Origin of the sequence: Archaeoglobus sulfaticallidus PM70-1 (assembly GCF_000385565.1) — an archaeon.
GTDB lineage: Archaea > Halobacteriota > Archaeoglobi > Archaeoglobales > Archaeoglobaceae > Archaeoglobus_A > Archaeoglobus_A sulfaticallidus.
This window is the reverse complement of record NC_021169.1, coordinates 1243197-1466505: the sequence shown is the minus strand read 5'-3', so window position 1 is coordinate 1466505 and position 223309 is coordinate 1243197. Positions and strand designations below refer to the sequence as shown.

Here is a 223309-nt window from a genome sequence, read left to right as displayed (position 1 = left end):
TACCACATAACCCAGATCCTCAGAGATGTCATGGATAACAATGTTATTGGTGAACTCGATAGCATTCATGAGGTGGTCACCTATCATGACCCATGCCACCTCGGCAGGCACAGTGGTGTATATGATGAGCCAAGGGAGATAATAAAAGCTATTGGCTTTGAACTGGTAGAAATGGAACATAGCAGAGAGAATTCTATGTGCTGCGGTGCAGGAGGGGGTCTGAGGGCACAGTTTAAGGATTTGTCAATAAACATAGCCAGAATGAGGCTGAAGGAAGCTATTGATACCGGAGCAAAATATCTGATAACCTCGTGCCCGTTCTGCAAGAGGCATTTACGCAGTTCAAACTCGTTCGAGATTGAGGTATTCGACATCGTGGAGATTCTGTCACAAATTATGTTCCAAAATCCAGATTGATCAAGATAGTTTTTTATATTACTCGTATCTGGCATAATTATGGAATTCAGATCGCTGATAGTCACCGATCAGGAAAGCTATGTCTACCGGGAGCTCGAGGAGGTTTTGATGTCTCTGGATTTTGAGGTTGAGTTTACATCCATGCTAAGCTCAGACCTCTCATGGATCAGCAAATCTGAGTTCAAATATGATGTTTTCTTTCTGCTTAAGGAACCTGAAAACGAGGAGATCCCGGCTGTTTCAAGCCTGTCAAAAATAAAGGTCATGCTCGTTAAACCCTCTCCTGATTCCCTTCTGAAAAAGTCAAAGAAATCCGTTCACTGGTTGAACAGCAAGGGTATCGTTATGGAGGACTACTTTGAGGTAAAGGGCGAGGGTGAGAGACTGATCATATCGGCAAGCTCCATGCTTTCCAAGACATATTTCAAAGATGTTGAAAAGATATGTTGTCTGAATGCCTATCACCTCGATGGGGATGGATGGGATGTCGTAATTCATGGAGATAGAAACACGAAAGCATACCTTGAAGGCCTGATAACAAAAGCTGGAAGGGATGTCAGGCTGGCGATCCGGAAGGACAACCTGATGGTCTTCTCCTGCGATATATTCTCAAATGAAGCGATGAAATATGGTGATAACGCCAGGTTTATTGAGAATGTCCTCGAAATCATGCTTAAAGGTGCGGTTGTTCTCGAGTGATAGAAAAACTTCAGGTCTGGAAAAGTTTTGAGCATTTCTTTGAACAATTTTTAAATATTGCCCCATTGATCTTTGCATATGACAGATCTTGAAACCCTGAAAAAAGAAGTTTTTGACTATCTGAGAAAAGGATTACCTCTGATGGCTCTTGAGAGAATTCAAAAGTCTGCACCAGAAGGAATCAGAGATGTTGCTGAAAAGTTACTGCAGGAGCCCGTAGCAGTCAAAGAACTGGATGGAGAATGGAGAGATATACTCACGCTCATCTATTTCACACACTTTTCCCTTATAACCAGCGATCTGATGAGCAGAGAGGGTTTGGCCTCATGGTCTGTAGCATCACTGAACTCTGCTAAACTCGCAAGAAAATTTGGGCTGAAAGAGCTTGAGGCCATAACGCTGTCGAATTCGGCAAAGGCGCTATCGATGATGAACATGGCTGATAGAGCGGAGAGGGCTTATGCCGAGGCAGACAGAATATTCAGAGAGCTTGAAATGACAGATGAGATACTCAGAGGTTTTGTTTCCAACCTGAACGACTTCGGATCATTCTGCATAGAGCATGAGAGGTTTGATGAAGCTGAAAAGTACCTCATGGAGGCACACGACCTCGTAAACAAAAATAGGGAGCTGTTTTCAGATGATATGCTCGCCCACATACTCAGCAATCTTGGATCCCTGAAAACTGAGCAGAAAAAGTTTGATGAGGCTATGGAGTTCTACTCAAAGGCTGAAGAGATTTTCAGGAAGGTTGTTGAGAAAGACAAGAGCAAGGAAATAGACCTTGCCATAGTCCTCAGCAACTTTGGTGCAATGTACAGAGAGATGAAAGATTTTTCCAAAGCTGAAGAGAAGTTTAATGAAGCAAAAGAAATCTTCGAAGAGCTTGCCAAGAGAAATCTGTTCTACAGAAGCTATCTTGGTGATGCGCTAACGAACCTCGGTATCATATACAAAAAAACAGGGAGGCTGAAAGAGGCTGAAGAGGCATTTTTAAAGGATCTGGAGATAAAGAAAGACCTCATGGAGAGAAACCCAGCTTACTTGAAGAGCTACGCCCACAGCCTGGACAACATAGCAGACTTCTACAAAGAAGTAGGCAATGAGAAGAAAGCCAGAAAGTACAAGGAGGAAGCTAACAGAATCTACGAAGGGCTTATGAGAAAAGAGAAAGGTTCTGCGAGCTAATTTTTATCATTTTTTCGGAATATATTTAAATATCTTGCAGTAATATATACTGCAATGAGCAGTATCACATTCCTCGAATTTTCGGAATTTTGCGATGAGCTTGAAAAGATCTCATCAACCATAGAGCTATCTTCAAAAATTGCAAACTTTCTCAGGAACATAGAAAGTGATGACGACATATACAACATCGCTTTGTTCCTTACCGGGAGGATATATCCTCCTTGGGATGAAAGAGAGGTTGGAATTGGAGTTGGGCTGGTATATGAGGCTCTAAGGCTGACAACAGGTCTGAAAAAGAGAGAAATAGAAGAAATAGTTAAAGAAACAGGTGACCTGGGTTTGGCCTCTGAAAAAGTTCTTTCTAGAAAGCTCCAGACGATTCTGTTCAGAGAGGAGCTTACGATAGCATATCTCAGAGAGGTTTTCGATGCGATGAGTTCACTGAAAGGTGAAAAGAGTCAGAAGAAGAAGGTAAGAATGCTCATGGATCTGTTCTCCTCAGCCTCACCTATCGAGGCGAAGTATATAACGAGATTGCTTCTCGGTGAGATGAGGCTCGGTGTTGGCGAAGGAATACTGAGAGATGCCATAGCCAAAGCGTTCAATCTGAGTGCGGATATTGTCGAGAGAGCCTACATGATTACGAACGATTTCGGGAAGGTTGCTGTTACAGCGAAAAAGGAGGGAGAAGAGGGACTCAAAAGGCTGAAGATCAAACCACACATTCCGATAAGGATGATGCTCGCACAGGTGGCGGAGAGTGTTGAGTCTGCAGTTATGGAAATGGGTAGGGTTGCTGTAGAATGGAAGTTCGATGGAACCAGGGTTCAGATACACTATGCCGATGGAAGGATAACAATATACTCCAGAAGGCTTGAGAATGTAACCAAAGCCTTACCCGATGTCGTCGAAATGGTCAAAAAGAGTGTTAAGAGTGGAGTTATTCTGGATGGAGAGGCCATAGCGATCAAAGATGGAAAACCGCTCCCATTCCAGAATATACTCAGAAGGTTCAGGAGAAAGCACAGGATCAGCCAGGCAGTAGAAAAGATACCCATAACAGTTCAGGTTTTCGATATCCTTTACTGTGATAACGAAATCTACAGCGGAGAGACGATAGATCTGCCCTTGCATGAAAGGAGGAAGATTCTGGAGAATGTTGTTAAAGATGATGGCAACGGCCTAAAACTGGCAAGGCAGGAAATAACCTCTGATGTCAGAAGGGTTCATGAGATCTTCGACGAAGCAATAGCTGCAGGGCATGAAGGGGTTATGCTAAAAAGACCTGATTCTTTATACATACCCGGAAAGAGAGGTAAGAACTGGCTCAAGATAAAGGAGGTCATGGAAACCCTCGATCTGGTTGTTGTCGCTGGGGAGTGGGGAGAAGGAAAGAGGAGTCACTTCATAAGCTCCTTCGAGCTTGCGTGTGTTGCTGAAAATGGGGATTTGCTTCCGGTAGGAAAGGTTGCTACTGGATTCACAGAAGACGATCTGGAAGAGCTGACAGAGCTGTTCAAAAACGAAATAGAGTATGAAGAGGGTAAGAAGGTTGTTTTCAAACCAAAGTATGTTTTTGAGGTTGCATATCAGGAGATACAGAAGAGTCCAAAGTACGAGAGCGGATATGCTTTGAGATTTCCGAGGTTCGTTCGTCTGAGAGAGGACAAGGACATAAGCGAGGCAGATACCATTGAGAGGGTTGGTAGGCTATATGAATCACAGTTCGGGATGAAGGGTGCAAGATGATGTGACAAGATGGTATGAAGCACAGAATAGAGGCAAACAACTTCATCGAACTTTTAGAACTCAATCTCAAGCCAAAAAAATGCGTTGAAATCGAATCCAGCGAGGCTATTGTTGTGGGAGACATTCACGCTGATGTCGAAACCCTGAGAGAGATAATCTCAAAGGATGCTAAATGCTACATATTCTTGGGGGATTACGCAGACAGAGGGGAGTATCCTGTAGAAACTTACTTCGAGATACTCAGGCTGATGAACGAGAGCTATGTTGTGATGCTGAGGGGTAATCACGAGAGCGGAAATGTTTACCCTCATGATCTTCCATACCATATCAAGAGCTACTTCGGCGAGTTCGCGGAGGAGATCTTGGAGAAAATTTCAGAGCTATGGAGCAAGCTTCCGGTTTGTGCTTGCAGAGAGGACTACTTTTTCGTACATGGTGGAATACCAACTATGGGCAGAAAGTATTTCGAAGAATTCTCCGAGGAGATGATAAAAAACCCTGACGATGATGCTGTTATGGAGATGCTCTGGAACGATCCATGGGAGAAAGACGAAAATGGTCTGAACTATCAGCGAGGTCGGTACTACTTCTTTGGTATGAGAACAACCAGAGCCTTTCTCGATCAGCTGGAGTTCAAAGTAATAGTTCGGGGCCACGAGCCGTTCAAGATTCTGAGGGCAGAGCAAAAGGGTATGGTCGTTACTGTCGGCTCATCGAAGCTGTACCCCAATGCTGCGTACCTCGAGATTGACTTTATGGAAAGCATAGATGATGGATTCGATGTTGTCAGGAAATTTGGGAGACATGTCTATTTATTTCCATAATTAAACATTTACTTAATCGAAAATTTTTTTAGCATTCGAGAAAAACAGTAATTGGTGGGTTAAAAATGTGCGAATCGAAAGTTGCTATTTTAAAGGATGGCAAAGAAGAGATAATTATGGAAGATGTCGTGAGAATCGAGGTTGAAGGAGACACGGTAAAGTTATTCGGTCTCCTTGGCGAGATGACGGAAGTTAAAGGAAAGATAAAATTAATGGACATGAAGAACCACAAAATCCTGCTGGAGGGGTAAAATGGCTGTTAAGGTTGCAGTAAATGGTTACGGAACGATAGGCAAGAGGGTTGCAGATGCGATTAGCCTTCAGAAGGACATGGAAGTTGTAGGCGTAACGAAAACGAAACCCGATTTCGATGCGAAAATGGCGATAAAGAAGGGATACAGGCTGTACGCTGCAATCCCGGACAGGGTTAAGGTCTTTGAGTCTGCGGGTTTGGAGGTTGAAGGCACGATTGAGGATTTGCTGAAAGAGGTTGACATAGTCGTTGACTGCTCACCAAACAAAATTGGGGCTGAGAACAAGAAGCTTTACGAGAAGCTTGGAGTCAAGGCAATATTTCAGGGTGGAGAGAAGAAGGATGTTGCTGAAGTGTCATTCAACGCGATAGCGAACTATGAGGAGGCCGTGGGCAAGCAGTTTGTGAGGGTTGTCAGCTGCAACACAACTGGCCTTACAAGGCTGATTTACACGATAAAGAAGAACTTTCCAATAAAGAAAGTCAGAGCAACGATGATAAGGAGAGTAGTTGATCCAAAGGAGGATAAGAAGGGTCTTGTGAATGGAATACAACCAAATCCGATCAAGCTTCCATCCCACCACGGCCCGGATGTGCAGTCGATTCTGCCGGATGTAAACATAATCACCGCAGCATTTAAGGTCCCAACAACTATCATGCATGTCCACTCTGTAGCAATAGAGATGGAGAAAGATATTAGCGAAGAAGATATCAAAAGCGCATTTGCAGAGGAGCCGAGAATCATGTTATTCAACTCTGAAGATGGTTTTACATCCACAGCCAAAATAATCGAGTTTGCAAGGGATCTCAGACTCAGATACGATCTGTACGAGAATGCAGTCTGGGAGGATTCTATAGGAGTTGTGGATGGAGAAGTCTATGTCACACAGGCTATAAACCAGGAATCGATTGTCATTCCGGAGAACATAGATGCGATAAGGGCTATGCTTGAACTGATGGATAAAGAGGAGAGCATTAAAGAGACTAACAGGACGCTAAAAATTGGAGTTTTGGATTAACTAACCTCTATTTTTTTATTTAACAAATTTTAAGCGAACAGGTGGTACTTTTGGATACTCCGAAAGCTCCAAGAGATCCAACCATAATGGATCTTGAATTGCTGAAAGAGTTTATCGACTTTTTACCATTTTATGTCATTCTCGTTGATGAAGAACACAGAATCTTGCTCGTAAATACTGCATTCGAGCAGGAATTCAACTTAAGGCTGGAGGAGGCCAGAGGAAAATTCTGTCCTCAACTTATACATGGTGTTGAGAGGTTTCCCGGATGTCCCCTTGATGAGGCTTTGAAGTGTAACTGCCCGAGTGTAGCGGAGCTTTTCGATGATAGATCCGAAAAATGGGTTAAATCTGCTGTTTACCCCACAAACTACATTTACAACGGCAAAAGGATTTTCATACACTTTACATGGGACATAACTGACAAAAAGAAAGCAGAACTGGATCTGGAGAGGTCAAGAAAGCTGTACATGTTAATATTCGAGAACACCGGGAATGCTACGATTTTAGTAGAGGGAGACAGAATTGTTCTCGCCAACAAAAAATTTGTAGAGCTTTCAGGATATTCCAAAGAGGAAATTGAGGGTAAGCTCGAGTGGAGACTTTTCGTCCACAAAGATGATCTGGACAAAATGGAGAAGTTCAACAGGCTCAGATACGAAAACCCTAAGGAGGCACCAAGAGAGTTCGAAATAAAATTCGTCGATAGAAAGGGCAGAATCAGGCATGTTCTAGTTAGTGCTGGATCGATTTCCAAAAAGGATCCTTCAACAATCGTGCTTTCCCTAACTGACCTGACGGAAAGAAAGATTCTCGAGGAGCAGAAAGATGAGGCATATAAAATAATAGATCAAAACATCGAGGAATTCGCCATTCTGGTTGATCACATCAGAAATCCGCTTGCAATAATTCAGGGAATTGCAGAGATGAGGCTAGAGGGAATGGAAAGAGACATAATCCTGAAACAGATCGACAGAATAGAGTCCATCGTCAGGAGACTTGATGAGGGTTGGATACAGTCGGAAAAAATCCGAAAGTATCTGAGAGAAAGTTAAGTTCTTGTCTGTTAGGTTTGTTAGGTTTAAGATTTAAAAATCGGTAAAAAAGAAGATATGCTGCATAGGTTACAAACATTCCTCTAAAGCATCAACGGCAAAATCGATTTCATCTTTTGTTATAACGAGCGGTGGAGCGAACCTGATTGTGGTATCCGATGTGTTGTTGGCTACTACTCCTTTTTCCAAGAGTTTGCTCACAAGAGCTTTTGCATCACCCACATCGAATCCAATCAGCAATCCCTTCCCTCTAGCTTCAAAACCAAGTTCAGCAAGCCTCTTCCTGAAATACCCTCCCATATCCCTAGAATTCTCTGCAAGATTCTCTTTCTGCATGATCTCGATTGTTGCGAGCGATGCCGTGCATGCGAGGGGATTTCCGCCGAAAGTTGAACCATGTTCTGAGATCTCGATCTTATTTGCGACCTCATTGGTTACTGCAACCCCACCTATCGGAAAGCCTGATGCCATGGCCTTTGCCATCGTCATTATGTCCGGACTGCAGCCAAAATGATCCTTGGCAAACCACTCTCCAGTTCTGCAGAACCCTGTCTGAACCTCATCGAAGATAACAAGGTAGCCATACCTCTCTTTCTCTTCAAAAACCGCATCCATGAACTCCTTAGATACCTCATAGACTCCAGCCTCTCCCTGTATGGGTTCAAGTATGACTGCGCATATGTCGGCATTAACCCTGCCCAGAAAGTCATCCACATCGTTGAACTTGCAGAACTCCACCTCCTGAATCAACGGTTCAAATGGCTTTCTGAACTTCTCCTTCCATGTTATGGATAAAGCACCCATCGTTCTGCCGTGGAATGAGTTTTCCAGTGCTAGAAACTTTTTCTTCCCTGTAACCTTCCTCGCTATTTTCAGTGCAGCTTCAACAGCCTCGGTTCCGGAGTTGCAGAAGAAGAACTTATCAAATCCACTAATTTCTTTGAGTTTCTCGGCAAGCCGGATCTGGGGTTCGGTGTAGAAAAGGTTGGATACATGCATAAGCTCTCTCATCTGCTCATAAACCCTTGAGATAAACTCGGGATGGCTATGTCCTATCGACACACATGCTATCCCAGCTATTAAATCCAGATACTTTTTTCCGTTAAAGTCGTAGAGCCAGCACCCCTTACCCCTTTTGAATGTAACGGGCAACCTTTTAAAAAAAGGGATCATCAGTTCGCTCTCTTTTTCAAACAGCTCATTTTCGGACATATGTCCCAGAAACAGTAATGGAAAATAAAAATTTGATGGTGCAAAAAGATTTAAGCAGAACTGACTGCTTGCGTGCATGGAGGGTTGCTGTGCAAGTGGAGATAAGAGCTTTGCAAAGGTGAGATGGGTAAAGGGAAGGCAGTTTGTTGGTATTTCGAGAGAGCATGCAGTTGTTTTGGATCAGAGAGTCCATGAAAAAGGCGAAAATACGGGATTCAAGCCGACGGAACTGCTTCTGATCTCTGTTGCGGGGTGTCTTGGAACAACGATTGTATCGATGTGCGAGAGTAAAGGGGTTGATGTTAAGGGACTTGAGATAGATATCGAGTTCGATAGGGGAGATGATGGCATATGGGAGGCAAAGATTAAGGTTGGCTTAGATGGAGTTAACGAGGATGTGAAGGAAGAAATAGTCAAGAGTGCAGATCATCTGTGCAAGATCTCCAACATTCTGAGAGATGGTTGCAGGATATTCGTTGAGCATTGAATAACTGAAAACCCCCCAAACCCACTTCAAAAACCATACTCTCCAAAAAGTGGGACGAACCTAACAGCCCCCCACACCTTCGTTTTTATCTCATCATTCTTTTCAACAACTATAAGCTCCTGCATGTAATTTCCAACCGGGATTACAAGCTTTCCACCCTTCTTAAGCTGATCTATGAGTGGTTCTGGGATTTTTGGAGCTGAAGCTGTCGCATATATTCTGTCATACGGTGCTTCAGCTTCATATCCCTTGCTACCGTCGCCAACTATCACCACAACATTATCATATCCCAGTGAGGACAGGGTCTGCTTCGCATGCTCTGCCAGCTCAGGAACTCTTTCGATCGTTATTACCTTCCCGCTCTTGCCGACTATCTCGGCAACAATTGCAGAGTGATATCCCCTGCCAGTGCCTATTTCTAGAACTTTATGCCCTTCACGCAAATCTAAGAGTTCGCACATGATCGCAACCATGTGGGGTGCACTTATCGTCTGCCCCTTCCCTATTGGCAGAGGGGTATCCAAGTACGCTGAATCCCTGTAGTTGTACGGAACGAAGAGGTGTCTGGGGACTTTTAGCATTGCATTATATACTCTATCGCTCAGGTTGAGTTCCTCCTTCAGCCTGTCAGCCATCTTTTTTCTTTTCTCAAATTCGGTGTCTTCCATTATGTTGAGTTTGTATTTTATGGTTTATAAATCATTTGAAATATTCTGGTATGTTAAATTATGCAATCATCAAATTATAATTAAATTATTATGTTTTTATATGTTACAGAATAGTCACAGAATCAGCAGCAATAACCTTCCATCACTTGGATCGTTTCAGAAGCTTGTAATGTTGTGCCTCCCTAAGCGTTTCTTCCTTTCTCTGCTTGTTTGCAAAATGAATGTCAACTGAATGCTGCAGAGTGAGTTTAGCTTTCTGTTTGAGTTTCCTCACAATATCTTTCTCTCTATCTTTTGATGGAAGATTATTGGTAAAGATAAGCAAATCAACATCGTTGGCTTTCTTGATGTCACCCCTCGCAATGCTACCGACCAGATACACCTCTGCATCTTCAAAGGTCTCAACTATACTGCAAATAACTCCATCAATCCATCTATACCAGTTTTCCAGGTTTTCCTCCCTTTTCCTTAGCCTTACATCCAAATACTCTTCTATCTTCCTGCTCGTGATAGCTCTGTAGGATGCCTCGATCAGAAAAGATGCTGCAATAAGGCAAACAAAGACCGTCAGATTTCTCACATCAGTTTCTGCCATCCTATAAATGAGTACAACAAGGGCTGCAAGAGTTAACACTGTTCCTACTGCTGGAATTACCGGATTTAGCTTAACACAATCACGGAGCTTCAACGCTGCGATGTTCACGAAGAGAAAGATAAGCAAAAATCCACCGCTCCCGGCTGTGGATATGAACTCAAGGCTTGCAGTATTTGCAAAGATTAAGGATAGAAGACTTATTATAAGCAGCCCTTCATAAGCCTGCTTCCAGAGGGGTTTTTCAACAGCTTCGGGAAGCTGTCCATACTTTGCTACCATGTAGCTTGCTCTTACGGTGCCGTAGAGAGTGGCATTTATTGCCGAACTTGTTGATGCCAGAGCAGCTAAGGTTATGAGCCAGAAGCCCGCCTCGCCCAGCGATGGCTTCGCTGCGGCTGCTAAAGCGTAGTCCCTCGCCTTGATTATCATATCGTACGGCAGGTTCCCGACAGTAACCACCGCCACCATCACATAAACGACTACCACCAGCAGAACCGCAGCATAGAATGCTTTCGGGAGTATCGACGGGTCTTCGACATCGCTTCCTGTATTTGCTATTAGCTCAAACCCCTCATAAGCAAGAAATATTATCATCCCGCCTGCAACAATGCTCACGGGATCTGCCCAGTTTGATGGTGAAAGTCTAGCTGTGTCCACGAAAGCCATGCCAGCTCCGGCCACGATTAGCAGAATTGCCAGCTTTAATACTACAAGTAAATCCTCGGTTTTTCCGCTGATGACTGCACCGAGGGCATTTACGACGGTGAACAGAACAATTACGAGAGTTATCAGCAGATGTTTTGCAAGGATTGGGTTGATGAAGCCCAGCATGTTTGCACCGTAGCTGCCGAAGGCGTAGGCGTAGAGGGAGAGCATGACGATGTAACTTGCAAGCAACAATACATTGAGAGTGCCGGAGAACAGACCCGTTCCGTAAGCTCTCACAATGAACTCTATAGTCCCTCCCTCACTTGGAAACCTGACCGACAGTCGGGCATAGGAGTAGGCAGTCGCCAAAGCTATCAAACCAGCTAAAAGAAAGGCTACAGGAGCGGCACTTTTTGACAATTGAATGCTTAAACCTAAAACCGCAAAGATGCCGCCACCGATCATCCCTCCAACGCCTATGCTGAAAGCCTCCCAGAACCCAATCTTTTTCCTCATTTTACCGCCTGATGTTTTTGATTTTGCTTTAGACTTTGAAAAATATGTAAAAAACTTTTTTGTCAAGGGAGACTTTATTCACCGGATAGAAATAATTGAGTTTGAGAACCCAAAAGAAAACCCAAAAAGTAAAAAATTACAAAACAAAAACTGCTGCGGAGACAACTGTTGTGAACTCCCTCACTTCCGCAACCTCAAATACCGTTTTCTTAAAGGTTGCCTTTGAGCCCATGCTCTCGACCATCAGTTCCGCCATCTTTTCCGCATGCTTTTCATCAACGCTTTTATCCCATTCTCCAGAATACTCTGTTAGGTATCCATGACCCTTCTCTGGCCTAGCAAGCCCGATACTTGCGAAGATCTTCTTTCCGGCTTGATTGCTCGTGTATCTCGCCATTACTGTGAAGACTATCTCCCCAGGAGATAGGTGCTTCAACCCCTCCTCCTTATCAACTATCTCGCAGTTCGGTGGCAAAATGCTGCTGACTGTGACGAGATTGAACTTCTCTATACCCGCATCCCTCAAAGCAAGCTCAAAGCTCACCAGCGCATCGCTGTGAGATCCCTTACCCGAGACCAGAAAAACCTTCTTCGGAACGAGCTTCATTTTAACTCTCCTGTCTTTTTTTATTTTTTAAGTAAACAGATGCCTTATATCCCACAACAGTTTCGGATTCTTCTTGATCAGTTCGAGAACTAGCCTTTTAACGCTTATCTCTTCAAGGTTGTATCCCGCTATACTCCTGATGAGCCTATCGAGCGTTTCATCACTGAGCTTTAAGAATTTCTTCTGAAGCAGTTTGTTTCTGTGAAGAGTCTTTCCAAAATCGTTCTTCCACATCTCATCATACCTCCTCAGAAACTCTTTAGAGTAATTTTCTGCATCTACAGCTTCTTTCGCAACTTTTCCTGCAAAATATCCGCCCTTGATTGCATTGGCTATCCCGCCCCCAGTTATGGGATCCGCATGCCTCGCAGCATCTCCAACGAGCATAACATTGTCAGAGACAGCGGTATCTATAGGACCTGTTACCGGAACTCCTCCAACCACGAACTCAACAATCTTTCCATCAGGATAGTACTCCTGTACAAACCTATCAAGCCACCACTTTGCTGTTTTCTTGGTCATTGTGGGTAGAATGCCAATTCCAACATTCGCAGAACTCTCACCCTTTGGGAAAAGCCACACATAACCTCCCGGAGCGTACTTCTGCCCGATCCAGAAGTGGCAGAAGTCTGGATCGAACTCTATGTTCGTCATCAGGTACTGCACACAGCTTTCTATCTCTCCAAGCTTAACTGTTGTATCTATGCCCGCCCATTTTCCGACTCTGCTCTCAACTCCATCCGCACCCACGACTATCTTTGCTGTGACCTCATAATCCTCACCCATTCTCTTCAGCCTGATTCTGAGTCCATCCTTCTCTCTTTCCATCCCCGTGGCTGTTGTTTTCACTATCACCTCAGCTCCGGCTTTTGATGCCATTCTCGCAAGATCTCTGTCGAATATTTTTCTCTCAAGAACGAATCCAACCTCATTCCCGGCCATTTCCGATGAGAGCTTGAGTTCAGTTCCATCGGGAGAGTATATTATCGCTCCCGACACCTCTCTTGCAATCCACTTTCTATCTATCTCAAAGAACCTCTCCAAACCTTCTTTGCTTATTCCCTCAGCACACCTTACCGGAGCCCCTATTTCCTGCCTTTTCTCCACAAGGAGAACATTTAAACCCTCTTCAGCACAGGTTTTTGCGGCCATCGAACCTCCAGGCCCTGCACCGATAACCACAACATCGTAATCGTAATCCATGAGCATTCCTCCTACTCTTCAACGCTTATTGCTCCCATCGGGCATACCCTCACGCACATCTTGCAGAGCGTGCACTTCTCCTCATCAACCCTTACAAAAGTCTCAACGAGTTCGTTTGCATTGAACTTGCACACAGAAATACAAGCTCCGCAGTACGCACACTTATACCTATCGATCACGAGCATGAGATCACCCCATGACTAATAAGACCTGGAGATTGCTGAGAGATAGCCCTCCCTACCACATACAATGCACTTTCCGGTAATATCTTTATCACACCATTCGCCAGCCTCCTCGAACTTCCCGAGAATCCCTGCAGAAACATCTTTCTCTATCACCTCAGCACACTCTTCAGACATACAGAAGTGTACGATTGCAACACCCGTTCTAATCCATCCCCTGAGTTCGTCAAGATTATCGAAATACCTCACCTTTTCCTTCATCCCGGCAAATGCTCTCGCTCTAATCCTGCTCTTGATCTCCTTTGCCCAAGCCTTTATCTTTTCATCTGTTAGCTCATCCATACTCATGCTGAACTTCTTCCTCTCATCCCTGAAGGACACAACTATCTCGCCCTTCTCAACCTCTTTCGGTCCGATCTCGATTCTGATTGTTGCACCCTTAAGCTCCCACTTGTAGTACTTAGCTCCCGGCCTCTCATCGCCGCTGTCGAGGACAGTCCTGTAACCCAATCCCTTTAATTTATTGAACACCTTCTCAGCAACTTCCATCACTTCCTCTTCCTTGCCCTTATACAGCACGGGTATTATGACGAACTGAACAGGAGAGACCTCAAATGGAAGAATAAGTCCGTTATCATCTCCATGAACGCTGATGAGCGCAGCCACACACCTCTCAGAGATGCCATAGCATGTTTGGTGGACATACTCGTGATCTCCATCCGGGGTTTCATATTTTATATCAAAGGTCTTTGCGAAGTTGTTTCCGAGGTGGTGGACTGTTCCTATCTGCAGCGTCCTTCCATCCGGCATGATCGTGTCGAAGGCTATCGTATAAACAGCCCCCGGAAACTTATCCCATTCAGGACGCCTTATAACCATGTAAGGGATTGCGAGAAAATCATAAAATTCCTTATACAACTTTACAGCATCTTTAACCTGTTCTTCAGCCTCTTCAAAGTTTCTGTGGGCTGTGTGGGCCTCTTTAAAGGAGGTTATCTCTCTGAGCCTTATCAGTGGTCTTGTATGCTTCGTCTCATACCTGAATGTGTTCACTATCTGGTATACCCTTAACGGCATATCTGTGTGACTTCTGATCCATAGCTTGAACATCGGGTACATTGCAGTCTCGCTGGTTGGCCTGAGGGCAAGCTTGACATCGAGTTCATCAAGCCCGCCATGGGTTACCCAGTAGACTTCATCCTCAAAACCCTTTATGTGCTTACCCTCTTTCCCAAGCTCAGTTTCTGGAATTAAAGCTGGAAAATAAACCTCATCATGCTCTTTATCGAGCAACTCCCTCAACTTTCCATAAACGAGCTGTCTTATCTTGAAGCCAAAAGGGAACCACACATAAAGACCCTTTATCGGATACCTGACATCCATAATTTCCGCCCTGTGAATCACCTCATGGTACCACTCGGAGAAGTTCTCTTTCGGTGGCAGAGTTTCTATGTTTTTCTTTTTTCCTGAATTCTGGCTCATTTTTTCACCCTCATAAGTTGTAAGCACTAATTGGAGAAGTATAATTCGCTAAGGATTGTTGGAATATTAAAATTTTGGTGTTTGCAGAAGTTGATTCGAGATTGGGCTCATGCTGGACAGCTCAAGATTCAGAACCTTCACTGAATCTGAAACCTCAACAATGCTGCGATTCCCCCAAGGGACACCAGCTGTTTACCCGGCTCGAACTCCGAGCTGAGGATAACAACCTTACCTCCTGAATCCTCTACAGCCCTCATCAGCCCATCTACATCCCAGTTCTCCCTTTCCTTCAGCATGTAGTCGTCAACTATGAGCAGAACCTCAACCGCCCCATAATTCATGGCCTTCTCAACCTCATCCTTCCCGTACACGGCCTTTCCGTCCCTGGATATCTCGGCCAGAAGCCTTTCCATGTACTCTGCCTCGAGACTCAACCTTAGCTCACCGACTATCCTGTCTATAACCCCCCTCCTCAGAACCTCGATGAATCCCCTAACACCGATGGATGAAGCATCTGCTTTCACCATAACCTTCGCAATCTCTGGCTCTCTATCTTTCAAAAATTTCAGGAAATCATCCTTTGTGAATCCGGGGCCAGCAACAACCCCATACCTGAACTCGATGTTCCTTATCAGATTCAAAATTTCAGCGAAGAACTCGCTTCTGTAGTTTCCTTCCCCTTTTCCATAGCTCCTGTTTATCGTTGCAATCTCCTCAATTCCCCACTCTCTGAGAACCCCTATGACCGCTGATCCCTCTTCGATGGTTATCACTATAACCTCGGGCCTCTGTGAGGCTTCGATTGCTTTCTTTATTCTTTCAATCTGCTCCTTTTTCCATCGCTCTTTGATTATGCTTATCTCCTTGTTCACGGAGATGTTAATCGTGTGATGACCGGAATCCTCAACACCAGCAACTATTTTCCCGCTAACCCTGAGCCTGTTTGAGAACTTCTGAAACTCAACCTTCTCTACCTCTATTCCTATCCTTACGGTTATCTTCTCCTTGTCACTCCTCAGCTTATCGCTGCTCTCACTAACTCTCTTTGTCAGGGCGAAAACGATATCTCCAGGCTCAATTATGAACTTGAGGTGCCAGAGATCATCGAGATTTTCGGGGATTAGCTTTATCTCTCCTTTCTCTCCCTTTATGTTCTCTTCTACCACTTTCATCTTTCAATCTCCTCTCGATGTACTGTATCGGATGATAAATATTCCTACAAGTCTCGTCTTTGTAACAGTTGTGGTAAGTCTTCATGGTATCGCATGAGGGAGCATCGTATTCAGTCCCCTTAGCTCCGGCTATATGCTCAACCTGATACCTCGTCTTTTCCTCATCAAAGTCTGGAGAGGTCTTATAGAGAGAAATTATTTCATCAACATCCATTCCTATGTTCAGCAGAAATGCTGTCAAAGCGAATCTTGCAGTATGTGGGAGGTTGGCTCCAGCCTGCAAATCAGAAAGGATTCTCCTCATACAGGGTGGGAATTTGCCCACATCCACGCTCTTCAGGCTCAATTTCGGAAGCTTTGTTCTCAACCTCTCAGACACAGATTTTAACTCCGATACATCCTCAATCAAAAAATCATATTTGGTGATATCTATACTCAGCCTTTCCGCAAGCTTCTCCCTCAGACACTCCTCAACAACCCTCTCCAAATCCTTTCTCGTTACGGCAACAAACCCTTTAACGAGCTTTCTGTTGATTAACCTCCAATCTTTAGCCCTTATTTTTACCGAGGCTCTGAGATAATCCGAAACATGAATGTAATAATTCCCGTTTTTGACCTTCTTTTTTATTCCAAGGTCTGAGGTTATGAAGTCAAGCACATCGCTCCCCTCTTCTACCAGAAATCTGTGATAGATTTCAGCACTTTTTACAGCAAACTTCCTGATAGCCCAGGTTTCAAGATGGGAAACAAGTATTCTCGAATAAAGGTAGCTCAGAACAGACTCCTTTGCCTTGCTCAGACTCTCTCTATAATATTCCTCCCCAATTGAAATTCTGCAATTCCTGAAGCATTCAGCACACTCGTGGCAGTAAGGTGTTAAAAACTTCTCACAGTAGCATCTTATGTCACATGATGTGCAGAGGAGGTTAGCTTCTGAGGACTCAAATTCAACTCTGGAATCCTTCAGGATGGCTTTAACGATCTCTTTCCCCTTACTGAAAGCTTCCTGAATCAGTATGCTGTCCCTGGCTTTGTCCATTATCTCCTCGATGCTGCCAAACTGCGAGTTAAGAAATATTCCAGAAATCCTCAGAAAGGGATACTTGGAGATTAAGGATAAAATGGGTAAAAAATCTCTTTTTTCCATGGCTTAATACTATTCAGCCTCGATTCTTGGCGCCAGAATGTACTCCACTCTGACTTTTCCGCCAGCAACCTCGAAGACCATCCTGACAGGATAGTCATTTCCGAGTCTTATCGTGAGAACATCTCCAGAAGAGGCTATTTTAACAAACTCCTTTAAATATTCAAGAGAGAACATGCTCTTGGCTTCCTGCCTGTTGAACTCAGCCAGTTCGGCATCCGACAGGCTGAAGGTTATCCTGTCAACATCTCCCTCCGCCTCGATGAAAAAGCCCTCCTCGTTCGTCCTGAAGACAACATGATCGCTTATCTTATCGGCAGCCACTATCGCTTTCTTGAACTCTCCTGCATCCATTACGATTTTGGCTGGTAGATCGATCTGAGGTATTCTGGGCTCCTTCCTTATCGCTGATGGGTCGATGAGAGATACCGAGTACTTAACACTACCGAATTTGACTATAAAAGATTCCTCATTTATTGTCATTTCAACTACATCATCATTCTTTATTGACTTGGATATGTCGAATATCCTGTTAACATCTACTCCTGCAACGAAATCCCCCTCAGATTCGTACTTGATGAACGATGATGACGGTACATCAACTATAACCATAGCCACATTCGCCGGATCCACTGCCCTCGAATGAAGTCCCTCTTCCTTGAAGTGGAATCTCGCCTCGCTCACAAGAGAGACCATCGCTTTTGAAACTGTCTTTAAAATCTCACCGTTTAGCACGACATCAACCATGAGCATCACCGTTTGAGAGAGATTATGGAGAAAATATTTATAATTTTCTTCTTCCAGACATCGGTGCAATTTGATCTAAGCCCTATCGCCTAAAGCATGACCTCCTCGCCAATAACCAAGTAAACCAAAACCTTAAAATTCCCTGATCCATACATAGGGTAGGAATGCGGGGGTTGCCGAGCCAGGCCAAAGGCGGTGGACTCAAGGCCTTTGGTGGGACATCCACTCCCGAAGGGGTCCGAGGGTTCAAATCCCTCCCCCCGCATGAATTCTCTTGTTAAATGCACGGGAACAAAGTTTAATGGCTTAAATAGCAACGAGGGAACGAATTCTCTGATGAACGTAGATTTGGACAAGTGGAGAGCTATCGACTATAACGAAAGGTTGAAGAAAGAGTTGAAAATTCTTGTTGATTATTTGAAAAGAGAAAATGAGTTAAAATCAAAGAGATCGGAAGTGAAGGACCTCTTTAAATTAGGGAAATGTGGGCTGTTTATGGACAAAATACACAGATTACTGAGAGATCTGTAGCTAAATTTGTATATGCTAATGTACTTATGCTCGCAATCCTGATACGATTGGGATTCAAGGATATTAGTTTTTGGTTTAGAGTCGTTAGAATTTAGACTGAGGTGGTGGTTTGCTAACACCTTAAATAGAATATCTTACAAAGGTTTCGAGAAAAGCTGGGAGAAGGTTATGAAGGTGTGCCCCTTGCGAGGTGAATTTTTGGAGCGTAAACTTCTGCCATTTTTGTAGGTTTGCAGGAGTAGAAAGATTAATTTGGGGGGTGGTTTGAATTGTTAGTGGGGGTTGGTGTGATAAGAGAATACATTGAAGCGGCCATGAAAAAGGCGAGGTATGAGTTCCTACCTGAAAGTCAGGTGTTCTATGGGGAAATTCCTGGATTGAATGGCGTTTATGCCTACGCAGACTCTCTTGAAGAATGCAAAAAAGAGCTGGAAGAAGTACTTGAAGAGTGGATTTTGATAAGAGTCTCAAGGAGCTTTCAAATTCCAGAAGTTGACGGTGTGAAGATTGTAATCAGCAAAGTCGCGTAACACTCTTTTTGAATTAAAAAGCATTGAAGTGGCGCTTCTTTTACCCTCTCCATATCTCCTTTCGGTTGGTGTCTCGATTGAATAAAAGAAATCAGAGTTGTTTAGAACACTGCAATAAACGAATCTTGCCTCTTGCTCGCTTATTCTCTGATCCCTATCTCTTCTGTGAGGGATGATGAGCTTTGGATAATCCATTGCCGGTCTTGAAACCACATCTGGAAGATTCCAGATCAGATCACAGGTTTTTTTGTTTATGTTTATTAATTTGTTCATTAGTTCAGATAACATGGTTTGATCTGAGTTTTCTTCATTATAATTTTTGTCATTTTTGATTATTCGCAATCCGCCCACCCCAGTAGGCGGCTTTGCAAAAGCCGCTAAGCATTTGAACTGGTTGATTGTGCATGTACAGCAGGGAAAGCCATTGAAGTTATGTAGTGTTTCCAGATGCGGAATTGTAAGAGTTGTTCGGGAGACTTGAAGATGACAGCGAGACATGAAGAAAAGAAGTTCACAATGGTTGTGTACAGGATTAACGAGACTGAATTCAGCGTTTTGTCGTTGAATTCAACCTTTGGATAGCCAAAGCAGTATGTTGTCAAGTGGGTTGGTTACAAGTGGATCTGCTCCTGTCCTGACTATGCAAAACATTCGGAAGAGATCGGTTATGCATGCAAGCATATTGAAGCGATGTTTAAGGCTGTAAAGAAAATAGTGTGGAGCAGGGATGGTATTGAAGTTAAGGTCGTGAGGAGACAGAAATTTAACGGAAATGGCAGGAATGCTGAAGCTGAGGTTAATGAGGAAGCAACTCCTTCAGAAACGGGATGAGAAAGATTCTCATTTCGAAGTTATCCCGCTTATCCTTACCTCTCTTATCTTGTCCTCCCTGACAACAACGAGCTTCCCTTCAAACTCTATTTTTGATTCGATTAAAAGCCATTTGAGAAATTCAGTGATGTAATCAACTGATTTTGGAGGTACCCTAAGAAGAATGACTCCAAAGGGCTTCAAAGACTTCCTGAAAATTAAATCTCCAAAATCTTTATCGAAGGTTATTATAACTGCTTTTTCCCCTCTCTGAGATTCTAACAATTTCCTCATCTTTAAGCCCTGGCTGCACGCTTATGATTGAGTCTATGTTTATTTCCTCTTTTTTAAGTCTTTCAACGACCTCGGAATGTTTTCGTCAGCTATGAACTTCATACTTCTTTGGCATAAAATAAATTCTCTCCTCTTTTAGAACATTCACAGCGTAGCTTATAGCCTCGAGAATATCTTCTTTCTTAAGCTGAGGATAATTTTCAAGAATTTCCTCGTAGCTCCAGCCGTTAGCGAGAAGTTCGAGGATGAATTCAACTGTTATGCGGGTTCCCTTTATCACGGGCTTCCCCCCGGAAATTTCCGGGTTGATTTCCACTGGCATAGTTTAATGTATGCTCAAATAGTATATTACTTTATTCTTGCTGCATTCAGCTTTGCCTTTATTGAGAAATCCCTTGCACTATCCAGTAAAGTTTCATTTCAAAAAAATTGCCGAAATCATCCGTGATGGGGAATCATATCGATAAAAAGGAGGTAACGGTCAAGTCTTCGAAGATACTTGAGAAAGAGCTTACTGATGAAGAGTTTCCCATATAATTACAGGATATTACCAAAAGAGCTGGAGAATTCTGTTGAAGAGTTAAGGGAGAAGACGAAGAATTTGAGTTTCAAATAAGGTCGTGAGATGCAAAGAAGTTTGAGGAATGATTTCAATTAGAAGAAGTGGAGAGGAGAGAAATAAAGGAGAGGATTGCCAAGTGGATGGGCATCCAATAAAAAATAAATTAAACAATGTTTTCAGCCAAAAAAACATCAAACCTGAACCCTTTGAGGTTTGCGTATCCTCTAAAACTTCTAGCCTGAGCTCTTGCATGCTCAGTGTTGATCGTATCTTCTGTCTCGATTTCAATAATTCTCCCTCTACCATTTCGGAAGACAACAATTATGTCTGGCCTATGACTTCCAATCATCCTGGGTTTAAGAAATCCCGACGCATCTGCATAAACTGTGGCGCTTGGATGCTGCCTTCTGTATCTAGAAGCTAACTTCTTTACGGCCTCATCATGCTCCGTTTGTTTGAGGAGGCTGCGTCTAGATTTAGGCATGTCATTAATTGTCAGAATAAGTAATTATTAATTTCGACCCGCTGGTAATTCACACCCCCCATTTTTTCAAACTTTATATACCATCTCTATCACAAATTTCTTGAAATAGACAAAAAAGCTGGGGAAGGATGCAAAAGGGGCTGAATATTTATTCCGTTATGCTTGTAGAGGCCTTGAGAAAATACGTGCCTCACGAGTCTGAAGTCAACTCTGTGCAGGGCTTTGATCGTATCTTCTCCCGACACTACAGGCAACTTCAATGCCAAGCACCAGTAATAAAACCAGTAAAAAGAGGGTTAATTAAATGTAATTGAGTAATTCGACGACCTCAGCTTTCTTGCCCCTGATTTCGGCTTCTATTTCAGCATTGTCAATATCGAGGTAAACTTCAATAGCTTCCTTGATATTCTCTAAGCATCTTCTCTTGTCTCTCCCTGAGATACGCATCCGGGCAGGGAAGGAATAAGGACGACATACAACCTAAATCCCTTTCACTCACATGATATCCTTCAAATCCTTTTCCATCTCCTTCAACTCCCTATATTCCCCCAATCCCACCTTCCTATGAACTCTTTCGATTTCCTCAAGCAGTTCTAAAATGCGTTTACCAGTGTCTGTTAAGGAATAAAAGGGACGCCTCTTCTCCTGATCATATTCCACTTTTACCAAGCGTAAATTGATTAACTGGTTAATTCTCGTACTAAAGGCTCCAGAAGAGACTAGGGAGTTCTTCATTAATTCAGTATAAATTAGTTTTTTGTTTTTTAAATTCTTCAAAATCCAAACATTTGCTTCATCCAGATAATCAAACAAACCCTCTTTTTTCCTCGGCATTTGCTTAGAATTATGAGCTAGACTTAGATAAAATATCCATTAGTTATCTAATTATGTATCATATTACTAATCTAAAGTTACTTAATCGAAAATCTTTAAGCCTGTTTTGGTAAGAGTCCCACCGAAAATGTTCGATGAGATTAAAGAACTAACTGAAAAAGACTCTACAGAAACCCGACAGACTTTTTTTCTACATTGCCGGGCACCTGAAAGAGAAGGAGCTTGCGAAAACTCAGGCAGCGGAGTAGCATGACTGGCGACCCACAGCCTCAACCTCTAGCGCCATACCTCTTGAACCTTGGTCAATGTAGAATGATATGTTCCAGGTACTTATTTCTTGATCCTGAGATTTGGAATTATCTTATCCTCTTTCATGGTATCCCCAAACTTCAAAAACTCCCCCATGATCCGGAAATAAAATGCATATGCCCTGCAACACCCCTTTGTATCCGATGATAACTCCTCAAGGAATAAATCCCTCTCCTCCTACAGCAACAATCTCAGTTTCTGTTTTGAACCTGTAGCCTGAATATAGATCCAAGTGCCTGAATATCCTCCATCTTACAACTCCAACGAGGGTGAAGAACTCCACCTTTACAGTTTCACCAAAAATCACTTTCGGTTTCAGATCCTCAACATCCACAAGCCATTCGTAGTCATCGACATCAATGCTGTTCTCATCGACTATCTCATGCAATCCCCATGAAAGCCCATGCCATAATGCTCCAAACTCGCGCATCTCTCTGACAAACAGAGATGAAGAAATATAGGATTCAGGAGAGCAATCGCCTTCTAGAACCTCCATAACTGGAAGGGTGTTTTTAGGCTTTGGAGTTTTGAGAGTGTCGAGCCATTCACACTCATCAACATCCGGAAACTCCGATTCCGGTAACGCCCACACAACACCATTCCCGTTCAAACCTTGTCTGAAAATGTAAGCTCTCAGAGTGTATCCTTCTTTAATCCATATGCCCTTAAAGAGCTTTAAAATATCCATCGGACTTACAGGAGACTTTTGCCAGCCATCCTTAGCCGGAACTCTCCACAAGTCTTCAGCTTCAATGTGAAGCTGGTTCAGTTTCTTTGCAGAAAATGTCCACATCATATCACTTGGTTAAACATGGATAACATACTATAAATCCTTACTCTATAAAGGGTGAAGACCATGGAGTTTACTCTGGCCCATCGATGTCGGATATCCTCTCGAAATAATTCCTGAGATCCTGATAGGAGTTGTTGAGCTTTTGCATCGATCTGTAAGCGTTGTTTATGTGCTTCGTTGTGGTATCAAGATTTCTCTCAAGGTCTCTGAGTTTCAGGCTCAATCCATCTATCTTTTCCTGAATTTTTTCTGCCCTCTCGCTTATCTCCTCCGCCCTTATTTTTGCAGATATGAGGCTCAAATAGGCAGGCATCGTTGATGGAGAGGTGAGAATAACTCCATTTTTGGAGGCTTCAACTAGAACACCCTGTGCATCGGTTGCGAGATGGTAGTAGATCGCATCAGACGGAACAAACATGAATGCGAAGCTCTCGGTTGCATCTTTCCCTACATACTTTTCCCTAATGCTGACTATATGCCTGCTCACATCTTTTATAAACTCCTTCCAGTATCTATCCTTCTCAGCATTCTCAGCTTCAAGATATCTCCTGAAATTTTCGAGAGGAAACTTTGAGTCTATGCAGAGCCACTTCCCCTTTTCCACCATTATGCAGGCATCAGGAGTTCCCGCATCAGGGATGCTATACTGAAATCTCAACCGATGAGATGGAAACAGCTCTTTCAGAATCATTTCAAGCTGAAACTCTCCGAATTTAGCCCTTCTCAGCTTAACATCGAATATATTTTTTAGGTCGGTCGTTACTGATTTGAGGTCTGATGAAGCTTCTCTGATTCTCGCTATGTCCTCCTGAATTCCGAGTTCTTTCAGCGAGGTCGCAAATGCACCCTTTATTACCTCTGCATTTCTGATCATGGCTGATGAGAACACGTTTTCGAGAATGCTCGACGACTGTGTCAGAGTCTTTGTGAGATTGCTCTCCACTATTTGCGGGATGCTGTTGATGAGTTCTTCAAATCGGTTGTTCATCGATCTCTCGAGTTTAAGGTTTCTGTAGATTGTGTAAAGTAGAATTACGATAATAAACAGGACTGCTATCACAACCAGTTCTTCCATAATTTTTCCTCCAGTCATTCTCTTGCAATCCGTTGTAACTATTCAACCGCTTCTTTAATTTATTTTTTATTAATTTTTGGTGAAAAACAGGTTTTTATCTCTCTGGCATCGAAAAACCCACCACATATCGAAACAGTTATCTCCACAGCTTAGAACCAGAATCCAGCATGATCGAAGAAAAATACATCCAGAAAATCCTCAAACTCCACAGAATAGCAAACGAAAGGGATTGGAAGCCCTGGATCCTACAAAGTGAGCTTAAAAAGGTCTGTGAAGAGGTTATCTCAGTTGGAGATGACTTGTCCTTCACGCTCAGATTTGATAAAAAATTGGTGGTCGATGAGAAGTTGTTAACAAAAATGGGAGCAAAGAAAACAAGGCTGTATCCCTTCAGAAACGCCTACAGATTCGAAAGAGGTTTTATAGCAGTGGAGGGTAAGTTCGTCAGGATAAGCAGGAACCTTGATGCCGAGAAGCTGAAATGGATTCTCGAGCGTGCAATTGACTGCAAACAAGAATAAAATAAAAAAGTCAGTACTCGTAGAATCCTCTTCCAGTCTTCCTTCCGAGCAATCCGGCACTGACCATCTGCTTCAGCAGTGGACATGGCCTGTACTTATCACCAAGCTCCCTGTGAAGGGTTTCTATTGCTGCAAGGCAGATATCAAGCCCTATCAGGTCTGCAAGCTCCAGCGGGCCCATCGGGACATTAGTGAATAGCCTCATCCCCTTGTCTATCTCCTCCTTGGTCGCTATTCCCTCGTACAGCACATAGATTCCTTCATTTATCCATGGCATGAGGATTCTGTTGCTTATAAATCCAGCAGAGTCCTTGCACACCACAGGCTCTTTACCAATTTTCTTAACGAACTCAACAGCGAAGTTCAGAGTCTCATCGCTTGTCAGCAACCCTCTCACAATTTCAACACCCTTCATCAGCGGCACAGGATTCATGAAGTGAATTCCGACAAAGTTCTCAGGCTTCCTCGTGACAGCAGACATCTCAGTTATGCTGAGTGTTGATGTGTTGGATGCAAATATCGCATCCTGATTTTTAACAATCTCATTCAGCTCTTTGAAAACAGCCTTCTTAACATCCATCTTCTCCACAACAGCTTCGATGACAAGATCTGCAGACTCCAAATCCTTCATGTCGAGAGTCGGCTTTATCCTGTCAAGCACAGCGTTCATTTCATCCTCAGTCATTTTGCCCTTGGATACGAACTTTGAGAGGCTTTTCTTTATAGCATTCATTCCTCTATCGAGAAAACTCTGCTCGATATCCCTCATTATTACTTCATAACCAGCCATCGCACAGACCTGAACAATACCATTACCCATCGTTCCTGCTCCAAGAACTCCAACGACCTTTACATCATCCACCTTCACAATATCACCTCAAAATTAAGATTTAATCCTTCCAGCAAGCGTTCTACCAATAACTATCCTCTGAGCTTCGCTTGTCCCCTCATAAATCGTACCCACTCTCGCATCCCTGTAGTACCTCTCAACATCGTACTCCTTGCTGAACCCATACCCACCAAACACCTGAACAGCCTCATAGGTAACCTTTATCGCAGTCTCACTCGCGTACAGCTTTGCAGCACTGCTTAATGCAGGATTTGGCTCACCCTTGTCAACCAGATATGCAGCCTTGAAAATTAACAGCTTAGCTGACTCTATTGCCGTGAACATATCTGCTAACTTGAACTGGATCGCCTGATGCTCTATGAGGGGCTTGCCAAAGGCTTTTCTTTCCTTGGCGTACTGCAAGGCTCTCTCGTAGGCACCTATGGCAATTCCAAGATGCAATGCTCCGATCTTAATCCTGCTCTCGTTGAAGAATCGCATTAGCTGGTAGAATCCTCTGTTCTCCACTCCGATCAGGTTCTCTTTCGGAATTCTGACATTGTTGAGAACCACCTCACTTGTATCGTGGCAGTTCATTCCCATCTTGTGTATCGGGTTTGCCTTGTAGCCCTCTCTGTCCGTCTCAACAAGAAACGCTGAAATGCCCTTGTGCGGTGGGCTGGCGTTGACATCGGTCTTTGCCAGCACAACTGTGTATATACCAACCTTACCGTTGGTTATGAACTGCTTTGTACCGTTAAGAACCCACTCATCCCCGTCAAGCTGCGCCCTTGTCCTCATCGCAGCAACATCCGTACCGCAATCTGGCTCGGTGATTGCTATGGCAGATGGCCCCTCACCCTTAGGAACTTTCGCCATGAAGTTCTCCTTCTGCTCCTCGCTTCCGAAGTATCTCAGCATTGGAACTCCAAGCGTTGCGAGGTCTATTGCCGAGCCTATCGATGAATCCGCCCTGCAGAACTCCATGCTTATAATCGCCTCATCAACACACCCCATTCCGGCACCGTTGTATTCTTCAGGTATGCTTGCTCCAATAAACCCGAGCTTTGCCGCTTTTTTGTATATATCCATCGGATACTCTGCTTTCTCATCGTATTCCCTACCATAAGGCATTATCTCCTTCTCGGCGAACTCCCTAACTGCATCCTGCAGCATCTTCTGATCTTCATTAAAGTCAAAATTCATCGTATCACCTCAAAAGCCTGAAGTAAGGCACAACTCTCCTCTTCTTATCAGGATAGAACATCTCCGTTGGCATCTCCTTTCCAAATACCTCAACTTCCTCGCCGATAAGACCCTGTCCAACCTCATCAGCCTTATCGAAATCCAGCCTGCCCACAATCCATGGACCCTCCTCAAGCTCGACCATCGCAACAGTGTACGGGACCTCCTTATCATATCCTGCTGGAGCGATGTAGGTGGTTGTGAATGTTCTGATTACTCCTTTACCAGAAAGCTGAACCTTCTCAAGATTTCTGCTACCACAGCTATCGCAAACAGCCTTTGGCGGGCAGGTGTATGCACCACAGTCCTTGCATTTCAGGCCTAGAAGCTTGCCTTCAAGCAGGGCATCGAAGTATTCTTTAAAGGTTATCACGATCATCCCCTCCTCCTGTGGATTCCAAGAATTATATTAACAAGCGTTCCGAAATCCCCGCCAAGCGTATCCGTCATACCGATCTCGGCATCCTTGACGGGGTTGTACTTGAATTCGCCCCTCAACTGCTTGACTACGGAGTAAATCTGGGATGTACCTGTAGCACCCACCGGATGTCCCTTCCCTATCAGCCCTCCATCCGGATTCACCGGCAGATCTCCATCTATGGATGTTACTCCCTCCGCAACAGCGTCAGCACCCTTGCCGTATTCGAAGAATCCCATGGCTTCGGTAGCTATGATCTCTGCGATGGTGAAGCAATCATGAATCTCAACGAAGTCCACATCCTTTGGAGTTATTCCCGCCTCCTTGTACGCCATCTCTGAGGCGATCTTTCTGGGTATAGCTCTGACCATGTCCTCTTTCTGCCTAAAAAGTCCTCCTGCACCCGACTGCCCGGTTCCAAGAATATAAACTGGATTATCGATGACATCTTCAGCAAAATCTGCAGATGCTATGATCACAGCACTACCACCATCGGTCATCGGACAGCAGTCGAACAGCGTTAGCGGAGAGCAGATAACCTTCGAGTTGATCACATCCTCAACCTTAAGATCCCCAAACTTGTTGTAGAACTGTGCTTTCGGATTTATCGCTCCATACTTGTGGTTCTTGATCGATACAAGAGCCATCTTCTCATGAAGTTCCTCCATCGGTATCTCGTACTTCTTTGAATAAAGTCTAGCTGCTAAGGCAAAAACCCCCGGAAATGTCAGTCCAGCAGTCATCTCGTGGAGTCCATCTACTGCAGTGGCTAAAGCTCTGGTTCCTATAGCCGTTCCGGCGTTGTATAGCCTTTCAGATCCTCCAACAACAACACAATCATACACACCATGAGCAACTGCAAGATACGCTTCTCTGAAAGCCACAGATGAGCTCGCACATGCAGCCTCATATCTCCTCGCCGGAATTCCTCTAAGGCCTATCTCATCTGCTATGAATCCGGAAAGGTTTGCCGAGCCATCAGTCATCTCACCGACGAAGTTTCCATAATATAGTGCCTCTATATCTTTCAGCTCGATATTAGACTCATCAAAAGCCTCATAAAAAGCTTCAGCAAATAAATCTACAAGCGTTTTGTCTGGATGGTATCCAAACTTTGTCATGCCAACTCCGAGGACAGCAACATCTCTTTTCTCCATAAATCGACCTCCCCTACCCTCTATTCCATTTAATAATTTTAAAAGGAGACAATTGATAATCTTTTCGATTTTTTCCTGTATTTTGTGGAGGAATGCTGATCAGCAGACTACAGCTTCACTCCAATTTTAGGGCAAATATCGTTGATAGGACACTCTTCACATAATGGTTTTACTGGCTTGCAAACGGTCTGCCCAAATGCAACGAAGGCTTTGTTAACCCTTCTCCAGTATCTTTCTGGCACGATCTTTTTGAGTTCGATCTCTGTATCTTCTGGCTTGCTCGTGTTAACCAGTCCGAGCCTGTTTGATATTCTGTGTACATGAGTATCAACACCTATCGTGTTCCTGTTGAATGCGGAGGCTAAAACAACATTGGCTGTTTTCCTTCCCACTCCGGGCAGTTTGAGCAGTTCGTCGAAGTCGTCCGGGACTTTTGAGTTGTATTCTCTAACCAGAACCTCCGCCATTGCCTTCAGATTTTTTGCTTTGTTCCTGTAAAATCCCGTGCTTTTTATCAGCCTCTCGATTTCTGAAATTTCGAGTTTTGCCAGGTCTTTCGGTGTGCTGACGACCTTGAATAGATTTTCCACCGCTTTTGCGGTCTGCTCATCCCTCGTTCTCGCACTCAGAATCGTGAAGACTAGGTGCTGAAAAGGTGTGTTCAAAAATCTCTTCAGGGTTAGAACGGGAGCTTTTCTTTTGAATCCCTCAGATTCCATTGCCTCCAGCAAGCGATCCCAGTCAATCCTTTTGCTGATTTCTTGAGCACTCATGCTTAAATTAAGTAAAAAAGAAAATAGGTTAAGCCTACAGGCTATTCAACATCTATGCCCTTGATCCAGGGCATCATCTTCCTCAGCTCTTTGCCAACCTTTTCAATCGGGTGGTTCTTCTCCATCTCAAGCAGCTTGTTGAAAACCGGCCTGTTGGCCTGGTTCTCGAGTATCCACTCTCTCGCGAACTCTCCGGTTTGAATCTCCTTGAGGATCTTCCTCATCTCTTCTCTTGTCTGCTCGGTTATGATCCTCTTACCCCTCGTCATTCCACCATACTTTGCAGTATCACTGACAGAATACCACATCGCGTAGATTCCGCCTTCATAAATCAAATCGACTATCAGCTTCAATTCGTGCAGAACCTCAAAGTATGCTATCTCTGGCTGATAACCTGCCTCCACAAGCACATCGAAGGAGGCTTTTATCATCTCAGCCACTCCACCACATAGATCAACCTGCTCTCCGAACAGATCGGTTTCAGTCTCCTCTTTGAATGTTGTTTCAATAACTCCAGCCTTCGTTGCCCCTATACCCTTCGCATAAGCCAAGGCTTTATCAAGAGCCTTTCCGCTGTAGTCTTGATACACCGCAACGAGTGCGGGAACTCCTATGCCCTCGGTAAACATCCTCCTGACGATATGACCCGGGCCCTTTGGGGCAACCATCGTAACATCGACGAACTTAGGAGGTATAATCTGGTTGTAATGGATATTGAAACCGTGAGCGAACATCAGCATGTCTCCTTCCTTCAGATTGTCGTTTATGCTCTCATAGAAGACCGCTGGCTGAATGTTGTCCGGAACCAGAACCATTATCACTTCCGATTCCTTAACAGCCTCAGCAACTTCCTTAACCTCAAATCCATCCTCCACAGCCTTATCCCAGTTTCTTGTCCCCTTCTTATCCGCAACAACAACATCAAGCCCGGAATCTCTCAGATTCTGTGCATGTGCATGTCCCTGGCTGCCGTAGCCAATAATTGCAATCCTCTTCCCCTTTAAAACATCAAGGTTCGCATCTCCATCATAGTATATCTTCGCCATGCAATCACCGAGCTAAGTTATAACAAACCACTTATATAGATTTCTTTTAATTCAGAATATGACTCTGGTTGAGAAGCTGATAGATCTCCTTATCGACAGAAGGAGCCTTACAGCAAGCGATGTGATCAGGGAGCTTAAACTGGATCCAAAAATGAGGAAAGATGTCCTTAATGCATTCGAAAAGGCTGGCAGGGTTCTGAAGAAGAAGGGATTCAGATTGCTAGTGGCATACCCAGAGTGCAGGAAGTGCGGTTTCGTGCTGAAGAATATTGGAGCAAGTAAATGTCCGAAGTGTAAGAGTGAATGGATAAGTGAGGCTGTTTTTATGGTGGAATGAGTTCTAATCTCCTGCCGGTAGTTCAATTTCTGCTGATAAAGTCACTTTCAAGCAAAGCATCAGCCCCACCTACAGTTCAACAGCTCTTCCCTTTACAAGGCATCTTCAGATATCGTCAGGGTTTTGTGTGCCATAATAATAAAGTGTACTTAGGTATTCAATTCTTCTCGAAACTCATCTTTTCTGTTTATGTATCTCCTCAGTTAGCAAACTGTAAAACCAAAACCCAAAAACAAAAGCAATAAAATAAAAAAATTAGGCAATTTTAACTACCTTGCCCTTACCTCCAGCGTTGACATCTCCTTCAAATCCGTCTTCTACTTCCTTGAATCCTGGAACGAGCTCGAAGTTGCCCTTGATCTTTATTGTCCCTCCCTTCATGTCTCCTCCAACGAATCCGCAGTCTCCATGGATCACTATAACTCCATCCTTCATCTCAGTTCCAATGAAATCTCCTGCACTTCCCTTGATCTCTATCTCTCCTCCACCCATCTTCTCTCCTATGTAGTTTCCTACATTCCCATCAACCGTTATTTTGCCACCGCTCATTCCGGTCATGTCTCCATAGTACGCACATCCGACATAGTTCCTCGCGTTGCCCTTAACGATGATCTCTCCGCCCTTCATCTCCGCTCCGAGCCAGTCGAGAGCATTGCCCTCCACAACTATCTTCCCACCGGTCATGTAGGCTCCACAGTGGTCACCTATATTGCCTTTCACAACAATTTCTCCCTCATCCATCCTTGTTCCAACCCACTTGACCTTGCTGAAGTCTCCTTCGAGGACGAGCTTTGCCTCATCCCCTTCCTTCTTTATCTCAAAGAGTTCTGAGAGCTTAACCTTCTTTTTCCCGTAATAAACCTCAAAATCCTTGATCTCCTGTTCATCAGCCTTTGCTACTGATGGTGTTATCTCCATCTCCACACTAACCTCGAAATCGAATTTTGGCTTTAATATAAGCATGATATCACCCCATAACGAGTCTTTCAGGTTTCTTGATCCATGCCTCCTCAACACCGTAGTTGACTCTCTGCAGGCTGTAGTACTTCTCGAACATGTCGTCCAGATCCGATTCTATCGCATCCATAGCTGCCTTGTTTCTTGCATCTACCCAGAATGTTCTGCCCCACACTTCCTTCACGAGCTCTCCTTCCTTCGCTATGATCTCTCCGCCCTTTATCGTATATACGGCAGTCTTGAAGGCCTTGTAAACTGTCTCGAAATCGTTGGATGGATCTACCTCAAGCGGGTTGAGGTCGTAGATCGCTATATCCGCATCCGCTCCAACTCCAAGATGTCCTTTGCTGTCCATACCCATTACTCTGGCAGGCAGGCTCCTCGTCATGTGTATCACTTCATACAATGTCTTCTCGACATCTATGGATGGCAGGTTGGTTGCCTTCTGCACATATGGGCTAACTCTCTCAAGCTCTTTCTCCCTCATCTTCTTGCTCATCAGCATCGCCATCACATATGGATACTCTGTGAAAGGTCCACCGTTCGGATAGTCTGTTGAGAGCACGACCTTATCGGAATCAACAAGCAGACCGAGTTCAAGCCCTATCGCCCACTGCAACGCATGAACCGGGTTCTTTGGCAGATAGGCTATTGGCACTATGCCAGCTCCTCCTTCAATCTCGCTGTCTTTGTTGCTCCACCTCGCTCCAGTAAGCTTGTGCAGCGTGAACTGGAAGGGTGCATCACCGGTCATGGCTGTGGCATGACCAAAAATCGGCTGACCCATGTCTATCGTGATGTTATCAACGCTGTTAACATACTTGGCCACCTCAGCTGCACCGCTTGCAACATCCCTCCATGAACTCCCGGCATAGGAGTTAAACTGCACATGGGTCACATGCAGAACTTGCCTCTTTTCATTGCTGAACTTTGATGCAAGCTTCATGCTCTCTATTGTAGTTTCATAGTTGCCCGGTGTACCAAGGTTGTTGCAGTGGAGGTGAACTGAGTGGCACAGATTGAGGTTCTCCGTTTCCTGAATCAAAGCCGTGATTATCTCTCTCGGAGTTACGCCAAAGCCCGGAACCTCATCATCCAGACTCTTGCAGTTCCCACCATACATCCAGGCCTCAACACCACCAGGATTGACAACCTTGACGCCAAATCCCTTTGTTCTCTCGAGAGCCCATGCGATGAAAGCTCTTAGCTTCTCGAAATCCTTCTCGGCAACATACTTCAGCACGAAATGCCAGTTCCCGAACACAGGCAAAGCAGCCTTATCTATCATCGGGATGGCATCAAGCTCCTCGTGGGTATGAAGGGCTCCAACTGGTGGCTGTGCAGCCTCAAAGGCAGTCGTGTATCCCATCTTTGCATACTCATAACCTATGGCAGGAGAGGTCAGCAGAACCCTGCCTATAGAAGCCCTGAATTTGCCTGCAATGAGCCTTACAGTTCTCATCTCCTCCGGTCTCATCTCTCTGCCGACATTGATCTTGCTGCCAGCGATGTGAGCGTGCATGTCGAAACCGCCAGCAACCACGAGCTTGTTGGATGCATCTATTGTCTTAACCTCTCCGCTAACCTCTGACTCCTCGACGATCTTTCCGTTTTTAACGAAAATGTCCATCTTCTCAGCGTTAACACCATTCTTTGGATCGATAACAATACCATTCTTGATGTGGAGCATGATATCGCTCATTCACATCACCCCATAAGCTGATCAACTTTCTCAAGCATCTTCTCAAGGATCTGCTCGTCGCTCCAGTACTCCGTCTCAACGACCTTCTTCACCCTGAACGGGATTCCGTCCATCCTGTACGCTGTTCCTTCAGCCTCGATACCCGCCACTGCAGATGGAATCACGACATTGCTCACGAGGGTAGTCATGTTCGGGAAGGGATCTATCTGGATTACCGGTATTTTCTTCAAATGTGCAACCGATGCTCTCGGGAAGTGGGCTACAGGATCTGAGGCTATTATGAGTGCTGCATCACAATCCTTTCTCTGCAGAACTTCATTTGCCGAGAACTCTCCGGGAGAGAATCTCGGATATCCTCTGCTGAAATCTATAGCATAGGTGTATCCAGCCTCCCACGCCGGAACCTCTCCAGCACCAACAACATTGTAGTGTCCTCTCATCGGCCAGATTATCCATCTCGTCTTCCTGTTGAGCAGCTGGATGAGTTTTATAGCATTCTCAATGTTTCTGTCTCTTCCTCTTGACTGGGTCACACCAAGTCCATACAGAACAGCACCGTACTTCGCGTTTACCATCATATCCGCGAGTTCTTTGAGCAGTTCCTTCTTCACACCACCAACCTCGCTCGGAACTGCTGACTCTTCACCCTTGATTATGGCTCTGAGGGCTGAGATGATTGGGTAATCGTATCCGGGCTTTATCTTTATGAAGAGATCGGCCATGTTGGCAGACTTCGTTTTCCTGACATCCACAACAACAACCTTCCTGTCCTTCCTGTCCTTGATCAGCAAGCCCTTGGCCCTTACAGAATACCTCATGGGATGTCTCGGGTGAGCCTCTAAGGGGTTGCTCCCCCAGAAAACAACCATATCAGCCCTGTTCTTGATCTCTCCAAGGCTTCCTCCCGGAACTCCTTCTTCTATCAATGCCAGAGTTCCCGGAGCGTGGCATACACTTGCACACTGGTCGTATATTCCGCCAACCTTTTCAGTGAGAATGACTCCAAGGCGAATGGCCTCATTGACCGTTGAAGCCCACCCATAGAGCAACGGCCTTTTTGCATTCACGAGTATCTCCGCTGCTTTCTCAATGGCTTCTTCATAGCTGACTTCCTTGCCATCGATCATCGGAGATTTTATTCTCTCCTTGGGAGAGAACTTACCGCTCCCGAGTTTGCAGAACTTCTTGCCCTTGTAATTCTCAACATCGAACAGCACATCATCACACACGCTACCGCAGAATGTGCATATAACATTAACAAGTTCTTCAGCCATTAAATCACCTCAACTAACTCTTTAACATTCAAAACCTTCTCATCGGTTTTCTCGACTGTTGCTTTAACGCCTTTGAACTGCGGCATTCCCGTGCCATCCGTGTTGGGATCTATCACCATGTTCGCATATGGCCCCATCGGAATGAATGCCATCCCCCTGTCGAGGTCTTTGTTTAATACGGCGAATACCACTACCTCTCCAAACTCTGTTTTGACCTTAACTCTGTCTCCTTCAGACAATCCAAGAGCTTTGAAATCTTCTTCGCTTAACTCACAGTAGCTTACAGCCTTGAAGTATTCATCAGTTAACTTCTCCTCAACTGTAGCCCCCTGATCGAGAGTTCTTCCAGAAATTAACTCAACTTCTACGGTCATAGTTACCACCTAACCGAGAAAAAAATTCTAAAAGGGACTATATAACGATTTGTTTTTTAGTCGATTTAAAAAATCGGCTAATGCTCCCTGTACAATTCCTTCCTTCTCGCCTCGAGTAAATCATTTTCAAAGCCTGTGAACTCTCTCGCAGTCTCTGCCTTCGCACCAGCAGATTCGGCAAAGGCGTACACCTCAGACATCCTGCTTCTGTAATTTATGTCTCTTGTGAGGTGGTGGTCAATTACCAGATGCTTAACACCAGTTTTTTCAACAATCTCCTTAAGATTGGAGATTGAACTCTCAAAGCTTCTGTTCGAGAACCTGTACCCGAGCATGTAGGTCATCGGGCCATCTATTATGCAAACATCCGGATCGTTTTCGATCAAGAATTTTGCCTGATCTCTGTGAATGGGGCCCTCAACATCCGAGGAGAAAACGAAGTTCTCACTCTCAGAAATGAGAACCTGAATGACATACCCCAGCTTTTCATCCACTCCATGAAAAACAGGGTTAGATATCTTTATTTCGACATCTCCGAACTCAAAGCTTTTTCCATCTGCAAATTCGTAATCGACATTGAATTTCCTGAGCTCGGATAGGAAGTATCTTGCCCTGTTTCTCTGACTCCTGTTTATCATCTCCTCAGGATGCTTCAGCAGTACCCTCTTTCCATCGAAAATCTCCGGTTCATTGGGATTGTGGTGATCGTAGTGGTAGTGGGTTATTATTATCAGATCGCTCATCCGGACTGCCTCCTTTATCTTATCCCACAGTTCTGCCATTCTTTGGATTTCTATGGGGTGAGGGGGCAGGCCATATCTCTTCGGCCCGAGAGCAACGCTGGGATCTATCGTGATAGTGAGATCCTTTGTTTCAATCATCGTGCACATGCTCCTCGCACCAAACGAGTCGAAAGCAATTGGCTTGATTTTCATTTGTTTGAAGTATGGTTTTGGGGGATAAAAAGTTTGGGTTATATTTTCCGCTCCAGTAAGTCAGCAGTATTGTGGATGCGATTATCGATTACAGTTCCCCATATGAGATTCTGAGTTGGATCTATTTTTGAAAGAATTTGAACCGATCACTGTCTCTTTGTGGATATCTTGAAGTTGTGTTTTTCCCGAAATTATTTCTTCACTTCAACAAACCCCTGTGTGAAACTCGATGAAAAAGCGATAAAATGGATAATCCGAGAAAAAAAGAAAGGTACACCGACCAAACTGATAGCAAAAATAGAGAATATCACACCACAGAGAATAAATCAGATCTACAAACAATACAAGGAAACAGGAGGGATACTAAAGCTAAAGAAACCAGGAAGATCAAAGAAAGAACTATCCAACAATGAAATAAAAGCTATAAAGAAGCATACGAAGAATATAGGTGCAATGCAGCAGTTCTCCAAACAATTTAGAAAAAAGGCTATAACATAAGCAAGAACAAAATACATGAAGTGTTAAGGATGAACGGCTATGCTAAGGAAGAAAAAGCCAAAAAGAAGAGAAACAAGGATACGCTACGAAAGAGAACATTCCATGAGTTTGAGGTATACAGACTGGTTCTATTATAATGCAAGGATAATAGCCTATTTAGATGATGCTTCCCGTTTAATTGTTGGCTATGGTGTATTCGACAATGCAACCTCTGAAAATGCTATAAAAGTTTCTGAAGGAAGCCATAGAAAATTATGGCAAGCCTGAGTCAATATTAACTGACAGAGGATCTCAATTCTACGCTTCTCCAGGAGAGAATAAAGCTAAAGGAATCTCTAAGTTTGGAAAATTCTTGCAGAGAACGGAATTAAACATATAGTTGGTAGAGTAAACATTCCCAGACAAACGGAAAGATTGAGAAGTTCTACGGGACTCTTAAGGCAAAGATAAGGTATTTCGATATCATAGATGAGTTTGTGGAGTGATATAACCAAAAAACCTCATATGGGCCCTAATTTGGAGGATTTAGAGACACCTTATCAGGCGTTTCTGAGAAAGCTTCCTGCTGAAAGGATATTGGGTTACTGCTGGAGGTAGCGGAAAATAATTTCAGGAAACTACAGTGGATATCTGGAGGTTTGGTAATAGGGGACCAGCAGGTGTGGTTCTTAAGCATTAACAACGGATTTCTCCTTCAACTATTTTTCTAAGAAATTCGATCACTTTTCCCTCGAAGATTTCATCCAGAAGGACAATTGCTATTGCTTTTGATGCTTGGGATCCACACATCGCAACGTCGAGGAGGTCTTCAATAGTTAAGTCATTACCTCCCACGTATTTTTCAATATTCAAGTTATTGCCACCCATATATTTTTTCATATATTTTCCACTTAAAAGCTTTTTGTACAACAACATCAGGTTCCATGAGAGCCTAGATACAAAGTGGTTCTTCAAACGCCAGGGGATGCCTTGGAGCAGGTTGCCAGCAGAGGCAAGAGTATGTGTTGCCTCAAAGCTTTTTGATGAGGTGGAAAAGGAGTAAGTTAGGTAGGGTTTATAAAGTCAAAATTTCAGGACTATACACTACCTAAAAGCCTTTTAAAAATAAAAAGGGTCTCACCAAGCACTGGATGATATAATGGTAGAATGAGTCTTCAGACTCATATTGGTGAGGAAGGGATTTGTACCTAAGTTATTAAAGCCAGGGCCCGGATTCGAACCGGGGTAAAGTGGATCTGCAGTCCACCGCATAGCCCCTCTGCCACCCTGGCATGTGTAGCCTCAATCAGTCTCTGAGTCTCTGTTCACTTTTTGACATTTTTGCTAATAAATATTGCGGTAGCGATGGTTGGAAGAAGTTTTAAAACCTTACATTCTATCACCTTTATGACTCATGTTCCTGAAAATCACCCCAGATACCTCTCACTGAAATACAGGGAGATCATAGCGGAGGGAGTCAGAAGAGGGATAACTGCAATTGAGGGCATGACCGCCCATGGAAGGGGGGAGACTTTCGATTACATCCTCGGAGAGAAAACGCATGATTTTGCGTTTGAGGCTGAGAGGGCTGCAGTGGCTCTGATGCTGCTATCCAGACATCCAGTAATCTCAGTAAACGGAAACACTGCAGCTTTGGTTCCAAAAGAAATTATCGAGCTGTCCGAAGTCCTTTCTGCAGTTCTTGAAGTGAACATTTTCCACTTCAGTGAGGAAAGAGTAAGGAACATTAAAGAATACATAGAGAGCTTTGGAGGAAAAATACTCGCCGATCTGGATGCTGAGCTTAAAGGCTTGACAAGTGCGAGGAGGATGGTCAGCAGCAAAGGAATTCTCATTGCCGATACGGTGATGGTTCCTCTCGAGGATGGAGACAGATGCGAAATACTGAAAACCAACGGCAAGAAAACAATAACCATAGATCTCAATCCCCTATCAAGAACTTCAAGAATGGCCGACATAACAATAGTGGATAACATTATTAGAGCTATACCAAACATGATAAAAATTGCCGAGGAGCTTAAAGATTACCCGAAGAAAGAGCTTGAAGAGATTCTTGCGAGATACGACAACAAAAAGATCCTGAACCGATCAATTATTGCAATAAGGGACTACCTTACAGAAAAAGCAACAGAAGTGATGTCCTAGGAGGTGTTTTTTTGATAGTCAGCAAGGATTTTATTTTAAACCTTGAAAGAAAGAAATCACTCGAAGATGTTTTTCAGGTTGTTAGAGAAATCATCGATCGGGTTAAAAGAGATGGAGATAAGGCTTTACTCGAAATAACAAATGAGATTGATGGAGTTGATCTCAAGTACATCAGAGTTCCGGAGGAAGAGTTCGACAAGGCATATGATGTCGTTGAAGATCCCGTTATCGACGCTTTGGAGCTTGCCAAGGAAAACATATCCAACTTCCACAGCATAACCTCTGTTGATAGAGATATAAGGCTGGATTTCGATCACATGATCCTCGGTAAGAAATACACTCCCATAAATTCCGCTGGCATCTACATCCCGGGAGGGAGAGCGAGCTATCCCTCCACAGCCCTGATGGCAGGAATTCCGGCAAAGATTGCCGGTGTTAAAAGGCTTGTCGCATGCACACCACCCAATAAAGAGGGCAGAGTTAATGCCCTGACACTTGTGGCATGCGATATTGTCGAGTTCGACGAGGTTTACGCTGTTGGCGGGGCTCAGGCAATCTCAGCCCTTGCCTATGGTACAGAAACCATAGAGAGAGTTGATAAAATTGCCGGGCCCGGGAACAAGTATGTGACTGCAGCAAAGTTGCTCGTTCAGAACGATGTGGCAATTGATATGCCGGCTGGACCCTCAGAGATTCTGGTTATAGCCGATGAAACGGCAAACACGGAATTCATAGCATACGATGTGTGTGCACAGCTCGAGCACGACCCTTCCTCGATTGCTGTAGTGCTATGCACAACAGAAAAATTAGCCAAGGAAATCGAGACAAGGGTTGGTGATCTGGCTAACGAGCAGATGTCCTCAAACTTCTACACCTGCGTTGCTGACATAGATACTGCTATAGCGATCTCGAACAGCTTCGCCCCAGAACACCTGACGATGGTGTTCGAAGGTGCTGAAGACAGGATTGATGAGATAGAGAACGCGGGCTCGGTATTCATAGGAAACCATTCCCCCGTTGCTTCAGGAGATTATGCATCCGGTACGAACCACATTCTGCCAACATCCGGTTATGCAAAAATCTATTCTGGCTTGAGCGTTGAAACCTTTTTAAAGCATATTACCTACCAGATGATTAAACCCGAAGGCTTGAAGATGATCGGTCATGCGATAATGAAGCTTGCGGAGGCTGAGGGTTTACCATTCCATAAGAAATCCGTTAAAGTAAGGCTGAAAGAAGATCCAAAAGGAGGAGATTCAGGTGTATGAGAGAAAGTACACGTCAGATATTGGCGCTGATGATGTTGGAAAGAAGGTACTGTTGTATGGATGGGTCCATGAAGTGAGGGATCTCGGAGGTGTTGTTTTCGTTTTGCTCAGAGACAGGGAGGGCATCATACAGCTAACCTGTCCGAAGAAGAGGAATCCGGAGATTACAAAAAGAGCCAGAAAGGTCAGGAGAGAGAGCGTTGTCAGAGTGGTAGGAGAGGTCAAGGAAGAGCCAAAGGCTCCGGGAGGATACGAGGTTCTCCCTGATGAGTTTGAGGTTCTTAATGAGGCAGATGCTCCACTCCCATTAGATGTTGCCGAGAAAGTTCCAGCAGAACTCGATACAAGGCTCGACGCAAGATTTCTCGACCTGAGAAAGCCGAGAATTCAGGCGATATTCAGAATCAGACATCAAATGCTCCAGAGTGTGAGAGACTTCCTCACGTCTGAGGGGTTCATCGAGGTGAACACTCCAAAGATAGTTTCCACAGCAACAGAGGGAGGTACTGAGCTTTTTCCGATAAGCTACTTTGAAAGAGAGGCTTTTCTGAACCAGAGTCCACAGCTTTACAAGCAGGTTCTGATGGGGGCAGGATTCGAGAAGGTCTTTGAGATAGGGCCGATCTTCAGGGCTGAGGAGCACAACACTGTAAGGCACCTTAACGAAGCAATATCGATAGACATTGAGCAGAGCTTTACCGATCACGAAGGAGTTATGAAGGTTCTTGAAAGGCTGATAAACAGGGTTTACACAGATGTTGTTGAAAAATGCGAGAAATATCTCAACTGGGCAGGAGTCAAGCTCGAGATTCCGGAGATTCCATTCCAGAGAGTCACTTACGATGAGGCTGTTGAGATCATCAAAAAGAGGGGTGAGGAGATCAGCTGGGGAGAGGACTTCTCTACTCCTGCATTAAAACTGCTTGCTGAGGAGTTCGATTCACACTACTACATAGTTGACTGGCCAACCGAGATCAAACCGTTCTATGCGATGCCATACGAGAACGAGCCGGAAATAAGCAAGACCTTCGACCTCATGGCTGGTAGCCTGGAACTTGCGAGTGGTGCACAGAGAATACACCTGCCAGATCTGCTTGAAAAGATGATAAGCCAGAAAGGGCTGAATCCTGAGAGCTTTGAGTTCTACCTGTCAGCTTTCAGATATGGCATGCCACCCCATGCCGGATGGGGACTTGGAGCAGACAGGCTGTTGATGTCGATACTGAAACTGAAAAACATCAGAGAAGCTGTTATCTTCCCGAGAGATAGAACAAGATTAACCCCTTAATTTCTTTTTTGGTAATTTTTGAAGTAAATTTATGACTGAGATAACATATGGCCTGACAACATGCCCGCATTGTAAACGAGTTAAAGATTTTCTCGAAGAGCATAATGTTAATTTCAGGACAATATGGCTCGATGAGCTTGAAGTGGATATAGGAAGAAATATATAGATGAGGTTTATAAAATTTCTGGAAGCTATTCAGTCCCTCTTGTAGTGAAGGAAGACAGATGGGTTTTGGGATATGATGAGAAAAGCCTGAAACTTTTGCTTTTTAACGAAAATAGAAGGTATAAGAGAAACTGAAAAACCAACCTCAGAATGCTATATCTAACGGATAGTGACACGCGAATTTATGCCCGTTGCCCTGCATCTCAGGTTCCTCTTCCCTGCACTTCTGTTTCGCGAATGGACACCTTGTGTGGTACCTGCAACCCGAAGGAACATCAATTGGATTGGCTATATCTCCAATAATCTCCACCCTCTGCTCTCTTCTGACGAAGCTGGGGACAGACGACAGCAACGCAGCAGTATATGGATGCTTTGGATAGTGTATGACCTCCCTCGTATCTCCAATCTCAACTATCTTACCAAGGTACATGACAGCAATTCTATCTCCAACGAGCCTTGCCACTGAGAGATCGTGGGTTATAAAGAGCATGCTCAGGCTGTATTCATCCTTAAAGGACATCAGAAGGTTCAGGATTGAAGCTCTGAGGCTGACATCAATCATCGAAACGGGCTCATCAGCAACAACGAAATCTGGCTTGAGAATCATCGCTCTCGCTATCGCAACCCTCTGCCTCTGTCCCCCACTTAACTGATACGGCATCCGGTTGTAGAACTGTTCTGCTGGAAGACCAACCCTGTCGAGCATTTTCATCGCCATCTCTTTTGCTTCATCCCCCTCAGCAACCCCATGAACGATAAGCGGATCCTCTAAATGCTCACCAATCTTCATTCTTGGATTGAGTGAGGCATAGGGATCCTGAAATACCATCTGGATGTTCTTTCTGAGAGCTCTGTACTCTTCCTTGCTGAGAGTTGTTACATCCTTTCCCTTAAACAGTATTTTCCCGTCAGATGGTGTTTCAAGCCCGACGAGGATTCTCCCTGTTGTTGTTTTTCCACACCCGCTCTCACCCACAAGCGAGAGAACTTCACCCTTCCGGATCTCAAATGATACATCATCAACTGCCTTGATGAACTCCTTCTTCTTTGAGAAAAATACCTCTATTGCGGATTTCTGAACTGGAAAGTACTTTTTGAGATTTCTAACCTCCAACATTCCTCACACCTCGTAAAGCCAGCACTTCACAACCCTGCCATCAACATTGAGTGCAGGGGGTTCTTTCACGCACTCTTGCTTTGCAAAGGGACATCTTGGCCTGAACCTACATCCTTCTGGTGGGTTTATCAGATCCGGTGGGAATCCGGGCAGTGGCTTAACCTCCTTGTCGATCCAAACATCCGGGACTGAGTCTATCAATCCCTTTGAATAGGGGTGTAGTGGCTCGTGTGCTATCTCCTTAGCTGATCCAAGTTCCACAAGCCATCCAGCATACATCACAGCGATTTTATCGCTTCTCTCTGAAGCTAAAGCGAAGTCATGAGTTATAAGCATGATCGCCCTTCCCTCCTTCCTCATATCGTCAAGCAGATCCATTATCTTCTCCTGAACTATAACATCCAAAGCGGTTGTTGGTTCGTCAGCTATCAGAAGCTTTGGATTCAGTGATACGGCCATTGCGATCATAACCCTCTGTCTCTGCCCCCCACTAAGCTGATGAGGGTAATAATTAACCCTGTCAGCAGGCAGACCAACCTTTTCAAGCATCTCTCCAGCAATCTGAAGCGCTTCTTTCTTGGAAACATCCATGTGTTCGAGTATTGTCTCGGTGATCTGATCTCCAATTTTCTCTAGCGGATCGAGGCTTGTCATAGGATCCTGAAAGACCATTCCAATTTCCTTACCCCTCAAAGCCCTGAGTTCCTCCTCATTCAGCTTTAGCACATCCCTGCCATCGAAAATTATCTCTCCGCCTACAATCTCCCCGGGATAGCTTATCATCCTTATAACTGAGTATGCCAGAGTGGATTTGCCACATCCACTCTCACCAACTATCGAAACGAACTCTCCCTTGTCAACACTGAGGTCAACATTTTCAACCGCTTTTACAACCCCTCTCCTTGTGTAGAAGTACGTCCTCAGGTTTTTTATGTCCAGCAGCACTATCTCTCCCTCCTTGGTGCATAAACCTCACTCAATCCCTCTCCTATCAGCGCAAATCCAAGAGACAGAAGCATGACCATCAGTCCGGGGAAGGTTATCATCCACCAGTATCCCGCAGGCAGATAAGGCCTTCCTGATGCAAGCTCAAATCCCCAGTCAGGGGTTGGAGCGCTGACGATAAATCCGAGGAAGCTCAATCCAGCTTCAGTCAGAATCGCGTCTGCAACGCTCAGCGAGAAAACCACCACCAGAGTTGGGATGATGTTCGGGAAGATATACTTCGCCATTATCCTGGCATCTTTCGCACCCATCGCCTTTGCCGCCTCAACGAAAAGGCGGGTCTTTAGGCTGAGAACCTGTCCTCTGATCATTCTGAAGTAGGTGGGAACATAAACAACAGAGATCGCTATCACGGCATTCATAACGCTTGGCCCGAGAACCGCAGCAATGGCTATAGCCAGAATTAGGCTCGGAAACGCATACATGGAATCCATGAGCATCGAAAGGCTTCTGTCGAGCTTTCCACCGAAGTAACCTGATATCAGTCCAAGAGGAACTCCAATAACCATAGAAAACAGAGAGGCCACAAATACAACAACCAGAACGACTCTAGCACCAAAAATGATTCTCGAAAATATGTCCCTTCCGAGGTTGTCCGTTCCCATTATGTGTTTTGCACTCGGTGGCTGGAGTATGTCCTTGCTCGCCTTAATCGGGTCGTATGGTGCAATAACTGGTGCAAAAACTGCCATGAACAATACAAGCAGGACTATCAGCATTCCTGAAATTACCATGTATCTTCCTTCTGCCTCAGGAATGAATGAAAAGATCGTTGTAGCGAGATTTTTCACTTCCACTCTATCACCTCAATACCTTATCCTCGGATCCAACAGAGCGTAGATTATGTCCACCACCAGACTTATTATCGCAACGAACATCGCATAGAAAACTATCGCTCCCTGAACCGACGTGTAGTCCCTGTACTCAATTCTCTCTAACAGGAATGTGCCCATTCCAGGCCATGAGAATGTGGATTCTGTAAGCACCGCTCCGGCAAGAAGGATTGCAAACTGCAACCCCATCAGAGTTACAACCGGAATGAAAGCATTTTTCATTGCATGCTTGATCACCTTTCTCTCCCTGACTCCTCTCGCTCTGTATGCAGTGATGAAGTCCTGACTCAGAACATCGATCAGGTTGTTCCTCAGCAGCCTTGTATATGCTCCTGACAGAACTATACCGAGAGTTATCGCAGGCAGGGCGAGATGGCTTAAAGCATCATATAAGGCTGAAAAGTTAAGCGTTACAAGACTGTCAAAAACATACAAACCGGTGATACGATCAGGACTCATTCCGGGAGTTATCCTCCCACCAATCGGAAATATCTGGAAGTAAACCCCAAAGATCATCTGGAGCAGCATTCCAAACCATGGTATGAACAGCGTGTACGCAACGATGCTGTAAACCCTCATCGATGTATCAATCTTGCTCCCTCGCCTGAACGCAGAGATGGAACCTGTGATAACACCCAAGATCACGCTTATAACAAACCCAAAAATCGTTAGCTCAAGTGTTGCAGGAAAACGGTCCATGATCTCCAGTATTACTGGCCTTCTACCCCAGATCATCGATTTCCCGAGATTTCCAGTCAGCACTCCAGCCAGGTAATCAAAGTACTGCACGATGACCGGCTTATCCAGTCCAGCTTCGTGCCTGAGCTTTTCAAGAACCTCGGGAGGTACTTTCTGCCCGACCATCGCACTTATCGGATCTCCGGGAAGTATTCGGAGGATGAAGAACACTAGCGTTAGCAGGATGAAGATAGTCGGGATTACAAGCAAAGCCCTTGTTACGATGTATGCCTTGAGCGACGCCATAATATCCACCAAAATATTCGCAATAAAAAATTTGTTATATCACAAAAAATAAAAAAGAATTAGGTTGAGTACACAAGGTAGTACCTGAAGATCATTGTCGGATCGAGGACGATGCCCTCGATGTTCTTCTTTGCAACGATCGTCAGCTTACCCTGAACCAGTGGGACAATCGGACAGTCCTCAGCTAGCTTCTGCTGGATCTGCTTGTAGTAAGTTGTTCTCTCCTCAGTGGACTGTGCTATCGATGCTTTCTCAAGCAGCTCATCCATCTGTGGATCGCTGTATGGATATCCAAGCCATCTATTGGCTCCACTCTTGAGGAACGGTGTTGTGTAGTCATCTGGGTCGATGTAGTCTGGATACCATCCAAAGAGCGAGAGCATCATCGCGGACTTTCTCGCATAGTCGGTGTAGGTTGACCACTCGGCACTCTTGAGCTCTACCTCGATCATGTTCGTTGCCTCAAGCTGTGATTTGAGGATCTGTGCGAGATCCTTCTCGGTGTCACCATAGTGGGTTGGTGTCCACCAGAGTTCAAGCTTGAGCTTGTTGTCCTCGCTGTATCCAGCTTCCTGGAGGAGCTTCTTGGCAAGCTCGAGGTTCTTGTCTCCATACTTCTGCTTGAAAACATCCTCATAGCTCCACATTCCGATCGGGATCAGTGAGTAGAGCTGTGTGTATGTGTTCCTGTAAACAACCTGCACGATCTCATCTCTGTCGATGGCAGCAGCAATAGCCTGTCTTACGAGCTTGTTCTTGGTCGGATACTCTGTGGACTCGTTTCCGTTGAGGACAAGGTATCTTATGGCAGCACCTGGAGCCTCAAGCACCTGCAGGTTGGCATTCTTCTTTAGGGACTCTATGTCAACGGGTGTGAGAGTTCTCCATGCGATGTCAACCTCTCCTTTCTCCACGGCAAGCCTGAGCGTTGTTGCATCCTTGTAGAACATGACAACCACTCTGTCTGTCTTGGGCTTGTCGCCAAAGAAGTTCTCGTTCGTTTCGAGGATGAGCTCCTGATCTCTTACCCACTTGACTATCTTGTATGGCCCAACACCACCGGCAGTCTGGTCTGGGTCGATCTCATCAGCCTTGTAGTTTGGATGTACCGGGAAGTACGGTGGTGTTGCAACCAGAGCCAGGAAGTATGAGATTGGCTTCTTCAGAACGAACTTGACTGTGTAATCGTCAACAGCCACAACATCCTCAACGAAGTCTGTAACAAGCCAGGATGGATCTCCGGCTATATTCATAACCCTCTTAACACTTCTGACAACATCTTCAGCCTTGCATGGTGTTCCATCAGCGAACTTCAGATCCTTCCTGAGGTGGAAAATGTAAACCTTACCGTTGTCCTGCACTTCATAGCTCTCAGCAAGGTATGGCTCGAGGTCAGTTGTTCCGGGCTTATACCTCATCAAACCGCCCATGATGTTGTTGAGCACTTCCCAGGTGTAGAAGTCATAGGCATTTGCCGGATCAAGCTCTGTGATCTTGTCTGTAACTCCAATTGTTATCGCCTTTACCTCTTCGGCTGTTGGCGTCTCAGCTGGAGCGGTCGTTTTCTCCTGAGCGCATCCAAGAAGCAGTGCACTGATCAATAACACTCCAACCAATACAAGAGTTTTGGAGTTCATGCCTCTCTGTTACACACTATGATATTAAAAATTTGTTTGCCAAGGGTTAGCAAAAAGATTTGAGCCAGTCAATGACCCGTACATTCTTAATTATAGAATTTTTATACATTTCCTCAAATTCAATAGAATCTTTAACCTCCCTTAACCGGGTTATGTCCAGAAAGATTGCCTTTCCGTCTTTCAGCATTACCTCGTAGTCTGTAAGAGGATGAAAAGCATATCCAACCTTATATAATTCGAGTATGGAGTTACATATTGATGTGATAATCTCTTCTTTTTTCTTTATCCACTCCTCCCCAACTATCTCAGAAACAGGAATTCCATCAACCCATTCCTGTATGAACAGTCTGCCATCTTTTGAAAGAAGCAAAGGCTCAGCAACAACTCCTGCTTCCCAAGCCTTCTTTGCAGACTTCCAGTAGTGTTTGAACAGTGGCTCCTTCTGAGAGGATGGGAGAAGGTTCAGTGCAACCCTGATGGTTTTTTCATCCCTGACTTCTAGGCGAAAGACATGATACTGCATCCAGCACGAAACATGCTCGATTACGATATCAGCATCGTTTAATGCATCCATTCCGATTAATTCGAATAATAATCCCTCATCAAAGAGCTTCGATGACAGTTCTTCTTTTATTTCCTTGGGACTCATCCACACTGCAGTTGGGATCATCTCCACCCTGCCGGAGTATGTTATCCTGTCTCTCCCGATGTTGACCCATCTAATGGCTTCCTTCAAGTCAAACACCCGTTATCTTAATGAAGTCCCTATAAGGTGTCAAGACCTCACAGCCATCCTTCTTAACGACAACAGTATCCTCAACCCTGACTCCACCTATTTTCCTGTAGTACAGCCCCGGTTCAACCGTGAAGACCATGCCCTTTCTGATTACCTCATCGTTCATGTATATCCTCGGCTCTTCATGCACTTCAAGCCCAATCCCATGCCCCGTTGAGTGTAAGAAACCCTCCACACTCTTCTTCCTCAGCGTTCCGTATCCTTTCCCCTCCAGAACATCGCATACGAGGTTGTGAATCTCACTCGCAAGAACCCCGTCGTGTATAATCGAGATCGCTTTATTCTTTGCCTCTATAACGGCTTCAAGCATCTCTGCTATTTCCGCATTATCGTTCAGCAATACTGTCCTCGTGAAGTCTGAGAAGTAGAGGTTTTCCCTGCTTCTCGGAAATATGTCCACGATCAGGTGATCCTCAATCTCCCCCATACCGATGTAGTGAGGATCCGCACTCAGTGTTCCGCTGGAGACTATCGTATTCTCAGCGAGAAAACCCTTCTTAAACAGGAATACCTCTATCTTGTTCCTCAACTCCTCACATGAACTTACTTTCCGGATTATTTTTAGCGTAAAATCCATTGCCTCGAGGATAGCTTTGCTTGTTTGCCGTATCTTCTCAATCTCGTTCCCTCTCTTAATCATTCTCAGCCTTGAGAACGGGTTTGGTATCACCTCAACATCCATTCTCTCCTTGAAATAGAATGACAGGAATGAAGGAAACTCTCTCGGCACGAGAATTTTTTTACCGCCATGGGTTCTTATTAGCTCATACAGTGTCTGAGCCAAGGCGATGTGGGGGTCTTTAAGCTCCTTGTATATCTCATAAAATCCTATATCGTTCAGAGATGCAATTTCCTTAACCTTGCTCTCCCTCTCTGCCCTCCTCTTCTCCATCTCACTTACAACCAGCAAATCCGTTCCGTCATCCCCTATCATATAAAAGGCGGGATCAGGAATCTGAAATCCTGTTGAGTAGTAAAAGTTCGCGTTCCTGCTGCTGTCGTACATAACAAAGAACTGTGCATTGTGCTCTCTGAGGATTTCAGGGATCATAATCCTCAGTCGATAGATGTATTAAGAAACTTTCTATTGATGATCGTGCTACAGCAAAAGTAAAACAACAGTAAAAAATTAAAAAACCTATTCGAAGAACTCTTCGAGTGCCTTCCTCTGCATTCTCTGGTTCAGCAGGATTTCTTTCTCCTTGAGAACTTCTCTTTCAAGCTTCTTGAGTGCTGTGTGGACTGCGAACTCCACACCCCAGCTCTCTCCTGAGACGAAGAATGTTTTCTTGTCCGTTATCAGCTTAATTCTAACGAAGATCAAAGGCAAACCTCTGAAGGTCTCTTTGTGCTTCTTTATGTATACTGAGAACAGAGCGTTCGTGAAGAACTCCTTGAACTTCCTCATGAATTTGTCAATGTCTTCCATCAGAGCATCCTTGTCGAAGTCGTCCAGCTCCAGCTCGCTTGTTGTTATCTGCACATTGTATGTGACTGGGGTTTTGGTTTTCAGGAGGTATTCAAGAATATCTTTCTTGATTATTATTCCCTCCGGCATGTCATCTTTGGTTATCACGATGCTCGAAATCCTGTTCTCTATCATCAGGTCTATTATGCTCGAGACGCTATCGTTCGCATCCGCAGAAATAACTGGCTCACTCATAACACTCTCCACCATGATTGAGAGTGTTTTCTCTTTCTCTCCGCTTCCATCTCCCATCTTTGCCCTCTTCCTCGGGGAGATTATCCTGTCCACGATATCCTTAACCGTGATTATACCTCTAACCCTATTTTTCTCATCAACAACCACAACCCTGTCTATTCCGTTGTTCCTCATCGTTGCAAGGGCTTTCGCTGCAGTATCGAATGTTCTGACGGTTATAACTTCAGGATTCATCACATCTCTGGCCTTGATCTTATTGAGCTCGGATTTGATGAGCTTCAGAAAATCGTTTATGTATATCAAACCATATTTCCCATTTAGCTGAACTATCACAAAAGGAGTCGAATCCTCAACAAATCTTCTCGCAACTTTCTCATAGCTGAGATCGGATACTTTCAAAATACCGGTTTTAACAGCAAAACTTCTGATTTTAGTCTCATGTGGGTTTACCATCACGCTTCCTCTGAGCAAATCCCTCTCTCTGATTACTCCAAGCACTTTCTTCCCGTCCATCACCATGATCGCATGAGCCCCATCCGGCTCGTATCTGCTAAGGTGGGGTATTACCTTGGAGATCGTCTCATCGGCCTCTATAACCTCGTAGTCCTCTCTTATTATCTCCCTTAACTCCTCGGCATTCATTCAATCACCTCTGTTTTTTTTGTCAGTACTGTATTATTGTATCTTTAAATTTATAAGACCTCCGCAAGAAGACCACCGGTTTTAACCGGTGGATGAATTGCGGAATTCTTAAATATTTTGTTGAATAAGCATAGTATGCGTAGATAACAGGCTCCTCGGCTATATGCTGAGGAGCAGGGCTGGGTTGCGGTCTGTGACCGCTTAAGCCGGTGAACTAGCCCCAAACTCCCCCAGTATACAGTGTACTTGTTAGCAAAACAGAGTACGAGGGGAGAAGCCACCGTCTTTAGACGGTGAGTAGTTCACAAATTTAGAGGGTGAAGTTGATTTTGGGACAAAACTACCTCACCAACCTAATCGCAAATATGTTGTGCCACAGCCCAACAGCGAACAGAGTCATCTCCCTTCTATCCTCCTTTTTCTACCTTACCACTCATCCAAACCCCCTTTTATTAGAAGAGAAGCCAGATTCACAAAGATTCCTCTTGAAGTATCTCTTTAGAAATTTTCCTATTGACGGGGTTGACTGCTAGAATGCTGCGAAAGTTGTATAGCTGAATTCTGAAAGCTCATTTTTCCGTTTAGTTCCACCTTTAACGATCACGGTCGGGAAGTCCCCTTGCGTGTGTGAGTGAGGGGATGAGAGCCCGCTAAAACTTTCACACCACTCTCAAGATATATATTCGTGAAATGCAGATCATAAATTGGATAGATAAAACACAAAACTCCTCACAGGTGAAAATCATGCTGATCAGCTACAGGTTTCGCATTTATCCTTCCAAGACCGTTCAGGCTAAGCTCAATGAACAGCTTGAGCTATGTAGATGGTTATACAACCGCTTACTTTCAGAGGTAAACAAGGCAAGGAAGGAAGGTAGAAGGATAAGACGAGAAGATACTCAATCACTTATCGTCAGAATCAAGCGAGAAGAAAAACCCGAACTGAGTAAGGTGTACTCCAAGGTTTTGCAGATGGTGAATTACCAGCTCCGGAGCAATATATCTTCCCTGAACGAACTGAGAAAGAAGGGGGTGAAAGTCGGTTGGCTTCGCTACAAGACCTCACCGAACTCCTTCAAGACCCTCAACTTCAACCAGTCGGGGTTCAAGATCGACTTTGATAGGAAGAAACTATCTCTGTCTAAGGTTGGCGACATCCCCATCAGATTGCATCGATCCATTGGCGGTAAGATCAAGGGCGTAATCATCAAAAGAACTAAGTCAGGAAAGTGGTATGCCATCGTTCAGGCTGAAGTCGATAAGCAACCACTACCTCCTACGGGTAGAGCTATAGGAATTGATGTAGGTATCACTCATTTCTGCGTCGACTCCGATGGCAACTACTTCGAGCACCCAAAATATCTTGATAGAACCCTTGAGAAAATCAAGAAGGTGCAGAAACAGCTATCAAGAAAGCAAAAAGGCTCCAAGAACAGAGAGAAAGTAAGGATCGGGCTGGCCAAACTCTACGAGAAGCTGGAAAATCAACGTAACGACTTCCTGCACAAACTCTCCCGTTACTACGTCAACAACTACGACATAATGGTCGTAGAAGACTTAAACGTTAAAGAGATGGCAGAAAACGGTAGCTCTACAACCCTCAACAGACACATAACGGATTCTGCCTGGTCAAAGTTCGTAAGGCTATTGTGCGAGAAGGCTGAAAGAGCTGCTCGCACAGTAGTCAAAGTAAATCCGAAGAATACCTCGAAGAGATGTGCCATGTGTGGTTACATCGTAAATAACCTGAAACTACACGATCGAACCTTCACCTGTCCTATATGCGGTTGGGAGGCGGACAGAGACTACAACGCCTCCCTCAACATTCTGGATGTGGGGATGGGACGCTCCCGAACGCCTGTGGAGGGAGAACCTCTACCCTGCGTGATCTCCTACCGAGAGGTGATCGCAGGGCAAGTTCTCTCGATGAAACAGGAAGTTCCGTCCGTGAGGGCGGAGTAGTTCACCTTCACCCAGCTCGTGATGCTTTCCGACAGCTTAAAATATTTCAATATATATGCGAAGTAAGAAGTGAGGGTGAACTATGAACAAGTACTGGATAATAATAATCTTCACTTTTACGATTTTATATCTCGGTTGTGCTGAGAAACAACAAGAATCCGTTGAAACTCCTACATCCATGCCGACTTTGGAAACTATAGAGACTTTGACGCCTCTACCAACTCCAAAAAAATTCAGCTTTTACTTTTACATTAATGAAACTGGTGAATCACTTAATGGCGAAGTATACCTCAATGGAAAATTTTTGGGAAAAACAACTAATGGGGGATTATCTTTACCTGTTGATATCTTATATCCTGGGATCGTAGTATTGAAAGGCACTTATAGCGGAGAACCGTTTGAATTCAGGTTCGAACTAAATGAGTCTAACTTGCAAGAGTATTCTGGGGTGAAATATTATGTCTTCAAAGAAGACATTGATCGCATCACTTTCGATGCATCGAAATTAAATACAACACTTATTGAGCGAGAAGTTCTTAGATTTGTCAATCATGAAAGAGAGAAAGCGGGTTTGAAACCTTATAAGTGGAATGATTGGGTAAGAGCAGTCGCTTACAATCACAGCAAAGATATGGGTGAAAGAAACTATTTTGCGCATACGAGTCCTGAGGGAAAAGACCATTACGACAGATTGAAGGAGAGTGGGATGTTTTTCATAGTATCTGGAGAGGTTCTCTCATATCAGACTGGTTTAGGTCCGAAAGACAATGAAACTTCGATTGCCAGAGCCGCCGTAGAGGGGTGGCTTGAAAGTCCGGGCCATAGATCTATTATTCTGGATATAGATAATCTATTTTCCGACGCTGGTGTTGGAGCATACTGCGAAGAGAACACTTGCTTCATTACGATGAATGTGGTTGGATTGGAAGAGGAACACAATATCACACTCAATGTAAAGTATGCTTCATTTTTCTATCTCAACGATCCGGGGTTGGGGTTTGACATAACAGTACCAGTTTCGGTCAAGGTTGAATCTTCCAAACCAATAGATGTTTACATCGTTCCAGATAAAGAACAGTTCGATCGTTTTTTGAAAAGTCAGAGCTTCAAAAAGATATACTACAAAGAAAGTACTAAAACATTCGAAAAAACTCTCAACGCCAGTGTCGGAACTGGATTATTCGTTTACTCTAGGACTTATGATGGTGTTGAGATTAATATTAAAATTAAATATTATCCCTGAGGGATTGGTTTTTGGGCCATCATATGATATCGATATTGAATGGAGAGTGAGATGTGAGTAGTGAAGATGAGTCTTGATGGATCCAAGACCCTTTTTTGTGACCCAGCTTCCAAGAGTCTTGGACACAACTTACACGATGTGAGATTTTTCTTAAGTTACTGTAACAACATCCACGATGTGCAACAACCGGGTTAAGTTACTAAAAACTGAAAGATTAATTGTTTTTGAAAAGGATTAAATTCCCGCGGTTGTAGCTAGTATATGAGTTGGTTCATAGAGTATTACGATGATTCGGCGTTGATGATAAAGGTAAAGGAAACCCTCTTTGAAAGTAAGGGGATTCAGCACATTCAGATATTCGAAACTGCTGGTTTCGGAAAGATGCTCGTTTTAGATGGGAAAATACAGCTTACTGAGAGAGATGAATCATTCTATCATGAAATGCTGGTTCATGTTCCTCTATTCATGGTTGATGAGCCGAAAAAGATTCTGGTTATTGGTGGAGGAGATGGAGGGACTGTAAGGGAGGTACTGAAGCACAACCCTGACGAGGTTGTTATGGTTGAGATAGATGATACCGTCATAAACGCCTGCAGGAAATACATCGGGATTGATGGGGGTGCTCTGGAGGACGAGAGAGTAACCGTTCTCATAGAGGATGGAATGGAGTATGTTGAGAACTGTAAGGAGAGATTCGATGTTGTGATAGTTGATGGAACCGATCCGAATCCAGTAAGTGAGAGTCTCGTGAAAGAAGACTTCTTCAACAACTGTAAAAGAATCTCGAACATCTTCGCAACCCAGGCCCAGTCGCCGTTCATTCAGAAAGAATATTTCATCGAGATATACAAGAGCATTAAAAAGGCGTTCGAGAACTACAGGATATACATAAACTTCGTCCCCACATATCCCCTCGGACTGTGGAGTTATATGATCGCCTCAAAGAACGAGATAGAGCCTGACTATGATAAAATAAAGCAAAGATGGTTGGAAAGAAAGATCTCCACAAAACATTACAATCCCGACTTGCATGTAGCATCTTTCGCTCTGCCTGAGTGGTTGAAGAAAGAGGTTAAAGGAGATTAATTATAAAAATGATTAAAATTAAAAAGAATAAAACTTTAATACTGCCAACCGTTAATTGTACTGATGGCACTGGGGTTTGTGCTCGTTAAAATCTCTCCAAAGAAGGAGAAAGAAGTATATGAAAAGCTCGCAGAACTTGAGGAAATAGAGGAGCTTTATCCGCTCTTCGGCGAATACGATTTGATCGCGAAGATAGTTGTCAGAGACTTTGAGGAACTCAGCGATGTTGTTGTTAACAAAATCAGATCCCTCGATGGAGTTATAGAGACCAAAACATTAACCGGGGCAAAGTTCTGAGCATGGACAGCGTAAGAGCTATTCAGATGATCGTAAGGAACAAGATTGGTGTGCTCAGAGACATAACCAGAATAGTCGCAGATAATCAGGGAAATATCAGCTACGCTCAGACATTTCTCATAAAGTATGGAGAGTATGCAGGAAATGCACTGATATATCTCGAGATAGAGGGGGGAGACTTCGAAAAGATAAAGGACGAGATCTCAAAAATGGATACTGTTATCGAGATAACAGAGGAAAAGCCCTTCGAGCAGGTATTCGGTAAAAGGGTGCTGATTTTTGGTGGAGGAGCTTTAGTGTCTCAGGTTGCACTCGGTGCGATAAGCGAAGCGGACAGGCACAACCTGAGAGGAGAGAGGATAAGCGTGGATACCATGCCGATAATTGGCGAAGAGGAGCTTGCTGAAGCTGTCAGAGCTGTTTCAAGACTCCATAGGGCAGAAATTCTTGTTCTTGCAGGGGGTTTAATGGGCGGACAGATAACGGAAGAGGTTAAAAAGCTCAGGAAGGCTGGAATTCCTGTTATTTCGCTGAACATGTTTGGTACAGTTCCAAGGGTTGCAGATGTCGTTGTGAGCGACCCGGTTATGGCCGGAACTCTCGCAGTTATGCACATATCCGATAAAGCCAAGTTCGACATCGAGAGGGTCAAGGGTAAGAGGATTTAGGTTTAATTTTTTATTGTTAAGTACAATTAAGCGCAAAGCATTCTAAACCTATCCTTTTTTATTCAATTGGGATTTTGTCAAATTCTGCTGGCAAATGTTTTCATAATTCGTAAATTCGATTTCTGTCCATATATTGGGTCTGTTAGTTTTAGCATAAAGTTTTAGATGGTTATGAACACGAGAAAATGACAACAACGGTTACCAACAGGTTATATGCCATATATCTTATAGCAACCCTTACAGTACTCTGGCATGTTCACACTCTCCAGACCGAGGATTCGTTTTAGACTGAAAATTTTCGTACCTCTCCTTCTAAAAACATCCCTGAAGTCTTTATACTCTCTTTGGTTCCAGATTTCTTCAAGATCCATCTCAGTTATATTGCCAAAACTGGGTTTCTCAATCAAAAACTTCCTGCCTCTGAATATTCTCTGTATTTTCTCAAATGGCAGGTTCAGATAGACACAGGGATAAACCTCTCCTTCTGCTGAGAAGACTACTGCCGAATCAGGAAAAGCATCGCAAATTGTTCTCTCCACTGAGACAACTGAAGGTGATTTAAATGCTATCCCGTGTTCTGCTGCAAGAGCTTCACATTTCTTTAAAGTTTTCTCAACCTCATTTCGAATATCCTTTCTATCAAAGACTCTCATCCCATATACTTTCTCGCTGAAAACACAGTCGAGATTCGTTACGATGAATCCATCAACAAAATTCAGCTTTCTGATAACTTCGGGTAATTCTTTAAAGTTATCTATTGTCATCAAGTAGGTTATGTTTATTTTTGGATTTGCGGAGCCTCTAAGTTCTGAAAGAAGCCTTATATTCTCAACCAATTTCTGAAAGTCGTTTCCTCTCAGCAACTTATGTCTCTCGATTCCTCCAACTGAAATCGCAATGTAATCAAGGTTCAGCAGCTCCTCAACGAACTTTTTGATCAAAACGCCATTTGTCGTCAAACCCACGCTCGCTTTGGAGTCCTTTGCTATTGCAATCATCTCGCCAATTCTGCTGTGAAGGAGGGGCTCACCCCATCCCTGAAGGTGTATCAGTTCAGTTTTGTCGAAATATGTAGATATTCGCTCAAATATCTCAAAGTCCATATGGATCAGGCTTTCTTTGGGGAACACTGCATGAGGGCACATCAAACAGGACATGTTACACTTTCTCGTGACCTCTATTTGGAAAAACCTGAACATCATAGTCAGTTACTGAGTATGAAGATTTTAAGTTTTGGTCAGTTGAAAAGTTCTAAATAATTTATAATTTCATAAATAAAAATACTCTAAAAAATTACATGAGAATAAAGAGAATCGAAACAAGCCCATGAATCCGCCAGCTGACCAATTACAGATTAAATTAAAATAGAAAAAAATTTAAATTCGTCTCCTTACAAAAATACCTAAAAATAATTAAAGTTAGGTGGTTTGATGAGTGAACACGAAAAGGATTTGGATAGCCTGCCATATACGGAATACATAAAGGAGATAATGGATCCAGAAAAAATCTTCGAAAAGCCAGAACCCCTTAAGGGAATAAGAGTCCTGGATATCGGAACCCTGATTTTCGGGCCCATGGTTGCTACATACCTCGCTGAATTTGGTGCAGAAGTCATACATGTCGAGATGCCAGGTAGAGGAGACACGATGCGACCCCTTGCCCCCTTTGCTGATTTCCACAAGAACCTCGCTGCCGGTTTTGAAGCGACAAACAACAGCAAGTACCACATAGCAATCGATATGAGGACTCCTGAAGGTAAAGAACTCATATACAGGCTGGTTAAAAGATCAGATGTCCTCGTTGAGAATTACAGGCCTGGAACCACAGACAGATGGGGTCTTGGATACAGGCAGATCAGAAAAATAAATCCCAGGATAATCTACATCAGCATGTCCGGATTCGGACAGTGGGGGCCGTGGACGTTTAGGCCGAGCTATGATGCGGTTGCACAGGCAACCTCCGGCCTTATAGAGTCCACCGGATTCCCTGATGGTTTGCCTTTGAAAGCCGGAGCGTGGATTGGGGACTTTTATGGTGCTTTGATGGGTGCTTTTGCAGTTCTTGTTGCGTTATACTACAGAGAAAAAACAGGAGAGGGCCAGTATATAGACCATCCACAGGCTGAGAACCTGCTGAGGAACATGGACTGGACCTGGATATACATCGGGCTAACAGGAAAGAACAGAGAGAGATATGGTAACAGGGATGTTGCCATAGTCCCCTCGGATATTGTCAGATGCAAGGATGGTTTCGTTGCGATAGCAGCCTTCAAGGATAAGGAGTTCAAAGGTTTGTGCGAGGCAATGGGTAGAATAGATCTGTATGAGAAGTATTCCGACCCAGATGAGCGACTTAAGGAGGAGAATCAGACAGTCATATATCAGGCACTCCATGAGTGGGCCAAAGAGAAGACCGTTAAGGAGTTGGAAGATCTCGGCGAAGAGTTCGGTTTTGCATCCAACAAAGTCTTTAGCTCAGAAGATCAGTACAACAACGAGCACTGGAGGGCGAGAAAGGCCATATGGATCTACGATGATCCTATATACGGCTCACTGGCAGAGGTTGCTCCAGTTCCAAAGATGAGCGAGTCACCCGGCAGGATAAAATGGACTGCAAGACCCAACGGCATAGACAATGAACATGTATTCATCAGGTTGCTTGGAATGAGCAAGGACGAGCTAGATGAGCTTTACAAGAAGGGAGTTATCGGAAAGTGGGACGAGAACATCTTCTTCTCATGCCCGCCGAAGGACTGGGATGGAAAAAGCGGGTTGTTCTATCCGTGAGGTGGTTTGAATGAATGATAATCTCGAAAAGGAAAGCCCAATCACATATGAAGATATACCATGGAGTGACTGGGCGAAAGAACACTGCGATCCATTTAAGGCTCCTGAAAAACCAGAGGCTTTAGAAGATGTGGTTGTTTTTGATATGAGCTACGGCAGCTTTGCCGGGCTGTATGCGTCATCCCTCCTTGCAGAGTATGGCGCAAAGGTTATCAGAATCGAGCCTCCTGGAGGAGATATAGCCAGAAAAATGACGCCTTTTGGCCTGAAAATAAAGGATACCGGACTGGCATATATAGTTGAGGGTAGAAACAAGTACCACATAACGCTGAACATTGAGACCGAAGAGGGCAGGGATTTGCTGAAGAAGTTCATAAAGAAGGCGGATGTTCTGATCGAAACCTATGCTCCGGGATATCTTGACTCACTGGGTATAGGATATAGACAGCTCAGCAAAATAAACCCCGGCCTGATATACTGTGCCATCTCCCCGTACGGCCATTTCGGACCAAAGGCAAATTCGAAGAAGCCAGACTACGATGTTGTGGATCAGGCGATGAGCGGGATGTGCTGGACAACAGGAATCCCAGAGGAATATAAGGAGTTTCCAGAACATACAAGGGTTCCAACGAAGCTTGGGCCTTGGATGGGGTGGTATGTCGGCGGAGGATTTGCAGCTTTCGGTATATTGGCTGCCTTGCTGTTCAGGAAATCTACAGGCAAGGGGCAGTTCATAGATGTTGTTCCTGCCGAGGCTCAGGCTAAAGTGAATAACTACTACATCCAGTACTATCACACAAAGAAGAGGGTTGTCGGGAGGATTGCCAACTTCGATCCGGCAGTTTTCGTTTATACTCTCGTCAGAGCAAAAGATGGAATGGCATTCATGGCAGGATTCAGCGATGTGAACTTCTACGCCCTGACAACCATAATCAACAGGCCAGATTTGAGGGAGAAATATCCCACAATCAAGGAGAGGTTAAGTCCAGAGACCTGGCCTGAATGCCTTGCTGAGATTGAGAAGTGGAGCAAGAATAAAACGGTCAAGGAGATCATTCAGGCAACCCTTGACTACACAGGAGATGGAACCTGTGTCGCTGGAGAGGTTCTCAAACCAATAGACAGCTTTAAGCAGGAAAACTGGTGGCTCAGAGGTGGCTTGAGGAAAATAAACGATCCGAATTACGGAGAGGTTAGCGTACAGGGAGTTGTCGCAAAATTCGAGAAGACTCCAGGCAGGATAAAGTGGATTTGCAGAGAGGTCGGAGCAGATAACGAGATGATTTACTCCGGATTCCTCGGCATGAAGAAAGAGGAGTTGGATCAGCTTAAGAGTAAAAATGTGATATAAATTTTGATATAAATTTTATTCAATTTTTATTTCTCCAAGTAATTTTTCTATATATGTCAATAATATAGACAACCAAGAACCAACTATTATTCCATAAATAAAAAGGAAAAACTACTCCACCTTCCTGAACTTATCAGCCTTAGCACCACAAACCGGACACTTCTCCGGGACCTCTCCTTCAACAGTGAATCCGCAGACCTCACAGATATACAGATCTCCCACTTCAACATCCTTGCCCTGTTCCACCGCAGCGATCGCCCTCTTGTACAGTTCTGCATGAACCTTCTCAGCCTCTATAGCCCACGTGAATGTCCTCTCAGCCTGCTTGTTTCCTTCTTTCTTAGCCTCCTCAATGAACTTCGGGTACATCTCCTCCTTCTCGTATGTCTCGCCCTCAAAAGCAACCTTCAGGTTTTCAAGGGTTTCTTTGATCCCACCCATGACCTTGAGGTGGTTTATCGCGTGAATGGTTTCAGATTCCGCAGCTGTTCTGAATATTCTTGCAACATTTTTAAAGCCCTCTTTCTCAGCTTTTTCTGCAAAGGCCAGATATCTCCTGTTTGCCATACTCTCTCCGGCAAAAGCAGCCTCCAAATTCTTTTCAGAAGACATTTCTTTCACCTCCCGAAATTATGTTGGCTTTATAGTATAAAAAACTAACTCAGTTTTCCAGTCTTGATAAATATTGGTTAAATATTCGAACCTATAGAAGATATTAACTCAACGATGAGTTTTGCTGCAAGAGTTTGCGTGACCTTATTGCCGTCGGGAACAACTTCCACAAGATCAAAACCAATAATTCTATCGGAAATTTCAGAAATTATTTTCATGAAATGAATTGGATGTATTCCAAAAGGTTCCGGTGTGGAGACTCCCGGAGCAAAAGCGGGATCGAAAGAGTCCATATCCAGAGAGACATATATCCTGTCAAACTGATCCAGAACTCTGATTAATTCAGATATCTTCTTTTTTGGATCATCCAGTATATCCCACGAGTAGAAGACCTCAATACCATTCCCCTCAGCAAACCTCCTTTCTTCAGCAATTCCCGATCTGATGCCAAATTGGACAACCTTCCCAACTTTTTCAAAGATTCTTCTTACCGTGCATGCGTGGTTGAACGGGTTGTCATCAAACTCGTCCCTCAAATCGAAGTGGGCATCAAAAACCAGATAGCATGCATTCTTTTTCCTAACAAACTCCATACATGAACAGCTTATCGTATGCTCCCCACCGATTGCTATCGGAAAGCCCTTAAGCTTTGACAGAAATTCTGACGCCCTTTCGAGAATTTGGGTGAAGCTACCATCGGTGTTTACATTCCCCGCATCAAAAACCTTCACCAAAGATAAATCCAGATTCCTGAACAGGGAATAACTCTCCAGATTCCAGCTTGCCTCCCTTATTGCGTTGGGAGCAAACCTCGAACCGGGCTTGAAGGACTGAGTTCCATCATAGGGTATCCCAAAAATGATGAACTCTGCAGAGTCCAGATCGGAATTGGATAGAGAAAAATAGGAGTCAATATGCATGCTTTGTTCTCAGCTACTTCTCAGCAATCTTCCTCTTGCCCATTGACTCAATATAGACAATCTCTTCTCCAGGAGTGACCTTGTCAGCCAGTTCATCTGGAACCGTGAGCTCGAATGTCTCATAGGTTTCGAGATCCATCAGCTGTGCAACATTCCCAACAACGCTGATAACCTGAGCCCTCTTTCTCTCCACTATTGGAATGTAGATCTTGGCTGTTACTGGCTGCACAATACTTCTTTTCTGCTTATCGAAGATGCCCATCGCATCTATCCTTGCCTTGGCTGCACCATGTTTTCCGGGTTTGCTTACCGATATGCTCAGGATCTCACATGGTTCATCATCAATTACAACATATCCTCCTTCTTTTAGCTGTCTAACCTCAGCCTGATTCTTCATGGCAATTCCTCCTCGAATGGCTATGAATTGAACCCAATTTAAATTTTTTCATCCGACAATCAAAGCTTGCACACCAAAAATATATAGATGTTGCTAAATTAACCCTATGGGCATCAGGAAGCTTGAGGCAAAAGGTTGCAATGTGTACCTGCTGAACAACTACCTCATAGACACCGGCACTTCCAATTCAGGAGAGATGATCCTAAAGCAGATCTCGGATGAAAAGATTGATGGGATAATAATAACCCATGCTCACCTCGACCACATCGGTTCGGCTGGATTTCTCCAGAGAGAGCTTGGGTGCAAGGTGTATGCCCACGAACTGGATATACCCTACATTCTGGGTGATAAAAAGCTCAGATACTCCGGATTTCTTGGAATCTTAGTAAGATTTGGTGAGAGGTTGTTTAAATGGGAGCCTCCTGAGGAAGTGGAGAAAATAGACAAAATACTTGATGTCTTCGAAGTCGGAGAATCCACCCACACAGATATCGCGGCTTTACACACTCCCGGACACACTCCCGGAAGCATATGCTTGATCTATGACAAAAACCTGATCTGCGGAGATCTTTTGAGAGATGGGAAGCTATCCAACAAATCCTTCTGCTCAGACTATGAGCAGTACCTTCATTCAGTGAGGGCAATTATGGATCTTGACTTTGAACTCGTGTATTCCGGGCATGGCAGAGTTTTCAGGAAAGAAGAGATAAAGGGGATATATTGAGGCTTTAATTGACAATTTAACCCTCAACCATCCCTAAGCTGATCTATTCTACAATCCTTCGGATCCTTATCCAGCCTTAACCTTTTGAAAACCGGAGCCCTTAACTTGAGTTCATTCGTAACTTCCAGAAATTCAACTTCGGCGACATAGTATGGTTTGATGAGTCCCACATCCCTCCTTACCATTTCGATCTCCTCGAAGTTTTTGATGCTAAGCCTATCAACAACCAGCTTTTTTATTCTCTTAGCAAAATATTCCAAGAACTCGGAATCGAATCCCGTTCCAACCCTGCCTATGTAGATCAGGTCACTCCCATCATATAGACCGAGAAGCAGGGAGCCAAAATGCTGCTCTCTCACGCCCTCACCACTCATATAACCTATGATCACCGCATCTATGGTATTCTTCCTTTTAATCTTGATCCAGTAATCACTTCTCCCCAAGATATACGGACTCTCAAGCTTTTTCGCCATTATGCCCTCAAAGCCGAGTTCGATTGCTTTTTTGTAAAATTCAGTCCCTTCTCCAAGAATGTAGTCCGAAATCATTAGATTTTCCGCTGTATCTGTAAGTTCAGACAGGATCTTCTTTCGCTCTATCAGCGGAAGATCCATAATCCATTCCCCATCCCACAGAATGTCGAAGACCACATATACTGCAGGATACATGCTGGAAAGAATCCTGATCTTCGCTCTGTTCTCAATTTGCTCCCTCTTTTGGAGGAGTCTGAAGTCCGACCTGCCGTTATGCAGTACAACTATTTCACCATCCAGAACAACACTCTTTGAAAACTGTTCGTGAAATCTGAACTCAGGATATCTGTATTTTATATCCAGAAATCTCCTGTTCTGCAGCCTGAGGCGGTTTTCATCAACATCCACAAACGCTATGCATCTCGTTCCATCCCACTTGATCTCATACAGATAGTCAGAACTGCTGAATGGTTTTCCCTTAACTGCCAGCATTGGATCTATATTTTTATAGAACCAGTCCTTTGTGATCTGGTCTTTGGCAGCCATGCTCTCTAGCTCTCAATAACTTCAAGGCTCTCTTTCAAAGCCTCTATCAGGGACTTGACCTCCTCAAGCTCTTCTGAAACCTTAACCTCTCTACCCTCAATTTTAGCGTTTATCAGCTCAAGCAGAGCGTTCTTATACTCATCAACGAACTCCTCTATTCTCAGAGGTTTTTTCATCGCAAGTATGAGCTTTTTGGCCAGCTCAATCTCCTCCTCAGTTATGTCCTCCTCTTTACCCCAGAAAGGAACTTCCATGGGATTCCTGATCTCCTCCAGAAAGTGTAGCTGGACAAGTATCAGTCCACCATCGTATGGTCGAACTGCAACAAGGTTTTCCTTATTTCTCATCGTTACCTTTCCGATACCTATGCTGTTCGTTTCCTCCATTGCCCTACGCAAGAGATAGTACGCCCTCTCAGATCCTTTTTCAGGAGAAATATAGTAGAAGCCGTTGTAAAATACAACCCCAAGCTCCTCTGGAGAAAAGAACTGCCTTATCTGTATTGTCTTCGTCGTTTTCAGCGGAATTTTCTCGAAATCCTCATCCGTCAGCAGGACATACTCATCCTTGGAAATCTCATAACCCTTTACAATATCATTTTTCCCGAGCTCCTTTCCGCACTTCTCGCAAACCCGCTTGTATCTAACCCTCCCGCCATCCTCTCTGTGCAAAAGCTTGAACTCGACATCTTTCGGAAGCGTTGATGTGTACAGCTTGATAGGGACATTAACCAAGCCAAAAGATATCGAGCCTTTCCATACGGCTTTCATATTCAAAATTTGGTTTTTAAATTATTTAAGTTTGGTCTGGTTGCTCTAGACATAGCTCTGGAGTCATGTCTCTGGAGTCATGTCGCGAAACACATCCTCAAAGCATCCCTCATTCCCGGTGCTAGGCCAAGAACAACAAGCACGAACTTTATGAAGTTAACAAAGTGTATGTCATCTTCCGATGTATCAAGAATGTACAGCACAGCTAGAAAGACGATTATTTTTGACGGAACCATAACCCATGCTCCAAAGGTATCAATCAGAAACCTTGGAAGAACATGCAACTCCCAGTATCCCAGAAACTGTATGCCCAGAAATGTTGCGAATCCATCTACCATGTGTGAGAAGAAAACCAGATCGCTCAGCCCGTTGTGCATCTTCGGATAGAATTTCCTGGTCAGAAAATGATAAGCTGCTGCGAACAAAAAAGCTGCGGTCAGCGTTACAGGAATCAACCATCCATGGATTACTTCAAGACTGGAGAATAACATCGCCAGTACGGCAGCAGAGAGGAAAACTCCAACTGCGGCATAGTACTTCCAGTAATCTTCTTTTTTCCTTAAAGAAATCACCAGGGTTGGAAAGGCTATCAGGAATATCACGATGTATATAAAGGGAGTCATGAAGAAATAGGATATCGGAGGTTTCAGGAATTCCGCATCCTCCACAACTCTGACAGATGATCCAAGCAGGATGTATGGAATGTTGGCGATAACGAACTTCTCATCGAACTTTATGCGCTTGCTCAGGTATTTGTAGATTGCAACTACAGCCAATATCAGAATTATCGCAAATGTCAGGGTGTTCACTATGTTGTACCCCTGCTTGTAAACGAGAGAATCAATATAGTACTTTTTTATAAATTCGTAAATGCCCATGGTTCAGCAACTTTAGCCAAGATTAAAATCATTTTTGTTCGAAATACACCGTTGCCGTTTTCGGAGTTTTGCCCTTCTTTATCGAGTGGTAGTAGTCGTATGTCATAACCTCTCCGTCATCAAAAATTTCTGCATCTATGACCTCTCCAACGAAGAGGGTGTGACTTCCAACATCCAGAGAATTCACAACTTCAGCTTCGATGTATGCGACAGAGTTGTCAACAACTATAGGTGTTCCTTTCTTTCCTGTGATATAATTCACACCTTCGAATTTATCGATGTCCCTCCCACTCCTAAACCCGAAGGTTCCGATGAACTTCATCGGTGTCTCTTTCTTCAAAATCGAAACCGAAAACAGTCCAGAATGTTCGATGAACTCGTGGGTTAAATTCTGCTTGTTTATACACACTGCAACCTTTACAGGCTGAGATGTCACCTGAAAAACCGTGTTTGCTATCTGGGCATTGAACCTCCCGTCTTTCATACTAGCTACAACATAAAGCCCGTAGCTTATCTTATAGAGAGCCTGTGGGTTCATAAAGGTATTTACCCTTCAACAGTTAAAACCTTTCCCCTAAACCTTTCTCCTATATCTGAATTTCCTCAAATTCCGCAGCCTCAGAAACATCTACACCCAAATCTATTCTGTCAATGCTTACAGAAGTTGCCGGTTTTTCTGGTACAGCGGGACATGGTACGGTTTTTCTGATCGATATTTCGTACAACCCAGCTTTTCTGGAAATGTCTATTATCTCAACCTTATCAAGCCCGATGAGCGGTCTGAGAACTGGAATTTTTACAGCCCTGTCTTCCACAAACAAATTCTGTATCGTCTGGCTGGCTACCTGACCCAGACTGTCTCCCATGAGCAGTCCCTGAGCGTTTATTTTTTCGGCAAGCTTTTCAGCGCATTTGAGCATCGATATCTTGCAGTAAACACATGTAAACCTCCTTTCATATTTTCTCGTTATCTCGACTATTCTACTGTGTGGAGCCACAAAAAGCCTCGGACTGTAGTTAAAAAGATCCTTAAGCCTTGAAATTATATCCACTATCTTCTCAAAATCTCTGGAATAATAAAAATGAAGAAAGTCCACCTCAAACCCCCTCTTGAGCATGAGGTATGCTGAGACCGGTGAGTCGATTCCTCCTGAAAGCAGTGAGAGCAATCTCATAGCTATAAGTATTCCACGCAACACAAATAATTTTCGGAAGTATTTTTATAAAAATTATTAATCTTCTGGAGAACTTAATAATCTAAAAGGGTTTCATTATTTAATTCAGTTAAATTTAAATATTGGTTACCTGCAATAGCTAATTTATAAAAATTCAAGCGGTGATCAAATGAACAACGAAAAAATCTTCAAGCTGAACAAGAACAACTGGAGAGAGATAGTTGGCTCAGGTGTGGTCGTGGTTGATTTCTATGCGGACTGGTGTCCGCCATGTTTCAAGATCGAGCCAATACTTGAAGAGTTAGCTGAGGCTTTCAAAAACAAGGTAAAGGTTTGCAAGTTCAATGTTGAAGAGGATGATGAAATTCCAACAAAATACGGAATTCAAGTTCTGCCGACAATCTATGTGTTCAAGAACGGTGACACATACAGCGGAGTAGAGGGGCTTGCCAAAAAGGAGTCTATTTTCAAGCTTGTAGAATCCGCACTCTACGCAGAATGATTCAGCTTTAAAAATAGATTTCTTCTATCTACAGCTTTTTCCATGACATCTGATTCACTATTTCCAGAACACAATATGGATACTACGGGATCATCCTTTTGATATACCGTGCCTTTGAAGGGTATGTCAGCAAAAAATGGATTGCCAAACAGATTTCTCCTTATCTCAATCGTTCTATCCGCAAAGAGAACGAACCTCCCGGCAAACCTCCTTGCCTTTGGTACCTCCACTTTTTTACCCTCTACTGCGAGATAGTGCAGCCTGAAAAGTGAAACATCCATGCTCCACTCAATCGCATCGAGAGATCCCTGAAATCTCGGGTTCATCTCTATAATATATGGATTCATATTCCTGTCAACTACAAAATCCACGCCAACCGAGCCTTTCAGCTCGAATAGTTCGCAGAGCTCAACAGCAAGTCTGGAAAGTTTTTTTCTCAATTCCTGTTTAACATCCAGTGGTGTTGTGTTACCTGAATATCTGAAGCCATCGGCATTCATCTCACTCCACCCAGCCAGTATTCTGTTTAGTGAGATGACTTCTGCATCTTTTCCAACAATTAGCGACGCAGAACATGGAAAACCCTCGATGTATTCCTGGATCAGAAAATCTTTGCCGCATATTTCATTTTCCAAGAGCTTTATGTCCTCTCCACCCCCGCCCCTGATGGGCTTCACAATCACTCTACCATCAACCTCACTTTTAAGCTCTGGAAATGGTAAACCGGCACTCTCAAGCTTTCTGTAGAATTTGAGTTTATCCACAACATCATGAATCTTCGATGGTTCACAGCCAAGCACATCCGCCTTAACTTCGATGTCTTCGTAGCCAGAAGCCAGAACTACTCGAGCATTATATCTCTCTGCAAGTTCATTCGCTCTCTCCAAAACCCACTCTCTGGATTCTTCCTCAATGAGGTAGACTTTTTTGGAAAACAGTGCCAGATCTGAGTCAACGAACTTTGTAAGTGCGTAAACCTCAAAACCAGACTTGAAAGCGGATTGAACAACATTCCTGACATTGTTTCCCACAACTAGGATTCTTTCCATGCTCTGTGATCCTTTATTATCTTCCTTATAACATCATCGCTCTCTTTTCTGTACAGATCTTCAGCTCTTCCCTCTTCGATTACATCCAGCCCTCTGACAACCACCACAGGAATTCCATCTCCCCCTTCACCCATAATCAGGTTTGCCATCCCTGCAATCTCATCAGCCACAGCCTCGACGGTAACCTCAAGCTCATTTCCGAATAGGTCCTTTTTACCCACCCAGTCTTTCAGTGCGATAACATTGCTCAGGCCTATGGAGACGCCAACAACACCATATCTGAAACACCTGCCGTTGGTGTCGGTTATTATAACCCCAACTCTCTTTCCCGTTATTTCTCTAAGCCTTTTCATTATTTTCTCGGCACTTTTATCTGGATTTAAGGGTGGAAGTATTATGTATCCCTTCTCCACATTGCTCGCGTCAATGCCAGCATTGACACATATGTTCCCGAATTTTGCCTTAACTAAAAGAAAAGGAGAGTCGATTAGGATTTCTTCCGACTCCTCCATAACAGCCTGAACGAACTCAGGAGTTTTGCCGATCTTTTTGGCAATTTTTACTGCTTTACTGCTTGGTTTGTAGTCCTCAAGCTTTCTCACCCTGCCCTCGCTTTTGGATACCACTGTTGAGCAGATTACAACCACATCTCCGTCCTCAAGCTCGAACCTGTCTGCGATAATATCGGCTATGTCATCTCCCACTCGTATCAGCGGAATTCCCTTGACCGGTATGAACTCAACCCTATCCATTATCTGCTCAGCCTTCCAAGAAATGTGAATATGTACTTCACGAGGTCGTCTCTTGAAGGAGCTATCTGTCCAGCACCCTGGGCAAGATTTCTCTTGCCTCCTCCGCCTCCCTTTATGTACTTTCCGATCTCTCTGATCAGATCAACGGCATTAATGTCATCTTTCCCGCTGAAGGTTATAACCTTAACCTTGTCCTTCTTGGAGATCAGGCAACCAACAGCACCTTTCTCTGCCAGAGCGAAGCCAAGCTTCACCATCTCCTGATGGTCCATATCCTCAAATATCTCTGCAATCACAGGTATCGAATCATACTCCTCCGCTTTTTCAAGCAGTAGCTGAGCTTTCAATTTCGCAATCTCGGATGTTAGCCGCTCTATCTCCTTCTTCTGCTCCTTCCACTCATCGAAGAATCTCTTAACGGTTTTTGGAAGCATTGATGGTTCAACTCTCAGGATACTTCCAGCTTCCCTGAGATATTCCTCCTCCTTCGCTATGAAGTCCAAAGCAGCTTCTCCAGCAGAGTACTCAATCCTTATGACTCCATCCTGAATTGACTCGATCTTCATTATCTTGATTAAACCGATCTCGCCAGTTGTGTCGCAGTGGGTTCCACCGCAAGCCTGAACATCATCTCCAACCCTGACAACCCTTATCTCTCTGCCCGGTGGAACTCCTCCCTGATACAGTTCGAAGCCATACTCCTTCTCCGCTTCAATCCTGTCCATGAAAGTCCAGGTAACGGGTTTGTTCGCCATAACCTCCTGATTTGCGATTCTCTCTATCTCCGCAATTTCCTCATCGGTTGGCCTCTTGTAGTGCGTTATATCCAGCCTTGCCTTATCCCATTCCTTTCTCGCTCCTGCTTGCCACACATGCTTTCCAAGAACTTTCTTGGCAGAATAGAGAATCAGGTGGGTCGCTGAATGGTGTCTCATGTGCCTGAACCTTCTGTCCCTGTCTATTATACCCTTAACCTTCATTCCCGGTTCGGGCCTGAAATTGCCCTCGACTTTGTGAAGGATTATTCCATTCTGATCTATTACATCAACAACCTTCAGTTCACCCTTTTCTGTTAAGATAACACCAGTATCGTTATCCTGACCACCACTTTCTGGATAGAAGGCTGTCCTGTCGAGGATAACATAATCACCCTCAACACCTATTACCTCACTTTCAAACTCAAGAAGCTTTGAGTTGTAGTACAGCTTCTCGGTTTGCGGATAATCCAGCTTTAGCTCACTCTCCTTCTTCTTTTCAGCCCTGGAATGTCTCTCAGCAAGTTCGGCATAGAAGTCCTCAGGCATCTCAACCTCAACGCCCTTCTCCTTAGCTATTCTAACGGCAAGCTCAGGTGGAACACCATTTGAGTCATAGAATTCTATCAGATCTTCCTTCTCAATCTTCTTCTTCCTCGCTATCGTTCTCTCCACCAGGCCGATACCCTTGCTTATCGTAACACTATACCTGTCCATTTCAAGCTCCAGAATCTCCTGAATCGTTTCAAGCGGTGTCGGGAAGCTGAATTCCCTCAGTATCTTTCTGTGCATTTCAACCAGATCGAACAGGCTCAATTCAAACTCCAGCTCTTCGGCAATCCTCAAACTCCTCCTGATCATCAATCTGCCGAGATACCCGGCTCCGGCATTGGATGGCACTAACCCATCTCCCAGCATGAATAGGATTGCTCTGGTATGGTCTGCAAGGGCATAGACATTCTCAAGAGGCTTCACAATCTTCTCAAGTTTCTCAACATCAATACCAATCTTCTCTGCAACGCTCTTCCTCAGCTGGATAAGAGCCTCACCCCTCAGTGTACCGAGGACTCCAGCAACCTTTGAGCTCTCTCCAACTATCCTCGCTACCTCTTCATCATCGGTGAAATGTCTTACATTGCTGTTGCTGACAATCATCTCAAGAACTTCTGGAAATATCGCATCGTAAACTGTAGGAGTTCCCTGGCTCGCCCATGTAAATCTCTCAAGTCCATATCCAGTATCAACAATGTAATTTGGCATTTTTCTGTATTTTTCACCTTTTATCTCGATGTCTCCATCTGGATGTGTCTCGAGGTTCATGAAAACAAGTGTTGCAACCTCCAGTCCACCAACAATACCCTCCAGGCATGGGCCCGCATTACCTCCACCAGCCCACGGCTCTTCTTTGTAAATTATATCCTCTCTGTTTACCCCGAGCTCCTCCAAAAGCTCTGTGCAATATTCAACAGTCTCACTCTTCCAGTAGATCTCCTGCTCAGGGTTGTTAAAGGCATGATGCGCCATCATCTCAAAGAGTGTTAGATGTCTTCCAGTTCTCCCCACAGAATCCAGATCATCCATCCTTATGCACGGTTGAGAGATCGTCAGCGGATTTGCTGGAGGCGGAACGACTCCAGAGGTTACGAAGGGCTGGAAGTCAGCTATGGATGCGATTGTTAGATATATGTCATCTCTCCACCTCGCAATCACAGGATACCTTTCAATCCTCTCATGGTCTCTTTTCTCAAAAAAGGACAGGTAGTATTCTCGCATATCAGAAAGGTTGAACTTCTTTTTGAACACTGGCCGATTAATGAATGTGTATGTTCCACATGGTGGATCTCCACAAACCTCCCTTTTCTCGTCGATCGTCCAGAAGTACTTTCCGCATTTGGGGCACTTTTTCCTTATAAATCCATTATCGTTTAGGAAAGCAATATCAAGATACTCCTTCTCCAAACTCATCGATTCTGAGATAAATTAAAAGAATATAACACTTTTGATTATCCTGAAGCCTTTCAGAAATATTAAACCAAACTAATCAGCAACTAAATGAAGATAACATTCTCCATTGAAAGGGCATCAAATAGACTGCTGACCTCATCGACCCAATCCGGCAGGTCTTTCTCCTCGTAGCCTAAAAGCGACAGGCTAACCGGGCAAACCCCTATTCTAACATTTCCAGTTGATTTAGCCAGCTTTATCATATCCTCCAGTCGTTTTATTACCCCTCTGCTTATTCCATTTCTCAGAATTTCCTCCTTTTCACCGTCTTTAACCCCTACTTCTTTAGCAGATTCTATGGCCGTCCTTAACGCCCAGTATGTCAGGAGAACCACAACTTCCTGATCTGATGACCCATAGACAGATGCGATGTTAAAAGCATGGTATATTCTATCCCAGTCACCGCTATGAATGATTATCCCGTGCATGGGCTAAGCTGTAGGCCATATGGTTAAAAAAATTCCCTCTTTCACTTCCTTCTAAAGACCCTTCCATATATTACACTCCATATTACACTCACAATTTCCATATTATACCAGTCCCAATCTAATAAATAAGAAATGTAATATTATTTTACTAAAATATTAAGGTTTAAATATGAAGATAAAAATTAAAACATTTAATTATAATGATCAAAGATATATATTCTACGACATAAAATTTTTAGTTTAAATATATATCATCAAAATGCATTTGAATTAATAATTAACAAAATATTAATACTAAGTTCTAAAAAAATTGAGAGAGATGTCCAGCAACCCCATTCACATATATTATGTAACAAATCTACCGCAACATAGCCATAATCAACAACCTCAGCAACATTATGCATTTAACCCCCCTTAAACACACCACCAACACCATATTCCTAGATATTTTGGAATGGCTGAGTTACCAAAAAACCAATTTTTAGGCTTGCCTAACAATTTTTGTTACATAATTTGTGTAATGATTTCTTAGAAGATAAAAATAATATTAATAAAATTTAAAACTTTCAAAATATATTCTTATTAATAATCAAACAATATAAATAATAATTTAGAAAAATATTGTAAAAAAATTTAATTAAATAGATTAATAAACTTAAATATATCCAAATTAAGCTAAATAATGCTATGATATAATAAAACTACTCAAATTAAAAACAGAAAAAGTGAGAGAAAGAATTAACTGGTTTTTAGAAAATCAGTAAAAACCAAGTAAAAGATTTATAGCTGATATGTCCGAGTGACATAAGAGGTGAAAAGATGGAGGAGTATGACCTGATAATCGTTGGTGCCGGGCCGGCAGGAAGTACGGCAGCTATATACGGGGCAAGGTATGGGCTGAAAGTGGCGTTTTTTGAGAGTGTAGATCCTGTTTCTCAGCTTACATTAACTCCTGTGATAGAGAACTTTCCGGGATTTGAGGGAAATGGGTTTGAGCTTGTGCAGAAGATAAAAGAACAAGCAATAAGATTCGGAGCAGAGCATAAGTACGAGAATGTAGATAGCATTGAAAAGAGAGAGAACAGATTCATAGTGAGATCTGGAGAGAACGAGTATTCCGCTAAAGCTGTAATAATCGCAACCGGTGGGAGGCACAAAGAGCTTGGAATACCGGGAGAGAAAGAGTTCGTTGGCAGAGGTGTGAGCTACTGTGCAACATGTGATGGCAACTTCTTCAGAGGGAAAAAGGTTGTTGTAATTGGTGGAGGAAACACCGCTGCCACTGAAGCGATCTACCTAAAAGAGATAGGCTGTGATGTGAGCATAGTCCATAGACGGGATGAGTTGAGGGCAGACAAAGCACATCAGAATGAGATTTTCAAAAGAGGGATACCGGTGATCTGGAACTCCATTCCTGTAAGAATCGAGGGTAAGGATGTTGTTGAGAGGATTATATTATACAACAAAGTAGAGGATAGGGAGTTTGCTGTGGATGTGAGTGCTGTATTTATCGCAATAGGAATAAATCCGGCAACCCAAATTGTCGCGAATCTTGGAGTTGAGATGGATTCTAGAGGGTACATAATCGTGAACAAAAATCAGGAAACGAGTGTTCAGGGAGTGTTCGCTGCAGGTGATTGCTGTAACAATCCCCTGAAGCAGGCGATAACCGCAGCAGGAGATGGGGCAGTTGCAGCCAATTCAGCATTCGAATACATCAGAAGCCTAAAGTGAGTGTTAACCAATTAATCCGCTCTCTACCTATAGCCTGCCACAACCACAATCAATCTGAAACTTTAAATACAACGCAAGACATCCTGATTTGTCATGAGCAAGAAAAATGATGTTCCTCTTCCAGAGGTAAATATAGGAATGGTTGGTCATGTTGATCATGGAAAAACCACACTTGTTGCAGCATTAAGCGGTGTCTGGACCGACAGGCATAGCGAGGAGTTGAAGAGAGGTATCTCGATAAGGCTCGGATATGCAGATACAACATTCAGAAGATGCCCTGAAGATGGAGAGTACACTGTGGAGAGAGTATGCCCCAAACACAATGTTGAGACCGAGATTCTAAGAACTGTCAGCTTTGTAGATAGCCCAGGACACGAAACTTTGATGGCAACGATGCTTTCAGGTGCAGCGTTGATGGATGGTGCTGTTCTTGTGATCGCAGCCAATGAGAAGTGTCCCAGACCGCAAACGAAAGAACACCTTATGGCTCTAAATATCATAGGTGTTGACAAGATCGTTATCGCCCAGAACAAGATAGAGATAGTCTCCAAAGAGAGAGTGCTGGAGAACTATCGGGAAATCCAGGAGTTCATAAAGGGTACTGTCGCAGAAGATGCACCGATAATCCCGATTTCAGCTCAGCAGAGGGTTAACATAGATGTGCTCATAGAGGCAATCGAGGAAAGAATTCCAACTCCGGAGAGAGACCTTAAATCTCCACCACTGCTACTTGTCGCGAGGAGCTTTGATGTGAACAAGCCCGGAACCAGCCCAGAGAAGCTCGTTGGCGGAGTACTTGGTGGTAGTCTTGCAAGAGGAAAGATCAGGGTTGGAGATGAAATCGAAGTCAGGCCAGGGATAAAGGATGACAGGGGTAACTGGAATCCAGTAACTTCAGAAGTTACGAGCATAATGGCCTCAGGAAAGAATGTTGAGGAGGCTACTCCCGGAGGGCTTGTTGGGATTTCCACAAGATTAGATCCAAGGCTGACGAAGAGCGATGCACTGTCAGGAAATGTTCTAGGGCATCCGGATAAGCTCCCGGACACGCTGATGGATTTCACGATGGAGGTTAAGCTGCTTGAAAAGGTTGTCGGAACTGAAGAGGAAATAGTGGTTGAGAAGATAAAGATGAACGAACCGCTGATGCTGAGCGTTGGAACCGCCACAACCCTCGGTGTTGTGACATCAGCGAGAGACGATGTGATAGAAGTTAAGCTCAAGAGACCTGTTTGTGCCGAGGAGGGCTGGAATGTTGCTGTCAGCAGAAGGATAGGCAGCAGGTGGAGACTGATCGGCGCAGGAACGATAAAGTAAAATGGAAGCCTGTCTGGATACCAATTTTCTAATTTATTGTGTGAAGCAGAAAATAGACTTTGTGGAGCTTTTAAGAGATAATGGGTTTAATTCGATAATTATTCCCGAGAGTGTTCTTCATGAGCTTGAAAAACTAGTTTCAGAGCTTAGAGGTAAAGAGAAAGTGTTTGCCAAAATAGCCCTTGAGATGGCAAAGAGATTTGAGGTTGTTGATACCAAAAGCTCTGGAGATGAGGCATTGATAGAGGTTTGCCTGAAAAGAGACTGCCATTTGTTCACAAACGACAGGCGATTGATCAGAAAAGCCAGAGATCTTGGGATTAAGACTGGATATGTGAGAGGCCTGAAAAAGATATATTTTGACTGGTTTTGAGCAGATTGCTTTAATTACCAATTTCATAATCATACTTCTACCAACATTTTTCCAGATTTCAGGATTAGATTCTGGTGGATTGCCCAGGAGCGACTCAGAGCCAGGGTCAAACAAAATATTGTGGTGTAAACAAATCAAGCATACCAAAATCTAGTCCATACAAGTCCATACAAACTCAGAGATGTCAACGAACGAAATAGTTATATTGGTTTAATCAAATCCACGATAGGTGATAACATGCTCGAATACCTCTATCCTCTGAGAACTTATCTCATAGTCGCGGGAGTTGAGAAACCGAATGTGATGACCGCTGATTGGGTTGTTCCGCTTTCCTTCAATCCAAAGCTTTTAGGTGTGGCGATAGGTAACCAGAGATACACAAAGAAACTTATTGACGAAAATAAAGAATTTGTTGTTGCGGTGCCGACAATCGAGCTTTTGAAGGATGTCTGGACTGCTGGAACTGTAAGCGGGGCTAACAAGGATAAGAGCGAGTTGCTAAGCTTAACTTTTGTGAAATCTGAAAAAGTCAGCACACCATCGATAAAGGAGTGCCAGGCAAATCTGGAATGCAGGGTTGTCGATGCAGTTCAGACGGGAGACCACACATTCTATGTTGGAGAGATACTTCATGCCAGCGAGGGAGATGGCTTCGCTGATGGTAAGCCGGATATAGAGAACTACAGGTTCATAATGCACGCGAGCTTTGGGGCGAGATTCACAACAACAGATAGCAAGATCATAAAGCCATAGCCGTGAGAAGTTGGTAATACCGGCACGACCAGCGATAAAAATGGAAGATATGACCTATACAATAAAATCCTCTGAGATGTCTGCAATAGACACCAACTGTGAGTACCACGGTCTTAGCAGGCTCCAGTTGATGGAGAATGCTGGCAGGGGGCTCGCTGAGGAGATAAGAAAGTTTGGAAAGGATAAAAAAATCCTGATCTTTTCAGGGCTTGGGAACAATGGTGGAGACGCATTTGTTGCGGTCAGACATCTGAGAGGTTTTGACATAACCGTTTTCCTTCTTGGGAAGGAAAGCGAGATCAAGACAGATATAGCGAAAAGAAATTTTCAGCTGATCAAAAAAGTGTGCAGGATTAAGGAGATCAGAAACCCGGATATCGAACTGGATGATGAATTTGACATAATCGTTGATGCCATGCTCGGAACTGGAGTTAAGGGCAGGCTAAGGGAGCCTTACAGCACGGCTGTCGAGCTTATCAACTCCTCCGACTCTTTTGTTGTCGCTGTTGATGTCCCCACCGGATTGAATCCAGATACTGGAGAGTATGACATCTGTGTCATAGCAGATGTAACCATAACCTTCCACAAATACAAGCCGGGATTGCTGAAGGCAAGCAATGTTGCAGGGAAAGTTATCCTGAAAGACATAGGGATTCCTGAATATCTTGAGAAACTTGCCGGTCCAGGAGATGTGCATTTAGCATACAAAAGACGAGATGATGCCCATAAAGGGGAGCATGGAAGGGTTCTTATCGTTGGTGGTGGAGAATACACCGGTGCTCCGGCATTAGCAGCGTTAGCAGCCCTGCACAGTGGAGCTGACATTGTAACGCTTGCGGTTCCTGAAAGCATAAAAGACATAGTTGCAGGTTTCTCACCAAACCTGATAGTAAGAGGCTTGAAGGGGAGCAGGATATCAGAAAGCAATATTCAGGAGATCGATGAGCTGATCAAAAAACACGATGTGCTTGTTATGGGTATGGGGATTGGAGACAAAGACTTCGTAGAGATTTCTGAGGAGATCTTAAAAGGTAGTGTAAGGCGGGCTGTGCTTGATGCTGAGGCGATAACGAAAGATGTGCCTGAGAATGTCAAGTGCATAATAACCCCCCATTTCGGAGAGTTCAAAAGAGTTTTTGGTAGAACTCCTGAAAACGAGGATGAGGTTAAGAGCTTTGCCAAGAAACATGGAATCACAATACTGCTCAAATCAAAGAAGGACATCATAAGCGATGGTGAGAAAATCAGGGTGAATGAGTCTGGAAATTCAGGAATGACAGTAGGTGGAACTGGGGATGTGCTCGCAGGAATTGTTGGAGCTTTATTCTGCCACGCAGATCCGTTATGGAGTGCTTCAGCTTCAGCTTTCATAAACGGCCTTGCTGGGGATATATGTTTTGAGGAGTTTGGATACAACTATACAGCATTAGATATGCTTAGGAAAATACCTTTGGCTATAAAGAGATCCATTGAGTTCTTATAGCAGTGATGCAGATGATGGAGTGGATTAAAGAGAGAATGCTTCTAACCCCAAAAGCCTGTGAAGCTGTGGGCAACTCGATAAGAGATGCCAAGGTTTCTATATGCTTTCCTTTAGAATACAAGACTGCCGTTCTCGCTTACGAGCTATCAAAATTTTGTGAGTTGAGAGTTACGAAGTTCGATGAGTACACAACCAAGCCATCGGCTGTCGAATGGTTGAAAGACAAGGGAGTGGAAATTCTTAGCAAAGATGAATGTCTGACGGCAGACTATTACATGGACTGTGTTGCGATGCTAACAGGAAAGGCAAGAAAACAGGGTTTGAAAGTCGGGGGTGTGATAGAGCTAACGCGAAGTGGTGTTGAAAGGCTGAAATCCATGAACAACTTTACAAAGGGAATATCCTTGGACGACTCAAACATAAAAGGTCTGGGAGAGAACAGGCATGGTACGGCTTTTGGTCTGCTCGATGCTCTCGTGAGGCTCAACCTCTATTTTCCAGAAAAGGATGCTTTTGTCATCGGATTCGGAAGGGTTGGAGAAGGATGTGCAGAGATTTTGAGAAAGCTGGGCTGCAATGTCTCAGTGTATGATATTGACGAAATCAAATGTGCGATCGCTGAGTACAGCGGCTACAGAGTTAAAGATTTGCAGGAAGGGCTCTCATCATCGGATATAATAGTTACTGCAACCGGTAGAGACTCTGTCATAAGTGATTTCAGCACAATCAAAAATGGAGCGATACTGTGCAACATGGGGGCTGGAAGATACGAGATCGATGTCAGAAGGCTGAAGGACTACAGGAAAATCACGATCAACGAACACATAACGAAATATGAGAGAGACAACTACTTTTATGTGCTTTGTGACAGCATGTCCGTGAACCTCACAATGGCGAATGGTACGCCAGTTGAGATCATGGACAAGACTTTTGCCCTGTCTGTTTTTGCTTTAGAATATATAGTAAAAAACGAGTTTGAAGGATTGATAAAAACCCCGAAAGAAGTTGAGCTGAAGTTTCTGAGATTCATGAAAGATGTGCAAAGAAAACAAAAACAAGGAAAGAATTAAAAATTTAATTCGCTTAGACTTTACCATGCCTAAGGTGATCATACCAGCAACTCAGGGCATCCTTGCCTATGAAATCTCAAAAAGAACTGGAATCACTCTCAGCTATGCTGAACTGGAAAAGTTTCCAGATGGAGAAAAGTATGTCAGGGTTTCAGAAGCTGTGAAGGGGAGCGATGTTTTCATCGTGAACTCCTTCCACCACATGCCAGACGAGATGATTATCGAGACCATATTCCTGATAGACATATTCAAGAGTGTTGGAGCGAATGAGGTTGTCGGGATTTTTCCCTACTTCCCATACTCGAGGTTCAGGAGGTTTATAGGAGGAGAAGCTAACAGGCTGAAAACAATCTCCAAGCTGTTCAGAACTGCCGGGCTGAATAAGATGTATGTTGTTGATTTCCATCTGCAGAATGTTGAGGAGTTCTTCGATTTTGAGGTTATAAACATCTCTGCCATGCCACTTCTCGCAGATTATGTAAAGAGAAACTTTGAGCTGGAAGATGCCGTGGTTGTTGGGGCAGACGAGGTTGCAGAGTTCTGGGCAAGGATTGTGAGTGAGAAGCTCGGCACAGACTACAAGCTGATGAGAAAGATCAGGATCGATGCCGAGAATGTCATAATCGATTCCGTCCCTGATGTTTCCAACAGAGATGTTGTTCTCGTTGACGATATAATAAGCACTGGAGGGACTGTTGTTCAGGCTATCAAGGCTTTAAGGCATTCCGGAGCCAAAAGGATCTATGCTGTATGCACACATCCCCTGCTATCCAACGAGGCTCTCAAGCTGATATATAGAGCCGGAATAGATGGGATTGTTGGCACAGATACCGTGCTCAGCCCCATAAGCCATGTGAGCGTTGCCGAGATAATCTCTGAGGAGATCAGGAAAAGGGAACTTGACGAGAACAAATCCTAAAGTGTTAAATAAAATCAGTTAGATTATAAGATATGGTCAATGCAGAAATAATCGTCAGTGAATTGAGTGTGGAAAATCCTGTTTTGATAGCAAGCTTTCCAGGAATAGGGCTTGTTGGAACAATAGCCACTGCCCACATCATAACCGAGAGCAAGCTCGAGCACAAGGGAGTGATCAGTTCTGATCTATTCCCGCCAGTAGCAATGCTGATGGAGGGTATAATCTCACCACCGATAAGGATTTACGAGTCTCTGGAGCATAATGCCGTTCTAATTCATTCTGATATACCAATCGGAGTTGAGATCTCTTCCATCCTCAGTAGAGAAATTATCAAGTTCGCCAAATCGATTAACGCTAAAAGGATATATTCTTTAGCAGGAGTCGCTACATTTGAGGGAAAGCACAGGGTTTTCGGAGCGGCAACAACAAAAGAGTTGCTCGATGAAATAAAGGAGCATGTTGAGGTGTTCAATTCAGGAACGATTTCCGGGCTGGCTGGATCGATTTTAAATGAATGTGTTTACAGGAACTTTCCGGGACTGGCTTTGCTGGGTGAGACATCCAGCTTCAATCCAGATCCAAGAGCATCTGCCCAGATAATACAGGTGCTGAACAGAATTTTTGGGTGGGAAATAAACATAGACAGGTTAATTCAGGAAGCAGAATACATTGAAGCGCACATGCAAAAACTGGCTGAGCAAACGAGAGCTCACGAAGAGAGAATTCCGAAGAAAGAAGAGTTTCCGATGTATGGGTGAGATCATGAGGTGTTTCGTATTCACCGGCATATCGAGGGTTATTATTGAAGATGTCATCAAAGGAATGGTAAAAACCATAGAATTGAGGAGCGCCCACAATGTAGCCACGGCCCTTAAAGCCAATGTAGGAAACTGTGTATTCCTAACCCCAACAAGGCTGTATGATCTAAGCAGAGGAGTGTCAGGACTTGTTGCTGAGGTTACCGGCAAGGAGGTAATCTCTCACTCGATATTCCTCTCCACAGACAGGTTCATGGATGAGAGTGAGATGACGGTAGTTAAGCTGAGGCTCAAGCCCAAATGCATCGGCAGAATTTTGAATGTCCTGAACGCAGGGATTCTCGATTCAACTGAGGCAGAAGTGATAGAGATGAGCTACTATGATGCCAAGTAATCCGCCCTATATATTTTTTCTTTTAAGCCTGTACTCCTGAATTAGCTCTTCCAAAAGATCCAGCTTCCTTTTCTCCATTTTTCTTTTCTCCTCAAGATACCTCTCCTCAAACTTTTTCGAGTTCAGCAGCACTATCTCATCAGCAATTTCCACCTCGACATTTTCCACATCGATGACTGGGATGCCTGCTTCCTCGAACAGAGATGATGCGAGATGAGACATCGGGCTACTGGAAATTATGGCTTTTACTCCCTTCTTTATAAGGTACTCAGCAGTTGTCTTCCCACCGCCGCTGCAGTCGTGGATGAAGATTATGTCGTTCTCGTTTATGCCAAACTCTTTCTCAACCCTCTCTATCTCTTCCTTCGTGAACTTCTTCAGGACTTTAACCCACTTCCACCCTTCGAAGAGTTCCAGATACCTCATCCTCTTTATAACGGCGAGCTTGCTTTCAAGCTCATCTATCTTTGAGTTTTTCTCAGATAGTTCCATCCTCAACCTCTTATTCTCAGCTTCGAGTGTTTTTATGTAGTTGTCCCTCCTTATCCTTTCATGCTCCTCTCTGGATATTGACACAATCCTCTGCTTGAGTGATTCTATTTCCCTTCTCAGCTCTTTTATCTCCTCTTTCAGAATTCTGTTCTCTTCATAGAGTTCCTCAATCAATCTATCTTTTCTTTTGATTTCCTCCCTGTCTACCTTAGACGGAACGGTTTTCTTCTCCTTCTTTTCCTCGCGTCTCTCCTCCCCAAGGATTGTTTTCAGAGGGATACCCTTGATCACCCCAGCCTTAACGGCATCGAGATCGTATCCCGCTGGCATTCTTTTCTCGATGTTCATCAGCTTGTTCTTATAGGAATTGAACGCCTCGATAGCTGATGAGAGGGCATCTCTCTCGTGGTCGTTAAAAACCTTATAGCCCCTTGTGAGCTGAATCTTTCTTTCCACGCTCATATCATCTCTTGGTGTATAGATTATCGCATTAAAAGCAGATCTGACCTTGCTAACATACTCTGGAGCGTTTGATTTGTCTGTAGCGACAATAACTGGCTTTCCAAAAGAGAGTATGTACTCGATAACCTCTGAAAAACTCCAGCCCTTCTTGCTCCTAACACCGAGGACCTTGCCATCCAGATCCAGAACGGCCACACCAACAGTACTGCCAGGATCTATGCCAACAATAAGATGCCTGACCCTCTTCTTCAGGGGGATGTATTCTATCTTGTCCCTCTCGATCGCCTCAACCCTTACCTGAACATTTTTTGTTTTGAAAGAGTTTATCGGTACTTCAGACCTTTCAGCGTTGACCAACAGCGTGCCCCGGGATATGCCACCATAGCCGAACCTGACATCCTCGCTGAACTCGAAACCCTTGTTCTTCAGGATCTCCTTTATCTCGTTGAAGATCATCCTGACTTCATCGTGAACTCTCCTGCGGTATCTGTTCTGGTGCCATCCACCTTTTCCAAGGCTTCTGTTTCTCGAAACCGTGATGATAGTTTTGTCGAAGAACACCGAGATCTCACTTCCAACTCCAAAACTCGCGAGATATGCACAGGCTCTTGCCTCATCTGCCGGGCTTCTGATGTTCATCCTTATTCCATATCTCCTCGCGATGGCATGCAATGACTCTTTCCCGGCAATCTGGACGAACTTGATGCTGCTTGGCAGAACCTTCAAAAAATCTACAAGCTCTCTCTTCGAGCTAAAAAGCTCCTGAATACTGTCAAAAGCAACGATATCTGGCTTTAGCTCCCTTACCATCCTGAAGAGCTTACTTCTCGTAACTCTGTACTCTTCTTCCTTATCGTTGTCCAGCACAACAAGGGCATATTCGGGTCTTATTCTTCCACGCAAAGACCCTTTTACTATGTCTATACCAAATATCATTCCGATATGATATACTTGGTTACCGAGTTAATATCTTTTTCTATCCCGTAAGCTTTTTTAAAGTAAGATAACACATTCTCGATATCTTTTTTGAGAATATCAGGCCAGTTTTCATGATCTAAATCCACATGCTGCGGAAAATCGATGATGTAGAGATCATCGCTGACGAGAATATTGTACTGGCTGAGGTCTCCGTGTATTATACCAGCCCTAAACATCTTCTTCGTGTCTTCCAGTATTATGTCCAGAGCATCCTCAGGATTTTCCAGCCTGACCCTGAATAACTCTTTCCCATCGATTAACTCCATCATAACGGCATTCCCTTCCCAGGCAAAGGCTTCAGGGACATTAATTATCCCAAACAACCTTTTTAAAGCGCTGTATTCTTTTTTAGCTGACCTCACAGTCAAAACGCTCAGATGCAGATCTCCGTAATCCCTCTTCTCCCTGATCTTCCTGAAGTGTGCTCCAAGTTTGTGGAACTTGATAACACATTCTCCATATTTCTCGGAATAGCAGTTGTAAACAACACTCTCCTTGCCCTCGCCCATTTTCTTCCCGAGCATGTCAAGCTTGTTCCTCGTCACGAGCTTTCTCAGAGAGTAAAGACTCATGCCGAGGAAGGTGAGGCTCGACCCGAAGTACGGCTGGGATCTGTTGTCCAGAAGACCGTCATCGCTCAGCCTTCTCAGAATTTTGTTGAGTTCCGATTCCTTTATCCCGGATAGCTTGAGAATGAGGTCTGATGGGACATACTTGTAATCCCACATCTTTTTGAAGATTATTTCGATAACCCTCCAGTCGATTTTCCGGAGACTTTTGTATAGTATGTGAAAATCCTTCACGAGAAAAGTTAAATCACTTCGATTAATAAGCTTCGCTGTGAAGTCATGCAGCGTTTGTGGAAAGAGGGCAGTGTACTTCCAGAGGCACAGCAACAGACATCTCTGCAGAAAACACTTCATCTACGATTTCGAGAAGAGGGTGAAGTACGCTGTCAAGAAGTACGGCATGATACAGAAAAATGACAGGATAGCAATAGCTCTCAGCGGTGGTAAGGACAGCACAGCCTTAACATTCGTCCTCAAAAAGCTCTATGGCAAGAGAAGGGATCTCGAGTTCTTTGCAATAACAGTGGATGAAGGAATCGCTGGCTACAGGCCTCCAACTGTTGAGATCGCGAAAAAAGTTACTGAGATGCTCGAGATCCCTCACTACATAATCTCATTTAAAGAGGAATTTGGGATGGATCTGGATGAGATGGTAAAAATTGGAAATAAGAAGCCCTGCTCCTACTGCGGAGTTTTCAGGAAATACCTTCTGAACAGAACTGCGAGAGAGTTAAATGCTACAAAGCTGGCAACAGGGCATAACCTCGATGATGAGACTCAAACGATACTCCTGAACTTCATGCAGGGAGACATAGAGAGGCTTGCAAGGCTGATACCGCAGAGGGTGCAGGAGAATCTGGTCGTGAGGATCAAGCCGTTCAGGGAGATTTACGAGAAGGAAGTCATGCTGTACTGCATTCTAAACGGTATAGAGGTTGATATGAACGAATGTCCCTACAGCCGCTTCCCTGTAAGGGCTGTTATAAGGGATTTCCTTTACGAGTTTGAGAACAGGTATCCCGGCAGAAAGTTTTCCGTTATGAGGAGTTTTGAGGCTTTGCAGGATTGTTTTAAAGCCAACTTCCCTCAGAAGGATCTCAACAGATGCGAGATTTGTGGAGAGCCCACACCAAAACAGATCTGTCAGGCCTGTGTCTTAAGAAAGGAGCTTGGGATTCTCTAAATTGAAAGGGTTGAAATGAGGTTATCACAAGAATAACCACAAACTTCATAAATCGTGATTAAAGCATATATCTAACCCATATTCAAGCGCCGGTGGTGTAGTCTGGAAACACCAGGGCTTGCCGAGCCCTTGCCCCGGGTTCAAATCCCGGCCGGCGCATGTTGTTTGGTGTAAAACAAAGCCACAAAAACGATTTTTACAGGATGTTAAGACTTTCTAACATTTCTGAAGAAGAAATAAACAAAAATATGTCGAGATTGACACGGTTTCTTGAGGCTTGTTCATACCAAATTGATGATGACCGCATAATTATTTATATAAACGAATTAAAAAAGCAATTTGAACCTGAAACCGTCCGTAAACACATCACGACTATCAAACGTTTTCTGAAGTTCATCAACTACCCATCTGTAGAGTTGATCAAACCTCCCAAAGTACCCAAAAAACGCAAGCTCGTGATCAAGCCAATACATGTGAGAAATCTGATCCATGAAATTGATCAGAAGGTCAGATATGAGCCGTTGAGGTTGAGAGCTAAAGCTGCGGTTTTGCTCGCAACTACATCCGGATTGAGAGCTATGGAAGTTTACAAGCTCATGATCGATGACATAGACGTCAGGAACAGAACAGTATTTGTTAGAGCTGAAATTGCCAAAGACTATGAAGAGCGGATCACATTTTTCAACGAGGAAGCGAAACAAGCTTTGGAGGATTACCTTGCAACCAATCCCTCATCAAATCTTTTCTACAACCTCAGAGATGCTTTTGAAAAGATCGATTCCAAGCTGAGGATGAAGCACATGCGTAAGTTCTTCTCGCAACAATCAGATAGACTAGGAATGCCTACAGCCATCAAGAAAATTCTAATGGGCCATGTCGTCGGCAATGAAGAGTATGTTGCTCTGAGAGGCGTGGATGTCGATTTAGAACACTACGACTTCCAAGATGAGGAAGAGTTGAAGAAGATTTACGATAAGTATTGGAGGGATTTTAAGATTTTAGACTAAACTACATGGAAATATATCCTTGATACTGCCTCATTTCAAGTGCAGTTAGACCGTACTCATTCCTCCATTCTTTAAATAAGTTATTAATCTCTTCTTCGAGTTTATTTATTGTGTTAATGAGTTCTTCTTTTATCTTGTTAAACCGATCAATTTTCTCTCTTAGAGAAGGATCTTGAAGGATCCAAGAAAGCATCTTAGTCCTATATTTTTCCCAAAACTCTTTCCACTCATGTCCATCTGGAAGAGACTTTGTTCCCCCAATAACATAACTTAACAGCCGATAGTAATCATCATCTTTTTCGATTTTTATACTCTGTTCACTTTTCCGATACTCTTCAATTATTTCTTCACAGAAATCCCTAAATTCAGAAAAAACAACTGGAACTATTTCTTTTAACAAAACTTCCAATCTATTACGATATTCATCAAATTCCTGGCTTAACTCTCGTATTTTTGAGATATGCTTATCTAAAATTTCATCGGAGAAGCTTAGGAGATATTCTGCAGAACAATATACACCCGAGTATCTATTTTGAGTATGGATATTTACTTTCTCCTTCAGATAGTAATTTGGTGATGAAAGCAAATCTAGTCTAACTTTATCTTGCCTTAGAATTATGAAATACCCTTTCTCCAGATACTCTTTAGAGATAGATAACGAAGTTAATATTGGAGAAAAGATACTTCTCGCGATTTCCCCAATAACCCTTCTTTTTCTTTCTTTTTCAAATAATTTGACATACTTATGATTTGAGCGAGCATACCATGCCGTAATGATAACCAGAGCTAAAGTCAGTAAGGCTAGAGCCCAGTTCGAGTCCATTAGAGCTGTTATTAAAAAATTCCAGATCGAATCCATTAGAGGTATTATTAAAAGATTAAAAATTTAAGATTTTCTGGATAAACTTACACTACGCTAACATCTCTCAACTTAATCCTCTCGCCACTCTCAGCTACAACGATCTCTGTTTCTGGATCGGTCGTAAACACCTCATTGCCCATCTCATCCCGTATATAAACGCCGAGCTGTCCGTTCCTGATCGCCAGAGGTGTTTCCGGAGCAGACACGAATTCCGGTCTCTCGATCTCATCTGGGACAATGATATTCTCTTCTTCGATAATTCTCTGCACCGCAATTTTCTTCATCTTTTTCAGGCAGAGTCGCCCCATATTGTCCAAGTAGACCGGGGTCGTGTCCCTGATCCTGCCACCAACAGAATACGCCCTGTCCCCCACCACTATCTTCTTGAAGATCGGATTTTTGACTTCGTCCCAGGTTGCCGGCTCACCGACCTCGTTTGGCGTGTCGACTATCGCATAGTCCTCGCCGTACTCCACCACGCTGAACGGCGGCTCGCAGTCCGGCCTTATGCCCTCCTCATCCCTCACGACCTTAACCTTCCTCAACAAAATTATCACCCCCTCTAATTTTTGATTTCTAAAACTCTCTTAAGGTTTGGATCAACCATGCTGAGAAATGCGATATCTTGCGGGAATAACTGGGAGCTTTCGAGTCCACTGATTGGAATTAAGAGGAAGTAGTCAACTATTACTGTACCCATGTTTTCATCAACTACTGCAAAATCTATTCTTGATGAGGGAGAATCCCCAGTTTTTTCAAATGGTCTTATAAAATATCCATATGTAGAAGTTATGTCACTCGAAATATGTTTAAATTTTCCAGCTCCATCGAATGCTGGTGTATTATCAAGATCTGTGTCATATAAGTATGTAGATACATAAGCTGTAAACCCAGAAATTGTTTTCTTGATTCTTGCTACTGCCAAATATCTCCCGGATGGTATTTTGTCTTTAAATATTCTATATTGGACATACTCATATGGACTGAAACTTTTACCGCCGTGATTAATTCCTCCGAGAATCACACAACTGTTCCCGCTGCTCGTCACTTCCTCTGCGTTGATTTCGAGGTCATCGAATTCAGCTGCTCCGGCTACATTGACCCATAGGCCTACGTAACCATTCGAAAAAGTTGTATCTGTTTTAGTGATACAAGGTGTTGTTTCATCATTGAAATATACATCTATTTGTCCAGTAGAAGAATCAAAATTCACTTTCAGTTTGTAGAATTCTCCAAGATTTATTGTTCTAGCTGCAGCAGCTAATTGAGACCATGTGCCTCCTACCCTCTTCCAAAGAACTACTTTTCCTATGCTACTATCTAAGTAAATATTCGCCAAATACATATTATTAGTATCACTTATACAAAAGAGTATTCCCGCCTCTCTACCAACTGGATCACTATTAGTAATCTTTGCTCTCACCTCATAAGACCCTGTTCCAAACTTTAACGAATTGAGTTGTAAGATTCCCCTAACAGTTGTATCTTCCATCTTTACAGTCCCATTAACACCATCCCAAGACCACACCCCTTCTGATTGAGTATATTCTGCTGACGAATCCCAATCGAAATCATCGAGAAATCTATTAACCTGTGCTCCCCTTCCTATGACCTCAGTGGCTGATATGGAGAGGTTGTCAAAACTAACATCGAGGTTCCCTACTCCTGCTGTTGCTGTTGCTCTTAATCCGACATATCCTGATGTGAAGGTAGTATCTTGTGCAGAAACCGTGACTATCTCCGCTCCATCAAAGTATACTTCTATTATGCCTGTAGAGGTATCCCACTCCACTCTAATGTTATACCACGTACCTGTTGTTGCTGTTACTGGAGCTGATGCTAAACTTGTCCAAGTTCCATCAACTTTCTTGAGAATGTTACAGGTTGCTGATCCTCCTGAGTCTATATTTAGTCTCACAAGGTAATGGTTTGCTACATCCTGAAGACCAAAAACTATCCCCGCATCCCTTGCGACTGCATTAGTTGAATTAATTCTTACATCTACCTGATATGTTCCCCCCGCAAACTTGAGACTTTTTAGCCTAAGAAGTTCAGTGCTTTCGGTATCACTATAAGCGTCTAACTCCCCGTTAGCCGTATCCCATGTCCACCCTGTTCCAACAAGTTGTAGATACCTCGAACTTGTATCAATACTAAAATCATCCGTGTAAGTTAGTGGATCTGGAGCTGAGCTGAGCGTTGCGTCTTCTGCTTCTTTGAAGAGGTTTGATAACCAAGATTCGTACCTATCGAAGAAGAACATCTTAAAGTCGGTTGCATCTTCATGCCAATCATACATAACGGCACCAGAAGAATAAAATCCTGCTCTCTTGTTAGCATCATGAATCGCTATTGTTTTCATTTCGCCAGTAGTTATACTTATGAAATATGTATTCAATGGAATAGAAAACTCCGTCGTCTCGCGAACTATTTTATCTTTTGTATAGAGGAACAATGTGGAGTAATCTGGTATTGCTCTGATATAGTTTGTATATCTTAACGAACCAATCTTATCATTGAAAACTTCTACACCTGCTTTCGTAATGTTCCAAATCTGTACTAATCTGTCCCCTAATGAAGCAGCATAATCTAATCCACCACTTATAGACAATACTAACTCAACTCTATCAGAATTTATGCTATTAATCTTTATGTCTTCTATGGGATCATTGTTAAACGCATATAATTGCCACTCTCCTAAGTTAGACCAATTTGTTCCATTCCATATACTGTATCTTATGCCATAATATCCTGTTGTACTTGGATCAAACATGAATCTCAGAAAACCATTCTCTACTACTATCTTCCCTGTGAACTTATGTTCTTTGTTAAACACTCGTATCCATTGCGATTCATCAGTCGTGCCCATTGTGTCGTAAACCTTAACCTCTCCCACATCATACTCCTGGTCCACGTCGAAGGCTAGTCTCGCAATGTAGGTCGGCTCTATGTAGCAATAATCTAATTCAATAACATTAGCTGTGCTGGTAGCCTTCTCTACCTTGATTGTCAAGGTTTCCTCGGTTAAAGCGTTGAACTCAGAGGTCTCAAGTGTTACAAAACTTGTTCCACCCGTGCTTAGGGTTTCTGTTAAAATCGTCCCACTAACACTCCCTGAGACCGTTATTTTAATATCGTCTGCTACATTATCATCTCTCACCCTCAGAACAATCTTATAAGTTCCCTTCGGAATATCTGATCCGATACCAACAGTCCATTGGGCGTACTCTCCTTGAGCATCAAGATTTATCGTCTGAAGTCTGTAAGCTTCCTCCAGATAGGTTACCGTTCCTGTTGTTGTGGCATTGTCCTGGTCGAAAAGTGGGAACGGCTTGTAGAACGGAATGTCTCCATCTTTTCCTGTTACTTTTACCCAGTAAGAATCAAGATTAATCGTTTGCCACGGAGACTTCAGCTTCACATTGTAAGCTCCAACCGGCAACGGAATCACAGCAGGAAAGCCGATCCCGAAGTCATTCACGATAATCTCGTTCCTGAACTTGTAGGCCCTCTCATAGACGGTTCTCGGCAGGAACTTTCCGTTTATGGAGTACTCTCTCAAATTAGCTATCTCAGCCGACTTCGGGATCTCGATGTCATCGACAGCAACAAAGCCGTCCACACCAGCGTAATCAAGATGGTTGTATGCCGGATCTCTTTCCGCAACGGCCATCAGATCCTCCGCGAAAGCATCCTCACTCTTCGCCCCTTCGGGGATCAGCACCCCCCTCATTCTGAGTTCTCTTATGTCCTTCCTCAGTGGGACCACAATCGGCTCATCGAGGTTGAGTGGTTTGATGACCTTGTTTTCCTTCCTCCTCTTGTCGGCTGACAGCTCGGTTATGACAGGAACATAAACATCCCCTATGTGTGGCATATTGCTGAAGATAAGAACAGACTTTAAAAATCAGATCAGGGGTACTTGACAACATCACTGACTCTGTTATTCAGCGATTTGATGAAGTCGCTGAGCATTACGAGATTATTCGTCAAAACGAGTTCGCAGTCAACGGTGTTGAAGTTCCGTATCTCGACAACCCTGTACTCGCCATCGATGTCCTCGTCAAGACCATCTATCCTGACGAACTGACCGAGTTCAACCGTCTTCTCCTTGACCAGCCTGCTGTCTATCTTGACCGTCAGGTTCTTTACAGGTTCTTTTCTCTGTAAGATTATTTTCTCAGCGAGAACCTGTGCTTCGGAATCGTATCTGATTTTTCTGTCTGTGTGAACGCCTTCACTGACGAAGTAACTCGATTGGGAGGCTATGTCCTCTGTTGTGTAGTAAACCTGCGTTATTTCGTCCCCGTAGCCCAGAACATGCACTTTGTTAATCAGTTTTGAGTAATCGATTGAGAAGTCAACGATGTCCACTATGTAATCGGTAATGTCGAATGTCCTGAACCTGAAAGATCCCCACAGATACTCTTCAAAGACGACCTCCACCCTTGTGTAGTGCTCGTTTAATGTTGAGTCATAGTACCCGTAGAAGTCTATTCTCCCGAATACTCCCACCACAGCCTCAGGAGTCGTCAAAGAGCAACCCTGTTCGAATGGAACATTTAGGATTCTAAAATTGCTTACACAAGCTAAGACTTCAGTATAAGATGTTTTGGCATATAATTGAGCCAAATCTCCCGGATTCCAGCCATCTATGGTTTCTGTGTAAGTTACATAAGTAGTGGAAGCAGTGCTTTGTGTTGTCCCAACCCCAACATCGTTCCTGTAAATTTTACCATAAACTGTGTCTGTAGTTCCTTGAATGCTCTCAACACATTTTAGATCAAATGAGATAGTTAAAGTGGAGTTCGCTGGCAAATCCGAAGGAAGAGTAATTGTTTTCAGTTTATACCACACAGTTGACGGAGTGCAAGCCTCAGCATCATTAGATAGCACACCGTTTGAGGTGCTGACAATCTTAGCCCAGTATGAGTTTTCTGCCTCTGTTGGGGCAAAGAAGAACTTAATGCTTTTATACAACTCCTCGGTAGCCGAAGTGCCTTGGTAACCGTTATCTGTAAATGTTATCGTCTTAGAGTAAGTTCCCTCACCTATTGTAATTTTTATTGAATCTGAATTAACTGCCCAGTAGTATCCATTTAACAATTTGATTCCACCCGAGTCAGTGGTGTTATTTGGCAGGTTACAAACGATTTCTGGAATAAACTGTCTCTTTGTGGCATCAAGCCCTCTAACCGCTATGTTTATTTTATTCTCATCATCCACCCAGAAATCTGTACTACCCATAGCAATCGTATATCCATCTCCTATCCTGATGTTGCCTTCACTGTCGTAACCCCACAGGATGTTTTCTGAAATCTTCCTTATCCATTCGAGTTTAGACTCGAAGTTTCCCTTGATGTTCAGTCTCTTTACTGCACAGTAACCCTGCTCAAACTCCGTTTCACCGTTTAGTACATCGTTTAAAATCGTGAACGAATATACCGGATCGCTGTCGCTGTCCACATATTCTACCCTGTAATTGCCGTCTTTTGAGAATAATTTTCTGTCCAGCTTCTTGATCCAGTGATCCAGCTCGATCTCCAGTTCGCCGTTGAATTTCCTTGATATACGCTTCAAGACTCCCTTAAAGATCGTGATCCCGTCTTCGATTATCTCGTATGTCCCGTTTACGGCTTTTTTGATCAGAAAAAGATACTCATCTGATGTTTTGACCCTCGCCGTTCCTATCTCGTTCAGCCTCAGATCCACTTTCCAGTCAGATAATGGAATTGACATGTCAAAAGCGTTGAGTCTTAGCTCCATTTGATCACCTCATATCAGTTCAACAAGCTTTCTGTTGACCTTCTCAACTATTGCGTCAATGTCTGCCTCCTGCCTGACCACGACATCCCTTATCTCTATCCGTGGCTGGATGTTCTTTATCGTCACGCTCTTCTGCACCGTTTCATGCACAGGAATCACGGGTGTGACCGTGACGCTTGGTGCTGCCGTTACCGACTGAATCCTGCCGATCTGATTTGAAAGAGCTTTCACAGAACTCGTCACAGATTGAATTGCTGATTTTACCGCGTATATTGATCTGTCAACATCATAGAATGGTTTTCTTGGTTGAGAGGGTTCTTCTGGCTTGGCTTTAGCTGGCGGTGGAGTTGTTTGGGTAGGTCTTGCGTTCTCGATATATTTCCTTGATGGGCTACTACCAAAAGATGTCTTAGAATAAATGCCAAGTTCTTCTTCCAACTCCTCAAGTTTAGATATGACGGTGTCAATTGAATCCACCATTCTCTTTGATGATTTCTCCGTTGTTTCAGCCATATCATCGAATTTATCTTTTATCTTACCCGATGAATCAGCAGTCTGATCTTCCAGTTCCTTGACTTTATTCTTAACCTTGTTCAGCAACTCTTCGGCTCTATCGTATTTCTCTTGTTCAACTTCAACCTCCAGTTTGAGCTTTTCCATATTCTCTTCGAGTTCGGACAGTTCTCTGAGTATTCTCTTCTGTTCTTCGAGTGCCTTGGAATATTTCTTCTGTGCTTTTTCCACTGCCCTTGTTCTTTCCTCCTTGCTGTTCCGAACTTTTATCACTTCTTTCTCTTTTTCAGTTATTGCCTCCTCGAGATCCTTGACTCTCAGTCTCGCCCTCTCAAGTCGTATCTCCGCCTTCTCGACGTTCCTCTCAGCTTTTTCAACTTCCTTGAGGGCCTTGGCATATTCTCTGCTGTTCCTGCCGTATCTTTCCAGAGCTACACGGGCCTTCTCCTGAGCCTTCCTCAGCCTCTCCTTAGCATCCTCCAGATCGTCTTCTGCATCTTTGACGCTGAGCTGGGCACTCTTGAAGTCAAGCCTCGTTTTCAACAGATCTTCCTCGGCTTCCTGCAGGTCTTTCGTGTAGTTCAGCAGCCTCTCTTTAGCTTCTGCGAGCTCCTCCTCAGCCTCCTTAACTTTGTTGGTTGCCTGCTCCAGTTCAAGCTGTTTCTTATGATACTCATCCATGACCTCGTCAAGCTCTCTTTGCTTCTCGATAAGTCTCTGTTTTGCATCCGCCAGCTCTCGTTCAGATTCAGCAATTCTCTGGTTGTACTCTTCAATTTCACTTGCCTTGGATGCAGTGTCTATATTAAGTACCTCTTTGAGACGCTCCCCGACACTGCCAAGCGTGTCGTTTAGTGCATCAAAAAAGTCTGTTAGAGTCCTCACTCCAGGGATCGTGTTTGCCATCCAGTCTACTAGGTCTGAGAGCCTATCCACTACCCACCCCACAGCCGAATTGACTACATCTCTTATTCCCAAGAAATTAGTCTGATATGCCACAAAGAGCATTGATGCCGCTGTTATCAGAATTCCAATCGGTCCGGTGAGAAATGTCAGTGCAGTTCTCAGTGCAGTGAGGGCCGTTGCCGTTGAGAAGCTTATGCCCGTCAGGCCCGCCAGGGAACCGGCAAAGCTTACGATGCTCCCAGTCGCATTTATCAATCCACCTATGAGTATCAGCAACGGTGCACCAATTGCCATAAGGGCTGTCGTAAATCCCATCAAAACGGCAATTGCGTTCTTAACATGCGGATTGAGGGAGTTGAACCACTGCATGAAGTCCTTGCCTGCTTTTAGCACACCTTCGATTGCCGGGAGGATCCCCCTCGTGAAAGATATCGCAAATTCTTTTATCGTCGGCAAGGCGTCTTTGAAGGCTCTTACAAGCCTTGTCAGGTCATTTTTCAGCTCATCGAAAACAGCTATCTCTATCCCTTCGAGTTCCGATTTGACGAGCCGGATTAATCCCTGAAAGCTGTCAAGCTGTATTGCAGCCATCTCTGTAGCCTTGCTCGTCCCTGTGATGCTTTGCTCCATCTCCCGGATCTTCTCTCCACCCATCGGGATCAGTTTCAGCCATACTCTTGCTCCCTCGTCACCAAAGATCTTTATTACATCAGCGGCTGAAATGTTCTTTTCTTTCAGGATATCGACTAACTCAGCCAAGCTGTGCATCTTCGGATTGACATCATCCAAAGTTAAGCCATACTTTTCAAGAACTTCTTGTGCCTTATCCGTCGGATTCATCAAGCTACCCAACGATGAAGCAAGCAAACGGCCAGCTGATTCAGCCCTTATTCCAGATGAAACGAGCAATCCAATAGTGGCCGTAGTTTCCTCAAGGCTTATGCCGAGGGATTTTGCAAGTCCTGAGATATACGGCATGGCAACCGCGAGCCTCTCCATAGTCAGCTGGGAGTTTGAGATCGCCGCGGCGAAGACATTGGCTACCCTGCTCGCCTCGCTTGCGTCCATCTCGAAGGCGTTGAGCGTCGAAACGACCAGCTCGGTTGCGGACGCCAGATCGGACTGCGTCGCTGCTGCAAACTGTAGGATCGGCTCCATTGCAGAGATTGCTTCATCAACCTTATAACCGGCTGATGCAAGGAAATACAATCCTTCAGCAGCCTGAGATGCAGAGAAAACAGTTGTTTCACCGAGTCTTTTTGCGAATTCAGTCAGTCTCTTGAAATCTTCTTCGCTCGCCCCCATTACAGATTGTACATTTTTCATTGCCTGCTCGAACTCTGCCCCAGTCCTCACTGCATGCCCAAGAGCGAGAGCAACGGGTGCGATAGCAGCACCCATTTTCGCTCCAGCGACTGCCAAGTCTTTCCCAACATCTTGCAGTCTTTTACCAAAATCTTTAACTTGAGATTTTGCTTTTTCGAGAGATTCTTCTAACTGAGCGAGATCTGCTTTGATCTTGATGACAATATCTCCTATCGTGCCTGCACCGAACATCAAAAATGAAAGATAGAATTGACTTAATAAACCAAAGTCACTCAGTTAACTTATAGAATCTAAAAGTAGGTAAAATATATATCATATGATTTCAACATATCAATTATGATAGATTTGCCAGAGCAAGTGTCTGAAAACCTGTATCCTGGCGAGAAAATCGTTTACTCGGTTAAAAAATTAAAAAGCTTGGAAAAACCGATGTATCTCATCGTTACGGACCGAAGAGTGATATACTTCGATCAAAAACTGCTGGGAAGATACGATCTGGTAGATTTTCCCTATGAAAAACTTGAGTTAGTTTCGTACACCAAGGGCAAAATCGGTGCTGAATTCTCATTAGTCAGAGAGGATGGAAAGAAAGTTATTATTCCTTGGATGGAGAAAGATGAATCCCAGCAGGCTATTATTGCCATCAGAGACGCTCTAAACGCAGTATCGGTAGAACAGATTTCCATTGATAAAAAGAAGGGTCTGATGAAGGAATCTTGGACATTGAAGAAACCTAAAGAAGTAATTACGAGAACTCTACCCATGACACAAGTAATTGAGACTAAAAAAGAGGTGAAAGAAGATCCGATTGAGAAGCTGAAAAAGCTAAAAGAGCTGTATGATATGGGTCTCCTCACAGAAGAAGAGTACGAAACAAAAAGAAAAGAGTTGTTGGAGAAGCTTTAGCCTCTTATTCTATTTTTTCTTTCCATTTCTTTTTTGATCCTCGCTTCTTCCTTGGATTGAAGGTTTATAATTCTTAAGACATCGAGATAAACTCGTTCTGGTGTGTTATTCAATTCTTCCCATGATCAGGATACCTCTACCAGTGGTCGTAGTAGAATTCGAGGATAGTTTTTCTAATCTCCTCGTTTAGCATATAAAAAGAGATGTCAGTCGAATTTTAGAATTTCCAACCTTCCTGCCTGAACATATCAAATATCTTTACACATTTTATTCTATAATGTTTAGCGACATAGGGAATCTTAACTCGGTTTCCCTTCAAGACCTCTTCAGTCAATATAATTGGCTTGATAGGTCCAAAAATAGTGGGTTGACTTCTCATTTCGAGAGCTAATGCTACCAACCATGGATCAGCATCTTTAGTTGTGCCATCGTTTATTTTGACAAATGACTCAAACTTACTGAGGATATCTGCAACGTATTTTTGCTGATCAGGCGTATATTTTTTAAAGAAGTCCGGATATTCATTTTTTTGCTCTTTGGCCCACTCTTTTAACTCGTCATCTCTACCCTCAAGCTCTAAATAAACTTCGATGTGGGAATACAATCTGTTTTCCAAATGTAACTCCATTAGCTTATTCCATACTGACAGGTATATGTCCAAGGGGTTTCGATCTTTCAAATCAATGAGTGAACTTGAGTCAATGATGTACACGACCTCCAAGCTTACCCCACCTGCTCCAGCAGCTTGTTGAAAGTTCTTGTCTTTACAGAAGGAATCGTCTCTAAAGCTGCAGAGTACGAGATCAGATTGTTTTTATAGTTTTGAACAACTAATTTCAGGTATTTGTCTCCGAGTTCTGACATTATTCTAACCTCAGGAGGTGGCCCTCCCGATCCTCTATAAGAACTTGGTTTAAATCTTTTTTTGAATTCTTCATATTCTTTTAGAGATATGTAATTCAGCTTAAACATAGTATATAGCAACATATGTTTACTGACTTTATATCTCCCAGACAATCTGCCCAATGTTCTTTTACTGGTCAGCGACGAACGATTCTCCCCAAAAACTTTAATAGCTACATCTTTTGGCAGTAAGAAAGATGCAGCAAACTCGTTACACCACCTCTCAACAATGTTTGTGGTTGGTATAGCGATATTAGGTATGTCTACAACTGATTCTCCCAAAAGCACATGTCCGAATTCATGCATTAGTGTGAAAATTCTCGGCTTGTAAAGATCCTTGGAGTTTACTGTTATGATTATGGGGAAGTCGTCCGTTAAAGTGAATCCTCTTGCATCTTTTACTGGCATCCCGTATTGGAAAACAAAGATGTTCAACTCTTCGATTTTTTGTCTAAGATACTTGAACATAGCTGAAGCATCTTTAAATTCGGCTTGCAACTCTTCTGTTAATCCAAACTCCTCTCTATACTTCTCGGCAATTTTTTCTGGTTTGTCTTTGAGGCTCACTCTTTCGATATGTGGTTCAATAGTATAACCCAAATTTTCGATAAGCTCCTTAGCCACTTTTTGTAGACCTCTTACTTTCCTGAATACTAAGAGAGTCTCTTTGTCGAACTTACTCTCTCTTCCAGGAATAAACCGATAGTCTTTGGGCATAGGTATTTCCCTGGGCTTCGGGAGGAAAAAAGCTGCAACAGGAACCTTGTAAATTTTAGAGAGGTCCCTAATTAAAGTGAAAGTAGGTCCTAATTTCCCTTCTTCAATTAGCTCAAGTTTTTCTACCTCTATCTTTAACTTTTCAGCAACTTCTTCGATGCTATACCCTGAAATCTCTCTGAGCCATTTCAAGACATCTGGGTTTAATCTTACAGCTATTTCATCAACCACATTTAAGTTTTCATTTTGCATAGTATTAAATTTTGCTATTTATCGCAATAATAGAGCAAATGAGATCAGTTTTTAAGGGTTTAGCTATAAGAGAGAGAAAAAGAAAATGGGAACATGAAAAATTCAAAGTGATTGAAAATGTGCTCGAACATGCTGCAAGCTTCTGTTTTAATGCGTCAAAAGAATATTTGATCGTCAATGAGAGTCAACAACTCCGTAAATTTAAGCTCTACCTCAATCTTCAACGCAAGACCCTCGATTGTCAGAAAAAGTCACCTCTTACCAGATGTCTGCTCGTTTCTCACCCTTATTTCCTCTTTGTTCTTCAAACCAATTATCCTCAACACATCAAGATAGACGCTTTCAGGAGTTTCGCACAGCTCATGCCAGCTCCAGCCCATCTCTTTCATCACGACAAATTCAGAATACTCTTCACACCCTCCCTTGCCACGAATGGCTCTTTTGAAATCGAGAATCCTGTCTTTAGCCTTACGATTTGCGAGTTTTAAAAAATACTTAACTTTTAAGTCCTCTATTTCTTCCTCAAGGAAATGTTGTTCTCGTAACGCTTGAAAAAATCTTCAGCCGATCCTCCTATTACCTCCTTGCACTTCTCGTAAAGTTCCCAAAACTCAGACTCGCTCAGCTCGTCGAGTTCTTCTGTTGTCCAGACCCTGTTCGTCGCAAGCGAAATCGTCGCCATGTACTCAAACTCCTCCTGCATCTGGGTGAACTCGCTGAGTAAGTCTGGCTTCATCTTACTGACGACTTCAATTGCCTCCTCAAGCTTCATGTTCTCCTTGAGCACACCCTTCTCAAGCAGGTCTTTAGCCTCTGTCAGGAGATACATGATTATCCTGTTTCTCTGCCGTCTCAGCTCCCTGACAACGCCGTGTTTGGGTTCACTGTCTAATTCAATTTCTTTTCCGCCAACCGTTACCTTCATTCGATCACCACTATGCGATCGTCAGCCCGGTTACCGGCAGGCTGGTTATCTTATCCCCAACGAGATCATCCGGGCTGAACTCCGTCGGGAGTTCTGGGAATTTAACCCCAGAGAGCGTGAATGTTTTACCACCGATCGTGAACTTAAAGCCGAGTTCTGTCAGGCTCCTAACTTTCAGCAACATGTCTAAATCATCGTAATTCATCTCCAGTCCGAGGGTGACTTCTCTCGAAACTGGCTTGATTGCGACGATCCTGCTGGCTTTGGTGTCGCCTATATCTTTAATCACTTTCAGCTCGTTTCTCACCCTGATCTCAATGGAGCTCACATAATCTTCAACGCTCACGAATCCAGCTCCATAGTTCATCTGGACATTTGAGACATCTTCCCAAGTTAGTGGTTCTGTCGAATCTTCTGCGGCATGTGACCCCAATCCGATATAGTCTGATGTGGACGGGTCCGTTGCATCCGCACCCACGAGCCTTGCAGATACCTTAACGACTCCATCCTCCGGGATTTCAAGCGTTACCTCCTCACCCACAAGCCCACTGAGGGTCATATACTCCCCGCTCCCCTTGTGTATTATCCCGACTGAGACTGAAGCAAGATCGTCAGCCAGACCGGTTGCGGAGCCGATGAAATACTGAAGGAAACCCGGCAGGCTCTGAGGATAATACTCAAGCTCAAGCCCTATTTCTTCACCCACTTTGACATTCATCAGCTTCTCAAGCCTGTTAGTTGAAGCGTTAGCAGCCAAATATCTCTTTGTTTCGGTTTTCGGTTTTATTACTGGCTTAACTATATCAACCAAGCCAATCCACTGCATTGCAGGATCTGTTGGGAAAGTGCCGAATTCTGATTCTTCCACATATTCTACGACGGTCTTAAATCCTTGAACTGCCATGAGAAATTGGGCAAAATTAGACTTTAAAAAATGGGACGGGCAACTTTTAGGCTTTCTACTAAGTGATAGTGAATTACTTATATATGAACTTCTAAACTATTGATCATGATATCTAGATTTCTAATATTAATTCTAATCGGATTGCTATTTGTTGGTTGTATGGAGGAATCCGGAGAAAGACAAGCTTCATACTCTACTCCCACTAAAAGTGTTCAAGTAACACAAGATACCTCCGACTCTACCTCCACTCAAAGTGTTCAAGTACAACCAGATATCTCCGATTGCCAAGTTGCAATAAATGGCGAGCAAGTTTATATTTCCTGTCCCGACGGTAGACGATATGCAAAAAATGATGGACAGATATCGATTCAATATCCAGATGGTAGACACATTATGAAAAACAATGAGCAGTTGGCAATACAGGGTTTCTCTTATGAAGAAGCTATGGAACTTATAAAGTGGCTTGAAAATCTTGGAAAATCGTAATCAGAGTATTAGCCGAAAAATAAGCTATCTCTTCAGTACTGCAACAACTCTGACATCAATATCTCTTCTCCACCTGTCCTCTCTGTCTTCGAATGCGAATGCGGTTGGCGAAATCGAAGTAATCCCATTGTAGTGGCACGAGGCAAGCTCATCCGCGTGGCCGACAAAAGCGTTCATGACCTTGTCCACAAGCTGATCAAGCTCCAGTCTGTCATCCGCAAAGACCGATATTCTGACGAGATAGCTGTGAATCTCGGCCCCCAGGGTGTTGTCCCCGGCCATGCTGACCATATCTAGGCAGGCACATGGGAACTCGGCACTCTTTTTTGGATATGCCGAATAGACCTTACCGCTCAGTTCCGGGACATAATTCCCAATCAGCTGGGCAATATCCCTCTTAATATTCTCTATCATCTTATCAACCTGCTCAACAATCTTCTAAAATCGTGCTCCCATTCGTGCAGTATGGCCCTGACATCGTGCAATATTCCGCGTTCTAAGTCTGCTTTTTTGTATTTATGAGGTTCTTTAACTCTCCTGAACTTTTTGGTGCCATAGATAAGGTATTTAGCGTACTTGACATTGTTTGCGATTTGAGCCTCCAGATCACTTATTTCGCTATGCCATGCCGACCTGTACCTGCCGGTATCTACGGGGGCCGTCTCCTTGATCTCCGCTTCGAGCCTCAACACTTCATCCCTGAATATGTTTTTCAATGGGTCGGCAATGTTTTTTACATCCAGCTTCTCCAAGGCCCCATCGATATTAACCTCAATTTTTATGCTCATGCCGGCACAGCCTCCAGCTTGATGTATGCGTCGGTTCTGCTTATCCGTTCGATCTTGAATTCAGACCCATCAATAACCAGCGAATCACCCTGAGAAACATCAACCCCGGTAGAAACATAAACAACGACCTTGCCATCAACCTCATAGCCATCAACGAGCAGATCCTTACCGAGGGTAATCTTTCCGACTATCGCTTTGATCTGGATGTCCGTGGATGTTTCGGACATTGTCTGATAGAAATCATCTATTACCGTTGTAGCGATCCTCTTTAGTGTTATGTCCTTCCCCCTCTTTTCGAGAATCCTGTCGAAGCTCATTCAGGTCACTTCCTCATCAGGCGAACATCAGTCAGGTAGGTGTAGTATGCTATCTGCCAGAACCAGCTGTGCTCGCTGACACTCTCTTTGAAAAAGCCATGTATCCGCTCAGGTAGCCATCTCGTAAAGCTCTTGTTCGTGAGCAGACCGTCCGCATCGAGCCCTTCGGTGTGCAAAAGCTCATGCCAGATTCTCAATCCGAGCATGAGCTCATTCTCCCATCCGAAAACCGCAACCCCAACTCTTCTTCCCGCGGTCCCGCCAGCATACTTAACCTTCCTGATGGCACCGTCAAAGATTGCGATTTCATTATCGCCGAGAGGAAGAATGAAACCCTTCCACTCGCCACCCAGCTCCTCAAATTTCAGTTCATCCCACTCCCTGACCGCAAACTTCCAGAACCCTGGAACGATTCTGAGGGCCCTCAGGACCTTATCTCTGTCCACCGTTGGTTCGATGTATATCCTCATAAGCTTACCCAAATCGTTACCTAAATCGTTACCTACCACATTGCCCATCCCGCGTGCTGCACATGTTTGATCTGATGTAGCCCTGTCAGCATCCTTGTAAATCCCGAGCAACCTCAGCAGCATCTTCAGGATCATGCTCTCACTTCAGCTTTCGCATTCCGAAGTAAAAACCGAATGCAGTTCCGGCCATACTTATAAGCCAGTCGGGGACAGTTATGTTCATAGCATGCATGACCACCGCACCGCCGACAGTAACTATTGCGAGAATCGCCCTGACACTCCCTCTTGGAAGACCGAGTGGTTCATTACTTTCCTGCATGGTTCAGTCTGTCAAAATAGACTTTAAAAACGGGAGGTCATAGAATTATTCTTCACTTTTCTACAACTGGTAAAAAAGTTACAGGTATAGCTTGAGGGGTCTGCGGATTGGAGTGTGAGTATGAAGTGGTTGGTATGGTTGTCCCCAGAATAAGTAATGTAAAAGAGACTAATATCTTTCAGGAAATTAATAAGCAGAAGTATGTTCTCTTTGTAGATCCATGAGTCCTGTCCATTTGCCTTCAATTATTGACATAAGATTGGAAAATGCAGATGAGAGTCACATATTTTTATTTTTGGATTGTTGACAACTATTTTCCTTGTTAACGCCTTCTTTTGGAGAGCATACGTTTAAGTTTGCTTTTATGTATATTATGTTTATTCTTATATTTGTTAATTATTTCTTCTAAATCACAATTTAATTCCTCGGTCTCTAAAATGAATTTATATTTTTTATAAATACGATCTTTGAGGTCATTGTTTGACGAAATACCTCTTCCATGAACAACTAATAATAATTTTATACATCCATAATTATTGCATTTTCTGCAATTATGGATATTTAATATATATTTAAATTTTTCATTAGTAATAGTTTCTTCGAATTGCTCTATTGCTTTAGCTAAGTTTATTCCCTTTAGCTCAATTAAAAATATAAATTTGTAATTTGAATCAGAATAGAGAGCAAAATAATCACACTTTTTTGATTCATCTTTAATATAACAATTATCTATTCGGAAAAACAAGATTTGTTCATTTCTATCACCACTAATGGAAACGCTTTTCCCATTTTCTGAAACACGCGTTCCATTAACTAAGCAATCAAACAGAGGAGTCATCACTTTCACCAATTAACTTTTTATATAGATCCTCGATTAATAATAACTCAGTAAATTTCGCACCAAGTTCATCTGAAACTTTTCTAAATGATTCGGCGTCAATTATATAATCTCTTTTGATATCTTCGATTATTCCTTCTTTTGTAAATAAATAAACTCCCACTTTTTCTGGATTAAGTAAAGCGTTCTCGTTTCTAATAACATCTAAAACCAATTCTCTTGTTTCCTCACTCATACTGGCGACAACGTAAGCTTTCATTAAATTGTTTATATGTTCTAAAATGAACGGACTATGTGTGGTTATGATAACCCATAAACCTCCATTTACCATTTCAGCAATAACTTCTGTAATTCTTGTCTGTGCCTCAGGATGCAAATTGGATTCAGGTTCATCAATTACCATTAAATCACCAGATTTTGCTTGATGTTTAAGATACAACGCCAAAGAACTCAATTGCTGTACCATTGATGATGTTGTTATCAATTTTAAACTTTTTTCACCATTTATTATAAATCTAATCTCTTCTTCACCTTTACTCTCAGAAATTATTAAATGTCCGCCTAAAACTTCTTCAAGCCTTTGACCTATGTCATAGTATTCACTTTCGATATCTTCACTTATCAAATCAACCATTCTGAGAAATTTCAAGATGGGTTTTGATTTAATCAGACGTTCAGGATTTGAAACAATTAAATCTTCATCTGGTATTTCTTCTCTTGTCGCTATATTTATAGCTGATTTTATAAAATCTAAGGTAAGTGCATTTCTTTGAGCTGGAAAAATGAATACATTAGACAGGATTGGTTGTAATATTATTTTCATTAGCAAAAATAATATAATTCTACTTAAAAATTGGTCTATCTGTTTAGAAATAGCATCATTTATTTCTTGTTTATCCTCACTAAATATCTTACGTTCGATTAACCTTAACCTTACATCCATCTGGTAAGATTTAGGTTTTTTAAATGATATCGCTCTTAACATTATATTTTCCTCATAAAACATATGCGTAATAATATGTCCCGATCTGTTGTACACTATTTCCTCAAATTCATTGCGAGAATCAATATTCGGTATTTTAACGGTAGCTTTGAGATTACTGAACATTTCTTTTTTATCACCCCCCAAAAATTTCCAAAAGCTTTCTACAAACTTTTGAACTAGTATGGGACGCTCGCTTAATTTTCTAAAAATAGATGCAGTGTATTCGAAATTTTCTGCCAAAATGTCTTTCAGATTGATCTTAATCTCCGCATATCCTTTCTCTAAGATATCGCTAACGACTCTCTCAGAGAGAGTATATACAGGCTTTCTTTTTCCCCGTACAGGTGAGAAAATGTATTTCCTAAACAGAAAATCTTCGCATAATCCTGAAATCAAATAAGCCAAATAGGTCTTCCCAGTATTATTTGGACCTATAAACACAGTTAAGGGCTTTAGTTCGACTTTTCCCTTTTTTATTGATCCCAGATTTTCAACTTCGACGATCACAATCAAACACCCTTTTAAACTTTTTTACCAATCCTTGCTAGACATATGGGACATCTTAAATTAATTTTACTTTTCACTCTCAACTAAATATGTTGCGATATTTGTATCTTCTCGAGTAAATTGATTTCGTCCACATACTTCTTCTTGATTGCCCATCCCTTAGTCCTGTCGGCCCAGTCTTTTATTGGCTTTAAATTGTCTTTGTCCTTGAGAGTTATACTGAGATCTTTAAGTCCATTGAGTTCAACGCCATCCACAAAAACCTTGATGTCGTCAGTGCTGTATTGCTCAGCTGGCATTCACATCATCTCATTAGTGTTATAACAAGATCGAGCTCGATCTTCTCAACGTAGTTCATCAGGTAGGCAGTCACTGAGACATTTCTCAGGATTCCGTTGCTTTTGTCGGAATCTGGGATGTGCTCGTAAGCTGGAACCGTAACCTAAAAGCCTTCGTGCAGGCTCCCATCTGCATCGGTCCAATCTGGTTTTAGAAATCCTAAAGCCTGTTGAGGCCTCAAGATCCTTTATATTGTGGGCTTGATCACCTGCAGGCCAGAAGGAACGAAGGGGATGGCTATGCTCATGTTGTTCAGCTTAAGCTTCAGGTTGATCAGCTCGGTTCTTATTATGTCAACGAGGGCATATCTTTGATCTGACTATGTAAGCTCTGCTTCCGTCGAGTGTTCTCACATTCGATAGGACCGATTTTACGATTTCGCAAATCGTTGCTATGTTGCTGTTTTCAAGGTCGTCTACTTATGAATCTATGTAGTTTGCGGGATTTACTCCCTGGACCATATCCCATTCTGGTGTTTACTATGGTTTGAGAGTTGTGAAAATACCGCCAACAGCTCCAGTAATTTCCCCCTCTGTTAAGGTAGAATCGTTGTAGCCAATTGCATAAACTAACTCGTTAACTGTTAGAGCTGTGAAGGGTGTTTTTGTATCTGCAGCTGCGCCGATGAATAGTAGAACCAGAAGTTTTCTGTATGCTCTAGCGTGATTGATTAGTTTCTGGGCATTTGTATCTCCAGCACCAATCGTTGGGGTTATTATGTCCTATTCTGCCCTTTCAGCCAGATCAGCCAAAACAGTATTGTAATCAGTTATGGCCACTCCAGCACCATCATCCTTCATCACGTTAATTACTTATATCTCAGATATTCCTTGCATGAAGGCTTTTGCTGTTGCTTTTGCTATATGTGAGTCCGCTCCCAAAGACTCTTTTAAAATCAGAAAATTTACTTAGAATTTCTCACCGACAGGTGTCGGTTAAAAATTTAAATTAGATATTTATCCATAATTTGAAGTATGCAATCGAGTGATCCAAATGTGTTAAACGAATTAAAACAGTGAGCTGATTGAAAAAGAATCAAAAGTTCAATATTACACTGCATGGTCTTTTACTGTTTTCTCCTTAGGATTTGCCTTAATGATGACTGGACTCGGCTCTTTAAGTACGTATTATTCTTATTTATACTACGAGAAAATTATAATTTGGAGATACTCAGTAATTTCATTAGTTATTGGATCCATATTGGTCATATTGGGTCGATGGGGACAAAGATATGTTTTATATCAAAGAGATCGTAAAAAGCCTTAATCTGCCATTTCTAATCTCAAATACAATGCCATCTCTAACAAGCTTGTTTATGTATTTCGTTGTAGTTCTCCAGTCCCAACCCATGTTGCGTTGAATCCATCTGATCGTGACGATCTTATTCTCTCGAATGAAATTCAGCAATTTCGTAATACTCTCTTCTCGGTATTGTATGCTTCCCTTCGGCCTACCCCTTTTTCTCTTGCGAATCAATCCCAACTCTAAAAGAATTCGTTTGGCCTCATCCCAACAACAATCGAAGTCGTTTGCCAGATAGACTGAGATGTTCCCGGACCGCATTGAGACTATCAGGCCCTTCCTCTCTAGAGCCCTCAACCTCTGAGGAAGCCAGCTCGAACCCTGATACTCCAGACCAAAGTGCCGTTTCAGATCCTTCAGATCCGCATATCCCTTCTGTTTTATCGCTTCAAGCACTTCCTCCTGTGTTGCCATAAATATCACCAATAGCCCCGCCCGGACTCGAACCGGGGTCGAGGGGTCCAAAGCCCCCCATGATTGCCTCTACACCACGGGGCTGTAGATTTCTCGGCTTTGATGGGGCCGGGAGGATTCGAACCTCCAACCTCGGAGCCCCATACGGGACAACGCGCTCTGCCTCTGAGCTACGACCCCTCAAGCCGGCGGTGGGACTCGAACCCACGACCTGGAGATTACGAATCCCCCGCACTACCTGCTGTGCTACGCCGGCAGCCGGCGGGGAGATTTGAACTCCCGACGGGCGAAGCCCAGCGGATTCGCATTCCGCCGCAGTGTCCATGCTCTGCCACGCCGGCATGAGAGCCGCTGGCCGGATTTGAACCGGCGACCTGAGCCTCACAAGGGCCCCGCAATCCCGGACTATGCTACAGCGGCATAAGTTATAGGGGGTCATCAGGATGCTCGCGGAGCATCCCTCACCCAATCCACACACACCATCCGGTGAGGATCGTGATTCTGAGAGGACTCTCATCTCGGCATCGGAGCTGACTTACGGGCCCTCATACTCCAGTTCTCTCTCAAGTTCCATTCGCTCTGGCTCTCTCTCCCTTCGTTCCCACTCAATTACGAACCTCTCTTTCTTGGCAAGCTCCCTGACGACATCTTTGATCTCGGACACATTTCGGGGGGAGATGACTATGCTGAAACCGTACTGCTCGACAACAACATCCTCATGGAATTTTTCTTCACAGATGTCTTTTAGCAGCTTTATGACTTTGAGCTGTCTGAACACAGACATATTTATAAAAAGCAAGTCTTAACGGTATCGGTTATTGGAAAAACGACTTTATCGCTGCAAAAAGTGTTGCTATCGTGGCGATAAAACCGGATATCGCACCCATTATTTTAAAGTATGTTGAATGTCTCACCTGCACCTTCTCAACTTTTTTCAATCGTTTCTCGTGGTCTTCAAGAGTATCACAATGAGAATTAAGCTTTTTGTGGATCGATTTAATATCTGAGGAGAGAGATAACAGCATCTTGGTTTGTTCCTCGTTTTGCTGCCTCAGCTCCTTAAGCATATCCTCAATAAGCCTTGCCCAATCTTCCGAGATCATGGTGAAGAGCGCCTAAAGATTAACGAGCGTTGGTATTCTTCATCAACCTCAGATACATAGTCGTAGTAGTTCCTCTGCTGCATGAAATACTGTTTCAGTGATAAGTCTGCCGCTTCTTTAAGCGTTTCAATCACTGTTAACTTTAATTTGACATTTTCGTCCTTGCTCTCTCTCAGCTCACCAATCTCATAATCAAGTGCATCTGCTGAATCGTTTCCTGTCAGATCATTTACAAGAACGTCAATGCAAGTGTAATTCAATACCCACAGGAAAATCGTTTCTGGAACAGAACCTGTGAAATCTCTGCCAGTAAGTTCCTTAATCTGAGCTATTCTCCTGTCTAAAAAAGATTGAATTATTGGGTCTGCTGGATCAGTCGAATACGCGTCTCCAAGCTTTTCCCTAACATCGTTAACCGTCGGGAAAGACATACTTCATTGGATCTCGTTATTTCTTGGACTTTTCTTTGACTTCCTCAAAGAGCCCGGTCTCAAGCATCCTCTCTGCAACCTTCTTGTCCTCGACCTCTACGACTTCCCCCTTCTTTAGTCTGAATTCCTTCGAAATGTATGTCGGAGCATTAACAAGCTTGAGCTTCAACTACATCACCCCTTCTGAGTTTTCAAATCCGTGGTTGATGCTGTTGTTGATGTTCCCAAATCTGCGATTATCTGGTCTACTGCAGCTTTGAGCATCGCTAAATCATCAGCTATGTCTCTCAAAGCTTGAGCCAGTGTAGGCTCTCCCTGTCCTGCTGGTGTTAGGTTCGCCCCTCCTTCACCGAAGTTCTCCTTAATAGCTACCATTTACATCACCTAAAAAATTGGGTTAAGGGGCTGCAATGTTGATCGCTCTCGCAATCGCGTCCTTCTCCTCTATTATGAAGTCCACCCTCGCCGTCATAGCGTACTTTGCGTAGAGGTCTTTGTCAATTACCTCATCAGACGAGGTCGTCTTTCTGACAGTTATGTTCCTCTGGATGACCACAATGAGATTTTGCGGGATCGTGAGCCAGACCTGGTCGTCAGGCCACTTTGGCGGTGTTATTACAGGGAAGCCTCTCGGCATCACTTCTTTGTCGCTGATGAGCAATGCATCCCCTGCAGCTGTAGCCCTGTTTGTAAGGTAATCCTTGAAGGCCTCGAGCTGGTCAGGACTCATAATCCACACGAGCCCCGGCCTTCTGTACTTGTTTGGTAGAGTCCTGATCAGCTGGCTGAAAAGATCCTTGTTTATTGTGGCTCCACCGTGATCGTATGTGTGAGTTCCAGTTGCTCCCTGCTTTATCCAGCCATCATCGATCTTCAGGAAGTCGTAGTCGGGATTTGCCGCATCGGTTGCTGTGTCGGCATTTATGGCGAGGTCCTCAAGATCGACGCTGAATTGCTGGGCCATGATCTTTGCAATCGTGTTTGCGAGGTTCTCTCTTTCGATGTTGTCTTCAATTGCTTCGTTCGTTATGCCGTACTTGAGCATTACTTTGACAGTGTCGTAGTTCACGCTGCCGATCGTAACGCTTGCCTCGCTTGTAACAGTCTCTCCCTCGGCTGGAGACCTGAGGATCCTCGAGGCAACACCGATCTTGTCAATTTGGCCCTTAGGATGGTTAACTGGAAGAACTCTGCACTTCTTGAGTAAAACTGCTTGCTCTTGGACCATTTGTATGAATCTGTTGGCTTGCTGTCTATTCATTACTCCAGTTCCCAAATCAGTAGTTGTTACAGGCATTTAGAACACCCCCTTAAAGCTAACTTCATCAGAATCTTCTCCACCAACCTTAACCTTCAGAGGCAGCGACTTGGCCTTGATCACCCTCGTTTCGAGGAGAGTTAGATAGTATTCCTTGAGATCGACAACATCCTTAACTTTAAGCTCCTCCTCGTTGACTTCATCTGTTAGAACCTTGATCTTCTCGATGAGTTCAGCTTTCTCTCTTTCGACGTACTGCTTCACTTCGTTGCCGAGTCTCTCGTTCTCTTCCTTGAGTCTGGCGTTCTCTGACTCGAGCTCGCTGATTTTGGCTTCGAGTTCCTTGACCTTCTCTGACAGCTCCCTGTTCGTCGCTTCAAGTTCCTTAATTCTCTTCTCAAACTCATCCATGTTTTCCTTGCTGTAATTTAGACTTTTTAAAGCAGAATGTTCGGTAGCCGCATCTGACTTCACATCTGGTCCGATTGCCTTAAGAAAAACCTCCTCATCAATGTGAAGTGCTTTCAGCACCGCACCTGCATCAATGACCGACTTGTAGTCCGGCGGCTCTCTTCCGAAGTCGTTCCTGTAATGTGCGGCTAAGTGACCGTAGATCTTGCGCTTATCGTTATCCGGCAGCCTTGCAACAGATAGCCTGACGAATCCGGCTACCACACCCCCCAAGTTGACAGCGTGCGGTTTTGGATGCTTTGTGGGGTTATGGTGGGGAAACTTCAGATCAGTGTAGCGATCTGGTGGATTCTTGGGGGCATAAGCAAAGTGCCCTGCGATGTTTTTCTTTTCCTCGTCATCAAGTTCCTCCCATGAGCTGGATGTGAAATCGCTAAGATTCGGTTTCGTCCATCCGCTTTGTTCGTCCTTCCCATACTTCCAAGGATGTGTCGGTACGACACCCCTGATCTCCAGCTCACCAAACATTTTCTCGTACACTTCTTCGACAACAGCTTCCGGATTGGCAGGGATTCCAACCAGAGAGACCTCAAGGACCTTCAGATCTGTAATAACCCTCCCCTTGCGTTGTAAAACCTGAAAACCGATCGAGAAGGCGTTCAGAAATCCCTCTTTGATCGACTTGTAAACGACCTCAAAGTATGGATGGGCCTTGTTCAGGACAAGCTTCATCCAAAGCTTTAGCTTTCCCTCGACCTCTTTAGCCTCGGCTTCAATAATCCTGCCGATTGGTAGTTTCTCCTCAAAGTTCGCATTGAACTTCATCGGAGCATGGTCGAGGAAAACCTTGTTGTATGGCTCTTCCGTCAGCTCTTTGGCAACCTTCTGCAGTGCTTCCTCACTGATTATCTCCCCATCGAGATCCTCAACTGCAGCCGATGCGTAGCCCTCGACAAAAACATTTTTCTCATCTTCTCTCGTTTCGAGAGATTTGACTATCAGCAGTTCCATGGGAGAATTGAAAAAATAGACTTTAAGAAGGCAACATTTTTTTATTGATTATTTAAGATTGAATATGGTTAGGACCATTCCAAGATTTAACGGGGTGACACTCGTTTTTCTGTTACTTTTCATCATAACTTTATTAGGTAGTATATTTATGTATCCCTCGAAAGTTGATCAAATACCTGCATTTATCTCAAGTGTGCTTCTCGTAGGTATAGTGTTAGTCCAAGCGTTGTTGCAAAGAAAACAAACCAAAATTATGTCAGAACCGATTATTGATGCAAATGCGCTATTTATTGGTGAGGAAATTAAGTTATGGGTCGTAAATGTGGGTAATTTTGTAGCCAAAGACCCCAAACTAATAGTTGAAGTCAACTCTCCGACAACTACCTATAAATATATTTGCCATCTTTTTCCATCATTACCACCGCTTAGTATCTACAAACCTCTTGGTGCCAATGAGATTGAACTTAAAATTAAACCATTGTTTTGGGCTAATGAATCTGAAGGTAAGTGGTATAGTATCTTTGAATTAATGGATTATTTAAGTTCAGCAGGTTTCGGCAATGAAAAAATTCAGACACGAGTCCAATTAGAGTATTCAAAAGATAAAGAAAGAGATAAGATAGAGATTCTATCTCCCATCGAGACCGAACCAGCAAATTTTAAAGAGTATATAGGTATAGATATTCTCGGTCCTAAAGTAAACCAACCTAAAAAATTATCGCAGAGTCTTTTTGACTTTTTTAGTTCCTTTATGAACAGAATAAGGATAAAAAGCAAACTTAAACAGAAAAACCGAAAGAAAGAATTGATTTTCGAGTATTATAGACAAGTGGGGGTTGAAAGAATTAGATAATTTAAATAATCAGCAGTTCTCCGTCCTCCTCTTCAGCTTCCGGATCATAGAGTCTTGTGGTAATTAAAGTTCTGATGGCCACTTATTACTCGTAACACTTGACAGGATAATTATAATCTGGCTGGGTTTCTCAGCTATCTTTCTATCAAGTCTTTAGGATGTTGGGAATTATCGTACATCTACAGTTTACGTGCGAACCGTGTGGAGGTAGTTGCGAAGCACCACTGAATGTCTTGCCGTGCTTGGACATGCAGACGGGGCAGGTCCTTTCGTCCATCGCAGCGAGCCATCGCCATTTCTTTATGTTCACGGCGGAGTATCTCTCGAATGCCGCCCTGTTGAAGACTCTTGTGCTCTCTGTCCTTGCGATCATCTCAGCCCTCCTCTTGCCCATCTCCGCAACATTAATGATCCTGTTCTTCAGCTTTGGTATGCTCTCGCCGAGCATCCACCCTTCCCTCAGCTCATACGCTATCTTCTTCTTGATCTCTTCCGACAGTCCCTTGACCAGATCGAGCTGCAGCCCCTTGATCTGTTCGAGAATCTCCCTGTCGACGATCGCAAGCGTTATCTCATGTGGGATCTCGAGAGTTATGCCAAGTTTCTTCAGCTGTCTTGATGCATAGTCGCCCCCATCCTTCCAGAACCTCTCAGTGAACTCCTCTACTATCGGCTTTGCCTTCTCGGGACCCATCTCAAGCTCGATTATGTTCTTTATCTGTTCTATCTCCGCGTCGTCGATCCTGTCAATGGTTTCAAGAAAATCAAGCACTTTCCTCTTCATCGAAACTGGCAGTTTCCCGAGCTTTCTCATGTACTCGATGACCCTTATCTTCGAGATCGGGCTCGTTGCCGGCATCGGCAGCTTATCCTTCTCTGCCATCTTCCATTATTCCCCCTCATCAGGTGGCTTTGGCGGCAGATCCACCCACTCTCTTGCCTCGACTGTCGACACTATCCCTGCCTGATACAGCTTCACAGCCTGTTCCACCCAATCGCTGTAATCCTCTCTCATCGGAGAATTGAACTTGATTTTTACATCGGCATCGGTTATTTGTGGGATCAACTTGCGGTTGATCTCGGTCTCGAATTTTCTCTGTATGGATTCAATGAAGAGCATGAAGGTTCTACGTTGATTGTAGGATGTAGCTCTGTTACTACCTTCGGCTTCACCAAGGAATACCTTGGGAACCTTCAATGCCCTATCAACCTGCCTCTGCAAATGTTCCAAGATCTTGGCAATACCAGCGAAATCATGAGATGCTGACAGATCTTTCAATTCAACAGATTGATCAAAAACGAGATTGTTGCTGACTGTGAAGGTTCCATCCTGATTGTCTTTGACTCTGTTAGCAAGTAAAGCATTTACAGCATCGATCTTCTCCTGTGCATAGGCTTTTCCAGTTTTCGGGTTGATTGCTTCTTCTTCAGGGCTTACTTCAACCTTGGCCCATAGCAGACGGTGAGCGTCTCTGTGGGCCATTGCAGCTGCTGTTGCTTCGATCTTGTTCTTTAATGAGAGTTTGTTGTATACATTGTGAAGTAAGCTTAAGCCGTAGACGTTGTCTGCAAACTGTCTGAATCTGAAGTGGAGGACATTTTCAGGCTCAAATTTCTCGTTTTCCTTGGGTTCTCCGGTAAATGTAGCATCATAATTGTACCAGTAATATTCGATCTTACCATACTTGTCTGTAACAATCTTAACTCTCTTTGGGTGGACCACTTGTAGCGTGAAGCCGAAATCGTTGTCATCTGCAACTATGAAGTTGTATGCATTGCCAAAGATCAGATGAGTCAGAACATCGTTCTCGAGGATGTCGTGGAGCCCAACAAGCTTAGCAAACTCCTCGCATTTCTCAACACCCCTGGGATCTCCAATGAACTGGAAGCCAGCTCCAATAACGAGGTACGTGATTGTTTCCAAGTGGGCCTGTGCGTCTTCACTGATGTTGTAGAGATATTCGTATTCATCATAGTTAACACGTGGATCAAATCCAGGAGAACTTTCGATGGGTTTGTCGACTAAAACTGCTTTGTCGGAGGCATACTTCAGCGTGATTGGCTTGCGCTGTGGGGTGTCTTTTCTGAGAACTTTCTTTAACATGAAGGGATAGGACAGAATAGACTTTAAAAGATGCAAAGCTTCTACCTATGCAGATTATGTGAATTCGAAGTAAATTAATATATATTTTCCGTAGCCTATATACATGCCAAATTCTAAGAGTGAGACAGAAAATAAAGTCTCGAGCGTATTGGATTTGATTGGAGAAAAAGAATTTAGAATGTTAACTTTAGTCGGTGTCTTTGCTGCTCTTTCGATGTATCTATTTAAATTGTCTAGGGACATGAATGGGGATGAGAGAATATACATTGGATTTGGGGCCGTATCGAGCTTATATTTGTTTCTTTATCTGGCAATTACAGTAATCAGCAGAATTTTTTCTTCGGGTATTAAACTGTGGTGGAAACGCGAAGTAGAAGATTTCCTCACTTTTAGCGCTGAACTAATATTAATTGTTTCTCTATTTGCATACATGTTGTCTTCGTTCATTTTTCTTGCTATTTTCGAATTTCCCTTGGAAAGCACAGTATATGCAATCTTCTTCAACCACATCATTGGAATATTGCTATTTTTTAAGTTTGTAATGCCTATACGTCGAAAATCAATAAGTATCTCAGCTTTAATATCTTTGGCTACAATTTTTTTAACTTCGTACTTGGTAGTTTACAACATACCTTCAAAGTTTCTGCAGATCTTCACAGCTACCACTATAGTTGAACCAGTAATCCGTGGAATCGGTGGAGCTGCAATCATTGCTCTCTTAGCAACACCATTCGCTTATATATACGACAAATTCAAAAAGAGTTGAAAATTAGATCCAGATGATCTCATGAATCGAATAGAGCGGCGATGCAATTTAATCGTTCAAATAATCGGATTTTGTCAAAATTAGCCAGTAGCCCCGTAAACTCGCCTGAGGACCTTGTGAGAGTGCTGTTCAGCAATCCAAACTGCAAGAGCGAGGGCAATAACGCAATCATCGTTAAAGCCCTGGCGAGCCCCCATCTTTATTCCGGTTCTCGTCAGCTGGTACTCGAAGAATTGCAGCTCTTTGATGAGGTCCTCGATGTAAGGATACTTCACTTCCCCATTCTCCATCGCTGCCACGAGTCTATTAATCAGCTGGACCTTGGATTTCGATGTGAACACGTAGCCTTCGGCTCCTATCCCCTGCAAATCCTCAAGAACAGGATCACCAACTCCTGAACTATCGATGAGCACTCTTGCGAGGTTGAAACGCTTGTGCAGGTCTTTAATCCTGAAAATAGTCTCAGCATAAGGGCGGCGATTATACCTCTCGAAGTAGATCAGCCTGTACGGCTTCTCTGTTACATCGAGCACAACGATGACCGTGTAGTCCATGTACTTTGCTAAATCAACCCCGATTACGTACCTTCTGCCGCTGATCCCTTTGTCAATAAGCTGAATTCCTGCGATGTTCTTTTGAATGTCTGCCCACTTGAAGACTGCATTCTGGTCCTCTATGAATTCAGCCAAGTACTCCGTTCGAAAGATTATTGAGTTCTCTCCGTACTCGCGCTTCTTTTTCTCGATGAACTCATGGCTGATGTGTGGGTTTGCTGTTGAAGGGAAACGATAGCTTGAGTAGTCCGGGAACCCCTCACTCTGCCCCTTCAAATAAGTGTCATAAAAGTGGTTCTTCCCGAATGGTGTGCCGATCTTGATCCAGGATCCATTGTAATCAGCAAGCATTGGCTCGACAACCTGGCTGATAACATCATCCGGGATGTAAGCAGCTTCGTCGAGGATCACTCTGTGGGCTTTGTGCCCTCTGAGGTATTCTGGCTTCGTGGTTGAGCGGGCATGGATCTCGCTACCGTTCTTGAATATGATCTTGCTGAAGGGAGTCTTGTACACCCTCTCAACCAAGTGGACCAGGATCGATTTTGATAGCAGGGTTGTGATTTCCCAGAACATGATGTTGGCCTGATTGTATGATGGAGCAAGAATGAACTGAATGGATCCAGGGTGAGTTATTGCGTAGTGAATGGTTGAGAAGGCCATTGCTTTTGTTTTGCCAAATCTTCTGCCAGCCACGATAGTTTTGAACTGATGTCTGTCGCGGAGAATCTGCTTCTGAGCCTCGTGTGGCTCGTGGTTGAGGAAAATCTGGGTGAACAGCACGGGATCCCTGATAGCCTGCTTGAGCTTCTTCCTGTCTTTCCCGAGCTCGGAAATGAGCTCATTCATCCTCCTTCATCGCCTCCTCGAAGAAGGTCAGAAGCTTGGATGCTGGATCCTCTATGTTGCCAGCTATCTCGTGCTTAAGCTTGATGGCCCTGAGCATGAGGTTTCCCCACACTTCTGCTATTCTCGGCTTTTTCTCTGCCTCATTGCTGTGCAGGATTTCATAGGCTCTCGCAACTGTGGTATCGAGGGCCTCAAGCTCATCTATGACTTTCTTCTTTGCTTCCTCGAACACTTTTTGGGATCGATAGTATTCCTCAATTGCCTCCCCAACAAAGTTGAAGTGTTTTCGCTTGTGGATGCTAAGATTGGTCTTGTTGAGATTCGGGATCTTGTCTTTGAACTCGGCGATGATTTCAGAGTAAGGTCTGCCTTCGGCAAGCATGCGGTTGATGTCGTCGCAGTGTTCGCTTTGACAGATTTTACACTGAGGGTTCTTGTTAAAGCTCATAAAAGAGCGTTAAAGCAAGACTTTAAAAGAGTGGGTCACAAGGACGATTGAGCTTGTTTGCATGCTCTTCGAGGTTGAACTTGATGATCTTGTTAATTGCCATAGTTCGGATTGGTTCGAATTGACTTTAAAAAAAGAGAATCGAAAACTTATATCAATGCTAACATTCCAAATATTACTGTTAGAATCAGTCCAATTACCGATAATGGTACAGTCCACTTGTTTATGGAGCGAATTCTATTTAAATCATCATGTCTTGCTTGGATCATTCCAGCCAATTCTAAAATCTTTCTCTTTACTGCATCTGCGTCACCCATATCAAGAAACGTCGTTATATCGCTTAAAATATTTCTTTCAGCAGCAGGCAAGTCAGCATAAGGTGATATATCTTCATTCTCTTTGATAAACTTAGTTATCTTTTCCTTCCACTCTCTTATTGTTTCATCATCAAGAGATCTATCTACTTTTTTGGAAATTACTTCAACGAGAAATTCACGGAGTAGTTTACTTAACCCATATCGGTAACTCAGATCTTCTGATTCCAATCCAGATACGCCCTTATAGACATTTACCACGTCGTCTAATGTTGTTATCGAGCCTGATTTTAATCCTTCTGAAAGTACATTAAAAAATTTTTCTTTTCTTTTTTTCTTTTTTCTCTTTTCCGCTCTACGATTAAATAATAAAAGCTGAGATAGGTTATAAAATAACCTACTAATGTACTTATTATTATGGAATCGACTGTCATGCTATTATCTCATTACTTACTTAATAATAAATTTTCTCAAAAAATTTACGAACTTACAGAAATCTACCAGAATAACCAGCTTCTTCCAACCTTCTGACCTTATCCTCAATGGACTCTTTTGGATCGTCTTTCAGGGTATGTAGAATCTATCTGCCCAGCAGTGCTTATAGCGTTCCACGTGTCCACTGCTTTTCTTCCTGCATGTTTTGCAATATCTTGGCTTCTTGGTGATTTTGAAGGAGTTCAAGGCGTCGTGAATTATGATTTTGCTCCAGTAATTGTCACATATCAAGTAGCCGTAATTCTTCTCATGGGGCTGACACTTTCCTATGTGCATCCTGAGTGGGCCTATGACTCCTTCTCTCAAGAACTTCACTCTTCTCCTATTTGTGATGGCACTGAAGTTCCAGTCCAGGGTGGCTTGTACTATCAAGGAGAACCACCTCTCACTACCAAAAACGGCCTGAGAACTTCAATAGCCCTCTTTCTCCTCAGCTTAACAAGAATCAGGGTCTGCAGAAAATGATCGATAAGAACCTCAGCATCCTCTCCGTTTATGCCTGTCTTTTTGATCAGATCAAAGACATTCTGATGAATCACTTCGGCCTGCGATTTCGGCAGATGGTTTTCTATGAACTCTGTTGCAGATTTTATATCACCCAAATTGTATCTGATAGCTATTCCCTCAAGAAAATCATAGCAATTGAGAAGAAACTCGAGAGTGTCATTAAAAGACCGTCTCTGGTACCTCTTCTTGATCTCGTCTATTCTTCTGAATGTGTTTAAGTCCACTCTCTGCAGTTTTGATTTTGATGATCCTGATTTTGTTAACATTTTGTTAACAAATTTTGTTTTGTTAACAGAATCCGAGAGAATATTGTTAACTTCGTTCTGATCTTTTTCGTTTTTACTTCCCTTCCCATGACTACTTATATTTTTATCTCCTCTCTCCATTTTTATTTCCTCCGAAGTAAATATACTATTGTTTTTACAACTTAGTCGTTTTTAATAAATAAAGTAAAGAAAAATCAAGCTTTTTTATCTCACATCCATATGATTTAACCTGTCCATTGCAAGGGGTATTTTCGCGGATTTTGTTAACAACCTTGCTAATCTGTGTCATAGTTTTTGTTAACATTTTGTTAACACCCGTGGTTACTCTCCTACCACAGATTCCGCATTTTGCATTCGTTATGTCTACACCTTCAGACATCAGGCATCAGCCCTCAATAGAATTAAGAATGTCAAGAATCTCGTTCCTTAACCCCTTCAGCCTCGAAGCGAGGAGTGGCTGATTATGGATCAGGGCTTTGCAGGCCCTCTTTATGCTCGCCTCAGCAATCGTGAGATCTTCGATTATGTCGTTTTCCATTTACCCACCCTCCCCAAAAATTTGAAAATCGTCAAGCGTTCTATCATGCAACGAGCCGATTGGCTTAAGCTGCAGCTCGAAAACGGCCCCCTTCTTCAATGTTTTCAGGATTTCTTTGATGTCTTCCTTCTTCTCCGCCTTGATTGTGATTGTTATTTTCGCTGTGCCGTTGCCTTCAAGTTTAGCCTTGATCTTTCGCCCCTTGAGCGAATCCTCCGCTGAGAGGGATTTGAGAGTTAAGTATGTCATGCTATCACTCCGCCTCGATTCTCGGAGCAAGTATGTACTCGACCTTGCACTTCCCCTCGCAGAGCTCAAATGCCAGCCAGACGGGATAATCGGTGCCGAGCCTGATCGTCAGAAGATCCCCCTTCGAGGCGATCTTGACAAACTCCTTCAGGTATTCAAGGGAGAACATGCTCTTTGCTTTTTGCTGGTTGAATTCTACGAGATCCGCATCACCCATTTCAAGCTTTAAGCCGTCAACATCCCCCTCGGCTTCAATGTAAAAGCCATCCTCATCAGCCCTGAACACAACATGGTCGGCGAATTTGTCCGCGAGATTGACGAATTTCTTGAGCTCCTCGGCATCCATCACGATCCTGGCTGGCAGGTCTATCTGAGGTACTCTGGGCTCCTTCCTGATTGCGTCTGGTGCGATCAATGAGAGCTCGTATGAAACGCTCCTGTTCGTGAGCACGAGCCTCTCATCGTCAACAGCAATGTCAATCATCTCACCGTTTTTGATGCCCTTCACGAAGTCATATACCCTGTTTACATCCACACCGACGACCACTTCATCCTCATCAATGCTGTACGCCTCGAATGAGTCATCAGGAATATCGACGAGAACCATTGCAACATTCGCCGGATCAACGGCCCTGATTTTCAGCCCATCCTCCCTAAATCTAAATCTGGCTTCGGTGATGAGTGCATTGAGCCCCTTGAACACGACCTTAACCACATCTACCTGAACCGTACATTCAACCTCCAACCTAACCCCTCCTGAAGCTTTTCATGAACAGCTCAATTCCCAAAAACCACATACACGCGATAAATCCGCAAAAAAATCCAAATCCGAAGACTAACGCAAGCCCTATGGCCGTCATATCATCATCTCCCTGTCCGTGAGCATAATCATGCTCCTCAGGTCCCTGTAGGGTATGGCGTACGCGGGGCTCTTGAGATCACGCCTCACGGGGTATTTCCTGATCTCGTATGCTGGGATCCAGCCGAGGAGGGATATTTTTGTCAGTTCGCTGTTTGTGGCGGCGAAAACAACTATGTGGTTGTACTCCGCCTTCTCGTCGTACTGCTTTTTGTTGTAAAACAGCTGCAGGTCCTCTGGTGGATCAAGAGGGTCTTTTCTTTTCAGCACAGAGGTCTTAACCTCTACAATTCTCTGAACACCGTGAGTTATTATCACGAAATCGTCTTTATCGTTCAGGGTTGAGTAATCGTCCCTGAACGGGATGTGCTTGACAGCTATGCCGTTCTGCATGCAAAAGCGGAAGAAGGCCATCTCTCCCATCTTGCCAATGTAGTGCTTGACGAAGCCCCCATCACCGAAGCGGGGTTTCATTTTGTTCTTAAACGAGTCCTGGACAACGATATGAGCGTAATAGGCGACATCCTCCCTGAACTTATTGTTAATTTCAATGCTTATGGGCCTCATACCACATCCTCCAGCTCATCAAAATCTATTTTCTCAATCTCTTCTATAACCGCATCCGCGAGCCTGAAAAGCTCATCAAGTTCGTCAAACTCGTTCATCTCTCCTGCACCTTACCCTCCCGAATTCAACAAACCCATCGTCGACCTCCAGAACAGACATCGCAACATCTCTCGCCCAGGAAAGCACTTTTGACTGTGAACCGCCCTTGGATTTGCTGTAAAGCCCGTAATATACAGCGTGATCCTCGTCAGCGTTGTCTCTTACCTCATGTGCGATGTGACACATTACCTCTTTAAACTCCCTTCCGCACGCTGGACACTTCCCATTCAGCGGGTGTCTTACTCGAACGTGCCTGATCAGCCTCATCAGGGTCTTGGATTTGAACTTGCATCCGTGATACGGACATTTGAGCATAATATCACCTGTAAAGATGATTGTAGCACTCCTCGCAGAGGACCACATAACCGTCAGAAACAGCACCATCCTGCGAGATTGGATGGCCACAGTAGGCACAGTTCATCGTGCATCACTCCCCTCACCCTCTTCCCGGTATCGAGCTGGCAACGGGGTATGAGCATGGACAGGGTGGGGGGTTTGATTAGATGGATAAGAGAGTCCCGCCGGGAGAGGGTGGTTGCATTCTGCCTGACTGTCCCCCGTAAACACCTTATAAATCAGGTTGATCTGTTCCTGTGTCAGATTGTGCCTCTCGATTGCCTCCTTCGCTTTCTGTCTGATTGAGTCCTTGATCTTCAGGTTGTATCTTCTGGACCTCTCAAGAAATGCTATTGCAACTAGTTCATTAAAGTCAATCTTCATGCTTCAACACCACGCCCGATAACTTCCAGCTCCTGCTTGAGTTTTCGGCGGTTCTCTTCTCTCAGGTATCCTTCTTCGATTTTGACGGCAACGAGTTTGTTTCCGTCTCTTCGAACATCTGCGTTAAATTCGACATGAGAAAAGACCCTTATGAGGTGTCCAGCTGCCTGCTTGCTAAGTGCCAGTCCAGCCTCGCCTGCCTTCTCAAAAAGCTCTTTTACACCGAATTTTTCAGGCATCAGGTCGTAGAGCTTCCTCACCTTCGAGAGCGGAAGGGTGATTTTCTGGTTGTTCGGTTTGTATCTTATGAAAACAGTGTCATTGGGCTTGTCGATTTTGATTTCGTAGTTGTCTATTGGAACATAGCTTATTTCGTCATCTGTGTCTCTGGCGTCTTCGGTTCTATGCTGCTCCACTTCAAAAATAGATGGTGGGAGGGACAGTGCAATCGTGTATTCACTGGATTTGAGAGATACGATTTTAATCTGATCCTCTCCAACAGGGAACTCTTCCCTGAGTATCGCTGAAAGATCGTTAATCTGCCTGAGATTAGGTTGTTTAAGGAAAATTCTGATTTCGTCCTCGTAATAGCCAATAGCAGCCCTTATCTCATAGAGGTATTTGTTGAGCAGGTCAACCACCTCCGTTGCTGATCCTGCAGATCTCCCTCATGATGGAATCCTTGACAGCCTCGATGACTTTCCTCTCGTGGTCCATCTCCAGGGCTGCGAGTTTTGTCTGTGCATCGACGAGGAGCTTTAACGCCTCGGCAGCAATGATCAGCTTGCGGGAATTGAGCATGGTCAGACCTCCAGCGTAGCTTGCTTATTTGCTACAGCCAGAGCATCAACGAGAGAACCCATCTTCTGCTCTCTTGGGCATGGAGAAATCGTTGCGTATGGGCAGCAGGGAGAACAGCAAAACGGTCCAGGGCAACCATCGTCGGGATGGTAGTAAACGGGCCTGCCACAGTTCTTGCATCTAACTTCGCCTTCCTGGAGGATTGGATACTTCTTCAGGTTCTTGTTGTATTCTCTGTGAGCTTTGAGTCGTAGTTTCTGGATTCTCTCCTCCATCTGGCTTCTGAAGTCTGCACTTCTGAGCTTCTGTGCACATTTGGGACCGATTCCCTTGCGGACGCTGTCGGGGTTTGAGAGTGGTTTTCCGCAGATGCCGCATCTGACTGTCATCGCTTCTCCCCTCCTGGATGCTCATCGCAGACCATCACATCTGTTGTCGGGAAGTTGTGTTTGATGCAGTAGGAGCCCTTGTAGAAGTCGCACGTGCCGCAGCATTTGGCCGGGCGGAAGGATGGCGGGATCATGGCTCATCCTCCAAAAACAGTTTTCTCAGCTTCTCGTCGATGTATTTGATCTTAGAGATGATGAATTCGCTGTCCGTGCCGTTGTATGTGATTTCCCATCCATAGCTTCCCTTCTGTCCTCTCGTTAAGGTTACCTTGATCTCCGGTGGCTTTGGCATTGTGTGGTGCTCGTGTCTGATGGTCTGGCTTGGCTGGGTAGGGAGGTTAACTGTGACATTAGTCTTAGGAGAGTCTGCCGAAGTGTCATCGATCTTGAGTTTTGGTTTGGTTGGAGTAGTTTCCCAGTCTTCAGTTAGATCTGTGTGTGGCATGTCACTCAACCTCCACTTTCTTTTCTCCCCCGTAGGGGTGTTCGACCACCTGGCGGGGCGTAACGCCCTGATCATCTATGAATTTCCTGATAAGGTATCGGATTGCGTCGCTGCGGCTAACAAAACGACCAGATTTCTTAACAGCCTTGTCAAAGTCTTTTAGTTCATCCGTTGTCAGATATACGCTCACTCTTGTTTCCATTTTCCCCTTATTCTCAGCATCTTTTTGTCTTAACATGTTATTAACATCTTCGCACAAAGATATTTATATTTTTTGGTCGTAACTTGTTATTAATATGGTAATAAAATAGTAGGAGGATGAAAGATAATGGTTGCCAAACAAGTGAGTAAATCAGAACATGACTTTGGAACTAAAAAAGAAAGACTATCCATCAGCATCTCCCCTTACTTAAAAAAGAAACTGAAAGAAATGGAGAAATCTGGCGAGTTTGCAAACATTTCTGAAATCGTAAATTTAGCGATTGCAGAATTCATTGGAAAATACGAAGCCCAAGGCAAACTCAAACCTCGCAAATCTGCGGAAGAAATCGCTGAAGAGATTGAACAAGAGAAGCACAAACCGATCGAAGAGATTGACGCAGGAGAGGAGGTTATAAGGTAAGAGGTGAGGAAATTGAAAAAAAGATGGATTGTTTTGGGTTTAGTCGTGTTGTTTTTTATCTTGGCATCTCTCGGTGGAGAAGAATCTGAAAATCAGCAAGCAGCACCTACCGTTACATCTGCTTCAACAGCAACTCCAACATCCACTTCCATGCCAACATCGCAACTTTCTGATTCAGACCGTGAATTTATAAATTGGGTCATACAAACGGATCATCGAGTAATGGATGCTCTGAAATTTGCTGTTGATGCTGCCAACAGTAATAATTTTTCTGCTTTAGAACTGGGTGGGGCTATGTTGAGATACGAGGCAGAGATGGCATTATCAGAAATAGACGATTTTAAGATCTCAGATGAATTGGAAGATCTCAGAGATGAGTTCAAGCTGGCCTTGATAGACTTCAAACTTGCAGGGATAAACTTAGAATATGGTGTAAGAGACAACGATGCAGAAAAAATCAATAGAGCAACTGAATATATCAATTCGGCTTCAGAACACTTAACCAAATCAACTGAACTGGCAGATAAATTATTGAGTTAAAATTTTAGACCAGTTATGTCGCCCTCTACAGGAATCGTGATCTCTCTAACACCATATCCGACGAATTCAAGTTCTACAACTATCTCTTTAACTTCAGCAACAATACGCTTGATCTTCCCCCTCACTGGGATTACAATTTCTTCCATGGATCCAACTTAATTTTTTGACTTTAAAAATGAAAATCGAGTATAGGGGGTCTCTGTATGATCACCTCCCTTGAGCTGGAAAATAAAAGAATCTGGATCGAGGTTAGTGTTGTTGTTGACAAGAAGATTAGGGAGTATGAGGTTGATAACGCAAGAGTCATTGAGATCGATAGGATCCCAAAGCGGATCGAAATCGAATCGACGATTGAGGAGAGGGAGCTTGCAGAAATGATAACCCGCAATGTTGCCTGGATGGTCGAGAAGGGATATAATGCAAAGCAGATAGTCAAGAGGATCGCAGAGATATATGGTATGGACGAACACGATGCCATGGAGTTCTACCGCTATGCCGAGTGGTATTTGTTCAGCTGAAATATGGTTATGGGGGGATGAAAGATGTTTGGGAAAAAATATGGATTAGTTTTGGAGGCAGAACTGATTTCGGAAGAAAATGAAGAGAAATTAAAGACCTTCATAGAGGGTAAATTTGATGTACAAAAACAAACAGGTGTATACTACATAAAAAGAGATGACTCGATTGTGGTGCTGAACTGTGTAATTAAACACGATGGGACCGTTATAGTGATCGTATCTTTTACCCAACACAATTTAGCATGGGTTGTTGAGTTCATAGAGGAACTAACCGCCTATTTACACATAAAAAAAGTGGAATTAGCAAAAGAACTACTAGGGTAATCAAGTGTTAGGAAAGCTGTATTGGCATTATGATTGATCTGTCAAGTTTTCCGGATAGTGGACAAAATGTCGGTTCATAACTTTATATAAATACAATTGAAGTGATAAAATGAAAAAACGGACTTCTGTTTATATTGATGCCGAACTGTTGGAGTATGCACGGCAGAACAAGATTAATCTGTCTCAGTTACTCGAAAAAAGCCTTAAAAGCCTTCAAAATCCAAAAATAACTGGAAACACCAGGGCTTGCCGAGCCCTTGCCCCGGGTTCAAATCCCGGCCGGCGCATGTTGTTTGGTTTTGTGTTGAGACGATTATTGATTTGATGTGATACTGCATCCAATTTTCAGCTCTCCAGAGAAATTCAAAACCTCAATACGGTTTCCAGTTACTTAACATTCTCACGATTGACAAAATTTTTCAGCTCAACCAAAGCTATCTCCCTGAAATCTCCGTCGATATATATCCTAACCCTCTCATCGGCATCAATTTCAGGTATATAACCCAGTGCGATGAGGGCTAAAATGGCATACGCCTTTATCTCTCCACTATATCTCAGATATGGCTTTATCTCTTCAACAGGATCGGGATAGGCTGACCTCATCTCTCTCGCACTTCTGTAAATCGCATACAGAACATACTTCTTCTCAACCTCCTCATTTCTGAGTAAAGCTAGCAGCATGTTCCTGAAATTATCGAAAGCTACTGGGCAGTTTCTTCCAATCTCTCCAATAGCAAGCGGGGCTCCTTTACAGTAAGCCCCAGATTCATCGCTCAGATGCCAGAACAGCCTTCTGAGAATGTTTCTTACAAATTCGTCATCCCTCTTTTCAATCTCTCTGCAAACGACACCAATCGCTTCAGCAGAATGGAAAACCATCAGCTCATCCAGATAAAGAAAGGATATCAGGGAGGTTGCAACCTTCTTGAGACCCCTTTTATGGCTGAGCTCCAGAAGCTCCTCGTATCTTCTACCCCTAACGATCTCTGCGATCCTCTGCTTCAAAGTAAACACCCGGCAATTATTGCTGTACTTCCGTGAACTGCCTCTTTGCCAGTTCCTGATCTATGGCGAAAAGACCGCTCTTTTCATCCCCGACGAGCTTCAGCTTCTGAACGATTTCATCAGCAGATGCTTCCTCCTCAACCTGCTCCATCACATACCACTGCAGAAATGCATAGGATGCATGATCCTTCTCCTCCAGTGCCAGATCCACGAGCTCGTTTATCATGGATGTAACCTTGACCTCATGCCTGTAAACAGCCTCAAACGCATCGAGCGGGGATTTCCACTCGCTTGGAGGTTTTTCGATCCCGTCAAGCTTAACCCTGCCACCTCGCTCAACCACAAAGTCGAATAACTTCATAGCATGCATTAATTCCTCCTTAGCCTGAACCCTCATCCAGTTGGCAAAGCCTTTCAGGCTGATGCTCTCAAAGTATGTTGCCATTGACAGATAAAGGTATGCAGAATAGAACTCAGCATTTATCTGCCTGTTCAAAGCTTTTAACATCCTTTCAGGAATCATGGCTCTACCTCCACCTTTTAACACAACTCTAAATAACTCTATCCCGAATTCTAAATAAAGCTAACGCCAACATGCAGTTCAAGAGCTAATCATCATGCACCCTTACTATCCTGAAATCTGACAGTCCGTCCCAAACAACCTTGTAGCCAAGATACTCCAGCGCTATACTCCCGCCCTCTTTTTCAACAACCTCCTCTACTCTACCTTCTTCTATGCATTTCTTGCAGTACTCAATAAAGTCGATGCTTACAAACCAGTCCTTATATCTCAGGTATTTCTCAGGCACCTCTCCCTCAGCTTTCATAATGTTTTTGCCACCACTGTCAGCGAAGTACTCGTTTATGAACTTCAGGATTTTCAAATATGGCAGTTTATTTTTGAAACGGATCACATGCCTGCTTTTCAGCTTCTCTGCTATTTCTTCCCTTGCAACAACCAGCAGCGGTATATTGGCCCTCTCAATTTTCTCCACCTTCTTTTTCACATAATCTTCTGTCCAGAAACCAGCGATCTCTATATATATCTCCCTGTCCCCTCTTCTAATTCTGAAGTCAGGGATGAAGGCAAACCCACCAACAGAAACCAGTGATGGCTCTCTTACAATTTCAAGATCCCTTCTTGAGCATATCAGTCTGCTGTAGAGCTCCTCTTCCAGCGATGAGTCGAAATCCATGCTGAGCTTTTCTCTGTAAAACATCACCCCATCCTCACTGCTGATTGACATTCTGTATATCCTGTCATAATCAAGAATTTCGGCATGTATAACCCATAATCTCGAGTTTACTATTGCGGGTATTAGCTTTGCAAAAGCCGTTCCGTACTTCTTCGTTTGCTTCAGGATGGATGCCGGGCCTGTCAGCCTGACGAACTCATCTTCTATCTCGTACATCAGCCCAAGCCTCTTTATTCCGGAGAAGACTTTCTTGTGATTATCTTCCACCCTGAACCTAACTGCTATTGCGTTCATCAGCGTTGTTTGCAGGAGCGAAAGGTTGTACTTCATAAGCAGGGTTTCAGGATCCACCTTTACCCCGTCAATTATGCTGTCCTCTTCCATATCTCCAAACATCGATAGCTCTATCTCCCTCTTATCAACTCCAAACCTTCTCGCAACCTCTTCTATAACTTTCTCCCTCTCGCTGGCAGTAGTAACAGGGCCCTTAGAGAACAGGAGCTTTCTTACCTCTAAAGGATTGAGGGTGGTCGGACTTTTAAAATCGATCTCCCTCTCAACTATCCTCGCAAAAGCCCTTATCTTCTTGTAATTCTCGGAATCTTCGATCTTCTTAACCTCATTCCTGGCTTTTTTCAGCTTGTTTCCTGTATTTTTGGCATAGATGGAAATTACCTTCTTCGCGATGTCGAACCACTCGAAATCCACAAATCTCGGGTAAATTTTTCCTTTGATCTTTCTCACATCAAGGTACTCTTTCGGAAGCACGGTAAATATCTAATATCGATTAAATATTAATCTATTGGAGAGAAATAGATATACAAATTTTACATGTCAATCTCTACTTGTTCTTTAGTTTCCTCCTCCTTCTGCGCGATACCCTCTCCTCAGAGGTTTCGGATGAGACTATCTCATAAAGAATCGCTTTCTTTCCTGAAGGTCTCAATATTCTGCCTAGCCTTTGAATGTACTCCCTAGCACTCCCGCTACCGCTCATAATTATGCCGATGTTGGCATCCGGGACATCCACGCCCTCATCAAGAACCTGACTGCTTACAATAACCCTGTAAATACCTCTCCTGAAGTTTCTCAGTATCTCCTTCCTCTCACTCTGATCAGTTTTGTATGTTATCGCCGGAATCAGAAACAGCCTCGAAATCCTGTAAACGAGATCGTTGTACCTCGTGAATATGATTATCTTATCCTTTCTGTGCCTCTGCAACAAATTTTTCAACACTTTGAGCTTGTTTTTCGAGTTGTAGGCAATTTTCCTTGCTTCCTCCCAAGACTTCAGAGCTTCATAAGCCTGTTTGTCAAATCCTGTTCGCATCACTATTTTTCGAAAGTCATCCATGGATGTTAGCTTCATACCCTTTTTCTTCAAATAATCCCTGAACTTCTTGGATAGTTGATCATACGCCCCCTTTTCTTTCTCACTCAGCGGAACCTTTATTCTCTTTATTGTAAAGGGTGCCAAATGCTCCGATATCTGGTCATGAGTTACCTCGTAAACCTTCCCACCCACAAGCTTTGGCAGCAAACTATGCAGTCCATCCTCTCTTTCCATCGTAGCCGTTAAACCAAGCCTGTATGGCGCACAGCTCATCTCGGCAATCACCCTGTAGCTCTCAGAGGGTAAATGATGAACCTCATCGAAAACAATAAGCAGGAATTTGTTGCCGAGAGTTTCAGCGTTAATGTATGCAGAATCATAGGTTGATATAGTTATAGCTTTAATCTCCTTTTTTCTTCCAGAGAACTCTCCAATCTCTCCGAAAATGGATAGTTTGGCCATCCACTGGTCGATGAGGTCGAGGGTTGGAACCACAATGAGAGTTGGAACATTCAGTTCTCTTATAATCTCCATCGCAACATATGTCTTGCCTGCCCCGGTTGGCAGAACCACAACCCCTCTCCTGTCCACCATCCACTTCTGAACAGCCTCCTCCTGATAATCCCTGAGCTCAAACTCTGCATCGAAGAAGGGTGTTGGCGGGGGATCGAAAACCTCTTCCTCGTACTCGATTCCCGACAGGTTGAGGTACTCTACCAGATCACGGTACTTGTATGCTAAAACTCTATAACAACCAACTCTCTCATCGAAACTTCCGAAGGGTATGTGCACATCACCCTTCGCGATTATCGTTCCCCTATCGTAGGAGAGCTTAACGAACATGGTCAACAACCTTTCCGGGGTTAAGGATGCCTTTTGGATCGAATATCCTCTTCATCTCCTGCATTATCCGATATTCTCTCTCTGAGATAAAGTGTTTCAGATGATCTTTTTTCAGGGCACCAATACCATGCTCTCCAGTTATGGTTCCACCGAGATCTGATGCTATCTCAAAGAACCTCATTCTCAGCCCCTCATAATCCTTCTCCCAGCCCACCCGCTTCATCGGGTGCTGGTGTATGTTTCCATCTCCCGCATGCCCGTAGTTGATAACCTTGAATCCCATTTTTTCAGCCACATCGTTACATTTCCTTATGTATTCCGGTATTTTGGCTACTGGAACTGAAACATCGAGTATCTCGATCAGATCGTTCTTGATTCCTTCATATATCAGGCTTCTCACAGCAAGCAAATCCTTCTCTTCTCTGCCAGTTGCTACGAAGACATCAACGGCATTACTTCTCTCGCAAATCTCAGCAACCCTTTCAGCTTTTCTCATCAAATCATCCTTACTGTCTCCATCGAGGATAACCATAAGATTCGCTTTATCCCTCGGAGGCCATCTTTTACCGCTCGCTTTCTCACCATATGTGATAGCCTCACCCTCGATATACTCCAGAGCCAATGGCATGCTCTCAATCATTATCTTTGGCACAATTCTGATGGCATCCTCGACGCATCTAAACGGTACTGCGAGCGTTAGGGTTTCCCTGAAAGGGGGTAAAAGCTTCAGCACGACTTCGGTTATAATCGCGAGAGTTCCTTCACTTCCAATGAGCAGGTGCATCAGGTTGTAGCCAGCATTGTTCTTGATCATTTTCCCGCCAAGGCTCAGAACCTCTCCATCCGCGAGAACAGCCTTCAGCCCGATCACATAGTTTCTCATCACCCCATACTTCATCGCCCTGACTCCACCAGCATTTGTGGCAACCATCCCGGCAACAGTTGCTGACTCGCTTCCCGGATGAGGTGGGAAGCTCAAACCCTTTGATTCAGCAGCGTTGATCAGCTCGCCGAGGGTAACTCCAGCAGAGCAAACAGCACACAGATTTTCAGCATCCACCTCTATCCTCTTCATCCTTTCGGTTGAGAGGACTATTCCTGTTTTTGTTGGTACCGCTCCGCAGCTCAAGCCCGTTCCGCCACCCCTTACGAAAACAGGAATGTTATGTTCATAGGCAATCCGCATTACTCTTGCAACCTCTTCTGTATTTCTTGGCTTAACAACAATTACATCTCTGCATGGTTCGATCCTGACTGTTTCAGGAGTTTCATCGAAGACGTATCCACTGGCATCTGTGTATGGCTCAACTCCGCTATCCCTCAGTATTTTTGCGATTTGAGCTCTCACAACCCTCACCTTTCACTCTTCAAGCTTTTCCTTGCTCACAACCCTGATGTCATGGATTGCAGTTTCCGGATAGTTTCCACTCTCATCCTTCTCCATCGACTTTACCATATCCCATATCGTAAGCAAAGCGGTGGTAACACCCGTTAGAGCTTCCATCTCAACTCCCGTTTTACCTCTCGATTTTACTCTGCAAATAGCCTTAATATGATCATCGATCTCAAAATCGATCTCAACCTGAGTTAATGGGATAGGATGACACATCGGAATCAACTCAGGTGTTTTTTTGACAGCCAAGGTTCCGGCAACTATTGCCGTTGCCAGAACATTCCCTTTGGCAACTCTGTTTTCAACAATGGCATGAATGGTTTCCTCTTTCAGCTTAATTTTTCCCTCAGCAACTGCAATCCTGAGAACATCCTTTTTCTCAGAGATGTCAACCATTCTAACCTTTCCCGATTCATCGAGGTGCGTGAAATCCATAAACATGGTAGGATCCAAAAAATTAATATGTTTCTAAAACTCTATAGGAGTTCCTCCGCCTTCTTTCGGTATTCCTCAACCTGCTCAGCACTTATATCTGCAAGAACGATCCTTTCAAGGCTCGTTCCCTCGTCAATCACCTTTTTGATCTCCTCTATCATTATCTTCGCCGCTTCAGCCTTCGAGAAACCACCAACTCCAGTACCCAGTGCCGGAAAAGCGATGGATCTAATGTCAAGCTCTTTAGCCTTATTCAAAGCAGCTTTCATCGCGAGCCTTATCTTGTTCTCATCCGTTTTGAAGTCAAGCTCCATCGTTGGTGTATGGATCACATACTTCGCTTTCAACCTCCCGGCTGTTGTTTCTACAGCCTCCCCAATTTTTATTGGGCCCTTCGCTACAGCCTCTTTCTCTATTTCAACTCCACCGGCTCGCTTTATGGCTCCAGCAACCCCACCACCCATCACGAGCTTCGTATTCGCTGCATTGACGATTGCATCAACCTCAAGCTTCGTAATATCCCCATGATAGAATTCCAGAACAACTCCCTTATAGGTCTTGGACATGAACGAAAATAGATTTTACCAGAGAAAAAGTTTTTTGCTGGGGTGGATTGATCACCTCAGCTTTGCACTCTTCTAGATTGTAGAGCTACGCTCTGTTTTGATCCAAAGTCGATTTCAACGACAACGGTAGAATAGACATCGGATATTTATCTAAAATCGCTTACTATCCAGTGGGAAGAACAAACACGCTTTAGATATCTTTTTTATCCCATATCACAGCTTTAGAAGTGACTGTACCCTCTGAACTCAACTGTACGCTTTATATCATCCAGGATGTGAACTCCCTTACCTTCCCTGACCCTGCCGATTTCAATACCAACTTCAGGCTCAGAGTCGCTCGTGAAAACAAGCTCGAAATCACCTCCACCATACAGAAACAGTTCCAGAGCTTTATCGTAGTCCACGAACTCCAGCAACTCCGAGAGGTCCATAGCCTCTATTTCTATGCAAACATTGCTCCTGCTCGCTATGTTGTGCAGGGAGACTGCCAGGCTATCGCTTATGTCTGTCATGGAGTTGGCTGTGTGGGTGAGCATTAGACCTTCTTTTACCTTTGGTTCTGGCATCACGAGCGAGCTAACGAAGGGAATCTCTTCTCTATCATATCCTTTCAAATAGTACTCCAGTGCCAACTGGGATTTTCCGGTTAAGCCGGTGATGTAAACCCTGTCTCCCGCTTTAGCACCACTCTGAACCACAACCCTGTCAGAAAATCCCAAAGCGAATCCAACGATAAACAGTTCATCTCCAAAATCCACATCTCCTCCAACAACCTCGGCATCATACCTATCACATAAGGCTTTGACACCTTTCAGGATTTCTTCGAAACTATCCTCGATCCCCTCTCTCAGGCAAATATCGAAGATGAAGTATTCTGGCTTGACGCCACTCCCAGCGAGATCGCTAAAATTAACCGCAACACTCATCCAGCCTATCTCAAAAGGAGTCATTATTTTCGGGAAATCGGACTGCTCATGGAGCATATCTGAAGATAACACAAGGTATCTGTCGTTCAGCTTTATCACAGCACAATCGTCATCTCCTGCTCCGTAAACAACTTCTTTTTTCCTGCTTTTGAACAGATCTCTGGCTATGGCAATGAACTCAAACTCTTTCATCTACCCCACCCAGCCCATTTCGAGAAAACAGATCGCCTTATTTGTTACATAATTGCTCGAATAGCTTTCATCGCCTAAAGAAACCATCTCTATGCTAGATTCCATCAAAACTTCCATAATACCTGCATCGAAATCTCCATGTGGAAATGCTCCGATGAATATCGTGGATCCTCTCATATCTGGCATTATCTTTCTGCCTTTTTCTGTAAAAAGAATGAACTTTCTGCCGGATAGTTTATCGATTAAGCCCTCAAAATCGATGTCGAGTATTTGAATCAGCACTCTTCCATTGCTCTCAATTACCCCATCCCTGAAGAGCTTCTCCATCAATCCAACAAATCTGTTATAGTTCCTCGGAAGCCTGACAAAGTTCTCAAATTTTATGACTTCATCGTTGATCGTGTGGACATAAATCTCTGCCTTTTTCGAGATGGGAGAGTCCAAAACCGAAAGCAGACAGAAATGGACTATATCGGGCCTTCCCCGCTTTTCTCTGTTCGGCAGGGATTTCATAGCGATGTGATGCTTGGAATCGTCAAGGATTATCTCACTCGCTTTTTTCCCTCTTTTCCTTTCCTCTTTTTTGATTACTGGATGAGATGAAATCTCCTCAGGAATTACCTCCAGTGATGATTCGAGGAAAACGAAACATACATCCATTGTGTTTTTTAATACCTGATGAGATAAATTTTTTTGGGAAGCGATACTAAGCGGACCAAAACACCTCACGATTTCAGGATATATATGCACGCTTGGAGGCATTGTTGTAGGCTCTGCGACATGCATGGGTAAGCTATGATAGGCAAACTCGTTGAATGGTCTAGAAAAAAGTACACCCAGTCGTTCTTGTTACTTTAATACCTTGAGTTCCACAGCCACACCACACAAGCGAAAAAATTAATAGCAATAAAGTACAACTATGTGATTATAATGATAATGCAACAGCAACAGATGGTTAAAAGCATACCGACTGGAATCCACTTACTTGACAGAAGACTAGATGGTGGACTGCCCGAGGGGAGTTTAGTTTGTGTATATGCAAACCCAATGAGTATGCCCGAAGCTTTTCTGTACCAATTCGCCTCAGTTAGAAAAACGTATTACTTTAACACATCTCGACCATCCGAATATATCAAGCAAAACATGTTAGCAATGGGTTTTGATCCTGATGTTGAATTTATAGATGTATTCAGCCAGTACTATCTTAACGAATATGGACACTTCATTATTGAAGACAGATACAGAGATAAAGAGATCTTCGACTTTATTGAACATCAGCTTAACAATATATTGCAGGACGGTAAAGAATACAATGTAATTTTTGATTCGATGTCCTTCTTTTTAAAACTCGATGTGAGCAGAGGTTTAAAAGAGTGGTTGTTAAACAAACTATACATTGCCTCTAAGCAAACAGGAAATTTGTTTTACATTTATGTGCTGAAAAACGTACATCCCATAGATTTAGTTTACACAGTCATGGATATATGTGATGTCATTCTCGATATAGATAGCGAGAGGATTGGAGACAAAATATTAAGCAGACTTTCAATTCCAAAGATTAGAAACAAGCAACCAATGTTAGAGACCTTCAGATTCTACATAAGCGAGGGCATAGAGATAGACACATCCAGGGATATCGCTTGACAGCAAGAAATTAATCCTCAAATCTTAGTTTTTTGCAGGTTATAGTTATCAAGGTCAAGGCTTATGAGACGAAAAAATGTTTCGGTGAACCACTCCACCCTCCTACAGATGGAGCTTCACGTGGAGTTTATTGCTCAGTGGCAACCTTATCCCCACAGGCCAGCTCACACGGCCACTACCCGTTATCCTCATGGGACTCACGGGCTACTTTCATTTACACCAGCCCTTACGGGCTGTCCAGCCTTACAACTGTAGAGAGGTCGTTATTACTTTCTCTGAATAAGCTTAATGACCTACCCGCCTCCCCTTACGTATCCCCACGCTCACACGCATGGGATCTTGCAAGCGACGGGGAGATGAATTCTTTTTCTTCTTTATTATTCCTATCTCAGTTGCAAGACCGAAGTCATAGATTGTATAAGTCAAAGGTGATCCTGTTCTTGTTTAAAGCCACTCATCCCTCTTTCTCAATTCCATTCTGTTGCCGACTACAGCTCTCCTCATCAACAAGCCCAAATTTCTCGCATACAGTATTACCTCTCTTGTAATCTTTCATAAGGCAACCCTCGCACTCAGGGCAGATTGCTCATCCTCACACCCTTTACTTCAAGTACGTAAATCACCGAAGGTTGATGCGATTCAAGTTAACATTAATTTTTTAACCATATTTCATAAAATCTGTGAATGACAAGCAAAAAATTCACAATTATTAAGCAATAGTATTAAAAAAGTTTTTAAAACTCTCAAAAATTCAATTTTAATAAAAACTTGCGAGAGGTGGATGATGACCTCGAACGAATACATTTTGCCTCTTATTAAAAAGCTTGAACATCTGAAAACTCGAATCGTCTTCGATTCTAGATATCCAATGCTGAAACTCCTCTTTCATTATGTAATCCCATGTTTCTCCTCAAAAAGACAAATATTCGTCGTTTTCTCGGACACCATGTGTAGGTGGCTTGAAAATGCTTACTTATCCTTCAAAGAAGAATCTCCAAAAATAGTGGAAATTCTTAGAAATGCGAGCATTATAAAGATTGGTTTTAGTGAAGACGTACCTTTTGGTAGACTTTATGAGCAGGTACCTTACGGAAATCCGAAGGAAACCCTCTCAGAACTTGAGGATCTGTTGAGTAAGTTAAAAAACGACGATCTGCTCGTATGTTATGGAACACACCTCATACCCGCTCTCTACGGTGCAAACACTCTAAGCAGCATTTTAAGAATATTCGATATCCTACCCAAGTGGATTACCCTCTTTGCTCCTGAACCCGACAACGTATACGAAAGGCACGTGGACAATCTAATTCAGAGGTTCTACGATGTCATTCTGAGGATTAAAAAAGAGGAAGAGTATGTTAGCTTCGGCGAGGAAACGTATCTTATCGGAGTTGATCAGAGCTATATCAGAGATATCCAACCTGGTTTTGCAAAGTTCTGTATAGAAAAAGATGGAAAGCTTGTAAGAATTTCACAAACTTTTTTATTATAATTTTATTAAATCAATCCCATGGAACGTATCTGTTCGTTATTGGCAACCTCCTATCCTTCCCAAAAGCCCTTGGAGTTATTTTTAACTCCTGGTGGAGCCTGTCTCCATGGTTGCATGAAGTTGTAATTTCTAATTTCTGAATGGCTGAAGAGTTCTGATTTATGATTATGAGCTGTTACTCCAAACCTTATGGTCAAAAAAGCTTAAATGAAATGCAGATCAAATTTATGTGAGTATGCTGGGTCTCCTAAAGAGAAAAAGAAAGGAAGATGATGCAGAAGAATCTATTGAAGAGTATGAGAGGCAGGCAATGGAATCTATAGAAGAGGCGAAAAAACTCGAAAAAGTTTTCAAAAGTAGAAGACGGAAGAAGGGCATTATTAAGAGAGAGATCGTTGAGGCTTACGATCCATCCATACATGGAGATCTTGTAGAATTTTCTCTGCCAGAAGATTGGAGGATAGTTGAAGAATACTGGATTCAGGAACCGTTCAGTAAAGCCTACATCATATACAACGACGAGTTGCATGATTACAGGTATATTGTGGTAGAGCCTGAGCTAAATCCGGTTGAAATTGAAGTTTTAAACAAGCTAAAGCTGGATCTTGGGTACATCTTGGAAGTGACAGAGCTTGAGAGAGGTACTGGGAAACTGATGAAAGAGGAAATTTTGAAGAATGCCATTGACAGTCTTATAGAAGATATGAGAATAAATTTGGACGTAAAATCTTATTACAAGATTTTATATTATATAATTAGAGATTTTATTTACTACAATAAGCTAACTCCACTTATGATGGATAGAAGCTTAGAGGATATTTCATGCAATGGATATGATAAACCAGTCTTTGTATTTCACAGAAATTATGCCAACATAGAAACTAACTTGAGGTTCAATGAGAGAGAGCTTGATACTCTGGTCGTTAAACTAGCTCAACAAAGTGGTAAGCACATAAGTATTGCAGAGCCCATGATTGATGCTACATTACCAGACGGAAGCAGAATACAGATGACATTAGGTAGAGAGGTCTCTGATCACGGTTCTACATTCACAATAAGGAAGTTCAGAGATGAGCCAGTAACACCAATTGACTTAATAGTCTGGAAAACATTTTCATCAGAGCAGATGGCTTACTTATGGCTTTGTATCGAAAATAAGAAGAGCTTAATTTTTGCTGGTGGAACTGCAAGCGGTAAAACGACTTCGATGAATGCAATCTCCCTCTTCATTCCAAGAAAGGCGAAAATCGTTACAATCGAGGATACAAGGGAACTTATGCTACCCCATGAAAACTGGATCCCCCTCGTAACTAGAGAAGCATTTGGAGAGAAAGGCGTAATAGATATGTACGATTTACTTAGGGCTGCTTTAAGGCAGAGACCAGAGTACATAATAGTTGGTGAGGTCAGAGGAAAAGAGGCGTTAACTTTATTCCAAGCTATGGCTACTGGACATACCACCTATTCAACTTTGCATGCTGATAGCGTTAATGGGGCGATACATCGTTTAGAAAGCCCCCCTATTGAGGTCCCTCGCCCAATGCTTGAAGCTTTAGACATTATAAGCATTCAAGCTCAAACGTATGTTGGAGGTAAACGAGTAAGAAAAAACATCGAGATAGCAGAAATAGTTGATCTGGACCCACATACGAAGATGCTTAGAACATCAACGGTTTTTCAGTGGGATAGTGTTAAAGATAAGCAGTTACTGGTTGGGCACTCCAAGGCTTTGGAAGAAATAAGGAAGAGCAGGGGATGGAGCAATGCAGAATTACAAGATGAGCTCAAACGGAGAAGGCAAGTTTTGGAATTTATGGTCGAACACAACATAAGGGATTTCAAAAGTGTAAGTGACATTATACACGCTTACCAAAGCAGGCCCGACAAAGTGCTTGAAAAGATGGAGATAGTCTAATATGTTCAAGAAAGCTAATTACCTCACATACCTGGGATACAAGCTGTTTGGTAGAAGTATTCAAAGAAACAGGCAGAAATATTACGAATTAGAAGTGTCTCTCCACAAAGCTATGATTTCAATGCCTCCTGAGATGTACATAGCTACGGCAAAAATGGTATCACTCATATTTGCGATTTTTGGAGCTATTGTGGGTTCGATCCTAGCATACTTTTTAATTGCCTCAGACATTCTAAAATTTCCCATCGTTGTTCCAGAGCCTTTCTACAGTTATTGGATCGCGTATAAATCACTTGTTTTTTCGGGAGTAGTTGTTATTTTAATGACGATAATATTCTATTATTTAGGTTCTCTGTTATTCCTTATTTACCCTTCAACAATCATAAGCGACAGGAAAAACAAGATTGACAAGGTTTTACCACATGCTATAACCTTTATGTACTCACTAAGCTTGGGAGGAATGGACGTAATTCGGATCTTTAACTCGCTAGCAAGTTATAAGGAAATATACGGAGAAGTTTCAAAGGAAATTTCGAGGATAATAAGAGATATCGAATTATTGGGTAAAGATTTAAGAACGGCTTTATCGGATGCAGTAGAGTTTTCACCTTCTGAGAACTTCAAGGAGTTCTTACACGGCTTGATAACAATAATAGACAGCGGTGGAGACATTACAAGGTATCTGGAAGAGAGGGCAGATTTTTATCTTGAGAAGGCGAGACAAAATCAGAAAAACTTCTTGGATTTCCTGGGCTTAATGGCAGAAAGCTACATAACCGCATTTGTTGCTGGCCCTCTTTTCTTGATCATAATTCAAACGGTTATGGCTATGATGGGGCAAGGAAGCGAACTGATACTTTACGCTGTAATATACATCATAATCCCATTTGCTTCTTTCATGTTTGCAATAGTTATAAAGTTACTTAGTCCGGCTGAAGAGGGAGAACCACCAGAGCTAAAAGAGAGTCATATTTACCTTATGGAAAGTAGAAAGGATGGTTATGAAGATGATATAAAAAAATTGGAGAGGAAAATAAAGTTATGGAAGATAAAAAAGGTTTTAAGAAATCCATTTGGAATCATAAGGAGAAAACCATATTACTCCCTCGTTTTTTCATTACCACCTGGCATTCTATTTGTTGTGTATGGTGTTACGCAAAACCCTCCAACTACTGTATCCATGGACTGGTTCTTTACAATAGATGACTACATTTTTTTGGCTATCGTGATTATATTCACACCTTTTACCGCATTTTATGAAGCTAAGAAGAGGAGAATTAGAAGACACTTAAAAATGATTCCCATATTCCTCAACAGAGTTGCCGCAGCAAATGAGAGTGGGGTGCCGATATACAAAGCCATAGCGATGATAGCAAAGACAGATACAAGTCCTTTGAAAGAGGAAATTCAAAAGATAAAAGCAGATCTGGACTGGGGGATGAGCTTGAGTGATGCCCTCATTAGGTTCGCGAACAGGTTGAGGATATTTGAGCTTTCAAGAACCGTAACTTTGCTAAATGAGTCTCTAAAATCAACCGGCAAAGTTACCGAAGTGTTGATGATCTCAGCCAAGGATGCAAGCAATGCTGAGCTTTTAAGAAGGGAGAGGCTTTCAAGTATGCTCATGTATGTTATAATAATATACATCTCCTTCTTCGTGTTTATTGGAATAGTTTATATAGTCTCCTCAACATTTCTATCGACATTAGCAGAGAGCGCTCAGGTGTCATCCGGAACGTCTTTTATGACAGTAGGGCTAAACGTTGATTTTTACAAAAACATCTTTATGCACGCTGCCATATTTCAGGGACTTTTTGCAGGAATTGTTGCCGGGGTTATGGGAGAGGGTAGCATGTCTTCAGGCATAAAACACTCACTCATCATGCTAACTGTGGCGTATGTGCTTTTTAATATACTAATCTGAAAATCCAATTTTAATTTTGTGTTCGTTCACGTGTAAAAAGCCTATACCTCCCCCAGTATCCGCATCAAAATATAGCCAGGAACTTTCTTCATTGTATCCTTTCTCATATACCTGCCCGGCAGGTCTCTTAAGCCTAATTGAAGTATCAGATTTTGTTGCAATAACCCAGAAGTAATGCTGAACGATGTCTCCTAGGCCTTTTATATCGCCCTTCTCAAACTCTCCAGTTACCGGATTGACCTCTTCTTGCAAGTCCACATCATTCCCCCAAGTAACTGTCGGATTGACAAATTTTTTTCCCTGAATACCGTAAACGTTAACTCCATGAAGCTGATTCGTGTACTCCATGGAAATACTATTGTTTAACAGATCTATGTTCTGACTATTATTACTCCATGGAATCGGGTTGGTAGATACCCAGCTCTCATAAGTATCATTAACGTTATCAATGAAAGCCACAACTAAATAGTTTACATCGTTACCCCCACTCGTCTTTTTGAAAGATATGCAGAGTTCATACAAGCCGGTGTCGGTATAGAGCGGGAGGTTAAGATCCTGTCTTAAATCTTCGAGATGCACGATTAGAGTACTAAAAGGGGTTGAATTGCTGGTATTGATCTTTCCTATTGGTATTCCCTCTTCAAGGTAGGTAAACTGGATTTGCTGATTCCTCCAATCGGCGACAAGTTCGAGCACGATGGTTTTGTTCTCATCATATACCAATACATCCGCATTTTCCTCAAAATACTTTGCCCAAGCCTTGTAAAAGTCACTCGTTAACTTGATCTCTATGTGATCACACATTATTGGATTAACCAGATTTTCACTCACACTTTTATTTGGATAGTATGTCACAGTTCCTTGATATATGATCGGAATTTCAATAACTTGTCCACTAATGGAGAAGTTGTTAACTACCTTAATTATGGGGAAAGTTAAGGTATTCACCACATAATGAAACTCTGGAGGAGATATTACCAGATCCTCCATCCAAACTCCGCCGCACTCGTAGCCTATAATTGTATCATCCCTGACATAAATCACCCTTCCCAGTGTGTCATTGTAAATGTTAATTTTTGTACCATCTGCTAAAACAGCGTTAATCTCAAGCCAATTTCCACCATTTTCAGCAATTAAGCTACCCCCGTTTAAACTCAGCTTTACTTTTTGAGATGGGGATCCTCCAAGAGAGGATTTGCTTGCAGCATAGTCAAGCAGTGACATCTGGGTTTTTGCAACTTCAATCGCATTCGCCTCATACAATGAAGTCAGGGTTGGCGAGGAAATCATATATATGTATAGTGCGGCACTGGTGAGCAGGGCAAAGCCCAATATCCATCCAAGTACTTCCGATGAAATATCATCCCCCCCGCAACTTTACTTTTACATTTACTATCTTTAGCAATATTAAGTTTGACTGCGTAGAAGCTACAACAGTTTTGTTGTATACATCTACGATCTCAAACCCCTCCTCCTCAAGGTATTCTTTCCATTCCAAATAGTGATCGGAGTGTACGACTATTGTATTGTTGGTAATGGTTCTGTAATCGCAACCAAGGTTTGTAAATACTATCCTTACAATGCCTTTCCCAGATACTGAACCCTCTCCATGCAACGCGATTACACTTATTACACTTGTGTTATTGCTATGTATAATCAGCGGCTTCTCAACCATAAAAGAATTCCCACCAGCTTTTCTGAAAATAGCTCCATTCTCGAGCGATATCTCCTCATCACCTTTATAGATTACCGAATATATGGGTACTGTTGTATTGTTCACACAAACAAATCCAGTGTAGTTTATAAAGTACATCCCATCAAACATCTTTGCTTCAATCACCCTTGAGGGTACACCTCTAGCAATCTTGATTATTGATTCCCTCATCAGCTCAAACACATAAATAACTTCCCGCTGATGGCTTGATTCAACGTACGTATCAATTATTGGCCCAATTCCCATATAAACAACTCCGATGGCCACTATAGATATCGAAAGAAGTAAGACCATCCCCACTTGTACCGAAACCCCGGTGCAATCCATCAGTTCACTCATTTTTTACCTCCACGACACCATTATTCACGACCAGATAGGCCATGTAGCTGTTAGCCTGCGAACCCCCAATGCTGAGATATGGGCTTAAAGGGACCTCCACTCTAACATACTTATTCTCTACAATAAGCTTATGCGTTTCATTAACAAGGGTTATTGTGTACTGCTCACCACCTATGGTATGTGGTATCCTTAGCTCTTTTTTGGCATAAGTGGCATTAGACACAGCAAGAGAGTACACATCCCTTGCTATTCTTGATGCAATACTATACGCTTCCTCACTAGCAGATACGTTCTTTACCCTACTGCTCACATCATAAAAACTTACTAGAACAATAGCTATGAGTATCGATGAGATCGAGAGCAAAAATATAGCCTCAAGAGTTGTAGAGACACCTTTATTCATCACTTACACCCTCACGGTTCAACTTCTGATTTTACTTTTACATTTAACATCCTATAAAGCTTTAGGTCCTCGTCCTTGTAATACAGGCCAACGTCTGTGTCTAATATCAAAATTATTTTTGAGGAATCGTTATAAGCCGTACAATTCAATTTCAAAATGCTAATGTTAATGGCTTTTCCATCCATTCCGTAATATTCCTCGATTATATTAAAAAATCTCTTAAAAGTCTTTGTTTCGTTTTCCAGTATTTCTTCAGCCTTAGCACTGTTATTCACACCTTGTGTGAGCACAGTATATGATGCGTTTGCTACTGCGTCTTCAACCGCTTTATGTATCAAATACTCGAGACTTTCAATGGAATTTCTCTCAGAAACATCCACCATTGCAGGGGAATTTAGAACATAAATCATATTATTAACTAAAATTATAAACGCAACCATTCCCACTAAAATCAGAAACCCACTCAAAATCATCAACTGCCCCTTTTCCATATTACATCCTCCACACTGTCAATCTCACATAGAGAACATTGTAGAGATTTGAGCTGTCGATATCAGGAATGTACTTTTTGATTCCATTTTCGTAGTCTGTGTCATATATTGGAATGACCTGGGTAGCAATTATGGCGTTGTTAGATGGTTGACCATTATATATAAATCTGAGTTTTCTCATGATAGCATCCTTGTAGTATATGTCTATGTTGTACGCTAAGCCTTTCTTCTCAAAAGCGTTTATCAATACGTATTTGAGGGGCAGGGCATTGGATATATTCTCAAAAGAGGTGTCGTATTCACTACTACTCGCTCCACCGTCAATTACAGCTCCATTCCAGCTTAGTAAAGCTTTTTTCAGTATGCTCAAGTTTTCTGCCGAGATATCTGAGCAGATGGGCTCATAAGTAAGAGTATTGAGAACATCTCCCGCATACATCTCAAGGGTATTTTCAACCATGACGTTTGCAGCAGAAGATGTCAGAGGTGTGAGCGGGATTGCTTGAGATATATATAACATAACTAAGACTATTAAGAGGGTTGTTATTGCCGCTTCTAGTGTAAAGGTCTGTGCCCTGCAATCTACCATACTCTCACCTCAATAATATATATTTCAGATGAATTCGCGTAATTGAATGCTATCCTTTCAACGTATCCATAGTCTTCAATTTCTGCAAGTTCCCCCACGCTTCCAATTACTTGAGAAGAAAGATTTTTTACGGTAATATTAACATGAAATTGAGTCTGATTAAGGAGGCTGTAAAGCTCATGTGAACTTGCAAGAAAGCTATGCAGCTTTGTTGTATTTATGGCGTTTATTCTGTACGCATCCTTTTGGTGCAGGTAATCTAAAACGAGCTCAGATATGGACTCAGCGATGTACTGATTTTTGTTTGACTCCTGAAAAGCTGCAATATTGAGCACATATGTAAAGGCGAGTGTGACTCCAAATAAAAAAAGAGCGATTCCCACGAGATAATCCGCACTTATTTGTGCCGAATCTCCACCAGCCGACAAAGGTCTTTGCCGAAACTTGCTTGCCATTTCTTCAAATCTCCCGTAAAAGCTGAGAATTGCTCTACTTATTCCTGGCTTCTTTAACACCTGCTCAATCTTTTCAAAGCTCATGTCCTCTCCTAGCACTAGCTCTGTAAATTGCTTCTATGTCTACGCCAACATAACCTTCCATTAAATCTGCCAGTTCTATTACATCACCTGCTGGCATCCCTCTATTGTGGATCTTGAGTACCACAAGTCTTTTTATGACATCTCCAACCTGAAGCTTTAACATTGCTGGATAGAGCCTAACAGGATCTCTCCCCCGAATAAGATTGATTAACTTTAAGCGAAACATCCATATCATCCACCCGTATCAGTTTTAACAATAAAACGTATAAAAAAGGTGTGGGTGTTTCAGTGAAAATGGTTTTCGAATCAATATAGGTGGAGACATTATTATGGCATCCTGTCCCACCACCTGCGAAGTTTTCGCCGGATATGTGAAGCACTCGTGTTTCCTGCCAGTCAGTATCGGATTCGGTGAAAGTTATCCTTTCTCCTGGCTCGAAAAGGTTACCGCATCCTTCTGAATTTTTCAGTCATGTTTTTTTTTCTGTAAGATTTACTACCTCTCTATCAGCTCAGAATAGCAGAAAGTCAAACAGAATAAATTTGTATTGGAGCTGGGAAGGAATTATTCAAGGTCAGAGAAAAGTAATAGTGGGTTTATTCTACCTATGGCTGTCAAGTAACTGCATAGAATATTTGATCTGGAAGCTTGGTGTTGCTTTCTATGATTTGGCTAACCTATGCTCTGTTGAGATAGACATCTACTGCAACAGCTGTTTTATCCTATTTCTGTGAAAAAACTATTAAGCCTCCGATCAGCGTGAAAGATATTAGCTATGGAGTTGGAAACAGACGAAAGACTGGCCGTCTCTACTGAGGAAAAAACCTCATAGCAATAGATAAAACGATAGTATACAGCCTTGAGAGGAAGAACTAATTATTATGAACACAGAAATTATCTTACTACAAAATCTTTTTATCAAGTTCTTACCTACTGCGGGAATATACCCAAATACTGATGAAGCTCTACAGCTTGTCGAAGCTTTTGAAGAGCCTCGGATTCGAACACAACACCTTTCGGGTGAGGGAAACTTGGTTGAATTTGTTTTCAACTCGCTAAAGCAGAGGATCAATATTCTCTTTTGCTCTATTATCGCTAAGAACCCAGTTTCATGCGTAATCCTGTCCTTTCTTATTTATTTTACAGGCATATTGCTCTGGAAACGTTAGATATCGTTATGGGGTTACGCTGGCAATCCGATATTTTTTCCAGTTTCTTTGAACTTGTTTTTATGATCTGGTAGATTCTCCAGTTACTTAGGAGAATTTAGCTTCTTGCTGGCTTTTTGATAGACTAAGTCCTCCACTTCCACACCCCAATTCCAACTCCAATTAAAATTAATACGATGACATACCAATATCCGACAATCCAGTGTTCAACAACTTCGTTAGGTTGTGATCCTTTTTCTTCCATTACCGGTGTAATAATAGGTTGTGTATAAGTCGATTCGGGTTGGGTTGTTAATATATCCACACTTAAATTTCCGAACATTGCATCAATTTTATTACCATTGGAATCACTAAGGATACCATCTAAACTCAGAACTCCAGTGTTTTCCTTTGCTCTTAAGACTAAATTTAATATTTCACCTTCACCAATAGATTCTTCTCCAAATTTAGCAGCAATCACTCTAATTTTATTGGAAGAGATGGTATCAAAATCGAATATGGACCAGTTTTTTATTGCATTTCCTCTGCTTACTTTAACAATTTCCAAATTACTATAACTCAAATCAATTTGAAAAGCTGCTAAATCATTGGCATCTGTTACAGTAATTGATGCATTAAATTCCTCACCTACATTTATCTGGCCTTGGGATGTAATTAATACCATTGCAACTAAAATGGGAATCATCATTTTATCAACACCCGGATTAGTCTAACCAGATCAAGTATGTTAACTTCTCCATCGTTATTGATATCTGATGTGACAGTTCGTTTTTCCTTCATAAGAATTATCTTTTCGAGCCTTATTAAATCTTTAACGTCAATTTCGTCATCCATGTTTATGTCCCCATATCTGTAAACCCTAATAGTGTGATTTTGGAATTCATCTATTTTTATCTCTTTCTCATTAGGATCTACTAATTTACTATTTCGCTCATCTATCAAAAATGTAAAATTTTTGGCTCTTTTTGGCACAAAAGTTAGGACTCCTACCTCTCGCTCTCCATTAATTGCATCGCCAAGACCAATTATTTTTACTCTCCCTGAGTATCCGACATCTCCATAGTACTCGTAGCCCTCAATCCAGGTATACGAAAAACCCCAGTCTTTGATATCCCTCCCCTTACTGGCATCTACAAAAGTTATACCTTCTGGAACCAGAACACATATCTGAAAAGCTCCAATGTTGTTACCTGTAACTTTAACAGTTACGTTAAACCTGCTGTTCCGTGCCGCATCAGCATCTCCTGTAAGTGAAATTGCTGTAGCAGATACCGGGTATACTAAAATTAAAAGAGTTAAACAGATGAACAAAAGCTTGACCTTCTTCATAGCTACAAAAAATTAAAAAGTTAAAGATTTGGTTATCTAACCGTCACATCACCTGTGAATATGAAGTTTCCGCTGGGTATGTGGAGCACCTTGACTGTGTACGTTCCTGCACCCCAGTTAGTGTCGCCGTCTTCAGTAAATGTTATTCTTTCTCCTGGCTCAAAGAGGTCGTTGCTACCCATACCTGATCCAGTTATTCCATCTGAAGAGTAGAAGTAATCGTTCGACTCATCGTAGTCAAATTGCTTGTATAGTGATCCTGTCTGCTTGTAGTAAACCAGAATCCTTAGATCCTTGCACGGCAACGCATCTCCACCATTGTGGTCCATGTAGAATATGTTTTCATTGCCAGTCGATGTTAGTTCGTCTACAGCATCAGACAAAACAAGTTGTGCATTTGGTGCTGCAGTCCCCATTTTCTGCCCGAAACCGAAGACAAAACTCGCAATCACGCCTGCCAGTATCACTGTTATTGCCACCATCAGTATCACGCCGATCACTGGGCTCACAGCCTTCTCATCCTTTTTAATTTTTCTAATCCAACTTTTCATTTTCTCACCCCCTCCTCATTATTATCTTCACAATTACTACTATGACTATAATGATTAATAAAACTTTCGGTTGAATTGGGAAAAAGAGAAAAAGTTTACGAAAATATAAATTATTGAAAATAAATTTAGAGAATAATAATTAGACATTTACCCCTATTCTCGCAGATACCTTCACTAAGTTTGATTTTTGGACTAATACCCTCAAGAAAGGACTCACATACGGATTTCATTGGTATGCATCCATAGGCTGGAAGAAAACAGTCATATATTTCGATATATTCTCCCACCTTGTACTTGACGCCTGAGAGCATTAAAATGGTTTCAACAAGATCAACAGGATCTTCTGTTCCCAACGCTCTTCTGATTTTCTCTCTTTCTTTCTCACCACATTCAAAAGCGACCTCGTTAAGAATTTTTGATGCCTCTTTTAAATTTAAAGCTCTCCTTAAGAATTCGTATGCTATACCTTCTTCTATCTGTCTCGCAAGCGATATCAATCGCCACTTTTTTGCTATCTTTTTGTGTCTCATTTTACAACGGAGTAAAATATCAAAATTATTCCTATCATCTGCATTAACAATGACATTATTAACACAGCATCACCATCCACACTCAATCCGATCGTCTTGTGCATTCCTGGTAAAGCTCCACCTATCACGAGAACAAAGAAACCTACTGAAAGTAAAAGCAAATAATTTTGATTGATTTTTCTATAGGCATCGTATATATAAATTATGAGTGCGCTGCCAAGCAAAAGAAGGGCCAAGGTGAGAAGAGATACAATCACAATTCCACCTCCGGTTTCCAAGTGTCCTCCTTGTACCTTTTCGTTGTAAGAAACCATTCAAATTCCATAACACCATCAATTTCCGAGATTTCATTGATAAAATTCCTCAAAGCTTCGAAATCCTTCACCCTAACCTTTAAAACAATATTAAACTTCCCCAAAGATTCGTACACTTCAAGAAGACACTCTTTTTTCACTAACTCTTCTAAAACATCTCTGGTTTTTGCAGTATCCACGTCGAGAAGGATAAAGGATGTAATATATCCAAACTTTTCAGGATCGATTACCACTGCAAATTTCTCGATCACGCCTTCTGAAATAAGCTTAGTTATTCTGCTGTGAATTGTTGAGACTGCCAAGCCAGTTTTCTCGGCGAGCTCTCTGAGAGTTGTCCTCGCATCTTCCGCAAGAACTCTAAGTACTAAAATGTCGATCTCATCCAATTTCATGAGAACCTTATCACCACCTGAAGAATTACGCTTACTTTCGATTCGACTTCTATTTTCATCATTATGATGAGTATTACCCATGGTTTCAATTTATCCCATGAAGTATATAATCGTTATCATCATTCTTAGAACATCATTCTTAGAACACTGCCTAGCCAAATCTTTAAAAGAAATGAAATAAAATAAAAATAAAATCGAAAAATTTTAACCTCCACTTTCTTCTTCTATCTTTTTGGTCTGTCTTAGGTGTGGTAGGAGTTATTTCTTGTTGTTCAATAGCTAGTTTCGTCGTTTCGACAGATTACTCTTTCTTGAGGTCTTCAATTTTATTTTTTATCTCTTCGAGTTCTCTCTTTACAGCATCCATTTCATGCAACTTCGTTAGCACCATCGATTCCACTCTCGAAACATTCTCTTTCAGTATCTTAATCTCAGTTTTCAGATCATCAACGCTTTTTAGCAAGTCTTTTGCAACTTCAAGAACTTCTTCAATTTTTACCATACACACCCACCTCACACGAATTTTTTCAACCCTTCGTTCATTTCTTTAACATCTCCAACGCACTCCCGGCTGGTCTCAAGGGACCGCTTCAGGTTTCCGTAGATTTCTTCTAAAATCTTTTCTCTCTTTCTTCTTCTGAAAAGCAGCAGTATCAGCAGCACTGCCAGTATCAGCAGCAATGCGATCGCTATAACTACTCCTGATATTGCCTTTTCTATAGGTTTAGCGACTGATACTTCAAGCTCCTTCTTTGGAGATATTGCGTAAACAACGCCATTCGAAATTACCTTGGCCTGGAATATGTATTTGCCGTCCTTCCAGCCCCCTTCAGGTATGTAATTGTACTTCGCTTCAGTTCTTTCGAGCAAGAGTTTTGGAGTTTTGTAAATCTCAATTGTCTCATTAGTGTTTCCTGTTACATGCAGAACTATCGTTGTGTTTGGCAATTCCATATACAGGTTTTTAACAACTGCAATTACCTGTGCATAACCAAGCCTGCCTTCCTGATCTCTGGCTGGCAGTACATCGAAGACTTCAAAGTAGACTGCTTTTATCAGCAACTCAATCCTTTTGTGTTCGTCTGGCTTAAGTGTAAAGCTTTTCCTTGCAGCCTCTTCATTAAGCAGATAGGCTACAGCTGTGTAGTTACCCGGGGTTACTCTCTTTTCGAGCTTTCCATAGGCTGATGCAATTTCATAGTTCTCTTTAAAAAGCTTGATCAGGGCAACTTCTGCTATGTTTCCCACTGGATCGACTGCCACAACTTCAACGAAGGCTTTTTCACCCGTTACGGTTACATCTGCCTCCTGTGCAGCAGAGGCAACGACCTTGACTGGCAAATCTCCTTCAGTTTCGTACACGATGGCTATAACCTTGACGGTGTAGTTTCCCGGAACTGCATCTTCATCAGCCTTAAGCTCGACGTAAACCTTTCTGTACTCATTGGGGTTCAGATAGTATCCCGTGGAAGACAGATTGATCTTTATAAACTCCGGAGCTTCATATGTTACGTTGACGAGTACAGGCCTGTCCATCTTGTTGAAAATCACTACGTACATGTCTTCTCCTTTTATGCTCTCGCCCTGAGGAAGTACATAGTTGTGTGAATAGAAGCCTCCTGAGATTGCGACCTTTGTAGCGCTGCAAGGGATTATTGCCATAATTAATAATAAAGTTCCTATGAAAATTAAGCCTAGTTCCCTCCTCACACCATCACCATCAAATTTTACTGAAAAACTTAATAATCAAAAAATATAAAAAATTTAGGAAACGTTAACTATCTGCACGCAGTATGTCCCATAGAGCTTTATGCGTTGGCTATCTGCACGTAGTACGTTCCCGTGTAGGTTCCTGACATTATGCCCTCTGAACCGACAGTGAGCCACATGTATATTTCGCTGGTCGTACCGGTTTCAGAGGTCTGCCCGATTGATGTCAAGCCCTGAACATCTGTATAGCTGGTCTGAACGATTGCTGCTGAAGTTTCGTCATTGGCATTGAAGTGTTCAATCGTGATCTCTCCAGCACCCGGACTCTCACTAACAGTATTTACGTTAACGTTGTTGCCTCCACTGCTCCACTGTGCATCTGTCTTTGCCTGAATCTTGTGCTGTCCGTTGGATACCGTCGTTATGTCTATATTGTGATCGTTTGGAGTGGTTATGGGGTTATCCGAGCTACCTAAGTTAACCGAGCCGAAGTCGAATGAACCATCATCTACCTGAATTTCACCGTACCACTGCATTTCGTTGTCCGTATCTTTCATGCTGTCACTTGCAGAGTTGCCATCCTCAACAACTACTTTGATAATCCATTTAGAGTCATCTTCATCTGATTGTGTTGCAACCTTGCCTGGTATGAAATGCAGATACCAGGTTCCGGTGGTAGTAGTAGTGCTTACGGGGCCTCTGCTTTGATCTGCGGCTGTATCAATTCCCCATGTGCTTCCAGCAGGTCCAACAAACGTCCAACCACCGCTGCTGGTCCATTGATATGTGGCCTGAGTCTGTGGATTATCGCTGCCCGGCTCATCAGCCCCGTCGCCATTGGCATCGTAGTATATGTAGACTGTAATTTTGCTGATATCACCGTAGCCGTTGGCATCTGACGCTACAATCTTCAATGCGTACTCTGTCTGAGGAGTCATCTGATTGTTGGCATCTGTGTTTTCATCCTCCAAAAGTAAGTTGACACTCACAACTTGTGGCGCTTCATTTCCCAGTTCGAAGCTACCACTTGATTGGCCTGTAGTAGCTGCCAGTGCAGGAAGTACTGATGCCATCAGTAGTACTGCTACCATTAGAACTGCACCTACACATTTCTTCTTCACATCTACCATATACTACCCCCTTTACCCTGTTTCTGAAAATTTTTCGATTTTATAGTATATATATTTTACTTTCTGTGATATAATAATCCCCATTATTATCATGTTCTATCTCATTATTATCACTACTATGAACAAAGTATAAGTACTTTCAAACCAACTATAGATGATGAACATAGTTAGAATAATAATGATGATGATAACTGCAACAGTTATTATAGCATCCATTTACCCAGCTCAGGCTGCCGCAGGAGCAGCAATAGAAGGTAAATTTACCGTAAAAAATTCCCCTCCAGAGGTGGATCTGGTTGTCAGCAAAAATGAACAGATGTACATAATTAAAGTAAATATAAGAGATGCAAATTCCATAAAGGATATAAACAAAATAATATTAAATATTTCTAATTCTAATTCTCATATCATTGCGGTGTGGGAGCATGAGAGATGGGAAGTCGATGGTAATCTCGATAAAATTGTTAGAGTGAATCAGAGCATATCTTCAGAAACGTGGATATTTTACGTGAAACTTAGAGAAGGAACATGGAAAGTTGTGGCTAAGGTTTACGATGGCGAGACTTTCGCGGTAGAAGATCAGACCATCGTTGTGAAATATTCGAGTACTTCAGATGATAAATTGGATACGAACAAGGTTGCAACGACAGATACCCCAGCAAATTGGCTAAAACTCACAAAATTTATCAGATCGTTATATGCACCATTTGAGTCAATACTTCGTCTCTCTATCATCATTCGAGATCTTTCGATGGCTTTGAATCACGTCCTGATGCGGGGTTTCTTCACTCCCTCCAACATTTTCTTTGCTCTGTGAGTCCTTTATCTTCCCGTTGCTTGCAAGACCCTTTGCGAAGAGGAAATACGCAAGGAGAGATGGGCAGGTAAGCTTTAATGGGTGGTACAGATGCTATTAGAACGAGAACCAAGATGTAGTATCCCAAAATAACTTTACACTCGATCAAACCCAACACGTGTGGAAGCTAACCAACAAAGACATACCGGGAATAGTGAAACGGTGGCTGAAAGGAAAACCAGTTAGAAAGGCAGCAGAATTTTTCCAAGTGACAAGGATCTACCAGATCATCAAAAAGTTCAAAGAAACCGGTAAGATTCCATTCGTTACGAAAGAAAGTACTCCATGTCTTTATGGCGGGGAGACTGGAAGATGATTCATCTTAATAGAGAAGAGAAGTAGATAATAGCTTTCATGGATGATGCTTCCCGCTTAGTAACCTGCTATGGAGTATTTGATGAGGCAACTTCTGAGAATGCAATTAAAGTTCTGAGAGAAGGTTTCAGGGAGTATGGCATTCCAGATGAAATCTTTACAGATCTTGAACAGTTCGTTCCTTCGAGAAACAGAGATGGGGCTAAGCACAACTTCAAGCAGCTGAAAATGGTGTAAAGCACATCATAGCGAGGATAAAGCATCCTCAAATGCGAGGTTGAGAGAACGGCTGAGAAATTTGGTTCAGTTGATGAAGTAATGAGATGGCATAACGAGGTTAAGCCTCACAAAAGCCTAGACTGGAATGAACCGGTTAATGTGTTCTGGTATAAGCTTCCACCAGAGAGGATTATGTGGTTCGCAAGGAGGTGGTGGGATAGGGAGGAGAAGGTGTAAAATTAACTTGGGATACCACAAGGCGAAAAACACCAACAATAAGTTAACAGAACCGAGTTTCGAAAGGCTTTAGTGTTTTTGCAATTAGGATAATTCATGCACTATGTTCGAGCTTGGAAGTTTAAACCCAGCTTGATAGTTTTAGCTTTTGTCATCACACTCCTAGCGGTTGGTTTCAGCTTGATGATTGCGATGTATGTGGATTAGTAAATTTAGGAAATTTTGGAGTGGCAACCGCCATGCTGTTCATACTTTTACTTCCGCATTTGATTCTGATGTCTTTTGTAGCCGGAAAATACGAAGAGGTAAAGGCGGAGAAAATTGCAGAGTTTGAAACCGACAGAAAATACGAGGTAAAGACTTTTTGGTGTGGGTTTTGGAAGCGGTAGTAGGCGTTGTACTGGGTATATTTGTTAATATCGTATTTTTCCAACTTAGTGATACTTGCAATTACTTTCTGCACCCTCATCTCTCGACAAAAGATTAAGGTTTATGTAACTGATAGAGATAGAGGGGTGTGTGCCTACGGATGGCCAATCGAGTGGAGTGAAATTAAAGAAGTAAAAACAATCGATGATTATATAATTATATATAAGAACCCATTCAAGTTTATAGCCTCGCCATGCTTTGTCGAATAATCCTTAATCAACTTCCTCTCCTCTCTTCAAAATCAACACTCTTCAGCAGAGAACGGCTCTCAGCGAATTGTATATCCACACCTTAGCTGCGATTTCGCTGAGCATGTAATTCCATTTCTTTGCAGAAACAAATTCACCGAAGCACCTCTTAAAGATGGAGTAAGCTGTTTCAACCATCCACCTCAACCCGTATCCTTTCTCCTCCTTCCATCTATCAAAATCTTTCTGCTTCCTCGCTTCTTCACTCCTTGGATGGATTAGAATGTCTACAGCCCCTTTTCTTACAGGAATGGCAGGATCAATCCCCTTTGATTGGAGAAACTCGAAGTTATCGTAAGAATCGTACGCTTTATCGGTAAGAACCCTCTTCACTCTTGCTCTTTCGCAAGATTTCTCGACCAAGCCTTTGAAAACTCTATTGTCGTGAACCTGCTCATCCGTAACTTCGTAAGCTACAATCTGCTTCGTCTCAACGTCGACGGCAAAGTGAATCTTTATCCATCCCCTTCTCTTTCTATATTTCTCCCTCATCCATTCTCCCCTGTTATGAACTTTAATTCCTGTAGAATCAACCGCTATTACTATTTCCCCTGAATTTAAGGCAGGAGGACTGAAATCCATCTTAAGGAACCTCTTGTGGATTGTCGAATGATCGGGAGTTGGAATTCCAAGGATTTTAGATAGATTTCTGCAAAAGCCTTCGAGGGTTCTGTAATCGAGGTGGCAGTAGTAACGAATAGAAATCAGAAACTGCATGTATGAGTTTGGATATTCATAGGGATGCCCTCTCTTCTTCTCGTTCATAGAATCTAGCTCTCTCTCTTCCGGTTCTCTATAAACTCTGTGCTGAATAAAATTTCTCCTCTCTTTACAAGCTTTTCATCGTACTCCTTCCAGTTTATTTTTGGCATACGTTGGTTGGAGGTTTTATTTGGATTTAATTTTTATCGCGTATTATTCTGAGTGGGTTTTGTTCGACAAAGCACCTCGCCAAAGAGTTCTTTAGATCTGATCAGACAGATAAACAAACCAAGAAGTAAACTTATGAAGTCATTGGATTAGTTCTGAAAAAAATTCCAAATCCAAAAGATAAGTAAAACTATAGTAGACTTTTCTGCGAGTTAGATCATCTTTAGGTTTGAGCTTTATCACAGCCACCGTCTGCAAAAAATATGAGAGATGTTAAATTGAGGTAATACTTTGCACCCTCAAAGTTTTCAAATTCTTCCCTTAAAAGTCTTTGTTGCTCATTTTGTCTGGCTCGGAATAATTATCGGCGGAGCCACTGGCTGTGTTAGATTCGCGCCTGGATAGAAGCTGCTGAGAGCTGGAACTATCATTATTGCGTTGTTGTGAGATTCTGCAAACTGCTTTAGCACTTGTAGATAGTACCATTGCACATATACGGGGTTTTTCCTTAGCGACTCGCCGATAATCTGATTTGCCCTCGCTATACCCTCAACCCTCTTTCTCTCAGCCTCAAGCTTTTCCTTCTGGACAATGTACTGCATTCTCTCGGCTTCCTGCTTAGCCTGAATCTTGCCTGTATAGCCTGTTCAGCAGTTTCTGGAAGATCGATATTTCTGATCAGGTCAGCAGTAATTATTATGCCATAGGGTCTGAATTCCTCGTCAAGTCTCTTTTCAAAGTCCGATTGTATGAATCCTCTCTTCTGGATGTAGAGGTCTTCAGCCTTATATTGAGCTACAATATCTCTTGCATGTGATCTAATTCTGATTTCCATCCAGAGTTCGTAGTTTTTAAGCGTTGAATAGACCTGAGGAGCTTTGCTTGGATCAATTTTATATTGAACTGCCATGTCGAAGTAAACTGGCAGACCCTCGGATGTTAGCGCTTTTATGTGCTTCTCCCAGACCATTTCAAGCGTCTTTTAGTAAGTATGCATCCTAACTGCTTCCATTATAAATGGTGTTACGATGTACATTCCTGGTTCTAAAGGTTCGAGCTGAACCTTGCCGAAAATTTTAACGACTCCAACCTCTGTTTGATCTACCCAGAACCCGCACCCAAACAAATTTTAAACATACCCTCAGCCATAACCACGATGAAATGTGATAACTGTGATGGCAGGGGAGTTGTGGAGATCGAGCGGAAATGCGTGATATGCAACGGTAGCGGTAAGGCGAAGAGTTTCGATCCAAAGCTCACAGAAGAGCTAACCTCAGAACAAATCCAGATGTTCCTAAAGGGTATATGCGGAGCATGCAGAGGTACTGGAGTTCAGAAAAGAATGGAGGTCTGCCCGGTTTGCAAGGGCACAGGAAAATCCTCAAAATGCAAAATTTGTGGCACTACTATCAAGGGAGACTACGACCTCTGCCAGAAATGCTCTAAGAAACCCCATGCCTACCTGTTAAAGAACAGTTGCGGAATAGAAGATTTGAGGCTTAACCGTGTGTATGTTGGAACCGTTTCAGTTGTTACCGACCTAGGTGTTTTTGTCGATCTCAACAAGAGGCTGAGGGGGTTAATCCACAGAAAGAACCTGCACAATCACACCCTCAACGAAGGAGATACTGTAACAGTAAAGATCGGAGGAATCAGAGGGAGTGGAGACATCGATCTGATTTACTCCCCGATGAAGGATTATGCTGTGGTTGAGGTTGAGAAGGATCTCCCCATCATCAGGATATCCGATATATCCAAGTATGTTGGAAAGATTGTCGAGATTCGCGGGCTTGTTACCCATGTCAGGCTCACCGGTGGCCCGACAATTTTCTCGGTCATAGATACCACCGGAGTATGCAAGGCGGTTGCCTTTGAAAGTGGAGAGAGGGCGTATCCTGAGATAGATGTCGATGATGTTGTCAGGATCGCTGGCTTTGTTAGAAGAAGAGGCTCAATTTTCGAGATCGAGATCCTCGAGATGGAGAAGCTTCTCGGAGAGGAGGCTAACGAAATAAGAAAGTTCGTCGAGAAAGAAATCGAGAGAAGAAGTGAACCGGAGTTCAGGGGATTTCTCGTTGAGTCTGAAGTTCTCGAGAGGTTGAAGGAAGATATGCTCAGGGTTGCAAAGGAACTGAGAAAGGCCGTTTTTGAGTCGAGGCCCATAATCATCAGACACCACTGGGATGCAGATGGTATTTGCGGTGGTGTTGCACTGGAGACAGCCCTAACGAACCTGGTTGACGAGACAACTTCCGATCCTGATGCGAAGTACTACCTCGTCAAACGAAAGGTCTCGAGAGCTCCATTCTACGAGCTGGAAGATGTTGTCAAAGATCTCGACGACTCGCTGGAGGATATGGTCAGGCATGGTGATAAAATCCCTCTGCTCGTTCTGGTGGATAACGGCTCAGGATATGAGGATATTCCTGCCATACAGCAGTTCATCACATTCGGTGCGGATGTTATAACAATAGACCACCACTTCCCGGATGAAGAGGTTGACAGATACCTGCTCTATCACATAAACCCGTACAAGGCTGGAGGAGACAGCAACTACACATCAGGAGTTATCTGCGTTGAGCTTGCGAGGATGATATATCCGGATGTCGATCTCAAAAATCTTGCATGTGTATCGATAGTTGGCGACAGGGCGGAAGGAGAGGTTCTGAAGTATCTTGAGCTCTCTGATTACTCCGTAGATGAACTGAAGGATATAGCTCTGGCTCTGGAATACGAGGCTTTCTACCTCAGATTCAGGAATGGAAACCAGATAATTCGCGAGATTCTTGGCTTTGGGAGAAAGGATCGGCAGCAAAAGCTCGTTAAGATGCTCTCCGGATACGCCAAGGAGTCAATAGCAGAGCAGCTGAAAACGATTCAGGATGGATACCGGGTGCAGGAGCTGCCAAACGGGGTTTATCTCGTAGCCCTCGACATCGAAAACTATACGAGAAGGTTCACATTTCCACCTCCCGGAAAGCTTACAGGAGAGCTCCACGACAGAATGAAGGAAAAGTATCCAAAGCTTGTGACAATCGGTTATGGACCGGATTTTGCTGTTATAAGGAGTGAAGGTGTATCTCTCGACATCCCGAGAATGGTGAGGGAGCTGCAGGAAGAGCTGGAGAATGCTGGTGTAGAAGGAGGAGGACATCTTGTCGTTGGTTCGATCAAATTCATTCCGGCAAAGAGGAGAGATGTCCTCTCAAAGCTGGCTGTCAAGATTGGGATGATTTAGAAAAACAATTTTAATTTCGAGTAATTAAAAAATAAGCCTCTTGATGTTTTACAGCAGAAAAGTTTTTATTACCGAACATATCACGGAATGTGGCTCTGAAAAAAATTACTGTATGTAATATTAGGGGGAATATGGATGAGGGTTGTGATGAAGTTCGGTGGAACGAGCGTGAAGGATGGAGAGAGCATATTGCATGTGGCAAACCTGATAAAGAAGTTTGAGGACTATGAGAAAGTTGTTGTTGTGTCCGCAATGGCTGGAGTCACAGACTCCCTGATAGAGGCTGCCAAAAAATGCTATAAAGAACCCTCATCCAGCTTTATCAAGCTCTTTATTGCTGAGCTTACCAAGAAGCATTACGAGGCTATAAGTACTGCAGTTAAGGATCCTCAGTATCAGAACAAGGCCTTTGAGGTTGTTGATAAGCTCCTCGATGAGCTTGAGAAGGTTTTGATGGGGATTGGCTATCTCGGGGAGCTTACGAGGAGGAGTGAGGATTACATCGTATCGTTTGGAGAGAGGCTTGTAGCGCCCATCCTGTCCTCTGCCATCTTATCTCTCGGAGTGGATTCCGTAGCGTTGACTGGAGGAGATGCTGGAATAATCACCGATAACAACTTCGGAAGGGCCAAGCCAAAGCCTGAGGTTTACAACCTGATAAACAGCAGGCTCGATCCATTGCTGAGGATCAAGAAAACTACTCCTGTCATTACAGGCTTCATCGGAGTTACAGATGATGGCAGCATAACAACACTCGGTAGGGGTGGGAGCGATCTCACTGCAACGCTGATAGCATCCGCACTTAACGCGGATGAGGTCTGGCTGTGGAAAGAAGTGGATGGAGTTCTGACCACCGATCCGAAAATCGTTCCGGAAGCGAGGCTCATACCGGAGATCTCATATCAGGAGGCGATGGAGCTCTCCCATTTCGGGGCTAAAATCCTGCATCCAAGGGCTATCGAGCCTGTGATGAGAAAGGAAATCCCTGTCAGGATAAAGAACACCTTCAACCCTGATGCTGAGGGAACCGTGATAATGAAGGGAGCGGATACAACAAAGGATATAGTGAAGGCGTTGAGCCTGATTGAGAAGGTTGCGATAGTCAATGTCAGTGGAGCGGGGTTTGATTTCGCTGAGATAATGTCGGATGTTTTCAGCAGGCTTGCAAAGGAGAAGGTCAATGTTATCATGGTTGCTCAAAGCTCCTCCGAGCTGAACCTCTCGATAGTTGTTGATGAGTCTGATATCGAGGTGGCATATTCCGCTCTGAAACCTCTCGAGAATGGGGTTGTTAGTGTTAGAAAGATGAAGGACATAGCGGTTGTAAGTGCTGTTGGAGCTGGGATGGCCGGAACTCCTGGAGTGGCTGGAAGGATCTTTTCAGCACTGGGCAAGAACGGAATCAATGTGATTATGATAAGCCAGAGCTGTTCAGAATACAATGTCTCCTTTACTGTTTCAAAGAACGAGGGAAAGGAGGCTGTGAGAGTTTTGCATCGAGAATTTGAGCTCCACAAGAGTCCTGAAGAACAGGCTTAAGAAAAGCTTAAAACCTGATTTTCTATTTTTATCTTCCCGTTGCTTGCAAGACTCCGTCCGACAGGGCGGAGATACGCAAGGGGGTAGGTGGGTAGTTGAGCTTTCACCACTTTCACGCCACTCCCAACCCTTAAATATCCCCCGGACAAATTAAATACGTGCAGAACGAGAACATGAGGTGTATCTTAATCCAGCCCCGTTTAACAAGGGAGCAGGAGATAGTGTTGGGCAACTTAACGTACAACGCTGGCAAGATGTGGAATGCTGCTAACTACCTGTTGATGAACGGCAAAGCATCTTTCAACGTCTTCGATCTATACAACAAGCTCAAAGACGACTTCTTCGTCAAGAACGTTCAGTCGAGGTCTGCACAGATACTCATGGGTCAGCTGATAGAAGCCTGGAAAACCTTCTTCGACTATCTAAAGAATCCTGAAAAGTACAGGTTCCCTATAAGAAAACCCCACTTTGTGGACAGAAAGAAGCCCCATCACACGGTAGTATACGACAAAACAGGCTTTAAGGTGTTCGGGACTAAACTAAGGCTCTCCATCCCCAAACAGCTCAGGGAATACTTAAAGGAGTACGGCTACTCTAAAAAGTACCTGTGGATAGATACAGGCATCGACTTGACTCGATACGACGTGAGGAACGTCCAGATAACACCTCTCAAGTACTCAGGCAGGATTTTCTACCAGATTGGCATTGTTTACAGTAAGCCTGAGCAATCAGAGGTAGAGGGAAAAGAAAGACTCATGGGCATAGACCTCAACAAAGCAAACTTCGCAGTGATAGTTGTAGAAAACCATCCAACTGCTTATATCATCGATGGAAGAGGGTTAATGAGCCTTTTGAGGAAGTACTTAAAGAAGATTGCCAAGCTGCAATCCCTCAAGGACAATCTGAAGAACAAAGGTTTACCGTACAACAGGGTTGACGAGAGGATTGCGAAGCTGTGGAAAAGGGTAAGGAACTTGCTCAGGGATTTCTCACACAAGGCATCGAACCTCATCGCTGGCCTTGCCAGAAAGCTGAAAGTTACAAAAATCATAGTGGGTAACATCTACTCCTCAAAGAACGAGGAGAACGATCTGCCAGATCTGGTAAACCAGATGTTCTCCTTGCTCCCCCACGGTAAAGTGGTAGATCACTTAAGATACAAGTTCGGGGAAGTCGTGGAGATCGATGAAAGGTATACATCGGGAGTTGATTCTGTCAAGCACGAGTACCCTTCAGAGGATAACTACGAACCCTGGAGGAGGATAAAAAGGAGTTTGTTCAAATCCGTGATTGGTTTAATCAACGCAGACGTGAACGCTGCGAGGAACATCATAAAGAAGTGCTTGTTTGAGACGGGCCGGACGGATCATCCATTCCTGAAGGACACTGCGTCCGGCCTCAAGCAGGTGGTAAGGCTCAGAGTATTCCGCAAACTGAAAGGTAGCTCCGAGTCTGCCGTTCTGGAACAGATAGGAGTAGCAAGGGGTTGTGTCCCCCTTGGGGCGGTAAGGCTCTCTGCTGAGCAAACCCGTCCCGAAGCCCCTTGCGCGAGCGAGGGGTGATTCACATAATGAAGCATTCAATGAGATGCTGTTTGATTGAGTTTGAGGATGATTCCAGTGAGTTCATAATCAGAACTGGGGTACTCGACGGCAAATTTTTCGAGGAAAGGGATGTTGATTGGGATGTTGATTTCGATTTTGTGATAATTCCCTCATTTTACAACTCTCACATCCATCTGGGCGACTCTATTGCAATGGATCCCCCACCCATGGAACTTGAGGAGCTTGTTGGTCCCGGAGGATACAAGTTCAGGATTCTCGAGGCTGAGAAAAGCAGAGTTCCATCAGCGATAAAGGACTCGATAGAGTATGCTGTACGGTATGGAACCACTTCAATGACCGAGTTCAGGGAAGGGGACCTTGAAGGATTATCCCTGATTAGAGATGGATTTGAAGTGTTAGCTATCTTCGGAAGACCGTCAACTCTTGAATCTGCAGAAAAAATGCTTGAGGGAGTTAGAGGATTTGGCATGAGCAGTGTGAGGGATCACGACTATGCCTTTCTTGAAGATCTCAGGGATCTTGCGAGGAAAAAGGACAGGATGTTTGGAATTCATGCCGGTGAGAAGGACAGTTTGGATGTGGAGAAGGCTATTGCACTCCAACCGGACTTCATAGTTCACATGAACATGGCTGACAAAAAGAGCATAGAGGAGTGCATGGATGCTGGAATTCCGATTATCTCCTGCATGAGATCCAACTTTTTCTTCGGCCTGGAGAACAGGAAGAATTACAGGATCTTTGAGGAATACGATAGGTGGTGCATCGGAACGGACAATGTTATGATAGCTAATCCATCTGTACTCTCTGAACTGAACTTTGCAGGATACATCGTTAGTCCGGAGAATGCCTTAAAAGCAGCATATCGTGGTTTTGAAGTTTTTGGTATGAAACCAAAGTGGGTGGTGCTTGACATTCGGGAGATGAAAAATTCGAGAAATCTGATTGCCAGCATTGTCAGGAGAGCCAATCACAGCAACATAGTTAGGGTGGTGGATGAGATTCTGATCGAGTGATAGCAACAGTTAAAGTTATCTTTCTCTCGCATAAACGATTTTCATGGAAGTGCATGTTTCTGCAGTTCAATGCCTGGTTGGGTCAGAGAAGTCTTTTGAGAGTGCTAAAAAGCTGATAGATGGAGGTATTGAAGCTGGAGTGGAGCTTTTTCTCCTTCCAGAGTACTTTTCCTATACTCCTTCAAACTTCAATATGGAGAGGAGCGAGGAGACCATCGAGTTCATAAAAAAAGTCAGCAGGGAGCATGACTGCATTGTCGCTGGAAATGTTCTGATTAAGACAGATGAGGGTTACATGAACTCCCTGCACATTTTCGACAGTGGAGACCTTGTTGGAATTCAGGAAAAAATCCATCCAACCTCATCAGAAAAAGAGCTTGGAATCATTGCCGGAAAGGAAGCGAAGGTATTCGATGTCAGGGGTTTCAGGCTCGGTGCGTTAATCTGTGCGGACATTCTGTACCCCGAAATATGTCGTGTTATGGCTCTGAAGAATGCTGAAATCATACTGAATCCGGTTGTATCCTTCAAGAAAAACAGCCTGCCAGCAAAGGAACTCAGACACTGTCTGTACTTCACGAGATCTTTTGATAATGCGTATGCGATAGTAAAGGCTGGTGGAACAGGGATAACCTTTCTGGGGTCTGAAACTGCTGGCAGGAGCCTGATCTCAACACCCTTCGGGATTGAAGCAATCTATAGCAACGAAGATTCAGAAGAACTCGTTTCCTCAAAAATAGACATTAGCATGCTGAGGGACTATAGAAAAATAAATTACAGCATTTCCGATAGAAATGTTCTGGCATACAGAGATCTTTTGAGTTGATGTCTTACTTCCGTTCTGTCCCACCTGTTCCCACCATTTGAACATGGTGCAAGCCTATTTGAAAATGAATGGAATTTTGCAACCTACCGAAAAGTTTAAATATTAGAATTTACTAACTAAAAGTTAGTAACAGAATAATAAACAAAAAACATGGTGACCCGACATGGACGCGAACACGATACTTGAGGCACTTGGGAACGATAGCAGGAGGAGAATCCTGTCATTGCTAGCGAAGAAGCCGTGTTATGTGAGCGAGATCTCTTTCGCTTTAAAAATGGCACCCAAGGCCGTCATTGAGCATCTTGAAAAACTGGAGAAAGCGGGGCTGATAAAGAGCTTCGAAGATGGCAGGAGGAGGTACTACTATATAAACCAGAACATGAGGGTCGAGGTATCCATCGCCCCACACATGTTTCAAACCAGTGTTATCAGCAGGGAGGCTCCAGATCTGGACAAAGCCATCAAAGAGGCTCGCAGATTGTTCGATGAGATCAATAGATCAAACTTCTTCAGAAACATTTCGGACATATACAGGAATCTAATGAACCTGAGGGAGGCTCAGGAGAGGTTCTCGATGATTCAGAACTACATATTCAGCAAGTTCAGCGAGATGTTCGAGAGGTTTCTGGATGAAGTCGAGAGGTTCGTTGAGGATGACTACGAGAGGATCGTCCTCCTTGGCTTATCAAAGGGTGCGAGGAGTGCGGTTGAGATAGCCGAGGAGTTCGGGTTGCCATATACTGAAGTTGAAAAAGCAATCGAGAGGTTGAAGAATAAAGGAATCGTGAGAGAGGTAATGAGAGATGGGAAGTTTGAGTTCGCGATCAAATGTTAATTTAATTGGAGGTGATGATTATGGAAGATATCACGCTTAGAGTTGGTGAGGCTTACTACAGGGATGTGGGAAGAGGTATAGCGAGGATAGATCCTGAGGTCATGGATAGATATGACATTCAGAGCGGTGATGTCATCGAGATCATCGGAAAGAACAGTGTTCCGGCGATAGTCTGGCCAGGGTATCCTGAGGATAAGGGCAAAGGAATCATAAGAATCGATGGGAGTCTGAGGAACAACGCTGGAGTTGGCATAGATGACAAGGTCAGGATCAAGAAGGTATCGACAAAGATGGCTGAAAAGGTGACACTCGCCCCAACCGAGCCGGTAAGGTTGATGGGTGGAGAGGCCTACCTGCTCAGGGTCCTCGAAGGCAGACCGATAAAGAAGGGACAGAAGATAAGGGTTGAGATATTCGGCCATACGCTAACCTTCGTTGTGACATCAACCAGACCATCGGGAGTGGTCATAGTCTCAAGAAGCACGGCTATAGAACTCAAGGACAAGCCGGTTGAGGAAGTGAAGAGGTCTGTGCCAAATGTAACCTACGAGGACATAGGTGGTCTGAAGAGGGAGTTGAGGCTAGTTAGAGAAATGATCGAGCTACCGCTAAAGCATCCGGAGATATTCCAGCAAGTTGGCATAGACCCGCCCAAGGGAGTGTTGTTGTATGGTCCTCCAGGCACAGGTAAGACGCTGATAGCTAAAGCAGTTGCCAACGAGGTGGATGCACACTTCATAACCCTGAGCGGGCCGGAGATAATGAGCAAGTACTACGGTGAGAGCGAGCAGAGACTGAGGGAGATATTCGAGGAGGCAAAGGAGAATACTCCGGCGATAATATTCATCGATGAGATCGATTCAATAGCTCCAAAAAGGGAAGAGGTCACGGGAGAGGTTGAAAGGAGAGTCGTGGCTCAGTTGCTGGCTTTAATGGATGGACTTGAGTCCAGAGGAGAGGTCATAGTCATTGCAGCGACGAACAGGCCGGATGCTATAGATCCTGCCCTGAGAAGGCCGGGAAGGTTCGACAGAGAGATAGAGATTGGTGTGCCTGATAGAGATGGCAGGTTGGAGATACTGCAGATTCACACAAGAAGCATGCCTCTGGCAGACGATGTAAACCTTGAAGAGCTTGCAGACCTAACAGTTGGGTTCGTTGGAGCGGATCTTGAAGCTCTGGCCAAGGAGGCTGCAATGCATGCGATCAGGAAGATGCTTGAGACAGGGAAGATCGACATAGAGGTAGAGGAAATCCCAGACGAGGTGCTCGCAGAGATTAAAGTTACAAGAGAGGACTTCCTTGAAGCTCTGAAAAACATCGAGCCATCGGCGATGAGGGAGGTGCTGGTGGAGGTTCCAAATATCACATGGGATGATGTTGGAGGTCTTGAGCAGGCAAAGCAGGAGCTTAAGGAGGCAGTGGAGTGGCCGCTGAAGTACCCAGAGCTGTTCAAGGCCATAAACATAAAACCACCCAAGGGAATCCTGCTGTATGGCCCTCCAGGTACAGGAAAGACGCTGCTGGCTAAAGCGGTAGCGAACGAGAGCAATGCGAACTTCATCAGCGTTAAAGGTCCAGAGCTGCTGAGCAAGTGGGTTGGAGAGAGTGAAAAGCATGTCAGAGAGATGTTCAGAAAGGCAAGGCAGGTAGCTCCGGCAATATTGTTCTTCGATGAGATCGACAGCCTGGCTCCAAGAAGGGGAGGCATTGGAGACTCTCAGGTTACAGAGAGGGTTGTCAGCCAGCTCCTGACAGAGCTGGACGGGCTTGAAGAGCTCAAGGATGTTGTGGTCATTGCAGCGACGAACAGACCGGATATAGTGGACCCGGCATTGCTCAGACCGGGAAGGATAGAGAGACACATACTGATTCCCGCCCCTGACAAGGAGTCAAGAAAGCAGATACTGCAGATCCATACGAGAGGTATGCCGTTGGACAAAATCGACTTCGATGAGCTGGCGGAGAAGACTGAAGGCTACAGCGGTGCGGACATCGAGGCATTGTGCAGAGAGGCTGGAATGCTGGCGCTGAGAGAGAAGCTGAAAGCTGGATTATCTAAAGAAGAGATCAGCAAGGTCGCCAAGGAGATCAAGGTTACAAGGAAGCACTTTGAGAAGGCAATGGAGAAGATAAAGCCGAGCCTGACGAATGAAGATCTGGAGAGGTACAAGAAAATAGTTGAGGACTTTCATAAGATGTATCTCTAATCTTTAATTTTTTAATTTAATAAAAAATTTGGGAGGTGATGCGTGTGCCGTGGAAAAGAAGAAGGAAGACCTATAGAGATTGGGATGATATATTTGATGAGATGTTTGAGATGTTCAGCTTCCCGTTCAGCGAGGAGTTCGATGAGATATTCAAGAGGATAACAAGGGACTTCAACGAGATTTTCAGGAGCATGCCAGAATCAAAGCCAATAATAAGGGGATTCTCGATAAGAATCGGCCCTGACGGGAAGCCGGAGATAAAGGAGTTCGGTACGAAGTTCGAGGGTGGCATAAAGGGAATTGAAGAGAGAAAGCCGCTGATCGATGTCATGGAAACCGATGAGGAGGTTCAGATCATTGCGGAGATGCCGGGAGTTAACAAGGAGGACATCGATCTTAATGCAACCGAAACAACGCTGGAGATCAAGGCTGATGGAGAGAACAGGAAGTACTTCGAGACCGTAGAGCTTCCAGCAGAAGTGATCCCGGAGTCAGCGAAGGCGAGGTACAACAACGGTGTGCTTGAGGTTGTGATGAAGAAGAAGCATCCAAAGAAAGAACAGAAAAAGAAAATAGATATCGAATAATCTTTTTTTATTTTAAAAATTTTAAAACGCTGTCCCAAACAGATCGAGGGATATGTGTGTTCTGAGGGTGTCCTCTGATTTTGAGAGAAGCTGTAGCCTGTAATCCTCGAGTATAACTTTTTTGACGGAGTCAATTGGAACATCAAGCTTTATCTCTCTTGTTCTGCCATACCTGCCCTTAGATATTATTATGGAATTTATTATGCCGAGCATATCAAGCTCTGAGATCAGATCACTGATCCTTCTCTGAGTTAGTACATCCATCCCGACTTTCTTGCACAGCGATTTGTAAACAGTATATACCTCTCCGGTTGTGAACTTCGTCCTTCCGGCCATATGCAGTAGTATCATGCTGAACAGCAGTATCTTGTTCTGGGTTGGCAGTGTTCTTACTGCTTCAACAACATTATCGCACTCTATCTTCCTTACAGCTTTCTTGACATGATCTACTGTAACCCTGCTGGCTCCTTCCCTTTCAGCTATCTCTCCGCTCACCCTCAGCAGATCCAGAGCCTTTCTCGCATCGCCATGCTCATGTGCCGCAATGGCTGAGCAGTATGGAATGACTTCTGGGTCGAGCACATTGTCGTAAAATGCAAGCTCAGCCCTCTGCATGAGAATATCTCTCAGCTGTTCCGCATTGTATGGCGGGAAGAGGATCTCCTCCTCGCTGAGAGAGCTTATAACTCTTGGGTCGAGGAAGCTCTTGAACTTCAGGTCGTTTGTTATACCAATCAGGCTGACCCTCGACCTCTCAAGCTCGGAGTTTATTCTTGAAAGACTGTAAAGTACATCATCTCCCTTCTTAACGAGCTTGTCTATCTCATCCAGCACGATGATCACGGTCTGCTCCCGCTTATCAATAGCGTATCTAACCTCCTCATAAACCCGATCCGTGGGCCAGCCAGTCATGGGGACATTTCTTCCAAGGTTTTTGGCGAGGGTTGCGAGAACCCTATACTGAGTATCTATTATCTCACAATTAATGTAATGCATGTAGCATCTCGTATTGGTTCTAAGGCTGTATTTTTCAAGCTCGTTACCAACAAATCTGACGGTTGCGGTTTTTCCCGTTCCGGTCATACCATATATCAGTATGTTCGAGGGCGTCTCACCCCTTAAAGCAGATACGAGAACAGATGCAATGGCTTCGATCTGCTCCTTTCTGTGGGGCAGATAGTCCGGAGTATATGAATGCCTCAACACATCCCTGTTTTTGAAAATCTTCTTTGAGTTTAATATATTCTCAAAAATGTTAATGCCCTCCATTCAACCACCAACCAGAATTGCTTCTGCATACGCCTTTAAGAATTTTTCCATTTCAGCTATTAATTTATTTATGTGCTATAAATTTCTTTTAAAGAATTTTTATTTCAATGTCGTATTTGATGAAATTTCTGTCAATTCTGCAGTGATGAGCTTTATTCTAAAACACCCCTTCATTTCCTGTGGAGACTCTTAATAAAAATCTTGCTGTACACATCGCTTAGATTACCGAAATTGCAAATCTGAAAGGTCAGCATTTGATTGCCGTTACGCTCCTTCTACCATAATCAACTACTCTGGCATCTAAAAACTCGTTTCTCGGATATTTGCCCTGTATCCCGACGAGAATTGGGTATGTTGCCAGCTGTCTGGCGAAGGTTATGTTGCCCTCAACAACCTCACACCTCAGATCGGTCAGCTTTCTTCCCTTAGGTAGCACTCTTCTGAGCATGGTATTGTCTATGTTCTTTCTGACTTTCTCCTTGAAAACCTTGAAATGCTTTTTGTGTTTTTTCAGGAGTCTGTCTCCGAAGCCGTACATCTGTGTTCCTGGATAGATCTTAACCTGCCGTATGTTTATCCTCCTTAAAAGCAAACCTCTCTCCATAACGCTCTCTAAAAACTCGTAGTTCTTCTCGAAGGTTTCCCTGGTTTCCCCCTTCAGTCCTGCAACGAAGTTTAGTCCGGGCAGGAAGTATGGCAGACCATTGTAGCCAACGAATTTCCCGTATCTGTTTATCAATTCTATCGCATCCAGAACCTCATCTGGATGAGCAGCTAAACTGTTCTCCTCGATAACCCTCTCATCCGCACTCTCAAGGCCCATCGCCGCAACATTTCCGGGGGTCTGGTATACTGTTATGCACTTTATTATCTCTCTGCTCTCCTCCCTCCATTCAGAAATCGTTTTTGGGTTCACATTGTCGATGTGGAGGGTTCTTATCTTTGGACATCTCCTCCATATCTCGCGATGGAAGTTCCACATCTTTTCCGCATTGGGCCTTGGCACTTCATGGCTGAAGTCTCCCATATAGCTCATGAAGTCCGTCTGGTTTCCGAGCCTGAAGTACCTGCAGCCCTGGTTGTAGAGGGCTTCAATTTCAGCTATAACTGCCATCGGATCCCTCTGGTTTGGCTCACCATGAATCCTCTCTATGCAGAAGCTGCATTTCCTCCAGTAGCATCCCTTGTATGTTTCAATCTCGCATATTATGTTCGGAAAGTCCGGATGCTGCTTCACAACCTCAGCTCCAAGAATCGCGAATCTGTTCACGAAATCCCTGCCTCTGGCCTGTGCAGATTCAGCATGCCCGGCAAATCTTGACAGGTATCTGAAAAGCTGATGCTCAAAGGGAAAGCCGAATATCTCGTAGTTCTCGAGCAGCCTTCTCTCCCTGTCGCTCAATTCAATGACTATAGGCCCAACGAGAATTTTTCTGAGGGTTGCCGGGAACAGGTTGATGAGTTCTTTCAGGCTGGCTGGCTTTCCTCCAAGATATTTGCCGGGGACGACCATTCCAGCAATAACTATAACGAGGTCAAAATCGTAGAGTGATCTTTTCAGCTTATAGTTTTCCCGTATGGCATCTATTGTCGTGTAGAGCGGGTTTATCTTCAGAGCCCTGAGCATTCCGTAGATGTATCGGGGATATGGAGAGATGTATGGGGGTACACCCAGACAGGAAGGTTCATCGACATATCCATCTACTATTGCAACTCTCATCGAATAGAACTGAGAACAAATAAAAATAAAAAATTGGTTATCCAGATTGGTTATCCCTTTATCTTCTCAAGCTCTTCGATCAGTGCTGGAACAACCTCAAAGATATCTCCAACTATTCCGTACTGGGCAACTCCGAATATCGGAGCTTCCGGATCTTTGTTTATTGCGATGATGAGCTCGCTGTCCTTCATACCCATTACATGCTGGAATGCACCGCTTACGGCAAGTCCGAGATAGAGCTTTGGCTTAACGGTCTTTCCTGAAATACCAATCTGCCTGTCCTTTGGCAGCCATCCGTTGTCGATAACCGGTCTGCTGCCTGCAACAACACCGCCAAGCATTTCAGCAAGCTGCTCTGCAAGTTCTATGTTCGAAGCATCCTCAATTCCTCTACCAACGGTAACAACTATATCAGCCTGTGTGATGTCGACCTCACCAACCTCTGGCTCGATGTACTGGACGAACTGCCTTCTGGCTGGCTTCGACGGCTTGATGTCAAGCTCCTCAACAGCTCCATTAACCTCCTCGCCCTCCTTGAATACTCCCTGTCTTACTGTGAGAACATATGTGTCGGCCTCTTTCAGCTTGAGGTCGGTCATCAGCTTGCCCTGGAAGAAGTACTTTGATACCTTCAGACCATCTGATGCATCAACCGCAACGACATCCGTAGCTATTGGGGCGTTCAGCTTTGCCGCAAGGTATGGTCCAAGGTCTATACCGAATGATGTGTTCGGGAGCAGAACGACATCTGGCTTCTCTTTAGCGAAAATCTGCATCAGAACATCCGTATATGTTTCCGGGTTGTAGTTTTCGAGGGAGTCATCCTGAACCATGTAAACCTTGTCGGCAAACTTGGCGAGCTCATCTGCAAAGCCCTTAACATCCTTTCCAAGTACTACCGCAACGCTTGAATCCTTCTTTATCGCGTTGGCAAGGTTCAGCAGCTCGATGCTGACGGGGTTAAGCTCACCCATCCTGTGCTCGGCAACAACGAAAACCTTCATCATATCAACCCCCTCTCCTTGAGAATCTCAATAAGCTTCTTGGCAACCTCTTCAGGAGCACCCTCAATCATCTCAGCCTTCTTGACTGGTGGCAGATAGACCTTCTCGATCTCCAGTGTTGAGAGCGTTGGCTCAAGTGCAACCTCCTTCATCTCCTTTGACTTTGCTCTCTTTATACCCATGATCGAAACATATCTGGGCTCGTTGATTCCACTCTGCACAGTAACCAGGCATGGCAATGGGAGAACAACCTCCTCACCATATCCACCCTCAAGCTCTCTTTTAACCTTGATCGATCCATCCTCCACTTCCAAGGCTGTGACTCCTGTTGCGTATGGTAGATCTAGCATACCGGCAAGGAGAGCACCGACAAGAGCGTTGTTCAGATCCTGAGACTGATAACCAGCCATTATGAGATCGAACTTCTCGTCCTTGATTGCCTCCTTTATGAGCTCTGCGGTCTGATAGGCATCCATTGATGTATCGTAGGGCACCTTTATTGCTCTGTCAGCACCCATTGCAAGGCACTTCCTGAGGGTGTCTTCGCACTTGCTCCCAACACCAACAACGAGTACCTCTCCACCAACCTTCTCCTTTATCTGGATTGCCTCCTCCACAGCATATCTATCCCAGTCGTTTATGTCGTACACAAGACCTCTCTGATCCACACCCTTACCATCGTCGCTTACCCTAATCTCACTTTCAGGATCCGGAGCATGTTTCGCAAGAACAATGATGTTCAATTTCTCACCTCCACGCAAGGCTTGTAACAAAAATTTAAAAAATTTTGTTTATTTTTCTGTTTACCTTCCCTTGAACTCGGGCTTCCTCCTCTCAAAGAAGGCCCTGACACCCTCCATAACATCCTCTGTGGAGGTTGCAATTCCGAAGTAAGCTGCCTCAATTGCCTGTCCAACCTCAACCGGTAGCTCGTATCCGTAGTTTATCGCGTACTTCGCGACTCTGAGCGATATAGGTGGCATCTCTGCAAGGGCGTTTGCCAGGGCCATAACCTCATCCCAGAACTTATCCGGATCTACTGCCTTGTTGACAAGCCCTATTGCCTCAGCCTCATCTGCAGTCAGCCTCTTGGCAAGGAATATCAGCTCCTTTGCCTTGGCAAGCCCGATAAGCTTTGCCATCCTCTGTGTGCCACCCCATCCGGGTATCAGGCCTATGGCCGTCTCGGTAAGCCCGATCTTTCCAGCCTTTGACATTATCCTGAAATCGCATGCGAGCGTGAGCTCACATCCACCGCCGAAGGCATAACCGTTTATTGCTGCTATGACAGGCTTGGGGAACCTCTCAATCAGGGTGAACACTTCCTGACCTCTCGCAGCAACCATTGCGGAGTTTGCTGGCCTCAGTGTTGACGGATCCGCAAGAGCTTCCTGCAGATCGAATCCTGCGGAGAATGCCTTGTCTCCTGAGCCGGTGATGATCAGGACTCTTGACTCATCCTTTGCAAGCTGCTTAAGAGCCATCTCAAGCTCATCGAGTAGCTCGAATGACAGGGCGTTCAGCCTGTGGGGTCTGTTGAGTATGATCTTTGCAATCTTGTCATCCTTCTCGACGATAATGTTCTTGAATGTGACCTCCCCAGCCTTGTAGCTGTAGAATCCCTCTCCGCTCTTCTTTCCGAGCTTGCCCTCAGCGACCATCTTCTTCAGCAGCTCAGTTGGCTTGAGGACATCCAGTTTCTTCTCCTCGTAAAGCTCTTCGAGCTTCTTGAGGATAACATCCAGCCCAATCTCATCTCCAAGCTCACACGGGCCCTTCGGCATGTTTGTTCCGAGCTTCATTGCCAGATCGATTTCTTCAGCGCTGGCAACTCCCATCTCGATCAGACCAGAGGCTATGTTGACCATTGGGGCTATGAGCCTCAGTGCATCGTACTTTCCAGCCAGCTCCTTCGGAATCTCTGGTCTTCCCTTGCTCCAGTCATAGAATCCCCTTCCGGTCTTCATTCCAAGCTCTTTCTTCTCGATCTTCTCCTTCAGGATATCAGCATTTGGAACGAGACTCCACTGCTCACCACCATAGTACAGGATATCCAGTCCCACGAAGTCTCCAAGCTCGATTGGACCCATCGGGAATGCGTACTTGTACTTCATCGTGGCATCAATTTCTTCCTTCGTTGCAACACCTCTGCCCACATCGTCTATGGCAAGAGCGAGATATGGCACGAGGCATCTGTTAACTATGAATCCCTCAACATCCTTCTTGACAACAACCGGTGTTTTACCAATGCTCTTTACGAAGTTGACACCATACTCTATTGTTGAATCAGCCGTTTTTTCACCCTTGATGACTTCAACAAGCTGCATTATCGGAACCGGGTTGAAGAAGTGAAGTCCCATGAACTTCTCCGGCCTGTCGGTGATATTGGCTATCTCGGTTATGCTCAGGCCGGAAGTGTTGGTTGCGAAGTAGCATTCTGGAGAGGCGTACTTCTGCACCTCCTCAAAAACCTTCTTTTTCAGATCCATAATCTCTGGAACAGCCTCGATAACAAGCTCAGCTCCCTCAATAGCCTCCTTCATGTCGAGAGTGAAATGTAGTCTGTCAAGTACTTCCTTTGCCTTCTCTTCCTTCATCTTTCCCTTTGCTACAGCCTTTTCGAGCATTTTCTTGATATTCTCCAGGGCTTTATCTAGGAACTTCTGATCGATGTCCCTAACCCACACATCATATCCAGCGAGGGCACTCACATACGCAATACCATGCCCCATCGCTCCAGCACCCAGAACAGCAATCTTCTTCATAACAACACCTCCTTTTTAGAACATACAAAATAAAAATAAAAAGATTATTCTACCGGCACGAGCTCATACATGTAGTAGCCTTCCTTCCTCTTTGAGACCTCCACCCTTACCTTCATGCCCGGCCTTGCTTTGGTTGGGTCTCCTTTAAGCCAGGCCGTTATTCTCGGTCCATCATCAAGCTTGGCTATTGCAACAGTGTATGGATCGTAGTTCGCGAATGACGGGGGTCTCACAAACAGCACTGTAAGCGTTTCAAGCTGTCCTTCCTTGGAGAGTTCAACCCAGTCCATCTCATCCGTCCTGCAGGATGGACAGTCCTTCTGAGGTGGGAAGAATAGCCTCCCACACTTCTTGCATTTTGTTGCAAGGAGCTTGCCCTCCTTCAGACCCTCGAAGAACGGCTTTATTTTTTCCACCGATATGATGAACTTAACCCTGAGCTCTCTCATATCGATCCACTGGAGAGCCCCGCTCTTCTCATCTGGGACTATCGGGAATCCGTACTGCTCAATATGGTTCTCCAATTTCTCATCCATTTCTCTCACCTCTACTTCTTCAACTTCTCAAGTCCGTAAATCGTTACATACGAGTAGTGTCCTGTTCCACCAACATTATGTGCCAGCCACCTGCCGTGCTTGATCTCTGCCTGTCTGCCGGGCTCTGCCTTGCTCAGCAACTGCTTGTATGCCTCGACAGCCTGACTAACGCCAGTAGCACCAATCGGGTGTCCCTTGGCTTTCAGACCACCATCAACATTAACAGGAATTCTACCTCCAATGTATGTCTGCTCATCCCTTATAAGCTGAACACCCTCTCCCCTCTTGGCAAACCTCAGGTCTTCGTAGGCTATGATTTCTGGAGCTGTAAAGCAGTCGTGAACATTTGCTCCATCGAGGTACTTGTACGGAGCATCCATGTCGATTCCAGCCCTCTTGTAGGCAAGCTCTGCAGCATACCTGGCGGACTCAAGCGATGTGAAGTCGCTCCTCCTGCTCAGGTTAGCAGTCCCGGTACCAACTCCCTGGCTGTGGATCCAGATCTTGTCCTCAACATCCTTGGCGAACTCCTCGCTCGCGAGTATGACACAGGCACTGCCATCAGTTATTGGTGAGCAGTCAAAGAGCTTGAACGGCCAGGCAACATACTTGGGCTCCATAACCTTCTCAATCGTAACCTCCTTCTGAAACTGCGCGTATGGGTTCTTCGCGCCATAGTAGTGGTTCTTAACAGCAACCCTCGCGTAATCCTCCTCAGTAGCTCCATACTTCATCATGTATGCGGTACCGTGAAGGGCATAGTATCCGGGAAATGTGAGTCCGAAGTTCTCAAATTCCCAGAAGTAGCTACCGAACCTTCCAATCAGCTCGATAACTGTCGGATTTGGAGACTCCTGCATCTTCTCAATTCCAAGCACGAGTACAACATCAGCTTCACCGCTCTTTATAGCCTGATAACCTACCCTTATTGCAGCATTACCGGTTGCACATGCAGCCTCAACCCTCATTGAACCTTTTGGTGCCAGGTCGGCATATTCTGCCATGAGAGCTGGAATTGCAGCCTCACTGCTCCATACGCCAGCGTTTCCAACAACAAAGAAATCGATGTCCTTCTGTTCGATATTAGCGCTATCAAGAGCTGGTTTTATTGATTCCCAGGCAAGTTCTGGTATGTTCACATCTTTTCTTGAACCAAACTTAGAATGCCCAACACCTATAACAGCCACATTTTCTGACATATGCTTCATACTTATTTTTCGTTATATAAGTCTTTCTCGTTTTACATGTTTCAGTTAAGCGATTGGGATCTAGAAAAAATTATATCTCCCGAAATTCGTAATTATTTTTAATCGTTTTGAGATTGAGAGTATATAAACTTTTCTTTTTAGGATCGGCAGAACAGGGAATATTATTTAATACAAAAGAATTTTATACTGTTATATCCAAATCGGTAGTGGTGGTTTGAAATGGTGGATTTTACTTTTACTGAGGAGCAGGAAGACATCAGAAGGGCCGCAAGGGAGTTTGCTGAGAAGGAATTTACCATAGAACTCGCTCAGGAGTGTGACAGAGAGGAGAAATATCCAAGAGAGCTGGTCAAGAAATGCGCAAAGCTCGGTTTTCATGCCGTAAGCCTGCCGGAAGAATATGGCGGTGGAGGTTACGGGCCGATAGAGCAGATGATAGTGATGGAGGAGTTCTCTGCAGTAAATCCTGGACTGGCTCTGGCTTGTTTAACTCCAATATTCGGTGTGGAGATTCTGCTGTATCATGGAAGTGAGGAGCAGAAGGAAGAGTGGATTCCGAAGCTCTGCAGTGGAGATGCTATAATGGGTATGGCCAATACTGAACCAGACTGTGGAAGCGATTCAGCAAGCATAAAAACCAGAGCAGTTCTCGATGGGGATGAGTGGGTCATAAACGGAACGAAGCAGTTCATAACAAACGGAACCGTAGCTGATTTTATTCTCGTGACGGCAAAAACGAGAGAGGTTGACTGGAAGGAAAGGCATAAGGCCATGTCATACTTCATTGTCGAAACGAACAGAGAGGGTTACAAGGCAACGAAGATAAGGGGCAAGCTCGGAATAAGGGCAAGCGACACGGCCGAGATCAGCCTCAGCAATGTAAGGGTTCCGAAGAGCAACCTCGTTGGAGAGGAGGGCAAAGGATTCTACTACATGATGGAGTTCTTCGACAGATCGAGGGTGTGGGTTGCAGCTCAGGGAGTTGGAATTGCCAAGGGGGCTTTAAAGCTTGCAGTAGAGTATGTAAAGCAGAGAAAGGCCTTTGGTGTGCCTATATCCAACTTCCAGTTCATACAGTTCAAACTCGCCGAACTGGCAACGAAGATAGAGGCTGCGAGAACCCTTACCTACAGAGCGGCAGCCGTTATGATCGAAAAAGGAAAGCCAGACCCAATGTTATCCTCGATGGCCAAGTGGTATGCCGGAGAGGTTGCAGTTGAGACATGCGACTGGGCACTGCAGTTCCATGGTGGCTATGGTTACATCGATGAGTACCCGATAAACGAGTTCTACAGAGATGCCAAGATAACAGAGATCTACGAGGGAACAAAGGAAATCGAAAAGCTGATCGTGGCAAGGAATCTGCTCACAATGAAGTTCTAATTTACTTTTTTTGTTTTTATTATCGGCTATTATCTGCTGAGACTGCTACTTTACCACCAGATCATAAAGAACTTCTGCGACCTTTTTATCCCTGTAGAGAACATCGTATATGCTCTTCAACAAGGGAAATTCTTCAATATCTGTCTTTCCCTTTTTTTCGAGATCCTTCATGAGTCTGTATGCCTTCTCCGCAGTTTGGTATCCTTCTACAACACCAACACCTCTTCTCTGCAACTCATCAAAAGCCTCCCTCACATTCAAGCCCCTGCCAAGCATCTCCCCAAGCATACCGTTTCTGCCACCTCTGAATGTCGCGATCAGATCTCCAAATCCGGATAGTCCGAATACCGTATCTCTGTTTCCTCCCGTAAGCTCAAGCAGTTTAGCTATCTCGTTTATTGCCCTTGTTGTAATAACCCCCTTGGCATTGCTCATCTCAACCCCGTAAAGCTTCTCATGCCCTCTGACCCATGCTATGGCTATCGAGTAAACATTTTTGAGTGCTGAGGTTATTTCAGTGCCCCATATATCTCTGGAGACCTCAATACTGTAGTATTCCGTCTCAAAAGCATCCTTTACTTTCTCCGCTGCATCTCCAACACTGCTGAAAACGACCTTCGTGGGCATTCTTTTCGCAACCTCTCTCGCAATCGATGGGCCTGTTATTGCCACAGTGCGATTTTTGATATCCTTAACGGTCCAAATGGCTTCGGGGACTGTTAGAATCTTTCCATCGATCTCAATCAATCCTTTTGCTATTGTTACCAAGATTTCGTTTTCGATATGGTCGGCTATTTTCCTGAAAATGGGCAAAACGCCATCCGTGCTTACGGCGAGGAGTATTATGTCCGCATCTCTGACGGCCTTCTCGATATCCTCTGGATAGAAGATCTTGACACCTTCAAGCCTGACATCGATTCTCGGATGCTTTTCCCCTCTCTCAACCTTTTTCAGGATTTCAACATCGTATTCCGTTCCCCATAGCCTTACATTATTCCCGCTATCTGTTAACGGCACGGTTAGAGCCGATCCCATTGCACCCGCACCGAGGATGGTAACATTCATAGCATGATTAATCCTTAAAATACTTTAATGTTTCTGGTGGTCAACTACCCCTCCATGATGACGGAAGGGGCTTGTAGGTGGTCTCGCAAAGACGGTCATCAGCCCCTACATTAGGCTGGTTGACGGCAGCCCAACCTCCCCGAGCCAGCTCGGAGAGGTTCAGGGAGGCGACATAATCCGCGTTGTGCTGGAAGCCGCAGCTAACACACTGGAAGAGAGCCTGAGACTTCCTGTTCCTCTTATCAATTGTCCCACACCTTGGACATCTTTGAGAGGAGTACTTTGGCTCGACATAAACAACAGGAACTCCTCTCTCCAGACACTTGTACTCTATCATCTCCTGAAGTCTTCTAAATGCCCAATTGTGGAAGGTAGCCCTATACTCTTTCCTGACGTTACACCTGTCTCTTATGCCATTCAGCTTCTCTAATACCACGTAATCTCCCTCGCTGAGTGTGTCGACGAATGCTCTGCTAATCTGGTGCAGTATGGTGTTTACCCACCTGCGCTCCCTACCAGAAAGCTGTTTGAGCTTCCTCTTGGCAGAGGAAGTGCCTTTTTTCTGGAGGGAGCTTCTAAGCTTTCTAAAATGTCGCCTCCTACTTTCTACGGGTTTACCATTCACCTTAAACCCATTTGAAGCAGCAACAAGGTTATTCACGCCAATATCAACACCTACAGGGTTGCTTCCAGAGGGCTCCGGAGCTTCAACCAATACTGTAATGTGCAGGTAGAAGTGCCTGTCATCTCTTCTGCAAACGAGCTTAGCATCTCTAACCGGGTTCTTAAGTAGCTCTTTCTGGTACTCCCCAATAGCAAGTCCTGGCCTGACTCTACCGTAGACTGTGCTGATGGACGCTCTGAACTCGCCGTTTCTGAGCAAGGTAAAGAGCCTTTTGTCCAGATCCATAGAGAGGGCAGTGAACTTGTGTCTCTTCTTCCTGTTGTTTTTGTAGGATTTGGCGACTCTATCTCTCGCCCTCACCGCAAGATTCGCTGGTAGGTTGAACTTCTCTCTCGTTTCATAATAAGTAAGGTGGTGTAACGCGACTGGGTTGAAGCACCTTTGATTCCATGCAACCTCGCTTATGTAGTTGCAGGCAGATCTAAAAGCCTTAACAGTATCCATGAGTTTGTTAAATTCCTCCTCAGTGGTTTCGAGCTTGCACACAACAGTTTTGGTGTGCTCCACCAATATTCATATATGCATTTAACCTTAAAAAGGTTTTGGAGCCCGCTTTCCTCCCCATCCTATCGAGACTGTCCAGCAATTCAAATTTGTGAGAAAAAGGAGGTCGCTCAGGTCTGCAATTTAAAAATAAACGGGATGAATTATTATTCTCAGTAATTGTCGGACAGCCTCTATCGGATGGAGTCTCCAGCGGGCAAGTTAGATGAAGACATGGATTTTGCTGAAATTCGTGAAAGATCTGAACTTCACCTCATGACTCTCGCTGATTTTTGAAAGAGTTGACTGAGTTTCAGTAGGCTCAACCCAATCCAAATAAAAATAAAAATTATGTCTTATGCCTCTATAATCGCCGGTTCCATTGCTGATTTGCTATCAACATTCGAAACCTCCAACGCCCTCTTTATCAATCCTTCGAACACGGTCATTCTATCACCATGATTTGATTGAAAAGGAAAAAATATAAAGCCTCAGAGTGGTTTGAAAGTGAACGAAATGAATATCCGTTGAGAAGGGTGATAGGTTGAAAATAAGGTATGTCCTGATTCTAATCTATGTTCTATCAGCTATACTGGCGATTCTATTGACTCCCAACTACGAGGATGCCGGGATGAAAGCCTTTGAGAATCCTGAGGATGTTATGAACTCCATTTACTACTTTGGCATGATTCTGCTGTTTACGGCCTTTATCCTCCTGGTCGTGAAGTACAGAAAGGATCTGATCCAGTTTTTGCTCTATGGTCTAATGCTGATCTCGATATTCTATGTTATGTATCCATTTCTGGGTGTTTTATCCATTATACCGTCGATGGTATTGCTTGCAGTACTCATAAAAAAGCCAAGCTGGATTGTTATAGATCTCACAGCATTGCTGCTCTCTGTTGGAGTTACAACGATATTCGGAATCAGTCTATCCCCTCAACCGGCACTGGTTTTGCTGACTGTTCTTGCAGTCTATGACTTCATCTCCGTTTACAAGACCGGACACATGGTTTCGCTTGCGGATTCTCTCACAGACATGAAGCTGCCCATGCTCTTTGTCATCCCATTCTCGAGATCTTACAGGCTTGAGAATCTTGAGAACTCAAAGAACAGGGCTGTTTTCATGGGTGTGGGGGATGTGGTGATCCCGAATATTCTGGTTGTTTCCCTTCAGGTTTTCGATAACGCCCCTCAGTTATTCTTTATTAAGCTATCCGCCCTGTTCTCGTTGATCGGTGGAGTTTTTGGGCTCGTATTGCTCATATATGTACTTGAAAAGAAAGAAGGTGCACATCCAGGACTGCCATTTTTGAATTTTGGAGCTATCGCCGGCTACCTTATTTATGTTTTGATGAGTACTGGGGGAGTCGTCTGAGTTCAGGTTTGGTTTTCTATACTTTTAGGTTTTTATATTAAACTTAAAAATAAAATAAAAAATCAAACTAGAAGAGGTCTCCCTCGACCATCGATACTGCCTTGTCGATCTCTCTCTTCAGAACATCCGGGATTCCCTTTATGTCCAGCTCGAGGAACCCCCTTATTATCGCTGCAGTGGCCTCATCCCTTGTCAAACCTCTCGACTGAAGGTAGAATATCTCCTCCTCAGCGATCTTTCCTATGGCAGCCTCGTGGCTGAGATCGACATTTGGATATCTCGCTTCAAGCTCTGGAATGGCATGGATCATACCCTTTTCATCGAGCATCAAACCCCTGCACTCCAGATGACCCCTGACATCCGGTGCTGAGCCCACTATATGGCCTCTCGCAATTATGTCCCCTCCCTTGCTGATCGTTCTTGAAACAATTTCTGCACTTGCTCCCTCTTCCTCAAGAATGGCTCTGCTTCCAGAATCAACAACAGAGTTCTCAAGGGCAACGATGATGCTGCTGAATATCGCCGTGCCATTCTTCTTGACATATGCTGTTGGATACATCTGAACGAGCTTAACAGGATTCATCAGCACATAGTTGCTTATGAAGACTCCATTCTCTTCAACCAGTGCAGCACTTCTCGGCCTGACCTCTATATCTGACTCCCAGCTGTGGATCATCGTGAAAGTCAGCTTTGCGTTCTTTTTCACGAAAAACTCTGATATCCCTATGTGCATGCCTGAGGTTACTCCCGGATGAGAGGTGCAGCCAGATATTATGTTCAGCTCTGAACCCTCTTCAGCTATGATTATGTTGTGAACCTTCTGCCTGGATCCTGCCTTTCTCAAATACAGGCAGGCTTCAACCGGAATCTCAACCTTTTTACCCGGCAAGGATCTTATGAAGTATCCATTGACATCTTCTGAGTCTGCCTCTTTCGTGAAAACATCCTGCTCTCTTTTAATCAGCTTCCAGAAGTAATCCTCGACCCACTCGTACTTCTCCATCGCATCCCTTATGCTCATGATCTCAACGCTTTCTGTGAATGATGCGGCGTTAAAGGTATCCTGATCAACCTGAACGAATGTGGCTGATCTCTTCTCTGGATTAAGCTCGATTCCAACAGTTTCAAGCTTCTTCTTGATCTCGGGTTCATCTAATTTGAATTCAGATTCGGAAACTCTCTCAGACATTTGTTAATACACCCCTCATAACCGTTTTTACTAACCTCTCTCAAAATATCGTATGGATTGCCAACGCAGGCTACTCTTCCCTTGTAGAGTATAACTCCATAATCCGCGTCCACATAATCGAGTATTTTTCCCGTGTGGGTTATCAAAAGCCCGGACTTCTTTCTTTCGTCTTCCTTTTTGTCCCTCTCGAGCAACTCTCTGATCGTCTTTCCGATGAGATCGATGTTCTCAAGATCAACACCGCTGTCAGGCTCGTCGAGCATTAGGAAGTCCCTGTTCATCAGGATTAGCTGTAAAAGCTCGGATCGTTTAACCTCACCGCCAGAAAAACCATAATTTATGCTTCTTTCCAGAAACTCGTCCATTTTCAGCATCTCGGCGTATCTGTATATGTCTTCCTCGCTTCTCCCGCCTATTCTCGCACAGTGCCTCAGCACATCGATTAGCTTCACACCACTTACCTTTGGCGGAGTCTGGAAGGCTATACCCATTCCCAGTTTTACTCTCTCGTCAGCTGTCATCGATGTTATATCCTGTCCTTTGAAGATTATTCTGCCAGATGTGATCTTGTAAACCGGATTTCCGACTATCGCCGAAAGCAACGATGATTTGCCACTGCCATTTGGTCCGAAAAGAGCGAAAGTTTCACCTTCCTGAATGTAAAGGTTGACATTTTGCAGAACTGTCTTGCTATCAACCTTCAATCCAAGATTGACGATCCTTAAAATTTCTTTCTTTTTTGTATTCATCCTGAATGACTTGCTTTTGTAAAATTAAAAACCTTTCGGAATTGATAAATCAGATGAATTTCCGATTTTTGGGTTTCAGCAGTGTTATTAGAGGATAGAGGACTCTGATAGTTTTGGAGAAAGCAATGCGTTGAAATGGTCGATTGTTAAAGCCATTCATTTAGTAATGCTAAAAATAACAAAAAGATTGTATGCAGGAATACACAGAACCAGAATTTTCGAATAATAGCTGGAAAAATGAAGAGATGTATCAGATAAAATAACCAGTCTGGGAATCCATTGAAAGGGAGGGCCCTGAGTTTGGGGTGGTTATGGCTTGTTCAGGGAGTCTAGTTGCATTAATTGGTGAAGATTATAATGTATCAAAAGCTTATGCGCAATTCGATAATATAAAGCGAATCTCTTATCCGGTAAATTATGGGCAAGAAAAAATACAAAGCCCTGCTGGAGGATGAAAATGTACGTAGATGGTATGTAAATGTTTCAAGAGGGGCTGAAGTTACTGCTGATGTTAATTTAAAAAGACTCAGTAACTTCTGCGAGAGAGTTGGACTCAATCCGAAGGATTTGCTAAAAATGGATGATAAAGCTCTCAAAAACCTGATTTTAGATTATATAACAGATATGGAATTGAAGGGTTATGCAGGGAGCTACATCTATTTAACCATCAAGGCCATAGAATCGTGGCTTAGCTTCAACAACAGAGAGTTAAGAGCCCATTTATTCTCTGTACAACTGGCTGTTTCTCCCATCAAATTTAAGTTCATTATCACCTAAAATGCCTTTTAGTAATTAGCCTTTAAGTCTTTTATACGCTGTAGAGCACATTAACCAGCCTTTCCAGAAACACTCTCCCCTGCTCGGTGATGATGTATTCTCCTCCTTTTTTATGCTGAACAACCAATCCTGCATCCACGAGCTTTTTTATGTGGAATCTCAAATTACCTCCATCCAGTCCGGTGATGTTAGAAAGCTGGCTAAAACGCTTTGGACATTTAAAAAGCTCCAGGAGTATTTTTATCCTAATTTCGTTGGATAATGGCTCAATTCTTCGCATAATTTCGTTGGCATCGATTTTTTCGTATTCTATGCCTGTCTGGAATGACGCGCGTATTGTGTTTTTGAACAATTTCAGCACTTGGTGTTGCTTTTTCAACAACTTCAGAACTTCTGAAAAACAGCAGGAACACTTCTCATAAGGTGCTCTATTTTCGAGTTGGGACACCATTCCTTTTTTCTCCTCATACAACGCTTCAAGCTCCTTCAAGTCCATCCCGTCCCTGAGAGCCTCATCCAAGAACTTGCTGAAGTTTGTCATACATACTTCAAATCGACTGCATCCTTTTTGCAGCCTCTCACTGAGCAATTCTTTGTTCTGAGCAGAGATTATAGAAATCAATATCTCTCCCAGTTTAGCCTCCAAGTAATTCTCAAAGATTTTGAGAAAGTCGCCGGTAATGAGTCTTCTTAGCTTTTCAATTTCTCGCTTAATTTCAAGTATCTCCTTCCTTAATTCAATTTCAGTATTGTTCATAGTAATACGGATAACCATCTTTTCTGAATTCTTTATTTACTTTTTGCTCTATTTCAGGATAAAGAGTTACTGGAGTAACTAAAAGTTAACGAATTTCTAAGAATCAATATATACGATTACCGCAAAAATCATAGAGGTGGAAACATGGCCGAGTTTGAAGAGGCAGCCAAAGAAGTTGTGGAGTTCGTAAAAACTAAAGCGGTAGAGATCGACAGGAATAATGAGATGGACAAATCTGTTCTTGAAGAACTCTTTGGAAAGAAATTGATGGGAGTTATTGCTCCTCAACGATATGGGGGACTTGGAATGGGTTATGTTGAGGCAAGCAGACTTGTTGAAGAACTTGCAAAGGTTTCTGCTGCAGTTGCTCACAGCGTATTTGTTCACAACATAGCTGCGGATGCAATTCTGAAATTTGGGAGCGAGGAGCAGAAGCGCAAATACCTTAAATCGCTCACATCCCGAAAGCTGGGTGCAGTGGCAATAACTGAACCTTCTGGCGGAAGTGATGTGGCAAATGCCATAAAGCTCAGAGCCGAGAAAAAAGGAGATAAATACATTATGAATGGTACCAAAATGTTCATTACAAATTCCACGCATGCTGATATCTTCATAGTTGTCGCCAGAACGGGAGAGGGTAGGAGGGGTTTGACAGCATTAATAGTGGAGAAGAATGATGGAATAGAGGTTATAAAACTGAATCCGAGTGGTATGAGGGGAAGTGGGCTTGGCACAGTCAGATTCAAGGACGTTGAGGTGCCTGAAGAAAATGTTCTGCTGGAAGAGGGAAAGGGATTGAGGGTTGCTTTGGGCATACTCGCACCTGGCAGGATACCCTTCGCTGCCATGGGTCTCGGGATTGCTGAAGGCTGTTTCGAGCATGTTTTGAATTATGTGAAGAAGAGAGGGGCTTTCGGGCAGAAAATTTTGAATTTTCAGGCCGTTCAATTCATGCTTGCTGAAGTTGCTGCAGATATTGAGGCTACAAAGATACTCATCTATCATGCTGCTGAATTGGCAAAAGAGAATGACGTTACAGTTTTAGCTGCTATGACAAAACTCAAGTCTGCTGAACTGGCAAAGAAAGTGGCAGATGTTGCGGTCGAACTTCATGGTGGTTATGGAATTTTATCAAACACACTCGTGGACAGGGCATACAGGGATGCAAAAACTTTGGATATAGCCGAAGGGACTTCAGAGATGATGAAATTGATAATATCAAGAGCTTTGTTATCCTAAAATGTTGGCTGGAGGTATAAGTATGGTGAAAATTGGTATCTATCTCCCTGTTTATGGAGGTTGGCTGCCAAGCAGAGAATCTGCAAAAGCCGTAGCAGATGGAAGTTATTTCGATAGAGAGGAGGAAGAGAGACCATCTTATAGTTACGTGAAAGAAGTTGCACTTAAAGCCGAGAAAATCGGGGTAGATTCAGTATGGATACCGGACCACATGCTGAATCCGATTAAAGGTGGGCATGCTCCGGCACTTGAAGCCTGGACAGTTGCTGTTGCTATTGCTGAGGCCACAGAGAAGGTAATCATTGCCCACACCACTCTCTGCGAGGCTTTTCGTCCTCCAGCAGTTCTTGCCAAGATGGCTGCAACTCTCGATGATGTGAGCAACCACAGATTCTGGCTCAGCATTGGAGCTGGATGGTACAAAAGAGAGTATGAGGCTTACGGTCTTCCATTCTACGAGCACGATGAAAGAGTAAGAAGGGCTGGAGAAGCGATTGAGATAATCAGAAGGCTATGGAGAGAGAATGGTATTACCTTCAAAGGGAAATATTATCAGATCATAAATGGGGTTCTTGAACCAAAACCGAAAAAAATCCCGCTATGGTATGCTGGAGTTTCAGAAGCTTCCCGTAACCTTGTGGCTGAAAAAGCTGATGGCTGGCTGATGCGTGGCTGTAGTGTTGAGGAGGCAAGAAAAAACATAGAAGACATGAAGAAGAGGTTAAAGAAAGCTGGAAGAGATGAGGAAGAAATGGAATTCGCCATTCCAGCCTTAACCTTCATCAGAGATACAGATGAGGAGGCTTTGAATCACATGGAGAAACTTACAGGAGGGAGGAGAAATGTACTTGACAGAACCCTCGATACCGGGCTTGTCGGCTCACCAGAAACTGTTGCTGAGAAAATAAGAAAGTTTGAAGAAGCTGGGATTGACCATATACTCCTTCAGTTAACTCCCACTTTGAAAGAAGTGGATAACGTGCAAAGAGTTCTTGAATTCCTTAGATGATACAATATTGGTCCCGTTTCATCATACGTGGAATTAATCTCAACCGTATAACCTTTCCCAACCAGCCTACAAATAAACAACTCATACCTATCTTTTTAGCATACCTTCTCAGCAACAGATTGAGTAAATTCTTTGCTCCTTTTGCACTCCACGACATCCATTTGTTCTTCATTCTCTTGCTTATTTCACCCACAAGCCCCTCCATCCAGTTGTTGTGCCATGGAATGCTTACTCCTTCGAGCTTTTTGTAGGCAAACAAGAGAATGTTTCTGAAGAACCTAACAACTCTCCAGTAGCCATTTGAATCCATCTCTTTGACGAATCCATCTATTTCTTTCTCTGTCTCTTTTACTTTTTCCTTGAGATCTCCATTCAGGGAATTCTTAAACCTTAGCAGATTTTCCTTTACCCTGTTAACGTACTTATTTCTAACGCACAATTCAACTTCGTGCTGCTACAGCTTGTAATTGACTTTCTCTCCATACATGGATGAGATTTGTCTGCCTCTCCTCAAAGCAGCTCAGATCCTTATCAGCATCTCCAACAATCACTGCATTGATCCCATATTCTCCCTTTATTTCTTCATCACGTTTCTTGCTATGAGGGTTTACTTCTCCATTCTGAAGAGGCTGAGAGAGGAGGACTTGACAAGCAGGATATCTGTGAATGAAGTTTTGTTTGAATTCTCCAAGGTTATGTTATGCTGATTAAAGAGAGGAGTGGGAGAGAGTACTTTGCGAAGATGCCAAAGAGGGCCAAACGAATACTCTCATTACTTCCCGAGATACCTATGGGTTAAAAATTGCAGAGTTACGGTGTGTTAATCAGAATCCCAATGGGAGTTTCCATAACCAAGTAACCAGTAACCATTAGTAGAATGGAGATAACAAGCAAGACCTCAGGATATTCGTAAATCTTATTGCGTAATCCCATGGAACTATTTAATGAATTATTATTATGTTATAGATTTTATGACGTCTTAAAAGTATTTAATGCTCGATTGTATTTTTAGTGTGTCCACCTTTTTTACCCGTATTAATCCCCTCATTACCATCTTAGAACATAGTGATGTTTTGTGCAAAAAGAGAATTTGGTAAAACTAATAAATGAAATTGTAGACTTAGAAATAATGTCACAATTGAATACTTTAAAGATAACTCGTAAGGTTACAATATTATACTTTCTGATAGTAATACCACTTCTAGTCCCAGTAGCTTCGGCTTCAGAGATGGTAATAGAGTGGGAAATAGCTCTTGGAGGTAGTAGTGATGATGGGGCTTATTCAGTTCAGCAAACAAGTGATGGAGGGTATATTATTGCTGGATGGACTGATTCATATGGAGTAGGTAATTACGATGTTTATCTCATAAAGATAGATGCCAAATATAATAAGCTGCAATGGCAGTGGCAGAAGACATTTGGAGGAAAATATTTCGATAAAGCTTATTCTGTCCAGCAGACTAAAGATGGAGGATATATTATTGCTGGAGTTACTTCTTCATTTGGAAAGGGCAGTTATGATGTCTATTTAATAAAAACAGATGCAAATGGAAATCTGGAATGGCAGAAGACTTTCGGTGGCAGTAGTGATGATATTGCATACTCAGTCCAGCAGACTAATGATGGTGGATACATAATAGCAGGATATACGACATCATTAGGAGAGGGCGGTAAAGATGTTTATATTATAAAAACAGATGCAAATGGTAATTTGCAATGGTACAAGACATTTGGAGGGCGTGAGAATGATTGGGCCAGATCAATCCAACAAACTAGTGATGGAGGGTATATAATTGTAGGGACTACCAAATCATTTGGAGATCTCTTTCATAACGGTGATGTATATTTAATAAAAACAGACCCTTATGGTAATTTGCAATGGTATAAGACATTTGGAGGCAGAGGTTGGGACGAAGCTTATTCAGTTCAGCAAACAAGTGATGGAGGATATATTATTGCTGGATTTTCATGGTCATTTGGGGCGGGTGATGTTTATCTCATCAAAACGTCTGCCAATGGCAAGTTGCAATGGCAGAAGACATTTAGTAATGATATCGATGAGGCCTATTCTGTCCAGCAGACAAAAGATGGAGGATATATAATTGTAGGATGGACTGGAGAACTAAGATCACGTATTGGTGATATTTATCTCATAAAGACGGATTCTAATGGAAACTTGCAATGGCAGAAAACATTTGGTACTAAACGAAATGAAATAGGTTGGTCATTACAGCAAACTAAAGATGAAGGATATTTAATTGTCGGATATATTAAATCTTCCGAGGTGGGCGATGTTTATATAGCAAAGCTCGCATGGAAGGAGAGGGTAATAGCCAATAGTGCAATCAACTCTGCAAAAGAAGTAATCTCATCAGCAAAGACAAAAGGATTTGATGTTTCAGAAGCTGAATCCTTGCTTACACAGGCAGAACAAGCTTTCAACGACGAAAGATATTCTGACGCTAAATCCCTCGCAGAGAAAGCTAGAGAACTGGCATTGCAAACAGCAGATCAAGCAGAAAATGCTCTCAATACTATCATCTCCGCAAAAGAAAATATTTCATTAGCAAAGTCAAAAGGACTGGACGTTTCTGAAGCTGAAGAACTGCTTAAACAAGCTGAACAAGAATTCAACGCAGGAAATTATGAAACTGCATACAATCTTGCAACCAAAACAGAATCCATTGCACTGGATGTAGATAAAGATGGAGTCCCGAATGATCAAGACTTTGCACCAACAATACATAATGCACTCTTTTACCTAGGATTTGTTGTGCTCGCGGCTTCAGTGTACACGGCAAAGAAAATAAGAATCAAAAGAAAAGAAGAAGAACTAAAATCTAAAGGATACGTCAAGTACAAAACTTTAGATGGTAAGTGGGTTTGGGGTACTACAGAAGAGGCAAAAAGATACAGCTATTTTGCCGAAGTGGTTCAAGCAATAGAAGAGTTCCATCCTCCAAAAAGATATGCAAGAGAAGAAGGTTATCGAGATACACTTTTTGCCTGGTTAAAATCGAGATTTCCCAATACTATAATGGAGTATCAAAGAGGAGCATCCAGACCAGACATTGTTGTATTTATTGATAAAAATACCTCGATAGCCATCGAAGTTAAAGGGCCTACCGGCTCACAAGAGCTGCAAACTATAGCTGATAAAGTAATGAGATACAAACAACATTTCAACCACCTGATCATTGTTCTTTTTGATGTTCGAGTCTCTTCTACCCGATACCAAGAGACGTATGAAGGTCTAAAGAGAACTTATCCCGATATTGTAATTATAAGAAAAGATTTTCCTTCAGTGGATTTTACTAACTAACAAAATTTTTTGGTGCAAAATGCAAAAGTGTTAAACCCTGAATCCATTAGGTCCAACAGGTTGTCCAAAGATATGTAAGTTAAAGAGTATAGAGTCCATGGTCCAAGAGATCCAACAAGTCTGAACTGGGAAATAATAAAACAATAATCTCTTTTCTCTAAATTCTTATTTTTTATTTTAAGATAACTACCGCCAACTTTATCACTTTATGCGTTATTCTTTCATGCCACGCCCAAACCTTGGGAAAGTCAGAGTGAACCTCACTATTCGGAAGGATGTCCTAGAAGCTTCAAGGCAATACATTGACAACCTGTCCCAGTTTCTCGAAGACTTCCTTCTGGAGGTTCTTAAATGGTTAATTACCAATAACAAAAATCTATAGTGGGCCCGGAGGGACTTAAACCCAAACTGGTTTAGGTCAAAAATTTTAAATATTTGATAAAAAAGATTGAAATATGGATCGAGGCAAGTATGCCCACCTCTTGAAGGATCCCGATTTGAAGAGGTGGTATATGAACCTCTCAAGAGGTTCTGAAGTAACCGCAGATGTTAATCTTAGAAGATTGGGGAGATTTTGTGAAATAATGGGTGTAAAACCGAATAAGCTGCTGAATATGGACGATAGATCATTGAAAAACCTGATTCTTGACTTTATCGGAATCATGGAAAAGGAGAAGTATGCAGGGAGCTACATCTACTCGTTCATCAAGTCGGTGAAGTCTTGGCTCAGGTTCAATGATAGAGAACTCAGAGTGAATATCAAGATCAGGGACTCCCACGAACACCCTAACACATTTAACGAGAGAGTACCCACTCAGAAAGAGCTTAAATCAGTATTGCTTTCTGGAGATAAAAGGGCGAGAGTTGCATGCTCCCTCATAGCATTCTCAGGACTAAGAATCCAGGTTCTGGGGAATTATAGGGGGATTGACGGGTTGAAGGTCATGGACTTTCCCGAAATGACCGTCTCAAACGGAGAAGTTGAGTTCGAAGTAGTTCCTACGATGGTGGTTGTCAGGCCTGCCATAAGCAAGGTGGGACACCAGTACTTCACGTTTCTTGGTGAAGAAGGATGCACTTACCTGAAAGAATACCTTGAGGAAAGGATGAGGATGGGTGAAAAGATGGACAGAAACTCACCAATCATAACTCCTCGGGCTGCGTCATTTAGAGGCAGACACATCTCAACCATAAACATTGGAGACATTATCAGGCAGGCCATAAGAAGGGCTGGATTTGACTGGCGTCCCTATGTGCTCAGACACTACTTCGACACCCAGCTCCTGCTGGCTGAGTCCAAGGGCTTAGTTATCAGAGACTACAGAGTGTTCTGGATGGGTCACAAGGGGGACATAGAGCACCAGTACACCACCAACAGAAACAGGCTGCCTGAAGATCTCGTGGAGGACATGAGAGAATCTTATGCAAGAGCCTCTGTCTACTTGGAGACGGAAATGACGAGCAGTTTCAACAGCGCAGCAGATAAGCTTAGATATGAATATAGAAGGACCATGCTGATGATTGCAGGAGTGAGCGAGGAGGATATTGAATCTATGGATCTAGCTTCCATGAGCGAGGAGGAGTTCATACAGTTCTTCAGGGAAAAGATGCTTGACGGCGAACAGAACGATGGTCAGAACGGTGGGCAGAATAGCCAGAGGGTGGTTGACATTGATGAGGCAGAGAATTTGATCAACTCGGGCTGGGAGTTTGTTGCAACGCTTCCAAACGGGAAGATTGTTGTTAAGCGTGGGTGATACATAATGCTGATTGGAGATTTCATTTAATTTAACTCAAGTGGGTTAACTCACAAACAGCCGTTTTAAACAATCTCTTCTACAACCCCGCTCATCAGTCCCAACCACTGCCTGTTCAGCTCCAACTTCATAAAGAGGGGAAAAAACTGATTCAATACTGGTGATCAACTACTAAATTTCTCAAAGACATGCTGAATCTAGTTTATGACAAAGTTTGAGATAAAAGTGCGCAGGCTTATTATGGTGGAGTGGTTGGTAAAGGAGATAGTTCACGTTGAATAGTAACTATTTTTTCAAATAAAACTGGAAAATAAACAGATTTTTGTATGGACAGCTATTGATGTCGATACTAAGGAATGTCTTACCATATGAGCTTCAGAAGGAGGAAGGAGCTTTGAAGCTTATATTTTTTAAGAGATGAGGGAGTTAAGAGATCTACAGATTAAGAAAGGCTTTGATAGAGGGCAGAACGAGAATAAAGAACAGAGTACATGCCATCCTTTTAAGAAATAGAATCAGTTATCCCAATCCTTTCACAAAGAAACAAAGAAAGGAAGGGAATTCCTTGAAACCTTGACATATCAGAAGTGGATAGAAAACTCTTGGAAATCATTCTATCGATTATAGATAAACGAAGAGATTAAGAAAATAGATAAAATCATCCAAGGAGAAGGCAAAACAGGATAACGATGCTCTGCTACTCACAACAATACCAAGAATAAGCTACTACTCAGCTTTCTTAATAGTAGCAGAAATAGGATATGTCAATAGATTCAAGCGGTTCAAACTGAAAAATGTGAGATACTAGTCTGAGCAGTTCCTAGGGGTGGTCTACAGATACAAAAAAGCTTACAGCACTTATATTTTCAGGTGGCAAAGTTGTACTCACCGGTGCAAGAGACATTGATGAGCTGGAAGAATTCTTTAACAAATAAAGGAATTAGTTGCGGTGATGTAATGTTAGCTCAAGAGTTTTTACGGATTATTTTAAATATTTTCACAAAGTTGTGTATAGATTGGTGGGATTATGACATACTGGCTCTGCATAACAACCGAAGAAAATTGGAATGTAATTAAAGAGAAAAACATCTGGGGAGTTCCCGAACGCCATAAAAACACCATTGCAAAGGTCAAACCCGGAGACAAACTTCTGATCTACCTCAAACAGGAAAGAGATAAAGATAAGGTCGTGGAACCCCGAATTGTGGCTGTTTATGAAGCAGTATCAGAGGTTTTCAGAGACAGCAAGAAGATCTTCAAAACCCCTGCAGGAATGGGCAGCGAAAGCTTTCCTCTGAGGATTAAACTCAAATCAGTCAGAATCTTCGATAAGCCTGTTGAGTTCAAACCACTAATTCCAAAGCTAAAATTCATCAAAAACAAGCAGAAGTGGACCGGTCATCTAATAGGAAAGGCGATGAGAGAAATCCCTGAAGAAGACTACGGGCTAATCATGAGCGTGGCAGAATGATAGGAATAGCCGTATCTAAAAATGGAGTTCCGATAAGGCTAACTGAGGAGAGATGGTTCCATATCGTCGAAAACCATGATGAACTTGCCGGTTTGTCTGATGAGGTTCTGCTTGCTGTTGAGGACCCGGATTTCATAGTCAATGGCTGGACTGATGAATTTCTGGCAGTAAGAAAGATCAATGACAAATATCTGGTTGCAGTTTAGTAGATAGGATGTTGAGGAGAGGAATAGTATGGCAGAAGAAGTGAAAAAGATAGTTAATGCGATCCCAATGCTTCTGAATTTTCCCGCAAAGAGGTTTCATGTTGATTACGATAAGGAAGCTGATGTCCTCTACATAAGCTTTGAAAGACCTCAGAAAGCTACGGATACGGAAGTTACAGATGAGGGTATCCTGCTGAGATTCAGAGAAAACAAGCTTGTAGGCATAACAATCCTTAACGCGAGCAGGTTTAAAGTGAAGGCATAGATTGAAGAGGTCAGCAAATCAGTACACGATCAAACAGTGAGGAGGATGAAGGATACATTGCTGTAGTTCCTGAGCTGCTTGGCTGCTCTGCTTTTGGTGAAACTGAAGAAGAGGCGTTGAAGGAGATTAAAGTAGCAATCGAGCTATGGATTTGGGCTGCTAAGAAAGAGGGGAGAAAAATCCTAAAACCAATAAGGTGCTTAGCAAACCACCACCTCAGTCTAAATTCTAACGACTCCAAACCAAAAACAAATTCCTTCTTCATTTCTCCATAAAATAGTCTGATTTAGCTTAATTCTACAGTAAACTTTTTAGCTAAAAAAGTCAAAAAATTGACATGGATTTAGAACAGTTCGAAGAAGTTGAAAAGTGGCTTAACAATGTTAAAGGTGGAAGCAAGCCAACATACAGAGCAGGACTCACACTTTTCTGTCAATGGTGTGGATTAAATCCTGCTCAACTTCTTGATGAGGCAGAAGAGGACAGGAAGAAGTCAAGAAGGGAAAGGGGAAAGCCTGAAGCAAGACTGATGGAATTCTACAACTATCTAATAAATGAGAAGAAAGTAGCAAAGAAGACTGCAACGCTGTACTTCACAGCAGTCAGGAGCTTTTACAAGTGGAATGGTTTTCCGCTCAACGTTAAAACTCCCAAAGCAGCACCTAAGAAGGAGAACAGGAAGGCTGTAATAACTCCTGAGATTGTAAAAAAGCTTGTTGACCACGCCTCAACACTGAGAGATAGAGCGATTATCCTGTTTCTATTCCAGGGAGGTTTCGATGTCTCAACGCTCTGCAGTCTGAATTATGGAGATGTGAAGAATGAGCTTGAAGCAGAAAAAATTCCTATGATGATTCATGTTGTCAGGGAGAAAGAGGAAGTCGAGTATTTCACATTCGTTGGCAGGGATGCCGTTGAGGTGTTGAAGGCTTATCTGAACGACAGGAGAGCTAAGGGGGAGGAGCTGAAGTACGACACCCCCCTCTTCATAAAAGATAAGGCGAAGAGGAGAAAGGGAGAGAGAATCAGCCCACATCACATTCAGAACATGCTCAGGGAGACAGCCATTAAAGCTGGACTGATAACGAAAGAGGAAATGGATAAAGTCGACTTTAATCCATACCGCCCACATGCTTTGAGAGCAGCTTTTTCATCCATACTCAGGCTGAACGGATTCGATCCTGTGCTGGTTGACTTCATGATGGGCCACTCAATTCCGTACAATGGAGCGTATCTGATTCCTCCGCCTGAGAAGGTAAGGCAGATGTATGCTGAAGTTGAGGCCCAGCTCAGCATTTCTACAGCTGTGAAAGATGTGAGTGAGATTGAGGAGAAGTTGAACACGTATAAGAAGATACTTGAGGACGTGCAGGCTGAGAACAAGAGGTTGAGGGAGCAGTTTAATGCTCTGTGGGAAGAAGTCAGGATAATGAACGAACTTTTCGCTCAGATTGTGGAGAATCCTGAGATGCTGAGCACGCTTAAAGAGATGTATGGGATTGTGAAGGAAATGGAGAAGAATCCGATGCTGAGGATGAAGTTGATGGAACTTAAGGAAAGTTTACAGTAGTTTCCTTTTCTCTTCTTCCTCCAGATGAACAGAAGTACAGCAATTTCCACCAACAAAAGCATTGAAAGATAGAACAACGGCTTAATCTCCAGATTTGTTGGTGAGAGTTCTATAGCTGTTTGTTTTCCCTCAACAACTTCAACTTCTTTAGTATCCTGTAACACAACGAGACATGGAATCAAATCTTTCTCTGCAGTAATGTTGTACTTCTTTCCACCAAGCTCGATATTGACTGTCGAAGCATTCACATCAATGGTTGTAACTTCCCGTTCCTTTTCCTTTTTCATTGTCTTAACAACTATTCTGTCTGCTGGTTCGCTGAGATAAACTCTAAGGGTTCCAACGTCAGTATACTTCTCTGTAACGTCCCCATTCGTATCTTTAACAAAAACTTTCGAAACGTTGAACCATTTCGAATCGTAAAATCTTGGATTATCAACCCATCTAAGATTCTGGTGGTAATGGTAGTTGATAAAATACAGTGTCGGATCTGCATGAATCCACTCATCATCTATCTTAAGCTCAACCCATGTGTGGTCTTCGCCCTCAGTTCTAACAATCCTTGTTTCAAATCCTGCTTGTTTGGAGACTTCACTGAAAAGTGAAGCGAGTTCACCACAAGCACCAACCTTGAAAAAGGCAATCCAGTATGGATTGTTTGATAACTCGGGGATAAGTGGGGCTAAAGCCCTTACTTTTACATTTCCGTCAAAATAGATAGGATATCTGAAAAATGGGTCGATGGCGAAATTGGGATTATTATTGTAAGCATTGGTGAAATCTCTAACCTCCCATTTTGCAATTCTTTCAAGTTTTTCGAAGGTGTTGTTGGTTTCATTAACATAGAGTAAAATCTCATTAATCTTTTCTTCCCCGGCCGGCTTTACAACAAGTAAAAATACAGGATAGAGGTAAATTTCTGGAAATACTGCAACGATTAAAATCAGAAATAAGATTATTTTGTAATTTCCTCTAAACCAATTCACACTAATGGATTTTTCGAAAAACATAATACTTATCTTTTTCCATACACACCTACATGCCCGACGAAATTTACGAATTAGAGGAGTGGTATGGGGCCAAAATTAAAAGAACAGGTTTTGGGTACCGCATCAAACTTAAATTTGGAACCATCAACATCTATACCGATTCTGTAAAAGAGTTAGAAAAAGGAATAATTGAAAACCTCCCACGCAAGACTGAACAAGTCACACGGAAAAAAGCCACTCCTTTCGAGAAATTCTGGAAACTGCTTCTGGAGAAGCTTGGAACCCCCACACATATCAGAAACTGGACAGTCTATTCGGGATACCTAGGTGAGGACTTTATAGCCAGAAAATATTACGATTCCATGATTGAATGTCTCATCCCCAATGGTAGCCCGCAGTACGTCCCTAAAAAAGATTTTAAGCTCGTTTATGAAGTATGGGAAAATTATAAGAGCTTTAAAGTAAAAAGAGCGGATTTATGCCAGCACAGTAGATTCACGAAATATGTGATTAGCATAATTCATCAGTTCGAAGAATTGAGATACAAGGGGGATGAGGATGCTCAATAGGAGTGAGTTTGTTAAATGGGTTGACGCATCCCATGATTTGTTTGAAATTTTTGAAGGTAGATATGATGCATACCCTCTGGCCAGAAAATGGATTGACGAGTGGTTTTTGAAGAGAGAATTCACTGTTAAAGATTCTGAAAAGCAGAGAATTGCCAATCTTATAAGCAATCTCAATTTCGATGCCTTTAGGGTTAAAGACAGCTTGCAGGAGAAGATGGGGGCTCAGCTACTTCTGCTGCTGGAAAAAATAAGTGAAAGACAGAGTAATGTGGGTTTTGCTGTTTCATTCTTCTTTTTCACATGGAACCTCCAAAGATTCAGGCATTATTTTAGTAGGAAAACTAATTTTTCACTGATAGATTATTTCGAAAATGTCGGAAATGAGTTTGGAAGGCTAAAAAAGCAATTTGAATTTTTCAGGAGTAAGAACCTGCTTTCCGATGATATATACGAGGAGAAAGTTATAGAAACTTACGGCAAGGTAAATGAGATATTAAAAGCAACTGGGATAGGAAACAACGAGCCAATAGGAACGGTTAAACTGCTTCACGTGTTTTCGCCCAGTTATTTCCCCCTACTTGATAATCCTATTGCTGAGCAATTGGGATTGAAGGAAAAAGGAGTCTCAGTTGATGCTGAATTATACATAAGATGGATGCAGAGGCTTAAAAGCTGGCTTGGAAATTACAAAGATGTCATCGAAGAACTTGAGAACAAGCATGAAAGCAGCATTCTCAAGCTCATTGACGAGGCACTCTACATAATGTGCTCAGTGAATTTGCACATTAGAGTGGGCAAACTCGGAATTTAATCTAGCAAATCTTTTATCTAATCATGTCAATGAACAGCTATGAGGAAGCTCATTATTCTGATTGCAATTCTTGTAATCCTATTTTCTGGCTGTGTTCAATCAATGCATGGGGCCAAATCTCTTCCCCCAGAGATTACACAGACTCCTACACCAAAACCTTAATCACAACTCCTCCTAGGCAGATAACCCATTACAACAATCCAGAAAACACCTTATACTCCTTCACCAGCCCCAACTAAAACATCCCCGACTCTCATTCTGACTCCTCCTCCGACCCCTTCAGAAGTGAAGACTGCAAATCTGGAATTTGGAGTAAAATACAAGGTTGAAGTTGCCAATGTTGTTGATGGAGATACGATTGATGTTATCTTCTCAGACGGCAGCTGAGGAAGAGTGAGAATGCTCGGGGTTGACACACCTGAAAAGAGTGCTGAGAAAAACAAGCTAGGAGAGTACGATGGGATTGACGACCTCGAGTATCTCGCAGAATGGGGGGTGGAAAGCGTACGAGTTTACCAAGAGTATAATTGAAGGAAAATACGTTTACATAGAATTTGACGAGACTGCTGGATTCACTGGCTACTATGGTCGACTTCTTGCCTACGTTTACCTAGAAAATGGTACAGACTTCACGGCGATGCTCGTTGAGGGGGGATACGCAAGGGTTTACGTTGAGGGAGAGTTCAAAAAGGAGAGTTACTACTTGCAGCTTGAAGAGGAAGCAAAGAGAGAGAGAAGAGGGCTGTGGAGCATACTTGCAACTGCAACGCCGTCTGGAGCAATATCTATTGAGATTGTTGAAGTCCACTACGATGCAGGAGGGCCTGATGTTGACGACAGAGACATGCTGAACGATGAGTACATTGTCATTGTAAACTCAGGAAGCATTTCCATTAACCTCGAAGGCTGGAGGCTGAGGGATGAAGCTGGTTTCACATACACGTTCTCGAACGTGGCTCTTGATGCTGGGGGAACGGTTACTGTACACACAGGAATTGGAGGAGATTATGATGGGCATCTGCACTGGAATAGAAAATCACCAGTCTGGAACAACGACCACGACACAGCTTATCTCTACAATGCAGAGGGTGAGCTTGTGGATAAATACAGCTGGTGAAAATATATTAACGCCTCTGTTTTAATATTTCGTAGTTTCTTCTGATTTTTTCCAGAATGTCACTGATATCGGTTTCTGGTTCCTCGACTCTAATGAATGAATCTTCTATTACTCTGCCATTCTCATCTAATACTGTAGTTCCAACATCAAAAGACTTCCTGTGGGGATATACATAGCCGATTAATCTACCTCTAAATCTGAATCCAACATAGCTTCTGGTGGGATACTTCTCTATGTCATCAGCTATGCTTTCAATAGAGCTTATAGCTATTTTGTATGCCTCCCTTAACTTTTCGTCTGTAATGTAGTTCTCAAGCTCATCAAAACTCGGAGGAGCTGGGGGCAACTCTTCAATCTTAGGTATGGTTACTTGATGGAAATATATTCCCATTTTTCCATCTTTATCTTGGAGGACAGCGTATTCGTAAAGTTCCACTTCTGGGGTTACAAGTGTAGCTAACCTTCTCAAATCGTCGGAAAATCTCTCTGAAATTAGAATTATTCTCGGCTCCAGTTCTGGTTTTATTTTTTTGTCTGGGAACATGTTTGCAACTACATACTTGATTTTGCTTATTTCGCTGTAGTACCTCAGGGCCTGAAACAGTATATTCTCATCTTCACCAACTTTTACCTCGATAATTACCAATCTTCCACCGCTATCCACACAAAGGAAATCTGGAATTCCTTTTGATGTTGCAAATTCATATTGGAGAAGTTCCAAACCCTCTTCCAGTGCATCAAGCTCTTTTTCAATTATTGAGTGTAATTCCTTTTCGTTACTCAATTTAACTTTCTTTAATGTGGCCATCAAACCACCATAAGAGACAGAATCAAAATTCTTAAAATATGTTTGCATTTGTAATTGAAATTAGACAAACACAACAGGTGGGTTTTATGGAAGAAGAAAAACCGCTAAAACAAGACATTGCCCGTTATTTTGGTGGACATCTAAAATATCCCCTAAAGTCAGGTAGATTTTTTGATATTGGTGGTACTACACAAACAGGAGTTAATGGCTGGTTAAGACTGTTTCACGATAGAATAGAGTTCGAAAAATCTGCTTTAAGACAATCCAAAAGATGGAAGATAATCATCCCATTCGAAAGCATTTTGGTTGATAACGTTACTTTTGTTGAGAAAGATTCAGGTGATGCAACAGCAATCGGTGGCGGGATGGCAACCCCAATCCCTTTTTCACCGATACCTATAGGAGTTGGAGCTGGAGGGGGATTTATTTCAAAGATAGGAAATCTAAACCTGTTGGTTATTCCGTACATGGATGAGAATGGAATCAAACACGCTCCAAGATTTCAGATTAAAGGACTCATAAGAGACAAAACGCAGGAATGGGCTGAAGCCCTTTATGAAAAACTTGCAGAACTAAACAGACGTAAATCAGAAATAGAGAGAAACTACAGGAGTTCTGAGGAAGCTGATGTTTTTGAAAAGCTAAAGAAGTTGAAAGAATTACACGATGCAGGTATACTTACCGATGAGGAGTTTGAGGAAAAGAAGAAGAAATTGCTGGATATGTTGTAAGTATTTGAAGTTTTAAGTAATGAGTATCCTGTATTTGGGTTATCAACAGATGAGTAAATGAGAAAAGGGATAAAAATAAAGTTATGTACATCATCTTTAGTTTGTAGTCTTTGATTACTTTTAGCCCAGTAAGATGAAGTTAGTTACACATGTAAATGCAGCAGATCCTATTCAAAATGGGCACAAACTCAAAGGTTGGGTCCACCCCGATATTATGATTAGATTTAACCTTTGATTTACGGTTAATAACTACCTCATTACTTTTCCTGAGAGAAGACATGGTTTCTGACAAAATTACATGTTATCCTCACAAGAAATAAAGGAAATTTGGAGGTCCTCAGACATTGTACCATGTCTTTTTGTGCTCAAGATGACATGTGAAATACGAAACTCAATCCAAAGGACAGAAAGTAGTTGGGATTACCCGTTTTTATAGTTGGTGGACATTATTACTTCTTTATTGAGAAGTACCCCTTTATCTGACAAACTTCTCCTGAGGAAACAAGTTTGTTTAGAGCTATTAAAACATCCCATATTGGAATCTTTGTCATGATACTCAACTCGTAGGCTGTAGTGGGCCTATCTAGCTCTCCTAAAGTCTTCAAAATAATGGTTTCGATAATTGAGTTTTCTTTTGGCCTTTTATGTTTGTTTTTTGGTTTTATGAATTTCCTTTGAGCAGATACTGTGTAACATCCATAGAATTCAGAGACACTTTCGAGAATCTGTTTGAACGCACCTAACTCGAACTCGTACTCAGAAGGTGAATCAATGCCTAGAAATGGCAATAGAGTATTCATTTTAGTATTATTCGCGTAATTAAAAACTTCATCAATGAGTTCATCAAAGTCTTCAAAAAGTTCTTCGCTGAAAACTAACAATCCATACATCTTACCCACGAATATGGCCCATTCAACAGAGGGTTCGCTGAGAGAATCTCGGCGTGTGAGCATGTAACTAGGAACACCCCACACACAATCTCCTTGATAGACATTGGGTGCTAGTACCACACTTCCCTGCTCCTTGGTTTTTGCAAATATTACTCCATTTTCCCGTTCAACGTTGAAAATTGTACCACATTTACCTTTTGCTCTCACTTTTTTTATCCAGCTCTTGATGTTCATGTTGTCAATTATCCTGAAATTCCTAGACTTTAAGACATCTAGAAGACATTCTCTATCCAATAGGCGACACTTTCTATAGAATAACAAAGCACGATTGTCGCCAATTTCTTGGACCAATTCGTGGACGAGGCTATAACCATCCTGCGGAACAAATACTGGTATTTTGATCTCAACAACCTCTTCAAGAAATCTTGAGTTGTCTTCACACCAGACTTCCAGAAAACTAATATCTTCTCTCTTGAATACACCCTCTTTCTCTACGTCCAGAGGGTTTCTGTGAACAACTTCGATTGCTAGTTTTTTGTTAGCTTTATAAATTACGGATACATCAGGTCTAACACTTCCTATTTCCTCCTCGATACGCACATAATTCACCTTGATGTCTCTATAATGGTAACTCCCACATCGCTCACAGTGGTAAACAACATACAGCTTGCCAGTGTTGCTTAAGAGATAATACAATTTGTGTTTCATCAAAGCATGCTTTGCTGATTCTCCGCTACAACTTGGCGGTATACCGCCTTTATGTGCAAAATGCCATGCTCTGATTTTTCCTTTTCTGACTATAAATTCTCCTTTACATTCTGGACAGTAGTATTTCAAGCCTTTTTCTGCATTTAGGATGGAGACGTATTTTCCTTCAGAGTCAAGTGCTATGTCATACTTCACTTCAGGCATAGCACCCACTAAGCCTCTTTCGTGGGAAGAAAACCATTAAACGCTGCTAACGATGAGTTTATAGTCTTCCTCAGGAATCTCCCTCATTGCCTTGCCCATCAAGTGCCCGCTCCACTTCTTCTTGTTTGTTATAAACTTCAGTTTTGGAATTAGTGGCTTAAATTCAACTGACTTTTCGAATATTTTTACGGGCTTCAGCTTTATTCTCAGAGGAAATGTTTCATTGCCCATGCCAGGTGGTGTTTTGAACACTCTTTTAGAGTCTTTAAAGACTTCAGACGTTGCTTCATAAGCACCAACGATTCGTGGCTCTTTGACATCATCTTTAATTCTTTCCTGCTTCAGGTAAATCAGGAGTTTATCGCCAGGTTTAACCTTTGCAATGGTGTTTTTGTGCCTTTCAGGAACACCCCATACATTTTTCTCTTTAATTACCTTCCAATTCTCTTCATTTGTTATGCAGAGCCAGTATGCCATGGAACCACCATGTATAATTAAAACAAACAAAGTTAAAAAACATTAGCAAAAAAATGAGTTTGCATGGTAACACTATCTGATTTTGGCTTTGAGAAGGAAGTTACAAGAGAGGAGCTTGAAAGATTGCTCAAACAGCTGCCGATTTAATAAGGACGAGAGTGGATTACAAGTACATACTCATTCTCCTCTTCCTGAAGAGGATAAGCGATAAATGGAAAATGGAGTTCGAACTTGCAAAGAGGGAGGCAATAGAAGATGGTTTGAGTGAAGAAGAAGCTGAAAAAGAAGCAATGAGCACAACATACCACGATTTTGCACTAACAAAAGAGCTATTGTGGGACAACATAAGAGAGGATGTTAGCAAGCTGCCCGAAAGGCTTGCAAATGCCTTCAAAAACTTGCAGAGATGAATCCTGACTTGCGGGGAGTCGTTGATAGATTCGACTTCATAGAGTTCACGACAAACAGGGAGAACATAGAGATACTCAGACAGCTCGTTGAGCTATTCAGTAAAACACCCCTTGCCAATGTCTCTCCTGATGTCCTTGGAGATGCTTACGAATGGGTTCTCCGTTATTTCGCTCCACAAAAGGCAAAAGAAGGGGAAGTTTACACGCCGAGAGAAGTTGTTAAACTGCTTATCAAAATTCTCAATCCCAAACCAATGGAATCGGTTTACGACCCAGCTTGCGGCTCAGGTGGTATGCTCATTCAGGCTTACGAGCATGTTGAAGAGAAGTATGGTAGAAACGAAGCCAAGAAGCTGTTTCTGTTTGGTCAGGAAGCAAATGCCACAACCTACGCTTTGTGCAAAATGAACATGCTGATTCATGAGATAAGAGATGCGAAAATTGAAATTGGTGATACGCTGCTTTTCCCGAAGTTTAAGGAAGGGGAAGTGAGCCCTTCTTTTTTCAGCTCATTAACGGCTTCTAAAATATGTTTAAGTCAAACTAGCTACTCACCCTCTCCAGTGCATCCAGCAGAACATCCCTCTCAAACCTTCTGAAAATCCTTCTGGTTCTGCCTTTCCGGTATTCAAGCTTCAAATCGATCAGCCTGAGGTTCTCCAGCTTGGCGAGCATCCTGTGAAACTTCTCGTAGTAAAGCCAGTCTCTCACCTCATCAAAGAGCTCACCCGTTGTTTCTGCATCCAGCTCGTAAATTGCCTTGAGCAATCTTCTCTCATCCCTGCTGAGATTTGACAGTGATCTGGTCAGAAACAGCCACTTCCCCTTCTCGTAAGCTTTCTCGGCATCATCGACCCCTATTCTCTCCTTCCCCTCCCTGTCTGCAATAATGCCTGCCATTCTCAGGATGTAGAGTCCAAGTCTCAGGTCTGCAGTTTCAAAGGCCATACCTGTTGCGAAGTCGATTACATCCTCACCAAAAGCACCTGCAGAGAATCCGGCTTTGGCCCTCTCCATGAGGATCTCAAAAATCTCATCGTATCCGTAGGCATGGAAGAAGACCTCATCGGGATGGAAAATCGATCCTGTATCTGCTGAGAGGAGGGATACATACCTGGAATCAGTGAAGACCAACCAGAGTCCCGCTTTATACCCCATCTCTTTCATTCTGCACACGTAAACGATCACCTCATTCAGTATTTTCTCGTTCAGAGCTGTGGCATCATCTATGACTATCAGGAGGGAATCCGCACTGTCAAACGCCCTGCCCATAAGCTCGGAAAATGAAACCCCTCTCCTCGGTGGAGTTAGCCCCGTTACCGCTTTGAATATCCCGGTTGCGAGTTCCGATCTGGTTCTTACGAGGGAGGCGTTCACGTATCCAGCCCTGATTTCGGCAGATGAGATGATCTTTCTCACGCATGAAGTCTTGCCGGTTGCGGGAGGACCTATGCAGACAGTATCGACGGCATTCATCCCCGACAGCATGGGCTTCAGATTTGATGCGAGAGCCCTGAGCTGGGCATCTCTGAATGCCAGGATTTCGGGAATGTAGTCAGGTTCGAACACTTCAGGATTTCTGAACGCGCTCCACTGCACATCTGATAGAGAAGTGAACCTCCTCATAAGCCTTTTCCAGCATTCTTGTATAGTAGTTTATGTCGATGCTGTCAGGATTCACTGAGACTGCTTTCCTCGAAAAATCCACCACAGCATACTCTATCTCCATGCCCGGAAAGAGCTCAACCCCAAGCCTTTTCAGCTCCTTAACGGCTGATGCCTCAAGCGAGCTTCTTGTGTAGGAGGTTCTGCTTATCCTCCTCCTGATGAGGAACTCTTCAGGATTGGCGTGTCTCATCTCCGTCCGGTATTTTCTGTAAATTCGGTTTAGCTTTTCTTCAAGAGTGCAGAGTTCCTCAATCGTCCTTGCCTTTCTGAGCAGGCTGAACATCTCGAGCTGGGATCTTCTTATGTATTCTGGCGTGTCTCTCTTTCTCGCCATAACTCCTCTCAGCTTTAGCTCTCCGCTCTCAAGCAAACCGTAGTATCTGGCAGCATTGCCAAATCCGTCCTTCTTTGGGAGGAACACTATCCAGAAGTACCTGTCCTCATCCAGGAGCATTCCTGTTTCCCTCTCTATCTTTTCTTTCAGCTTTCCGTTGGGGTTTCTGACGAAGATGCTGTCCACCATCGCATGGATAACCTCTACACCAGCATCCACACCCGCTTCTACCACTTTAATGCTCTTCAGCAGAATCTCCCTGCCAATCCCTGTTATTGCCTCGTGCACGGCTATGCTGCCAAATTTGGCATTTCTGAATCCCGTATATCCGAAACAGGTTACCAGCATCCACTTCAGAGCTGTATCAATTCCCGCAACTTCCGGCTTGCTCTTCTTCATCCTCTTCGTCTTTATCCTGAGACCGAGAAGCGGCTTCAGAATTGTTGACAGAAAACCTCTTCTTCCACTTATCGACTCGGGACTCAAATTATACTTCACGATTATTGTCGGATACATGGAGGTGAAGTCGAGCTGGGCAACATTCTCATAAATTCCCGGCTCCGGCTGGAGGATCAGGCCGCCCTTGTCCTTCTCCCTCAGCTCCTCAACTTTTCTTGGAGTTTCAGCGTTCCACTTTCTGTAGGGAACAGCAATTCCCCTGTTCAGGGCCTCATAGACTTCATAGCTCGAGATCAATGTTCCGGGGGTGAAGCGGGAGGTCAGATTTGCTGAAAGGGCTGTGAGCTTTGAGGTGAAGAGGATACCGTTCAGTCCGTATTCCTGATAAGCGAAGGAAGTCGAATCGATGAGGATCCTGCCCTCAGGAATCAGTGCTCCTTTTCTGTACTTTACCGCTCCGTAGCTGTAGTAGCTGTTTGCTTTGAGAAATCTTATTTTCCCCCTGCTCAGGGTGAAGTCTATTCCGTACTTTCTGCATTTCTCAAACATCAGCCTTGCAGCAATGTCTGCATTATCCATCACAACGACATCGGGATTTTTCGAGTCGAGGTGATTCATGAACTCCTCCAAGATTATCCTTTCCCTCCCCTCAGCCCTGAAGGGTTTGCTTTCAATGGCCACAACCTCTGAAGGCCTGAGCGGATCATCGAACCTCACCCTGCATTCAAAAACTTCCAGCTCTGGAAGTTTGAGGCTGAACCTGTCCTCGAAAGGCTCTGCCATGCATGTCAGGTTTCTGCCGGCAAGGTAATCTACTTCCCTTCTGATGTCAGCGTTGAAGAGCTCAGCCTCCGGAGCCTGTATCTCGATCAGCCTTGCAACCTTTCTCGGAGCGGAAATTCTGTACCCCTCTTTCTCCCCGAATATGGTTCTGATTGTGGCCTCTTCAACTCTATACCTGCTCTCCAGGTCTTCAATAAGCGCTGAATGCTTATGCCTGTCGGGAAAGTGAACCAAGAAATAATCTTCATGTCTGATGAAGACTTTCCTCGCACCTCTCCTTTTCAGCCAGACATTGATTCCTTTTCTCGACGGAAAAACATCCAGAATCAGCATGGTCAATCAGCCTCATAAGTTCTATAGTTAGGGAAAAGAGGGCCGCCTCTTCAGCCGAGTCAAAAGCGTAGTAGCAGACGGAATACCTCTTCTTGATGGCCTCTATCACTCTGTCGGCATACACAACCTCCTCCCTCTTCATCAGGCTTTTAGCCCTCTCTATTTTGGCTATTAGACCGTTCAGCTGAATTCTGACACTCGCAACGCTCCTCCCCATGCTCACACCTCCAGAGTTAGCTGAGTATCAGAGATGAGGAAGCTCCTCACCTCCCTCTTTGGGTTGAGCTGAACCACATCAGCCACATATCCGGGGCGGTGTTTGCTGACAACAATAACTCTGTCAGCGTATCTGGAAATTGTTCTGAGGTAGCTGTCAGTGTTGCTGGAATAGTACACGAGGATATCGCACCTCCCCGCCGTATCCCTGAGAGCGAGTCCGGCATTTTCAGCATCCCTCTCAGTTTCGAAGAGGGATGGGTCGTGCTCCACAAAAACAGCCTGATGGTATGAATCTTCAAGCAGGTTCAGGAGCTGGTGGGATGTGAAAGCTCTTGCCACATAATAGCCGCTCTTTATCCTCGTCAGAATGCTGATTCTGTTTCCCGCTATGAATAGGCAGGAAATGCTGGTGTATGCTATTTTTATGGCCTCATCAACAGCTATTGCAGCAGGAGATATGAGGACATTGAATCCTGATTCTACAATATCCATACAGTACCTGATGGGCAGAGTAGAAATAAGCTTTCAGTGTGGAACGATAGTAATAGGAGTTTATATCTAAAATTTTGTTGAGGATTGAAGGCTTTATGTCGTGGCATTTGGGGGGCAGATAACAATTATCAAGTTAATATTAAAGATCTAAAAGCGCTAGCAATCCTAATCGATGAGCAAGCAAACCTCTAACTTCTGGATAATATACTGATTATTAAAGCTATAACAACAAGTAAGAATAATGGAAACCATATCCAAAAGAGGCCCCAGCCATTTGGTAAATTGAATTCTGCCATCAGATGACTTTAAAAAAAGCAAAAGTTTTAGCCATCGCAATTGAGAAGAATGCATTGAACACGTTATTGCTGTTCAGGTGCAACCTCTTGATTTTTGCTCAAAGCAATATCAGCAATTCTCTGTTTGGTTTCCTCGCTTATAACATCTTCCACAGTTTTCGTATTTTGACTTGAGAGATTTGAATCCATCCTTGTTGAAGTTGTGTATGACTTTGGATACGTAATTCCTAGTATCCAAAGACTTTGCTGATCTCAGGAACTGTCATCGCTTGAGCAAGAACTATTTGAGCTCTCTTTACTTCCACTGTGTCTTTACTGTATCTTAGTATTCTTTTGAGTTTGTTGCCTCCTTCATTCGTGATTTCACGAACCTATATGCACATGTTATCTAATAATATTATGACTTTAAAAAAGTTTTTACATAAAATTAATACAACTTAAATGGAAGTGGCAATAGAATACTTTTAAAGTTCGTGGCAGATTATTGTTGAGGCTTTTGTTTAACTGGGTAAATCAAATTCAGAAAACCAAAATTTTATTAAGATAAATATTTATGGTAATTAACAACAAAACACAAAGTTAAAAAGATCCATATCGGGGGTGAAACAGGGGGAATTTATTGTGGGGGGTAGAGGATGTCAGGAAATGAAACAGAAATAAATGATTTCCACGAATTTATTACAAAAGTTGTAAATCCTAAATTGAACAATGTTATTGGGCTTCTTTACAGTTATGGTGGTACTGAAAGACAAATTTACAGAGTAAATTATGCTCTGGTAAAGCACTCTTCCTCAGAGGCACACTTGGCAAGAGAGATCGAAGAATGGAGAAACGAGATATACCAAAAATATAGTAACAGAGATCTTGAATCGATAAAGGATGATTTCATTAAGGATTACTATAACCTCTTTAAGTATCTGCATGAGAGACTCCAGAGACTCAACAGCAATCTGGCCAAGGTCATTTTTGAAACCCTATATGGGTTGGGTGAAAATTTAGAGGAGCAGTTGAATGGAGATAAAACGTTCTTCTCGGTTTACAACTTGGTAACAGAGATGAACAGAAAATTGGGCGAACTTCATGACCGTGTAATCTCTTTGGAAAAATCTAGCAAAAGCCTATTCAAAAAAGGACTTGTACTGGGCTTCATTGCAGGAGTCTTGGTTATGGGGATTTTGATCTATGAGTTATTCCTTTGAACGATCAATCCTTCATTCTTCTGTTTTGACATAGACGGTATAGTCCAAGATACTCCAGTAGTCATTCCTCTCAGGATCATACGGGTGTTTCAATCCGCTTTTGTTTTTCACGAAGATCACAACTGTGTAAAACCCCTCCCCTTTAACCGGCTTGATCCTGAAGGATATGTCGAATTCGTGATCTGTCTGTCTCCACTTAACCGGTCTCCATGTCTCCACATCTTTGTAGTAGTACGGAGACGGGATAACTCCAGCAACTACATCCCCAAGTTCGTAGCTGTGCCTGTTCGTGAATTCCTTGCTCGGTGGTGGATGGTAGTACACTAGGACGCCGTAGAATTCTACATTCCTGTCAATCTTTCCAGCAGCTGAAAACAGCATGTTCTCGACTTCAGGAGGATTAATCCATTCAACATGCTTTTTGATCATGTGGATGACCAGAACCATTTCGTCTGAATCCCAGCTAACGCCAATATCCACAAAATTGTTGCCCGGATCCAGCAGAGAGTCTCTGTGACCCCAGTCTGAAAGGGAGTCATTGTAGATCATCCTTCTAACAGAGTCTACAACCTTATCTGGAATCTCATTATAGCGAGTACTTCCCCCAATGACTCTGTAATAGCCGCAGTTCTCCTCCATTGCGTATATGCCCCCCATTTTAGTGTAGTAGTGGAAAGGGGGGAATCCTTCAGGATCGTAATGACCAAAATAGTCTCTCTGTATCATGTCTTCTGCCCTGAACTGTGCTATCCCCGTCTGCATCAGTTCGACAGGCGGTAACTCCCTTTTCTTCCTTTCCTCATTTAAATAGTTGAGAACTTGGTTAACAGTTTTGTTGATTATCTCTTCTCCGGTACCTAGCTGATTTTTGCTCTGGGTCTTCTCTTCAGACACGGGTGTTGATGGGGAAACCTCTGTTCCATCCTCAGATACCGGTGTCGGTGACGTTTCTGTTTCCCCCAAGTGTGAAATTTTTGCTACTTCTCTGAAAACCTGTATTTTGTCAAGGTAACCTGTGTTGCTGTCTTCAAAAACGTTGTAGGCCAGAACCCCTATCAGAAAGACAAAAATAAAAGCTGCAATCTTCTTTAACTTACCGGATCTCCTGGATCTCTTTGCCTGTATCCAGTGAGTTTTTGCGTACCTGTACATCCCTTCAGACCTTCCGGTCTGGGAGATTGCGGGTGGAGTCTTCCAGTCTTCTATATTTTTACAGTCGTGATTTGGTGGCAGTCTGCAATCCTCACAGAAGAAACCTCCGCAGTACCTGCATTTGTAAGGCAAATACGTGTTTTTACCGCACCAGTCGCATCTGGCCATTACTGGTCACTAGTATTGTTGAAGAGCTATCTTCCTATTTAAGGGTGGTGTATTTGGTAGGGTTTGGCACTTAGAAGATACTTCACTCTAATTACCATACTTTATGTCACTCGACAGGCTGTAAACGGGTAAATATATAGATCGGGGGCTCAATCTCAGGAGCCTACACGTGAGTTCGAGAACCAGCTCTGGAAGGCTGCAGACAAGCTGAGGAAGAAAGTGGAAGTACATCAGTATAAATACAGTTCTTGAGTTAATATTTCTGCGTTATCTTTCCTACGCCTTCTATGAGAGAAGATAGGAGTTAAAAAAGTTGTTTGCAGACGGAAAAAGCGATTACTACATTGATGATGTGGAGCTGAGAGAATAAAGCCAGATGATTCGAGGTTGAGAGAGCGGGTTTAAGGTTTCTGTTCCTCCCAACAACAATGCCAACTACATGTGGATTCTGCACCTCATCTATCTTCTTGCCCCCCAAAGGAAAAACTGGCTTTGTCATGGCAAATGGAGCTTTATCTGCCGGAGGGGTGGAAGGAGGATAAGGAAGGCCATAGTTAGTTATGGCATTGTTGCCTGCCCGCACAAGCTCTTCTATAATGTGTCACTTCCAGTCTCACTCTGGTTTGTAAGGAAAGAGAAACCGGAGTACATGAAGGGGAAAGTACTTTTCGTAAACGCCAAGGATCTCTAACCCCAATTTCAAGAAGACAGAATGAGATGAATGGTGAGTAAATAGAAAGGATTGTGGATAAGTTCAGGCTTTTTGAGGATGGAGAGCTGGATGAGATAGATGAGGTGGGATTTGCTAAGGTTGTGACAATAGAGGAAATAGCCAAGAATGGCTACGTTCTCACTCCGGGAAGATATGCCAGAGTTAGGCTTGACTTAGATGATGAGAGCTTTGACGAAAAGATGAGGGTTTACAGTGAAGAACTTTCAAAACTGTTGAAAGAGGAGGAGGAGCTGGCAGAGAAAGCTAGAGGAGTTTTTGAGGCATTAGGATATAGATTAGAGGTGTAAGGTTGGATTTGGGAGCCCAGTTAATATTACCTGTAATCTTCGGAATCGTTCTTGTGGATAAAAATTTGGAAAACATGATATAGTTTTTCACCAAATCTCTTCCAAGTATGTGGACATGTTGCGGGAACTATTGTTTCTGCCATAACGGGGGAAAGGTAATGTATGGAGGGGAATCAAATAAAGTTATGAAAAACCTCGAGGAGGTAATCCAGATACTGAAGGAGAACGATAGAATTCTGAAAGAGAGGTTTAAGGTTAAAAGTATAGGCGTATTTGGTTCTGTAACGAGGGGGGAGCAAAAGGAGACAAGCGATATTGACATCATAGTTGAATTTTCCGAACCTGTAGGCTGGGAAATAGTAGATTTGAAGGAATTTCTTGAAGAACTGCTTGGAGTTAGGGTTGATGTTGTGACGAAAAATGCTGCGATGAGAAAGCCATTGTTGTGGAAATCCATAGAAAGGGAGGTTGTTTATGTCTAAACGAACTCCAGAGCTGTTTGTTCAGGATATGCTGGAAGCAATTGAGAAGATTGAAAGGTACACATCCTCGATTGAAGATTTAGAGGATTTTATGAGAGAAGATATGGTTGTTGATGCAGTTTTAAGAAACCTTGAAATCATAGGAGAAGCTGCAAAAAAACATCCCCGAAGACCTTCGCTCAAAATATGGAGAAATACCGTGGAAAAGAGTTGTAGGGCTGAGAAATGTTGTGATTCACGGTTATTTTGTGGTAGATCTTGAAGTTGTCTGGGTGATTGTAAAGAGACAGCTTCCTGAGCTTAAAGAGGTTCTGCTGAAGATGATGGAGGAGTTGGAGAGATCCGAAAATAAATAAGGGGGTGTAGTAATTATGAGAAAATCCATCAAGATTAAAGCTTCGCCACATCTATTGAAAAAACTTAGAGAAAATTCAGGATATACAGAAGAAGAACTGGCAAGCAAGCTTGGTGTGACAACTGAAAAAATTGTAAAGGTAGAAAAAGGTGAAGATAGTTTTACTTTAACCCAGATAAAGAAGCTTGCAGATATTTACAAAGTTCCTTTAGCAGCATTCTTTTCAAAAGAAGTTCCAGATGTCCCATCTCTTCCGGACTACAGAATCAACAGAGAGAAAAAATTGAACCCGGAGGTTTTTGTTGCAATAAGGAGAGCAAAGTATCTTTCGGAAGAGGTTAGGGAATTGAGCGGCAAGAAGAGTGAAATCCCGTCTTTTCCTGATAACTCTCCGGAAGAACTGGCAATAGGTTTCAGGAAATATTTAAGAATTGAAATTCCGAAAGAAAAAAAGGCAAGAGAAATACTCGAATTTTACAAAGAAGTTCTTGAGAACAAACTTAGTATTCTTATCATGGAGTATCCTCTTAAAGCTGATGATGTGAGAGCATTCTGTATATTCTCCGATCTTGCTGTGATAGTGCTCAACGAGAGTGACGAACCGTCGATAAAGCTCTTCTCCCTCTTTCATGAAGTTGCTCATTTGTTGAAAAGGGAAAGTGGGATTTGCTCGATAGACATTGAAGCTGAGAGATATGATGTTGAAAGGTTCTGTGATAAGTTCGCTGCAGAGTTTTTGGTTCCGGCTGAGGATCTATTAACAGAAGCTGGATCGATAAAGCTCACTGATGAGAGAATAAAGAAACTCGCCAGACTTTATGGAGTGAGTGTGCAGGTTATGATGCTAAGAATGCTTGAGCTCGGAAAGATAACGAGAGATAGGTATCAGAAGTTTAGAGAGGAATTTGACAAGTCAAGGCTCAAGAAGAGGAAAGGAGGTATCAGAGACTGGGAGATGACGTACATTAACAGGACTGGGAGGTTGGCAGTTTCTGAAGTTAGCAAGGCTTACAGGAAGAAGGAAATTAGTTTTTATGAGGCTATGAGAATTCTCGATTTAAAGCCGAAATATGCCGAAAAAATCATTGAGTGAGCTTTATGGCTCAGTTGAAGCTTGAGCAGGTGTATGTGATTGACGCAGACGCTTTAATTAATATTGGAAGGTGGTATCCTAGAGATATGAAGATTTTTGAGCCTATTTGGGCAAAGTTGGAGGAGCTTGTAGATGAGGAGCTTTTAATTTCCCACTATGAAGTTTACAGAGAAGTTTCATCAGGTTATGACTATATCTCTGAATGGTGCAAAAAGCATAGCAGAATTTTCAAGGATGTTGATGATGAGCAGATTTCTATTTTTGAAAAGGTAAGGGAGGTCTACGACAAAAATTACTGGGACAGGAATATTACCAATCCGAATCCATGGGCAGATCCTTGGATAATTGCTCTTGCTGTTCAAAATAAGGCTATAATCGTAACAAATGAAAATAAAGAAAAACCAAATAGAATTCCAAGTGTAGCAAGAGCTTTCGGGATAAATTCATTAAAGCCGATTGAGTTTTTCAAAGAGATTGGTATTCAGTAGGTGAGTAATGAAATTTGTCTAATTGGGTGGGTAGGGTGACGGGCAGACTAGTATTTGGAGGAATGCGCAATGAGCGAGCGTGGGAACGAAAGAAAAAATAGAAAACGGCAGGAACAGTGGAGGTATAATGATAGTTACCTCTGGGAGTTCCCCGATACTATTCTCGAGCGCGTGAGAAAGTGGAGAGAAGTGGCCCAAGAGCAGACTGACCCCTTCCTGAAGTTCATCGTAGAGTATATAGCATTCAATGCGTTATTCAGAGCTAAATATGGACATAAGGAAACAGAGAGAAACATTATCGACAAATTAAAGGGAGACATTCCAATGGAGGTTTTTGATGCTGCAAAGATAAAGCAATTAAGAGATCTCACTCCAATAGCCAATCTCAGAAATGTTAGACTTAACAGGGGAACACGGGAAATAACCCCTGAAATGTTGGATCATCCAGAGAACAGCATTGAGGCTATATACGTTACACGAAATAACCTATTTCACGGAGACAAGGACTATTCTTTTGAAAAGGATGAAAAGCTTGTGAGTATTGGGTATGAGATTCTGGTAGATATTAATGATTGGTTACTGAAAGAGTTTCACAAAGTGGAGGGTGAAAGGGGCGATTTAAATTCAGATGAGAAAAATGAGGAGATAAAAAATGGCTGAAGACAGTATTTTCAGGAAGGCATTTTCACATTGTTTAAAAGAACTGAATATCCCTAATATTGCTATCTCTCTTCAGAAATGCGATTTTGAAAAAATACGAAAAGCACACGACTCCATTCACGAATTCATGCTGATACCCACACGTTTGATAAGTTCCAATGAAGATTTTCAGGCAAAATCAGCATTTCTTATTTATCACAACGAGGCTTTCGATCAGGCACACAGATCCCTATTAGAGTCGCTTTCAGGGTATTACAATGCTGCTTACATACTATTGAGAAATACGCTGGAGTTGATTTTAAAGGGTGCTTTTTGGGAGTGCATAGTTCATAAGAAATACCGGGATAGAGCTGAGGTTATCAAGAAAACAGGAGCGAAAATCGGAAAATCTAAGATGACGCTCATAGATTGGCTGAGTGATATAATCAGGAAAAAACCTTCAATAGAAGACGAGCTGGAGAAAACCTCTGCAGGGATTTATGATAAAATTTCACCTCTTTTTGAAGATGAAGCTCTTAGAAAGATCATTCCAAATGTAAAATCAATTGTTAAGCAGCTTACAGATTGGAGAATCTTTGATCCAATTCAGGATATTATAGATCCTGTGGAGTATGTTTACGACTTTTATTATAGAGAATTATCGGCAGATGTTCATGTGGCACCAGATAAAACAAACATTGGTAGAAGACTCCTTGCTGAAAAAGAATTGTTTGAAATTGAAGTCATACCAGATGAGTTGAATAAGTATGCTGAAGCTCTGCTTAGAGTGATGGATATTGGAATAGTTATCGAGCTGAATATATTGAAAGACCTCATAAATGAAGAGTCAAAGAAATGGCTTGATAAAAGATTAGTTGTGATTACGGAGTTGGAACTTAATTATACATCCACAAAGATTGTGGAGATGACAAAGAGATAGAAGGTGGTAAAATGCTAAAATTCCGCTGGGAAACTGAGTTCAGGGAGACGGAGATTGGGGGATACCAAAGGATTGAGATGTTAAGGAACTTGGAGAAATACTGACAAAAAGCCAATCACATTCCATCAACATGTAAAATATTCCCGAAGATGGTCTTTACCCAAAATTTGAAGTAAAAAATCCAAATGAAGCAAAAAGCGGAATTGAGGTCTTCCCAGGTTCATTACTATTAGCTAAGATAACTTCATCGTTTGAGCACGGAAAAGCTGTATTGTTCCAGAAGAAAGTAATTATAAGTGGATAGCTACGACTGAAGTCTTTTCAATCCTTCCAAAAGACGACATGATAAATTTTATGGTGTTCCTACTATCCTCACATCAAACTCCTTTTAGACACCTCTATAACCAGAATAAACAACATATCAATCTTCTCTTATAATGGGACAAAACCAAACAACTCTAAATCAAAAATAAATTGCTAATAAATAGTAAAATTAATAAATCTCAATAATTATTGTTTTTCTCGGTGATTGGAATGAGATTACCAGTTATTCCAGTAAAAGGAGATGAGAAATGGGAGCTTCTATCGAAAATCATAGATAAGCTGGAAAATAGAGAAACTAAGAAAGCTTTGGCAAGGAATAAGATAACTCCCGTCAATAAAGCGATAGAATTCCTCAAAATCATAATTCTGGCAATGTTTTTTGAACTAGAAATTTCTTATGCCGTTAGCGAAGTAAACAGGCGTTATGAACTCAGAAAGTTCTTGAGGATAGAAGATGAGGTTAAATTAAATTCAGTCTACAATTTTACGTCAAAATTCAAAGCAGAGCAATTTATAAACTTTGTTTTCTCAATTCTCAACGTTAATTCAAAGAGAATGAGGAAGAAACCCTCTTTGCTAATATTAGACTGGACAGATATAAGCCTTGACCTGAATCCTTTCAGAAAGAGGGATTTAAAGAATAAACCGTACAAATGGGGCTATTCAACCAAGGGATTCTTTCTGGGCATGAAGATGATGATCCTAATTGATTACAAAACTCTAACACCTTTGTTCTTCCACGTCTATCCAGCTAACGTTCACGAAAGCAGGATTTATCCTTTAATTTTAGAAATGCTGAAGAGGAAGAAGCTTATCAGGTTTGGAGACGCTATAATCATGGACAGAGGGTTTTACGGGTATAAGAACTATCTGATTGGAATAAGATACGGTATCATTCCTTTAATACTTCCAAGAGTTAATTTCAGATATAGAAGGCTTGAAGGGTTAATAAGCTATCCTCTGTTTATCTTTAACTCAAAGAACATAGAAAAGGAGAAGAGAAGGTATAGGAAACTTGTTAAGAAGCTATTTAAAGGATTGAAGATGAATCTGAAGACTTTGAGAGCGATAGTAGAGGACGTAATCAAATTGGGGAAAGAAGCTTACAGTTTGAAGAGATTGCACTGTTATGATTACGAGCCTGTGATAAAGAGAGCTTGTTTTTCTGTCCTTCTCACAGGGATGACTGTTGGTATGGGATTCAGGAAGAAGAGGGTTATCCAGAAATTATCTGAGTGGTGAGATGGAGAAGACCCTAGATAAATTTACTTACCTGTTCTATTTCTTTATAGGGTCACTTTCTTCCAAATCCTCAATAAAATTAACTAAGACATTAAACAGTTCCATATTTTTATCTTTCATCTCCAGTAAAGTGTAATTAAAAAATAGTAAAAGTAAGAGTCTGAATCGTAAAAATAACCAGTAAAATTGGAAAAATTTAAAAACAGACTAATGTTATCTCTTTCCATGACTCCAAGCCATGTGGTTGAGAAGATCAACAAAGGAGAGATGACAGAAGACGAATTCAGGATTATAGCTTTGGAATTTGATAAAGTCGTATCGGAAAAGGCAAGAGGAATGTTCAAAACGAAAGAGAAGTATGACGACTATATCATAGAGTATTATATTGTTGAAACAATGAGGTTCTTCTTCGGTTTCCCTCCAATTCTCTTTTACGCAATTCTTAGAGACCACAAAGAGCTGAGAGAAACTCTCAACCTTAAAGTGCTTAAAACATTCTCAAACTACGAAGAATTCAGGAAGAAACTGCAGAGAATAAAAGTAAAAATAAACAATATAATAAAGAGAAATGTTGCAGAAAAGGTTGATGAAATCTACGGACTGGATACTACAGTGGCAACAGTCGATTTAAACAGGCTAAGACAGGGAAAGAAGATCAAGGGTGGTATTTTCGATGCTTCATTCTGCTTTGATTCTGTCAGAGGAGTAGAGGTTGGCTATATGGTTTGTACTTTGCTCAATCTCACAAATTTCTCGGTTGTTGACGTTAAAATTTATCCGAAGAATAAAGCAAAAAAGGAGATCTGGGATGAGATGGTGATAACAAATCTTGGAACCGAAAGTGGTAAAATAAAGGTTGTAATAGCTGATGCCGGATTTTTCGCCTACAACAATATTTTATTGCCTCTAAACTACAGAATAATCCATGTAATAAAGCTGAAAAAGAACATAGACAGAGAAGAGCTGAAGAGGATGGTTGAAGGAATTCTTACTAACGTCAGGTGGTTTGACAGCAGGTACAACAGGATTTTAAGCTCTCTTCTTGAAGATTTCGAGTACATAATAAAAAAGACTGTTGAAGGGATTGATAGATATGAAGAGTTCGCTGAAATGAGAAGTAAAATAGAGCTAATCTTCAAAGAGCTAAGGCAATGTTCGGATTGAGGGATCTTCACGTCTACTATCGCAAGTATGCCATTACGGAGATAAGAATGATTTTCTATGCTACACAACTATTCTGCCAGTCCTATTTGAAGAACAGGATAAGCATAGAGAGGTTTGTTGAGAGAGTTAGGAAGAGAAGAGTTTAATTCTGTCTACACTCTGTTGGAGTAGATTAATAGTTGGAAGAAAGTCAAGTGCAGCTCATTTAATTTTATAAAGGAAGTAGAAGAAAGAGCCCCTAAATATATCCGAAACAGAAATTCAAGAGATTAAATTGGTCATAACAAGGCAGGACTATTTTTCCAAATTTCTAAACATTTACCACGAACAGCTGTCCACCAGCTCCCCCTCTTGGTTATAGAGGTATGCAATGTCGTGATCGTTGGTCCACACAGGCTTGCCGGAGTTCTAGAAGAGGTCCGTGGAGTTGCCATTCCCGTATCCCGTATGAAGAACAATCTACTCTCCGTGATCAAAGATCATGTCTGGGAAAATGTAGTATTTTCTGGGCTCATCCTGAATCTTCCAGCTGTAAAGTGAGGCAGGAGATTTACCGGAATTGACTATCACCACATACTTATCATTCAGGCATTCCCTGTCATCCGCAGGCGTCGTAATTGACGGCGAGAATCCTGAGTTCGGGTGGTGAGTAGTTCCACAGCCAGGCTCTGTTCACTCTTGCTTTTTCCTCAAGCTGGCTGTAGTAATCCCTCTTCGAAAATTCAGCCTCGCAGTAGTATCTTGCATATCCCTCTGCTATCATTATCGCACCCGAAGTCTTTGCCATCAATGTAAATGTATGCAAGGAGCCTGCCGTAAACATCCCTGAGACATGCCCTTTCATCAGTCTGAATGACAACCTGCTTACCCTCAAGCAGCTCTCTCGCACTGTCCTCAGCCTTCCTTCCCCAGACTGCAAGATACTGCAGGTCGGATATATCGTCGTACTCTTCGGCTGTTTCCTTCAGCATCTGTTTCAGGAGTGTCTATTCCAAGAACTCTGATTCTTTCCCTAGTTCCGTCCTCAAGGATTACATCAACTGTGTCACCATCCACAACATAAAACGACCTTTGCCGTGTAGTTCTTGCCGGGCTGGATTGTTATGCTTTCGGAAAGAGGAGTTTGTTTTGGCACAAGAGTCTTTGAAAATGTGGGAGTAGCTGTTGGAATGGGGGATGGTGGTAGAACTGGATGCTGATTTTCCTTGGTCTGTTAACATCCTACTGTGCCAGGGCGAGCAATGGCAGTAACACAATCAGGATTCCTTTTACGGAAGCCATTATTCTGCATTTCAAGATAAACTCATCTTCAAGTTTTTGATTGGTCTCCTTGTAAAAAGATACCACAACACCAGTGGAATCCAGTATCCCAGAAAGATACCAGCATAGTGCGCCCAGATATTTATGAAACCACCATCAGTTACAATCGATACTGGAAACAACCCGACTATAGCCATCAGATATGGAGCGAGAAACAATAGGAGAATCATAATATCGCTGCTTTTTGGTTTTAGATTTTGAAATACATAGAAAAATGCGATGACAGTCAAAATCGAAACCAGAATTCTGATTACATAACCGCCGTAAGTAAATGCCACAACTGAAACCCCGAGAAGAAAAACGAAAAAGAACGAAAACTTGCATCCCTTGGATTTCTGGTATAAATTCAGCGCTACAGAAAACGCATACAGGCCAACTAACGCTGAGACTATTCCAGAAAAACCTATTGTCTCTAATTTAACAAGCGTGACGGTTGGCGGAATTAATATAAAAAACACTGCAAACGACACCCAGAACAACCTTTCCTGTCCCAGTTTTACCAGCAAGTTAAAGGACAGATATGAAAAAATCAAGTATGCTAAAACATTGCCCAAAAAGCGGTCTAAATCGTAGTGAACGAAATTGGAAATATATTCTGTTAAAAGATCCGGTGATCGTCCCAATTCCGGCTGAAGTATGAAAAGAGCAGTACAAACCACCACAGGAATGAGTAAAATTGAATGTTTAAAGAGGCTGGGAGCTCTCATTCTCTCAAATACTGCCCTCAAACCGGCACAAACCTCTTTGGCTTGACTGTTTCTCGTATTTCTTGATATCTTCAAGCTCAATAGCCAACCATAGTTTTTTCTTTTCCTTTCCTCTGCTTTTCCATCCAGATTTCCAGCGTTCCTGAGATTTAATGTATTCTTTCAGCTCTTCTTTAGTTAAGAAAATTCTATCTCCGTAAACCTCAAAGAACTTCATCGGATCTTCTTGCAGTATTATTCTTTTTATCTTTGCTTCACCAACAAATCCCGTATCTTCATGAGATTGGTAGAATACAAACTTTATTCCCGGCTTGAGCTGCTTCCAGACTGTTGCTGGTTTTACAAATACGTCTTTACCCTTAAAGAACCTGTTCATGTACTGTCTGGGGATTGGATAGGTTACACCTACAACTTCACCCATCAAACCACCCGGGCCTTTATATTTTCCATAACGGCCTTAAGCAATTCCTTACCCATTGGTTTTGGAATCTCCCTTCCTTCTTTCTTGGCGGTTTCAATCCACAGCTCGATTGCGGTCTTGATTTCCTTTAGAGCTTCTTCTTCTGTATCACCAAAAGCAGAACATCCCGGTAGTTCTGGCACAACAGCGATGTACCCTTCATCCTCCTCGCTGTAGAAGATTTCAATCGTGTATCTGTACATATTAATCCTCCTCAAGCAAATTATACTTCTCGATCACTTTTAAAAGTTGCTTTACCTGATATGGCTTGGCTTTGCCTTTAACATTCTGAAAGTTCAGGATTTCTTTAACTCCCTCTCTGACATACACTCTGTGACTACCCTTTCCACCTCTAAATTTGAAACCGAAAAGCTCTGCAGCTTTACAGAGATCTTCGAATCGAACGTTCTTTGGGTTGTTTTTTAATTTCTTGTAGATTTCACCCTTTCTGGTCATGCCGAATCCACTATGAGTTTATAGTCCTCCTCAGGAATCTCCCTCACTGCCTTCCCCATTAAGTGTCCCGTCCACTTCTTTTTGTTTTTGACGAATTTTAGCTTTGGAATGAGTGGTTTGAACTCAACAGGCTCATCAAAGATTCTAACTGGCTTTAGTTTAATCCTCAGAGGGAAAGTTTCGTTGCCCATTCCTGCAGGGGTTTTGAATATCTTCTTGCTGTCTCTGAAAACCTCTGATACTGCTTCATAAACAGCTACAATTCGGGGTACTAAAACTTTTTTTTCTCTCTCCTGTTTGAGGTAAATTAGAAGTTTATCTCCAGGTTTAACCCTTGCAATTGTGCTTTTATGCCTTTCCGGCACACCCCAGATGTTTTTGTCTTTGATCACTCTCCAGTTCTCTTCAGTTGTTATGCAGAGCCAATACTTCATGGATTATTATTGGAAGGATTAGGGCTAAATATATTTTGGAGTACCTTCATAACTACTACTCAAAAAACAGTATAACAGGTTTGAGAGGGAAATATAGTTAAACCTATGTTTTCATAATCCAAACAAAGAACTAAATCCCTTTTGTCCTATATTGCTTAACTTCAAAAAGGATAAGAGGAAGTTTGATGTTTTGAGGTGAAGAAAATGGTAGCTTTTGTAGGATGTTCATGATTTTTATTATTAATGTTGCGAGAAGTGTTAGAGTTGGGTTGGTTGTTGTTTAGCTAGGAATGTCTTAAGTTAAGTATAGTTAAATATAAAAACAAGGTAAATCTAAAAAACAATCAACATACACAGCATAGGTGTTTGACATGAATTTACTAGAAATTAGAAGAATGGTAGAATCCTGCTTAAGCACTGCGAAAGGTCAAGTGGTAAATGACGTGGCTATAATGTCAAGAGCTAGTGGAAGTGCTAGTGGTCTACCCTTCGAGGAATGGACTAAAAATAAGCTTAATGAGTGTGGTTTTAAAACGTTTCTCCAAGAGGAATATCTTTTAGAAGTGGTTCGCGAACTCAAAGAAAAAGGGCATAGCAATTCACAAATTGAGAGGATTATAAGAGATACTTGGTGGGGGACTAGTAACTACATGATTTCCAGAAATCAGTTAAATCATGCTTTTAACCAGCATGCTCTTAACCAGAACGATCCACCCGCTTATCAACAGAGTATAGCCGACATAATTTTGTTCTATGGTAACGATTTGGTAGACAATATAAATGATATAGTAGCGATAAATGTAAAATCGCATAATTTAGATCGACCAAGTAGAGACCCCAATATAATTTCAGCAAAAAGGATAATAGATTATATGAAAGACATACTTGAGACTAAACCAAGTATTATAGATAAAGTTAATCTTTGGTTCATTGGTATTTACTACCGTCAATCAAGTGGTTATGCTTCTATTGAAGAAATATACATAAAAGATTTTTTCAGATTGGATGTTAAAAAGATTCCAACAATAAATTTTGATGCAGCCATTCAGATCCAATGGCACGTAAAAGATATGGTTGAGTTGGAGAGTCAAGATAAACTAACATTCATCGAATCGTTAGCTGAAGAATTTAACAAGAGGTGGGTTGAGTTTGTTGATAGGAGGACTGCCTCGATAGAAGAAACTTTAAACACACTAAGAACCCTCATAAAAAAATACAGAAATAAAAAAACATTATTTGATTATATGGTTTGATATTGATTTTAAAAATTTTTAATTTAGTGTTATCTGTAATAATTTATCAACTAGCTGATTAAGTTCATCTATATATCTATTATAACTTTTATTCATAATTATGGTATCGACAATGGCCACGATATCATTATAAAGTTTTACTTCTTTTGAGTTGTTCCAGTCTATCCTCACTATTGGTATATCCGCAAGAGGTCTTTCTGAGAAGTCAAAAACCCCTCCACGAGAAAAGCCTTTATATAATATATATTCTTGATAAGGTTCTGAGTTTAGAAGAGCCAGTATATATTTTATTCCTTCTCTCACAGTATTTTTAATGCAGATTGTTGTAACATCCTGTGTTGCATAATATGGTCCCTCCACGTACGCGAAGCGGAAATACCCTTTAGAGTCATATCTCTCTTTGCTTGGTACAAAGATTTTCTCATTGTATTTTTCAAGTAAATGTTTATTTCTCAAGAATACCCAATGCCACCAAGGAATCTCAATACCGTAATTATATCTTTTAAGTAGTTTTTCTTTAAAGCTTATTAATTTATTGTAAAAATTAGGATAAAGTTCTTTAAAAATTTCTTCATCATTTATATCATTGACAAATAAATAAGGTACTGGATCTGTTTTTGGTATTAATCTATCTAAGTTACGAGCTTTATAAACATATATTATTTTTTCTCTTTCTTCTGGCGTTAGTTTTTTAATGTCTATATTTTCTAATGAAAATGCCTTATCGAGACCACTAACCATGCCATTGCCTATGTCTGCCAGAGATCCTAATAATGAAATCCTTCTAAAGTGTAGGATAGGAGAATACTCAAAGCTAAATAATGGATTTATCTGTATCTTAGGCACCGGTTTCCAAGGGTCGCCATCTCTAAACTGTTCATGAACAAATGCTTTGTATACTCCTTCTTGGATGTAACTTTCTTCACCTTTAAGTGTTTCGATGAGTAGTTTGACCTTTTTCAGATGATTTACTGTAAGTTTATCTTTTGTGTGGAGATTTATAATTTTTATAGGTTTTTCAACTTTCTTTTTTATGTATTTGAATATAATAATGGTTGAAGATACTTCTTTGAATATTTTCATCTCATTAAGATTTATAAGGACTTCAACATGACCATATTTGGTGAGATAGTCCCTCAATCTAGCTCCATGGACAGTCTGAGTCCAAAATACTGGTGTAATAAAAATAAGTTCGCCATTCTCTTTTAGCATGTTAATACTGTGATATATAAAGGCATATGTAAGGTCAGATAATCCGTTCATTATAGCAGACCAATATTTTGATTTTTTAAACAACTCTTTCCATTCAGTGGGTATGTTCCTCCATCGAACATAGGGTGGATTTCCTATAATAACATCGAACTGTTCATTGGGTTTTAGCTTAAGGAAATCTCTTCGAAGTATTTCGATTTCAGAATGGTTTGGAAGAGTTTCATCTATTTCGTATGCTACTATATTTTTAAAACCTGCTTTGCGTAATGAGATAGGAAATATTCCTGTGCCAGCACAAGGATCTAAAATTAGTGTATTTTTTGGTTTAGATATAAGCGATACCATAAAATCGGCAACATAAGATGGAGTGAAATATTGTCCATATCTTTTTTTAATCTCTTTGTTGTTTTTCATTTTCATCACCTAATAATATTTCGTCCTTAATAAATGCCGAGATAATAGATTTTTCAGCAAGCCAAGAGAAAACAATGACTTTAACTGTCTCTGAATCACTACTTAAACCTAATTTTTTTCTTATTAGTTTTATCAAATTGTATTGCTCATTCGATAGCATCACTTGTACTCGTTTGTATCTTCCACCCATTCTCTTCACCTTTTTGTACTCACTTACTACTCTTATAGCACTCAAATATGAATATAAAGTTTACGATTTATGCTTTCGGTAATACTCCCAAATTAATTTTAATCGATATGTATTTAATGAATTGTAACTAGTGAGGCTACACTGGGACGACGAAGCTTTTTCTTCTTTAGCTGCTTCTCTCTTCCCATCCTGCTTCACACTATTTTATTTACAGTCGCTCCTACTCTTGTATTTCCTGCTTTTCGCCTTGCTTTCGATGTATTCGACCAATTCCGGGGTTAGCTCGATATATGTTCATGTCTGTTAGTGGGCTGATGGATGATATAGGTTTTTACCGTAATCAGAAGAAGTTGCTGAAGAAACTGTCAGGAATTTGAACCCGTAATCAGCTTGTAATCCTTACAGGAATCTCCCTAATTGCCTTCCCCATTAAGTGTCCCGTCCACTTCTGCTTGTTTTTGATGAATTTTAGCTTTGGAATTAGTGGTTTGAACTCAACAGGCTCATCAAAGATCTTCACAGGCTTGAGTTTAATTCTCAGAGGAAAGCTTTCGTTGCCCATCCCTTCAGGGGTTTTGAAGATTTTCTTGCTGTCTTTGAAGACTTCTGATACTGCTTCATAAACAGCCACAATTCGGGGTTCCACAACTTTGTCCTTATCTCTCTCCTGTTTGAGGTAGATCAGAAGTTTGTCTCCGGGTTTGACTTTTGCTATTGTGTTTTTATGGCGTTCGGGAACTCCCCAGATGTTTTCTGCTTTATTACGTTCCAGTTTTTAGAAGTTGTTATGCAGAGCCAGTAAGCCATGTCATCTTTTTTGTTTAAAACTTTTATAATGGTTTCTTTGACAGATTTAGGATCCAACAACACACTCAAAATAATCTTCCTTGAAAGAAGACTGTTTGAGTTGGCAAATTATATACCCTCTGCAACAACAAAATAAATACTGGTGAGATTATGAATAATACTGTGAATGATACACTCTTACAGGAAATTTACAGCGAAGTCAAGAAGATAAGAGAAAAACTTGAGCTACTTGAAGAACTGATAATCCCCTCAGAAAAAGTTTCTGAGCAAGAATTACAGGAGATCAGGAAGCTGAAAGAAGAATCGTTAAAAGGAGAGCATGTTGATTGGGGAGAATTGAAGAGGGAGCTGGGTGTTTAGAGCTGTTACACACAAGAGGATGAATAAAGAACTGAAAAATCTTCAGAAGGCCCATTTAAAGAAATTTGCTGAAGCTGTAGAAGTTCTCAAAACCAATCCAGTTTCATAAAGAATTTGATCAAGAGAGTCAGGTATGAAAAAGAAACATACCGAATTAGAATTAACGATTTTAGATTTTCTTAATCCTGACTCCTGGGTTTTCTCGCAACTTTTCTGGCCTCTGAGCTCGGCTTTGCTTTTCCTGACAAAATCCTCACAGGTTTGGCTTTCGAGTGTCTTGCTTTCTTGGCAATTTTCCTTAAATTGGGACGGTTGATTCTTATCAGGGAAGAGAAAAAGACATTATAATCATGAATTTCGTTCATAGCAGAAATCACATATCTCTTGATGATTACAGGAGGTTAAACGTGGCAGTAACAAGAGCTAAAAAGAAATTAATTGTTGTCGGCTCAAGAAATCTTGCTGGAATCAACGGATGGAGTCACAGAGCAAACCCATCATCTTTCTACAGATACATTAGATCCTGCAAAGATACTGCAGTATTTTTAGCCGACCCCAGTATGTTTTCAAATGAGCTGGAAAGAGCTGAGAAAGAATACGAAAAAAAGATAGATGAATCGAATGAGAGAGATGTTTTCGGCTTTACAGATAGTGACAGGACAATTTTAAGACAGCTCAGAAGCAGAAAGAGATTATGAATTATTATTTCGGTATATTTCATTCGGCATTTCCGGAGTGTTTCCTCTAGCTTTTCAACTTATAGTTATGGTCATAAAAGTCGATTACTGCCTGATCAGACCACTCTCGAGCAGTGCAATAATCTTCCCTTCTTCGGTCAGAACTATTCTGTTATATCTCCCCTCTTTCACCCTCTCTATGTATCCCTCGGATTCCAGCTTGTCAAGTACGAGTCTGTTCAGCTTGTTGATTGCCCTCTGATATTCTCTGCGATCTTTACGCTCAACCCTGAATTCCTGGA

The 223309-nt window shown here is 42.8% G+C and carries 256 protein-coding genes, 8 tRNA genes and 9 pseudogenes (2 of these 273 only partly in view); 106 read left to right on the top strand and 167 right to left on the bottom strand.

Translation table 11 applies throughout. The annotated features are described in order from the left end of the window. The 8 genes from ASULF_RS07980 to ASULF_RS07945 form a co-directional block, all read left to right on the top strand. Window positions 1-417, top strand: partial view of a (Fe-S)-binding protein gene (locus tag ASULF_RS07980; protein WP_015591212.1) — the 3' portion only. It extends 720 nt beyond the left edge of the window; 417 of the gene's 1137 nt are visible here — the last part of the coding sequence; its start codon lies off the left edge, out of view; it ends in the stop codon at window positions 415-417. A gap of 39 nt (window positions 418-456) precedes the next feature. Next, complete coding sequence (locus ASULF_RS07975; protein ID WP_015591211.1) at window positions 457-1116, top strand: hypothetical protein; 660 nt, start codon at window positions 457-459, stop codon at window positions 1114-1116. A gap of 78 nt (window positions 1117-1194) precedes the next feature. Further along, the gene (locus tag ASULF_RS07970) at window positions 1195-2304 is read left to right on the top strand and encodes a tetratricopeptide repeat protein (protein ID WP_015591210.1); all 1110 of its coding nucleotides are present in this window, start codon (window positions 1195-1197) and stop codon (window positions 2302-2304) included. 54 nt (window positions 2305-2358) lie between these two features. Further along, a complete protein-coding gene (locus tag ASULF_RS07965; RefSeq protein WP_015591209.1) occupies window positions 2359-4053 on the top strand; it encodes an ATP-dependent DNA ligase in 1695 nt (564 codons plus the stop codon). A gap of 14 nt (window positions 4054-4067) precedes the next feature. After that, window positions 4068-4877 carry a metallophosphoesterase family protein gene (locus ASULF_RS07960; RefSeq protein WP_015591208.1) on the top strand — a complete coding sequence of 270 codons (810 nt, stop codon included), beginning with the start codon at window positions 4068-4070 and terminating at the stop codon, window positions 4875-4877. Between the two features lie 65 nt (window positions 4878-4942). After that, the gene (locus tag ASULF_RS07955) at window positions 4943-5128 is read left to right on the top strand and encodes a CooT family nickel-binding protein (protein WP_015591207.1); all 186 of its coding nucleotides are present in this window, start codon (window positions 4943-4945) and stop codon (window positions 5126-5128) included. A 1-nt stretch (window position 5129) separates the two neighbouring features. Then, window positions 5130-6149, top strand: a complete 1020-nt coding sequence (locus tag ASULF_RS07950) for a type II glyceraldehyde-3-phosphate dehydrogenase (RefSeq protein ID WP_015591206.1) — start codon at window positions 5130-5132, stop codon at window positions 6147-6149. Window positions 6150-6190: 41 nt separating this feature from the next. Next, entirely contained in the window at window positions 6191-7204 is a 1014-nt protein-coding gene (locus ASULF_RS07945) for a PAS domain S-box protein (RefSeq protein WP_144060526.1), read from the top strand. A 69-nt stretch (window positions 7205-7273) separates the two neighbouring features. Here ASULF_RS07945 and ASULF_RS07940 read toward each other — a convergent pair whose 3' ends face one another. Next, entirely contained in the window at window positions 7274-8416 is a 1143-nt protein-coding gene (locus tag ASULF_RS07940) for an aspartate aminotransferase family protein (protein ID WP_015591204.1), read from the bottom strand. A gap of 76 nt (window positions 8417-8492) precedes the next feature. Between ASULF_RS07940 and ASULF_RS11395 the strand changes: the two genes are divergently transcribed. Beyond that, complete coding sequence (locus ASULF_RS11395) at window positions 8493-8903, top strand: OsmC family protein (protein WP_015591203.1); 411 nt, start codon at window positions 8493-8495, stop codon at window positions 8901-8903. A gap of 26 nt (window positions 8904-8929) precedes the next feature. Here ASULF_RS11395 and ASULF_RS07930 read toward each other — a convergent pair whose 3' ends face one another. The 9 genes from ASULF_RS07930 to ASULF_RS07890 all read right to left on the bottom strand — a co-directional run bounded on the left by ASULF_RS07930 (window position 8930) and on the right by ASULF_RS07890 (window position 17873). Next, complete coding sequence (locus ASULF_RS07930; RefSeq protein ID WP_015591202.1) at window positions 8930-9571, bottom strand: protein-L-isoaspartate O-methyltransferase; 642 nt, start codon at window positions 9569-9571, stop codon at window positions 8930-8932. Between the two features lie 142 nt (window positions 9572-9713). Further along, the gene (locus ASULF_RS07925; protein WP_015591201.1) at window positions 9714-11330 is read right to left on the bottom strand and encodes an amino acid permease; all 1617 of its coding nucleotides are present in this window, start codon (window positions 11328-11330) and stop codon (window positions 9714-9716) included. Between the two features lie 136 nt (window positions 11331-11466). Continuing rightward, on the bottom strand, window positions 11467-11937 hold the full coding sequence (locus tag ASULF_RS07920) for a pyruvoyl-dependent arginine decarboxylase (RefSeq protein ID WP_015591200.1): 471 nt from the start codon (window positions 11935-11937) through the stop codon (window positions 11467-11469). A gap of 27 nt (window positions 11938-11964) precedes the next feature. Next, window positions 11965-13140: an NAD(P)/FAD-dependent oxidoreductase gene (locus tag ASULF_RS07915; protein WP_015591199.1), complete on the bottom strand. Its 1176-nt coding sequence runs from the start codon at window positions 13138-13140 to the stop codon at window positions 11965-11967. 11 nt (window positions 13141-13151) lie between these two features. Further along, on the bottom strand, window positions 13152-13325 hold the full coding sequence (locus tag ASULF_RS07910; RefSeq protein ID WP_015591198.1) for a 4Fe-4S binding protein: 174 nt from the start codon (window positions 13323-13325) through the stop codon (window positions 13152-13154). A 15-nt stretch (window positions 13326-13340) separates the two neighbouring features. Next, entirely contained in the window at window positions 13341-14804 is a 1464-nt protein-coding gene (gene proS / locus ASULF_RS07905) for a proline--tRNA ligase (RefSeq protein ID WP_015591197.1), read from the bottom strand. Window positions 14805-14941: 137 nt separating this feature from the next. Then, window positions 14942-15976, bottom strand: a complete 1035-nt coding sequence (locus ASULF_RS07900) for an mRNA surveillance protein pelota (protein WP_015591196.1) — start codon at window positions 15974-15976, stop codon at window positions 14942-14944. Further along, entirely contained in the window at window positions 15906-17123 is a 1218-nt protein-coding gene (locus ASULF_RS07895; RefSeq protein WP_052312091.1) for a DNA primase large subunit PriL, read from the bottom strand. Before ASULF_RS07895 ends, ASULF_RS07900 begins: the two co-directional genes overlap by 71 nt. A gap of 9 nt (window positions 17124-17132) precedes the next feature. Next, window positions 17133-17873, bottom strand: a complete 741-nt coding sequence (locus ASULF_RS07890; RefSeq protein WP_236609726.1) for a DNA polymerase sliding clamp — start codon at window positions 17871-17873, stop codon at window positions 17133-17135. 160 nt (window positions 17874-18033) lie between these two features. Here ASULF_RS07890 and ASULF_RS07885 point away from each other — a divergent pair. The 3 genes from ASULF_RS07885 (at window position 18034) to ASULF_RS07875 (ending at window position 18928) form a co-directional block, all read left to right on the top strand. Continuing rightward, window positions 18034-18132 (top strand) — tRNA-Leu (locus tag ASULF_RS07885). A 71-nt stretch (window positions 18133-18203) separates the two neighbouring features. Further along, window positions 18204-18398, top strand: coding sequence for a hypothetical protein (locus tag ASULF_RS07880; RefSeq protein ID WP_144060525.1), 195 nt, complete (start codon window positions 18204-18206; stop codon window positions 18396-18398). A gap of 275 nt (window positions 18399-18673) precedes the next feature. After that, on the top strand, window positions 18674-18928 hold the full coding sequence (locus ASULF_RS07875) for a type II toxin-antitoxin system HicB family antitoxin (RefSeq protein WP_330217185.1): 255 nt from the start codon (window positions 18674-18676) through the stop codon (window positions 18926-18928). Here ASULF_RS07875 and ASULF_RS11580 read toward each other — a convergent pair. After that, complete coding sequence (locus ASULF_RS11580) at window positions 18866-19270, bottom strand: hypothetical protein (RefSeq protein WP_144060524.1); 405 nt, start codon at window positions 19268-19270, stop codon at window positions 18866-18868. The genes ASULF_RS07875 and ASULF_RS11580 overlap by 63 nt on opposite strands. Before the next feature lie 279 nt (window positions 19271-19549). Between ASULF_RS11580 and ASULF_RS12435 the strand changes: the two are divergent. After that, window positions 19550-19597, top strand: a pseudogene (locus tag ASULF_RS12435) (hypothetical protein); the annotation flags it as partial. Between the two features lie 21 nt (window positions 19598-19618). Continuing rightward, window positions 19619-19759: a hypothetical protein gene (locus ASULF_RS11755; RefSeq protein ID WP_015591191.1), complete on the top strand. Its 141-nt coding sequence runs from the start codon at window positions 19619-19621 to the stop codon at window positions 19757-19759. Between the two features lie 9 nt (window positions 19760-19768). Here ASULF_RS11755 and ASULF_RS07870 read toward each other — a convergent pair whose 3' ends face one another. The 7 genes from ASULF_RS07870 to rmuC all read right to left on the bottom strand — a co-directional run bounded on the left by ASULF_RS07870 (window position 19769) and on the right by rmuC (window position 24089). Continuing rightward, entirely contained in the window at window positions 19769-20032 is a 264-nt protein-coding gene (locus ASULF_RS07870; RefSeq protein ID WP_015591190.1) for a DUF5615 family PIN-like protein, read from the bottom strand. An 85-nt stretch (window positions 20033-20117) separates the two neighbouring features. Next, complete coding sequence (locus ASULF_RS07865; protein WP_015591189.1) at window positions 20118-20354, bottom strand: DUF433 domain-containing protein; 237 nt, start codon at window positions 20352-20354, stop codon at window positions 20118-20120. A gap of 403 nt (window positions 20355-20757) precedes the next feature. Then, window positions 20758-21078: a hypothetical protein gene (locus ASULF_RS07860; protein ID WP_015591188.1), complete on the bottom strand. Its 321-nt coding sequence runs from the start codon at window positions 21076-21078 to the stop codon at window positions 20758-20760. A gap of 300 nt (window positions 21079-21378) precedes the next feature. Further along, on the bottom strand, window positions 21379-21525 hold the full coding sequence (locus ASULF_RS11750) for a hypothetical protein (protein ID WP_015591187.1): 147 nt from the start codon (window positions 21523-21525) through the stop codon (window positions 21379-21381). A gap of 48 nt (window positions 21526-21573) precedes the next feature. Further along, entirely contained in the window at window positions 21574-21912 is a 339-nt protein-coding gene (locus ASULF_RS07855; RefSeq protein WP_015591186.1) for a winged helix-turn-helix domain-containing protein, read from the bottom strand. Between the two features lie 463 nt (window positions 21913-22375). Further along, window positions 22376-23017: a hypothetical protein gene (locus ASULF_RS07850; protein WP_144060522.1), complete on the bottom strand. Its 642-nt coding sequence runs from the start codon at window positions 23015-23017 to the stop codon at window positions 22376-22378. Window positions 23018-23084: 67 nt separating this feature from the next. Further along, window positions 23085-24089: a DNA recombination protein RmuC gene (gene rmuC / locus ASULF_RS07845; RefSeq protein ID WP_015591184.1), complete on the bottom strand. Its 1005-nt coding sequence runs from the start codon at window positions 24087-24089 to the stop codon at window positions 23085-23087. 167 nt (window positions 24090-24256) lie between these two features. On the opposite strand from rmuC, the gene ASULF_RS07840 reads away from it, so the two are divergent. Beyond that, the gene (locus tag ASULF_RS07840) at window positions 24257-24610 is read left to right on the top strand and encodes a hypothetical protein (protein ID WP_015591183.1); all 354 of its coding nucleotides are present in this window, start codon (window positions 24257-24259) and stop codon (window positions 24608-24610) included. A 10-nt stretch (window positions 24611-24620) separates the two neighbouring features. Here the strand turns inward: ASULF_RS07840 and ASULF_RS07835 are convergent, their stop codons facing one another. The 6 genes from ASULF_RS07835 to ilvC all read right to left on the bottom strand — a co-directional run bounded on the left by ASULF_RS07835 (window position 24621) and on the right by ilvC (window position 30078). Beyond that, entirely contained in the window at window positions 24621-25481 is an 861-nt protein-coding gene (locus ASULF_RS07835; protein ID WP_144060521.1) for a 3-hydroxyacyl-CoA dehydrogenase family protein, read from the bottom strand. 12 nt (window positions 25482-25493) lie between these two features. Then, complete coding sequence (locus tag ASULF_RS07830) at window positions 25494-26645, bottom strand: acyl-CoA dehydrogenase family protein (protein WP_015591181.1); 1152 nt, start codon at window positions 26643-26645, stop codon at window positions 25494-25496. 4 nt (window positions 26646-26649) lie between these two features. After that, on the bottom strand, window positions 26650-27063 hold the full coding sequence (locus ASULF_RS07825) for a Zn-ribbon domain-containing OB-fold protein (protein WP_015591180.1): 414 nt from the start codon (window positions 27061-27063) through the stop codon (window positions 26650-26652). Further along, a complete protein-coding gene (locus tag ASULF_RS07820; protein WP_015591179.1) occupies window positions 27060-28259 on the bottom strand; it encodes a thiolase C-terminal domain-containing protein in 1200 nt (399 codons plus the stop codon). Before ASULF_RS07820 ends, ASULF_RS07825 begins: the two co-directional genes overlap by 4 nt. Window positions 28260-28366: 107 nt before the next feature. Beyond that, entirely contained in the window at window positions 28367-29032 is a 666-nt protein-coding gene (nth, locus tag ASULF_RS07815) for an endonuclease III (protein ID WP_015591178.1), read from the bottom strand. 41 nt (window positions 29033-29073) lie between these two features. After that, window positions 29074-30078 carry a ketol-acid reductoisomerase gene (gene ilvC / locus ASULF_RS07810; protein WP_015591177.1) on the bottom strand — a complete coding sequence of 335 codons (1005 nt, stop codon included), beginning with the start codon at window positions 30076-30078 and terminating at the stop codon, window positions 29074-29076. 58 nt (window positions 30079-30136) lie between these two features. On the opposite strand from ilvC, the gene ASULF_RS07805 reads away from it, so the two are divergent. Continuing rightward, a complete protein-coding gene (locus tag ASULF_RS07805; RefSeq protein ID WP_015591176.1) occupies window positions 30137-30415 on the top strand; it encodes a transcriptional regulator in 279 nt (92 codons plus the stop codon). Window positions 30416-30670: 255 nt separating this feature from the next. Here ASULF_RS07805 and ASULF_RS07800 read toward each other — a convergent pair whose 3' ends face one another. The 5 genes from ASULF_RS07800 to ASULF_RS07780 form a co-directional block, all read right to left on the bottom strand. Then, complete coding sequence (locus ASULF_RS07800; RefSeq protein WP_015591175.1) at window positions 30671-31378, bottom strand: formylmethanofuran dehydrogenase subunit C; 708 nt, start codon at window positions 31376-31378, stop codon at window positions 30671-30673. A gap of 4 nt (window positions 31379-31382) precedes the next feature. Further along, window positions 31383-33074 (bottom strand): formylmethanofuran dehydrogenase subunit A, encoded by a 1692-nt coding sequence (locus tag ASULF_RS07795; protein ID WP_015591174.1) that lies wholly within the window; start codon window positions 33072-33074, stop codon window positions 31383-31385. A gap of 5 nt (window positions 33075-33079) precedes the next feature. Then, the gene (locus tag ASULF_RS07790; protein ID WP_015591173.1) at window positions 33080-34348 is read right to left on the bottom strand and encodes a formylmethanofuran dehydrogenase subunit B; all 1269 of its coding nucleotides are present in this window, start codon (window positions 34346-34348) and stop codon (window positions 33080-33082) included. Further along, window positions 34348-34722, bottom strand: a complete 375-nt coding sequence (locus ASULF_RS07785) for a molybdopterin dinucleotide binding domain-containing protein (protein ID WP_015591172.1) — start codon at window positions 34720-34722, stop codon at window positions 34348-34350. Before ASULF_RS07785 ends, ASULF_RS07790 begins: the two co-directional genes overlap by 1 nt. Window positions 34723-34799: 77 nt before the next feature. After that, window positions 34800-35657, bottom strand: a complete 858-nt coding sequence (locus tag ASULF_RS07780) for an MBL fold metallo-hydrolase (RefSeq protein WP_015591171.1) — start codon at window positions 35655-35657, stop codon at window positions 34800-34802. A 219-nt stretch (window positions 35658-35876) separates the two neighbouring features. On the opposite strand from ASULF_RS07780, the pseudogene ASULF_RS07775 reads away from it, so the two are divergent. Continuing rightward, window positions 35877-36752, top strand: a pseudogene (locus tag ASULF_RS07775) (DDE-type integrase/transposase/recombinase). A 78-nt stretch (window positions 36753-36830) separates the two neighbouring features. Here ASULF_RS07775 and ASULF_RS07770 read toward each other — a convergent pair. Continuing rightward, complete coding sequence (locus ASULF_RS07770) at window positions 36831-37022, bottom strand: hypothetical protein (protein ID WP_144060520.1); 192 nt, start codon at window positions 37020-37022, stop codon at window positions 36831-36833. A 34-nt stretch (window positions 37023-37056) separates the two neighbouring features. On the opposite strand from ASULF_RS07770, the gene ASULF_RS12025 reads away from it, so the two are divergent. Further along, window positions 37057-37197 carry a hypothetical protein gene (locus ASULF_RS12025; protein ID WP_169336401.1) on the top strand — a complete coding sequence of 47 codons (141 nt, stop codon included), beginning with the start codon at window positions 37057-37059 and terminating at the stop codon, window positions 37195-37197. A 157-nt stretch (window positions 37198-37354) separates the two neighbouring features. On the opposite strand, the gene ASULF_RS07765 is transcribed toward ASULF_RS12025, so the two are convergent. After that, window positions 37355-37426 (bottom strand) — tRNA-Cys (locus ASULF_RS07765). A 115-nt stretch (window positions 37427-37541) separates the two neighbouring features. Here ASULF_RS07765 and ASULF_RS07760 point away from each other — a divergent pair. From ASULF_RS07760 to ASULF_RS11575, 4 genes are read left to right on the top strand one after another with little or no spacing between them, the layout of a single operon-like run. Continuing rightward, the gene (locus ASULF_RS07760; protein ID WP_015591167.1) at window positions 37542-38300 is read left to right on the top strand and encodes a 4-phosphopantoate--beta-alanine ligase; all 759 of its coding nucleotides are present in this window, start codon (window positions 37542-37544) and stop codon (window positions 38298-38300) included. An 11-nt stretch (window positions 38301-38311) separates the two neighbouring features. Continuing rightward, window positions 38312-39568 carry a histidinol dehydrogenase gene (gene hisD, locus ASULF_RS07755; RefSeq protein ID WP_015591166.1) on the top strand — a complete coding sequence of 419 codons (1257 nt, stop codon included), beginning with the start codon at window positions 38312-38314 and terminating at the stop codon, window positions 39566-39568. Further along, the gene (gene aspS / locus ASULF_RS07750; RefSeq protein ID WP_015591165.1) at window positions 39561-40856 is read left to right on the top strand and encodes an aspartate--tRNA(Asn) ligase; all 1296 of its coding nucleotides are present in this window, start codon (window positions 39561-39563) and stop codon (window positions 40854-40856) included. The genes hisD and aspS overlap by 8 nt, the downstream gene beginning before the upstream one ends. 31 nt (window positions 40857-40887) lie before the next feature. Next, complete coding sequence (locus ASULF_RS11575) at window positions 40888-41022, top strand: glutaredoxin family protein (RefSeq protein WP_015591164.1); 135 nt, start codon at window positions 40888-40890, stop codon at window positions 41020-41022. A 144-nt stretch (window positions 41023-41166) separates the two neighbouring features. Here the strand turns inward: ASULF_RS11575 and ASULF_RS07745 are convergent, their stop codons facing one another. The 9 genes and pseudogenes from ASULF_RS07745 to ASULF_RS11745 all read right to left on the bottom strand — a co-directional run. Further along, window positions 41167-42138, bottom strand: coding sequence for an ABC transporter ATP-binding protein (locus ASULF_RS07745; protein ID WP_015591163.1), 972 nt, complete (start codon window positions 42136-42138; stop codon window positions 41167-41169). Between the two features lie 3 nt (window positions 42139-42141). Then, window positions 42142-43083, bottom strand: a complete 942-nt coding sequence (locus tag ASULF_RS07740; RefSeq protein WP_015591162.1) for an ABC transporter ATP-binding protein — start codon at window positions 43081-43083, stop codon at window positions 42142-42144. Beyond that, window positions 43083-43940, bottom strand: a complete 858-nt coding sequence (locus ASULF_RS07735) for an ABC transporter permease (protein ID WP_015591161.1) — start codon at window positions 43938-43940, stop codon at window positions 43083-43085. The genes ASULF_RS07740 and ASULF_RS07735 overlap by 1 nt, the downstream gene beginning before the upstream one ends. A 9-nt stretch (window positions 43941-43949) precedes the next feature. Next, entirely contained in the window at window positions 43950-44960 is a 1011-nt protein-coding gene (locus ASULF_RS07730) for an ABC transporter permease (RefSeq protein WP_015591160.1), read from the bottom strand. A 59-nt stretch (window positions 44961-45019) separates the two neighbouring features. Further along, window positions 45020-46597, bottom strand: coding sequence for an ABC transporter substrate-binding protein (locus tag ASULF_RS07725; RefSeq protein ID WP_015591159.1), 1578 nt, complete (start codon window positions 46595-46597; stop codon window positions 45020-45022). 46 nt (window positions 46598-46643) lie between these two features. Beyond that, window positions 46644-47333, bottom strand: coding sequence for a hypothetical protein (locus ASULF_RS07720; protein WP_015591158.1), 690 nt, complete (start codon window positions 47331-47333; stop codon window positions 46644-46646). Window position 47334: 1 nt separating this feature from the next. After that, window positions 47335-48444, bottom strand: a complete 1110-nt coding sequence (locus ASULF_RS07715) for a M24 family metallopeptidase (protein ID WP_015591157.1) — start codon at window positions 48442-48444, stop codon at window positions 47335-47337. 87 nt (window positions 48445-48531) lie between these two features. After that, entirely contained in the window at window positions 48532-49698 is a 1167-nt protein-coding gene (locus ASULF_RS07710) for a CBS domain-containing protein (protein WP_015591156.1), read from the bottom strand. Window positions 49699-50038: 340 nt separating this feature from the next. Further along, window positions 50039-50206 (bottom strand): annotated as a pseudogene (locus ASULF_RS11745) (ISNCY family transposase); the annotation flags it as partial. 236 nt (window positions 50207-50442) lie between these two features. On the opposite strand from ASULF_RS11745, the gene ASULF_RS07705 reads away from it, so the two are divergent. The 5 genes from ASULF_RS07705 (at window position 50443) to ASULF_RS07685 (ending at window position 54954) form a co-directional block, all read left to right on the top strand. Continuing rightward, complete coding sequence (locus ASULF_RS07705; RefSeq protein ID WP_015591155.1) at window positions 50443-51660, top strand: RNA-guided endonuclease InsQ/TnpB family protein; 1218 nt, start codon at window positions 50443-50445, stop codon at window positions 51658-51660. A gap of 82 nt (window positions 51661-51742) precedes the next feature. Next, entirely contained in the window at window positions 51743-52903 is a 1161-nt protein-coding gene (locus ASULF_RS11390; protein WP_015591154.1) for a CAP domain-containing protein, read from the top strand. A 261-nt stretch (window positions 52904-53164) separates the two neighbouring features. Beyond that, window positions 53165-53989 carry a spermidine synthase gene (speE, locus tag ASULF_RS07695; RefSeq protein ID WP_015591153.1) on the top strand — a complete coding sequence of 275 codons (825 nt, stop codon included), beginning with the start codon at window positions 53165-53167 and terminating at the stop codon, window positions 53987-53989. 63 nt (window positions 53990-54052) lie between these two features. Beyond that, window positions 54053-54286, top strand: coding sequence for an Lrp/AsnC ligand binding domain-containing protein (locus ASULF_RS07690; protein WP_015591152.1), 234 nt, complete (start codon window positions 54053-54055; stop codon window positions 54284-54286). Window positions 54287-54288: 2 nt separating this feature from the next. Then, window positions 54289-54954 (top strand): DUF5612 domain-containing protein, encoded by a 666-nt coding sequence (locus tag ASULF_RS07685; RefSeq protein WP_015591151.1) that lies wholly within the window; start codon window positions 54289-54291, stop codon window positions 54952-54954. A 209-nt stretch (window positions 54955-55163) separates the two neighbouring features. On the opposite strand, the gene ASULF_RS07680 is transcribed toward ASULF_RS07685, so the two are convergent. Further along, window positions 55164-56156, bottom strand: coding sequence for a radical SAM/SPASM domain-containing protein (locus tag ASULF_RS07680; RefSeq protein ID WP_015591150.1), 993 nt, complete (start codon window positions 56154-56156; stop codon window positions 55164-55166). 228 nt (window positions 56157-56384) lie between these two features. On the opposite strand from ASULF_RS07680, the gene ASULF_RS07675 reads away from it, so the two are divergent. Further along, the gene (locus ASULF_RS07675) at window positions 56385-57740 is read left to right on the top strand and encodes a CaiB/BaiF CoA transferase family protein (protein WP_015591149.1); all 1356 of its coding nucleotides are present in this window, start codon (window positions 56385-56387) and stop codon (window positions 57738-57740) included. Window positions 57741-57750: 10 nt separating this feature from the next. Further along, window positions 57751-59091, top strand: coding sequence for a CaiB/BaiF CoA transferase family protein (locus tag ASULF_RS07670; protein WP_015591148.1), 1341 nt, complete (start codon window positions 57751-57753; stop codon window positions 59089-59091). Between the two features lie 111 nt (window positions 59092-59202). On the opposite strand, the gene ASULF_RS07665 is transcribed toward ASULF_RS07670, so the two are convergent. The 3 genes from ASULF_RS07665 to eif5A all read right to left on the bottom strand — a co-directional run bounded on the left by ASULF_RS07665 (window position 59203) and on the right by eif5A (window position 61020). Further along, a complete protein-coding gene (locus tag ASULF_RS07665; RefSeq protein ID WP_015591147.1) occupies window positions 59203-59703 on the bottom strand; it encodes a rubrerythrin family protein in 501 nt (166 codons plus the stop codon). Between the two features lie 77 nt (window positions 59704-59780). After that, window positions 59781-60623 (bottom strand): agmatinase, encoded by an 843-nt coding sequence (gene speB / locus ASULF_RS07660; protein WP_015591146.1) that lies wholly within the window; start codon window positions 60621-60623, stop codon window positions 59781-59783. 13 nt (window positions 60624-60636) lie between these two features. Further along, window positions 60637-61020 (bottom strand): translation initiation factor IF-5A, encoded by a 384-nt coding sequence (eif5A, locus tag ASULF_RS07655; RefSeq protein WP_015591145.1) that lies wholly within the window; start codon window positions 61018-61020, stop codon window positions 60637-60639. Window positions 61021-61126: 106 nt separating this feature from the next. Here eif5A and ASULF_RS07650 point away from each other — a divergent pair, with 106 nt between their 5' ends. Beyond that, window positions 61127-61744, top strand: a complete 618-nt coding sequence (locus ASULF_RS07650) for an MBL fold metallo-hydrolase (RefSeq protein ID WP_015591144.1) — start codon at window positions 61127-61129, stop codon at window positions 61742-61744. 23 nt (window positions 61745-61767) lie between these two features. Here ASULF_RS07650 and ligD read toward each other — a convergent pair whose 3' ends face one another. From ligD to ASULF_RS07625, 5 genes are all read right to left on the bottom strand, one after another. Then, the gene (ligD, locus tag ASULF_RS07645) at window positions 61768-62763 is read right to left on the bottom strand and encodes a non-homologous end-joining DNA ligase (RefSeq protein ID WP_015591143.1); all 996 of its coding nucleotides are present in this window, start codon (window positions 62761-62763) and stop codon (window positions 61768-61770) included. A 5-nt stretch (window positions 62764-62768) separates the two neighbouring features. Then, window positions 62769-63533, bottom strand: coding sequence for a non-homologous end joining protein Ku (gene ku, locus ASULF_RS07640; protein ID WP_015591142.1), 765 nt, complete (start codon window positions 63531-63533; stop codon window positions 62769-62771). A 77-nt stretch (window positions 63534-63610) separates the two neighbouring features. Continuing rightward, the gene (locus ASULF_RS07635; RefSeq protein ID WP_015591141.1) at window positions 63611-64411 is read right to left on the bottom strand and encodes a DUF63 family protein; all 801 of its coding nucleotides are present in this window, start codon (window positions 64409-64411) and stop codon (window positions 63611-63613) included. Between the two features lie 28 nt (window positions 64412-64439). Beyond that, window positions 64440-64949, bottom strand: coding sequence for a flavin reductase family protein (locus ASULF_RS07630; protein WP_015591140.1), 510 nt, complete (start codon window positions 64947-64949; stop codon window positions 64440-64442). 49 nt (window positions 64950-64998) lie between these two features. After that, window positions 64999-65586 (bottom strand): adenine nucleotide alpha hydrolase family protein, encoded by a 588-nt coding sequence (locus ASULF_RS07625; RefSeq protein WP_015591139.1) that lies wholly within the window; start codon window positions 65584-65586, stop codon window positions 64999-65001. 169 nt (window positions 65587-65755) lie between these two features. On the opposite strand from ASULF_RS07625, the gene ASULF_RS07620 reads away from it, so the two are divergent. Continuing rightward, window positions 65756-66088: a thioredoxin family protein gene (locus ASULF_RS07620; protein WP_015591138.1), complete on the top strand. Its 333-nt coding sequence runs from the start codon at window positions 65756-65758 to the stop codon at window positions 66086-66088. Here the strand turns inward: ASULF_RS07620 and ASULF_RS07615 are convergent. The 4 genes from ASULF_RS07615 to ASULF_RS07600 form a co-directional block, all read right to left on the bottom strand. Continuing rightward, window positions 66076-67137, bottom strand: coding sequence for an ATP-grasp domain-containing protein (locus ASULF_RS07615; RefSeq protein WP_015591137.1), 1062 nt, complete (start codon window positions 67135-67137; stop codon window positions 66076-66078). The two genes, ASULF_RS07620 and ASULF_RS07615, sit on opposite strands and share 13 nt — an antisense overlap. Then, entirely contained in the window at window positions 67122-67889 is a 768-nt protein-coding gene (gene cofE / locus ASULF_RS07610) for a coenzyme F420-0:L-glutamate ligase (RefSeq protein WP_015591136.1), read from the bottom strand. Before cofE ends, ASULF_RS07615 begins: the two co-directional genes overlap by 16 nt. Continuing rightward, window positions 67889-70609 (bottom strand): alanine--tRNA ligase, encoded by a 2721-nt coding sequence (gene alaS, locus ASULF_RS07605; protein ID WP_015591135.1) that lies wholly within the window; start codon window positions 70607-70609, stop codon window positions 67889-67891. Before alaS ends, cofE begins: the two co-directional genes overlap by 1 nt. A gap of 83 nt (window positions 70610-70692) precedes the next feature. Then, window positions 70693-71076 (bottom strand): hypothetical protein, encoded by a 384-nt coding sequence (locus ASULF_RS07600; protein WP_015591134.1) that lies wholly within the window; start codon window positions 71074-71076, stop codon window positions 70693-70695. Between the two features lie 819 nt (window positions 71077-71895). On the opposite strand from ASULF_RS07600, the gene trxB reads away from it, so the two are divergent. The 9 genes from trxB (at window position 71896) to ASULF_RS07555 (ending at window position 79877) form a co-directional block, all read left to right on the top strand. Beyond that, window positions 71896-72810 carry a thioredoxin-disulfide reductase gene (gene trxB / locus ASULF_RS07595; RefSeq protein ID WP_015591132.1) on the top strand — a complete coding sequence of 305 codons (915 nt, stop codon included), beginning with the start codon at window positions 71896-71898 and terminating at the stop codon, window positions 72808-72810. Between the two features lie 93 nt (window positions 72811-72903). Further along, window positions 72904-74127 carry a translation initiation factor IF-2 subunit gamma gene (locus ASULF_RS07590; RefSeq protein ID WP_015591131.1) on the top strand — a complete coding sequence of 408 codons (1224 nt, stop codon included), beginning with the start codon at window positions 72904-72906 and terminating at the stop codon, window positions 74125-74127. Between the two features lies 1 nt (window position 74128). Continuing rightward, complete coding sequence (locus ASULF_RS07585; RefSeq protein WP_015591130.1) at window positions 74129-74500, top strand: type II toxin-antitoxin system VapC family toxin; 372 nt, start codon at window positions 74129-74131, stop codon at window positions 74498-74500. Between the two features lie 237 nt (window positions 74501-74737). Next, window positions 74738-75253, top strand: coding sequence for a flavin reductase family protein (locus ASULF_RS07580; RefSeq protein ID WP_015591129.1), 516 nt, complete (start codon window positions 74738-74740; stop codon window positions 75251-75253). A gap of 40 nt (window positions 75254-75293) precedes the next feature. Then, window positions 75294-76736, top strand: a complete 1443-nt coding sequence (locus ASULF_RS07575; RefSeq protein WP_015591128.1) for a bifunctional ADP-dependent NAD(P)H-hydrate dehydratase/NAD(P)H-hydrate epimerase — start codon at window positions 75294-75296, stop codon at window positions 76734-76736. Window positions 76737-76747: 11 nt separating this feature from the next. Continuing rightward, window positions 76748-77806, top strand: a complete 1059-nt coding sequence (locus ASULF_RS07570; protein WP_015591127.1) for an NAD(P)-dependent oxidoreductase — start codon at window positions 76748-76750, stop codon at window positions 77804-77806. Window positions 77807-77831: 25 nt separating this feature from the next. Further along, window positions 77832-78725, top strand: a complete 894-nt coding sequence (gene prs / locus ASULF_RS07565; protein ID WP_015591126.1) for a ribose-phosphate diphosphokinase — start codon at window positions 77832-77834, stop codon at window positions 78723-78725. 32 nt (window positions 78726-78757) lie between these two features. Further along, window positions 78758-79483: a proteasome assembly chaperone family protein gene (locus tag ASULF_RS07560; protein ID WP_015591125.1), complete on the top strand. Its 726-nt coding sequence runs from the start codon at window positions 78758-78760 to the stop codon at window positions 79481-79483. A gap of 4 nt (window positions 79484-79487) precedes the next feature. Beyond that, a complete protein-coding gene (locus tag ASULF_RS07555) occupies window positions 79488-79877 on the top strand; it encodes a DUF473 domain-containing protein (protein ID WP_015591124.1) in 390 nt (129 codons plus the stop codon). A 6-nt stretch (window positions 79878-79883) separates the two neighbouring features. Here the strand turns inward: ASULF_RS07555 and ASULF_RS07550 are convergent, their stop codons facing one another. Together ASULF_RS07550 and ASULF_RS07545 are read right to left on the bottom strand one after the other, a co-directional pair. Next, complete coding sequence (locus ASULF_RS07550; RefSeq protein WP_015591123.1) at window positions 79884-81767, bottom strand: DUF460 domain-containing protein; 1884 nt, start codon at window positions 81765-81767, stop codon at window positions 79884-79886. Beyond that, entirely contained in the window at window positions 81764-82612 is an 849-nt protein-coding gene (locus ASULF_RS07545; RefSeq protein WP_015591122.1) for an RIO1 family regulatory kinase/ATPase domain-containing protein, read from the bottom strand. Before ASULF_RS07545 ends, ASULF_RS07550 begins: the two co-directional genes overlap by 4 nt. A gap of 37 nt (window positions 82613-82649) precedes the next feature. Here ASULF_RS07545 and ASULF_RS07540 point away from each other — a divergent pair, with 37 nt between their 5' ends. The 3 genes from ASULF_RS07540 (at window position 82650) to ASULF_RS07530 (ending at window position 84568) form a co-directional block, all read left to right on the top strand. After that, a complete protein-coding gene (locus tag ASULF_RS07540) occupies window positions 82650-83561 on the top strand; it encodes a TIGR00269 family protein (RefSeq protein ID WP_015591121.1) in 912 nt (303 codons plus the stop codon). A gap of 86 nt (window positions 83562-83647) precedes the next feature. After that, window positions 83648-83720, top strand: a tRNA-Gly gene (locus ASULF_RS07535). Window positions 83721-84016: 296 nt separating this feature from the next. Further along, window positions 84017-84568 carry a site-specific integrase gene (locus ASULF_RS07530; protein WP_236609672.1) on the top strand — a complete coding sequence of 184 codons (552 nt, stop codon included), beginning with the start codon at window positions 84017-84019 and terminating at the stop codon, window positions 84566-84568. A 1-nt stretch (window position 84569) separates the two neighbouring features. On the opposite strand, the gene ASULF_RS07525 is transcribed toward ASULF_RS07530, so the two are convergent. From ASULF_RS07525 to ASULF_RS07505, 5 genes are read right to left on the bottom strand one after another with little or no spacing between them, the layout of a single operon-like run. Beyond that, window positions 84570-85427, bottom strand: a complete 858-nt coding sequence (locus tag ASULF_RS07525) for a hypothetical protein (protein WP_015591119.1) — start codon at window positions 85425-85427, stop codon at window positions 84570-84572. Between the two features lie 47 nt (window positions 85428-85474). Next, complete coding sequence (locus ASULF_RS07520) at window positions 85475-85975, bottom strand: hypothetical protein (RefSeq protein WP_015591118.1); 501 nt, start codon at window positions 85973-85975, stop codon at window positions 85475-85477. Between the two features lie 17 nt (window positions 85976-85992). Beyond that, window positions 85993-89307, bottom strand: a complete 3315-nt coding sequence (locus tag ASULF_RS07515; RefSeq protein ID WP_015591117.1) for a hypothetical protein — start codon at window positions 89305-89307, stop codon at window positions 85993-85995. Between the two features lie 35 nt (window positions 89308-89342). Further along, window positions 89343-91196 (bottom strand): hypothetical protein, encoded by a 1854-nt coding sequence (locus tag ASULF_RS07510; RefSeq protein WP_015591116.1) that lies wholly within the window; start codon window positions 91194-91196, stop codon window positions 89343-89345. A gap of 9 nt (window positions 91197-91205) precedes the next feature. After that, the gene (locus ASULF_RS07505) at window positions 91206-94172 is read right to left on the bottom strand and encodes a phage tail tape measure protein (RefSeq protein ID WP_015591115.1); all 2967 of its coding nucleotides are present in this window, start codon (window positions 94170-94172) and stop codon (window positions 91206-91208) included. 105 nt (window positions 94173-94277) lie between these two features. Between ASULF_RS07505 and ASULF_RS07500 the strand changes: the two genes are divergently transcribed. After that, window positions 94278-94847, top strand: a complete 570-nt coding sequence (locus ASULF_RS07500; protein ID WP_015591114.1) for a PH domain-containing protein — start codon at window positions 94278-94280, stop codon at window positions 94845-94847. A gap of 217 nt (window positions 94848-95064) precedes the next feature. On the opposite strand, the gene ASULF_RS07495 is transcribed toward ASULF_RS07500, so the two are convergent. The 5 genes from ASULF_RS07495 to ASULF_RS07480 all read right to left on the bottom strand — a co-directional run bounded on the left by ASULF_RS07495 (window position 95065) and on the right by ASULF_RS07480 (window position 98548). Further along, window positions 95065-95559, bottom strand: a complete 495-nt coding sequence (locus tag ASULF_RS07495) for a DUF4411 family protein (protein WP_236609725.1) — start codon at window positions 95557-95559, stop codon at window positions 95065-95067. Window positions 95560-95570: 11 nt separating this feature from the next. Beyond that, window positions 95571-96698, bottom strand: a complete 1128-nt coding sequence (locus ASULF_RS07490) for a helix-turn-helix domain-containing protein (protein ID WP_169336400.1) — start codon at window positions 96696-96698, stop codon at window positions 95571-95573. Window positions 96699-96970: 272 nt separating this feature from the next. Continuing rightward, the gene (locus ASULF_RS12335) at window positions 96971-97099 is read right to left on the bottom strand and encodes a hypothetical protein (protein ID WP_269077379.1); all 129 of its coding nucleotides are present in this window, start codon (window positions 97097-97099) and stop codon (window positions 96971-96973) included. A gap of 131 nt (window positions 97100-97230) precedes the next feature. Then, the gene (locus ASULF_RS07485) at window positions 97231-97644 is read right to left on the bottom strand and encodes a hypothetical protein (RefSeq protein WP_015591110.1); all 414 of its coding nucleotides are present in this window, start codon (window positions 97642-97644) and stop codon (window positions 97231-97233) included. A 10-nt stretch (window positions 97645-97654) separates the two neighbouring features. Continuing rightward, window positions 97655-98548, bottom strand: a complete 894-nt coding sequence (locus tag ASULF_RS07480; RefSeq protein ID WP_015591109.1) for a phage tail tube protein — start codon at window positions 98546-98548, stop codon at window positions 97655-97657. A 159-nt stretch (window positions 98549-98707) separates the two neighbouring features. Between ASULF_RS07480 and ASULF_RS07475 the strand changes: the two genes are divergently transcribed. Next, window positions 98708-99034, top strand: a complete 327-nt coding sequence (locus ASULF_RS07475; protein ID WP_144060515.1) for a hypothetical protein — start codon at window positions 98708-98710, stop codon at window positions 99032-99034. 24 nt (window positions 99035-99058) lie between these two features. On the opposite strand, the gene gp17 is transcribed toward ASULF_RS07475, so the two are convergent. From gp17 to ASULF_RS07375, 21 genes are all read right to left on the bottom strand, one after another. Continuing rightward, window positions 99059-99448: a tail completion protein gp17 gene (gene gp17 / locus ASULF_RS07470; RefSeq protein ID WP_015591108.1), complete on the bottom strand. Its 390-nt coding sequence runs from the start codon at window positions 99446-99448 to the stop codon at window positions 99059-99061. Continuing rightward, window positions 99445-99822 (bottom strand): HK97 gp10 family phage protein, encoded by a 378-nt coding sequence (locus ASULF_RS07465; protein ID WP_015591107.1) that lies wholly within the window; start codon window positions 99820-99822, stop codon window positions 99445-99447. Before ASULF_RS07465 ends, gp17 begins: the two co-directional genes overlap by 4 nt. Next, window positions 99819-100139 carry a hypothetical protein gene (locus ASULF_RS07460; RefSeq protein WP_015591106.1) on the bottom strand — a complete coding sequence of 107 codons (321 nt, stop codon included), beginning with the start codon at window positions 100137-100139 and terminating at the stop codon, window positions 99819-99821. The genes ASULF_RS07465 and ASULF_RS07460 overlap by 4 nt, the downstream gene beginning before the upstream one ends. A 5-nt stretch (window positions 100140-100144) precedes the next feature. Next, a complete protein-coding gene (locus tag ASULF_RS07455) occupies window positions 100145-100744 on the bottom strand; it encodes a hypothetical protein (protein ID WP_015591105.1) in 600 nt (199 codons plus the stop codon). 4 nt (window positions 100745-100748) lie between these two features. Further along, a complete protein-coding gene (locus tag ASULF_RS07450) occupies window positions 100749-100928 on the bottom strand; it encodes a hypothetical protein (RefSeq protein ID WP_015591104.1) in 180 nt (59 codons plus the stop codon). Between the two features lie 322 nt (window positions 100929-101250). Further along, the gene (locus ASULF_RS07445) at window positions 101251-101766 is read right to left on the bottom strand and encodes a hypothetical protein (RefSeq protein WP_015591103.1); all 516 of its coding nucleotides are present in this window, start codon (window positions 101764-101766) and stop codon (window positions 101251-101253) included. Then, window positions 101750-103258: an AAA family ATPase gene (locus ASULF_RS07440; RefSeq protein ID WP_015591102.1), complete on the bottom strand. Its 1509-nt coding sequence runs from the start codon at window positions 103256-103258 to the stop codon at window positions 101750-101752. The genes ASULF_RS07445 and ASULF_RS07440 overlap by 17 nt, the downstream gene beginning before the upstream one ends. Window positions 103259-103341: 83 nt before the next feature. Further along, window positions 103342-103557 (bottom strand): hypothetical protein, encoded by a 216-nt coding sequence (locus tag ASULF_RS07435; protein WP_015591101.1) that lies wholly within the window; start codon window positions 103555-103557, stop codon window positions 103342-103344. 1276 nt (window positions 103558-104833) lie between these two features. Continuing rightward, window positions 104834-105313 carry a hypothetical protein gene (locus ASULF_RS07430; RefSeq protein WP_015591100.1) on the bottom strand — a complete coding sequence of 160 codons (480 nt, stop codon included), beginning with the start codon at window positions 105311-105313 and terminating at the stop codon, window positions 104834-104836. 12 nt (window positions 105314-105325) lie between these two features. Further along, window positions 105326-105397 (bottom strand) — tRNA-Gln (locus ASULF_RS07425). 19 nt (window positions 105398-105416) lie between these two features. Next, window positions 105417-105493, bottom strand: a tRNA-OTHER gene (locus tag ASULF_RS07420). Window positions 105494-105496: 3 nt separating this feature from the next. Then, a tRNA-Thr gene (locus ASULF_RS07415) sits at window positions 105497-105569 on the bottom strand. Then, a tRNA-Arg gene (locus ASULF_RS07410) sits at window positions 105570-105654 on the bottom strand. 5 nt (window positions 105655-105659) lie between these two features. Next, a tRNA-Thr gene (locus ASULF_RS07405) sits at window positions 105660-105733 on the bottom strand. 115 nt (window positions 105734-105848) lie between these two features. Continuing rightward, window positions 105849-106091, bottom strand: a complete 243-nt coding sequence (locus ASULF_RS07400) for a hypothetical protein (RefSeq protein WP_169336399.1) — start codon at window positions 106089-106091, stop codon at window positions 105849-105851. A 37-nt stretch (window positions 106092-106128) separates the two neighbouring features. Next, window positions 106129-106416, bottom strand: coding sequence for a hypothetical protein (locus ASULF_RS07395; protein ID WP_015591098.1), 288 nt, complete (start codon window positions 106414-106416; stop codon window positions 106129-106131). Beyond that, window positions 106413-106847, bottom strand: coding sequence for a hypothetical protein (locus ASULF_RS07390; RefSeq protein ID WP_015591097.1), 435 nt, complete (start codon window positions 106845-106847; stop codon window positions 106413-106415). The genes ASULF_RS07395 and ASULF_RS07390 overlap by 4 nt, the downstream gene beginning before the upstream one ends. Before the next feature lie 16 nt (window positions 106848-106863). Further along, window positions 106864-107016 (bottom strand): hypothetical protein, encoded by a 153-nt coding sequence (locus ASULF_RS12020; RefSeq protein WP_015591096.1) that lies wholly within the window; start codon window positions 107014-107016, stop codon window positions 106864-106866. A gap of 5 nt (window positions 107017-107021) precedes the next feature. Beyond that, window positions 107022-107222 carry a hypothetical protein gene (locus ASULF_RS07385; protein WP_015591095.1) on the bottom strand — a complete coding sequence of 67 codons (201 nt, stop codon included), beginning with the start codon at window positions 107220-107222 and terminating at the stop codon, window positions 107022-107024. A 22-nt stretch (window positions 107223-107244) separates the two neighbouring features. Next, on the bottom strand, window positions 107245-108144 hold the full coding sequence (locus ASULF_RS07380; RefSeq protein WP_015591094.1) for a phage major capsid protein: 900 nt from the start codon (window positions 108142-108144) through the stop codon (window positions 107245-107247). Continuing rightward, entirely contained in the window at window positions 108145-109527 is a 1383-nt protein-coding gene (locus tag ASULF_RS07375) for an HK97 family phage prohead protease (RefSeq protein ID WP_015591093.1), read from the bottom strand. A gap of 193 nt (window positions 109528-109720) precedes the next feature. On the opposite strand from ASULF_RS07375, the gene ASULF_RS07370 reads away from it, so the two are divergent. Further along, on the top strand, window positions 109721-110380 hold the full coding sequence (locus ASULF_RS07370) for a hypothetical protein (RefSeq protein WP_144060514.1): 660 nt from the start codon (window positions 109721-109723) through the stop codon (window positions 110378-110380). Window positions 110381-110525: 145 nt separating this feature from the next. Here ASULF_RS07370 and ASULF_RS11385 read toward each other — a convergent pair whose 3' ends face one another. Together ASULF_RS11385 and ASULF_RS07360 are read right to left on the bottom strand one after the other, a co-directional pair. Next, window positions 110526-111263 carry a phage head morphogenesis protein gene (locus ASULF_RS11385; RefSeq protein ID WP_015591091.1) on the bottom strand — a complete coding sequence of 246 codons (738 nt, stop codon included), beginning with the start codon at window positions 111261-111263 and terminating at the stop codon, window positions 110526-110528. A gap of 6 nt (window positions 111264-111269) precedes the next feature. Then, window positions 111270-112484 (bottom strand): phage portal protein, encoded by a 1215-nt coding sequence (locus ASULF_RS07360; protein WP_015591090.1) that lies wholly within the window; start codon window positions 112482-112484, stop codon window positions 111270-111272. A 103-nt stretch (window positions 112485-112587) separates the two neighbouring features. On the opposite strand from ASULF_RS07360, the gene ASULF_RS07355 reads away from it, so the two are divergent. After that, complete coding sequence (locus ASULF_RS07355) at window positions 112588-113250, top strand: hypothetical protein (RefSeq protein WP_015591089.1); 663 nt, start codon at window positions 112588-112590, stop codon at window positions 113248-113250. 80 nt (window positions 113251-113330) lie between these two features. On the opposite strand, the gene ASULF_RS07350 is transcribed toward ASULF_RS07355, so the two are convergent. The 17 genes from ASULF_RS07350 to ASULF_RS07285 form a co-directional block, all read right to left on the bottom strand. Then, window positions 113331-114653: a terminase large subunit domain-containing protein gene (locus tag ASULF_RS07350; RefSeq protein WP_015591088.1), complete on the bottom strand. Its 1323-nt coding sequence runs from the start codon at window positions 114651-114653 to the stop codon at window positions 113331-113333. Further along, entirely contained in the window at window positions 114646-115101 is a 456-nt protein-coding gene (locus ASULF_RS07345) for a hypothetical protein (RefSeq protein ID WP_144060513.1), read from the bottom strand. The genes ASULF_RS07350 and ASULF_RS07345 overlap by 8 nt, the downstream gene beginning before the upstream one ends. 149 nt (window positions 115102-115250) lie before the next feature. Then, window positions 115251-115676 carry a hypothetical protein gene (locus ASULF_RS07340; protein WP_015591086.1) on the bottom strand — a complete coding sequence of 142 codons (426 nt, stop codon included), beginning with the start codon at window positions 115674-115676 and terminating at the stop codon, window positions 115251-115253. 303 nt (window positions 115677-115979) lie between these two features. Further along, complete coding sequence (locus tag ASULF_RS07335; protein WP_015591085.1) at window positions 115980-116282, bottom strand: hypothetical protein; 303 nt, start codon at window positions 116280-116282, stop codon at window positions 115980-115982. Continuing rightward, a complete protein-coding gene (locus ASULF_RS07330) occupies window positions 116279-116683 on the bottom strand; it encodes a hypothetical protein (protein WP_144060512.1) in 405 nt (134 codons plus the stop codon). The genes ASULF_RS07335 and ASULF_RS07330 overlap by 4 nt, the downstream gene beginning before the upstream one ends. A gap of 154 nt (window positions 116684-116837) precedes the next feature. Next, a complete protein-coding gene (locus ASULF_RS11740) occupies window positions 116838-117062 on the bottom strand; it encodes a hypothetical protein (RefSeq protein ID WP_015591083.1) in 225 nt (74 codons plus the stop codon). 6 nt (window positions 117063-117068) lie between these two features. After that, on the bottom strand, window positions 117069-117221 hold the full coding sequence (locus tag ASULF_RS12015; protein WP_015591082.1) for a hypothetical protein: 153 nt from the start codon (window positions 117219-117221) through the stop codon (window positions 117069-117071). Further along, on the bottom strand, window positions 117222-117470 hold the full coding sequence (locus ASULF_RS07325) for a hypothetical protein (protein WP_015591081.1): 249 nt from the start codon (window positions 117468-117470) through the stop codon (window positions 117222-117224). It lies immediately after the preceding gene. A gap of 4 nt (window positions 117471-117474) precedes the next feature. Then, entirely contained in the window at window positions 117475-118215 is a 741-nt protein-coding gene (locus ASULF_RS07320) for a DNA polymerase sliding clamp (protein WP_015591080.1), read from the bottom strand. Between the two features lie 111 nt (window positions 118216-118326). After that, window positions 118327-118896: a hypothetical protein gene (locus tag ASULF_RS07315; protein WP_015591078.1), complete on the bottom strand. Its 570-nt coding sequence runs from the start codon at window positions 118894-118896 to the stop codon at window positions 118327-118329. An 84-nt stretch (window positions 118897-118980) separates the two neighbouring features. Beyond that, window positions 118981-119310, bottom strand: coding sequence for a hypothetical protein (locus ASULF_RS07310; RefSeq protein ID WP_015591076.1), 330 nt, complete (start codon window positions 119308-119310; stop codon window positions 118981-118983). A gap of 102 nt (window positions 119311-119412) precedes the next feature. Continuing rightward, entirely contained in the window at window positions 119413-119715 is a 303-nt protein-coding gene (locus ASULF_RS07305; RefSeq protein ID WP_015591075.1) for a hypothetical protein, read from the bottom strand. Then, window positions 119712-120356, bottom strand: a complete 645-nt coding sequence (locus ASULF_RS07300) for a hypothetical protein (RefSeq protein WP_015591074.1) — start codon at window positions 120354-120356, stop codon at window positions 119712-119714. Before ASULF_RS07300 ends, ASULF_RS07305 begins: the two co-directional genes overlap by 4 nt. Beyond that, the gene (locus ASULF_RS12010; protein WP_015591073.1) at window positions 120349-120516 is read right to left on the bottom strand and encodes a hypothetical protein; all 168 of its coding nucleotides are present in this window, start codon (window positions 120514-120516) and stop codon (window positions 120349-120351) included. The genes ASULF_RS07300 and ASULF_RS12010 overlap by 8 nt, the downstream gene beginning before the upstream one ends. Window positions 120517-120518: 2 nt before the next feature. Continuing rightward, on the bottom strand, window positions 120519-120905 hold the full coding sequence (locus tag ASULF_RS07295) for a DUF6011 domain-containing protein (protein WP_015591072.1): 387 nt from the start codon (window positions 120903-120905) through the stop codon (window positions 120519-120521). Window positions 120906-121035: 130 nt separating this feature from the next. Further along, a complete protein-coding gene (locus ASULF_RS07290) occupies window positions 121036-121350 on the bottom strand; it encodes a hypothetical protein (RefSeq protein ID WP_015591070.1) in 315 nt (104 codons plus the stop codon). A gap of 1 nt (window position 121351) precedes the next feature. After that, entirely contained in the window at window positions 121352-121588 is a 237-nt protein-coding gene (locus tag ASULF_RS07285; protein ID WP_015591069.1) for a ribbon-helix-helix domain-containing protein, read from the bottom strand. A gap of 90 nt (window positions 121589-121678) precedes the next feature. Between ASULF_RS07285 and ASULF_RS07280 the strand changes: the two genes are divergently transcribed. Together ASULF_RS07280 and ASULF_RS07275 are read left to right on the top strand one after the other, a co-directional pair. Beyond that, a complete protein-coding gene (locus ASULF_RS07280; RefSeq protein WP_015591068.1) occupies window positions 121679-121972 on the top strand; it encodes a hypothetical protein in 294 nt (97 codons plus the stop codon). Window positions 121973-121984: 12 nt separating this feature from the next. Continuing rightward, entirely contained in the window at window positions 121985-122512 is a 528-nt protein-coding gene (locus tag ASULF_RS07275) for a hypothetical protein (protein ID WP_144060511.1), read from the top strand. Here the strand turns inward: ASULF_RS07275 and ASULF_RS12005 are convergent. After that, entirely contained in the window at window positions 122509-122658 is a 150-nt protein-coding gene (locus ASULF_RS12005; RefSeq protein WP_015591066.1) for a hypothetical protein, read from the bottom strand. The genes ASULF_RS07275 and ASULF_RS12005 overlap by 4 nt on opposite strands. Before the next feature lie 57 nt (window positions 122659-122715). On the opposite strand from ASULF_RS12005, the gene ASULF_RS07270 reads away from it, so the two are divergent. The 3 genes from ASULF_RS07270 (at window position 122716) to ASULF_RS12430 (ending at window position 123679) form a co-directional block, all read left to right on the top strand. Further along, entirely contained in the window at window positions 122716-123030 is a 315-nt protein-coding gene (locus ASULF_RS07270; protein ID WP_015591065.1) for a hypothetical protein, read from the top strand. 24 nt (window positions 123031-123054) lie between these two features. Further along, window positions 123055-123354 carry a hypothetical protein gene (locus tag ASULF_RS07265; RefSeq protein ID WP_015591064.1) on the top strand — a complete coding sequence of 100 codons (300 nt, stop codon included), beginning with the start codon at window positions 123055-123057 and terminating at the stop codon, window positions 123352-123354. Window positions 123355-123463: 109 nt separating this feature from the next. After that, entirely contained in the window at window positions 123464-123679 is a 216-nt protein-coding gene (locus ASULF_RS12430; protein WP_048098180.1) for a type II toxin-antitoxin system CcdA family antitoxin, read from the top strand. A gap of 62 nt (window positions 123680-123741) precedes the next feature. Here the strand turns inward: ASULF_RS12430 and ASULF_RS07255 are convergent, their stop codons facing one another. The 9 genes from ASULF_RS07255 to ASULF_RS07215 form a co-directional block, all read right to left on the bottom strand. Further along, complete coding sequence (locus ASULF_RS07255) at window positions 123742-124359, bottom strand: DVU0298 family protein (RefSeq protein ID WP_015591063.1); 618 nt, start codon at window positions 124357-124359, stop codon at window positions 123742-123744. Between the two features lie 16 nt (window positions 124360-124375). Beyond that, window positions 124376-124882, bottom strand: coding sequence for a ferritin (locus ASULF_RS07250; protein WP_015591062.1), 507 nt, complete (start codon window positions 124880-124882; stop codon window positions 124376-124378). 85 nt (window positions 124883-124967) lie between these two features. Beyond that, entirely contained in the window at window positions 124968-126323 is a 1356-nt protein-coding gene (locus ASULF_RS07245; RefSeq protein WP_015591061.1) for a DUF790 family protein, read from the bottom strand. Between the two features lie 73 nt (window positions 126324-126396). After that, on the bottom strand, window positions 126397-127731 hold the full coding sequence (locus tag ASULF_RS07240; RefSeq protein WP_015591060.1) for a DEAD/DEAH box helicase family protein: 1335 nt from the start codon (window positions 127729-127731) through the stop codon (window positions 126397-126399). Next, window positions 127721-129088 carry an FAD-binding oxidoreductase gene (locus ASULF_RS07235; RefSeq protein ID WP_236609671.1) on the bottom strand — a complete coding sequence of 456 codons (1368 nt, stop codon included), beginning with the start codon at window positions 129086-129088 and terminating at the stop codon, window positions 127721-127723. The genes ASULF_RS07240 and ASULF_RS07235 overlap by 11 nt, the downstream gene beginning before the upstream one ends. Window positions 129089-129091: 3 nt before the next feature. Continuing rightward, window positions 129092-129559 (bottom strand): cyclic pyranopterin monophosphate synthase MoaC, encoded by a 468-nt coding sequence (gene moaC, locus ASULF_RS07230; protein ID WP_015591058.1) that lies wholly within the window; start codon window positions 129557-129559, stop codon window positions 129092-129094. Window positions 129560-129600: 41 nt separating this feature from the next. Continuing rightward, on the bottom strand, window positions 129601-130125 hold the full coding sequence (locus ASULF_RS07225; protein WP_015591057.1) for a macro domain-containing protein: 525 nt from the start codon (window positions 130123-130125) through the stop codon (window positions 129601-129603). Window positions 130126-130346: 221 nt separating this feature from the next. Then, the gene (gene thiL / locus ASULF_RS07220; protein WP_015591056.1) at window positions 130347-131243 is read right to left on the bottom strand and encodes a thiamine-phosphate kinase; all 897 of its coding nucleotides are present in this window, start codon (window positions 131241-131243) and stop codon (window positions 130347-130349) included. Further along, window positions 131244-131903: a hypothetical protein gene (locus ASULF_RS07215; RefSeq protein ID WP_015591055.1), complete on the bottom strand. Its 660-nt coding sequence runs from the start codon at window positions 131901-131903 to the stop codon at window positions 131244-131246. A 270-nt stretch (window positions 131904-132173) separates the two neighbouring features. On the opposite strand from ASULF_RS07215, the gene ASULF_RS07210 reads away from it, so the two are divergent. The 4 genes from ASULF_RS07210 (at window position 132174) to ASULF_RS07195 (ending at window position 138218) form a co-directional block, all read left to right on the top strand. Further along, window positions 132174-132887 carry an RAD55 family ATPase gene (locus ASULF_RS07210; RefSeq protein WP_144060510.1) on the top strand — a complete coding sequence of 238 codons (714 nt, stop codon included), beginning with the start codon at window positions 132174-132176 and terminating at the stop codon, window positions 132885-132887. Between the two features lie 946 nt (window positions 132888-133833). Then, window positions 133834-134379 carry a hypothetical protein gene (locus tag ASULF_RS07205; RefSeq protein ID WP_144060509.1) on the top strand — a complete coding sequence of 182 codons (546 nt, stop codon included), beginning with the start codon at window positions 133834-133836 and terminating at the stop codon, window positions 134377-134379. Window positions 134380-134614: 235 nt separating this feature from the next. Beyond that, a complete protein-coding gene (locus tag ASULF_RS07200) occupies window positions 134615-136294 on the top strand; it encodes a type II/IV secretion system ATPase subunit (protein ID WP_015591052.1) in 1680 nt (559 codons plus the stop codon). A gap of 1 nt (window position 136295) precedes the next feature. Then, window positions 136296-138218, top strand: coding sequence for a type II secretion system F family protein (locus ASULF_RS07195; RefSeq protein ID WP_015591051.1), 1923 nt, complete (start codon window positions 136296-136298; stop codon window positions 138216-138218). Here ASULF_RS07195 and ASULF_RS07190 read toward each other — a convergent pair. Genes ASULF_RS07190 through ASULF_RS07160 form a run of 7 tightly spaced genes read right to left on the bottom strand, consistent with a single transcriptional unit; the run spans window position 138210 to window position 142519 of the window. Further along, on the bottom strand, window positions 138210-139550 hold the full coding sequence (locus ASULF_RS07190) for a DUF7308 domain-containing protein (RefSeq protein WP_015591050.1): 1341 nt from the start codon (window positions 139548-139550) through the stop codon (window positions 138210-138212). The genes ASULF_RS07195 and ASULF_RS07190 overlap by 9 nt on opposite strands. Before the next feature lie 28 nt (window positions 139551-139578). Beyond that, window positions 139579-140271, bottom strand: a complete 693-nt coding sequence (locus ASULF_RS07185; protein ID WP_015591049.1) for a DUF7289 family protein — start codon at window positions 140269-140271, stop codon at window positions 139579-139581. Next, entirely contained in the window at window positions 140264-140674 is a 411-nt protein-coding gene (locus tag ASULF_RS07180; protein WP_015591048.1) for a DUF7266 family protein, read from the bottom strand. The genes ASULF_RS07185 and ASULF_RS07180 overlap by 8 nt, the downstream gene beginning before the upstream one ends. Window positions 140675-140685: 11 nt before the next feature. After that, window positions 140686-141165, bottom strand: coding sequence for a hypothetical protein (locus ASULF_RS07175; RefSeq protein WP_015591047.1), 480 nt, complete (start codon window positions 141163-141165; stop codon window positions 140686-140688). A gap of 1 nt (window position 141166) precedes the next feature. Continuing rightward, window positions 141167-141754 (bottom strand): DUF7288 family protein, encoded by a 588-nt coding sequence (locus ASULF_RS07170; RefSeq protein WP_015591046.1) that lies wholly within the window; start codon window positions 141752-141754, stop codon window positions 141167-141169. Further along, window positions 141748-142293 carry a DUF7287 family protein gene (locus ASULF_RS07165; RefSeq protein WP_015591045.1) on the bottom strand — a complete coding sequence of 182 codons (546 nt, stop codon included), beginning with the start codon at window positions 142291-142293 and terminating at the stop codon, window positions 141748-141750. Before ASULF_RS07165 ends, ASULF_RS07170 begins: the two co-directional genes overlap by 7 nt. Beyond that, window positions 142283-142519 (bottom strand): hypothetical protein, encoded by a 237-nt coding sequence (locus tag ASULF_RS07160; protein WP_015591044.1) that lies wholly within the window; start codon window positions 142517-142519, stop codon window positions 142283-142285. Before ASULF_RS07160 ends, ASULF_RS07165 begins: the two co-directional genes overlap by 11 nt. A gap of 103 nt (window positions 142520-142622) precedes the next feature. On the opposite strand from ASULF_RS07160, the gene ASULF_RS12330 reads away from it, so the two are divergent. Beyond that, window positions 142623-142754, top strand: coding sequence for a hypothetical protein (locus ASULF_RS12330; protein WP_269077378.1), 132 nt, complete (start codon window positions 142623-142625; stop codon window positions 142752-142754). A gap of 833 nt (window positions 142755-143587) precedes the next feature. On the opposite strand, the gene ASULF_RS07150 is transcribed toward ASULF_RS12330, so the two are convergent. The 9 genes from ASULF_RS07150 to ASULF_RS07110 all read right to left on the bottom strand — a co-directional run bounded on the left by ASULF_RS07150 (window position 143588) and on the right by ASULF_RS07110 (window position 149419). Continuing rightward, window positions 143588-144151, bottom strand: coding sequence for a cohesin domain-containing protein (locus ASULF_RS07150; protein WP_015591043.1), 564 nt, complete (start codon window positions 144149-144151; stop codon window positions 143588-143590). After that, complete coding sequence (locus ASULF_RS07145; protein WP_015591042.1) at window positions 144148-144792, bottom strand: dockerin type I repeat-containing protein; 645 nt, start codon at window positions 144790-144792, stop codon at window positions 144148-144150. The genes ASULF_RS07150 and ASULF_RS07145 overlap by 4 nt, the downstream gene beginning before the upstream one ends. A gap of 32 nt (window positions 144793-144824) precedes the next feature. Then, window positions 144825-145343, bottom strand: a complete 519-nt coding sequence (locus ASULF_RS11380) for a type IV pilin (protein ID WP_015591041.1) — start codon at window positions 145341-145343, stop codon at window positions 144825-144827. A gap of 125 nt (window positions 145344-145468) precedes the next feature. After that, a complete protein-coding gene (locus tag ASULF_RS07135) occupies window positions 145469-145873 on the bottom strand; it encodes a hypothetical protein (RefSeq protein WP_015591040.1) in 405 nt (134 codons plus the stop codon). Then, entirely contained in the window at window positions 145870-146130 is a 261-nt protein-coding gene (locus ASULF_RS07130; RefSeq protein ID WP_052312089.1) for a DUF7521 family protein, read from the bottom strand. Before ASULF_RS07130 ends, ASULF_RS07135 begins: the two co-directional genes overlap by 4 nt. After that, a complete protein-coding gene (locus tag ASULF_RS07125) occupies window positions 146127-146660 on the bottom strand; it encodes an Lrp/AsnC family transcriptional regulator (RefSeq protein ID WP_081623013.1) in 534 nt (177 codons plus the stop codon). The genes ASULF_RS07130 and ASULF_RS07125 overlap by 4 nt, the downstream gene beginning before the upstream one ends. A 220-nt stretch (window positions 146661-146880) precedes the next feature. Further along, window positions 146881-147081 carry a hypothetical protein gene (locus tag ASULF_RS07120; RefSeq protein ID WP_015591037.1) on the bottom strand — a complete coding sequence of 67 codons (201 nt, stop codon included), beginning with the start codon at window positions 147079-147081 and terminating at the stop codon, window positions 146881-146883. Between the two features lie 11 nt (window positions 147082-147092). Continuing rightward, on the bottom strand, window positions 147093-148139 hold the full coding sequence (locus ASULF_RS07115; protein ID WP_144060508.1) for a COG1470 family protein: 1047 nt from the start codon (window positions 148137-148139) through the stop codon (window positions 147093-147095). A gap of 248 nt (window positions 148140-148387) precedes the next feature. After that, entirely contained in the window at window positions 148388-149419 is a 1032-nt protein-coding gene (locus ASULF_RS07110; protein WP_015591035.1) for a hypothetical protein, read from the bottom strand. 157 nt (window positions 149420-149576) lie between these two features. On the opposite strand from ASULF_RS07110, the gene ASULF_RS07105 reads away from it, so the two are divergent. From ASULF_RS07105 to ASULF_RS12000, 3 genes and pseudogenes are all read left to right on the top strand, one after another. Beyond that, window positions 149577-150236: a hypothetical protein gene (locus ASULF_RS07105; protein ID WP_015591034.1), complete on the top strand. Its 660-nt coding sequence runs from the start codon at window positions 149577-149579 to the stop codon at window positions 150234-150236. A gap of 157 nt (window positions 150237-150393) precedes the next feature. After that, window positions 150394-151046, top strand: a pseudogene (locus tag ASULF_RS11570) (DDE-type integrase/transposase/recombinase). A gap of 239 nt (window positions 151047-151285) precedes the next feature. Beyond that, window positions 151286-151435, top strand: a complete 150-nt coding sequence (locus ASULF_RS12000) for a hypothetical protein (RefSeq protein WP_015591031.1) — start codon at window positions 151286-151288, stop codon at window positions 151433-151435. 291 nt (window positions 151436-151726) lie between these two features. On the opposite strand, the pseudogene ASULF_RS07095 reads toward ASULF_RS12000, so the two are convergent. The 3 genes and pseudogenes from ASULF_RS07095 to ASULF_RS12210 all read right to left on the bottom strand — a co-directional run bounded on the left by ASULF_RS07095 (window position 151727) and on the right by ASULF_RS12210 (window position 153563). Beyond that, window positions 151727-152595: pseudogene (locus ASULF_RS07095) on the bottom strand (IS5 family transposase). Between the two features lie 336 nt (window positions 152596-152931). Beyond that, window positions 152932-153195, bottom strand: coding sequence for a hypothetical protein (locus tag ASULF_RS12215; RefSeq protein ID WP_236609670.1), 264 nt, complete (start codon window positions 153193-153195; stop codon window positions 152932-152934). Continuing rightward, the gene (locus tag ASULF_RS12210; protein ID WP_052312087.1) at window positions 153135-153563 is read right to left on the bottom strand and encodes an SPFH domain-containing protein; all 429 of its coding nucleotides are present in this window, start codon (window positions 153561-153563) and stop codon (window positions 153135-153137) included. Before ASULF_RS12210 ends, ASULF_RS12215 begins: the two co-directional genes overlap by 61 nt. Window positions 153564-153749: 186 nt before the next feature. Here ASULF_RS12210 and ASULF_RS07085 point away from each other — a divergent pair, with 186 nt between their 5' ends. The 8 genes from ASULF_RS07085 (at window position 153750) to hsp20 (ending at window position 164406) form a co-directional block, all read left to right on the top strand. Continuing rightward, window positions 153750-155831, top strand: a complete 2082-nt coding sequence (locus ASULF_RS07085) for a DHH family phosphoesterase (RefSeq protein ID WP_015591030.1) — start codon at window positions 153750-153752, stop codon at window positions 155829-155831. A gap of 135 nt (window positions 155832-155966) precedes the next feature. After that, complete coding sequence (locus tag ASULF_RS07080; protein ID WP_015591029.1) at window positions 155967-157370, top strand: aspartate kinase; 1404 nt, start codon at window positions 155967-155969, stop codon at window positions 157368-157370. A 173-nt stretch (window positions 157371-157543) separates the two neighbouring features. Next, the gene (locus ASULF_RS07075) at window positions 157544-158932 is read left to right on the top strand and encodes an RNA-guided endonuclease InsQ/TnpB family protein (protein ID WP_015591028.1); all 1389 of its coding nucleotides are present in this window, start codon (window positions 157544-157546) and stop codon (window positions 158930-158932) included. Window positions 158933-158940: 8 nt separating this feature from the next. Next, window positions 158941-159948, top strand: a complete 1008-nt coding sequence (locus ASULF_RS07070) for an amidohydrolase family protein (protein WP_015591027.1) — start codon at window positions 158941-158943, stop codon at window positions 159946-159948. A gap of 43 nt (window positions 159949-159991) precedes the next feature. Beyond that, a complete protein-coding gene (locus ASULF_RS07065) occupies window positions 159992-160774 on the top strand; it encodes a carbon-nitrogen hydrolase family protein (RefSeq protein ID WP_015591026.1) in 783 nt (260 codons plus the stop codon). 163 nt (window positions 160775-160937) lie between these two features. Next, complete coding sequence (locus tag ASULF_RS07060; protein WP_015591025.1) at window positions 160938-161609, top strand: metalloregulator ArsR/SmtB family transcription factor; 672 nt, start codon at window positions 160938-160940, stop codon at window positions 161607-161609. Between the two features lie 20 nt (window positions 161610-161629). Beyond that, complete coding sequence (locus ASULF_RS07055) at window positions 161630-163819, top strand: CDC48 family AAA ATPase (RefSeq protein ID WP_015591024.1); 2190 nt, start codon at window positions 161630-161632, stop codon at window positions 163817-163819. A 44-nt stretch (window positions 163820-163863) separates the two neighbouring features. Further along, window positions 163864-164406, top strand: coding sequence for an archaeal heat shock protein Hsp20 (hsp20, locus tag ASULF_RS07050; protein ID WP_015591023.1), 543 nt, complete (start codon window positions 163864-163866; stop codon window positions 164404-164406). A gap of 21 nt (window positions 164407-164427) precedes the next feature. Here the strand turns inward: hsp20 and ASULF_RS07045 are convergent, their stop codons facing one another. From ASULF_RS07045 to ASULF_RS07015, 7 genes are all read right to left on the bottom strand, one after another. After that, window positions 164428-165675 carry an ORC1-type DNA replication protein gene (locus ASULF_RS07045; protein ID WP_015591022.1) on the bottom strand — a complete coding sequence of 416 codons (1248 nt, stop codon included), beginning with the start codon at window positions 165673-165675 and terminating at the stop codon, window positions 164428-164430. A 247-nt stretch (window positions 165676-165922) separates the two neighbouring features. Then, window positions 165923-167395, bottom strand: coding sequence for a radical SAM protein (locus ASULF_RS07040; RefSeq protein WP_015591021.1), 1473 nt, complete (start codon window positions 167393-167395; stop codon window positions 165923-165925). A gap of 50 nt (window positions 167396-167445) precedes the next feature. Then, a complete protein-coding gene (locus tag ASULF_RS07035) occupies window positions 167446-168402 on the bottom strand; it encodes an electron transfer flavoprotein subunit alpha/FixB family protein (RefSeq protein ID WP_236609668.1) in 957 nt (318 codons plus the stop codon). Further along, window positions 168399-169142 carry an electron transfer flavoprotein subunit beta/FixA family protein gene (locus tag ASULF_RS07030; RefSeq protein ID WP_015591019.1) on the bottom strand — a complete coding sequence of 248 codons (744 nt, stop codon included), beginning with the start codon at window positions 169140-169142 and terminating at the stop codon, window positions 168399-168401. Before ASULF_RS07030 ends, ASULF_RS07035 begins: the two co-directional genes overlap by 4 nt. Before the next feature lie 60 nt (window positions 169143-169202). Next, window positions 169203-171164 carry a 3-hydroxyacyl-CoA dehydrogenase/enoyl-CoA hydratase family protein gene (locus ASULF_RS07025; protein ID WP_015591018.1) on the bottom strand — a complete coding sequence of 654 codons (1962 nt, stop codon included), beginning with the start codon at window positions 171162-171164 and terminating at the stop codon, window positions 169203-169205. Window positions 171165-171208: 44 nt separating this feature from the next. Then, entirely contained in the window at window positions 171209-171700 is a 492-nt protein-coding gene (locus tag ASULF_RS07020; protein ID WP_015591017.1) for a Zn-ribbon domain-containing OB-fold protein, read from the bottom strand. A gap of 11 nt (window positions 171701-171711) precedes the next feature. Next, window positions 171712-172899: a thiolase domain-containing protein gene (locus tag ASULF_RS07015; protein ID WP_015591016.1), complete on the bottom strand. Its 1188-nt coding sequence runs from the start codon at window positions 172897-172899 to the stop codon at window positions 171712-171714. Between the two features lie 228 nt (window positions 172900-173127). On the opposite strand from ASULF_RS07015, the gene ASULF_RS07010 reads away from it, so the two are divergent. Next, window positions 173128-174291 carry an acyl-CoA dehydrogenase family protein gene (locus ASULF_RS07010; RefSeq protein ID WP_015591015.1) on the top strand — a complete coding sequence of 388 codons (1164 nt, stop codon included), beginning with the start codon at window positions 173128-173130 and terminating at the stop codon, window positions 174289-174291. Window positions 174292-174336: 45 nt separating this feature from the next. On the opposite strand, the gene ASULF_RS07005 is transcribed toward ASULF_RS07010, so the two are convergent. Next, a complete protein-coding gene (locus ASULF_RS07005; protein WP_015591014.1) occupies window positions 174337-175356 on the bottom strand; it encodes an NAD(P)H-dependent glycerol-3-phosphate dehydrogenase in 1020 nt (339 codons plus the stop codon). 40 nt (window positions 175357-175396) lie between these two features. Continuing rightward, the gene (locus ASULF_RS07000; protein WP_015591013.1) at window positions 175397-176548 is read right to left on the bottom strand and encodes an RNA-guided endonuclease InsQ/TnpB family protein; all 1152 of its coding nucleotides are present in this window, start codon (window positions 176546-176548) and stop codon (window positions 175397-175399) included. 520 nt (window positions 176549-177068) lie between these two features. Here ASULF_RS07000 and ASULF_RS06995 point away from each other — a divergent pair. Further along, window positions 177069-177902 carry a presenilin family intramembrane aspartyl protease PSH gene (locus ASULF_RS06995; RefSeq protein WP_015591011.1) on the top strand — a complete coding sequence of 278 codons (834 nt, stop codon included), beginning with the start codon at window positions 177069-177071 and terminating at the stop codon, window positions 177900-177902. Window positions 177903-177969: 67 nt separating this feature from the next. On the opposite strand, the gene ASULF_RS06990 is transcribed toward ASULF_RS06995, so the two are convergent. Further along, on the bottom strand, window positions 177970-179091 hold the full coding sequence (locus ASULF_RS06990) for a SufB/SufD family protein (RefSeq protein ID WP_015591010.1): 1122 nt from the start codon (window positions 179089-179091) through the stop codon (window positions 177970-177972). Further along, window positions 179055-179840 carry an ABC transporter ATP-binding protein gene (locus ASULF_RS06985; protein WP_015591009.1) on the bottom strand — a complete coding sequence of 262 codons (786 nt, stop codon included), beginning with the start codon at window positions 179838-179840 and terminating at the stop codon, window positions 179055-179057. Before ASULF_RS06985 ends, ASULF_RS06990 begins: the two co-directional genes overlap by 37 nt. Window positions 179841-180257: 417 nt before the next feature. On the opposite strand from ASULF_RS06985, the gene ASULF_RS06980 reads away from it, so the two are divergent. Beyond that, the gene (locus ASULF_RS06980; RefSeq protein ID WP_015591008.1) at window positions 180258-180617 is read left to right on the top strand and encodes a hypothetical protein; all 360 of its coding nucleotides are present in this window, start codon (window positions 180258-180260) and stop codon (window positions 180615-180617) included. Window positions 180618-180648: 31 nt separating this feature from the next. Here the strand turns inward: ASULF_RS06980 and ASULF_RS11360 are convergent, their stop codons facing one another. Beyond that, window positions 180649-181374 (bottom strand): winged helix-turn-helix domain-containing protein, encoded by a 726-nt coding sequence (locus ASULF_RS11360; protein WP_015591007.1) that lies wholly within the window; start codon window positions 181372-181374, stop codon window positions 180649-180651. A gap of 144 nt (window positions 181375-181518) precedes the next feature. Between ASULF_RS11360 and ASULF_RS06970 the strand changes: the two genes are divergently transcribed. Together ASULF_RS06970 and ASULF_RS06965 are read left to right on the top strand one after the other, a co-directional pair. Further along, window positions 181519-182613: an acyl-CoA dehydrogenase family protein gene (locus tag ASULF_RS06970; RefSeq protein ID WP_015591006.1), complete on the top strand. Its 1095-nt coding sequence runs from the start codon at window positions 181519-181521 to the stop codon at window positions 182611-182613. 22 nt (window positions 182614-182635) lie between these two features. Continuing rightward, window positions 182636-183622, top strand: a complete 987-nt coding sequence (locus tag ASULF_RS06965; RefSeq protein ID WP_015591005.1) for an LLM class flavin-dependent oxidoreductase — start codon at window positions 182636-182638, stop codon at window positions 183620-183622. On the opposite strand, the gene ASULF_RS06960 is transcribed toward ASULF_RS06965, so the two are convergent. Then, window positions 183615-184061, bottom strand: coding sequence for a hypothetical protein (locus ASULF_RS06960; RefSeq protein ID WP_015591004.1), 447 nt, complete (start codon window positions 184059-184061; stop codon window positions 183615-183617). The genes ASULF_RS06965 and ASULF_RS06960 overlap by 8 nt on opposite strands. A gap of 46 nt (window positions 184062-184107) precedes the next feature. Here ASULF_RS06960 and ASULF_RS06955 point away from each other — a divergent pair, with 46 nt between their 5' ends. From ASULF_RS06955 to ASULF_RS06925, 11 genes and pseudogenes are all read left to right on the top strand, one after another. Then, complete coding sequence (locus ASULF_RS06955) at window positions 184108-184329, top strand: hypothetical protein (RefSeq protein WP_048098171.1); 222 nt, start codon at window positions 184108-184110, stop codon at window positions 184327-184329. Between the two features lie 368 nt (window positions 184330-184697). Next, complete coding sequence (locus tag ASULF_RS11355; protein ID WP_015591002.1) at window positions 184698-186944, top strand: DUF4398 domain-containing protein; 2247 nt, start codon at window positions 184698-184700, stop codon at window positions 186942-186944. A 208-nt stretch (window positions 186945-187152) separates the two neighbouring features. Beyond that, the gene (locus ASULF_RS12425) at window positions 187153-187326 is read left to right on the top strand and encodes a type II toxin-antitoxin system CcdA family antitoxin (protein WP_081623011.1); all 174 of its coding nucleotides are present in this window, start codon (window positions 187153-187155) and stop codon (window positions 187324-187326) included. Window positions 187327-187399: 73 nt separating this feature from the next. Beyond that, window positions 187400-188701 carry a site-specific integrase gene (locus tag ASULF_RS06945; protein WP_015591001.1) on the top strand — a complete coding sequence of 434 codons (1302 nt, stop codon included), beginning with the start codon at window positions 187400-187402 and terminating at the stop codon, window positions 188699-188701. Between the two features lie 294 nt (window positions 188702-188995). After that, window positions 188996-189070, top strand: a pseudogene (locus ASULF_RS12480) (IS6 family transposase); the annotation flags it as partial. Between the two features lie 491 nt (window positions 189071-189561). Then, window positions 189562-189636 carry a hypothetical protein gene (locus ASULF_RS12420; RefSeq protein ID WP_081623037.1) on the top strand — a complete coding sequence of 25 codons (75 nt, stop codon included), beginning with the start codon at window positions 189562-189564 and terminating at the stop codon, window positions 189634-189636. Window positions 189637-189728: 92 nt separating this feature from the next. After that, window positions 189729-190172, top strand: coding sequence for an EVE domain-containing protein (locus ASULF_RS06940; protein WP_015591000.1), 444 nt, complete (start codon window positions 189729-189731; stop codon window positions 190170-190172). After that, window positions 190169-190378, top strand: a complete 210-nt coding sequence (locus ASULF_RS06935) for a hypothetical protein (protein ID WP_015590999.1) — start codon at window positions 190169-190171, stop codon at window positions 190376-190378. Before ASULF_RS06940 ends, ASULF_RS06935 begins: the two co-directional genes overlap by 4 nt. Window positions 190379-190406: 28 nt before the next feature. After that, complete coding sequence (locus ASULF_RS06930) at window positions 190407-190643, top strand: DUF2283 domain-containing protein (protein WP_015590998.1); 237 nt, start codon at window positions 190407-190409, stop codon at window positions 190641-190643. 17 nt (window positions 190644-190660) lie between these two features. Next, a complete protein-coding gene (locus ASULF_RS11550) occupies window positions 190661-190918 on the top strand; it encodes a type II toxin-antitoxin system HicB family antitoxin (RefSeq protein WP_081623010.1) in 258 nt (85 codons plus the stop codon). 62 nt (window positions 190919-190980) lie between these two features. Then, window positions 190981-192213, top strand: a complete 1233-nt coding sequence (locus tag ASULF_RS06925) for a tyrosine-type recombinase/integrase (RefSeq protein ID WP_015590997.1) — start codon at window positions 190981-190983, stop codon at window positions 192211-192213. A gap of 545 nt (window positions 192214-192758) precedes the next feature. On the opposite strand, the pseudogene ASULF_RS12205 reads toward ASULF_RS06925, so the two are convergent. Then, a pseudogene (locus ASULF_RS12205) lies at window positions 192759-193223 on the bottom strand (hypothetical protein); the annotation flags it as partial. A gap of 29 nt (window positions 193224-193252) precedes the next feature. Between ASULF_RS12205 and ASULF_RS06920 the strand changes: the two are divergent. The 3 genes from ASULF_RS06920 to ASULF_RS06910 all read left to right on the top strand — a co-directional run bounded on the left by ASULF_RS06920 (window position 193253) and on the right by ASULF_RS06910 (window position 195699). Then, on the top strand, window positions 193253-193771 hold the full coding sequence (locus tag ASULF_RS06920) for a hypothetical protein (protein ID WP_015590995.1): 519 nt from the start codon (window positions 193253-193255) through the stop codon (window positions 193769-193771). Window positions 193772-193808: 37 nt separating this feature from the next. Next, on the top strand, window positions 193809-194582 hold the full coding sequence (locus tag ASULF_RS06915) for a hypothetical protein (RefSeq protein ID WP_144060506.1): 774 nt from the start codon (window positions 193809-193811) through the stop codon (window positions 194580-194582). Window positions 194583-195039: 457 nt separating this feature from the next. Continuing rightward, on the top strand, window positions 195040-195699 hold the full coding sequence (locus ASULF_RS06910) for a lamin tail domain-containing protein (protein ID WP_015590993.1): 660 nt from the start codon (window positions 195040-195042) through the stop codon (window positions 195697-195699). Window positions 195700-195706: 7 nt separating this feature from the next. Here the strand turns inward: ASULF_RS06910 and ASULF_RS06905 are convergent, their stop codons facing one another. After that, on the bottom strand, window positions 195707-196507 hold the full coding sequence (locus ASULF_RS06905) for an endonuclease NucS domain-containing protein (protein WP_015590992.1): 801 nt from the start codon (window positions 196505-196507) through the stop codon (window positions 195707-195709). Between the two features lie 86 nt (window positions 196508-196593). On the opposite strand from ASULF_RS06905, the gene ASULF_RS12200 reads away from it, so the two are divergent. After that, entirely contained in the window at window positions 196594-197238 is a 645-nt protein-coding gene (locus ASULF_RS12200) for an SHOCT domain-containing protein (protein WP_015590991.1), read from the top strand. Window positions 197239-197687: 449 nt separating this feature from the next. On the opposite strand, the gene ASULF_RS06895 is transcribed toward ASULF_RS12200, so the two are convergent. Both ASULF_RS06895 and ASULF_RS06890 read right to left on the bottom strand, forming a co-directional pair. Then, window positions 197688-199040, bottom strand: coding sequence for a competence protein CoiA family protein (locus ASULF_RS06895; RefSeq protein ID WP_015590990.1), 1353 nt, complete (start codon window positions 199038-199040; stop codon window positions 197688-197690). Between the two features lie 36 nt (window positions 199041-199076). Beyond that, complete coding sequence (locus tag ASULF_RS06890) at window positions 199077-199517, bottom strand: EVE domain-containing protein (protein WP_015590989.1); 441 nt, start codon at window positions 199515-199517, stop codon at window positions 199077-199079. A gap of 158 nt (window positions 199518-199675) precedes the next feature. Here ASULF_RS06890 and ASULF_RS12145 point away from each other — a divergent pair, with 158 nt between their 5' ends. Together ASULF_RS12145 and ASULF_RS12140 are read left to right on the top strand one after the other, a co-directional pair. Further along, window positions 199676-199927, top strand: a complete 252-nt coding sequence (locus tag ASULF_RS12145) for a type I restriction-modification system subunit M N-terminal domain-containing protein (protein WP_052312086.1) — start codon at window positions 199676-199678, stop codon at window positions 199925-199927. Next, complete coding sequence (locus ASULF_RS12140) at window positions 199924-200526, top strand: HsdM family class I SAM-dependent methyltransferase (RefSeq protein WP_052312085.1); 603 nt, start codon at window positions 199924-199926, stop codon at window positions 200524-200526. Before ASULF_RS12145 ends, ASULF_RS12140 begins: the two co-directional genes overlap by 4 nt. Here ASULF_RS12140 and ASULF_RS06880 read toward each other — a convergent pair. From ASULF_RS06880 to ASULF_RS06865, 4 genes are read right to left on the bottom strand one after another with little or no spacing between them, the layout of a single operon-like run. After that, window positions 200471-201526, bottom strand: coding sequence for an AAA family ATPase (locus ASULF_RS06880; RefSeq protein ID WP_169336397.1), 1056 nt, complete (start codon window positions 201524-201526; stop codon window positions 200471-200473). The genes ASULF_RS12140 and ASULF_RS06880 overlap by 56 nt on opposite strands. Continuing rightward, on the bottom strand, window positions 201498-203444 hold the full coding sequence (locus ASULF_RS06875; RefSeq protein WP_048098167.1) for a type B DNA-directed DNA polymerase: 1947 nt from the start codon (window positions 203442-203444) through the stop codon (window positions 201498-201500). Before ASULF_RS06875 ends, ASULF_RS06880 begins: the two co-directional genes overlap by 29 nt. Next, the gene (locus ASULF_RS06870) at window positions 203356-203661 is read right to left on the bottom strand and encodes a hypothetical protein (protein ID WP_015590986.1); all 306 of its coding nucleotides are present in this window, start codon (window positions 203659-203661) and stop codon (window positions 203356-203358) included. Before ASULF_RS06870 ends, ASULF_RS06875 begins: the two co-directional genes overlap by 89 nt. A 2-nt stretch (window positions 203662-203663) precedes the next feature. Beyond that, a complete protein-coding gene (locus ASULF_RS06865; protein ID WP_015590985.1) occupies window positions 203664-204155 on the bottom strand; it encodes a hypothetical protein in 492 nt (163 codons plus the stop codon). 931 nt (window positions 204156-205086) lie between these two features. Between ASULF_RS06865 and ASULF_RS06860 the strand changes: the two genes are divergently transcribed. Beyond that, window positions 205087-205650 (top strand): hypothetical protein, encoded by a 564-nt coding sequence (locus ASULF_RS06860; protein WP_015590984.1) that lies wholly within the window; start codon window positions 205087-205089, stop codon window positions 205648-205650. 12 nt (window positions 205651-205662) lie between these two features. On the opposite strand, the gene ASULF_RS06855 is transcribed toward ASULF_RS06860, so the two are convergent. Further along, entirely contained in the window at window positions 205663-206970 is a 1308-nt protein-coding gene (locus tag ASULF_RS06855; RefSeq protein WP_015590983.1) for an AN1-type zinc finger domain-containing protein, read from the bottom strand. 439 nt (window positions 206971-207409) lie between these two features. Here ASULF_RS06855 and ASULF_RS12325 point away from each other — a divergent pair, with 439 nt between their 5' ends. From ASULF_RS12325 to ASULF_RS11990, 12 genes and pseudogenes are all read left to right on the top strand, one after another. Further along, a complete protein-coding gene (locus ASULF_RS12325) occupies window positions 207410-207661 on the top strand; it encodes an N-6 DNA methylase (RefSeq protein WP_052312083.1) in 252 nt (83 codons plus the stop codon). Between the two features lie 53 nt (window positions 207662-207714). Then, window positions 207715-207990 carry an N-6 DNA methylase gene (locus ASULF_RS12320; protein ID WP_052312082.1) on the top strand — a complete coding sequence of 92 codons (276 nt, stop codon included), beginning with the start codon at window positions 207715-207717 and terminating at the stop codon, window positions 207988-207990. 185 nt (window positions 207991-208175) lie between these two features. Beyond that, a complete protein-coding gene (locus tag ASULF_RS06845; RefSeq protein ID WP_048098166.1) occupies window positions 208176-208472 on the top strand; it encodes a nucleotidyltransferase family protein in 297 nt (98 codons plus the stop codon). Next, window positions 208465-208828 (top strand): annotated as a pseudogene (locus ASULF_RS06840) (HepT-like ribonuclease domain-containing protein). The gene ASULF_RS06845 and the pseudogene ASULF_RS06840 overlap by 8 nt, the downstream one beginning before the upstream one ends. A gap of 15 nt (window positions 208829-208843) precedes the next feature. Beyond that, on the top strand, window positions 208844-209920 hold the full coding sequence (locus tag ASULF_RS06835; protein WP_015590980.1) for an XRE family transcriptional regulator: 1077 nt from the start codon (window positions 208844-208846) through the stop codon (window positions 209918-209920). A gap of 5 nt (window positions 209921-209925) precedes the next feature. Next, complete coding sequence (locus ASULF_RS06830) at window positions 209926-210408, top strand: DUF4411 family protein (protein ID WP_015590979.1); 483 nt, start codon at window positions 209926-209928, stop codon at window positions 210406-210408. A 69-nt stretch (window positions 210409-210477) separates the two neighbouring features. Further along, on the top strand, window positions 210478-211068 hold the full coding sequence (locus ASULF_RS06825; RefSeq protein ID WP_015590978.1) for a hypothetical protein: 591 nt from the start codon (window positions 210478-210480) through the stop codon (window positions 211066-211068). After that, the gene (locus ASULF_RS06820; RefSeq protein ID WP_015590977.1) at window positions 211061-211987 is read left to right on the top strand and encodes a hypothetical protein; all 927 of its coding nucleotides are present in this window, start codon (window positions 211061-211063) and stop codon (window positions 211985-211987) included. The genes ASULF_RS06825 and ASULF_RS06820 overlap by 8 nt, the downstream gene beginning before the upstream one ends. 525 nt (window positions 211988-212512) lie before the next feature. Beyond that, entirely contained in the window at window positions 212513-213553 is a 1041-nt protein-coding gene (locus tag ASULF_RS06815; RefSeq protein WP_081623008.1) for a transposase, read from the top strand. A 225-nt stretch (window positions 213554-213778) separates the two neighbouring features. Then, window positions 213779-214717: a transposase gene (locus ASULF_RS06810; RefSeq protein WP_015590974.1), complete on the top strand. Its 939-nt coding sequence runs from the start codon at window positions 213779-213781 to the stop codon at window positions 214715-214717. Further along, window positions 214705-214863, top strand: coding sequence for a hypothetical protein (locus ASULF_RS11995; RefSeq protein WP_015590973.1), 159 nt, complete (start codon window positions 214705-214707; stop codon window positions 214861-214863). Before ASULF_RS06810 ends, ASULF_RS11995 begins: the two co-directional genes overlap by 13 nt. 229 nt (window positions 214864-215092) lie before the next feature. Next, the gene (locus ASULF_RS11990) at window positions 215093-215257 is read left to right on the top strand and encodes a hypothetical protein (RefSeq protein WP_169336396.1); all 165 of its coding nucleotides are present in this window, start codon (window positions 215093-215095) and stop codon (window positions 215255-215257) included. 58 nt (window positions 215258-215315) lie between these two features. On the opposite strand, the gene ASULF_RS12315 is transcribed toward ASULF_RS11990, so the two are convergent. From ASULF_RS12315 to ASULF_RS06775, 7 genes are all read right to left on the bottom strand, one after another. After that, complete coding sequence (locus tag ASULF_RS12315) at window positions 215316-215480, bottom strand: hypothetical protein (RefSeq protein WP_015590972.1); 165 nt, start codon at window positions 215478-215480, stop codon at window positions 215316-215318. Next, window positions 215440-215688: a thermonuclease family protein gene (locus ASULF_RS11330; protein WP_015590971.1), complete on the bottom strand. Its 249-nt coding sequence runs from the start codon at window positions 215686-215688 to the stop codon at window positions 215440-215442. The genes ASULF_RS12315 and ASULF_RS11330 overlap by 41 nt, the downstream gene beginning before the upstream one ends. Window positions 215689-216009: 321 nt before the next feature. After that, a complete protein-coding gene (locus tag ASULF_RS06795; protein ID WP_144060503.1) occupies window positions 216010-216765 on the bottom strand; it encodes a hypothetical protein in 756 nt (251 codons plus the stop codon). Next, a complete protein-coding gene (locus ASULF_RS06790; RefSeq protein WP_015590968.1) occupies window positions 216749-217165 on the bottom strand; it encodes a DUF365 domain-containing protein in 417 nt (138 codons plus the stop codon). The genes ASULF_RS06795 and ASULF_RS06790 overlap by 17 nt, the downstream gene beginning before the upstream one ends. Further along, window positions 217165-217407 (bottom strand): type II toxin-antitoxin system HicB family antitoxin, encoded by a 243-nt coding sequence (locus tag ASULF_RS06785; RefSeq protein WP_015590967.1) that lies wholly within the window; start codon window positions 217405-217407, stop codon window positions 217165-217167. The genes ASULF_RS06790 and ASULF_RS06785 overlap by 1 nt, the downstream gene beginning before the upstream one ends. Window position 217408: 1 nt before the next feature. Beyond that, window positions 217409-217660 carry a type II toxin-antitoxin system HicA family toxin gene (locus ASULF_RS06780; RefSeq protein WP_015590966.1) on the bottom strand — a complete coding sequence of 84 codons (252 nt, stop codon included), beginning with the start codon at window positions 217658-217660 and terminating at the stop codon, window positions 217409-217411. Then, window positions 217657-218094, bottom strand: coding sequence for an EVE domain-containing protein (locus ASULF_RS06775; RefSeq protein WP_015590965.1), 438 nt, complete (start codon window positions 218092-218094; stop codon window positions 217657-217659). The genes ASULF_RS06780 and ASULF_RS06775 overlap by 4 nt, the downstream gene beginning before the upstream one ends. Window positions 218095-218465: 371 nt before the next feature. Between ASULF_RS06775 and ASULF_RS06770 the strand changes: the two genes are divergently transcribed. Beyond that, window positions 218466-219347 (top strand): HincII family type II restriction endonuclease, encoded by an 882-nt coding sequence (locus ASULF_RS06770; RefSeq protein ID WP_015590964.1) that lies wholly within the window; start codon window positions 218466-218468, stop codon window positions 219345-219347. An 18-nt stretch (window positions 219348-219365) separates the two neighbouring features. On the opposite strand, the gene ASULF_RS06765 is transcribed toward ASULF_RS06770, so the two are convergent. From ASULF_RS06765 to ASULF_RS06755, 3 genes and pseudogenes are all read right to left on the bottom strand, one after another. Then, the gene (locus ASULF_RS06765; protein ID WP_015590963.1) at window positions 219366-220973 is read right to left on the bottom strand and encodes an Eco57I restriction-modification methylase domain-containing protein; all 1608 of its coding nucleotides are present in this window, start codon (window positions 220971-220973) and stop codon (window positions 219366-219368) included. Then, on the bottom strand, window positions 220951-221163 hold the full coding sequence (locus ASULF_RS06760; RefSeq protein ID WP_015590962.1) for a hypothetical protein: 213 nt from the start codon (window positions 221161-221163) through the stop codon (window positions 220951-220953). Before ASULF_RS06760 ends, ASULF_RS06765 begins: the two co-directional genes overlap by 23 nt. 365 nt (window positions 221164-221528) lie before the next feature. Next, a pseudogene (locus tag ASULF_RS06755) lies at window positions 221529-221970 on the bottom strand (EVE domain-containing protein). 150 nt (window positions 221971-222120) lie between these two features. Between ASULF_RS06755 and ASULF_RS06750 the strand changes: the two are divergent. Together ASULF_RS06750 and ASULF_RS06740 are read left to right on the top strand one after the other, a co-directional pair. Beyond that, window positions 222121-222330: a hypothetical protein gene (locus ASULF_RS06750; protein WP_015590960.1), complete on the top strand. Its 210-nt coding sequence runs from the start codon at window positions 222121-222123 to the stop codon at window positions 222328-222330. A 350-nt stretch (window positions 222331-222680) separates the two neighbouring features. After that, entirely contained in the window at window positions 222681-223028 is a 348-nt protein-coding gene (locus ASULF_RS06740) for an AAA domain-containing protein (protein WP_048098161.1), read from the top strand. 84 nt (window positions 223029-223112) lie between these two features. Here ASULF_RS06740 and ASULF_RS06735 read toward each other — a convergent pair whose 3' ends face one another. Beyond that, window positions 223113-223309, bottom strand: the 3' end of a protein-coding gene (locus ASULF_RS06735) for an HFX_2341 family transcriptional regulator domain-containing protein (RefSeq protein WP_015590957.1). Its footprint extends 589 nt past the window's final position; 197 of the gene's 786 nt are visible here — the last part of the coding sequence; its start codon lies off the right edge, out of view; its stop codon occupies window positions 223113-223115.

Excerpts from the sequence above, each read along its gene's own strand:
- ASULF_RS06775 (WP_015590965.1), bottom strand. The coding sequence starts at position 218,094 with ATGAAGTATTGGCTCTGCATAACAACTGAAGAGAACTGGAGAGTGATC.
- ASULF_RS06905 (WP_015590992.1), bottom strand. The coding sequence starts at position 196,507 with ATGGCCACATTAAAGAAAGTTAAATTGAGTAACGAAAAGGAATTACAC.
- ASULF_RS07705 (WP_015591155.1), top strand. The coding sequence starts at position 50,443 with ATGCTGATCAGCTACAGGTTTCGCATTTATCCTTCCAAGACCGTTCAG.
- ASULF_RS07225 (WP_015591057.1), bottom strand. The coding sequence starts at position 130,125 with ATGTCCAAGACCTATAAGGGAGTTGTTCTGGAATTCTATCATGGGGAT.
- ASULF_RS07280 (WP_015591068.1), top strand. The coding sequence starts at position 121,679 with ATGGTTGCCAAACAAGTGAGTAAATCAGAACATGACTTTGGAACTAAA.
- ASULF_RS12325 (WP_052312083.1), top strand. The coding sequence starts at position 207,410 with ATGTGGATTCTGCACCTCATCTATCTTCTTGCCCCCCAAAGGAAAAAC.
- ASULF_RS07525 (WP_015591119.1), bottom strand. The coding sequence starts at position 85,427 with ATGGATTCGATCTGGAATTTTTTAATAACAGCTCTAATGGACTCGAAC.
- ASULF_RS06955 (WP_048098171.1), top strand. The coding sequence starts at position 184,108 with ATGGATGAGATTTGTCTGCCTCTCCTCAAAGCAGCTCAGATCCTTATC.
- ASULF_RS07930 (WP_015591202.1), bottom strand. The coding sequence starts at position 9,571 with ATGGAAGACACCGAATTTGAGAAAAGAAAAAAGATGGCTGACAGGCTG.
- ASULF_RS07265 (WP_015591064.1), top strand. The coding sequence starts at position 123,055 with ATGTTTGGGAAAAAATATGGATTAGTTTTGGAGGCAGAACTGATTTCG.
- ASULF_RS06765 (WP_015590963.1), bottom strand. The coding sequence starts at position 220,973 with ATGAAAAACAACAAAGAGATTAAAAAAAGATATGGACAATATTTCACT.
- ASULF_RS07650 (WP_015591144.1), top strand. The coding sequence starts at position 61,127 with ATGGGCATCAGGAAGCTTGAGGCAAAAGGTTGCAATGTGTACCTGCTG.
- ASULF_RS07690 (WP_015591152.1), top strand. The coding sequence starts at position 54,053 with ATGGCACTGGGGTTTGTGCTCGTTAAAATCTCTCCAAAGAAGGAGAAA.
- eif5A (WP_015591145.1), bottom strand. The coding sequence starts at position 61,020 with ATGAAGAATCAGGCTGAGGTTAGACAGCTAAAAGAAGGAGGATATGTT.
- ASULF_RS07780 (WP_015591171.1), bottom strand. The coding sequence starts at position 35,657 with ATGAAAATCAAGCCAATTGCTTTCGACTCGTTTGGTGCGAGGAGCATG.
- ASULF_RS12200 (WP_015590991.1), top strand. The coding sequence starts at position 196,594 with ATGGAAGAAGAAAAACCGCTAAAACAAGACATTGCCCGTTATTTTGGT.
- ASULF_RS07350 (WP_015591088.1), bottom strand. The coding sequence starts at position 114,653 with ATGAATGAGCTCATTTCCGAGCTCGGGAAAGACAGGAAGAAGCTCAAG.
- ASULF_RS07040 (WP_015591021.1), bottom strand. The coding sequence starts at position 167,395 with ATGAGAGTTGCAATAGTAGATGGATATGTCGATGAACCTTCCTGTCTG.
- ASULF_RS07685 (WP_015591151.1), top strand. The coding sequence starts at position 54,289 with ATGGACAGCGTAAGAGCTATTCAGATGATCGTAAGGAACAAGATTGGT.
- ASULF_RS07330 (WP_144060512.1), bottom strand. The coding sequence starts at position 116,683 with ATGTTAACAAAATCAGGATCATCAAAATCAAAACTGCAGAGAGTGGAC.
- ASULF_RS07045 (WP_015591022.1), bottom strand. The coding sequence starts at position 165,675 with ATGGAGGGCATTAACATTTTTGAGAATATATTAAACTCAAAGAAGATT.
- ASULF_RS07975 (WP_015591211.1), top strand. The coding sequence starts at position 457 with ATGGAATTCAGATCGCTGATAGTCACCGATCAGGAAAGCTATGTCTAC.
- ASULF_RS06820 (WP_015590977.1), top strand. The coding sequence starts at position 211,061 with ATGGCTGAAGACAGTATTTTCAGGAAGGCATTTTCACATTGTTTAAAA.
- ASULF_RS07630 (WP_015591140.1), bottom strand. The coding sequence starts at position 64,949 with ATGAACCCACAGGCTCTCTATAAGATAAGCTACGGGCTTTATGTTGTA.
- thiL (WP_015591056.1), bottom strand. The coding sequence starts at position 131,243 with ATGAAAGAGTTTGAGTTCATTGCCATAGCCAGAGATCTGTTCAAAAGC.
- ASULF_RS06920 (WP_015590995.1), top strand. The coding sequence starts at position 193,253 with ATGCCCGACGAAATTTACGAATTAGAGGAGTGGTATGGGGCCAAAATT.
- ASULF_RS11395 (WP_015591203.1), top strand. The coding sequence starts at position 8,493 with ATGGAGGGTTGCTGTGCAAGTGGAGATAAGAGCTTTGCAAAGGTGAGA.
- ASULF_RS07385 (WP_015591095.1), bottom strand. The coding sequence starts at position 107,222 with ATGGTAGCTATTAAGGAGAACTTCGGTGAAGGAGGGGCGAACCTAACA.
- ASULF_RS06940 (WP_015591000.1), top strand. The coding sequence starts at position 189,729 with ATGACATACTGGCTCTGCATAACAACCGAAGAAAATTGGAATGTAATT.
- ASULF_RS07965 (WP_015591209.1), top strand. The coding sequence starts at position 2,359 with ATGAGCAGTATCACATTCCTCGAATTTTCGGAATTTTGCGATGAGCTT.
- ASULF_RS07345 (WP_144060513.1), bottom strand. The coding sequence starts at position 115,101 with ATGAGCTTTAACAAGAACCCTCAGTGTAAAATCTGTCAAAGCGAACAC.
- ASULF_RS11575 (WP_015591164.1), top strand. The coding sequence starts at position 40,888 with ATGACTGAGATAACATATGGCCTGACAACATGCCCGCATTGTAAACGA.
- ASULF_RS06945 (WP_015591001.1), top strand. The coding sequence starts at position 187,400 with ATGGATCGAGGCAAGTATGCCCACCTCTTGAAGGATCCCGATTTGAAG.
- ASULF_RS07840 (WP_015591183.1), top strand. The coding sequence starts at position 24,257 with ATGATCGAAGAAAAATACATCCAGAAAATCCTCAAACTCCACAGAATA.
- ASULF_RS11385 (WP_015591091.1), bottom strand. The coding sequence starts at position 111,263 with ATGGCAGAGAAGGATAAGCTGCCGATGCCGGCAACGAGCCCGATCTCG.
- rmuC (WP_015591184.1), bottom strand. The coding sequence starts at position 24,089 with ATGGAAGAACTGGTTGTGATAGCAGTCCTGTTTATTATCGTAATTCTA.
- ASULF_RS07085 (WP_015591030.1), top strand. The coding sequence starts at position 153,750 with ATGAAATGTGATAACTGTGATGGCAGGGGAGTTGTGGAGATCGAGCGG.
- ASULF_RS11755 (WP_015591191.1), top strand. The coding sequence starts at position 19,619 with ATGTTTAAGGCTGTAAAGAAAATAGTGTGGAGCAGGGATGGTATTGAA.
- ASULF_RS07900 (WP_015591196.1), bottom strand. The coding sequence starts at position 15,976 with ATGAAAGTGGTAGAAGAGAACATAAAGGGAGAGAAAGGAGAGATAAAG.
- cofE (WP_015591136.1), bottom strand. The coding sequence starts at position 67,889 with ATGGATAGGGTTGAGTTCATACCGGTCAAGGGAATTCCGCTGATACGA.
- ASULF_RS07020 (WP_015591017.1), bottom strand. The coding sequence starts at position 171,700 with ATGGATGAGAAATTGGAGAACCATATTGAGCAGTACGGATTCCCGATA.
- ASULF_RS07820 (WP_015591179.1), bottom strand. The coding sequence starts at position 28,259 with ATGGAGAAAAGAGATGTTGCTGTCCTCGGAGTTGGCATGACAAAGTTT.
- ASULF_RS07060 (WP_015591025.1), top strand. The coding sequence starts at position 160,938 with ATGGACGCGAACACGATACTTGAGGCACTTGGGAACGATAGCAGGAGG.
- ASULF_RS07010 (WP_015591015.1), top strand. The coding sequence starts at position 173,128 with ATGGTGGATTTTACTTTTACTGAGGAGCAGGAAGACATCAGAAGGGCC.
- ASULF_RS07025 (WP_015591018.1), bottom strand. The coding sequence starts at position 171,164 with ATGAAGAAGATTGCTGTTCTGGGTGCTGGAGCGATGGGGCATGGTATT.
- nth (WP_015591178.1), bottom strand. The coding sequence starts at position 29,032 with ATGAGTGCTCAAGAAATCAGCAAAAGGATTGACTGGGATCGCTTGCTG.
- ASULF_RS06930 (WP_015590998.1), top strand. The coding sequence starts at position 190,407 with ATGGCAGAAGAAGTGAAAAAGATAGTTAATGCGATCCCAATGCTTCTG.
- ASULF_RS07830 (WP_015591181.1), bottom strand. The coding sequence starts at position 26,645 with ATGAATTTTGACTTTAATGAAGATCAGAAGATGCTGCAGGATGCAGTT.
- ASULF_RS12010 (WP_015591073.1), bottom strand. The coding sequence starts at position 120,516 with ATGCTCAATTCCCGCAAGCTGATCATTGCTGCCGAGGCGTTAAAGCTC.
- ASULF_RS07455 (WP_015591105.1), bottom strand. The coding sequence starts at position 100,744 with ATGATCCTGAAGATGCTGCTGAGGTTGCTCGGGATTTACAAGGATGCT.
- ASULF_RS07185 (WP_015591049.1), bottom strand. The coding sequence starts at position 140,271 with ATGAGTGAACTGATGGATTGCACCGGGGTTTCGGTACAAGTGGGGATG.
- ASULF_RS12430 (WP_048098180.1), top strand. The coding sequence starts at position 123,464 with ATGAAAAAACGGACTTCTGTTTATATTGATGCCGAACTGTTGGAGTAT.
- ASULF_RS07210 (WP_144060510.1), top strand. The coding sequence starts at position 132,174 with ATGATAATGCAACAGCAACAGATGGTTAAAAGCATACCGACTGGAATC.
- ASULF_RS07430 (WP_015591100.1), bottom strand. The coding sequence starts at position 105,313 with ATGGCAACACAGGAGGAAGTGCTTGAAGCGATAAAACAGAAGGGATAT.
- ASULF_RS07160 (WP_015591044.1), bottom strand. The coding sequence starts at position 142,519 with ATGTTTCGCTTAAAGTTAATCAATCTTATTCGGGGGAGAGATCCTGTT.
- ASULF_RS06875 (WP_048098167.1), bottom strand. The coding sequence starts at position 203,444 with ATGCTGATTCTGGATGTTTTTCCGTCGAGAAAAGGAATCAATGTCTGG.
- ASULF_RS06855 (WP_015590983.1), bottom strand. The coding sequence starts at position 206,970 with ATGGCCAGATGCGACTGGTGCGGTAAAAACACGTATTTGCCTTACAAA.
- ASULF_RS07855 (WP_015591186.1), bottom strand. The coding sequence starts at position 21,912 with ATGCCGAGGAAAAAAGAGGGTTTGTTTGATTATCTGGATGAAGCAAAT.
- ASULF_RS07730 (WP_015591160.1), bottom strand. The coding sequence starts at position 44,960 with ATGGCGTCGCTCAAGGCATACATCGTAACAAGGGCTTTGCTTGTAATC.
- ASULF_RS07920 (WP_015591200.1), bottom strand. The coding sequence starts at position 11,937 with ATGAAGCTCGTTCCGAAGAAGGTTTTTCTGGTCTCGGGTAAGGGATCT.
- ASULF_RS07360 (WP_015591090.1), bottom strand. The coding sequence starts at position 112,484 with ATGTTAAAGAAAGTTCTCAGAAAAGACACCCCACAGCGCAAGCCAATC.
- ASULF_RS07620 (WP_015591138.1), top strand. The coding sequence starts at position 65,756 with ATGAACAACGAAAAAATCTTCAAGCTGAACAAGAACAACTGGAGAGAG.
- ASULF_RS06785 (WP_015590967.1), bottom strand. The coding sequence starts at position 217,407 with ATGTACAGATACACGATTGAAATCTTCTACAGCGAGGAGGATGAAGGG.
- ASULF_RS06935 (WP_015590999.1), top strand. The coding sequence starts at position 190,169 with ATGATAGGAATAGCCGTATCTAAAAATGGAGTTCCGATAAGGCTAACT.
- ASULF_RS06760 (WP_015590962.1), bottom strand. The coding sequence starts at position 221,163 with ATGGGTGGAAGATACAAACGAGTACAAGTGATGCTATCGAATGAGCAA.
- ASULF_RS07180 (WP_015591048.1), bottom strand. The coding sequence starts at position 140,674 with ATGAATAAAGGTGTCTCTACAACTCTTGAGGCTATATTTTTGCTCTCG.
- ASULF_RS12330 (WP_269077378.1), top strand. The coding sequence starts at position 142,623 with ATGGCATCCTGTCCCACCACCTGCGAAGTTTTCGCCGGATATGTGAAG.
- ASULF_RS07860 (WP_015591188.1), bottom strand. The coding sequence starts at position 21,078 with ATGCCTAAATCTAGACGCAGCCTCCTCAAACAAACGGAGCATGATGAG.
- ASULF_RS07575 (WP_015591128.1), top strand. The coding sequence starts at position 75,294 with ATGGAAGATATGACCTATACAATAAAATCCTCTGAGATGTCTGCAATA.
- ASULF_RS07295 (WP_015591072.1), bottom strand. The coding sequence starts at position 120,905 with ATGACAGTCAGATGCGGCATCTGCGGAAAACCACTCTCAAACCCCGAC.
- ASULF_RS11380 (WP_015591041.1), bottom strand. The coding sequence starts at position 145,343 with ATGAAAAGTTGGATTAGAAAAATTAAAAAGGATGAGAAGGCTGTGAGC.
- ASULF_RS11740 (WP_015591083.1), bottom strand. The coding sequence starts at position 117,062 with ATGTCTGAAGGTGTAGACATAACGAATGCAAAATGCGGAATCTGTGGT.
- ASULF_RS07145 (WP_015591042.1), bottom strand. The coding sequence starts at position 144,792 with ATGAAGAAGGTCAAGCTTTTGTTCATCTGTTTAACTCTTTTAATTTTA.
- alaS (WP_015591135.1), bottom strand. The coding sequence starts at position 70,609 with ATGAGTTTGGAGAAGGAGTATCTTGATATTGCTTTCCTAAACGATAAT.
- ASULF_RS07115 (WP_144060508.1), bottom strand. The coding sequence starts at position 148,139 with ATGTACGTAGTGATTTTCAACAAGATGGACAGGCCTGTACTCGTCAAC.
- ASULF_RS07550 (WP_015591123.1), bottom strand. The coding sequence starts at position 81,767 with ATGATATTTGGTATAGACATAGTAAAAGGGTCTTTGCGTGGAAGAATA.
- ASULF_RS07665 (WP_015591147.1), bottom strand. The coding sequence starts at position 59,703 with ATGTCTTCTGAAAAGAATTTGGAGGCTGCTTTTGCCGGAGAGAGTATG.
- ASULF_RS07865 (WP_015591189.1), bottom strand. The coding sequence starts at position 20,354 with ATGCCAGTGGAAATCAACCCGGAAATTTCCGGGGGGAAGCCCGTGATA.
- ASULF_RS07745 (WP_015591163.1), bottom strand. The coding sequence starts at position 42,138 with ATGTTGGAGGTTAGAAATCTCAAAAAGTACTTTCCAGTTCAGAAATCC.
- ASULF_RS12315 (WP_015590972.1), bottom strand. The coding sequence starts at position 215,480 with ATGATAGCAGAGGGATATGCAAGATACTACTGCGAGGCTGAATTTTCG.
- ASULF_RS06770 (WP_015590964.1), top strand. The coding sequence starts at position 218,466 with ATGAATTTACTAGAAATTAGAAGAATGGTAGAATCCTGCTTAAGCACT.
- ASULF_RS07555 (WP_015591124.1), top strand. The coding sequence starts at position 79,488 with ATGAGGTGTTTCGTATTCACCGGCATATCGAGGGTTATTATTGAAGAT.
- ilvC (WP_015591177.1), bottom strand. The coding sequence starts at position 30,078 with ATGGCGAAGATATACTATGATGGAGATGCGAACCTTGATGTTTTAAAG.
- ASULF_RS07105 (WP_015591034.1), top strand. The coding sequence starts at position 149,577 with ATGAACATAGTTAGAATAATAATGATGATGATAACTGCAACAGTTATT.
- ASULF_RS07915 (WP_015591199.1), bottom strand. The coding sequence starts at position 13,140 with ATGGATTACGATTACGATGTTGTGGTTATCGGTGCAGGGCCTGGAGGT.
- ASULF_RS07250 (WP_015591062.1), bottom strand. The coding sequence starts at position 124,882 with ATGATTCCTGAAAGGATGTTAAAAGCTTTGAACAGGCAGATAAATGCT.
- ASULF_RS07870 (WP_015591190.1), bottom strand. The coding sequence starts at position 20,032 with ATGAGGAAATTGTTAGAATCTCAGAGAGGGGAAAAAGCAGTTATAATA.
- ASULF_RS07375 (WP_015591093.1), bottom strand. The coding sequence starts at position 109,527 with ATGGAACTGCTGATAGTCAAATCTCTCGAAACGAGAGAAGATGAGAAA.
- ASULF_RS07200 (WP_015591052.1), top strand. The coding sequence starts at position 134,615 with ATGCTGGGTCTCCTAAAGAGAAAAAGAAAGGAAGATGATGCAGAAGAA.
- ASULF_RS06980 (WP_015591008.1), top strand. The coding sequence starts at position 180,258 with ATGGGCAAGAAAAAATACAAAGCCCTGCTGGAGGATGAAAATGTACGT.
- ASULF_RS07195 (WP_015591051.1), top strand. The coding sequence starts at position 136,296 with ATGTTCAAGAAAGCTAATTACCTCACATACCTGGGATACAAGCTGTTT.
- ASULF_RS07445 (WP_015591103.1), bottom strand. The coding sequence starts at position 101,766 with ATGACTCCTCTGTTTGATTGCTTAGTTAATGGAACGCGTGTTTCAGAA.
- ASULF_RS07585 (WP_015591130.1), top strand. The coding sequence starts at position 74,129 with ATGGAAGCCTGTCTGGATACCAATTTTCTAATTTATTGTGTGAAGCAG.
- ASULF_RS07015 (WP_015591016.1), bottom strand. The coding sequence starts at position 172,899 with ATGTCAGAAAATGTGGCTGTTATAGGTGTTGGGCATTCTAAGTTTGGT.
- ASULF_RS07485 (WP_015591110.1), bottom strand. The coding sequence starts at position 97,644 with ATGAAGGTAACGGTTGGCGGAAAAGAAATTGAATTAGACAGTGAACCC.
- ASULF_RS07515 (WP_015591117.1), bottom strand. The coding sequence starts at position 89,307 with ATGCCACACATAGGGGATGTTTATGTTCCTGTCATAACCGAGCTGTCA.
- ASULF_RS06790 (WP_015590968.1), bottom strand. The coding sequence starts at position 217,165 with ATGGGTGAAGTTGTAGGTGTAACCTATCCAATCCCCAGACAGTACATG.
- ASULF_RS06925 (WP_015590997.1), top strand. The coding sequence starts at position 190,981 with ATGGATTTAGAACAGTTCGAAGAAGTTGAAAAGTGGCTTAACAATGTT.
- prs (WP_015591126.1), top strand. The coding sequence starts at position 77,832 with ATGCCTAAGGTGATCATACCAGCAACTCAGGGCATCCTTGCCTATGAA.
- ASULF_RS07960 (WP_015591208.1), top strand. The coding sequence starts at position 4,068 with ATGAAGCACAGAATAGAGGCAAACAACTTCATCGAACTTTTAGAACTC.
- ASULF_RS06750 (WP_015590960.1), top strand. The coding sequence starts at position 222,121 with ATGAATAATACTGTGAATGATACACTCTTACAGGAAATTTACAGCGAA.
- ASULF_RS06810 (WP_015590974.1), top strand. The coding sequence starts at position 213,779 with ATGACTCCAAGCCATGTGGTTGAGAAGATCAACAAAGGAGAGATGACA.
- ASULF_RS12140 (WP_052312085.1), top strand. The coding sequence starts at position 199,924 with ATGAATCCTGACTTGCGGGGAGTCGTTGATAGATTCGACTTCATAGAG.
- ASULF_RS07150 (WP_015591043.1), bottom strand. The coding sequence starts at position 144,151 with ATGATGATTCCCATTTTAGTTGCAATGGTATTAATTACATCCCAAGGC.
- ASULF_RS07670 (WP_015591148.1), top strand. The coding sequence starts at position 57,751 with ATGAATGATAATCTCGAAAAGGAAAGCCCAATCACATATGAAGATATA.
- ASULF_RS07450 (WP_015591104.1), bottom strand. The coding sequence starts at position 100,928 with ATGCAGGAAAGTAATGAACCACTCGGTCTTCCAAGAGGGAGTGTCAGG.
- ASULF_RS06965 (WP_015591005.1), top strand. The coding sequence starts at position 182,636 with ATGGTGAAAATTGGTATCTATCTCCCTGTTTATGGAGGTTGGCTGCCA.
- trxB (WP_015591132.1), top strand. The coding sequence starts at position 71,896 with ATGGAGGAGTATGACCTGATAATCGTTGGTGCCGGGCCGGCAGGAAGT.
- ASULF_RS06825 (WP_015590978.1), top strand. The coding sequence starts at position 210,478 with ATGAGCGAGCGTGGGAACGAAAGAAAAAATAGAAAACGGCAGGAACAG.
- ASULF_RS12005 (WP_015591066.1), bottom strand. The coding sequence starts at position 122,658 with ATGGAAGAAATTGTAATCCCAGTGAGGGGGAAGATCAAGCGTATTGTT.
- ASULF_RS07600 (WP_015591134.1), bottom strand. The coding sequence starts at position 71,076 with ATGCACGGGATAATCATTCATAGCGGTGACTGGGATAGAATATACCAT.
- ASULF_RS07715 (WP_015591157.1), bottom strand. The coding sequence starts at position 48,444 with ATGATCCCTGAAATCCTCAGAGAGCACAATGCACAGTTCTTTGTTATG.
- ASULF_RS07940 (WP_015591204.1), bottom strand. The coding sequence starts at position 8,416 with ATGTCCGAAAATGAGCTGTTTGAAAAAGAGAGCGAACTGATGATCCCT.
- ASULF_RS12000 (WP_015591031.1), top strand. The coding sequence starts at position 151,286 with ATGCTGTTCATACTTTTACTTCCGCATTTGATTCTGATGTCTTTTGTA.
- ASULF_RS06910 (WP_015590993.1), top strand. The coding sequence starts at position 195,040 with ATGGGATTGACGACCTCGAGTATCTCGCAGAATGGGGGGTGGAAAGCG.
- ASULF_RS07770 (WP_144060520.1), bottom strand. The coding sequence starts at position 37,022 with ATGGGTGGCAATAACTTGAATATTGAAAAATACGTGGGAGGTAATGAC.
- ASULF_RS07035 (WP_236609668.1), bottom strand. The coding sequence starts at position 168,402 with ATGATGAAGGTTTTCGTTGTTGCCGAGCACAGGATGGGTGAGCTTAAC.
- ASULF_RS07880 (WP_144060525.1), top strand. The coding sequence starts at position 18,204 with ATGAACGTAGATTTGGACAAGTGGAGAGCTATCGACTATAACGAAAGG.
- ASULF_RS07710 (WP_015591156.1), bottom strand. The coding sequence starts at position 49,698 with ATGAATGCCGAGGAGTTAAGGGAGATAATAAGAGAGGACTACGAGGTT.
- ASULF_RS11360 (WP_015591007.1), bottom strand. The coding sequence starts at position 181,374 with ATGAACAATACTGAAATTGAATTAAGGAAGGAGATACTTGAAATTAAG.
- ASULF_RS12425 (WP_081623011.1), top strand. The coding sequence starts at position 187,153 with ATGCGTTATTCTTTCATGCCACGCCCAAACCTTGGGAAAGTCAGAGTG.
- ASULF_RS07460 (WP_015591106.1), bottom strand. The coding sequence starts at position 100,139 with ATGAGCTTCGACAGGATTCTCGAAAAGAGGGGGAAGGACATAACACTA.
- ASULF_RS07615 (WP_015591137.1), bottom strand. The coding sequence starts at position 67,137 with ATGGAAAGAATCCTAGTTGTGGGAAACAATGTCAGGAATGTTGTTCAA.
- speB (WP_015591146.1), bottom strand. The coding sequence starts at position 60,623 with ATGCATATTGACTCCTATTTTTCTCTATCCAATTCCGATCTGGACTCT.
- ASULF_RS11750 (WP_015591187.1), bottom strand. The coding sequence starts at position 21,525 with ATGCGTATCTCAGGGAGAGACAAGAGAAGATGCTTAGAGAATATCAAG.
- ASULF_RS06780 (WP_015590966.1), bottom strand. The coding sequence starts at position 217,660 with ATGACCAGAAAGGGTGAAATCTACAAGAAATTAAAAAACAACCCAAAG.
- ASULF_RS12335 (WP_269077379.1), bottom strand. The coding sequence starts at position 97,099 with ATGGGCTGGAGCTGGCATGAGCTGTGCGAAACTCCTGAAAGCGTCTAT.
- ASULF_RS07465 (WP_015591107.1), bottom strand. The coding sequence starts at position 99,822 with ATGAGCATAAAAATTGAGGTTAATATCGATGGGGCCTTGGAGAAGCTG.
- ASULF_RS06890 (WP_015590989.1), bottom strand. The coding sequence starts at position 199,517 with ATGGCATACTGGCTCTGCATAACAAATGAAGAGAATTGGAAGGTAATT.
- ASULF_RS11995 (WP_015590973.1), top strand. The coding sequence starts at position 214,705 with ATGTTCGGATTGAGGGATCTTCACGTCTACTATCGCAAGTATGCCATT.
- ASULF_RS07315 (WP_015591078.1), bottom strand. The coding sequence starts at position 118,896 with ATGAGGCCCATAAGCATTGAAATTAACAATAAGTTCAGGGAGGATGTC.
- ASULF_RS07065 (WP_015591026.1), top strand. The coding sequence starts at position 159,992 with ATGGAAGTGCATGTTTCTGCAGTTCAATGCCTGGTTGGGTCAGAGAAG.
- ASULF_RS07125 (WP_081623013.1), bottom strand. The coding sequence starts at position 146,660 with ATGGGTAATACTCATCATAATGATGAAAATAGAAGTCGAATCGAAAGT.
- ASULF_RS11390 (WP_015591154.1), top strand. The coding sequence starts at position 51,743 with ATGAACAAGTACTGGATAATAATAATCTTCACTTTTACGATTTTATAT.
- ASULF_RS07950 (WP_015591206.1), top strand. The coding sequence starts at position 5,130 with ATGGCTGTTAAGGTTGCAGTAAATGGTTACGGAACGATAGGCAAGAGG.
- ASULF_RS07790 (WP_015591173.1), bottom strand. The coding sequence starts at position 34,348 with ATGGCTGAAGAACTTGTTAATGTTATATGCACATTCTGCGGTAGCGTG.
- ASULF_RS07580 (WP_015591129.1), top strand. The coding sequence starts at position 74,738 with ATGCTCGAATACCTCTATCCTCTGAGAACTTATCTCATAGTCGCGGGA.
- ASULF_RS07680 (WP_015591150.1), bottom strand. The coding sequence starts at position 56,156 with ATGATGTTCAGGTTTTTCCAAATAGAGGTCACGAGAAAGTGTAACATG.
- ASULF_RS07925 (WP_015591201.1), bottom strand. The coding sequence starts at position 11,330 with ATGAGGAAAAAGATTGGGTTCTGGGAGGCTTTCAGCATAGGCGTTGGA.
- ASULF_RS07435 (WP_015591101.1), bottom strand. The coding sequence starts at position 103,557 with ATGCCAGCTGAGCAATACAGCACTGACGACATCAAGGTTTTTGTGGAT.
- ASULF_RS07895 (WP_052312091.1), bottom strand. The coding sequence starts at position 17,123 with ATGGAAAAAAGAGATTTTTTACCCATTTTATCCTTAATCTCCAAGTAT.
- ASULF_RS07970 (WP_015591210.1), top strand. The coding sequence starts at position 1,195 with ATGACAGATCTTGAAACCCTGAAAAAAGAAGTTTTTGACTATCTGAGA.
- ASULF_RS12215 (WP_236609670.1), bottom strand. The coding sequence starts at position 153,195 with ATGCAGTACATTGTCCAGAAGGAAAAGCTTGAGGCTGAGAGAAAGAGG.
- ASULF_RS06870 (WP_015590986.1), bottom strand. The coding sequence starts at position 203,661 with ATGGGGAGGAGCGTTGCGAGTGTCAGAATTCAGCTGAACGGTCTAATA.
- ASULF_RS06985 (WP_015591009.1), bottom strand. The coding sequence starts at position 179,840 with ATGAATACAAAAAAGAAAGAAATTTTAAGGATCGTCAATCTTGGATTG.
- ASULF_RS06865 (WP_015590985.1), bottom strand. The coding sequence starts at position 204,155 with ATGGATATTGTAGAATCAGGATTCAATGTCCTCATATCTCCTGCTGCA.
- ASULF_RS07135 (WP_015591040.1), bottom strand. The coding sequence starts at position 145,873 with ATGAGACACAAAAAGATAGCAAAAAAGTGGCGATTGATATCGCTTGCG.
- ASULF_RS07005 (WP_015591014.1), bottom strand. The coding sequence starts at position 175,356 with ATGAATGTTACCATCCTCGGTGCGGGTGCAATGGGATCGGCTCTAACC.
- ASULF_RS07205 (WP_144060509.1), top strand. The coding sequence starts at position 133,834 with ATGTGTAGGTGGCTTGAAAATGCTTACTTATCCTTCAAAGAAGAATCT.
- ASULF_RS12210 (WP_052312087.1), bottom strand. The coding sequence starts at position 153,563 with ATGGTCTGGGAGAAGCACATAAAAGCGCTAACATCCGAGGGTCTGCCA.
- ASULF_RS07785 (WP_015591172.1), bottom strand. The coding sequence starts at position 34,722 with ATGACCGTAGAAGTTGAGTTAATTTCTGGAAGAACTCTCGATCAGGGG.
- ASULF_RS12015 (WP_015591082.1), bottom strand. The coding sequence starts at position 117,221 with ATGGAAAACGACATAATCGAAGATCTCACGATTGCTGAGGCGAGCATA.
- ASULF_RS07270 (WP_015591065.1), top strand. The coding sequence starts at position 122,716 with ATGATCACCTCCCTTGAGCTGGAAAATAAAAGAATCTGGATCGAGGTT.
- ASULF_RS07625 (WP_015591139.1), bottom strand. The coding sequence starts at position 65,586 with ATGAGATTGCTCTCACTGCTTTCAGGAGGAATCGACTCACCGGTCTCA.
- ASULF_RS07850 (WP_144060522.1), bottom strand. The coding sequence starts at position 23,017 with ATGATGTGGACATTTTCTGCAAAGAAACTGAACCAGCTTCACATTGAA.
- ASULF_RS06845 (WP_048098166.1), top strand. The coding sequence starts at position 208,176 with ATGAAAAACCTCGAGGAGGTAATCCAGATACTGAAGGAGAACGATAGA.
- ASULF_RS07240 (WP_015591060.1), bottom strand. The coding sequence starts at position 127,731 with ATGTTCGTTAAGCTCTCCTACGATAGGGGAACGATAATCGCGAAGGGT.
- ASULF_RS06990 (WP_015591010.1), bottom strand. The coding sequence starts at position 179,091 with ATGTCTGAGAGAGTTTCCGAATCTGAATTCAAATTAGATGAACCCGAG.
- ASULF_RS07480 (WP_015591109.1), bottom strand. The coding sequence starts at position 98,548 with ATGGCAGTTCAAGGATTTAAGACCGTCGTAGAATATGTGGAAGAATCA.
- ASULF_RS07560 (WP_015591125.1), top strand. The coding sequence starts at position 78,758 with ATGGTCAATGCAGAAATAATCGTCAGTGAATTGAGTGTGGAAAATCCT.
- ASULF_RS07505 (WP_015591115.1), bottom strand. The coding sequence starts at position 94,172 with ATGTTCGGTGCAGGCACGATAGGAGATATTGTCATCAAGATCAAAGCA.
- ASULF_RS07120 (WP_015591037.1), bottom strand. The coding sequence starts at position 147,081 with ATGGTAAAAATTGAAGAAGTTCTTGAAGTTGCAAAAGACTTGCTAAAA.
- ASULF_RS06835 (WP_015590980.1), top strand. The coding sequence starts at position 208,844 with ATGAGAAAATCCATCAAGATTAAAGCTTCGCCACATCTATTGAAAAAA.
- ASULF_RS07570 (WP_015591127.1), top strand. The coding sequence starts at position 76,748 with ATGATGGAGTGGATTAAAGAGAGAATGCTTCTAACCCCAAAAGCCTGT.
- ASULF_RS07500 (WP_015591114.1), top strand. The coding sequence starts at position 94,278 with ATGATAGATTTGCCAGAGCAAGTGTCTGAAAACCTGTATCCTGGCGAG.
- ligD (WP_015591143.1), bottom strand. The coding sequence starts at position 62,763 with ATGGCTGCCAAAGACCAGATCACAAAGGACTGGTTCTATAAAAATATA.
- ASULF_RS07380 (WP_015591094.1), bottom strand. The coding sequence starts at position 108,144 with ATGCCTGTAACAACTACTGATTTGGGAACTGGAGTAATGAATAGACAG.
- ku (WP_015591142.1), bottom strand. The coding sequence starts at position 63,533 with ATGAAAGCCGTATGGAAAGGCTCGATATCTTTTGGCTTGGTTAATGTC.
- ASULF_RS07285 (WP_015591069.1), bottom strand. The coding sequence starts at position 121,588 with ATGTTAAGACAAAAAGATGCTGAGAATAAGGGGAAAATGGAAACAAGA.
- ASULF_RS07175 (WP_015591047.1), bottom strand. The coding sequence starts at position 141,165 with ATGGAAAAGGGGCAGTTGATGATTTTGAGTGGGTTTCTGATTTTAGTG.
- ASULF_RS07290 (WP_015591070.1), bottom strand. The coding sequence starts at position 121,350 with ATGCCACACACAGATCTAACTGAAGACTGGGAAACTACTCCAACCAAA.
- ASULF_RS07305 (WP_015591075.1), bottom strand. The coding sequence starts at position 119,715 with ATGAAGATTGACTTTAATGAACTAGTTGCAATAGCATTTCTTGAGAGG.
- ASULF_RS07955 (WP_015591207.1), top strand. The coding sequence starts at position 4,943 with ATGTGCGAATCGAAAGTTGCTATTTTAAAGGATGGCAAAGAAGAGATA.
- ASULF_RS07475 (WP_144060515.1), top strand. The coding sequence starts at position 98,708 with ATGGAGGAATCCGGAGAAAGACAAGCTTCATACTCTACTCCCACTAAA.
- ASULF_RS07170 (WP_015591046.1), bottom strand. The coding sequence starts at position 141,754 with ATGGTAGATTGCAGGGCACAGACCTTTACACTAGAAGCGGCAATAACA.
- ASULF_RS07635 (WP_015591141.1), bottom strand. The coding sequence starts at position 64,411 with ATGGGCATTTACGAATTTATAAAAAAGTACTATATTGATTCTCTCGTT.
- proS (WP_015591197.1), bottom strand. The coding sequence starts at position 14,804 with ATGAGCCAGAATTCAGGAAAAAAGAAAAACATAGAAACTCTGCCACCG.
- ASULF_RS07390 (WP_015591097.1), bottom strand. The coding sequence starts at position 106,847 with ATGTCTTTCCCGACGGTTAACGATGTTAGGGAAAAGCTTGGAGACGCG.
- ASULF_RS07110 (WP_015591035.1), bottom strand. The coding sequence starts at position 149,419 with ATGGTAGATGTGAAGAAGAAATGTGTAGGTGCAGTTCTAATGGTAGCA.
- ASULF_RS06740 (WP_048098161.1), top strand. The coding sequence starts at position 222,681 with ATGAATTTCGTTCATAGCAGAAATCACATATCTCTTGATGATTACAGG.
- ASULF_RS07795 (WP_015591174.1), bottom strand. The coding sequence starts at position 33,074 with ATGAGCGATATCATGCTCCACATCAAGAATGGTATTGTTATCGATCCA.
- ASULF_RS07075 (WP_015591028.1), top strand. The coding sequence starts at position 157,544 with ATGAGGTGTATCTTAATCCAGCCCCGTTTAACAAGGGAGCAGGAGATA.
- ASULF_RS07890 (WP_236609726.1), bottom strand. The coding sequence starts at position 17,873 with ATGCTCATGGTTGATGTCGTGCTAAACGGTGAGATTTTAAAGACAGTT.
- ASULF_RS07760 (WP_015591167.1), top strand. The coding sequence starts at position 37,542 with ATGACTCATGTTCCTGAAAATCACCCCAGATACCTCTCACTGAAATAC.
- moaC (WP_015591058.1), bottom strand. The coding sequence starts at position 129,559 with ATGGATTTCACGCACCTCGATGAATCGGGAAAGGTTAGAATGGTTGAC.
- ASULF_RS07725 (WP_015591159.1), bottom strand. The coding sequence starts at position 46,597 with ATGAACTCCAAAACTCTTGTATTGGTTGGAGTGTTATTGATCAGTGCA.
- ASULF_RS07355 (WP_015591089.1), top strand. The coding sequence starts at position 112,588 with ATGCCAAATTCTAAGAGTGAGACAGAAAATAAAGTCTCGAGCGTATTG.
- ASULF_RS07510 (WP_015591116.1), bottom strand. The coding sequence starts at position 91,196 with ATGGAGCTAAGACTCAACGCTTTTGACATGTCAATTCCATTATCTGAC.
- gp17 (WP_015591108.1), bottom strand. The coding sequence starts at position 99,448 with ATGATAGAGAATATTAAGAGGGATATTGCCCAGCTGATTGGGAATTAT.
- ASULF_RS07675 (WP_015591149.1), top strand. The coding sequence starts at position 56,385 with ATGAGTGAACACGAAAAGGATTTGGATAGCCTGCCATATACGGAATAC.
- ASULF_RS07310 (WP_015591076.1), bottom strand. The coding sequence starts at position 119,310 with ATGCTCAAATGTCCGTATCACGGATGCAAGTTCAAATCCAAGACCCTG.
- ASULF_RS07070 (WP_015591027.1), top strand. The coding sequence starts at position 158,941 with ATGAAGCATTCAATGAGATGCTGTTTGATTGAGTTTGAGGATGATTCC.
- ASULF_RS06860 (WP_015590984.1), top strand. The coding sequence starts at position 205,087 with ATGTCAGGAAATGAAACAGAAATAAATGATTTCCACGAATTTATTACA.
- ASULF_RS07080 (WP_015591029.1), top strand. The coding sequence starts at position 155,967 with ATGAGGGTTGTGATGAAGTTCGGTGGAACGAGCGTGAAGGATGGAGAG.
- ASULF_RS07800 (WP_015591175.1), bottom strand. The coding sequence starts at position 31,378 with ATGCTTATATTAAAGCCAAAATTCGATTTCGAGGTTAGTGTGGAGATG.
- ASULF_RS07805 (WP_015591176.1), top strand. The coding sequence starts at position 30,137 with ATGACTCTGGTTGAGAAGCTGATAGATCTCCTTATCGACAGAAGGAGC.
- ASULF_RS07590 (WP_015591131.1), top strand. The coding sequence starts at position 72,904 with ATGAGCAAGAAAAATGATGTTCCTCTTCCAGAGGTAAATATAGGAATG.
- speE (WP_015591153.1), top strand. The coding sequence starts at position 53,165 with ATGAGTTGGTTCATAGAGTATTACGATGATTCGGCGTTGATGATAAAG.
- ASULF_RS07165 (WP_015591045.1), bottom strand. The coding sequence starts at position 142,293 with ATGAGCTTTGAAAAGATTGAGCAGGTGTTAAAGAAGCCAGGAATAAGT.
- ASULF_RS07215 (WP_015591055.1), bottom strand. The coding sequence starts at position 131,903 with ATGGATGTATGTTTCGTTTTCCTCGAATCATCACTGGAGGTAATTCCT.
- ASULF_RS07825 (WP_015591180.1), bottom strand. The coding sequence starts at position 27,063 with ATGATCGTGATAACCTTTAAAGAATACTTCGATGCCCTGCTTGAAGGC.
- ASULF_RS11330 (WP_015590971.1), bottom strand. The coding sequence starts at position 215,688 with ATGCTGAAGGAAACAGCCGAAGAGTACGACGATATATCCGACCTGCAG.
- ASULF_RS07395 (WP_015591098.1), bottom strand. The coding sequence starts at position 106,416 with ATGATCTCGGAAGATTGGGCAAGGCTTATTGAGGATATGCTTAAGGAG.
- ASULF_RS06895 (WP_015590990.1), bottom strand. The coding sequence starts at position 199,040 with ATGCCTGAAGTGAAGTATGACATAGCACTTGACTCTGAAGGAAAATAC.
- ASULF_RS06830 (WP_015590979.1), top strand. The coding sequence starts at position 209,926 with ATGGCTCAGTTGAAGCTTGAGCAGGTGTATGTGATTGACGCAGACGCT.
- ASULF_RS06970 (WP_015591006.1), top strand. The coding sequence starts at position 181,519 with ATGGCCGAGTTTGAAGAGGCAGCCAAAGAAGTTGTGGAGTTCGTAAAA.
- ASULF_RS07325 (WP_015591081.1), bottom strand. The coding sequence starts at position 117,470 with ATGACATACTTAACTCTCAAATCCCTCTCAGCGGAGGATTCGCTCAAG.
- ASULF_RS07910 (WP_015591198.1), bottom strand. The coding sequence starts at position 13,325 with ATGCTCGTGATCGATAGGTATAAGTGTGCGTACTGCGGAGCTTGTATT.
- ASULF_RS07055 (WP_015591024.1), top strand. The coding sequence starts at position 161,630 with ATGGAAGATATCACGCTTAGAGTTGGTGAGGCTTACTACAGGGATGTG.